Annotated in this window: 206 protein-coding genes, 1 tRNA gene, 3 pseudogenes and 1 riboswitch (2 of these 211 running past the window's edge); of the genes and pseudogenes, 89 read left to right on the top strand and 121 right to left on the bottom strand. The window is 62.5% G+C overall.

Translation table 11 applies throughout. The annotated features are described in order from the left end of the window. A protein-coding gene (locus tag EJ075_RS25375) for a hypothetical protein (RefSeq protein WP_126106201.1) crosses the window boundary here: on the top strand, nt 1-460 show its 3' portion. It extends 110 nt beyond the left edge of the window; the window shows 460 of its 570 coding nt (coding positions 111-570); its start codon lies off the left edge, out of view; the stop codon is at nt 458-460. Nucleotides 461-494: 34 nt separating this feature from the next. Here the strand turns inward: EJ075_RS25375 and EJ075_RS25370 are convergent, their stop codons facing one another. From EJ075_RS25370 to EJ075_RS25360, 3 genes are all read right to left on the bottom strand, one after another. Then, nucleotides 495-1,169 (bottom strand): response regulator transcription factor, encoded by a 675-nt coding sequence (locus EJ075_RS25370; protein WP_095485519.1) that lies wholly within the window; start codon nt 1,167-1,169, stop codon nt 495-497. Then, nucleotides 1,169-2,578, bottom strand: coding sequence for a sensor histidine kinase (locus tag EJ075_RS25365; RefSeq protein ID WP_095485599.1), 1,410 nt, complete (start codon nt 2,576-2,578; stop codon nt 1,169-1,171). Before EJ075_RS25365 ends, EJ075_RS25370 begins: the two co-directional genes overlap by 1 nt. Nucleotides 2,579-2,881: 303 nt before the next feature. Next, nucleotides 2,882-3,073, bottom strand: coding sequence for a DUF3606 domain-containing protein (locus EJ075_RS25360; protein WP_095485520.1), 192 nt, complete (start codon nt 3,071-3,073; stop codon nt 2,882-2,884). Nucleotides 3,074-3,380: 307 nt separating this feature from the next. Between EJ075_RS25360 and EJ075_RS25355 the strand changes: the two genes are divergently transcribed. Then, nucleotides 3,381-3,680, top strand: a complete 300-nt coding sequence (locus tag EJ075_RS25355; RefSeq protein ID WP_095485521.1) for a DUF1236 domain-containing protein — start codon at nt 3,381-3,383, stop codon at nt 3,678-3,680. A 72-nt stretch (nt 3,681-3,752) separates the two neighbouring features. Beyond that, nucleotides 3,753-4,187, top strand: coding sequence for a hypothetical protein (locus tag EJ075_RS25350; protein WP_126106200.1), 435 nt, complete (start codon nt 3,753-3,755; stop codon nt 4,185-4,187). A gap of 81 nt (nt 4,188-4,268) precedes the next feature. Here EJ075_RS25350 and EJ075_RS25345 read toward each other — a convergent pair whose 3' ends face one another. After that, nucleotides 4,269-5,441, bottom strand: coding sequence for an amidohydrolase (locus EJ075_RS25345; protein ID WP_126106199.1), 1,173 nt, complete (start codon nt 5,439-5,441; stop codon nt 4,269-4,271). A 104-nt stretch (nt 5,442-5,545) separates the two neighbouring features. Between EJ075_RS25345 and EJ075_RS25340 the strand changes: the two genes are divergently transcribed. Beyond that, nucleotides 5,546-6,364 carry an AraC family transcriptional regulator gene (locus EJ075_RS25340; protein WP_126106198.1) on the top strand — a complete coding sequence of 273 codons (819 nt, stop codon included), beginning with the start codon at nt 5,546-5,548 and terminating at the stop codon, nt 6,362-6,364. A gap of 70 nt (nt 6,365-6,434) precedes the next feature. Next, on the top strand, nt 6,435-6,869 hold the full coding sequence (locus EJ075_RS25335) for a cupin domain-containing protein (RefSeq protein WP_126106197.1): 435 nt from the start codon (nt 6,435-6,437) through the stop codon (nt 6,867-6,869). A gap of 55 nt (nt 6,870-6,924) precedes the next feature. Here the strand turns inward: EJ075_RS25335 and EJ075_RS25330 are convergent, their stop codons facing one another. The 4 genes from EJ075_RS25330 to EJ075_RS25315 form a co-directional block, all read right to left on the bottom strand. Further along, nucleotides 6,925-7,371 carry a nuclear transport factor 2 family protein gene (locus EJ075_RS25330; RefSeq protein WP_158302569.1) on the bottom strand — a complete coding sequence of 149 codons (447 nt, stop codon included), beginning with the start codon at nt 7,369-7,371 and terminating at the stop codon, nt 6,925-6,927. A 108-nt stretch (nt 7,372-7,479) separates the two neighbouring features. Continuing rightward, nucleotides 7,480-8,043 (bottom strand): nuclear transport factor 2 family protein, encoded by a 564-nt coding sequence (locus EJ075_RS25325; protein WP_126106196.1) that lies wholly within the window; start codon nt 8,041-8,043, stop codon nt 7,480-7,482. After that, entirely contained in the window at nt 8,040-9,020 is a 981-nt protein-coding gene (locus tag EJ075_RS25320; protein ID WP_126106195.1) for a CocE/NonD family hydrolase, read from the bottom strand. Before EJ075_RS25320 ends, EJ075_RS25325 begins: the two co-directional genes overlap by 4 nt. A gap of 57 nt (nt 9,021-9,077) precedes the next feature. Next, entirely contained in the window at nt 9,078-9,581 is a 504-nt protein-coding gene (locus EJ075_RS25315) for a nuclear transport factor 2 family protein (protein ID WP_126106194.1), read from the bottom strand. A 100-nt stretch (nt 9,582-9,681) separates the two neighbouring features. Here EJ075_RS25315 and EJ075_RS25310 point away from each other — a divergent pair, with 100 nt between their 5' ends. Continuing rightward, nucleotides 9,682-10,590: a LysR family transcriptional regulator gene (locus EJ075_RS25310; protein WP_126106193.1), complete on the top strand. Its 909-nt coding sequence runs from the start codon at nt 9,682-9,684 to the stop codon at nt 10,588-10,590. A 49-nt stretch (nt 10,591-10,639) separates the two neighbouring features. On the opposite strand, the gene EJ075_RS25305 is transcribed toward EJ075_RS25310, so the two are convergent. Beyond that, entirely contained in the window at nt 10,640-11,095 is a 456-nt protein-coding gene (locus EJ075_RS25305) for a carboxymuconolactone decarboxylase family protein (protein WP_126106192.1), read from the bottom strand. Nucleotides 11,096-11,344: 249 nt separating this feature from the next. On the opposite strand from EJ075_RS25305, the gene EJ075_RS25300 reads away from it, so the two are divergent. After that, nucleotides 11,345-12,109 (top strand): copper homeostasis protein CutC, encoded by a 765-nt coding sequence (locus EJ075_RS25300; RefSeq protein WP_126106191.1) that lies wholly within the window; start codon nt 11,345-11,347, stop codon nt 12,107-12,109. Between the two features lie 20 nt (nt 12,110-12,129). Further along, on the top strand, nt 12,130-12,627 hold the full coding sequence (locus EJ075_RS25295; RefSeq protein ID WP_245458007.1) for a GNAT family N-acetyltransferase: 498 nt from the start codon (nt 12,130-12,132) through the stop codon (nt 12,625-12,627). Between the two features lie 10 nt (nt 12,628-12,637). Here the strand turns inward: EJ075_RS25295 and EJ075_RS25290 are convergent, their stop codons facing one another. The 5 genes from EJ075_RS25290 to EJ075_RS25270 form a co-directional block, all read right to left on the bottom strand. Further along, on the bottom strand, nt 12,638-13,660 hold the full coding sequence (locus tag EJ075_RS25290) for an acyltransferase (protein ID WP_126106189.1): 1,023 nt from the start codon (nt 13,658-13,660) through the stop codon (nt 12,638-12,640). Nucleotides 13,661-13,890: 230 nt separating this feature from the next. Beyond that, nucleotides 13,891-14,688 carry a xanthine dehydrogenase family protein subunit M gene (locus tag EJ075_RS25285; protein ID WP_095485532.1) on the bottom strand — a complete coding sequence of 266 codons (798 nt, stop codon included), beginning with the start codon at nt 14,686-14,688 and terminating at the stop codon, nt 13,891-13,893. A 115-nt stretch (nt 14,689-14,803) separates the two neighbouring features. After that, nucleotides 14,804-17,152: a xanthine dehydrogenase family protein molybdopterin-binding subunit gene (locus tag EJ075_RS25280; protein ID WP_126106188.1), complete on the bottom strand. Its 2,349-nt coding sequence runs from the start codon at nt 17,150-17,152 to the stop codon at nt 14,804-14,806. Nucleotides 17,153-17,266: 114 nt separating this feature from the next. Continuing rightward, nucleotides 17,267-17,761 (bottom strand): (2Fe-2S)-binding protein, encoded by a 495-nt coding sequence (locus EJ075_RS25275; protein WP_126106187.1) that lies wholly within the window; start codon nt 17,759-17,761, stop codon nt 17,267-17,269. A gap of 259 nt (nt 17,762-18,020) precedes the next feature. Beyond that, entirely contained in the window at nt 18,021-18,452 is a 432-nt protein-coding gene (locus tag EJ075_RS25270; RefSeq protein WP_095485535.1) for a hypothetical protein, read from the bottom strand. Nucleotides 18,453-18,591: 139 nt separating this feature from the next. Here EJ075_RS25270 and EJ075_RS25265 point away from each other — a divergent pair, with 139 nt between their 5' ends. Together EJ075_RS25265 and EJ075_RS25260 are read left to right on the top strand one after the other, a co-directional pair. Next, a complete protein-coding gene (locus EJ075_RS25265) occupies nt 18,592-19,827 on the top strand; it encodes an FIST signal transduction protein (RefSeq protein ID WP_101954494.1) in 1,236 nt (411 codons plus the stop codon). Between the two features lie 9 nt (nt 19,828-19,836). After that, entirely contained in the window at nt 19,837-21,177 is a 1,341-nt protein-coding gene (locus EJ075_RS25260) for a hybrid sensor histidine kinase/response regulator (protein WP_126106186.1), read from the top strand. 469 nt (nt 21,178-21,646) lie between these two features. On the opposite strand, the gene EJ075_RS25255 is transcribed toward EJ075_RS25260, so the two are convergent. Then, complete coding sequence (locus EJ075_RS25255; RefSeq protein WP_126106185.1) at nt 21,647-22,330, bottom strand: response regulator transcription factor; 684 nt, start codon at nt 22,328-22,330, stop codon at nt 21,647-21,649. 156 nt (nt 22,331-22,486) lie between these two features. Between EJ075_RS25255 and maiA the strand changes: the two genes are divergently transcribed. Together maiA and EJ075_RS25245 are read left to right on the top strand one after the other, a co-directional pair. Then, complete coding sequence (maiA, locus tag EJ075_RS25250) at nt 22,487-23,137, top strand: maleylacetoacetate isomerase (RefSeq protein WP_126106184.1); 651 nt, start codon at nt 22,487-22,489, stop codon at nt 23,135-23,137. Nucleotides 23,138-23,169: 32 nt separating this feature from the next. Further along, a complete protein-coding gene (locus tag EJ075_RS25245) occupies nt 23,170-24,210 on the top strand; it encodes a zinc-dependent alcohol dehydrogenase family protein (RefSeq protein WP_126106183.1) in 1,041 nt (346 codons plus the stop codon). A gap of 14 nt (nt 24,211-24,224) precedes the next feature. On the opposite strand, the gene EJ075_RS25240 is transcribed toward EJ075_RS25245, so the two are convergent. Next, a complete protein-coding gene (locus tag EJ075_RS25240; protein ID WP_126106182.1) occupies nt 24,225-25,088 on the bottom strand; it encodes a DMT family transporter in 864 nt (287 codons plus the stop codon). Between the two features lie 105 nt (nt 25,089-25,193). Between EJ075_RS25240 and EJ075_RS25235 the strand changes: the two genes are divergently transcribed. Continuing rightward, on the top strand, nt 25,194-26,597 hold the full coding sequence (locus EJ075_RS25235) for a PLP-dependent aminotransferase family protein (RefSeq protein ID WP_126106181.1): 1,404 nt from the start codon (nt 25,194-25,196) through the stop codon (nt 26,595-26,597). 39 nt (nt 26,598-26,636) lie between these two features. Here EJ075_RS25235 and EJ075_RS25230 read toward each other — a convergent pair whose 3' ends face one another. The 3 genes from EJ075_RS25230 to EJ075_RS25220 all read right to left on the bottom strand — a co-directional run bounded on the left by EJ075_RS25230 (nt 26,637) and on the right by EJ075_RS25220 (nt 29,212). Further along, nucleotides 26,637-27,134 (bottom strand): MaoC family dehydratase, encoded by a 498-nt coding sequence (locus EJ075_RS25230; RefSeq protein ID WP_095486635.1) that lies wholly within the window; start codon nt 27,132-27,134, stop codon nt 26,637-26,639. A gap of 258 nt (nt 27,135-27,392) precedes the next feature. Further along, nucleotides 27,393-27,821 (bottom strand): phasin family protein, encoded by a 429-nt coding sequence (locus EJ075_RS25225; RefSeq protein ID WP_126106180.1) that lies wholly within the window; start codon nt 27,819-27,821, stop codon nt 27,393-27,395. Nucleotides 27,822-27,916: 95 nt separating this feature from the next. Continuing rightward, nucleotides 27,917-29,212 carry a DUF445 domain-containing protein gene (locus EJ075_RS25220; protein WP_126106179.1) on the bottom strand — a complete coding sequence of 432 codons (1,296 nt, stop codon included), beginning with the start codon at nt 29,210-29,212 and terminating at the stop codon, nt 27,917-27,919. 202 nt (nt 29,213-29,414) lie between these two features. Here EJ075_RS25220 and rirA point away from each other — a divergent pair, with 202 nt between their 5' ends. Beyond that, on the top strand, nt 29,415-29,876 hold the full coding sequence (rirA, locus tag EJ075_RS25215; RefSeq protein ID WP_126106178.1) for an iron-responsive transcriptional regulator RirA: 462 nt from the start codon (nt 29,415-29,417) through the stop codon (nt 29,874-29,876). A gap of 156 nt (nt 29,877-30,032) precedes the next feature. On the opposite strand, the gene EJ075_RS25210 is transcribed toward rirA, so the two are convergent. From EJ075_RS25210 to hemP, 5 genes are read right to left on the bottom strand one after another with little or no spacing between them, the layout of a single operon-like run. Continuing rightward, a complete protein-coding gene (locus tag EJ075_RS25210) occupies nt 30,033-30,821 on the bottom strand; it encodes a heme ABC transporter ATP-binding protein (RefSeq protein WP_126106177.1) in 789 nt (262 codons plus the stop codon). A gap of 10 nt (nt 30,822-30,831) precedes the next feature. After that, nucleotides 30,832-31,932 (bottom strand): iron ABC transporter permease, encoded by a 1,101-nt coding sequence (locus EJ075_RS25205; RefSeq protein ID WP_126106176.1) that lies wholly within the window; start codon nt 31,930-31,932, stop codon nt 30,832-30,834. Nucleotides 31,933-31,943: 11 nt separating this feature from the next. Beyond that, on the bottom strand, nt 31,944-32,852 hold the full coding sequence (locus EJ075_RS25200; RefSeq protein WP_095486640.1) for a hemin ABC transporter substrate-binding protein: 909 nt from the start codon (nt 32,850-32,852) through the stop codon (nt 31,944-31,946). An 11-nt stretch (nt 32,853-32,863) separates the two neighbouring features. Then, the gene (locus EJ075_RS25195; protein WP_126106175.1) at nt 32,864-33,925 is read right to left on the bottom strand and encodes a hemin-degrading factor; all 1,062 of its coding nucleotides are present in this window, start codon (nt 33,923-33,925) and stop codon (nt 32,864-32,866) included. A gap of 21 nt (nt 33,926-33,946) precedes the next feature. Then, nucleotides 33,947-34,153 carry a hemin uptake protein HemP gene (hemP, locus tag EJ075_RS25190; protein ID WP_095494491.1) on the bottom strand — a complete coding sequence of 69 codons (207 nt, stop codon included), beginning with the start codon at nt 34,151-34,153 and terminating at the stop codon, nt 33,947-33,949. A 300-nt stretch (nt 34,154-34,453) separates the two neighbouring features. On the opposite strand from hemP, the gene EJ075_RS25185 reads away from it, so the two are divergent. From EJ075_RS25185 to EJ075_RS25165, 5 genes are all read left to right on the top strand, one after another. Beyond that, on the top strand, nt 34,454-36,613 hold the full coding sequence (locus EJ075_RS25185; protein ID WP_245458006.1) for a TonB-dependent hemoglobin/transferrin/lactoferrin family receptor: 2,160 nt from the start codon (nt 34,454-34,456) through the stop codon (nt 36,611-36,613). A gap of 5 nt (nt 36,614-36,618) precedes the next feature. Further along, nucleotides 36,619-37,062 (top strand): hypothetical protein, encoded by a 444-nt coding sequence (locus tag EJ075_RS25180; protein WP_126106173.1) that lies wholly within the window; start codon nt 36,619-36,621, stop codon nt 37,060-37,062. 40 nt (nt 37,063-37,102) lie between these two features. After that, nucleotides 37,103-38,143, top strand: a complete 1,041-nt coding sequence (locus EJ075_RS25175; protein WP_348627337.1) for a TonB family protein — start codon at nt 37,103-37,105, stop codon at nt 38,141-38,143. A 61-nt stretch (nt 38,144-38,204) separates the two neighbouring features. Then, nucleotides 38,205-38,519, top strand: coding sequence for an antibiotic biosynthesis monooxygenase (locus tag EJ075_RS25170; RefSeq protein WP_126106172.1), 315 nt, complete (start codon nt 38,205-38,207; stop codon nt 38,517-38,519). Nucleotide 38,520: 1 nt separating this feature from the next. Continuing rightward, entirely contained in the window at nt 38,521-38,892 is a 372-nt protein-coding gene (locus tag EJ075_RS25165) for a VOC family protein (protein ID WP_126106171.1), read from the top strand. A gap of 21 nt (nt 38,893-38,913) precedes the next feature. Here the strand turns inward: EJ075_RS25165 and EJ075_RS25160 are convergent, their stop codons facing one another. Together EJ075_RS25160 and putA are read right to left on the bottom strand one after the other, a co-directional pair. Further along, on the bottom strand, nt 38,914-39,972 hold the full coding sequence (locus EJ075_RS25160) for a glycosyltransferase (RefSeq protein WP_126106170.1): 1,059 nt from the start codon (nt 39,970-39,972) through the stop codon (nt 38,914-38,916). Nucleotides 39,973-40,069: 97 nt separating this feature from the next. Further along, nucleotides 40,070-43,681, bottom strand: coding sequence for a bifunctional proline dehydrogenase/L-glutamate gamma-semialdehyde dehydrogenase PutA (gene putA / locus EJ075_RS25155; protein ID WP_126106169.1), 3,612 nt, complete (start codon nt 43,679-43,681; stop codon nt 40,070-40,072). 162 nt (nt 43,682-43,843) lie between these two features. On the opposite strand from putA, the gene EJ075_RS25150 reads away from it, so the two are divergent. Beyond that, entirely contained in the window at nt 43,844-44,296 is a 453-nt protein-coding gene (locus tag EJ075_RS25150) for an Lrp/AsnC ligand binding domain-containing protein (RefSeq protein WP_023676441.1), read from the top strand. A gap of 140 nt (nt 44,297-44,436) precedes the next feature. Here the strand turns inward: EJ075_RS25150 and EJ075_RS25145 are convergent, their stop codons facing one another. Both EJ075_RS25145 and EJ075_RS25140 read right to left on the bottom strand, forming a co-directional pair. Next, nucleotides 44,437-45,636 carry a cytochrome c peroxidase gene (locus tag EJ075_RS25145; protein WP_126106168.1) on the bottom strand — a complete coding sequence of 400 codons (1,200 nt, stop codon included), beginning with the start codon at nt 45,634-45,636 and terminating at the stop codon, nt 44,437-44,439. Nucleotides 45,637-45,649: 13 nt separating this feature from the next. Beyond that, the gene (locus EJ075_RS25140) at nt 45,650-46,099 is read right to left on the bottom strand and encodes a FixH family protein (protein ID WP_126107451.1); all 450 of its coding nucleotides are present in this window, start codon (nt 46,097-46,099) and stop codon (nt 45,650-45,652) included. A gap of 153 nt (nt 46,100-46,252) precedes the next feature. Between EJ075_RS25140 and EJ075_RS25135 the strand changes: the two genes are divergently transcribed. After that, complete coding sequence (locus tag EJ075_RS25135) at nt 46,253-47,173, top strand: sugar kinase (protein WP_126106167.1); 921 nt, start codon at nt 46,253-46,255, stop codon at nt 47,171-47,173. Between the two features lie 63 nt (nt 47,174-47,236). Here EJ075_RS25135 and EJ075_RS25130 read toward each other — a convergent pair whose 3' ends face one another. After that, nucleotides 47,237-48,283 carry a class I SAM-dependent methyltransferase gene (locus EJ075_RS25130; protein WP_206437508.1) on the bottom strand — a complete coding sequence of 349 codons (1,047 nt, stop codon included), beginning with the start codon at nt 48,281-48,283 and terminating at the stop codon, nt 47,237-47,239. Nucleotides 48,284-48,554: 271 nt separating this feature from the next. Here EJ075_RS25130 and EJ075_RS25125 point away from each other — a divergent pair, with 271 nt between their 5' ends. After that, the gene (locus EJ075_RS25125) at nt 48,555-50,576 is read left to right on the top strand and encodes an EAL domain-containing protein (RefSeq protein ID WP_126107450.1); all 2,022 of its coding nucleotides are present in this window, start codon (nt 48,555-48,557) and stop codon (nt 50,574-50,576) included. A gap of 166 nt (nt 50,577-50,742) precedes the next feature. Here the strand turns inward: EJ075_RS25125 and EJ075_RS25120 are convergent, their stop codons facing one another. Then, nucleotides 50,743-51,531, bottom strand: a complete 789-nt coding sequence (locus EJ075_RS25120) for a thioredoxin family protein (RefSeq protein WP_126106165.1) — start codon at nt 51,529-51,531, stop codon at nt 50,743-50,745. A 466-nt stretch (nt 51,532-51,997) separates the two neighbouring features. Between EJ075_RS25120 and EJ075_RS34070 the strand changes: the two genes are divergently transcribed. Further along, nucleotides 51,998-52,243, top strand: a complete 246-nt coding sequence (locus EJ075_RS34070; protein WP_126106164.1) for a DUF1127 domain-containing protein — start codon at nt 51,998-52,000, stop codon at nt 52,241-52,243. A 91-nt stretch (nt 52,244-52,334) separates the two neighbouring features. Here the strand turns inward: EJ075_RS34070 and EJ075_RS25110 are convergent, their stop codons facing one another. Beyond that, the gene (locus tag EJ075_RS25110; RefSeq protein ID WP_126106163.1) at nt 52,335-53,225 is read right to left on the bottom strand and encodes an AraC family transcriptional regulator; all 891 of its coding nucleotides are present in this window, start codon (nt 53,223-53,225) and stop codon (nt 52,335-52,337) included. Nucleotides 53,226-53,369: 144 nt separating this feature from the next. Here EJ075_RS25110 and EJ075_RS25105 point away from each other — a divergent pair, with 144 nt between their 5' ends. Further along, nucleotides 53,370-54,125, top strand: a complete 756-nt coding sequence (locus EJ075_RS25105) for an SDR family oxidoreductase (protein WP_095486747.1) — start codon at nt 53,370-53,372, stop codon at nt 54,123-54,125. Between the two features lie 159 nt (nt 54,126-54,284). On the opposite strand, the pseudogene EJ075_RS25100 reads toward EJ075_RS25105, so the two are convergent. The 3 genes and pseudogenes from EJ075_RS25100 to EJ075_RS25090 form a co-directional block, all read right to left on the bottom strand. Further along, nucleotides 54,285-54,731: pseudogene (locus EJ075_RS25100) on the bottom strand (galactose-1-epimerase); the annotation flags it as partial. 49 nt (nt 54,732-54,780) lie between these two features. Next, a complete protein-coding gene (locus EJ075_RS25095; RefSeq protein ID WP_245458005.1) occupies nt 54,781-55,473 on the bottom strand; it encodes a gamma-glutamylcyclotransferase in 693 nt (230 codons plus the stop codon). A gap of 422 nt (nt 55,474-55,895) precedes the next feature. Further along, complete coding sequence (locus tag EJ075_RS25090) at nt 55,896-56,276, bottom strand: hypothetical protein (protein ID WP_206437507.1); 381 nt, start codon at nt 56,274-56,276, stop codon at nt 55,896-55,898. Here EJ075_RS25090 and EJ075_RS34065 point away from each other — a divergent pair. From EJ075_RS34065 to EJ075_RS25085, 3 genes are all read left to right on the top strand, one after another. Beyond that, the gene (locus EJ075_RS34065; protein WP_281033435.1) at nt 56,275-56,403 is read left to right on the top strand and encodes a hypothetical protein; all 129 of its coding nucleotides are present in this window, start codon (nt 56,275-56,277) and stop codon (nt 56,401-56,403) included. The two genes, EJ075_RS25090 and EJ075_RS34065, sit on opposite strands and share 2 nt — an antisense overlap. Nucleotides 56,404-56,528: 125 nt before the next feature. Continuing rightward, entirely contained in the window at nt 56,529-56,699 is a 171-nt protein-coding gene (locus EJ075_RS33270) for a hypothetical protein (RefSeq protein ID WP_164547181.1), read from the top strand. Between the two features lie 4 nt (nt 56,700-56,703). Further along, nucleotides 56,704-58,245: a tetratricopeptide repeat protein gene (locus EJ075_RS25085; protein ID WP_126106162.1), complete on the top strand. Its 1,542-nt coding sequence runs from the start codon at nt 56,704-56,706 to the stop codon at nt 58,243-58,245. A 92-nt stretch (nt 58,246-58,337) separates the two neighbouring features. On the opposite strand, the gene EJ075_RS25080 is transcribed toward EJ075_RS25085, so the two are convergent. The 3 genes from EJ075_RS25080 to EJ075_RS25070 form a co-directional block, all read right to left on the bottom strand. Beyond that, a complete protein-coding gene (locus tag EJ075_RS25080) occupies nt 58,338-59,369 on the bottom strand; it encodes an aldose epimerase family protein (protein ID WP_126106161.1) in 1,032 nt (343 codons plus the stop codon). A gap of 84 nt (nt 59,370-59,453) precedes the next feature. Next, nucleotides 59,454-60,911 carry an NAD-dependent succinate-semialdehyde dehydrogenase gene (locus tag EJ075_RS25075; protein WP_126106160.1) on the bottom strand — a complete coding sequence of 486 codons (1,458 nt, stop codon included), beginning with the start codon at nt 60,909-60,911 and terminating at the stop codon, nt 59,454-59,456. A gap of 203 nt (nt 60,912-61,114) precedes the next feature. Then, complete coding sequence (locus tag EJ075_RS25070) at nt 61,115-62,062, bottom strand: AEC family transporter (RefSeq protein ID WP_126106159.1); 948 nt, start codon at nt 62,060-62,062, stop codon at nt 61,115-61,117. Nucleotides 62,063-62,230: 168 nt separating this feature from the next. On the opposite strand from EJ075_RS25070, the gene EJ075_RS25065 reads away from it, so the two are divergent. Continuing rightward, on the top strand, nt 62,231-62,779 hold the full coding sequence (locus EJ075_RS25065) for a histidine phosphatase family protein (protein WP_126106158.1): 549 nt from the start codon (nt 62,231-62,233) through the stop codon (nt 62,777-62,779). A gap of 319 nt (nt 62,780-63,098) precedes the next feature. On the opposite strand, the gene EJ075_RS25060 is transcribed toward EJ075_RS25065, so the two are convergent. Next, on the bottom strand, nt 63,099-64,505 hold the full coding sequence (locus EJ075_RS25060; protein WP_126106157.1) for an FAD-binding oxidoreductase: 1,407 nt from the start codon (nt 64,503-64,505) through the stop codon (nt 63,099-63,101). Between the two features lie 86 nt (nt 64,506-64,591). Between EJ075_RS25060 and EJ075_RS25055 the strand changes: the two genes are divergently transcribed. Beyond that, nucleotides 64,592-65,623 (top strand): helix-turn-helix domain-containing protein, encoded by a 1,032-nt coding sequence (locus EJ075_RS25055; protein WP_126106156.1) that lies wholly within the window; start codon nt 64,592-64,594, stop codon nt 65,621-65,623. Between the two features lie 333 nt (nt 65,624-65,956). On the opposite strand, the gene EJ075_RS25050 is transcribed toward EJ075_RS25055, so the two are convergent. The 11 genes from EJ075_RS25050 to EJ075_RS25000 all read right to left on the bottom strand — a co-directional run bounded on the left by EJ075_RS25050 (nt 65,957) and on the right by EJ075_RS25000 (nt 77,204). Continuing rightward, nucleotides 65,957-67,105 carry a response regulator gene (locus EJ075_RS25050; RefSeq protein WP_126106155.1) on the bottom strand — a complete coding sequence of 383 codons (1,149 nt, stop codon included), beginning with the start codon at nt 67,103-67,105 and terminating at the stop codon, nt 65,957-65,959. Nucleotides 67,106-67,119: 14 nt separating this feature from the next. Continuing rightward, entirely contained in the window at nt 67,120-67,485 is a 366-nt protein-coding gene (locus EJ075_RS25045; protein WP_126106154.1) for a response regulator, read from the bottom strand. Next, complete coding sequence (locus tag EJ075_RS25040) at nt 67,482-70,136, bottom strand: GAF domain-containing protein (protein WP_126106153.1); 2,655 nt, start codon at nt 70,134-70,136, stop codon at nt 67,482-67,484. The genes EJ075_RS25045 and EJ075_RS25040 overlap by 4 nt, the downstream gene beginning before the upstream one ends. After that, nucleotides 70,102-70,686 (bottom strand): SCO family protein, encoded by a 585-nt coding sequence (locus EJ075_RS25035; RefSeq protein WP_126106152.1) that lies wholly within the window; start codon nt 70,684-70,686, stop codon nt 70,102-70,104. Before EJ075_RS25035 ends, EJ075_RS25040 begins: the two co-directional genes overlap by 35 nt. Next, nucleotides 70,683-71,693 (bottom strand): ABC transporter substrate-binding protein, encoded by a 1,011-nt coding sequence (locus tag EJ075_RS25030; protein WP_126106151.1) that lies wholly within the window; start codon nt 71,691-71,693, stop codon nt 70,683-70,685. Before EJ075_RS25030 ends, EJ075_RS25035 begins: the two co-directional genes overlap by 4 nt. Nucleotides 71,694-71,721: 28 nt before the next feature. Further along, nucleotides 71,722-72,729 (bottom strand): ABC transporter substrate-binding protein, encoded by a 1,008-nt coding sequence (locus EJ075_RS25025; protein ID WP_164547180.1) that lies wholly within the window; start codon nt 72,727-72,729, stop codon nt 71,722-71,724. A gap of 121 nt (nt 72,730-72,850) precedes the next feature. Then, on the bottom strand, nt 72,851-73,858 hold the full coding sequence (locus EJ075_RS25020) for an ABC transporter substrate-binding protein (protein ID WP_126106149.1): 1,008 nt from the start codon (nt 73,856-73,858) through the stop codon (nt 72,851-72,853). A gap of 45 nt (nt 73,859-73,903) precedes the next feature. Next, on the bottom strand, nt 73,904-74,914 hold the full coding sequence (locus EJ075_RS25015) for an ABC transporter substrate-binding protein (protein ID WP_126106148.1): 1,011 nt from the start codon (nt 74,912-74,914) through the stop codon (nt 73,904-73,906). Nucleotides 74,915-74,943: 29 nt separating this feature from the next. Then, nucleotides 74,944-75,957 carry an ABC transporter substrate-binding protein gene (locus tag EJ075_RS25010; protein WP_126106147.1) on the bottom strand — a complete coding sequence of 338 codons (1,014 nt, stop codon included), beginning with the start codon at nt 75,955-75,957 and terminating at the stop codon, nt 74,944-74,946. A gap of 546 nt (nt 75,958-76,503) precedes the next feature. After that, a complete protein-coding gene (locus EJ075_RS25005) occupies nt 76,504-76,953 on the bottom strand; it encodes an SRPBCC family protein (protein WP_126106146.1) in 450 nt (149 codons plus the stop codon). Next, nucleotides 76,950-77,204: a hypothetical protein gene (locus EJ075_RS25000; RefSeq protein ID WP_126106145.1), complete on the bottom strand. Its 255-nt coding sequence runs from the start codon at nt 77,202-77,204 to the stop codon at nt 76,950-76,952. The genes EJ075_RS25005 and EJ075_RS25000 overlap by 4 nt, the downstream gene beginning before the upstream one ends. A 216-nt stretch (nt 77,205-77,420) precedes the next feature. Here EJ075_RS25000 and EJ075_RS24995 point away from each other — a divergent pair, with 216 nt between their 5' ends. The 5 genes from EJ075_RS24995 to EJ075_RS24975 all read left to right on the top strand — a co-directional run bounded on the left by EJ075_RS24995 (nt 77,421) and on the right by EJ075_RS24975 (nt 82,401). Then, a complete protein-coding gene (locus EJ075_RS24995; protein WP_095486660.1) occupies nt 77,421-77,702 on the top strand; it encodes an acyl carrier protein in 282 nt (93 codons plus the stop codon). A 38-nt stretch (nt 77,703-77,740) separates the two neighbouring features. Then, entirely contained in the window at nt 77,741-78,931 is a 1,191-nt protein-coding gene (locus EJ075_RS24990) for a beta-ketoacyl-ACP synthase (protein WP_126106144.1), read from the top strand. A 16-nt stretch (nt 78,932-78,947) separates the two neighbouring features. Further along, nucleotides 78,948-80,219: a beta-ketoacyl-ACP synthase gene (locus tag EJ075_RS24985; RefSeq protein ID WP_126106143.1), complete on the top strand. Its 1,272-nt coding sequence runs from the start codon at nt 78,948-78,950 to the stop codon at nt 80,217-80,219. Between the two features lie 119 nt (nt 80,220-80,338). Beyond that, nucleotides 80,339-81,367: a zinc-binding dehydrogenase gene (locus EJ075_RS24980; protein ID WP_126106142.1), complete on the top strand. Its 1,029-nt coding sequence runs from the start codon at nt 80,339-80,341 to the stop codon at nt 81,365-81,367. Between the two features lie 38 nt (nt 81,368-81,405). Next, nucleotides 81,406-82,401, top strand: a complete 996-nt coding sequence (locus EJ075_RS24975) for a lipid A biosynthesis lauroyl acyltransferase (RefSeq protein WP_126106141.1) — start codon at nt 81,406-81,408, stop codon at nt 82,399-82,401. Nucleotides 82,402-82,521: 120 nt separating this feature from the next. Here EJ075_RS24975 and EJ075_RS24970 read toward each other — a convergent pair whose 3' ends face one another. From EJ075_RS24970 to EJ075_RS24955, 4 genes are all read right to left on the bottom strand, one after another. Further along, a complete protein-coding gene (locus EJ075_RS24970; RefSeq protein ID WP_126106140.1) occupies nt 82,522-83,301 on the bottom strand; it encodes an ATP-binding cassette domain-containing protein in 780 nt (259 codons plus the stop codon). After that, on the bottom strand, nt 83,294-85,549 hold the full coding sequence (locus EJ075_RS24965) for an ABC transporter permease (protein ID WP_126106139.1): 2,256 nt from the start codon (nt 85,547-85,549) through the stop codon (nt 83,294-83,296). Before EJ075_RS24965 ends, EJ075_RS24970 begins: the two co-directional genes overlap by 8 nt. 84 nt (nt 85,550-85,633) lie before the next feature. After that, the gene (locus EJ075_RS24960; RefSeq protein WP_095486666.1) at nt 85,634-86,716 is read right to left on the bottom strand and encodes a substrate-binding domain-containing protein; all 1,083 of its coding nucleotides are present in this window, start codon (nt 86,714-86,716) and stop codon (nt 85,634-85,636) included. 217 nt (nt 86,717-86,933) lie between these two features. Continuing rightward, entirely contained in the window at nt 86,934-87,362 is a 429-nt protein-coding gene (locus EJ075_RS24955) for a L,D-transpeptidase (RefSeq protein WP_126106138.1), read from the bottom strand. A 217-nt stretch (nt 87,363-87,579) separates the two neighbouring features. Here EJ075_RS24955 and EJ075_RS24950 point away from each other — a divergent pair, with 217 nt between their 5' ends. The 5 genes from EJ075_RS24950 (at nt 87,580) to EJ075_RS24925 (ending at nt 94,190) form a co-directional block, all read left to right on the top strand. Continuing rightward, nucleotides 87,580-88,854 (top strand): acetylornithine deacetylase/succinyl-diaminopimelate desuccinylase family protein, encoded by a 1,275-nt coding sequence (locus tag EJ075_RS24950; protein ID WP_126106137.1) that lies wholly within the window; start codon nt 87,580-87,582, stop codon nt 88,852-88,854. Nucleotides 88,855-89,019: 165 nt separating this feature from the next. Further along, nucleotides 89,020-90,498, top strand: coding sequence for an ABC transporter substrate-binding protein (locus tag EJ075_RS24945; RefSeq protein WP_126106136.1), 1,479 nt, complete (start codon nt 89,020-89,022; stop codon nt 90,496-90,498). 238 nt (nt 90,499-90,736) lie between these two features. After that, nucleotides 90,737-91,684: an ABC transporter permease gene (locus EJ075_RS24935; RefSeq protein ID WP_095486671.1), complete on the top strand. Its 948-nt coding sequence runs from the start codon at nt 90,737-90,739 to the stop codon at nt 91,682-91,684. Continuing rightward, nucleotides 91,681-92,550: an ABC transporter permease gene (locus tag EJ075_RS24930; RefSeq protein ID WP_126106134.1), complete on the top strand. Its 870-nt coding sequence runs from the start codon at nt 91,681-91,683 to the stop codon at nt 92,548-92,550. The genes EJ075_RS24935 and EJ075_RS24930 overlap by 4 nt, the downstream gene beginning before the upstream one ends. Further along, the gene (locus EJ075_RS24925; RefSeq protein WP_126106133.1) at nt 92,547-94,190 is read left to right on the top strand and encodes a dipeptide ABC transporter ATP-binding protein; all 1,644 of its coding nucleotides are present in this window, start codon (nt 92,547-92,549) and stop codon (nt 94,188-94,190) included. Before EJ075_RS24930 ends, EJ075_RS24925 begins: the two co-directional genes overlap by 4 nt. A 13-nt stretch (nt 94,191-94,203) precedes the next feature. Here the strand turns inward: EJ075_RS24925 and EJ075_RS24920 are convergent, their stop codons facing one another. Both EJ075_RS24920 and EJ075_RS24915 read right to left on the bottom strand, forming a co-directional pair. Then, on the bottom strand, nt 94,204-94,641 hold the full coding sequence (locus tag EJ075_RS24920) for a TerB family tellurite resistance protein (RefSeq protein ID WP_095486750.1): 438 nt from the start codon (nt 94,639-94,641) through the stop codon (nt 94,204-94,206). Nucleotides 94,642-94,923: 282 nt separating this feature from the next. After that, nucleotides 94,924-96,129 carry an integrase core domain-containing protein gene (locus EJ075_RS24915; protein ID WP_126103784.1) on the bottom strand — a complete coding sequence of 402 codons (1,206 nt, stop codon included), beginning with the start codon at nt 96,127-96,129 and terminating at the stop codon, nt 94,924-94,926. A 363-nt stretch (nt 96,130-96,492) separates the two neighbouring features. On the opposite strand from EJ075_RS24915, the gene EJ075_RS24905 reads away from it, so the two are divergent. The 3 genes from EJ075_RS24905 (at nt 96,493) to EJ075_RS24895 (ending at nt 98,123) form a co-directional block, all read left to right on the top strand. Beyond that, a complete protein-coding gene (locus EJ075_RS24905; protein ID WP_095486751.1) occupies nt 96,493-96,663 on the top strand; it encodes a hypothetical protein in 171 nt (56 codons plus the stop codon). A gap of 99 nt (nt 96,664-96,762) precedes the next feature. Continuing rightward, nucleotides 96,763-97,596, top strand: a complete 834-nt coding sequence (locus EJ075_RS24900) for an AraC family transcriptional regulator (RefSeq protein WP_126106132.1) — start codon at nt 96,763-96,765, stop codon at nt 97,594-97,596. A gap of 104 nt (nt 97,597-97,700) precedes the next feature. Continuing rightward, on the top strand, nt 97,701-98,123 hold the full coding sequence (locus tag EJ075_RS24895) for a VOC family protein (protein ID WP_126106131.1): 423 nt from the start codon (nt 97,701-97,703) through the stop codon (nt 98,121-98,123). Here the strand turns inward: EJ075_RS24895 and EJ075_RS24890 are convergent. Further along, on the bottom strand, nt 98,120-99,586 hold the full coding sequence (locus EJ075_RS24890; RefSeq protein WP_126106130.1) for a cobyric acid synthase: 1,467 nt from the start codon (nt 99,584-99,586) through the stop codon (nt 98,120-98,122). The genes EJ075_RS24895 and EJ075_RS24890 overlap by 4 nt on opposite strands. Continuing rightward, nucleotides 99,586-100,200 (bottom strand): dimethylsulfonioproprionate lyase family protein, encoded by a 615-nt coding sequence (locus EJ075_RS24885; protein ID WP_126106129.1) that lies wholly within the window; start codon nt 100,198-100,200, stop codon nt 99,586-99,588. Before EJ075_RS24885 ends, EJ075_RS24890 begins: the two co-directional genes overlap by 1 nt. A 138-nt stretch (nt 100,201-100,338) precedes the next feature. Between EJ075_RS24885 and EJ075_RS24880 the strand changes: the two genes are divergently transcribed. From EJ075_RS24880 to EJ075_RS24860, 4 genes and pseudogenes are all read left to right on the top strand, one after another. Continuing rightward, complete coding sequence (locus EJ075_RS24880; RefSeq protein ID WP_126106128.1) at nt 100,339-101,505, top strand: isobutyryl-CoA dehydrogenase; 1,167 nt, start codon at nt 100,339-100,341, stop codon at nt 101,503-101,505. Between the two features lie 117 nt (nt 101,506-101,622). Continuing rightward, the gene (gene mmsB, locus EJ075_RS24875; protein WP_126106127.1) at nt 101,623-102,507 is read left to right on the top strand and encodes a 3-hydroxyisobutyrate dehydrogenase; all 885 of its coding nucleotides are present in this window, start codon (nt 101,623-101,625) and stop codon (nt 102,505-102,507) included. 204 nt (nt 102,508-102,711) lie between these two features. After that, on the top strand, nt 102,712-102,945 hold the full coding sequence (locus tag EJ075_RS24865; RefSeq protein WP_126106126.1) for a hypothetical protein: 234 nt from the start codon (nt 102,712-102,714) through the stop codon (nt 102,943-102,945). Nucleotides 102,946-103,013: 68 nt separating this feature from the next. Beyond that, nucleotides 103,014-105,022: pseudogene (locus EJ075_RS24860) on the top strand (ABC transporter ATP-binding protein/permease); the annotation flags it as partial. Between the two features lie 216 nt (nt 105,023-105,238). On the opposite strand, the gene EJ075_RS24855 reads toward EJ075_RS24860, so the two are convergent. The 5 genes from EJ075_RS24855 to EJ075_RS24830 all read right to left on the bottom strand — a co-directional run bounded on the left by EJ075_RS24855 (nt 105,239) and on the right by EJ075_RS24830 (nt 113,173). Beyond that, on the bottom strand, nt 105,239-106,063 hold the full coding sequence (locus EJ075_RS24855; protein ID WP_126106124.1) for a methyltransferase domain-containing protein: 825 nt from the start codon (nt 106,061-106,063) through the stop codon (nt 105,239-105,241). A 903-nt stretch (nt 106,064-106,966) separates the two neighbouring features. Next, the gene (locus EJ075_RS24850) at nt 106,967-108,346 is read right to left on the bottom strand and encodes an aspartate aminotransferase family protein (protein WP_126106123.1); all 1,380 of its coding nucleotides are present in this window, start codon (nt 108,344-108,346) and stop codon (nt 106,967-106,969) included. A gap of 221 nt (nt 108,347-108,567) precedes the next feature. Then, on the bottom strand, nt 108,568-110,637 hold the full coding sequence (locus EJ075_RS24840; RefSeq protein WP_126106121.1) for a prolyl oligopeptidase family protein: 2,070 nt from the start codon (nt 110,635-110,637) through the stop codon (nt 108,568-108,570). Nucleotides 110,638-110,722: 85 nt separating this feature from the next. Continuing rightward, nucleotides 110,723-111,886, bottom strand: coding sequence for an MFS transporter (locus tag EJ075_RS24835; RefSeq protein WP_126106120.1), 1,164 nt, complete (start codon nt 111,884-111,886; stop codon nt 110,723-110,725). A gap of 111 nt (nt 111,887-111,997) precedes the next feature. Next, nucleotides 111,998-113,173 (bottom strand): MFS transporter, encoded by a 1,176-nt coding sequence (locus tag EJ075_RS24830; protein ID WP_126106119.1) that lies wholly within the window; start codon nt 113,171-113,173, stop codon nt 111,998-112,000. A 251-nt stretch (nt 113,174-113,424) separates the two neighbouring features. Between EJ075_RS24830 and EJ075_RS24825 the strand changes: the two genes are divergently transcribed. The 5 genes from EJ075_RS24825 to EJ075_RS24805 all read left to right on the top strand — a co-directional run bounded on the left by EJ075_RS24825 (nt 113,425) and on the right by EJ075_RS24805 (nt 121,252). Further along, nucleotides 113,425-115,002, top strand: coding sequence for a trimethylamine methyltransferase family protein (locus EJ075_RS24825; RefSeq protein ID WP_126106118.1), 1,578 nt, complete (start codon nt 113,425-113,427; stop codon nt 115,000-115,002). Nucleotides 115,003-115,165: 163 nt separating this feature from the next. Further along, nucleotides 115,166-115,651, top strand: a complete 486-nt coding sequence (locus EJ075_RS24820) for a DUF559 domain-containing protein (protein ID WP_126106117.1) — start codon at nt 115,166-115,168, stop codon at nt 115,649-115,651. Further along, nucleotides 115,648-118,221 (top strand): FAD-dependent oxidoreductase, encoded by a 2,574-nt coding sequence (locus tag EJ075_RS24815; RefSeq protein ID WP_095486690.1) that lies wholly within the window; start codon nt 115,648-115,650, stop codon nt 118,219-118,221. Before EJ075_RS24820 ends, EJ075_RS24815 begins: the two co-directional genes overlap by 4 nt. A 115-nt stretch (nt 118,222-118,336) precedes the next feature. Beyond that, on the top strand, nt 118,337-119,866 hold the full coding sequence (locus EJ075_RS24810) for a glycosyltransferase family 39 protein (RefSeq protein WP_245458004.1): 1,530 nt from the start codon (nt 118,337-118,339) through the stop codon (nt 119,864-119,866). A gap of 66 nt (nt 119,867-119,932) precedes the next feature. Next, entirely contained in the window at nt 119,933-121,252 is a 1,320-nt protein-coding gene (locus tag EJ075_RS24805) for a Xaa-Pro peptidase family protein (protein ID WP_126107447.1), read from the top strand. Between the two features lie 12 nt (nt 121,253-121,264). Here EJ075_RS24805 and EJ075_RS24800 read toward each other — a convergent pair whose 3' ends face one another. The 3 genes from EJ075_RS24800 to EJ075_RS24790 form a co-directional block, all read right to left on the bottom strand. After that, nucleotides 121,265-123,097: a hypothetical protein gene (locus EJ075_RS24800; RefSeq protein ID WP_126106116.1), complete on the bottom strand. Its 1,833-nt coding sequence runs from the start codon at nt 123,095-123,097 to the stop codon at nt 121,265-121,267. Between the two features lie 93 nt (nt 123,098-123,190). Further along, nucleotides 123,191-124,012, bottom strand: a complete 822-nt coding sequence (locus EJ075_RS24795) for a PhnD/SsuA/transferrin family substrate-binding protein (protein ID WP_126106115.1) — start codon at nt 124,010-124,012, stop codon at nt 123,191-123,193. An 82-nt stretch (nt 124,013-124,094) separates the two neighbouring features. Continuing rightward, nucleotides 124,095-125,105 (bottom strand): fatty acid desaturase, encoded by a 1,011-nt coding sequence (locus tag EJ075_RS24790; RefSeq protein WP_164547179.1) that lies wholly within the window; start codon nt 125,103-125,105, stop codon nt 124,095-124,097. 229 nt (nt 125,106-125,334) lie between these two features. Between EJ075_RS24790 and EJ075_RS24785 the strand changes: the two genes are divergently transcribed. Beyond that, complete coding sequence (locus EJ075_RS24785) at nt 125,335-126,177, top strand: helix-turn-helix transcriptional regulator (protein ID WP_029351899.1); 843 nt, start codon at nt 125,335-125,337, stop codon at nt 126,175-126,177. 90 nt (nt 126,178-126,267) lie between these two features. Then, entirely contained in the window at nt 126,268-127,284 is a 1,017-nt protein-coding gene (gene bmt, locus EJ075_RS24780; RefSeq protein WP_126106114.1) for a betaine--homocysteine S-methyltransferase, read from the top strand. Between the two features lie 167 nt (nt 127,285-127,451). Here bmt and EJ075_RS24775 read toward each other — a convergent pair whose 3' ends face one another. The 5 genes from EJ075_RS24775 to EJ075_RS24755 form a co-directional block, all read right to left on the bottom strand. Beyond that, complete coding sequence (locus EJ075_RS24775; protein ID WP_126106113.1) at nt 127,452-129,566, bottom strand: VWA domain-containing protein; 2,115 nt, start codon at nt 129,564-129,566, stop codon at nt 127,452-127,454. Nucleotides 129,567-129,568: 2 nt separating this feature from the next. After that, nucleotides 129,569-130,123: an RNA polymerase sigma factor gene (locus tag EJ075_RS24770; protein WP_126107445.1), complete on the bottom strand. Its 555-nt coding sequence runs from the start codon at nt 130,121-130,123 to the stop codon at nt 129,569-129,571. A gap of 89 nt (nt 130,124-130,212) precedes the next feature. After that, nucleotides 130,213-130,944 (bottom strand): dienelactone hydrolase family protein, encoded by a 732-nt coding sequence (locus EJ075_RS24765; protein WP_126106112.1) that lies wholly within the window; start codon nt 130,942-130,944, stop codon nt 130,213-130,215. Between the two features lie 103 nt (nt 130,945-131,047). Beyond that, on the bottom strand, nt 131,048-131,719 hold the full coding sequence (locus tag EJ075_RS24760; protein WP_126106111.1) for a hypothetical protein: 672 nt from the start codon (nt 131,717-131,719) through the stop codon (nt 131,048-131,050). 107 nt (nt 131,720-131,826) lie between these two features. Then, nucleotides 131,827-133,401 (bottom strand): trimethylamine methyltransferase family protein, encoded by a 1,575-nt coding sequence (locus EJ075_RS24755; protein ID WP_126106110.1) that lies wholly within the window; start codon nt 133,399-133,401, stop codon nt 131,827-131,829. Between the two features lie 272 nt (nt 133,402-133,673). Here EJ075_RS24755 and EJ075_RS24750 point away from each other — a divergent pair, with 272 nt between their 5' ends. Then, nucleotides 133,674-134,372 carry a B12-binding domain-containing protein gene (locus EJ075_RS24750; RefSeq protein WP_095486700.1) on the top strand — a complete coding sequence of 233 codons (699 nt, stop codon included), beginning with the start codon at nt 133,674-133,676 and terminating at the stop codon, nt 134,370-134,372. 199 nt (nt 134,373-134,571) lie between these two features. Here EJ075_RS24750 and EJ075_RS24745 read toward each other — a convergent pair whose 3' ends face one another. Together EJ075_RS24745 and EJ075_RS24740 are read right to left on the bottom strand one after the other, a co-directional pair. Then, nucleotides 134,572-134,784 (bottom strand): hypothetical protein, encoded by a 213-nt coding sequence (locus EJ075_RS24745; RefSeq protein ID WP_095486756.1) that lies wholly within the window; start codon nt 134,782-134,784, stop codon nt 134,572-134,574. Between the two features lie 273 nt (nt 134,785-135,057). Further along, entirely contained in the window at nt 135,058-135,198 is a 141-nt protein-coding gene (locus tag EJ075_RS24740) for an entericidin A/B family lipoprotein (RefSeq protein WP_126106109.1), read from the bottom strand. Nucleotides 135,199-135,254: 56 nt separating this feature from the next. On the opposite strand from EJ075_RS24740, the gene EJ075_RS24735 reads away from it, so the two are divergent. Further along, on the top strand, nt 135,255-135,884 hold the full coding sequence (locus EJ075_RS24735; RefSeq protein WP_126106108.1) for a DUF1638 domain-containing protein: 630 nt from the start codon (nt 135,255-135,257) through the stop codon (nt 135,882-135,884). A 7-nt stretch (nt 135,885-135,891) separates the two neighbouring features. On the opposite strand, the pseudogene EJ075_RS24730 reads toward EJ075_RS24735, so the two are convergent. Next, nucleotides 135,892-136,814 (bottom strand): annotated as a pseudogene (locus EJ075_RS24730) (NAD(P)-dependent oxidoreductase). A 123-nt stretch (nt 136,815-136,937) separates the two neighbouring features. Here EJ075_RS24730 and EJ075_RS24725 point away from each other — a divergent pair. The 10 genes from EJ075_RS24725 (at nt 136,938) to EJ075_RS24680 (ending at nt 146,330) form a co-directional block, all read left to right on the top strand. Beyond that, entirely contained in the window at nt 136,938-137,513 is a 576-nt protein-coding gene (locus EJ075_RS24725; RefSeq protein WP_126106107.1) for a DUF4893 domain-containing protein, read from the top strand. A 91-nt stretch (nt 137,514-137,604) separates the two neighbouring features. Further along, nucleotides 137,605-138,387 carry a formyl transferase gene (locus EJ075_RS24720; protein ID WP_126106106.1) on the top strand — a complete coding sequence of 261 codons (783 nt, stop codon included), beginning with the start codon at nt 137,605-137,607 and terminating at the stop codon, nt 138,385-138,387. A 46-nt stretch (nt 138,388-138,433) separates the two neighbouring features. Continuing rightward, the gene (locus EJ075_RS24715; RefSeq protein WP_245458003.1) at nt 138,434-139,345 is read left to right on the top strand and encodes a fatty acid desaturase family protein; all 912 of its coding nucleotides are present in this window, start codon (nt 138,434-138,436) and stop codon (nt 139,343-139,345) included. 248 nt (nt 139,346-139,593) lie between these two features. Then, the gene (locus tag EJ075_RS24710) at nt 139,594-139,893 is read left to right on the top strand and encodes a virulence factor (protein ID WP_126106105.1); all 300 of its coding nucleotides are present in this window, start codon (nt 139,594-139,596) and stop codon (nt 139,891-139,893) included. Beyond that, nucleotides 139,886-140,485 (top strand): methylenetetrahydrofolate reductase C-terminal domain-containing protein, encoded by a 600-nt coding sequence (locus EJ075_RS24705; protein WP_126106104.1) that lies wholly within the window; start codon nt 139,886-139,888, stop codon nt 140,483-140,485. Before EJ075_RS24710 ends, EJ075_RS24705 begins: the two co-directional genes overlap by 8 nt. Beyond that, a complete protein-coding gene (locus tag EJ075_RS24700; RefSeq protein WP_095486708.1) occupies nt 140,482-141,573 on the top strand; it encodes a methylenetetrahydrofolate reductase in 1,092 nt (363 codons plus the stop codon). Before EJ075_RS24705 ends, EJ075_RS24700 begins: the two co-directional genes overlap by 4 nt. Before the next feature lie 79 nt (nt 141,574-141,652). Continuing rightward, nucleotides 141,653-142,627 carry a methyltetrahydrofolate cobalamin methyltransferase gene (locus EJ075_RS24695; RefSeq protein WP_077383680.1) on the top strand — a complete coding sequence of 325 codons (975 nt, stop codon included), beginning with the start codon at nt 141,653-141,655 and terminating at the stop codon, nt 142,625-142,627. Beyond that, nucleotides 142,578-144,707 (top strand): ASKHA domain-containing protein, encoded by a 2,130-nt coding sequence (locus EJ075_RS24690; protein ID WP_126107443.1) that lies wholly within the window; start codon nt 142,578-142,580, stop codon nt 144,705-144,707. The genes EJ075_RS24695 and EJ075_RS24690 overlap by 50 nt, the downstream gene beginning before the upstream one ends. 190 nt (nt 144,708-144,897) lie before the next feature. Then, nucleotides 144,898-145,083, top strand: a complete 186-nt coding sequence (locus EJ075_RS24685; RefSeq protein WP_126106103.1) for a hypothetical protein — start codon at nt 144,898-144,900, stop codon at nt 145,081-145,083. Nucleotides 145,084-145,346: 263 nt separating this feature from the next. Further along, nucleotides 145,347-146,330 (top strand): alpha/beta hydrolase, encoded by a 984-nt coding sequence (locus EJ075_RS24680; protein WP_126106102.1) that lies wholly within the window; start codon nt 145,347-145,349, stop codon nt 146,328-146,330. Nucleotides 146,331-146,437: 107 nt separating this feature from the next. Here EJ075_RS24680 and EJ075_RS24675 read toward each other — a convergent pair whose 3' ends face one another. Then, complete coding sequence (locus tag EJ075_RS24675; RefSeq protein WP_095486712.1) at nt 146,438-147,337, bottom strand: LysR substrate-binding domain-containing protein; 900 nt, start codon at nt 147,335-147,337, stop codon at nt 146,438-146,440. Nucleotides 147,338-147,558: 221 nt separating this feature from the next. Here EJ075_RS24675 and EJ075_RS24670 point away from each other — a divergent pair, with 221 nt between their 5' ends. After that, on the top strand, nt 147,559-147,747 hold the full coding sequence (locus EJ075_RS24670) for a hypothetical protein (RefSeq protein ID WP_095486713.1): 189 nt from the start codon (nt 147,559-147,561) through the stop codon (nt 147,745-147,747). 167 nt (nt 147,748-147,914) lie between these two features. Here the strand turns inward: EJ075_RS24670 and EJ075_RS33265 are convergent, their stop codons facing one another. Beyond that, nucleotides 147,915-148,379 (bottom strand): hypothetical protein, encoded by a 465-nt coding sequence (locus tag EJ075_RS33265; protein ID WP_164546996.1) that lies wholly within the window; start codon nt 148,377-148,379, stop codon nt 147,915-147,917. A gap of 190 nt (nt 148,380-148,569) precedes the next feature. Here EJ075_RS33265 and EJ075_RS24660 point away from each other — a divergent pair, with 190 nt between their 5' ends. Next, nucleotides 148,570-149,508, top strand: a complete 939-nt coding sequence (locus tag EJ075_RS24660; protein ID WP_348627380.1) for a GlxA family transcriptional regulator — start codon at nt 148,570-148,572, stop codon at nt 149,506-149,508. Between the two features lie 48 nt (nt 149,509-149,556). Here EJ075_RS24660 and EJ075_RS24655 read toward each other — a convergent pair whose 3' ends face one another. The 10 genes from EJ075_RS24655 to EJ075_RS24610 all read right to left on the bottom strand — a co-directional run bounded on the left by EJ075_RS24655 (nt 149,557) and on the right by EJ075_RS24610 (nt 163,651). Further along, entirely contained in the window at nt 149,557-150,399 is an 843-nt protein-coding gene (locus tag EJ075_RS24655) for a DUF1194 domain-containing protein (protein ID WP_126106100.1), read from the bottom strand. Between the two features lie 120 nt (nt 150,400-150,519). Beyond that, the gene (locus EJ075_RS24650; RefSeq protein ID WP_126106099.1) at nt 150,520-153,081 is read right to left on the bottom strand and encodes an FAD-dependent oxidoreductase; all 2,562 of its coding nucleotides are present in this window, start codon (nt 153,079-153,081) and stop codon (nt 150,520-150,522) included. Between the two features lie 278 nt (nt 153,082-153,359). Beyond that, nucleotides 153,360-154,589, bottom strand: coding sequence for a DUF2029 domain-containing protein (locus tag EJ075_RS24645; protein WP_126106098.1), 1,230 nt, complete (start codon nt 154,587-154,589; stop codon nt 153,360-153,362). Between the two features lie 16 nt (nt 154,590-154,605). After that, nucleotides 154,606-156,078: an aspartate aminotransferase family protein gene (locus EJ075_RS24640; RefSeq protein ID WP_126106097.1), complete on the bottom strand. Its 1,473-nt coding sequence runs from the start codon at nt 156,076-156,078 to the stop codon at nt 154,606-154,608. A 23-nt stretch (nt 156,079-156,101) separates the two neighbouring features. Next, a complete protein-coding gene (locus EJ075_RS24635; protein WP_126106096.1) occupies nt 156,102-157,109 on the bottom strand; it encodes an NAD(P)-dependent oxidoreductase in 1,008 nt (335 codons plus the stop codon). Next, nucleotides 157,106-157,552: an EamA family transporter gene (locus tag EJ075_RS24630; RefSeq protein ID WP_095486719.1), complete on the bottom strand. Its 447-nt coding sequence runs from the start codon at nt 157,550-157,552 to the stop codon at nt 157,106-157,108. Before EJ075_RS24630 ends, EJ075_RS24635 begins: the two co-directional genes overlap by 4 nt. Before the next feature lie 106 nt (nt 157,553-157,658). Further along, the gene (locus tag EJ075_RS24625; RefSeq protein WP_126106095.1) at nt 157,659-159,026 is read right to left on the bottom strand and encodes an FAD-binding oxidoreductase; all 1,368 of its coding nucleotides are present in this window, start codon (nt 159,024-159,026) and stop codon (nt 157,659-157,661) included. Between the two features lie 2 nt (nt 159,027-159,028). After that, a complete protein-coding gene (locus tag EJ075_RS24620) occupies nt 159,029-160,462 on the bottom strand; it encodes a UbiA family prenyltransferase (protein WP_126107442.1) in 1,434 nt (477 codons plus the stop codon). Between the two features lie 268 nt (nt 160,463-160,730). After that, nucleotides 160,731-160,994 carry a hypothetical protein gene (locus tag EJ075_RS24615; RefSeq protein ID WP_095486721.1) on the bottom strand — a complete coding sequence of 88 codons (264 nt, stop codon included), beginning with the start codon at nt 160,992-160,994 and terminating at the stop codon, nt 160,731-160,733. Nucleotides 160,995-161,161: 167 nt separating this feature from the next. Further along, complete coding sequence (locus EJ075_RS24610; protein ID WP_095486722.1) at nt 161,162-163,651, bottom strand: mechanosensitive ion channel family protein; 2,490 nt, start codon at nt 163,649-163,651, stop codon at nt 161,162-161,164. A 220-nt stretch (nt 163,652-163,871) separates the two neighbouring features. Between EJ075_RS24610 and EJ075_RS24605 the strand changes: the two genes are divergently transcribed. The 4 genes from EJ075_RS24605 to EJ075_RS24590 are packed head-to-tail and all read left to right on the top strand — an operon-like array spanning nt 163,872 to nt 169,024. Further along, nucleotides 163,872-165,131: a sarcosine oxidase subunit beta gene (locus EJ075_RS24605; protein ID WP_095486723.1), complete on the top strand. Its 1,260-nt coding sequence runs from the start codon at nt 163,872-163,874 to the stop codon at nt 165,129-165,131. Between the two features lie 11 nt (nt 165,132-165,142). Then, a complete protein-coding gene (locus tag EJ075_RS24600) occupies nt 165,143-165,439 on the top strand; it encodes a sarcosine oxidase subunit delta (protein WP_095486724.1) in 297 nt (98 codons plus the stop codon). After that, nucleotides 165,436-168,429: a sarcosine oxidase subunit alpha gene (locus EJ075_RS24595; protein WP_126106094.1), complete on the top strand. Its 2,994-nt coding sequence runs from the start codon at nt 165,436-165,438 to the stop codon at nt 168,427-168,429. Before EJ075_RS24600 ends, EJ075_RS24595 begins: the two co-directional genes overlap by 4 nt. After that, the gene (locus tag EJ075_RS24590; protein WP_126106093.1) at nt 168,422-169,024 is read left to right on the top strand and encodes a sarcosine oxidase subunit gamma; all 603 of its coding nucleotides are present in this window, start codon (nt 168,422-168,424) and stop codon (nt 169,022-169,024) included. Before EJ075_RS24595 ends, EJ075_RS24590 begins: the two co-directional genes overlap by 8 nt. Before the next feature lie 52 nt (nt 169,025-169,076). Here the strand turns inward: EJ075_RS24590 and EJ075_RS24585 are convergent, their stop codons facing one another. After that, the gene (locus tag EJ075_RS24585; protein WP_095486727.1) at nt 169,077-169,781 is read right to left on the bottom strand and encodes a nitroreductase; all 705 of its coding nucleotides are present in this window, start codon (nt 169,779-169,781) and stop codon (nt 169,077-169,079) included. A 297-nt stretch (nt 169,782-170,078) separates the two neighbouring features. Between EJ075_RS24585 and EJ075_RS24580 the strand changes: the two genes are divergently transcribed. From EJ075_RS24580 to EJ075_RS24565, 4 genes are read left to right on the top strand one after another with little or no spacing between them, the layout of a single operon-like run. Next, nucleotides 170,079-170,666, top strand: coding sequence for an XRE family transcriptional regulator (locus EJ075_RS24580; RefSeq protein WP_126106092.1), 588 nt, complete (start codon nt 170,079-170,081; stop codon nt 170,664-170,666). 20 nt (nt 170,667-170,686) lie between these two features. Then, the gene (locus tag EJ075_RS24575) at nt 170,687-173,140 is read left to right on the top strand and encodes an FAD-dependent oxidoreductase (RefSeq protein WP_095486729.1); all 2,454 of its coding nucleotides are present in this window, start codon (nt 170,687-170,689) and stop codon (nt 173,138-173,140) included. Then, entirely contained in the window at nt 173,140-174,321 is a 1,182-nt protein-coding gene (locus EJ075_RS24570) for a pyridoxal phosphate-dependent aminotransferase (RefSeq protein ID WP_126106091.1), read from the top strand. The genes EJ075_RS24575 and EJ075_RS24570 overlap by 1 nt, the downstream gene beginning before the upstream one ends. Then, nucleotides 174,318-176,777: an FAD-dependent oxidoreductase gene (locus EJ075_RS24565; RefSeq protein WP_164547178.1), complete on the top strand. Its 2,460-nt coding sequence runs from the start codon at nt 174,318-174,320 to the stop codon at nt 176,775-176,777. Before EJ075_RS24570 ends, EJ075_RS24565 begins: the two co-directional genes overlap by 4 nt. 1 nt (nt 176,778) lies before the next feature. Here the strand turns inward: EJ075_RS24565 and EJ075_RS24560 are convergent, their stop codons facing one another. The 7 genes from EJ075_RS24560 to EJ075_RS24525 all read right to left on the bottom strand — a co-directional run bounded on the left by EJ075_RS24560 (nt 176,779) and on the right by EJ075_RS24525 (nt 183,721). Continuing rightward, nucleotides 176,779-177,366: an NAD(P)H-dependent oxidoreductase gene (locus EJ075_RS24560; protein ID WP_126106090.1), complete on the bottom strand. Its 588-nt coding sequence runs from the start codon at nt 177,364-177,366 to the stop codon at nt 176,779-176,781. Further along, entirely contained in the window at nt 177,366-177,947 is a 582-nt protein-coding gene (locus EJ075_RS24555; protein ID WP_095486732.1) for an NAD(P)H-dependent oxidoreductase, read from the bottom strand. Before EJ075_RS24555 ends, EJ075_RS24560 begins: the two co-directional genes overlap by 1 nt. A 206-nt stretch (nt 177,948-178,153) precedes the next feature. After that, nucleotides 178,154-179,551, bottom strand: a complete 1,398-nt coding sequence (locus EJ075_RS24550) for an FAD-binding oxidoreductase (RefSeq protein ID WP_095486733.1) — start codon at nt 179,549-179,551, stop codon at nt 178,154-178,156. Beyond that, entirely contained in the window at nt 179,551-180,852 is a 1,302-nt protein-coding gene (locus EJ075_RS24545) for a cytosine deaminase (protein ID WP_126106089.1), read from the bottom strand. The genes EJ075_RS24550 and EJ075_RS24545 overlap by 1 nt, the downstream gene beginning before the upstream one ends. A 186-nt stretch (nt 180,853-181,038) precedes the next feature. After that, nucleotides 181,039-181,890, bottom strand: coding sequence for an ABC transporter permease (locus EJ075_RS24535; RefSeq protein ID WP_126106088.1), 852 nt, complete (start codon nt 181,888-181,890; stop codon nt 181,039-181,041). Then, nucleotides 181,877-182,707 carry an ABC transporter ATP-binding protein gene (locus EJ075_RS24530; RefSeq protein WP_126106087.1) on the bottom strand — a complete coding sequence of 277 codons (831 nt, stop codon included), beginning with the start codon at nt 182,705-182,707 and terminating at the stop codon, nt 181,877-181,879. Before EJ075_RS24530 ends, EJ075_RS24535 begins: the two co-directional genes overlap by 14 nt. Before the next feature lie 9 nt (nt 182,708-182,716). Continuing rightward, on the bottom strand, nt 182,717-183,721 hold the full coding sequence (locus EJ075_RS24525; protein WP_126106086.1) for an ABC transporter substrate-binding protein: 1,005 nt from the start codon (nt 183,719-183,721) through the stop codon (nt 182,717-182,719). Nucleotides 183,722-183,974: 253 nt separating this feature from the next. On the opposite strand from EJ075_RS24525, the gene EJ075_RS24520 reads away from it, so the two are divergent. From EJ075_RS24520 to EJ075_RS24510, 3 genes are all read left to right on the top strand, one after another. Continuing rightward, nucleotides 183,975-184,358: a RidA family protein gene (locus EJ075_RS24520; RefSeq protein ID WP_126106085.1), complete on the top strand. Its 384-nt coding sequence runs from the start codon at nt 183,975-183,977 to the stop codon at nt 184,356-184,358. A gap of 71 nt (nt 184,359-184,429) precedes the next feature. Beyond that, nucleotides 184,430-185,233: a creatininase family protein gene (locus EJ075_RS24515; protein WP_126106084.1), complete on the top strand. Its 804-nt coding sequence runs from the start codon at nt 184,430-184,432 to the stop codon at nt 185,231-185,233. A gap of 158 nt (nt 185,234-185,391) precedes the next feature. After that, a complete protein-coding gene (locus EJ075_RS24510; RefSeq protein WP_095486740.1) occupies nt 185,392-185,895 on the top strand; it encodes a GNAT family N-acetyltransferase in 504 nt (167 codons plus the stop codon). 58 nt (nt 185,896-185,953) lie between these two features. Here the strand turns inward: EJ075_RS24510 and EJ075_RS24505 are convergent, their stop codons facing one another. Both EJ075_RS24505 and cobD read right to left on the bottom strand, forming a co-directional pair. Then, nucleotides 185,954-186,463, bottom strand: a complete 510-nt coding sequence (locus tag EJ075_RS24505; RefSeq protein ID WP_126106083.1) for a tyrosine phosphatase family protein — start codon at nt 186,461-186,463, stop codon at nt 185,954-185,956. Between the two features lie 116 nt (nt 186,464-186,579). Next, entirely contained in the window at nt 186,580-187,620 is a 1,041-nt protein-coding gene (gene cobD, locus EJ075_RS24500; RefSeq protein ID WP_126106082.1) for a threonine-phosphate decarboxylase CobD, read from the bottom strand. Between cobD and cbiB the strand changes: the two genes are divergently transcribed. Then, a complete protein-coding gene (cbiB, locus tag EJ075_RS24495) occupies nt 187,619-188,587 on the top strand; it encodes an adenosylcobinamide-phosphate synthase CbiB (protein ID WP_126106081.1) in 969 nt (322 codons plus the stop codon). The two genes, cobD and cbiB, sit on opposite strands and share 2 nt — an antisense overlap. A 366-nt stretch (nt 188,588-188,953) precedes the next feature. Here cbiB and cobO read toward each other — a convergent pair whose 3' ends face one another. Genes cobO through EJ075_RS24475 form a run of 4 tightly spaced genes read right to left on the bottom strand, consistent with a single transcriptional unit; the run spans nt 188,954 to nt 191,067 of the window. Beyond that, entirely contained in the window at nt 188,954-189,571 is a 618-nt protein-coding gene (cobO, locus tag EJ075_RS24490; RefSeq protein WP_095483472.1) for a cob(I)yrinic acid a,c-diamide adenosyltransferase, read from the bottom strand. Between the two features lies 1 nt (nt 189,572). Beyond that, nucleotides 189,573-190,100, bottom strand: a complete 528-nt coding sequence (gene cobU / locus EJ075_RS24485) for a bifunctional adenosylcobinamide kinase/adenosylcobinamide-phosphate guanylyltransferase (RefSeq protein WP_095483471.1) — start codon at nt 190,098-190,100, stop codon at nt 189,573-189,575. Next, nucleotides 190,093-190,872, bottom strand: a complete 780-nt coding sequence (locus tag EJ075_RS24480; RefSeq protein WP_095483470.1) for a CbtA family protein — start codon at nt 190,870-190,872, stop codon at nt 190,093-190,095. The genes cobU and EJ075_RS24480 overlap by 8 nt, the downstream gene beginning before the upstream one ends. Nucleotides 190,873-190,887: 15 nt before the next feature. After that, complete coding sequence (locus EJ075_RS24475; RefSeq protein WP_095483469.1) at nt 190,888-191,067, bottom strand: CbtB domain-containing protein; 180 nt, start codon at nt 191,065-191,067, stop codon at nt 190,888-190,890. A 36-nt stretch (nt 191,068-191,103) separates the two neighbouring features. Next, nucleotides 191,104-191,297, bottom strand: a riboswitch (cobalamin riboswitch). 140 nt (nt 191,298-191,437) lie between these two features. Here EJ075_RS24475 and EJ075_RS24470 point away from each other — a divergent pair. The 3 genes from EJ075_RS24470 (at nt 191,438) to EJ075_RS24460 (ending at nt 194,194) form a co-directional block, all read left to right on the top strand. Next, nucleotides 191,438-192,619 (top strand): aromatic ring-hydroxylating dioxygenase subunit alpha, encoded by a 1,182-nt coding sequence (locus tag EJ075_RS24470; protein ID WP_126106080.1) that lies wholly within the window; start codon nt 191,438-191,440, stop codon nt 192,617-192,619. A gap of 82 nt (nt 192,620-192,701) precedes the next feature. Then, nucleotides 192,702-193,706 (top strand): DUF1624 domain-containing protein, encoded by a 1,005-nt coding sequence (locus EJ075_RS24465; RefSeq protein WP_126106079.1) that lies wholly within the window; start codon nt 192,702-192,704, stop codon nt 193,704-193,706. After that, the gene (locus EJ075_RS24460) at nt 193,703-194,194 is read left to right on the top strand and encodes an isoprenylcysteine carboxylmethyltransferase family protein (RefSeq protein WP_095483466.1); all 492 of its coding nucleotides are present in this window, start codon (nt 193,703-193,705) and stop codon (nt 194,192-194,194) included. Before EJ075_RS24465 ends, EJ075_RS24460 begins: the two co-directional genes overlap by 4 nt. A gap of 19 nt (nt 194,195-194,213) precedes the next feature. Here the strand turns inward: EJ075_RS24460 and EJ075_RS24455 are convergent, their stop codons facing one another. Both EJ075_RS24455 and mgtE read right to left on the bottom strand, forming a co-directional pair. After that, complete coding sequence (locus EJ075_RS24455) at nt 194,214-194,600, bottom strand: MerR family DNA-binding transcriptional regulator (RefSeq protein ID WP_023685221.1); 387 nt, start codon at nt 194,598-194,600, stop codon at nt 194,214-194,216. Nucleotides 194,601-194,751: 151 nt separating this feature from the next. After that, a complete protein-coding gene (gene mgtE / locus EJ075_RS24450) occupies nt 194,752-196,182 on the bottom strand; it encodes a magnesium transporter (RefSeq protein ID WP_126106078.1) in 1,431 nt (476 codons plus the stop codon). A gap of 424 nt (nt 196,183-196,606) precedes the next feature. Here mgtE and EJ075_RS24445 point away from each other — a divergent pair, with 424 nt between their 5' ends. The 5 genes from EJ075_RS24445 (at nt 196,607) to EJ075_RS24425 (ending at nt 201,841) form a co-directional block, all read left to right on the top strand. Then, a complete protein-coding gene (locus tag EJ075_RS24445; RefSeq protein WP_126106077.1) occupies nt 196,607-197,464 on the top strand; it encodes a MipA/OmpV family protein in 858 nt (285 codons plus the stop codon). Between the two features lie 28 nt (nt 197,465-197,492). After that, a complete protein-coding gene (locus EJ075_RS24440; protein ID WP_164547177.1) occupies nt 197,493-198,257 on the top strand; it encodes a response regulator transcription factor in 765 nt (254 codons plus the stop codon). Then, nucleotides 198,254-199,579, top strand: coding sequence for an ATP-binding protein (locus EJ075_RS24435; protein WP_126106076.1), 1,326 nt, complete (start codon nt 198,254-198,256; stop codon nt 199,577-199,579). The genes EJ075_RS24440 and EJ075_RS24435 overlap by 4 nt, the downstream gene beginning before the upstream one ends. Nucleotides 199,580-199,733: 154 nt before the next feature. Further along, nucleotides 199,734-201,071: a glycosyltransferase family 1 protein gene (locus EJ075_RS24430; protein ID WP_126106075.1), complete on the top strand. Its 1,338-nt coding sequence runs from the start codon at nt 199,734-199,736 to the stop codon at nt 201,069-201,071. After that, complete coding sequence (locus EJ075_RS24425; protein WP_126106074.1) at nt 201,068-201,841, top strand: HAD-IIB family hydrolase; 774 nt, start codon at nt 201,068-201,070, stop codon at nt 201,839-201,841. The genes EJ075_RS24430 and EJ075_RS24425 overlap by 4 nt, the downstream gene beginning before the upstream one ends. Nucleotides 201,842-201,881: 40 nt before the next feature. On the opposite strand, the gene EJ075_RS24420 is transcribed toward EJ075_RS24425, so the two are convergent. Next, nucleotides 201,882-203,600, bottom strand: coding sequence for a GH32 C-terminal domain-containing protein (locus EJ075_RS24420; RefSeq protein WP_126106073.1), 1,719 nt, complete (start codon nt 203,598-203,600; stop codon nt 201,882-201,884). 135 nt (nt 203,601-203,735) lie between these two features. Then, nucleotides 203,736-204,413, bottom strand: coding sequence for a tripartite tricarboxylate transporter permease (locus EJ075_RS24415; protein WP_245458002.1), 678 nt, complete (start codon nt 204,411-204,413; stop codon nt 203,736-203,738). Here EJ075_RS24415 and EJ075_RS24410 point away from each other — a divergent pair. After that, nucleotides 204,352-205,044: a methyltransferase domain-containing protein gene (locus EJ075_RS24410; protein WP_164547176.1), complete on the top strand. Its 693-nt coding sequence runs from the start codon at nt 204,352-204,354 to the stop codon at nt 205,042-205,044. The genes EJ075_RS24415 and EJ075_RS24410 overlap by 62 nt on opposite strands. Nucleotides 205,045-205,237: 193 nt before the next feature. Here EJ075_RS24410 and EJ075_RS24405 read toward each other — a convergent pair. After that, a tRNA-Leu gene (locus EJ075_RS24405) sits at nt 205,238-205,322 on the bottom strand. 180 nt (nt 205,323-205,502) lie between these two features. Between EJ075_RS24405 and lipB the strand changes: the two genes are divergently transcribed. Continuing rightward, on the top strand, nt 205,503-206,246 hold the full coding sequence (gene lipB, locus EJ075_RS24400) for a lipoyl(octanoyl) transferase LipB (RefSeq protein ID WP_126106070.1): 744 nt from the start codon (nt 205,503-205,505) through the stop codon (nt 206,244-206,246). Between the two features lie 505 nt (nt 206,247-206,751). Here lipB and EJ075_RS24395 read toward each other — a convergent pair. The 17 genes from EJ075_RS24395 to nuoF all read right to left on the bottom strand — a co-directional run. After that, complete coding sequence (locus EJ075_RS24395) at nt 206,752-207,435, bottom strand: ABC transporter ATP-binding protein (protein ID WP_185928275.1); 684 nt, start codon at nt 207,433-207,435, stop codon at nt 206,752-206,754. Next, nucleotides 207,432-208,718 (bottom strand): lipoprotein-releasing ABC transporter permease subunit, encoded by a 1,287-nt coding sequence (locus EJ075_RS24390; RefSeq protein WP_126106069.1) that lies wholly within the window; start codon nt 208,716-208,718, stop codon nt 207,432-207,434. The genes EJ075_RS24395 and EJ075_RS24390 overlap by 4 nt, the downstream gene beginning before the upstream one ends. After that, nucleotides 208,715-210,043: a proline--tRNA ligase gene (gene proS / locus EJ075_RS24385; protein WP_126106068.1), complete on the bottom strand. Its 1,329-nt coding sequence runs from the start codon at nt 210,041-210,043 to the stop codon at nt 208,715-208,717. The genes EJ075_RS24390 and proS overlap by 4 nt, the downstream gene beginning before the upstream one ends. Nucleotides 210,044-210,690: 647 nt before the next feature. Further along, a complete protein-coding gene (locus tag EJ075_RS24380) occupies nt 210,691-210,975 on the bottom strand; it encodes a DUF1467 family protein (protein ID WP_095483450.1) in 285 nt (94 codons plus the stop codon). Continuing rightward, nucleotides 210,972-211,376 (bottom strand): methylmalonyl-CoA epimerase, encoded by a 405-nt coding sequence (gene mce, locus EJ075_RS24375; RefSeq protein WP_126106067.1) that lies wholly within the window; start codon nt 211,374-211,376, stop codon nt 210,972-210,974. The genes EJ075_RS24380 and mce overlap by 4 nt, the downstream gene beginning before the upstream one ends. 142 nt (nt 211,377-211,518) lie before the next feature. After that, entirely contained in the window at nt 211,519-213,189 is a 1,671-nt protein-coding gene (locus tag EJ075_RS24370) for a ribonuclease J (RefSeq protein ID WP_126106066.1), read from the bottom strand. Between the two features lie 50 nt (nt 213,190-213,239). Continuing rightward, nucleotides 213,240-214,061 (bottom strand): biotin--[acetyl-CoA-carboxylase] ligase, encoded by an 822-nt coding sequence (locus EJ075_RS24365; protein ID WP_126106065.1) that lies wholly within the window; start codon nt 214,059-214,061, stop codon nt 213,240-213,242. 4 nt (nt 214,062-214,065) lie between these two features. Next, nucleotides 214,066-215,502, bottom strand: coding sequence for an NADH-quinone oxidoreductase subunit NuoN (nuoN, locus tag EJ075_RS24360; RefSeq protein WP_095483446.1), 1,437 nt, complete (start codon nt 215,500-215,502; stop codon nt 214,066-214,068). Between the two features lie 18 nt (nt 215,503-215,520). Further along, entirely contained in the window at nt 215,521-217,026 is a 1,506-nt protein-coding gene (locus EJ075_RS24355) for an NADH-quinone oxidoreductase subunit M (protein ID WP_126106064.1), read from the bottom strand. Next, nucleotides 217,026-218,999 carry an NADH-quinone oxidoreductase subunit L gene (gene nuoL / locus EJ075_RS24350; protein WP_126106063.1) on the bottom strand — a complete coding sequence of 658 codons (1,974 nt, stop codon included), beginning with the start codon at nt 218,997-218,999 and terminating at the stop codon, nt 217,026-217,028. The genes EJ075_RS24355 and nuoL overlap by 1 nt, the downstream gene beginning before the upstream one ends. 11 nt (nt 219,000-219,010) lie before the next feature. Continuing rightward, entirely contained in the window at nt 219,011-219,319 is a 309-nt protein-coding gene (nuoK, locus tag EJ075_RS24345) for an NADH-quinone oxidoreductase subunit NuoK (RefSeq protein ID WP_095483443.1), read from the bottom strand. A 1-nt stretch (nt 219,320) separates the two neighbouring features. Continuing rightward, nucleotides 219,321-219,941: an NADH-quinone oxidoreductase subunit J gene (locus EJ075_RS24340; protein ID WP_095483442.1), complete on the bottom strand. Its 621-nt coding sequence runs from the start codon at nt 219,939-219,941 to the stop codon at nt 219,321-219,323. A 232-nt stretch (nt 219,942-220,173) separates the two neighbouring features. Next, a complete protein-coding gene (gene nuoI / locus EJ075_RS24335) occupies nt 220,174-220,665 on the bottom strand; it encodes an NADH-quinone oxidoreductase subunit NuoI (RefSeq protein ID WP_095483441.1) in 492 nt (163 codons plus the stop codon). After that, nucleotides 220,665-221,708, bottom strand: a complete 1,044-nt coding sequence (gene nuoH, locus EJ075_RS24330) for an NADH-quinone oxidoreductase subunit NuoH (RefSeq protein WP_095483491.1) — start codon at nt 221,706-221,708, stop codon at nt 220,665-220,667. Before nuoH ends, nuoI begins: the two co-directional genes overlap by 1 nt. Before the next feature lie 2 nt (nt 221,709-221,710). After that, nucleotides 221,711-223,792 carry an NADH-quinone oxidoreductase subunit NuoG gene (gene nuoG, locus EJ075_RS24325; protein WP_126106062.1) on the bottom strand — a complete coding sequence of 694 codons (2,082 nt, stop codon included), beginning with the start codon at nt 223,790-223,792 and terminating at the stop codon, nt 221,711-221,713. Between the two features lie 74 nt (nt 223,793-223,866). After that, nucleotides 223,867-224,568 (bottom strand): NADH-ubiquinone dehydrogenase, encoded by a 702-nt coding sequence (locus tag EJ075_RS24320; RefSeq protein WP_095483439.1) that lies wholly within the window; start codon nt 224,566-224,568, stop codon nt 223,867-223,869. Between the two features lie 200 nt (nt 224,569-224,768). After that, nucleotides 224,769-224,907, bottom strand: partial view of an NADH-quinone oxidoreductase subunit NuoF gene (gene nuoF, locus EJ075_RS24315; RefSeq protein WP_126106061.1) — the final stretch only. It continues 1,166 nt past the right edge of the window; only the last 139 of its 1,305 coding nucleotides appear in the window; its start codon lies off the right edge, out of view — the gene reads right to left on this strand; its stop codon occupies nt 224,769-224,771.

Genomic DNA, 224,907 nt, shown 5'->3' with positions numbered 1-224,907 from the left:
GGCACAAGACGGCCTGACGCTTGGCCCGCAGACTGCCTGGGCACAGAATGGTGGCAACGGGAATTCCGGAAACGCTGGAAACTCCGGGAATTCTGGAAATGCCGGGAATTCTGGCAACGCGGGAGATTCTGGCAACTCGGGAAATTCTGGGAACGCGGGAAATGCTGGAAAGTCCAGTGCCAACGCGGGCAAGGGCAAATCAAAATCACCGAAAGACAATCCCCCCGAAGATGCGGTCACCGCGGTAAACCCCGGCAACAAGCCAAAACTATATATCAATGCGGCCACTGGAGACCGGATCGAAGTGCACGGGCCAAGTGTGGGTGTGGTGCATTCCAACGGGCTCAGCGAGCGCATCGACGGTCGCCATTATGAAATGCGGGATGCCATGGGCCGCACCATCATTCGGCGGCAGGCAACGAACTCCGATCGGGCAAGACTGCTCGCCATGATCGAGTGATGACCAGTTCACGGGCCGCAAGGCCCCATTTGCTTCAGGCAGAATGGGGAACAGGCGAATGCTGACGCTCGGTGGCGTCGCGCAACGTCATCGCAGCTTCGGTCCGGTTGCTCACGTTGAGCTTGGAAAGAATGCGCGTCATGTGGTGCTTTATGGTTTTCTCGTGCAGGTTCAGCTGAAGACCGATCCGTTTGTTGCTCAATCCCGCGGCAACGAGCGTCAGGATCTCTCTTTCGCGACTGGTGAGTTCGGCCAGCACGTCGGCTTTCGCCGTCGTGGTTGATCGGGTAGACAAGTCGACCAGCACACGCGCCGACAATTGCGGGCAAACATATCTTTCGCCTAGCGCCACCGTGCGCAGTATGGCGGCCAGGGTTCTCGACCCGACACCCTTCAGGACATAGCCTCGTGCCCCGCTCTGCAAGGCGGTCACGACGTCCTGGTTCTCCTCCGAAACCGTCAGCATCACAATTTTCAGATCCGGGTGTCGCTGCAGAGCCGGCTCGATCGCACTCAGGCCCCCTCCAGGCACCGAGATGTCCATCAGGAGAATATCGAGCTGCTGGTCTTCCGATATCCGCAGGGCGTCATCTCTGCTGCTGCCTTGCGCAATAATCTCGAAGCCGCCGATCTGCTCGAGAGTGCGCACGACGCCTTCCCTGAACAGCGGGTGGTCATCGATGACGGCGAGTTTTATGGCTGCTGGCATCACGCCTGTCCCATTTCAACTGTATTGAGAACCATTTTCACCATCGTGCCATTTTGTGAAGATGTTACGGCAAACTGGCCACCGAGGCTTTCTACCCGCTCACGCAACCCGACGAGCCCCAGCCCTTCAGGGTGGACGATCTTCGGGTCAAAACCGGGGCCGGTATCGGAAACCTCGATAAAAACGCGCTCCCCGTCGAAATGTTTCGCGACCGATTGGCCGGCACCTCCGGCGTGGCGGAAACCGTTGTTCAGCGCCTCCTGGATGAAGCGAAAGAGGCAGATCTTGGCCGCTGGCGACAAGGATGTGTGCCCCCCGGTCATGGACAGCATCACTTTGACGCCGGTCCGCTCTTCGTGCGCTCGCACGGCAAGCTCGAGTATTTCGGTCAGCTCGGCATTCTCGACATGCGGCAGCACAAGGCCCTTGCTGACGTTCCTGATTTCTCGCATCGCGTCGTCCAAATTGGCCTTGATGGCCTGCAATTCGCGTGCACGCGCCGCAGCCGGCGTGGCGGGATCGGCAAGCACGGGACTGTCAATGCCCAGTGCAGCGAGGGCAACCAGTTGCGCCGGCCCGTCATGCAGGTCCGCGCCGATCCGCCTGAGGTAACGTTCGTTAAGCGCCGTGGCGCGCTGCGAAGCACGCTGCACCCGCAATCTCAACATCCGGTTTTGAGCAAGCAGATCGGAAAGTTCGGCAATGCGCTGCTTCAATGACCGGCTCTGGGAACGAATCGTGCGGCTGCCGCGAAAGACGATCGCCGAAAGCCCGAGGAAAAAAATTGCGGTGACGGCAGCGACATCGAGCCAGGTTCGGACGAGTGCCTGCCGGAGGTTCGTTTCAAAATCGGTGGCGATCTCATAAAATTCCAAAACAGCCACGACTTCGCCCGACCACGGCTGAAGTACCGGATTATAGATTTCAAGAAGATGCAAGCCGCTGTCCCGCTCAGCCTGGCTATCCAGGTCATCGAGTTTGTCGAATTCAGCGACCATGTCGCCTGCGAATGCGGCCCGGAGATTGTCGCTGGGTGGAAAGCGCTTCCCGACCAAATCTTTGTTGGTCGAATAGAGGATGGTTCCGTCGCGGCGCCAGAGCTTGAAGGATTGGAGCCTTTTGCCGAGCGCGCCTTGCCCCAGCGTTTCATCCAGCGCATGAGCAACGCTCTCCTCCAGCACTTCGCTCCTGCGCATGTCGGGGAGCAGCGGCGCGATAACGCTGTCGACGTAGAGAGCTGTCGCAGAAGCCGAGTTCCGGGTGACCGCGGCTTCTATCTGGCTTGTCACGGAAATTCCCACCACGATCATCGCCGACAGCGAGAATAGTCCGCCCGCGAGCAGAAACTGAGTGGCCAGCGACAGTGCGTTCCATCGATCGATCAGTCCTGTCGCTCTGTATGGCGCCATATCCCCAACGGCCCAGTCGGCGGCGCGTCGCGCCAGCGGCACGATTCGAGAGAACCGGCCAATCTGTTGTCGAACGACGCTAAGCGACGCCATCTTTGATCTGCAACTGATCAATCCCTAGGGAACTTAGGGCTTTACAGACTGGACGGAAACCACACCCGGCGGTTTTTTCGCATAAGCTCCACTGCCCTCGTTGAGCGAGGCAGCAAAGCCATGAAGCGCCAGTTCCGATGCTTTCGATCTCCCCGGCACAGATGGTGCAACGCCTGATCGCCAATCGCGGCGGAAGGTGCGGCGTATTTTTCACTTCTGGTCGCGCAATGCTCTCACCGCTTGAGTGAGCGTCATCCGATCGTTACCGTTCTTTTTGATCAGCCTACTGACCTGGCTCGGCGAAACGCCATTTTCTCGCGCGAAATGTTCCACCTCGTAGTACTCGTCGACCGACAGGCGCCTGCGGTCGAGGAAGTCTTGGTTGCTTTTCTCGTCGGCCATTTCCTTTCTCCTGGCGAGTTTGACACAGGTGAGAAATGTCGGTCGGAAGCGGGCTGCCGAATGAGGGTGGCGGCCACCCCTCTCCATGAACTCGTCCCGTAAATTTGCGCCGAACGAGTCCGGGCAATCGCGGTTCCGGACCGCTCGACATCCGGCCCCATTGCGCGCAGCAGATCAGACTTAAGTCCAACGGCAGGGCCTCACGGATCGGACCGAAGCCCAGCCAAGGAACGTTTGCAGCGGTCTCATGTTTGAGGGAGTCTAGCGCGAAGAATGATGCCAAGAGAGCTCACATAAGGAGGCAACCATGAAAATGCGTCTTTCCACTGCAGCCGCCGGATTTCTGCTATTGGCAGGTGTCGGCACCGCTGCCGCTCAGGACGTGATCATCGCGCCTGAGCAGGAGACCGTCATTAGGGAATATGTGGAAAAGCAGCCGCTCGCATCGGTGGAGCTCCCCGGGGTGGAACTCAATATCGGCTCAACGCTACCCGATACGGTCGAGCTTCATGAAGTTCCCGACGTCGAATACCGGTACGTTGTCGTGGACAATCGGACCGTTGTCGTTGATCCAGGCACACGCAAGATCGTCAAAATCATTCAGTGACCTGAACGAGAGGGAGGAGACGCCCGCCGCTTCTAAACGAGCGGCGGGCGACTATGTTATGGGCAGCGTCAAATGAGAACAATCAGCAGACTCTTCGATTCCCGCGACCAGGCAGCGCGTGCCGTTGCCGCGCTTCAGGCGGCAGGAGTTTCTCACGAACAGATCAGCGTCATCGGACCCTACGACGACGAAATCGGCGCTGTCCTGCGCGGTCCGGGCGGTGCCGCCCTTGGCGCGGCAGCTGGTCTGTTAATCGGCCTGTGGACTTTTGGAACCACCGGCATTGATCCTGTCGGAGCGGCGGCTGGCCTGACTCTCGTCGGAGGAGCCTGCGGCGGCTTTGCTGGTGGGCTTCTCCAGACACTCGCCAAAAAACCGGGTGAGCCCAACCTTGTTCAAGGAGTTATTCTGGTGATGGCGCATGTCGACGAAATCCAGGCCGATACGGCGCAGGCGGCGCTCGGAAGTCCCGTTCCCGTAGAGCAACTCGAGGCCACGGCCGGGTGAAATGCGCCGGGTTGGCGCGCTGACGACGAAGCGCGTTCAGATCGGCAGTTCTCGCTGGACCATCAATTCCCCTCTGACGGTTCACGAGACGGCAAGCGTTTGCTCAACCAGATTGACGTAATAGCGCATCACAGTCGGCACGATTTCGTCGTTGAAGACATAGCGATCGCCGTGCAGGCCCTCGCCGGGGCCGACATCGCCGGCGCCGATCCACACGTAGCAGCCGCCGGCCTCGCGGATCATGAAGGCGAAATCCTCGCAGCCCAGGCTCGGGCTAAACTCGGTCGAGACGTTATCCCTCCCGACGGTTGCGGCGGCCGCCTTGACGGCGCGAGCTGTCGCGTGGGCGGTGTTGATGAGCGGCGGATAGCCCTTCTTGTAATCGAGCGTGGCCTTGAGCGAATGGGCCGCGGCAATGCCCCGGGCGATCTCGTCGATCAGCTTCTCGCAGTGATCGGAATGATCGGGTTCGAAAAACCGGCAAGTGCCTTGCAGCCAGACCCTGCCCGGCACGATGTTGCCGACATTGCCGCCATGGATCTGTGTCAGGCTGACGACCAGCGCGCTTTGCGGGTCGACCGAGCGGCTGACGATGCGCTGAACGGCCTGGACAAACGCGCCCGCGGCCAGGATCGGGTCGTCGCCGAGCTGTGGCATGGCGGCATGTGCGCCAAGACCTTCGAAAGTCAGCTCGAAATTGTCGACCGCCGCCATCTGAGGTCCAACGCGAGCCGCGATCGTGCCTAGCCTGACGCCCGGCCAGTTGTGGACGGCATACATCGCCTCGACCGGAAAGCGCTCGAACAGGCCGTCCTCGATCATGCGCATGCTGCCGCCTTCGTTTTCCTCGGCTGGCTGGAAGACGAAATAGACGGTGCCGTCGAAGGCGCGGAATTGGCTGAGCAGTCTGGCGGCGCCGAGCAGCATGGCTGTGTGGCCGTCATGGCCACAGGCGTGCATCACGCCCGCATTCCTGGAGGCATAGGGCAAGCCGGTCTTCTCCAGGACCGGAAGCGCGTCCAACTCGGCGCGAAGACCGATGGCGCGTGCGCCGGTGCCGCCGCGCAGGACGCCGACAACCCCGGTGCCGCCGATCCCCTCATGAACCTCGTCAAAGCCGAAGGCGCGCAGTTTCTCAGCGACGAAGCGTGCGGTTTCGTGCTCGTTGAATCCGAGTTCTGGATTGGAATGGATGTGGCGGCGCCAGGCTACGACCTCTGGCGTCAAGGCGGCGATGGGGTCATTGTGCAGCACGATGCTCTCCTTCTACGCCGGCAAAGGGCGGTTTGGTCCGGGATAGATTAGAAGGTCGCGCAAGAGGCGTCTTGAACCAGATTGACCGCAGCAGGGACAAAAACGTGCACGCGAACGAAACCAGTAAATACTGGCGTCATCCCTGCTTCCCTGACCTTGGCCTGTTCAAGGCGCGCTTCACGAAGCATCGTTACGAGTTGCACACGCATCCGACCTATGTGATCGCGCTGATTACTTCCGGCTGCGAACGCATTCGCATCGGACGCCACAGCGTTGTCGCTCCGGCAGGCACTATTGCCGTCGTCAATCCCGAGGAGTGGCATGACGGGGAACAAGGCGCGGATGAAGGCTGGGCCTACCGGACCTTTTATCCCTCGGTTCCGCTGATGACGGCGGTCGCCCGCGAGTTGGGCTGGGATGGCGCTCCGGTTTTCTCGCACGCGATCATCGAGGACGGCGGTCTCGCAGCAGCGTTGGCGGCGGCGCATGAAGGCTCGACGTCTCAGGACGCGACGCAGGCCGAGGCGTCGCTGCTCGTCGCCTTGAGGCATCTCATCGTTCGGCATGGCGATTGGGACGGGCTGGCAGAGGAGGTCGAAAGCTCGGGATCGCGACAGCGGTTCTCGCTCTACCAGAACCTTGTTGAAAGCGAGCTTGGCTCGCAACTCGACCTGCAGCGGCTTGCCGACGCCGCGCGCGTGACCCGGTTCCAGGTCATCCGGGATTTCAAGAAGCTGATCGGCCTGACGCCCGCAGCCTATATCCGCGACCGGAGACGGCGTCGCGCCAGCTGCTTGATCGAACAGGGGCTCGGCCTCGCCGATGCCGCCATTGCGGCAGGTTTCGCCGACCAGAGCCATCTTTCCCGCACGTTCCGGGCTGCGCATGGCATGACGCCTGGCATGTTCAGGAGAGGCGCCTAAGCCTCGCGAAAGGAGACGCTTGCGCGCGGATATCTGCTGCGCGATGGTGAAGCTGGGCTTGGGAGGAATCATGCGAAAAATCCTGGTATCGACGACGCTGCTGCTCGCGGCCGCGCTATTTGCGAATGCCGCTCAAGCGCTGGACAGCAGCGGGACGCCGGTTGTCGTGTCTCCACTTGCGTCACGCACGCAAACCGCATCCGGCCAGCCGATAACACTGCCGCAGAAAAACGTGCAGGTTCTGGTTTCGTCCTTTGAGATAGCGCCGGGCGCGACCTTGCCGGTCCACAAGCACCCGTTTCCCCGTTATGCCTATGTCCAAGGCGGAACGCTTCAAGTCACCAATGTCGAGACCGGCAAGAGCAACACATACAAGTCAGGCGATTTCATCATCGAAATGATCGGGCAGTGGCATCAGGCCACCAATGTCGGCGCCGATCCGGTGAAGCTGCTGGTTATCGATCAGGTCGAAGAAGGCACCAAAAACACGGTGTTGCGCCAGTAGCTGGCATTTCTGAACACAGCGTCCGTGGCGGACCCCTCAGAGGGCGTCACTGAGGTCAGAAGGTGAACCCCTCCGGCAAATTGTGAGTCCAATACCCTTCCTCGACGAGTTCACTGATGCGCCAGCCCTCGGGCGTGCGCACGACGCGGTCGCGATACCAGAGCCCCTGGAAGAAGACCTGCCTTTTGCCGTCGCCGAGGTCGACCACCATTGGGCATGAACAATGCACGCGCGCGCTGGCCTCGTCCCCTCGGACTTCAAGAAGAATTGTCGAAATGGCATGCTGCGAGATCAATATCTTCGACAGGGCGCCTTTCATGAAAGCAACATGCTCATCCACGCCGCTCCTGATTCCGCCCGTCACAGTGTCGTCAAGCACGGCATCGGGTGTGAATACGTTCCGATAGGCTTCCCAGTCGCGATCGTCCACGGCGTAGCAATAACGAACAAGCAGTTGTTCGATCTCAAGCCGATCCGAAATCTCCTGCAGTGAAAGGGTCATGTCTTGCCTCCGCAGTTCGCGGCACTGATACCGCATGCGCCAAGCCTACCCCGACATGTCGATCAATATTCCCATTGATGACGCTCCGAGCAACCTCGAATCGGCTGCTCAATTCGCCGCCGCATTCACCCGGTCCGCGGCGGCGGTCAGCACGGCGCGGTCCCCCTCTTCGTATAAGCGATGGATGGAGATGGCGCTGACGCGCCAGCCTTCTGGTGTCCGCACCAGTCGGTGGAGATAGCTTGCGCCGACCGTCCAGAACCGGGTGTCGATCCAGTGGGTCGCGCGAACATGGCTGCGCGCAACGGCATCGTTGCCCGCGCCTTCGACAACGATGTTGGTGATGAGGTGCTGGGTAGCGTCGAAGCCCGGCAGCAGGTCTTGCCACTGGGCAATCAGCGCGTCGCGGTCGCTGGTCGCGACCTCGCCACCGAAAAGGCTCGTATAGTCGGTCATGACGCGGGCCGCGAAATACGATTTGACCTGGTTCCATTCGCGCAAATCGGCATAGAGCCCGATCCCCGCCACTGCCTCGGCGATGGCGGTCCTGTCTTCGAGCGTCAGCGCAGCCGTGGACTGCGAGGTGTTCAAGGCCGACGCAGAGGTGGCGGCAAGCGTCGCGGCGAAAACTGTCGAGGCCAGGACGACGTGCCGGCGGGTGACGGCGCTCATTGCCCCGCCTCCCCTGCACTGCCCAGCGTGGCGCGGAAATGCGCGGCGACGGCGTCACTCGCCGCTTTCACCGGCCCGGCACGGTCGTAGAAGTCGAACTGGGTGACGTTGTCGAGCCACAGCTCCTGCTTCGGCCCGGTCAGCCGCGCGTAAAATTTGTGCGCGCCCTGCGGGATGGCAGCCGCCTCGCTATGCACCATCACAAAGGGCTGATGCAGACGGGGAGCAGCCTGGATCGCATCGAATGTCAGCCAGCCGCGCCAGAAGGCCGGATCGGCCTCGTTGCGCCAGGCCGGGATCATGCCGCGATCGGGCTCGGTGTAGTAAGGCACCTTGAACATGATCGCGCGATCGTCGGTCAGGCTGGCGGCGGGCAGGAAGGCCTGTTTGCCGGTGCGGTGATACGCCGCCTCGGCTTCATCGCCCGCGGCTTCAAGCTTGGCGACGCCGTCCTTGCCGCCATAGGTCTGTTCGACCACATCGGCGTCGTGCAGCCAGGGTGCGACGAGAGCGACCGACTTGATCGCCGTATTTTTAGCGGCGGCAGTGACCATGTAGCCGGAGCTGGCGCAAATGCCGAGCCCGCCGATGCGGTCCTTGTCGGTCTCGGGCCGGGTCGCGAGATAGGCGACCGCCGCCTCGATATCGGCGATCTTGGCGCTGGGATCCTCGTATTGGCGACGTGCGCCGCCGCTTTCGCCCCAGCCGCGAAAATCGAAGGTCAAGGCGACGAAGCCGCGGTCGGCCATCTCGCGGGCGTAGCGGGCCGACATCTGTTCCTTCACCGTCATCCAGGCGCCGGTCACGACCAGTGCGGGCCGAGCTTCCATCGCGTCTAGATCCTCGGGCAGATAGAGGTCGCCGACGATCTGCTCGCCATGCGAGGCGAAAGTGACGCGCTCGACGCGCTGTGCGGCGAAGGCAGTGGAGGCGAGCGCGACGGCGGTTGCCGCGGCTAGTGTCAGGGTTTTCAGCATCGCAAGTCTCCTTTGGTTTGGAGCGAGAAGCGCGGCAAGTTGAGGAAAGCCACCGTCTCAGCGATCATCCGTCAGTCGGCCAGGCAGTGGCTTCAGCGGGTAGTGCGCCCAGTAGAAGGCGTCCGACTGGTACATGTCGGTCAAAAAATTCTGTGCTTCAGTGATCTTGCCGTCCTGGATGCGGAACATCAGGGCGTAGAGCTGGTCGATCTCGGGACCTGAGCCGACGTTCGACCAGCCGCGATGAATGTCGACGACGAGGTCGCCCTGCGCCTGGAAGAAGATCGGCTCAGCCCTAAATTTGCCGTCGGCCAGGCCGCGGAAAAAGGCGACCACCTCCTCCGGCCCCCGCTTGTCGCCGGCGAGCGGATGATGGCCGGGAATGCGCCACACGATGTCGGGCGCGAGGAAGGGGCGCACGGCCTCCGGGTTCCCGGTCGCGTAAGCCGCGTAATAGTCCTTGATGAGCTGGATGTTGCGGTCTTCCTGCGGACCGCTGTTCGCGGGGGCGGTAGACACCGCCAGGAGAGCGCCGGCGGCGAGCGAAGCGAGCCTGGTCATCGGTCCTGTCTCCTTGCTGTTTCGTCGGACCCAACATGACGCTTTTTGTTCACCGGAAAAATCCGTATAGTTCGACAAGGCTATTTGGAATTTCCTCACAATGCGCCTCGACCAGTTCAGCGGGATTGTCGCCTTCGTGAAGGTCGCGCAGGTCAAGAGCTTCACCCGCGCCGCCGCCGAACTCGGCGTCGCTCCGGCCTCGTTGAGCGAGGCCGTCAAGGGGCTCGAGGAGCGTCTGGGGGTGCGGCTCCTCAACCGCACGACCCGCAGCGTCGGTTTGACCGAAGCCGGCGCCCACTACCTCGACCACGTGCGCCCAGCGGCCGAGGAGATCTGGGCAGCTGGCGCGGCGCTGCGCGAGACCCGCGATCGCCCCGCCGGCACGCTGCGCCTGAGCCTGCCGTGGATCGCCGCGCCGCTGCTGATCGAGCCGCTGATGGGGCCGTTCATGGACGCTTACCCGGAAGTGCGGCTTAGCGTGATCTTCGACGACAATTTCGTCGATATCGCCGCTCAGGGCTTCGATGCCGGTCTGCGGATCGGCGAGCTTCTCGAGAAGGATATGATCGGCGCGCGTCTGGGCGGGCCGCTGCAGACGGTCGTGTTGGGGAGCCCGGACTATCTGGCGAGGAACGGCACGCCGACGCGGCTGGCCGACCTCGCCGCCCACCGCTGCATCGCCTTCGCCTTCACCCGCACTCGCGCCATCTCGCCCTGGGAGTTCGTGGTCGATGGACGCCAGGTCGAGTTCACCCCGGACGCACGTCTGATCGTGAACACACTTCCGCTCTGCATTACCGCCGCCGCGCAAGGGCTTGGCCTTGCCTTCGCCGTCGAAGGCCTCGCTGCGCCACTTCTCGCCTCAGGCGCGCTGGTCAAGGTGCTGGAGCCTTTCTGTCCCACCTACGAACCGCTCCACCTCTATTATCCCAGCCGCCGCCTCGTCCCGCCCAAGCTGCGGGCCTTCATCGACTTCGTGCGCGCGAACGCGCACAATTTGCGGATCTGACGCGCCGCCGCGAAATCTGCCACGGCGCAGATCGGCGAGCCGCTCCGGCTCACCCCCAGGCGCCGACCATCTGCCTGGTGGCGGCGTTGAGGCGATTGAAGGCGTTGATCAGGGCAATCTGGACGACCAGGGCGGCAGGCGCCTTCTCGTCATAGTGCCGGGCGGCCTCGTCCCAGATCGCGTCCGGCACCGGGTCCGGCCGGTCGCAGAGCCGGGTTGTTGCCTCGGCAAGCGCAGGAGCCGCGCGTTCGGCGTCTGTGAAGTACGGCGTCTCCCGCCAGGCGGATACGGTGAAGACGCGTTCGTCCTTTTCGCCGGCCTTCTTCAATTCGCGCGCATGCATGTCGATACAGACGCTGCATCCATTGATCTGGCTGGCGCGCAAATGGACGAGCTTGCGTGTCACATTGGGCAGGTCAGCCGTTTCCGTCGACTTGTCCAGCGCGAGCAGCGCCTGCAGCGCGCCGGGAATGAGAAGCACAGGGTCTTTCAGTCTTGCTTGCATGGTGGTCTCGTTCAGACGTGTTTTGTGCGAGTGCGTTCTGCCGAGCCGGATGTCGCGCCGTCCATGCAAAACAATAACTGATTGGTTATGAATTGACGCATAACTCACGGGTTATGAATGTGTCAAGTGAGGAACTGGCGGCAATGCAAACGGCAACGACCTGTCGCGCGTTGAGCCAATAGTTCCGGCTTTCACGGCAAGGGGCCCGATGCTAGGGCTGCACGTCTTGAATCAGCAACGGATGCCCCCGTGACCGACACCGAACGCCCTCGCCTGCCGCTGATCGAAATCTGCGTCGAAGGCATAGATGGCCTGCTCGCCGCCCAGGTCGCCGGCGCCGACCGGGTCGAGCTGTGCGCCAGCCTCGTCGAAGGCGGCATCACGCCGAGTTTTGGCACCGTGCGCGCCGCGCTTGAGCTGGCGACGATCCCATTCCACGTCATCGTGCGGCCGCGCGGCGGCGATTTTCTCTACAGCGAGGCCGAATACAGTTCGATGCTCGCCGATGTGCGCGCGCTGCGCGAGCTTGGCGTGGCCGGTGTCGTCGTCGGCTGCCTGAGCGCCGACGGCACCATCGACGAAAAGCGCATGAGCGAATTGGCACAGGCGGCAGGGTCCTTGAACGTGACCTGCCACCGTGCCTTCGACATGACGCGCGATCCGGCAGAAGCGCTGGAAGCGCTGATCCGCAGCAAGGTCGGCCGCGTGCTGACCAGCGGCCAGCGCGACACCGCATTGGAAGGCATAGCCCTGCTGGCGGACCTCGTCCGGCAGGCGGGGAAGCGCATCATCATTCTCGGCTGCGGCGGGCTCGACCCGAGGAATATCGCCGAGGTGCGGGAAAAAACCGGACTGACGGAAATGCACTTCGCCGCACTCAAGGACGTGCCGAGCGCCATGCGCTACCGCAATCCCCAGGTTGGCATGGGCGGCACCGACCTCGACCGCGAGTACCGCAACACGGTGACCGACGCGGCGCTGGTGGCGACGACGATTGCGGCGGCGAGAGCATGATCCCGGAAGGAAGAAAACACGTGACGCAAGCACGCTTGCCGATCGAAAAAGTCTCGCCGCAGGACGAGCCCGCCGTCCTCGCCCTCAACAACGAGCACGCGGCCGAGTTGTCGTGGCTTGAGCCAGAGCGCCTGTCCTTCCTACTCGGCGAGGCGTTTTATGCGCGTCGCATCGGTGCGCTCGAAGCCTTCATCATGACCTTCGACCAGCAGGCCCGCTACGACAGCCCGAACTTCCTGTGGTTTCGCGAGCGCTATCCGCGCTTCGTCTATGTCGACCGTGTCGTCGTCGCGGGAGAAGCGCGTGGCCGCGGCCATGCCCGCAGGCTCTATGAGGATCTATTCGACCATGTTTCGCGTGCCGGCCAGACCGTCGTCACTTGCGAGGTGAATGCCGAGCCGCCCAATCCGGCTTCGGATGCCTTTCACGCAGCGCTCGGCTTCGTCGAGGTCGGCGATGCGGTGATCCATGGCGGCAAGAAGGCGGTGCGCTACTATACCAGGCAGATCACCGGCTGAGGCGACAACTCTACCAGTTGCGGTTCAGCCAAGCGCGAGCCGGCTTTTCGACGATGTAATAGCTGCACAAAGCGCACGCGAACGCCCCGGCCAGCATCAGCAGCGGCGCACTGCCCTGCGAATAGACGAACTTGTAGAACGGCTGCTGCCACAGATAGAGCGAATACGACCACAGCCCCAGCGTCGCCATAGGCCAGGCGGACAAAAATCCGGTCAGGTAACGAGCGCTGAAGTCGAGCGAATTGACGGCGAGCGCCAACAGCGGCACCGCGATCAGATAGTGGATTGGCGTCGGCACCATATCCATGAACAGAAGAACCGCCCCGACGGACGCCGCAACCGCGACATGCGGCCCCTTGAACAAGGCCGGCAGCCTGTCGTCGGCCTTGAGCAGACATATCACCGCCGACAGCAGGATCGAGGCGATGTGCACGTCGGTTCGCCAATAGGTGGTCTCGTAGTCCATGCCGAAGACCCAGTACGAAATCGCGCCGTTCGCCATGGCCAGCACCGACAGCGCACTGAGCAGCACGACAACGCGGGCACGCCCCGAAACGACAAAGCTGATCAGCGCCAGGATGACATAGGCATGTTCTTCGACGCACAGCGACCAGATATGGTCGAGCGCGCCGGCGCGGCTAACGAGAATTCCGGCATAATTGTAGGTGAATGTCAGCGCCGTCAGCGCCGCCTTCCACTTGAAGGCGACAAAGGTGCCGGACAAGGCAACCATCGAAGCGACGACGAAAACCAGCAGCGCCGGATAGATGCGGGAGAACCGGCGCTTGAAGAACGCCTTGAGCGGATAGCGTTCGATAAAGAGAATCTCGGCCATCAGCCGGCCGCTGAGCACGAAAAAGAACTCGACGCCCATGACACCGAGGTTGAGTCCGGGAACGGGAAAGAAGTGGCCGATCAGCACCAGTGCGATCGACAGGCCGCGCCATCCGTCGAGATAGGCCAGCCTTGTTCGTGACGATGTGTCGGCGGCGGACCGAGACACGACAAGCTGCGTCGCGGAGATATCCGTCATGCCGGTCCCTTCGCATTTGAATGATGCGAAAGGGCTGCAGGCTATGACTGTGCGCTCCGAGCCCCGGCTCGCATTTCCTCCAGGCATATTGCAGTGCAATAGAATGTTGTGCAAGTGCGAGATGGCAACACTCTGGCATGTCCGGCCATCTGACCCGAGAGCGACGAAAAAAGGGGCCGCGAAGGCCCCTTTCCCAAAGCTGGCAATCCCAGGGCCGGCAATCGGTATCTTCAGCCGTTGGCGGCAGCCACGGCGCGCTTGGCCATCACCGCGATCAGATTGGCCCGATAATCGGCCGAGGCGTGGATGTCACTCATCAAATTCTTCGCCGAAATCTTCATGCCGTCGAGCGCGGCGGCCGTGAAACTCTTGGTCAGCGCCGCCTCGATTTCCTTCGAACGGAAGACGCCGTCGTCGCCGGCCCCGGTGACGGCGACCCTGACGCCGTCCTTGCCCTTGGCCACGAAAACCCCGACGATCGCATAGCGCGAGGCGGGATTGCGGAACTTTTCATAGGCCGCCTTGGCCGGCGCGGTGAAGGTCACGGCAGTGATGATCTCGCCGTCTTTCAGCGCCGTCTCGAACAGGCCCGTGAAGAACTTGCCGGCCGCGATCTCGCGCTTGTTGGTGACGATGGTGGCGTCGAGCGCCAGAAGTGCTGCCGGATAGTCGGCCGCCGGATCGTTGTTGGCGATCGAGCCGCCGATCGTGCCCTTGTAGCGCACCGCCGGGTCGCCGATCCGGGACGCCATATGGGCGAGCGCCGGACACGCCCTCTTCAGCTTTTCGTCGCTGGCGACATCGTGATGCGTGGTGGCCGCGCCGATGGTGACGGTCTTGCCCGACACCTTGACGCCTTGCAGGTCCTTGATCCGCGACAGGTCGACCAGGTCGGAAGGCGCGGCAAGCCGTGTCTTCATCGCGGGGATCAACGTCATGCCGCCCGATAAAAGCTTTGCATCGCCGCTCTTGAGCAGCTTGGCGGCATCGGCGACGGAGGCGGCGCGGTGATAGTTGACTGAGTACATTGGGAGTCTCCCGTGAAATAGTGGGTAGTTAGTAGTGAGTAGTGAGTAGTAATGCCGGTCGATTTTGCCTCAATCGTAACTATTCACTACTGACTATTCACTACTCACTCCTGTTTCAGTGTTTCGTTGCCCGGATCGCTGCCCAGACCGTGGACGGCGATGCCGGCATGGCGATATCGGTGATGCCGATGGCGTCGGTGATGGCGTTGATCACCGCCGGCGGTGAGCCGATGGCGCCGGCCTCACCGCAGCCCTTGATGCCGAGCGGATTGCCCGGGCACGGCGTGTTCGAGGTCGAGACCTTGAACGACGGCAAATCGTCGGCGCGCGGCATGGCGTAGTCCATATAGCTCGCCGTCAAAAGCTGCCCGCTGGCGTCGTAGCGAGTGCCCTCCAGCAAGGCCTGGCCGATGCCTTGGGCGACGCCGCCATGCACCTGGCCTTCGACGATCATCGGGTTGATGATGTTGCCGAAATCGTCGGCGGCGACGAACTGGACGATCTCGGTCACGCCGGTTTCCGGATCGATCTCCACCTCGCAGACATAGCAGCCGGCCGGGAAGGTGAAGTTCGACGGATCGTAGAACGACGTCTCCTTCAGCCCCGGCTCCATGCCGCCTGGCAAGTTGTGGGCGGTGTAGGCCGCAAGCGCCATCTGGAACCACGGCACGCTCTTATCGGTGCCTGTGACCTTCAACGCGCCGTTTTCGATGACGATGTCGCCCTCGTCGGCCTCGAGCAGATGCGCGGCGATCTTCTTGGCCTTGGCCTCGACCTTGTCGAGCGCCTTGGCGACGGCCGACATGCCGACGGCGCCCGAGCGCGAACCGTAGGTTCCCATGCCCATCTGCACCTTGTCGGTATCGCCATGGACGATCGAGACGCTGTCTATCGGCACGCCGAAGCGCTGGTTGACCAGTTGCGCGAAAGTCGTCTCATGGCCCTGGCCATGGCTGTGCGAGCCGGTCAGCACCTCGATGGTGCCGGCGGCATTGACGCGCACCTCGGCACTTTCCCAAAGGCCGACACCCGCTCCAAGACTGCCGACCGCCGCCGACGGCGCCAGGCCGCAGGCCTCGATATAGTTGCTCAAGCCGATGCCGCGCAGCTTGCCTCTGTTGGCGGCGGCGGTCTTGCGCTTGGCAAAGCCGGCATAGTCGGCAGCCGCCATCGCCGCGTCGAGCGAGGCGGCATAATCGCCGGCGTCATAATTCATGATGACCGGCGTCTGGTGCGGGAACGATGTGATGAAGTTCTTTCGGCGAAGCTCCGCCGGTGACACGCCCAATTCGCGAGCGGCGGTCTCCATCGTGCGTTCGAGCAGATAGGTGGCCTCCGGCCGCCCTGCCCCGCGATAGGCGTCGACCGGCGCGGTGTTGGTGTAGACGGCGCGCACATTGGCGTGGATCGCCGGAATATCGTACTGGCCCGACAACAGCGTCGCGTAGAGATAGGTCGGCACACAGGACGAGAAGAGCGACATGTAGGCACCGAGATTGGCGATGGTGTCGACCTTCAGTCCGGTGATCCTGTTGTCCTTGTCGAAGGCCATCTCCACCGTCGAGACATGGTCACGGCCATGGGCATCGGTGAGAAAACTCTCGGTGCGGTCGGCCACCCATTTGACCGGCACGCCGGTCTTCTTCGAGGCCCAGAGGCAGATGATTTCTTCCGGATAGATGTAGATCTTCGAGCCGAAGCCGCCGCCGACATCCGGCGCGATGACGCGCAGCTTGTTTTCCGGAGCGACATTGTAGAAGGCGCTCATCACCAGGCGCGCGAGATGCGGATTCTGCGAGGTCGTCCAACACGTGTAGTGGTCCTCGGCCTTGTTGTAATAGCCTAGTGCCGCACGCGGCTCCATGGCGTTGGGCACCAGCCGGTTGTTGACGATCTTCATGCGGGTGACGTGGGCAGCGGCCTTGATCGCCGCATTGGTCGCTGTGCTGTCGCCGAGCTCCCAGTCGAAAATCAGGTTGCCGTCGGCTTCCGGATGGATCTGCGGTGCGCTCCTTTCGAGCGCCTTCGGAGCATCGACGACTGCTTTCAATTCCTTATAGGTGATGTCGACCGCTTCGGCCGCGTCGCGCGCCTGGCCCTTGGTTTCGGCGACCACGACCACCACCGCGTCGCCGACATAGCGGACCCTATCGAAGGCCAGCGGCGACCATGCCCCCATCTTCATCGGCGAGCCGTCCTTGGAATGAATCATCCACCCGCAGATGAGATTGCCGATGCCGTCGGCCTTGAGCTCCTTGCCGGTCAGCACACCGATGACGCCCGGCATGGCCTGAGCCTTTTTGACATCGATCTTCTTGATCTGTGCATGCGCGTACGGGCTGCGCACGAAGGCCGCATGCTTCATGCCGGGAACCACCATGTCGTCGACATAGCGCCCGGCGCCGGTAATGAACCGCCTGTCTTCCTTGCGCGCTACACGAGCGCCAACACCTTCAATGCCCATCGCAGAAATTCCTCCCGAATTGCTGAACTAGGTGAGTAGGGCAGTAGGGCAGTAAGGCAGTAGGGATTTGAGCCAATTTCCCTACTGCCTTACTGCCCTACTCCCTTACTGCCCTTATGCTGCTTGCTTGGCCTTGCCCTTCGAAGACATCGTCTCCGATGCGGCGAGGATCGCCTTCACGATGTTGTGGTAGCCGGTGCAGCGGCAGATGTTGCCTTCGAGCTCGGCGCGCACCGTGGCCTCGTCGAGGCCTTCGGGGTGACGGTTGATCATGTCGGTCGCCGCCATGATCATGCCCGGCGTGCAGAAACCGCACTGCAGCCCATGATGCTCTTTGAACGCCGCCTGCACCGGATGCAGGTCAGCGCCGTCCGCCAAGCCTTCGATCGTCACGATGGTCGACCCGGAGGCTTGCACCGCAAGCATCGTGCAGGATTTTACCGCCTTGCCATCGACATGGATCACACAGGCGCCGCATTGCGAGGTGTCGCAGCCGACATGCGTCCCGGTCAGGCCGAGATTCTCCCTCAAGAAATGAACCAGAAGCGTACGGTCTTCGGCAGCGCCGCTGACTCGCTTTCCGTTGACCGTAAACGATACGTCCGACATGAAACCTCCCTGGGTGCTACCTTGGTCGTTCTGGCGTCGGTGTTGCCCGAGCCCTCCATCTGTCCGCTATTCTTATACCGCATAAAGCACGGGGAAAAAGTGCCGCGGAATGCCGAGATTGCGAGAATGCAGTTCGTCCGAAAATCCGCCTATTGTACTTTCGGTCACGCAAAGACAGGAAATGGCGCAACGAAGCGAAAAACGGTCGCTGTGCGATGCCGCCTTCCGGCCATCAGCGGCCGGGCTGGCCAAGCCGATTTCAGCCGATGCCGTGTTTTCTCAGAACCTCCCGCTCGTCGCCTGATACCCACCCAAATACTTTGGGCTCTCCGCCCAGCTTCTGCACGAGGTAGTGGACGTCGAAATCTATCGTGACGTCCGGTCCGTCTTTTCGGGCATAGATCGACGTCCAGGCGACGTGGGCAACGCAATGATGCTCGTCTATCGGCGAGATGCGAACATCGCGTATTCGCATCTCCTTCGTGCCGATCGCCCGATAATGAGCATAGCCTTGCTCCATAGCCTGCTTGAACTGGTCGTCGTTGTTCCCGACCATGACGCCGGCAGGCGACGCCGCGATGAAGGCGGAGGCGTAGACCGATGCGACTTCGTCCATGTCGGCATCGCCGGCGAGGGATTTCCGGAAAAGCTGCTCATACCTTTCGAACAGCTTCCTGACCTGGGCGTCCATGGATCACGCTCCCTTCCAGTGTAGTTCTGGCCAGTGTGGTTCTGGATTTGAAGTTTCTGAACGCTGACGCCGTCAAAAATAGCAGAAAATTCAAATCCGTCATGTTGGCTCATTGCCAAAGTGGCGCTTGAAGACAACAATGCCCTCGACGCCGGCGCGCCAGACGCGCACAAAAAGCGCGTCGGAGGAATGGAGGAGGAAGCCGCTGGCCAGTTCACGGACGCGCTATGCATGCGGCCTATCGGTGCTCACTACCGACGAACCCGACGCGGATGCGTTCGCCCGGGCGGTGGCGGTGGAAGCCGCAGCCGTCGATGCCGGCTTCGCCCTGCTGTTTTTCTCGCAGAGCCTCGTCGAGGCAGTCGCCCTTTCGGAAGCGCTGAAAGCCCAAGCGCCGGCGCTCCTCTATGCCGGCTGCTCGACGGCCGGCGAGATTACGCCCAAAGGCCTGGAGGACGGCCAGGTCCTGGCCATGCTGCTTCCCTCCGCAACGTTTTCGGCAGCCAGCACCATGGTCGAAAATCTGTCCTCATCGGGCATGGACGGGATCACCGGCGAAGTCGAGGCGCTGAGGCGTTCGTTACGCGGGCGCGTCGGGCACGAGCGAGCTGACACCACTTTCGCGCTCTGCTTCATCGACGGGCTGTCCTATGCCGAAGAAGCCGTGACCTCCGCCATCCATTGGGGGCTCGACGACATTCCGCTGATCGGCGGGTCGGCGGGCGATGATCTGAAATTCGAGACGACGCGGCTGATCTCGAACGGCAAGGTTGCCTCCGACAGCGCCATCATCGTGCTGATCACCACGGAAATTCCTTTCCACGTGTTCAAGACCGACAATTTCGTCCCCACCGACGAGAAGCTGGTGGTGACCGCATCCGATCCCGATCACCGCACCGTGCGCGAATTCAACGCCACCAATGCCGCCGAGGAATATGCCGCCTCGGTCGGCGTCATCCCGCAGATGCTGACGCCGCTGAGTTTTGCCTCGCACCCGGTGGTGTTGAAAGTGGGCGGCGAATTTTACTGCCGCTCGATCCAGAAGATGCACGCGGACGGCTCGCTGTCGTTCTTCTGCGCCATCGACGATGGCGTCGTCCTTTCCATCGCCCAGCCCAAGAACATGGTCGAATCGACGCGGGCCGCCCTTAGGGATGTCGAGGAAAGGCTTGGCGGCATCGACATGATCCTCGGTTTCGACTGCGTGCTGCGCAGGCTCGACGCGCGCAACCGCCAGGTCTTTCGAGAGATTTCGGAACTCTACAAGGTCAACAACGTCATCGGCTTCGGCACCTATGGCGAACAGTACCGGTCGATGCATCTGAACCAGACTTTCACCGGCATCGCTTTCGGAGAGCGGCAGGCGGCGGAGTAGGAGGTTCTTATGCCGCTCAGGAACATCAACGACCTGGAGAAGCTGAAGAAGATCAACGCAGCCCTCGTCAGCCGCGTCGAGCGCTCTATGGAACAGCAGGGCAACGCGTTCTCGCTGTTCCAGACCGCGATTTCGCTCGAGAATCGAGTGCGTACGCGCACCGAGGAATTGCACTCGACACTGCGTAGATTGGAACAGTCCAATATCGATCTCAGCGCGGCCAAGGAAAACGCCGAGCTGGCGAACCTGTCCAAGACCAGGTTCCTGGCCGCCGCCAGCCACGACGTGTTGCAACCGCTGAACGCCGCGCATCTCTCCGTCTCGGCGCTGGCCGAAGTGCAGACCAGCGACGAAGGCAAAAAACTGGTCCGGCAGGTCGAGCGGTCGCTGGAGACGATGGAGGATCTGCTCCGCACCCTGCTCGACATTTCCAAGCTCGACGCCGGTGTCGTGCAGCCCGATATCGGCGACGTCAGCCTGGAGATGCTGTTTTCGTCGCTGCGCTCGGATTTCCTGCCGGTCGCCGAAATGAAGGGCCTGACGCTAAAGTTCCGGCCGGTCAACGCCGTCGTGCGCTCGGACCGCACCTTGCTGCGCCGTATCCTGCAGAACATCCTTTCCAACGCGCTGCGCTACACCCGCTCCGGCGGCGTGCTGGTCGGCACCAGGCATCGCGGCGACACGATCCGCATAGATGTCGCCGATACCGGCTGCGGCATACCCGACGACCAGCGCGAGGCCGTGTTCGAGGAATTCCACCGCGGCACGATCCCGACCGATGCCGGGCTTGCCGGCGGCGGGCTGGGATTGGGCCTGGCCATCGTGCGCCGCATCGCCGCCGCACTCGGCCATCCCGTGACGTTTTCGTCGAAGGTCGGACACGGCACGATTTTCCATATCGACGTTCCGGTCGGGATCGGCGCTAGCGTCGATGCCATTGCCAGCACCGCCGACATGGAGCGGCCGCGCGGCTACGGTCTGTTCGGCACAAAGGTGCTGCTGGTCGAGAACGACATCGAGGTGCTGCAGGCGATGACGTCCCTGCTCGAGCGCTGGCAATGCCTGGTGCGCCCCGCCACCTCGACCGGTGATGCGCTCGACATGCTTGGCGATACGGACTGGGTGCCGGACATCGTCATAGCCGACCAGCATCTCGACGGCGGCGATCTCGGCACCACGACCATCGCCGAGGTCCGCGATTATCTCAGCCGTGCCGTGCCGGCGCTGATCGTCACCGCCGACGGTTCGGAAAAAATTGCCAAAGCCGCCCGCGCGGCCGGCATCGAGCTGATGCGCAAGCCGCTGAAACCGGCACAACTGCGCGCGCTGCTGGCGCATTTGCTGGCTTGATCCCTCAAAGACACGGGCAGAAGACCGCTAGCGACAAGAAAATGGTGCACTGTCACCGTGTTCCGTCCTAGCTCTGGGGCAAAGACGAATGGCCACTTTAGAACTTAGTTCATCCGAAAGAGACCGAATCGAGAGGGTATTGCAGGCGGCCATCTCAGGCTCGTGGGAAGAATTCAAGTCTCTTCCGGATGAGCCCTTTTCGAGTGACAAATCGATGCTCGAGCAATTCGAAGATTCTTCAAAGAGGATTCGACGAGCCGGAGCGAATTTGGAGAAATCGACGGGCATTGAGTTGCAGGAGGATGGGACGCGTTTCATCTTAACGAAGTTCAAGTCGAATGATGGAACTAACATTATCCTAACATTGCATAGCACCGACGAATCAGAACTCAGCATCATAAGCATATGGAACTTTTTCCAGGAGCTGGACCTCAAATCGTTTTTCGATAGTTAAAACCGCAGCCGGCTCTCAAAACCCCGCCTGGCCGCGAAACAGCTCGGCACTGTCGAGCTTCGAAACCTCGATGACGGCTTGCGTCCGGCTGTAGACGTTGAGCTTGCGCAGGATCTCGGAGACATGTGCCTTGACCGTGGTCTCGCCGACCTGCAGCTCGTAGGCGATCTGCTTGTTGAGCAAGCCCTGGCGCAGCATCTGCAGCACCCGCAATTGCTGCGGCGTCAGCTTGGCAAGCCGCTGCACCATTTCGGCGCGGTCGGTGCTGTTGGCGTCCGGCGGCTGGCCTTCGTAGGTTTCGGGCACGTAGATCGCACCTTCCATCACCGAGCGGATGGCGGCGGCCAGATCGCTCTTGCGCGCCGATTTCGGGATGAAGCCGGCCGCGCCATAGGACAGCGCCTCGGAAATGATCTTGGGCTCCTCATGCCCCGAAACGATGACCACCGGCAGGCGCGGATAGCGGGTCCGAAGCTGCAGCAGCCCGTCGAAGCCATGCACATCCGGCATGCTGAGGTCGAGCAGCGCGAGATCGAAGGGCTTGGCATCCGCCAGAAGCTCAAATGCCTCGGTGATCGAACGCGCCTCGACAGTGTCCACGTCCGGATAGGCCATTTGCACAGCGCTGTGCAGCGCCTCGCGAAACAGCGGGTGGTCGTCGATGATCAGAAACCGGGCGCGATCGTTGACTGCGGTCATGGCATTCGTTTCGGTTCAGGCAGGATAGAATAGCCCAGTGACCGTGGCCAGATTATTGGCAAATAGTACATCGCCATCTCTAGCCGAAAGGCGGAGATGGCAATTTCCGGACCACCATGCCTTGCCCGGCCGCCCAAATCGGCCGAATGTGCGGGAATGAGCGACCTCGTCCTTCATAACTACTACCGCTCCTCCACCTCTTACCGGGTGCGGATCGCGCTGGAGATGAAGGGCCTGACCTACCAATACGTGCCGCATCATCTTCGGCACGGCGAGCATCTCGAGCCCGCCTATCTCTCGGTCAATCCGCAGGGGCTGGTGCCGGCACTGATCCTGGGCGACGGCACGCTGCTGACGCAATCACTGGCAATCATCGAATTTCTGAACGAGACTTGGCCCGAACCGCCGCTTTTGCCCCAGGACGCCCTTGGCCGGGCCCGCGTCAGGATGCTGGCGCAGATGATCGCCTGCGACATCCATCCGGTGAACAATCTGCGTGTGCTGACATCATTGCGCACTCTGTTCGGCGCCGGCGACGAGGACGTCGTCAACTGGTTCCGGCACTGGGTGAACGAAGGCTTCCAGCCGCTTGAAAAGATTCTGGCTTCCTCGCCCGAAACCGGGACATTCTGCCATGGCGACACACCGGGGCTGGCCGACATCTGCCTGGTCGCACAGGTCACCAGCAATGCCCGTTTCGGCGTCGACATGACGCCCTATCCGACGATCACACGCATCCACGCCGCCTGCATGGCGCTGCCGGCCTTCCAAAAGGCAGCACCCGAGAACCAGATCGATGCCGAATAGAGCAGTTTGGATCAAAGCATGAGGAATTGCCGATGAAAGCCGTCGTCTTCGAAAAGTTCGGCGAAACGCCGACCATCCAAACCGTTCCCGATCCGGAGCCGGCAATGGGCGGCGTCGTCATCAAGGTCGAGGCGACCGGTCTCTGCCGCAGCGACTGGCATGGCTGGATGGGCCATGACGACGGCATCAGCCTGCCGCACGTGCCCGGCCACGAGCTTGCCGGCGTCGTGGTGGCGGCCGGTAGCCAAGTGACCCGCTGGAAGACCGGCGAGCGCGTCACCGTGCCGTTCGCCGTCGGCTGCGGCCACTGCTTCGAATGCAGCTCGGGCAACCATCAGGTCTGCGAACATCAGTCCCAGCCCGGCTTCACCGCCTGGGGCTCGTTCGCCGAATATGTCGCCATCGACCATGCCGACACCAATCTGGTCCGCTTGCCGGACGAGATGGAATTCGCCACCGCCGCCGGCCTCGGCTGCCGCTTCGTCACCTCGTTCCGCGCCATTGTCGACCAGGGCCGGGTGACGCCCGGCGAGTGGGTGGCCGTGCATGGCTGCGGCGGCGTCGGCCTGTCGGCGATCATGATCGCCAGCGCCATGGGCGCCAACGTGATCGCCATCGACCTGACCGACGAGAAGCTGGATTTCGCCAGCAAGATCGGCGCCGTGGCGACGATCAACGCCGCCAAAACGCCGAACGTGGTCAAGGCGGTCAAGCAGATCACCAATGGCGGCGCGCATATGTCGATGGACGCCCTCGGCCATTCGACGACCTCGTTCAACTCGATCGCGAACCTGCGCCGGCGCGGCCGCCATGTGCAGGTGGGCCTGATGCTCGGCGAACACGCCAGGCCACAGATTCCGATGGACAAGGTGATCGCCTTCGAGCTCGAAATCCGCGGCAGCCACGGCATGCAGGCCTACCGCTACCAGGCGATGATGGAGATGATCCGCACCGGCAAGCTGAAACCTGAACTGCTGGTCGGCAAGCGGATCAGCCTTGACGAAGCGCCCGCGGCCTTGATGGCGATGGGCGGCTTCGAAGGCATCGGCATCGGCGTGGTGACTAGGTTCTAGCCAACCGTCGACGCCTATCTCGCATACCTCTTCGCCCCGACAACGCAAAGCACGACGGCGGCGGTGACGGCGATCATGGCAGGACTGACCTGCTCGTGCAGCAGCACTGCCGCCAGCCCGAGGCCGAAGAACGGCTGGAGGAGTTGCAACTGTCCGACCGCAGCGATGCCGCCTTGCGCCAGTCCGCGATACCAGAACACAAAACCGATCAGCATGCTGAACAGCGAGACGTAGGCCAAGCCAATCCAGGCGGCCTTGCCAACGGGTTCGAGCGACGGTGGCATGGTGATGAGTGTCAGAGCCAGCATGACCGGCAGCGACAATACGAGCGCCCATGAGATCACCTGCCAGCCACCAAGTTTGCGGGACAGCGTGGCTCCTTCCGCATAGCCCAGTCCGCACAGGATGATTGCGCCCAGCATCAGCATGTCGCCTACCGGCGAGGCCGAGACGCCTTGCGTCACCGCAAAGCCGGCAACGAGGGCGCTGCCAAGGCACGAAAACAGCCAGAAGGCCGGTTTGGGGCGATCGCCGCCGCGAATGACGCCGAAGATCGCGGTCGCCAGCGGCAACAGGCCGACGAAGATGATGGAATGGGCCGAGGTGATGTGCTTGAGCGCCAATGCTGTCAGCAAGGGAAAGCCGACCACGACGCCGAGCGCCACGATGGCCAGCGACAACAGATCCTGCCGCTCCGGACGCTTCTGGCGAAAAATGAGCAGAAGCGCGAGGCCGAGTACGCCTGCCGTGGCAGCACGGGCGACGGTTAAGAAGGTCGGATCGAAATCCATCACCGCAACACGCGTTGCCGGAAGCGATCCGCTGAAAATCAGCACGCCCACGAATCCGTTGATCCAACTACCCGCCGTCTTGTCCATCGCACGCTCCTGATGCTCTCGCCTCTATCGGGCCGGACATATGGCGCCACCAGAGACAATGAGGTACAATTTGATAAAACTGTCATGGTAGGCTGAGCGGTACGGATGGACGAGCAGACGACGGCAAATGAGGGCAGCGGGACGCTCGTCGAAAGCGTCATGGCGACGATCAGGCACAGGATCGCTGCGCGCAGCCTGACACCGGGTACACGATTGCCTTCGATCCGGGCTTTCGCGAAAACCATGCAGGTTTCCAAATCCACCGTGGTCGAAGCCTATGAGCGTCTTGCGGCGGAAGGCATCATCCGCTCGCGTCCAGGTTCGGGTTTCTATGCCGCCGGACCGCTGGCTCCCTTGTCGCTGGCCGAGATCGGCCCCAGGCTTGACCGTGCCGTCGATCCGCTCTGGGTTTCGCGCCAGTCGCTGGAAGCCGGCGACGGTGTGCTCAAACCCGGCTGCGGCTGGCTGCCTGCATCGTGGATGCCGGAGGCTGGATTGCGCCGGGCATTGCGGACATTGGCACGAGGTGATGATGTCACGCTGACGGATTACGGCACGCCTCTCGGGCTGCCGCCGCTGCGTCATCTGCTCGCACGGCGCATGGCAGGGCACGGCATCGAGGCATCTCCCGACCAGATCATGCTGACGGAATCGGGCACCCAGGCGATCGACCTGCTGTGCCGGTTCCTGCTCGAGCCGGGCGACACGGTGCTGGTGGACGATCCCTGCTATTTCAACTTCCATGCCCTGTTGCGCGCCCACCGGGCCAAGGTGGTCGGCGTTCCCTATACGCCCACGGGACCGGATATCGAGCTGTTCGCGCAGGCGCTGATCGAGCACCAGCCGCGCCTCTACATCACCAATTCCGCGCTTCACAATCCGACAGGTGCAATTCTGTCGCCGGTCGTCGCCCATCGATTGCTCAAGCTCGCCGACCAATCGGACCTGACGATCATCGAAGATGATATCTTTGCCGACTTCGAACACACGCCCGCACCCAGGCTGGCGGCGTTCGACGGTCTTGGCCGCGTCGTCCATATCGGCAGCTTCTCAAAAACGCTTTCGGCGTCGGTGCGCTGCGGCTTCATCGCGGCTCCGCGCGACTGGATGGATGGGTTGACCGACCTCAAGATCGCCACGTCCTTTGGCAGCGGCAGGCTTGCCTCCGAACTGGTGCTGACGCTGCTGAAGGACGGTCTCTATCGCAAGCACGTGGATTTGTTGCGCACGCGGCTTTCACGCGCCATGGCTGAGACAAGCACGCGGCTGAAGGCGATCGGCATCACGCCGTGGATCGACCAGCCGGCCGGCATGTTCTTGTGGTGCAGCCTACCGGAAGGCGTGGATGCAGCTGAAATGGCCCGCCGCGCCTTGTCGGCCACTATCGTGCTGGCGCCCGGCAATGCGTTCAGCCTGTCTCAAACTGCCAGCCGTTTCCTGCGCTTCAACGTCGCGCAGTCGGCAGACGAGAGAATTTTCAGGACACTCGAGGAGGCGATGTCGCGTTGATTTTCGCTATCACGGAAATGCAGGCTTTGGCGCTTCGCCTCAGGCCCTGCCCCGCTTGCGCCGCTCGTAAAGCATGACGAGCGTTTCGGCGGTCAGCGCCGGCTTCTGCTCACCTTCGATCTCGACGATGTTGGCGGCCTTCATCAGATACTGGCCGGGGCCCTTGTCCTCCACGGACAAAAGCGTGATGCGCAGTCTGATGCGCGCGCCGGCCCTGACCGGCGCCAGGAACCGCACCTTGTCGAAGCCATAGTTGAAGGCGGCTTGCGTGTTTTCGGGCACGATGCCCATGTCGAGCGCCAGCGCGCCGATGATCGACAGTGTCAGATAACCATGCGCGATGGTGGTGCGGAACGGGCTTTGCCGCTTCGCCCGCTCTGGATCGACATGGATCCATTGGCGGTCGCCCGTGCATTCGGCGAACTGGTCGATGCGGCTCTGGTCGACCGTCGTCCAGTCCGACACACCGAGCTCCTGCCCGGTCATCATCCTGAGCTGCTCGTAGGTCGGCGGCGTCCTCGGCCGTGTTTGCGTCATTCTTGCTTTCCCGATCGCCTGCTTTCCCGATCACTTGTCCTGCCTCCCGACCACGAACCGGCCGCCTCTGTCAATTCGCTCCGCGCGTTCCGCTGCGGTATCCTCGGTCGGATCGCTCGATGCCTGTGTCCAGCGCCGCAAAACAGGCTATCCGGGCCAAGAGAAACTTTGTGCGCCTTGGCCGGGGCCGAGAATCAACAATACGACTTTCCAAGAGCCGGATAACGGGAGAAAAGTCTGCTTTGGCTTGGGAATAGCCTACTTCTTGTCGTAGCCGGTGCGGATTTCCTCCATCGCCTCCTTGATGCGGTCGCGCAGGATCTCGACCGATTCGGTGCCGGATTTCCTGGCCAGTTCGGCCACCTCGCCGGCGTTCTTCAATGCGGTCTCGAAGGATTTCCTGGCGAACGCCGCTTGCTTGGCCATCAACTCCCGAGGATCGCCCGGCGCCCTGTAACTTTGCGCCATGTCGGCGATTTCGTGCAGCGTGTCCTGCAGCATCTCGCGTTGCCTGGAGAATAGCGACGACGCGCCGGCGGCACTTGCCCTGGCTGATTTTTCCAGTGCCTCGACGTTCTTGCGATGATGGTTGAGGATCGCCTCGACATCGACGTTCGGCAGCTTCAGGTCGCGGCCGAACCTGCCGAACATGTCCATGAAAGAGCCGGGATCCGGTTGCTTTGCCATGGTTGCTTCTCCCCTGTTGCTGCGACTGCGGCACCTGGGGAGAAGAATAGGGCACTGGTGCTTCGCGGTCCATTCGCAGGCGCAACACATCGCCCTCAGCCGACGAGGAACAGCAATTCCACCGTATGGAGCACGAGGCCGGCTAGGCCGCCGATGACCATGCCGTTGAAGCGGATATATTGCAGGTCCCTGCCGATGTTCATCTCGATCAGCCTGGTGAGCTGGGCAAGGTCCCAGCGCTTGACCTGATCGGCGATGAATTTCGAGACGCCGCTCTTCTGGCTTTCGACGAAGGAAGACAGCGCCACGACGAACCCCTGGTTCATGTCGGCTCTGATCTGCGCGTCGCCGGCAAGATGGCGGCCGACTTCGACGAACATATTGGCGAGATGGGCGCGAATCATCGAATTCGACGCCTTGGCGTCCTGCTCGATGAACAGGCTGAGGCTTTCCCACATGTCGCCGGCCAGCGCCTTCAGCTCCGGCCTGGCGAGGAAATCGCGCTTCAGTTTCTCGGCGCGCTTGGCGTATTGCTTGGATGTCCTCAGCCGCTCGACGAAGGTCAGGACAAAACGGTCGAATTCGGCGCGCATCGGGTGTTCGGGATCGGCCCTCACCTCGTCGAGCAGCGAACCGGCGGAGGCGACGATCTTCTTCAGCAGATAGGCGTCGGCGCGAAACAGGTTGAACAGCGACGGCAGTTCCTCGCGGATCTTCTCGCGCATGCTCGCCAGCGCCTGCTCGTCGCTCAAAAAGCGGCCGACGACCTTGGTGAATTCGTCGAACAGCCTTTGGTGGCGGCGGTCGTCGGTCAGGGCCGACAGCAACTCGGCGGCGAGCGGCGCCAGCGGCACCTTTTCGATCTGCTCCAGCATGCGGCTGGTGACGAAGCCGCGCAGGCCCGATTGCTTGACGGCCGCCAGCGTCTGCGGCACCAGCCGGCCGACGAAATGCGATAGATCGGCGGCGCGGTTGGGATCGGCCAGCCAGTCCGCGACGAGCGCGGAAAAGTCGACCTCGGCAAGCTTTTCGCGCACCGGCTCCGGCGCCAGGAAATTGACCTCGATGAAGCGGCCGAGATTGTCGGCGATGCGGTTCTGGTTCTCCGGAATGATGGCGGTGTGCGGGATCGGCAGGCCGAGCGGCCGCCTGAACAGCGCTACCACCGCATACCAGTCGGCCAGCCCGCCAATCGTCGCCGCCTCGGCGAAAGCGGCGACGAATCCCAGCCACGGATAGTGGCCCTCGAACGACTTGGCCGCCGCGAAGACGAGGACGCACAGCGCCAGCGCTGCGGTGGCGACGAACTTGGTGCGCCGAAGCGCCGAAAGCTTGGCGTCCGCGTCGGCATCGAACCGGGCGGATGCCAAAGTCGGTGCTGATTGTGACATGGATGAACTGCTCCTGGTCGATCTCGCGGACTTAACTTAGTAATCCGCCCACCCGAATGCGCGCCAGACCAATCGGGGCCATGTTTTGCACGATCCCGTGCGCAAACTTGACAAAAATCTTCACCTATTATGCGATGCTTGTCTGGAATTATTCCAAGGTATAGGCCATATTAGGCCTGAGCTAATGCTTCGTGAGGACAAAATGCGGCTAACACGCCAGACCAACTACGCCATGCGCATCCTGATGTATTGCGCCGCGAATACCGATCGGCTGAGCCGCATCCCAGAGATCGCGGCCGCCTACTCGGTGTCCGAGCTTTTTCTCTTCAAGATCCTGCAGCCTTTGGTCGAGCATGGTCTGGTCGAGACGGTGCGCGGCAGGAACGGCGGCGTCAGGCTCGGCCGCGCGGCCGAATCCATCACGCTGTTCGACGTCGTGCGCGTGACCGAAGAGAGCTTCGCCATGGCCGAATGCTTCGAGAACGATGCTGCCGAATGTCCGCTGGTCGACAGTTGCGCGCTGAATTCGGCGCTCCGCGAGGCGCTCAACGCCTTCTTCGCCGTGCTTGAGCGCTACACGATCGCCGACATGGTGGCGGCGCGTCCGAATGTGCGACACCTGCTCGGCATCGACATGCTGGTGCAAAGGGCGCCGGCCGCCTGATCCTGGTCGCATCGCGGTTTGGCTAGGTCTGTTGAGATTCAGGTCAGGCCGAGCCGAAAATGGTGGGTTCCGAGAACCGGAACGGAACGTACGTTTGGGTACGTGAGTACCGGAAGCGCAGGAAATCGCCATTTGCAGGCCGGCATCACCTGAATATCAACAGACCGACTGCGGCAACACGAACGGCATATTTCCAGGCGGCAGCACGCCTACCCTCAGCCGGCAATCGAACACTTTTTCGATCAGATCGTCGCTCAGCACGTCCTGCGGTGAGCCGGTGGCGGCTAGCCTGCCGCGATGCATGACGAAAATCCGGTCGGCATACATGGCCGTCAAATTGAGGTCGTGCAGGATGGCGACCACGCCGCCGCCCCGTCTGGCGAAGTCGCGGGCGATGTTCATGATGATCAATTGGTGCTTGATATCGAGGCTGGAAACCGGCTCGTCGAGGAAGAGATAGCGCGGTTTGCCGTCGAGGACCGGCGCCCAGACCTGGCAGAGCACGCGGGCCAACTGCACGCGCTGCTGCTCGCCGCCCGAAAGCTCCTGGTAGAAACGGCCGGCAAAGCCGTCGAGGTCGACCCGCGCCAGCGCCCGTTCGGGCAGGCGCTCGTCCTCACCGGGAAGCGCGCCCGAGCGCCCGCCGAGCAGGCCGAGCCTGACGATCTCGCGCACAGTGAAGGGAAAGGACAACGTCGTCGCCTGCGGCAGGACGGCGCGCATCGTCGCGGCCTCGACCGGTTTCATCACCGACAGGTCGCGGCCGTTGATGGTGACCTCTCCCGAATAGGCAAGATCGCCGGACAACGCCCTCAGGAAGGTCGTCTTGCCCGAACCATTGGGGCCGACGATGGCCGCGACTTCGCCGGGCCGCATGTCGAAATCGACATTGGCGACGATACGCTTGCCACCGATCGCCACCGAGACATCCCGCGCTTCGATCATAAAACCCCTCTCACAGGTCGATGACCCTACGCTTACGCAGCAGGATCCAGAGGAAGAACGGAGCGCCCGCGATCGCGGTGACGATGCCGATCGGCAGCTCGGCCGGCGCAACGATGGTGCGGGCGATCGCATCGGCCAGAAGCAGCAGGCAAGCGCCAAGCAGGGCCGACGCCGGCAGCAAATAACGGTTGTCCGGGCCGATAGCCAAGCGCAACAGATGCGGCACCACGATGCCGACAAAGCCGATGCCGCCGCTGACCGCGACAGATGCCCCGACCGCCGCCGAAACGCCGATGATTGCAGTGTATTTCAGCCGCTGCACCGGGATGCCGAGATGGCCGGCGGTGGCTTCGCCCAGCGCCAGCGCGTTGAGGCCGCGCGCCAGGAACGGCATCGCCGCTAACGCCAGCACGATGATCGGCCCGACTGAGCCGATTTTTTGCCAGGTCGCGCCGGCGAGCGAGCCGAGCTGCCAGAAGGTCAGGTCGCGCAACTGCCGGTCGTCGGCCATGAAGATCAGGATGCCGGTCAGCGCCATGGCAAGGGCAGCCAGCGCAATACCGGCGAGCAGCATGGTGGCAACCGAGGTTCGGCCTTGCCGGGTGGCGACCTGATAGAGCACCAATGTCGTCGCCAGCCCGCCGCAGAACGCGGCAAGCGGCAGAGCGAGCGTGCCCAGCACCGAAGTTATCGGCGCCAGCACCGTGGCGCCAAGCACGATGACGGCCACCGCGCCGAGGCTCGACCCAGCCGAAACCCCGATGAGACCGGGATCTGCCAGCGGGTTGCGGAACAGCCCTTGCATGACCGCGCCGGAGACGGCAAGCGCGGCGCCGATCAGCACACCGAGGATGACGCGCGGCAGGCGGATATCGTAGACGATCAGGCGGTCGCGGGCGCTCAGCGCCTCATTGCCGGGTGCTGCGCCTAACAGCCAGTCGCCGACGACGCTGACGGCGGAGGCATCGGATGCGCCTGATGTCAGCGACAGCAGGACGGCAACGGCAAGTCCCAGGCATAAAAGCAGAATGACGATGCGCGCCCGCCCCGAACGGTCGCCGTCGGATGCTGTCGCCATGGTGCCCGCACCAGCGATCGATTGATCCACCATTGGAAGCCCGCTCAGTCCGCGGCCTGATCGCCATAAAGCGAGGCGGCAAGGTCGTGGATGACGTCGGCCGTGCGCGGCCCGAAGCCGAGCAGATAGCCGCCATCCATGCGGATCACCTTGCGCGCCGCACCCGCCGGCGTCGACAAGATGGCCGGGTTCGCGAACAATTCGTCATCGGATGCGGCGGGACCGGCATTGTTCATTATCAGGATCACGTCCGGCTTGGCGGTGATAACAGCCTCGTCGGACAATTGCTTGTAGCCGGAATAGCCGTCAACCGCGTTGACACCGCCCGAAAGCTTGATGATGCCGTCGGCGGCAGTCTCGCTGCCGGATGCGAGTATCTTGCCACCCTGCATCGACAGCACGAACAGGACGCGCTTGCGTTCCTTGATCGAAGCGGTCTGCTTTTCGGCGGCCTTCAGCTTGGCATCGATCTCGGCTGCCAGCGCATCGGCCTTGGCGTCCACGCCAAGCGCCTTGCCGACGATATGGATCTTTTCGAGAATGCCTTCATGGTCGTAGCGCTCGGGCACCTCGATGAATGGAATGCTCGTTTTCTTCAGCACGTCGACCGCTTGCTTCGGCCCGCTGCCGTGCAGCGCCAGGATGCCTGACGGATTGACCGACAGGACGCCTTCCGGCGACAGCTGGCGCATGTAGCCGACATCAGGCAGCTTGAGCGCCGCCTCGGGATAACGGCTGGTCGAATCGCGGGCGACCAGCCGATCCTGCTCGCCGAGCGCAAAGACGATCTCGGTGATCGAACCGCCGATGGCCGCTATCTTCGACGGGTCCGCAAAGACCTCCGTGCCTTCGGCGGCACGGGCCGGCAGCAATGCGGCAAAGGCCAGGGCAAGGCCGATCGCGGCCCCAAGCGTCGTTCTGAAAACACGCGCCCGTTTAAGCAAAGGAGCCATTGTCGTTGTCCTCAGGCTGCGGTCGGGCTTGGAATGCGCGGCAGGTTCTCTGCCAGAAACCGCCAGTCCTCGCGCTCGCTTTCACCTTCATGGCGCTTACCGAAGAACTGGATGATCATCTTGCCGTCGGCGCCATAGGCTTCGAGAGACGTGACATGGCCATCCTTGGTCGGTTTGCGCACGGCCCAGACCTCATGGATGTGGTCGGTCCGCAGATGCAGGTGGAAGGTCTCGTCCAGCACGTTGATCCATGGCCCCATCGGCTTGATAGACTTGATTGGGCCCGAATGGATCTGGATGCAGCCGCGATTGCCGACAAAGCACATGATCGGCATCTCGCCCTCGGCGGCATGGTGGAACATCGCGCTGACGGCATCGTTGTCGAGCAGCCAGGCGTAATCCTGGCCGACCATGCGCATCGCCTGGCGGCGGTCGAGCTTGAGCGTCTTCAGCATGCCGAAGAACTGGTGCACGTCAGTCAGGCGGCTCCAGCGGTCGCGCAGATCGTCGACATCAGCGGAAGCGTCGGAAGCCTCGGTCTCGTCGGCAAATCCGCCGTCTGAAATTGCGACCGTCGACTCCTGGTTTGGCGATTCGAGCTCGGCCACCAGCTTCTGATAGGCATAGAGGTTGGACGCGGGCCGCAGATGCACCTTGTGCACCGCCTCGCCTGCCGCATCGAAGAACTGCAGGCTGCGCCTGATATCGCCGCCGTCGCGCTTTTCGACGGCAAAGCCGTGCGTCCAGACTTTCGGGAAGATGCGCAGATCGATGTTCTCGCCAAGCACCATGGCATTGTGGTTGCCGGTGACGACTTTGTCGTAGACGCCGATCTTCTCGTGCACAGCGCTTTCGTTGCGCGTCAGCGCCATGACCTCACCGACGGCCTCGAGGCCGGTCAGAAGATCGTTGACGCGCGGCTCGACGCGGACGACGCCGTCGCCGCAATGCGCGGCGACCAGCTCGGCCTCCGAAATGCCAAGCTGGGCAGCGAGATCGCGCTCGCGCGTCTTCGGATTGTCTGCCCGCGCCCGCCGGATCTCGTGCGGAGCGGGTTTTACGCGCTGGTCCATCTCTTAAATACCTACTCTTGCCTACTTGTTGAGGATGAGCTTGCCCTGGCGGGTGATCTTCAGCCGGTAGAGCGCTCCGTGATGCTCGATGCCGATCTCGTGCTCGCCCTGGAACAGCGTGTTGCTGGACAGGGTTCTCACGGTCAACGGAACCCGGTCGAAACGAGCCGAATTGTCGTCGGAACGGCGGACGCGATAGCGAAAGTCATTGGGATTGTGCGTGTTCATCTGGTTCGATCCCTTTCCTGTGCCGGGCGTCTGGCTAGGCGTTGCGTAGATGCCGATTCATTTCTTGACTTGAATAATCATGTTTATTAGTCAGTGCAATACCGGACTAAGTGAGTCAAGATTTAAGACGCCGGACACGACGAAAAATGCCAGCAAGCTTCAAGCCAGCCAGCATCGAACCAGGTATTTTGGAGTTGGGGCATGGGGTTGGCGAATTGGGGACGGCTGGGGCTGGCGAATAGCAGCCCAGGTCCGGCGCGTCGAGGTCCGGCGCATCGATCGATGGCAAAGGGCCGGTCTATGGCAACGGGAATCGCCGCATTGCTGGCGGGTGCTGCGGCGATCGCTCTGCTCACGCCGTCAGCCAACGCTCAACAGGCCGCCCAACCGGCAACAGACCAGCAGCAGGCCGAACAGGCGCAGGCGCCTGAAGACGCCGGGCCGGCTCCCGCAGGCGCAACGCTGCTCGACCAGATCCTGGTCATCAGCCGCACCGGCGAGACGGCGATCGATTCCCTGGCTTCGGTCAGTCATGTCGATCAGGAGCAATTGGAACGCCGCATGGCGACCACGCCTAACGAAATGCTGTTGGGTGTGCCGGGTGTAGCGGCCCAGACAGATGCAAGGCGCGTCAGTTCCAGCATCAATATCCGTGGCTTACAGGATTTTGGCCGCGTCGCTGTGATCGTCGACGGCGCGCGGCAGAATTTCCAGCGCTCCGACCACGGCACGCAATCCACCTTCTATATCGACCCGGAGCTCATCAAATCTGTCGACGTCATCCGCGGCCCGGTCGCCAACACCTACGGCTCGGGCGCCATCGGCGGCGTCGTCTTGTTCGAGACCAAGGACGCGGAAGACTATCTTCGCGACGGCGAGACATGGGCGGCGTCTGCGACTGGGCGCTTCGAGAGCAATGGCGAAGGCTGGACGACCAGCGCCGCCGGTGCTTACCGTTTCAATGAAAACTGGGATGTCCTCGGCAACATCGTCTATCGCGACTATGACGACTACAAGGATGGCGGCGGCGATACGGTGAACGGCACCGGCTTCGACGTCTTGAGTGGCCTGCTCAAGACGACCATCCGCCCCACTGAAAACAGCGAACTGAAGCTGGGCTGGAATGGCACGAGCGACGGGTGGAACGAGGTCAGCGGCGGCACGGCGGTGAATGATGTCGACCTGAAAGCGAACACCTTCTCGGGCCGCTACAACATCACCGACGAAGACAAGAGCTGGCTCGATCTCCACATCAACGCCTCCTACAACAAGACCGACATGAAAATGACAAGCCTTGTCCCGCAAAACCGGTTTGATCCAGTCACCGGTCTTCCCATCGTCTTGCCGGCGGGTTCGATGTCGACCTTCGATATCGGCACTTCGGGCATCGACATCTGGAACACCTCGCGGTTCGAGACCGCCGGCATTGCGCACGAGCTGACCTACGGTGGCGACTGGGTTGGCGACGACGTCGAGACGGGTGGTGCCGCAGGCGGCGCCAGTTTCTATACCCCTTCGGGAAAGCGAAACGTTTCCGGCGCTTACGTCCAGGACAAGCTCACATGGGACTGGCTCGAAGTCATCGCCGGGCTGCGTTACGACAGCTACAAGCTCGAAAGCGATGTCGGCGAAACCTCCGGCGACCGGCTGTCGCCGCGCATCACCGTCGGCGTCTCGCCATTCGAAACCGCCAGTCTTTCGGGACTGCAATTTTACGGCACCTATGCGGAGGGATATCGCTCCCCGTCGCTGTCGGAAACCCTCATCAGTGGCAATCATCCGGCAGGCGTCAGCTTTCCGTTTCTCCCCAATCCCGATCTGAAGCCTGAAACCGGCAAGACCGTCGAATTCGGCGTCAACTACAAGCAGGACGACATCCTCGAAGCCGGCGACGCGTTTCGTTTCAAGGCGGCCTACTTCAACAACGACGTCGACGACTACATCGACGGTGTAACGCTATCGGCATTCGACCCAACCAGCGGCTGCCCATTCGGCCCCGGCATCCCGATCTGCTTCCAGTACCAGAACTTCGCAAAAGCCAAGATCCGCGGCTTTGAAATGGAAGCTGTCTATGACGCCAGCTGGGGTTTCGCCGGGCTGTCGGCCTCGATCATCGATGGCCACACCATCTCCTATGAAGGCGAGCGGGCAGACCTCGTCACCGTCCCGTCGTCCCAGGTCACCGCCCAACTCGGCTTCCGCTTTCTGGAGGACAAGCTGACCGTCGGCGGCGAGGTGCAGTACAATGGCAAGCCAAAGGGCAACGCAGTGGCCAAGGACTACACGCTGGTCAATGCCTTCGCCAGCTATCAGGCGACCGACAATTTCAAAGTCGACTTCCGCGCCGACAATTTGTTCGACGTGAAATACACCAATCCGTTGAATGCATCGGCCACGAGTGTAATTTACGAGCCCGGCGTCACGCTGAAGCTGGCGGCGACAATGCGATTTGGAGGCTGACGACAATGGCAAGCTTGACGGCATCGCTTCGCCTGCTGACCTCGGTGCTGGCAATGCCGCTTGTGATGGGTCCGGCGTGGGCGCAAGAGTCCGCGCCGGCCCCTGGTCTCACGCTTGAACTCAACGGCGCACAACCCTCCGAAAAGGGCTGCCGTTTGACGTTCGTGGTCAACAACACTCTCGGCGCCGATCTCTCGAAAGCGGCGTTCGAGATCGCGCTGTTCAACGAGGCCGGCGTCGTCGACCGGCTGACCGTGCTCGATTTCAAGGACCTGCCGGCGGGCAAGACCAAGGTGACGCGTTTCGATCTTGCCGGCGCCGACTGCGCCAAGGTCAGCCGCGTGCTGATCAACAGCGCGACCGAATGCGCCGGAACCGGCATCGAGCCGGATGCTTGCATGCGCAGGCTGAAGACCGAGACCAAGACCGGCATCGCCTTCGGGGTCTGAGAAGACAGTGGGGCTGGAGCCCGCACTCGGACGGAACATCGTGGCATGGCCGCTGGCCGGACCGTTGCCGCCGAGGGCAAATGATCTTGATTTGACAAGCGGGCCGCTGCAGTTTCCGTTCCGCGACATGCAGGAAATCAGTCCCCTCCCTAACGTCGGCGGCGAGCTGGCCATAGCACCGGCCGAGCCCCAGGCGACGCCATTTGCCCGGAACCGCAAGTGGGTGCTGGCGATTGTCACTTCCTGCCTTCTCCACGCCGCGGTGGCGGCGGTTTTCCTGTTATCGCCGGCCGGGACATTTGACTTCCAGGATGCCACTCAGTCGGAAGGCAGCGATCAGTCGGGCGCCAACGTGGTTGGCAGCGCACTGGATCGGGAAGCGCAGGCAATGAAGGTCACATTGGTGCCGAACCCGCAGCCGACCAAACCAGCGGCGGCAAAGAAACCGGTGCCGCCAACAATGCCTCCTCAGCCCGCCAAAGAAGCGACGAAGCCGCCCCTTGAACCTTCCCCGGAAGCTGTCAAACAGTCGGCGGCCCTGCCAGACATATTGGCGTCCGGGGTCTCCGATGACCAGAGCGCGGCCCCAAAGAGCCCAGTACAACCAACTGTTCAGACAGAAAGCACCAAAGCGCCTGCTGTGTTTGCCGGGCAGCCGCCGATCCCCAGCGCCAGACCAAGCCCACCAATGCCTCCTTCAAGGACAAGCGAAGCAGATGAGAAGCGCGGCACGGCAGATGGCCGGGACCGCTCTGCTCGGGCGGCGAGTAAGGGCAAGAGACAAAATGAAGCAGGTATTGCGGCGGAATCCAGCTACCGCAGCGACGTCATAAGAAAGCTCAGCCGTGTCAATCGCAGCGTCCCGCCGTCGGTGCAAGCAACCGCCCGCAACAATGCAATTGTCACATTCGTCATTGGCAGCCGTGGCGGCATCAATGAGCTGCGCATCCTAGAGAGTTCTGGTTCGGAAGATTTCGATCAGGTCGTGCTCGGTATCGTGAGGAAGGCAGCCCCCTTTCCTCCCATCCCGACAAAGGTCGGCAACAATCTGGTGTTTACAGGTGCGATCGGTCCGTTTTGAGAATCTTCACCTCGTCGTTTCCATCTACGGTCACAGTTCACCAATCCCGAAAGGACAGCCAATGTACATCGCCATGAACCGATTCAAAGTCCAGAACGGCTCTGAGGACGCCTTCGAGGACGTCTGGAAGAACCGTGATTCGAGCCTATCGGAGATGAAAGGTTTCAAGGAATTTCATCTGCTGCGCGGTCCGGTCAACGAGGCCGAAGGTTACACGCTGTTCGCCTCGCACACCGTATGGGCGAGCCATGAGGATTTCGTCGCCTGGACCAAATCCGAGAATTTCCGCGCGGCGCACCGCAATACCGGCACCACCAAGGTGCACTATCTCGGCCATCCGCAGTTCGAAGGCTTTTCGGTCGTCGAGGGCGCGTGACATGGCCTTGCCCGCAGCCGACCCGGCGCGCAGCATTCCCGTGCTGCCCTCGCCCGACATCAAGGCGACGCGCGATTTCTACCGCGACCAGCTCGGTTTCGGCATCGTCGGGCCCGAGATGGACGACTATCTCATCATGCGCCGCAACGAGATGGAGATTCACTTCTGGAAGAGCGACGACCGCAAGCTGCCGGAAGTGTCGTCCTGCTACATCAGAGGCGGCGAGGTGCCGGCGCTGCATGCCGAATTTTCGGCGCGCGGCGTCGAGAAACTCAGCCCTTTCACCGTTCGCCCGTGGAACATGAAGGAATTCTATGTCTGGGACCCGCATGGCAATCTGCTGAGGTTCGGCTGCGCGCCCGAAGAAGTGTGAAGCTTCCGGGCCTGCCGGTTCTCAGGCCTTGCCGAACAATCGTCGCAGCGCCCAAACCAGGCGCTTGGCGAAGCGCTTGCGCAGCCGTCGCAAACGGCTTCGGCGACCAAGAAATGGCATGACACGCGGATCGTCGCCGAGGCTGCCAAACCGCTTGGCGTGCTGCGACAGGAATCCGGGCACAAAACCCCGGCCATTGGCGGCGGCGAGCTGCTCTGCACTGGCCACGACATAGTCGACGATATCATTCGCCATGACCATCTCATGCGCTCGGTATGCCAGCGATTGCTGCACATTGCCGCCGGTGTAGGCGATGTTGGTGGATGCGTTGGCCCCGTGCAGGCGGTAGAGGCCGAGACATTCCGACAGGAGCAGGCTGCCGGCCGCCAGATGCGCACATGTCGCCGCGAGATAGTCGGTCCCTATCCTGGCCTTGAACGGGAACGCCAGAACCGGTTCCAGCGCGGCGCGCCGAAAGACCATCGACGATGTCGGCGCCCACATCCAGCCATAGGCGCCGGGCTTGAAATACGTGATCGGATGGTCCGAAGCATAGCCGATCTCCGGCGCCATCGCGCCAAGCTGTTTGCCGGGGATGATGCCGACGCCAGGTCCGTCCAGACTGGAACGCGGCTTTCGCAATTGAATGTAGGTGCCAGCCAGCAAGCTGCGATCGCGGTCGACCAGAAAGACATCGGAACTGGACAGCGATGCCGGGCGCATCGCATTCAAATGGGCCGCAAGGTGCGCCACGAGAAAATTCGGCAACCAGATATCGTCGGCATCGAGAAACGCCACGAACGGCGCGTCGCCCGCGGCAAAACCATCTCGGAAAGATTCAAGCTGGCCGCCATTTTGCGAACGCGCCAACAGGCTGAAGCGCGGGTCATCGATCGCTTCGAGCAGCCGGCGGATGTGATCGGCCGAGCCGTCGGTCGAAGCGTCGTCGACGATCACGCAGTGCCATTTCTGATAGGTCTGCACCAGGACCGAGCGGATCGCATCCTCGACATAGTCGCGATAATTGTGACAGGTGATGACCACGCCGACACGCGGAAGCTCAAACCGTGGTGGCTGCATCTGTTCGGCCTCGCCCCTATCGAGTTGCCCACTTGTTAGTCGACGTGGCTTCTTGTCAACACGCGGCACTTTCGCGGCGAGCGGGCCTTGGGGAATCTTACGCCGCAGCCAGCAGGCTGGCATTGCCGCCCGCAGCCGTGGTGTCGACGCAGACGGCGCGTTCATGCGCGTAGGCCGCCGGGTTGAGCACTTCGCTGACCAGCGGCACGATCGGGCCGGCGCGGTCGGCGATGACTTTCCGCACGATACGCGTGGCCTCGGGCGTGCCCGAAAAGGCGACGACGTCGACCCGCAGCGAGCGTGCCTCGACCGGGTCCGGACGGCCGTCGATGGCCGCAAGCGGCAGACCCTTGCCGGTCAATGCCGAGAGTGCCGCCGGCGCACCCGGTGCGACGGCGAGCACGGCATTGCCGGCCGCCAGCGCCTGGATCGCCTGGGCAAGCAGCGTGTCGGCGTCCGGTCCCAGGCAGAGCACACGGCCACGCGGCGACAGCGACAGCGTGTTGGCCTCGCCGGTCGGTCCGGGCAGATCGACCTGGCCGAAGTCGATGCTGGCGGCGGTGCCGATGGCCGCAGCACCCTTGCCGCGCAGATGCTTCCTCAGCACGGCAACGCGGTCCGCCCGCGTCGACCAGCCGCCAAGCGCTGGGTCTGGCAGATTGTCGGCAAGCTCTGTCGCCGTCACCTTGCAGCCGTCAAGAACAGGCGTGCCCGCCTGCGGTCCCTTGCGGAAGCGCCTGAGATAATGCGGCCCGCCGGCCTTCGGGCCGGTGCCGGAAAGCCCTTCCCCGCCGAACGGCTGCGAGCCGACCACGGCGCCGATCTGGTTGCGGTTGACATAGATATTGCCGGCATGGATGCCGTCGACGAAATGCTGGGCGCGGCCTTCGATGCGGGTATGCAGGCCGAAGGTCAGGCCATAACCCTTGCGGTTGATCGCGGCGATCACCGCATCGATGTCGTCGGCGTCGAAGCTGGCGACATGCAGCACCGGTCCGAACACCTCGCGCTCCATCTCCTCGATGCCCTTGACCCGAAAGACATGCGGCGCGACGAAGCGGCCGTTCTTCGGCGCTTCGAGCTTGGCGATCAGCCGGCCCTGCAGACCCATTTTGGTGCAATAGTCGCGGATCGATTTTTGTGCCTCATCGTCGATGACCGGGCCGACATCGGTTGAAATCTGCCAGGGATCGCCGAGACTGAGCGCTTCCATCGCTCCCTTCAGCATCTCCAGCATCTTCTTCTCGACGTCCTTCTGCACATAGAGCACGCGCAGCGCCGAGCAGCGCTGGCCGGCACTCTGGAAGGCCGAGGCAAGGATGTCGCGCACCGCTTGTTCGGGCAGCGCGGTGGAATCGACGATCATCGCGTTCAGCCCGCCGGTCTCGGCTATCAGCATCGCGTCGGGCGGCGCGGTCTCGGCCAACTGCTTTTCGATCAGCTTGGCGACCTCGGTCGAGCCGGTGAAGCAGACGCCGGCAATGCGCGGATCGGCGGTCAGCGGGCCACCGACCGAGGGACCATCGCCGGGCAAAAGCTGGATGACATCCTCCGGCACACCGGCTTCGCGCAGCAATTCGACGGCGCGGAAGGCAATCAGCGGCGTCTGCTCGGCCGGCTTGGCGATCACCGAATTGCCGGTGACGAGTGCTGCCGCGATCTGGCCGGTGAAGATGGCGAGCGGAAAATTCCACGGCGAGATGCAGGCGATCACCCCGCGCGCTTCCGTGCCCGGTTCGGCATTGGCCGCTTCGGCGGCGTAATAGCGCAGGAAATCGACCGCTTCGCGCACTTCGGCGACGCCGTCGGCCAGCGATTTGCCCGCTTCGCGGATAGCGAGCGCGAAGAATTCGACGGCGTTGGCTTCATAGAGATCGGCGGCGCGGTTGAGGATGGCGGCACGCTCGGCAACGGCACGCCTTGCCCATGCCGGCTGCGCCTCCACCGCGATGCGCACGGCGGTCGCGACCTGCTTGGCGCTGGCCTCGCTGACTGTGCCGACCACCTCGTCGGGTTTTGCCGGATTGACCACCGGACGCTGCTTGCCGTAGCCGGCGGCCCGCGTGATCGGCTTGGCGTGCCAGCGGTCCGGGCCGGAAAACTCGGTCTTCGCCTGGTCGATCGCGGCCAGGGTCACCGGATCAGTGATGTCGAATCCCGTCGAATTGCGTCGGCTGGCACCAAAGATCGCCGATGGTCGCGCGATCGCCGGATTGGCGGCGGGACCCTGTTTCTCGACGGTTTCGAGCGGGTCGCGGGCAATATCCTCCGGCTCGACCTCCTCGTCGGTGAGCTGGTGGACGAAGGAGGAGTTAGCGCCGTTCTCCAGCAGCCGGCGGACTAGGTAGGCAAGCAGGTCGGAATGCGCGCCGACCGGCGCATAGATGCGGCAGCGCGTGCCTTCAGCCCGCCGCACCGTCTCGTGCAGCGCTTCGCCCATGCCGTGCAGGCGCTGGAACTCGAAGGAGTCACGATCCCCGGCCATCGACAGGATGGCGGCGACGGTGTGGGCGTTGTGAGTGGCGAATTGCGGATAGATGCGGTCGGTCATCGACAAAAGCTTCTTCGCGCAGGCCAAGTAGGACACATCGGTGTTGGCCTTGCGGGTGAAGACCGGATAGCCGTCGAGCCCGAGCGTCTGCGCCCGCTTGATCTCGGTATCCCAATAGGCGCCCTTGACCAGCCGCACCATGATGGTGCGATCGTATTTCTTCGCCAGCGCATAGAGCCAGTCGATGGTGAAGGCTGCGCGCGGACCATACGCCTGGACGACGACGCCAAAACCGTTCCAGCCGGCAAGCTCCGGCTCGGCCAGCACCCGTTCGATGACGTCGAGCGACAGGTCGAGGCGATCGGCCTCCTCGGCGTCGACGTTGAGGCCCATGCGCGAATGACGCGCCGCCAGCGCCAGCGATAAAAGCCGCGCGGCCATCACAGGCAGCATCTTTTCCTTCTGCGTTATCTCATAGCGCGGGTGCAGCGCCGAAAGCTTGACCGAGATGCCATGGTTCTGGCGGATGTCAGGGCCGTTGGCGCCGGCATCGAGCGAGGAGATGGCGTCGGCATAGGCCTTGAGATAACGCAAGGCATCGGCCTCTGTTCGAGCCGCCTCGCCCAGCATATCGAAAGAATAGAGATAGCCCTTCTGGGTCATCGGCCGGCCGCGCTTGACGGCCTCGGCAATCGTGCGGCCGAGCACGAACTGCTCGCCCATTTCACGCATGGCGGCGGCGACTGCCTTGCGGATGACCGGCTCGCCCAGCCGGCGCACCATGGCGCGCAGCGTGCCTTCGATGCCGCCCTCGCCTTCGTCGAGCACCCGGCCTGTCAGCATCAGCGCCCAGGTCGACGCATTGATGAAGATCGAGCTCGACTCGCCTGAATGCGCCGACCAGTCATGCGGCGCGATCTTATCGGCGATGAGGTCATCCATCGTCTCGGTGTCGGGCACCCGCAGCAGCGCTTCGGCCAAGCACATAAGCGCGACGCCCTCCTTGGTGGAGAGGCCATAGGCGGACAGGAAGACCTCCATCAGCCGTGGATCGGACGAGCCGCGCACCGCCCGCACCAGATCGGCGGCGCGGGCCGAGATCGCCTTTCGGTCTTTCCCCGAAAGCCCCGTCGCCTCGGCCAGCCGCTTCACGGCCTCGTCTTCATCAGGCAAATAATTGGCACGGATCTGCTGGCGGATGGCTTCGAGCGCTGGCATGACGGTCCTGTAGAGCGAGCATCAGGGAGCGGGCCGGCGGTCACCGGGCCGAATGGCGCAAGCTAACATAAACCTTGATCTCAGTCGGTCCAAAGAAATCGACACGGCAGGCCGATTGATCTATCATGATGACTGATCCCCGCCAATTTGACCAGAATTTCAATGACAGAAGACCAATTGGACCGCATCGACAGGAACATCCTGTCGGCGCTAGGCAGCAATGGCCGGCTTTCCATGTCGGAACTCGCGGCAAAAGTCGGGCTGTCGAAGACGCCGGTGCAGGCGCGGGTCAAGCGGCTGGAAAAGGACGGCTTTATCAGGGGCTACCAGGCGATCATCGACCGCGAGCGCATGGGCGAAGGCCATGTCGCTTTCGTCCAGGTGAAACTGTCGGACACCCGCTCAGCCGCGCTCGATGCCTTCAACCGCGCGGTGCAGGCGGTGCCGGAGATCGAGCAGTGCCATATGATGGCGTCGAGCTTCGACTATCTGCTGAAGGTCCGCACCACGGACATCGCCGCCTATCGCCGTGTGCTCGGCGAGCGCATCTCGGCCCTGCCCCACGTCGCCCAGACCTCGACCTTCGTGGCAATGGAGACGGTGAAGGATCGGTAGGCGCGCTGTTGCGGTAACGTCGGCGGGACAGCGCCCCCCGAAAGCGGCGGTGACAGCCAATCTCCCCCCTCGTGGGGGAGATGTCCTGCCGGACAGAGGGGGGCGCGAAGGATCGCTACCGAGTAGCCTTTCTGAGCCGTTCACTCGGCCAGCGTCTTCAGGAACGCCACCACCGCCCCACGCTCGCGGTCCGAAAGCTGCAGTGGGTGGACCTCGGACACACCCTCGACACTGGTCGGCGCCTTCGAATAATGCGCCACCACTTCGTCAAGCGACGAGAACTGCCCGGCATGCATGTAAGGCGGCCGGGTGGCGGCGCCGCGCAGCGACGGTGTCTTGTAGGCGCGGACCAGTTCCGGTCCGACCTTGACCATGAAGCGCAGCTCGCCGCAGGCGCTGGCGTCGCCATCGCGAAAGGCGCCGAAACAGTTGAACGGATCGGCCTCGACTTGGCGTACCGCATCTATGCGGCCGCGATCCGGCGGCAAATTCGCAACCGGCGGCACGCCGGTGTTGTGAAAACTGCTGTCGGTGAAGCGCGGCCCGGTGTGGCATGTCACGCAACTGGCTTTGCCGATGAACAGTTTCAGCCCGAGGATTTCCTCAGGCGAAAAGGCATCGTCGCCTTGCGGCTGTATACCGGTAGCCAAGGCGGCGGCGAACCGGTCGAAGCGCGTCTGCGGCGGCGCGATCGATCGCTCGAAGGCGGCGATCGCCTTGCCGATATTGGCGAAGACGCGGTTGACGGCCTCGGCCTGCGCAGCGGACATGGCGTTCCACGCCGCTTTCTCGGCATCGCTGCCGAGCGGACTGGCATTGGCCGGCACGGTCGAAAGGTCGGGCAGCGGCCCGAAGATGCGCTCATAGCGCTCGCCGAATCGCGCCTTGATATAGTGCGCGTAGGCGGCGCGATTGCCGGCCTGCTCCAGCGGATTTTCCAGCGGCGTCAGCGCCTGTGCCCAAAGACTGTCGCGCCGCCCATCCCAGAAGAACCATGGATCATGCGCGACGCCGGCCAGCGGCATGGTGCGCCGGTTGGTGCGGCCGACGCCGACCGCTTGCGGCAGGTCGTCCTGGAACTGCCGGTCGATCTTGTGGCAGGTCGAGCAGGAAACCTTGCCATCGCCGCTCATCCCGACGTCGAAGAACAGCGTCGAGCCAAGCGCGGCGGCGGCCGGCACATCGGCGAAGCGGTTGGTGGTGTCGGTCTTCAGCGGCGGCAGCGCCGACAGCGCCAGTGAGGCGATGGTCTTCTTTTCGGCATCGGAAAACTCCGGCTTGACGCAGCCGGCAAGCACGGCCATCGCCAGCAGCGCGAGAAGACGCGAGAATCGGCTCATCTTGCTCTAGCGCTCACAGCAGCACATTGAAGACGACCGTGTCGGATCCGGCCGCCGCGGAAATGGCGAAATGCAATTGCCACAATCCGCTCATCGTGAATTTCACCCCGTCGATGCGATAGCACCCGTTGCCCAGGTAGTCGGTCGCCTGCGGGCTGGTCGGCAGGCCGTGCCTGTGCTGCGGCATGCCCCCGGAAATCGTGATCGCTGCCCCTTCCACCGGGGTTCCAGCGCCTGTCTTGAGGGTCAGCAGCCAGGATTGCAGCTCGCCTTGCCGGATAGCGCCCCGCTCCGGTTCGAAACTGGCCACAAACAGCCCGTGCGCTGTCTTTTTCGAGCGCGCAATCTCGGAGCTGGCAAGCCGAGGCGCTTGCGGCGCCGTCAGATAGACGGCGGCAAGAATGCCAGTCAGCAAGGCGGCCAGACCAAGACCTGCCAAAACATAACGCCATAACGATGCCAAACCGTTTCCTCTTCCGGAGATAACGTCTCGCTGGGCAGATTGCGTCCCGCCGCTCAGTTGAGAAAACACATCTGGCGCAAAATCCGCTGACGCCAAGCATGGCGCTGCCGGCCGCAAAAAGCTACAGCACCGGAATCACGCGGAGAGAGATACATGACAGGAAACGGCGTCGCCTCGATCGGTGAATGCATGCTCGAACTTTCAGGCCAGGCCGGGCCGAACTGGCGCATGGGCTTTGCCGGCGACACGTTCAACACGCTGTGGGCGCTGCATGCGCTGAGCGGCGACCGGCCGGCAACCTATGTGTCGGCCTTCGGCGACGACCCGTTCTCGCGCGATCAGATCGGTTTCTTCGCGCAAAACGGCATCGGCATCGGCGCCAGCCCGATCATCGCAGGCGCCCGGCCCGGCCTCTATGCGATCACGCTGACCGGCGCCGAACGCTCCTTCACCTATTGGCGCGGTGATGCGGCCGCACGGCAGCTTGCCTCCGACGCGGTCGCCTTGGCGAAAAGCCTTGAAAATCAGGCGCTTGTTTACTTCTCCGGAATCACTTTGGCAATTCTGGACGACGGCGCGCGCAAGTCCCTGCTGGCGGCGGTGGCCAAGGCGCGCGCCGCCGGCTCGCTTGTCGCCTTCGATCCCAACTACCGGCCACGGTTGTGGCGCCGGCGCGAGGAACCGCAGGCAGCGATCCTCGATGCGCTCGCAGTCACCGACATCGCGCTGCCGACCTTTCCCGACGAGCAAATGCTGTTCGGCGACGCCGCACCGCAGGCAACCGCCGAGCGGCTGGGAGAGCTGGTCGGCGAAGTCGTCGTCAAGAATGGCGAGGAGCCGGCACTGATCGCCGCAAGCGGAATGCTACGGCCCGTTGCGGCCGTGCATGTCGCCGCCCCCGTCGACACGACCGGCGCCGGCGATTCCTTCAATGGGGCCTATCTCGCCGCCCGGCTGGCCGGCCATGCCCCGACCGAGGCCGTGCTGCGCGCGCATCGCGTCGCCGCGGCTGTCGTCCAGGTGCGCGGCGCGCTGGCGCCGTTCGAGACGTTAAGGGCAGCGTTCGAAGATTAGCATCAAAACGCAAGCAGACCGGCTGCCGCCAATGGGCGACAACGTTGCAGCCCAAGGCGTGGTTTATCCGCGCTTTTCGATGACGCCATAAAGGACGTTGCGGTTTTCGCCAAAGAACACCTGCGCCTCGACGGTGTTGCGGTCGACGCTGGCATTGATGATGTCCCACATATCGGCCTCCGACCGCAGCAGCAGCACCCAGTTCATGAACGTCTCCCGGTAGCCGGCGTCGGGGTTGCCCTCTGCGTAGTTCGCGAACAGGAATGTCCCGTTCGGCTTCAACATCTGCAGGCAAGTCTTCGTGAGCTTCACGGCGACGTTGTGCGCAAGGTAATCGTAGAGGCCAGAGGCGTAGATGAAGTCGAACTTGCCAAGCTTGTGGCCCCTCGTGAGCACGGTTCGTACCGAGCCGTCGATGGCCTCGACCGCGGTGCCCTGGAAGTCGCGGTTGATCAACCCAACGCTCTGAGGATCCTGATCGAGCGCAACCCAGCGCTTGAGACGGCCCTCTTGTAAGGCGGCCGAGCGATTGGCCTCCCGTAAATGGCCGGCCGCAATCGCCAGGACCTCGGCTTGCGGTCCATTCTTGGCCGCAGTCTCATCGACATACCGGGTTAAAAGATCGCGTCGCTCCCGTGCTGCGATGCACGACGGTACATCCTTGGTGTGGCTATAGAGTGCCTTGCCGATCTCCGAGGCGCTTGCCACGCTCTCGGCCACGTGCGGATCACAATAGATATAGTCGAGCAACTGCGCGTCACCAGAATAACCTCTTGGCTTGTCATGGGACCACCGCGTGAGCGGATCCTCGAGAAAGTACTCCAAGATCGGGTGGTTCTGCACTACCGGTATCAATGCTTGCCAAACGTCCGGATGAACCTTGGAACGGGTTGCGTCGAGGTACGACATCAGCCGACGGATGATCTCCGCCGGGTCCTTTCGTTGCTCGACTTGCTGGTGTGTCGCGTGGAGAATGAGCGCAAGCTCTACGCGGGCGGTTTCGAACGCTTCGCTATGAGGCTCGAGCTTTCTTCGAGGGAGACTGGCGGCGATCATCTCGGCAGTAATCAGACTTTTGCCATCAAGGATGGTTGCCACCGCAGACTCCATAATTACAATTAGTTAGATATTATCTAGATATTGCGTAAAATTTTATCTTTGCCAAGGCGCATCACCGGCATTTTAGCGGTGTCGTTAATTTCCCGCCAACCATCCTAGGTCTTTGGACGCCTTGCCGGTCGGATTCCCGATACGAGTTAACGAAAACCTATTTGCGCGACTGCATATTGCTTGCGAGGCGCCGCAATCGCTGTCGCCTGAGGAGTCGGCCGGCGTGGGGGCAGAAGCTAAAAATGAGTTCGGAATACAAAGCCCGGTTCAAATGGGGTTTGTGGTGACGAGCGACTCCGCGTCATTCGCATTGGCCGATATAGCCGATGCGGAACCGTTCGAACCGCGCTACGAGCCGCGGTCCGACGAACTCCGCAACCTCTACCGAAAGGAATCCCAAGCGACGCGACGAACGGACGCTAGGCCAGGGCTATGGATCGCCGTTGCCATCTATCTGCTGTTTTCAGCAACCGATCTGCTGCTGATTCCGGATGTGGCAATCTACACGATCACGGCACGCTTCGTGGTCGGAGTGACTGCGCTCCTGATCTTGGAAGCACAACTTCGCCAGGGAGTCGGAACGGAATGGATTGACGTGACTTGCGCCGGAGCCATCATCTTTGGCTATGTTGGCTGGTTGTGCCCAGCGGTTATGGGTGCGGACAAGGAAAGCGTCTCTTATTATATGGTTTTCGGCACCATCTTCATGATGAGCGCTAATCTATTTTTCACATTTAAATTCAACGTGTCTATTGTAACTTCTGCTATAATATTGGTAATTTTGTATATCGTAAACTATTTTGTGCCATCCACATTAACTTACAAAATGGTATTTGGAACCTTCTATATCTCATGCTTCACATTTACATCTTACGTAAACTGGAAGCTGAACGAGGAGCGCTACAACGTCTTCCTGAATGCCCTCGAAGCCAAAATCCAGCACAAGGAAGCCACCGAGCGCGGACAGGCGCTGTTGAACCTGTCGAGAACCGATCCGCTTACAGGTCTGGAGAATCGGCGGGCGATTGACGAGAAGCTGCGGGACTACTGGAGCGACTGGCAGAGGTCTGGCAGCAGTTTTGTGGCGATCCTCATCGACGTGGACTTCTTCAAAAGGTTCAATGACTTTTACGGGCATCAAGAAGGTGACCGCTGCCTGATTCTTGTCGCCAATGCCCTTGCCGATATGATTAAGCAGCACAATGGCTCAATCGGCCGCTACGGCGGGGAAGAATTCATTGTCCTGGCGCGCATGGAGAAAAGAGAACAGGTCGCAGATATTGTGGAAGCCATCCGAAGCACGGTGGAGAACCTCGCGCTTCCCCACGAGCACCGGAGAGACGGTACCTCGGTTGTAACGGTGAGCGTTGGCGCTGCCTTCACCAGGGTCCAGACCGGCGCCAAGCTGGAAAAAATCATCCACGAGGCCGACCGCGCGCTCTATCTGGCAAAAGCAGGCGGTCGAAATTGTACGTGGCTGTTCGATCCAAACGATCCCCAGAGCAGCGATGAGAGCGAGAATATTGCGGCTTTGCTGAAGATCGCGATCGGCCAGGATCTCGTTTCACTCGTCTATCAGCCTATCCAAAATGTCGCGTCGGGCCGAGTTGAAGCCGTCGAGGCTCTGATGCGCCTCAAAATGCTGGATGGCACGTCGGTTCCGCCGAGCCTCTTCATTCCCGTCGCGGAACGAACTGGCGCTGTCCTGGCGCTCGGGCGCTGGGCAATTAGGACAGTGTGCACTGAGCTTCTGGCGGACGATCACGTCCGTGTCGTCAGCGTCAACGTCTCTCCAATTCAGCTCAAGACTCCCGGCTTCGCAACCTCTGTTGCGGCCATTTTGAGCGAGACCGGCGTAGCCGGCAGCAGGCTGGCCTTCGAAATCACCGAAGGGCTCGAGATGGAGATGCACTCCGACATTCTTCGCTGCATCAGCGACCTAAAGCTGCTAGGGATCAGGATATGGCTTGATGACTTTGGGACCGGCTTCGCGGGCCTCTCATGGCTTCGTCTAATCGATTTCGATACTGTGAAGATTGACCGCTCGTTTCTTCATGATTGCGGCTCCCCCAGAGGCAAGGCAATGCTGCAAGACATTATTGCGCTGGTCCGAAATCGCGGCCATAAAATCCTGGTCGAAGGGGTGGAAACCGACAAGCAGATGGCCTTCATACGTGAATTCGACATAGATGAAATCCAAGGCTTTCATGTCGGCCGCCCTGCTCCCGCCGCGAGCTTTCGAGCGAGACCGGCCACCCACAAACGCCCTTTTCTGGTCGTTAAGTCCGCATGAATAGCGGCAGAGCGATCTGAGTAGCTGCAAGCCGTCGCCGCCGCAGAAGCGCGCTGAAGACCGGGCACTATTTAACTCACAATCGAACTCACTCAGGAGCGGGCGGCGGATCGGTGGCCCTCAGACCGGCCGTCGCCGTCCGCCCGATTCACCGAACAGGCCCGGCTCACGCCTTCGTGCTGGCCTCCCGGAACGCCGCCTCTCCGGCGTCCGATACCTCGACCCATTTCTTGTCGGCCGCTGCGTCGGAGCCGTAGCTGTCGTGCCAGTTCCACCAGTTGTAGGCCGGGGTCTGAGGATAGCCTTCGGGCGAGTCCTCCCAGACCTCCTGCCGGCCCAGCGGCGTGATGTCGAGGTAGTTCCAGGTGCCCCCCATCTGTTCGTCGCCGCGGTTGTTGATGAAGTAGGTGCGGAACACGCGGTCGCCGTCGCGGATGAACACGTTGTGACCATGCCACTCGTCCACGCCGAAATCGGCGTCGAAGCTGTCGGTGATGGTGAACCACGGTATCTCCCAGTCCATCCGCGCCTTCAGCCGCGCGATGTCCGCCTGCGGCGCACGCGAGACGAAGACGAGGGTGGTGTCACGGGCGTTCAGGTGGGCGACATGGGCGACCTGGTCGGCCACCAGGGAGCAGCCGCGGCAGGCATGGTCGGGCCAGCCGAACACTCCCGGCTCGAAGAAGGCGCGGTAGACGATCAGCTGACGCCGACCGTTGAACAGGTCGAGCAGGCTCACCTTTCCGTCAGGCCCCTCGAACGCATACGTCTTCTCCACCGCCATCCACGGCATCCGCCGGCGCTCGGCGGCCAGTGCGTCACGGGCGCGGGTCTGGGCCTTTTCCTTCACGAGCAGCTTCTCGCGGGCCGCCTCCCACGCCTGCGGCGACACGACCGGTGGTGTGTGCATGGCAGGCTGTCCGCTCTTCCGTCCGTTTCCGGCTGATGCAGTCATGGCTTTGATACCTCCTGATTTGGGCGAAACCCCGCGCCTCGTTGGCCGAAGCGCGGTTTCATTCGCTGCTCTTCGCTCATGGTTAGGCATGAGGTAGTTTGGCACCGGAGAGCGGACAGCGGGAGTAACAAGTGTGGCGCTATTCCAATGGAGCCGCTGATCCCAGCCGCGGCCTGCGCAGAAGCGGGTGCTCCTGCGCCCACGCTTCAAGATATCGCGACGGCCCAGCACGGCCGCTTTCCCGGGCGGCGCCGGCGATCGACAACGGCGCTCCCGCTGTTACAGACGTAACCAAATTCCGTTCCGCTGAAATCATTCCGTAGCGAGATTCTCCGAGACAACGACGTTCTCGACACGAGAGCCGCGGAGCGCGAAGGAACTTTTTCCCTTTTGTTCACGCACAGCCGAACAGCCCGAAACCACGTGGCACGCTCCCAACCCGCAAACTCAAAATGGGAGACTAAAAATGGCTCACACGAAAACTCGCTCCGGCCGCAGCGCACCCAGCCGCCGCTTGTTTGGGTCAAGGCTGAAAAGCGTAGCAATAATCATTGTTGCCTTCAGGACGTGGCGAGATAACGTCGCAAGACGCAGGGCCCTAGCGGATTTGACGCCCGATCAGCTGAAGGACATCGGTCATCCGGAGGCCCATCGACCCGAGCTCGACGTCGTTAAGGCCGCTCTGACCAGGAACTTGATGTCGATGAGGTAAGATCAGCGCGCCAACTGTCGGCGCGGGCGAGCAGGCTCAGCGCTCGCTTCGGCAAGCTCGGCGCGTAGCGAGCGAAGCTGCCGAAGGCGCCTCAAGCGGCGGCCAAGTTTCTGCCTCTCGCTTCTTTCGTATCCCGAACAGGCGTCCGGCCGAACAGACGACCATATTCCCGGGTGAACTGCGACACGCTTTCATAGCCGACCGCGAACGCTGCGCTGCTCGCAGTCTTTCCCTCCGACAGCATCAGCCGCCTCGCCTCAATCAGGCGCAACTGTTTCTGGAATTGCAAGGGAGAGAGCGAGGTTACTGCGCGAAAGTGCTGGTGGAATGACGACATACTCATTCCGGCCACAGCCGCCAGGCAATCGACTGGCAAAGGCCGCGCGAACTCTGCCCGAAGCACTGCGACCGCGCGCGCCACTCGCCGCATTTGGCCGTCTGGCCACCCCAGACGACGGATCGCCGACCCGTGCCGCCCGGCCAGCAGCCAATAGTGCATCTCGCGCACAAGCTGGGCCTGTAGCACCGGGACCGATGCCGGGCGATCGAGCAGCCGCATCAAACGCAGGGCCGCGTCGGCAACCTCGGCGTCAGTCGGGTCAACCCGCACGGGCGCGTGGTCGGCCACATGCTGGGCGTCTATTTGCTCACTCAGCTCCGCGATGACCGCCGGATCGAGTTCCAGAACCAGCGAGTAGTAGGGAGCAGCGGCGCTGGCGCGGGTGATCTGGCTCACCGTCGGCACGTCCGCCGTGATCAGCAGCGAATCTCCGGCGGAGAAGGCGAAGCCCTGAGTACCCATCGTGACGTGCTTGCTCCCCTGGACCACCAGACAGGCGAGCGGTCGGGAGATGTCGTAGACCAGGCCGCTAGGCGCCGTCGCCCGCACCGTGTTGAGACCCGGTATCGGGGTATGCGCAATGCCGTCTGGGCCGGCATTGGTGTCTGCATAGCGGCGGACGGCATTGAGGAGTGCGGTCATGGACCAAAACTATTCCTTTGCTGCCCGACACGCAAAGCATTTTGGAGGATTAGGCAAAAATGGTCGAGCATCCGGCAACAAAAGCCTGCCCATTGGGCCGATATCGGCGTGGCCACAGCAGTGGTGCAAACAAAGGAGCAGGCCATGACCAAGATCACGCTCATTACTGGCGCCAGCCGCGGGCTCGGGCGCAACACCGCACTCAGCATCGCACGCCGCGGCGGTGACGTTGTCCTCACCTACCATAGCCGGAGTGAAGACGCTCGGGCCGTTGTCGCGGAGATTCAGGCAACGGGTCGCAGGGCAGTCGCCCTGCAACTCGACACCGGTGACGTTGCCACCTTCGCTTCTTTCACTGAGCGCCTGCAGGCGGCATTGCGCGAGACCTGGCAGCGCGAGACGTTCGATCATCTGGTGAACAATGCCGGCCATGGCGACATGGCAATGATCGCAGAGACGACGGAGGCGCAGTTCGACCGGCTGGTCAATGTCCACTTCAAGGGGGTGTTCTTCCTCACCCAAAAGCTGCTGCCGCTGATCGCGGACGGCGGCCGTATCGTGAACCTCTCCTCGGGCCTCACCAGGATGTCCTATCCGGGCTTCGCCGCCTACTCGGCAGTGAAGGGCGCGGTCGAGGTGCTCAGCGTTTACATGGCGAAGGAGTTGGGCGCCCGCGGCATCGCCGTCAACACGGTGGCGCCGGGCGCGATCGAAACTGATTTCCTTGGCGGCGCTGTCCGCGACATGCCCGACCTCAACAAGGTGTTCGCAGATATGATTGCACTCGGCCGCGTCGGCATGCCGGACGACATCGGGCCAATGATCGCCAGCTTGTTATCCGAGGACAATCGCTGGGTGAATGCCCAGCGGATCGAAGTGTCCGGCGGCCAAGCCATTTGACGAAGCAGGTACCACACCGTTGATTGGCGTCAGGCCCGTTGGGAGCGTCTGCTCCTTGGAGCGGACCTGCTGTCTCGGCCAGGCCGTCTGCCTAGACGGCGGACATGATCCCTTTCCGAGCCGAAGGTAGCACCGTAAAATCCGGTACCGGCTTCCGGGTCAGGCGCCAGGCAGCCGGAACCGGTATTCCGTCACATGGTGGTAGATCTGGCCCGGCCATAGCGTAGCCTGTGGGAAATACGGCCGGTTCAGCGCGTCCGGCCAGACCTGCGGCTCCAGGCAGAAGCCCGAAAAAGCCTTGTAATGACGTCCTTCGAGTCCCGGCGAAGGTGGCGCCAGATACTGGCCGGTATAGAGCTGGACGCCCGGCTCCGTGGTCCAGAGCTCCATCTCGACGCCGGAATTCGCGCCCTGCGCCCATGACGCCTGCCTGAGCGGCCCGCGCGTCGCGGCAAGGCAGAAATTCTGGTCGTAGGCAAGCTGCTTGCCCTCGCTCTCCATGCGCAGCGGCCGCGCCTGGCGGAAATCGAACGGCGTGTCGTCGACCGGCTTGACGACGCCGGTTGGGATCAGGTCGCCATCGACCGGAAGATAGGCGCCGGCGTTCCGGGGATTTTCAGCCTATAGGTGCGCTGTTCGCGAAGATCGGCAATGGTCAGCTTGAAATTGGTGTTACGATGGAACCCAAAATGCGTTCGGCGACCAGACGCTGTAGCCGCCATAGATTGCTGTCGCGGATGCCGCGCTCTTCCAGATGCGAGATGGTGTTATAGAGATACTCGGCGCACGAGCCCAAATGGCCGCATGCCTTGGCCACAATGTCCGCCACCTCATCAGGTGGGAGCTTACCGGTGTATGCGCCCGACTCTCGGTTCATCACGAAGGCAAGGGCGCGGACAGGCCCCTGATGCGTCTTGACGGTAAGCCAACGGGGCGGGTTGCTGGGTGGTTTCGCCTTCATCTCTCGGCGGACAAGCTTGCCGAGCTGCCATTCCACTGTGTTGCCGGCGAGCCTATAGAGCATCCCCCGGCACTGGCCGCCTCGATCGAGGGCCATCATCAGGCCAGGCTGCTCCCTCGTGCCCCGCCACCGGGTCATCTTTAGGCAGAACGAACGATGCCAGCCGTGCGCCGTGCCAATGCGCTCCTCAGTGTGCTCAACTTCCGGCTTCCAAATCAGCGAGCCATAGGCGAACAACCAAAGGTCTTCGCCTCGGGGATGCGAGGCGAGCGTCTCATGCACCGCCGCATCGTAGTCCTCCTCGGTGTAGTAAACGAGACCAGGTGCCGAGCCGGGGTCCTCTAACACCCGATGAACGCGCGCAACAATCTCCGGCGTAAGTGCCATCTTCCGAACCAGCCTAGGCATCTTTTCCCTCATATGCCGTTCCGTTCTTTGCTGCCCGGGCTTCTTGTAAGACCACGTTTCGCTTGGCGATTGCTGAGCAATCCAAGACCGCAACGATATCACCAATCTCCCAACGGCGAACCGTCACTGAGGGCCAGCTGGTATCATCCAGCTGGATTTCACGCCGCGTCGAGTCCCTGAAAACGAGCGGAACCTTCTGGTGGGATGGTGGTCCGATCTGGCAGCTGCGCCGCGGCCGGTGTCTCGACTGTGGTGGCAATCGCGAGCAGTGTCCTGCGCGTGATATTTCCATTGTACGATCCGAAGCTGATCTGCATCATATCCTGCCTGTGCACGGATGGTCCGAGATCTACGGAAGCATACTCGACGAACCCGCGCGCCCTCGAGCTCTACGGCAACACTCATTTCCCCAACGCTCCCCGGGTCGGCGTCACGTCCACGAGATCGACCACCGCAGCGGGAATGGCGTCGCTGACAACGAGCGCATCACCATCGCGCAGAATCTCGAAATCGATCGACGGCTGGCCGGCCGAACCGGGCACGGAAATGGTCAAGCGCTGCCCGGGGGCGAGCGTGGAGGCTATCCGCAGCGGCAGCGCGTCTGCTCCGGATGCCAATGTTGCCACAACCCGGTAGCCGTCCTGCTCGACCGTATAGTAGACGACGCCGTCGAAGGCGGCGAGATGAACGCTATGCCCGCTGCCTGGCGCCAGTTCGGCCGCAGCCGAGGTTCCGGTCCAGACGAGGCCGGCGAATGCGAATTCAGCGAAAAGTCTGGTCATGGTCATTTCCTCCATCCGCCGGACGGGCGGACGCAGACAGACAATCGTTGCGTTCCGCCTCTTTCTCGACTCGACGCAGGATGAGCCCGACGGCACCATCCGTAACGAGAGCAGCACGATGGGCTGACGAAATCGGACGAAATCTTCCGATCGCCGACTAAATCCTCGACGATTGCTGGAATGACGGCGGGCTTTGCTGTAGATTGACCGCAACGAGACCCAACCGGCCTCGCCCCCGTGGGGAACGTTCCGATGGACAGCTCGGCGCTGACGCCGATTCGCCTGAACGGCCGCACGGTCGACCTTCAGCGCGGCTCCATCGCGGACCAGAGCGGGCATGCCATTGCCCTGCGGCCGCAGGCCATCGAGGTACTGAAGGTGCTGGCCGCCCGGCCGGGAAAAATCGTCACCAAGGAAGGATGAACTGATGCAGACGGTGTGGGGAAACATCGCCGTCACCGATGACAGTCTTGTCCAGTGCGTCATCGAGATCAGGAAAGCGCTCGGCGACGAGCGGCACGAGATCGTCCGGACCCTGCCGAAGCGCGGCTATGTGCTGGAGGCGGAAAAGGCGGTCGAAGATAGCAGGAAAGTTGCCGGCGCTCGGTTGCTCGGGCTACGCAGCAAATCCTGGCTGGGCCTCGCCGCCGGTCTCATGATCCTGATCGGTGCAGCCGCCGCCTACCTCCTTCCGACAACGAAATCTGGCGCCGAGACACCGGCTATCGCCGTGCTGCCCTTCGAAAACATCAACGGCGACGAGAGGTGGGACCGCTTCGCCACCGGCGTGACTGAGGACATCATCACCGATCTGGCCCGCTACCGCGATATATCGGTAATCGCCCGGACCTCCGCCGAATTCTATCGCGGCAAGGCCCACGATGTGCGCGAAATCGGCGAAGCGCTTGACGTCAAATATGTGCTGGAAGGCAGCCTGCAAGTAGATGGCCACCGCATGCGCGTGACGGCACAGCTGATCGATGCCGAGACAGGAGCACATGTCTGGTCGGAGCGCTACGATCGCCTCGCAGCTGAACTGCTCGAAGTTCAAGACGAGATCACGCAGAAAATTGCGACCACGCTTACCGGCTGGCAGGGTCAGGTGACGGAAGCCGAACGCACGCTGGCGCGACGCAAGAATGCAACCGGCCTCAATGCGTATGATTACTGGCTGCTGGGCATCGAAGCGAAGCACAGGATGACCGTGGCGAGTCAGCTCGAGGCGCGGGCGTATTTCGAGAAGGGGCTGAACCTCGCTCCCGATTTCATGCCGCTGGTGCGCGACATGGGGATCACCGATGCGATCGAGATGGATATCGGCTCGGTCATCGACTTTCCAGCATGGGTCGATGCCCAGCGGAAGTATGCAGAAAGAGCGCTCGCCCTCGACCCGAACGACTCCACCGCAAATTTCACGATGGCGGTGGCCTACGCCTACCAGAACGACAGCGAACAGGCGGAACGCTATCAGAAGCTCGCGTTGCAGTTTGGTCCTAATAATGCCGACACAATGATGCAGCTCGCCTGGACTTACGCCGGCTGGCAGACGGAGCGCGCCCTGGAGCTTGTGGAACGGACGCTGAAGCTCAACCCGCGCTATCCCTCCTGGTGGAACTTTCCGATCACGCAAACCTATTTCGCGGCGCGCCAGTTCGATGAAGCTTACACAACGGCGAAGCAGCTCGGCGAGTCGCCCAGTCAGGCCGCCTTTGTCGCCATGAGCGCCGCGCAGATCGGAAAGAAGCAGGAAGCAGCCGCCGCCGCGGCCAAGGTGCTGCGTATGAAGCCCGACTGGACGGCGGAGAGCATGTTCCCTTATCAGGGTTTCAAGGACGACTCCGTCCTGTCCGAAAGTGCTGCGAAGGCCGGACTTCCGGTCTGCATGACGGTCGGGCAGGCCAAGACCAATACCGGCATGTTCCGCATGAAGCAGTGCGAAGCGGAGCGCGTGAGGGCCGCGCTGAATTAGGGCCGGTTTCGCCGTATTTGGGAAAGACTGGCCCACACCGCGGATATGATCCTTTCCAAACCGAGGGTGGAATCGAAAAACCGGTACCGGCGTCAGGCGCCAGGCAGCCTGAACCTATATTCCGTCACATGGTGGTAGATCTGGCCCGGCCATAGCGTGGCCTGCGGGAAATACGGCCGGTTCGGCGCGTCCGGCCAGACCTGCGGCTCCAGGCAGAAGCCCGAAAAAGCCTTGTAATGACGTCCCTCAAGTCCCGGCGAAGGTGGCGCCAGATACTGGCCGGTATAGAGCTGGACTCCCGGCTCCGTCGTCCAGAGTTCCATCTCGACGCCGGAGTTCGCGCCCTGCGCCCATGACGCCTGCCTGAGCGGCCCGCGCGTCGCGGCAAGGCAGAAATTCTGGTCGTAGGCAAGCTGCTTGCCCTCGCTCTCCATGCGCAGCGGCCGCGCCTGGCGGAAATCGAACGGCGTGTCGTCGACCGGCTTCACGACGCCGGTCGGGATCAGGTCGCCATCGACTGGAAGATAGGCGCCGGCGTTCAACATCAGCCGGTGATCGAGGATGTCGCCGACGCCGCCGTCATCCAGGTTGAAATAGGAATGCTGGGTGAGGTTGCACAGCGTCGGCTCCTCGCAGGTGGCGGTCATCTCGACGCTGAGCGTGCCGGGGATTTTCAGCCGGTAGGTGCAGGTCACGTCGAGCGCGCCGGGAAAGCCCATCGTGCCGTCGGGATCATGCAGTGTCAGGGTGACAAAATCCCTGCCATGCAGCGAAACTTCCCATGGCCGGTGGGAAAAACCTTGCGAGCCGCCATGCAGCGTGTGCTTGTCGAGGAAGTTGCGCTCGGTCTGGTAGCGCTGTCCGGCGATGGTGAAGCGGCCATCGCGGATGCGGTTGGCATAGCGTCCGACGACGGCGCCGAAGAAAGCCGTGTCCGTCTCATAGGGTTCGAAACTGTCATAGCCGAGCACCAGCGGCGCATCGTGCCCGGCTAGGCGCAGATCCTGGATGATGGCGCCCAGCCCGATGATGTTGGCGGTTAGACCGCCGCCGCGGATGGTGAAGCGGCGGACGGCCTCGCCCGTCTGCGTCGTGCCAAAGACCTCGCCGTCCTTCATCGCCATGCCCGAAACGCCAGTTGGTTGATCGATCCCGCCTGACCTCTCGGGCCGGCTTGGGTCCATTGATGGTCAACAGACCCTGCCCAATCAGAGGCCGAGGCCGCCGATGCAGACATATTTGGTGTCGAGATAATCCTCGATGCCCTGATGTCCGCCTTCCTTGCCGAGGCCCGATTCCTTGACGCCGCCGAACGGCGCCTCAGGCGTGGTGATGAGGCCTTCATTGACCCCGACCATGCCATATTTCAGCCCTTCCATGACCCGGAAGGCGCGGCCGAGATCGCCCGTGTAGAAATAGCAGGCGAGGCCGAATTCGGTGTCGTTGGCGAGTGCCACGGCTTCCTCTTCGGTTTCGAACTTGAACACCGGTGCTACCGGGCCAAAGATCTCTTCCTTCATGAAGCGCATCTTCGGCGTCGCATCGGCGATCACCGTCGGCTGGAAGAACGAACCGCCCAGCGCATGGCGCTTGCCGCCGGCGACGACCTTGCCGCCCTTGGCGGTGGCATCGGCGATCAGTTCCTCGACTTTTTCGACCGCTTTCTCGTCGATCAGCGGCCCCTGCTGCACGCCGTCCTCGAGGCCGGAACCGACCTTCAGCCCGTTGCTGGCGGCGGCGAGCTTTTCGACGAACTTGTCATAGACGCCAGCCTGAACCAGGAAGCGGTTGGTGCAGACGCAGGTCTGGCCGGAATTGCGGTATTTGGCGGTGATCGCGCCGGCGACGGCACGCTCGATGTCGGCGTCGTCGAAGACGACGAACGGTGCGTTACCGCCGAGCTCCATCGACACCTTCTTGACGGTGACGGACGATTTCTGGATCAGGATCTTGCCGACCTCGGTCGAGCCGGTGAAGGTGATCTTCTTGACCAGCGGGTTGGCGCAGATCTCGTCGCCGATCTCGCCGGCGGCGCCGGTCAGGATGTTGATGACGCCTTTGGGGAAGCCGACTTCCTCGGCGAGAGCACCCCAGGCAAGGCCGGAATAAGGCGTCTGCGACGCCGGCTTGACGACCGCGGTGCAGCCGGCTGCAAGTGCCGGGCCGAGCTTGCGGGCCAGCATCGAGGACGGGAAATTCCACGGCGTGATGGCGGCGATGACGCCGACCGGCTCCTTGGTCACCAGGATGCGGCGGTCCGCCCAGGGCGACGGCACGACATCGCCATAGGTGCGGCGGCCTTCTTCGGCGAACCACAGGATGTAGGACGCGGCCGAACCGATCTCGCCCTTCGATTCGAACAGCGACTTGCCCTGCTCGATGGTCAAGAGCTCGGCCAGCACATCCTGATTGTCCATCATCGCGTCATGCAGCTTGCGCAGCAACTTCGAACGCTCGAGCGCGGTGGTCTTGCGCCATGTCTTGAAGGCGGTGTCGGCGGCTTCGATGGCGCGGCGCGTCTCGGCCTTGCCGGACTTCGGCACGGTGCCGATCTTGAGGCCGGTGGCCGGATTGTTGACGTCGACCGTCTGGCCGCTGTCGGCCTGCACCCACTCGCCATTGATGAGATTGGCCTGGCGCATGAAATGGCTGGTTTTCTGAAGCATGGTCTAGCCTCCGTTCGGCGCGCTGACGGGCCGGTATCTGGATTTCTTTGGTGGGCGTGCGCAATGGCATCGATGCCGGCACGCCTGGAGCCACTGCTCTTTACCTAGGGCAAGCCCCGCAATCAATCGCAAGATGGCATATAGGGTTTGGGCCAGCGCAAGGCGAGGCCGATTTGCGCCCAAATTGCTATCCAAACACGTTGCTATCCAAACACCTGGACCACCACCGTCAGCCAGAACGCCGTGGTGACGACCGCGCAGGCGGTGGCGATGGTCATCTGGTTCGATGCCAATGCCTGGCCGGTGTTGAATTGCGTCGCAATCAGGTAGGAATTGACCCCGGATGGCAGCGCGGCCGCCACCACCGCCACCTTCGCCGACAGCGGCGGCAGCCCAAGTAGCCAGACCAGGCCGAGCGCGACGGCCGGCATCAGCAGCAGCTTCAGCGCCGACAGCGCCAGCGCCGGCCGCACGTTGCCGGAGATGCCGAAACGGCACAGGCCAAGCCCCATTGCAAACAGCGCAACCGGTCCGGCGATGTTGGCCAATGCGTCTACCAGCCGCACGGCCAGCGCCGGCAATGGCAGATCGGCGATACGCCACACCCACCCGGCCAGGATGCCGATGATCAGCGGATTGGAGAGCATCTTTCGAAAGAAGCGTCGGATGATGCGCAGCGGATGCACATGCTCGTCACCGCGGCCAAAGATTTCAAACAGGATGATCGATGCCATGATCATCGTCGGCAGATGCACGGAAATCAGCAGCGACAGCACTTCGAATCCACTTGGCCCGAATGTGCCGAGGACGAACGGGATGCCGAGCAGGACGAGATTGGAAAAAGCCGACGACACGCCGCCAACGACCCCTGCACGCGCATCGCGCCCGAACACCCGTGTGGTGACCAGATGGCCTGCAGCCCACGTGACTGCCGCCGCTGTGAAATAGGCTCCCCAGAACGACCAGGGCGCGGCGCCATGGAAATCGGCATTCACCATGGTGCGGAACAGAAGCAGCGGCATCGCCACCCCGACAGCGAATTCGGCAATGGCCTCGCCCGCCTCGGCCTTCAAATAGCCGGTGAGCCCGGCGAGATAGCCGAGCGCGACAAGACCGAAGACAAAAAGGACGGTTTCGATGAGTGGAGACATTTTTCTCCTGATAGGCGAGCCGCGATCGCAGTGCAATCGCCTCCACCTTCCGAAGCGTTCTGTCCTCGCAAACAGCCGGGATTGGTCGTGCCTTGTCTTTCAGCCGGCTTTGCCGTCCCTATATCAGGTCACCGGAACCGACCCGCGGTGACCGGAAAAGGACGTCTGATGCTTCGATTTGTGCTGGCTCTGCTGCTGCTCGTCGTTCCCGCCGCGGTCCATGCGACTGAAGCCGGCTGGGCGCTGTTGCGCGACGGCGGACATGTGGTGCTGCTTCGCCATGCCATGGTCACCGGCACTACCGATCCGGCGAGTTTCGACATCGAGAAATGCGCGACCCAGGTCAACCTCTCGGTGCGTGGCAAGCAGCAGGCACGAAAGATCGGCGCGCTGTTCGCCGCCCGCGCCGCGCCCATAGAGCGCATGCTGTCCAGCCGCTTTTGCCGCAGCCTCGACACCGCCCGCATCGCGTTCAGAGCGGAGCCCGAGCCGTTCGCGCCGCTTGACCTGCTTAAGACCGACCCGAGCGAGAAAGCCGCCCAGCTCGAGGCGGTCATGACCGAGATTCGCAATTATTCCGGCTCCGACAATGTGGTCATGGTCACCCATCTGGAAAACATAATGGCCCTCACCGGCATCTCGCCGCGCGAAGGCGAAGCCGTGATCGTCGAGCCGCAAGGCGAAGGCCTGCGCGTGCTCGGTCGCGTCACCTTCTAATCCGCGCTGGAGCTGGTTGAAGCGTTCGCCAGTGGTGAAAATCTAACGCTTTGTACGCTAACTGGAATACCGGTTCCGACCCTAAGCGGAAGCTCGTTCGGCCTCGGTCGAATTCACGCCGATGACCCAAAGCAGAAGTTCACGACACCCATCAGAGATGTCTGCTTCGCGCCTAATCTCGGCCGTTGCGGACAGATTTGCCACTGATTGAAAGCGGACATCGCGGCGACCACGCTGCGCGTCGCTCGCGACTCAGCGCGATCAAAGCCACCACGGCCGAGACGAGAGACGCAACCGTATGCCCGATTTGGATTGTACGTCAGTGCATTGGCAGGATGTTCTGGTTGAGGCGGAACAGATTGTCCGGATCGTATCTGTGCTTGATCTTGGCGAGCCGCGCGTAGACCTCGGCTCCGAAGGCGTCGCGCACGAGATTCGCTCCTTCGCCATGGCCGGGGAAGTTCAGATAGAGGCGGCCGGTCGAGTAGCGCTGCATGTCCTGCCAGAAGCTGCGAACCCAGCCGATGTTCGCATCGTCATCGTCAGCGCCTGGCCAGATGGCGTCGAGGCTGAGCATGAAGGGCATGGAGCGGTCGCCGAAGGCGGTCGCATCGGCTGCAACGCGCTGGACGAAACCGCCGAACTTCCAGATCGAGGCGAAGGTCATCTCGGAGGGCCGCTTCGCCATCCGCGCGGTGATCTCCCCGATGACCTCGTCGTCGAGGCGCGAGAGGTAGGTGGATTTCCAGTAGCAGCGGTCGCGGCCTTTCGGGAACAGGCCGTCATAGAGCGACTGGATGGTGCGATACGGCATGCGACCGCTGAAATCGACGAGCGGTTCGCCAAAGCTGCGCAGCGGAGCCACGACGCGCTCGCCCTCGTCCGCCGGTCCGTCATAGACATGCGCAAGCGCCAGGACGCGGCGGCCCCAGGCGTGTTCGGGAACGGAGGGATCCTCCGGAATGGTGGAGAACTCGGCCAGCCCGCTCAGGCGGTCGGGGGCGGTTTGCATGAAGTCGCGCCAGAGCGGAATGATCTCGTTGGCGCGCTCTTCGGGATAGGCAGGACCGCAGAACATCAGCTCCGGTTCGATCGGGTGCAGCTTGAACTCGAAGCTCGTCACCACGCCAAAATTGCCGCCGCCGCCGCGCAGCGCCCAGAAGAGATCCGGGTTCTGCGTCGCATCGACATGGATGAGGCGTCCATCGGCGGTCACCAGATCGGCGGCCAGCAGATTGTCGACGCTGAGGCCGTGGCTGCCGCGCAGCCAGCCGATGCCTCCTGAGAGTGTAAGGCCGGCAACGCCGGTCGCCGAGATCAGGCCGCCCGGCGTGGCGTGGCCAAGCGGGGTGGTGGCCGCATCGACATCGGCCCAAATAGCGCCGCCCTCAACGAAGGCACGATCGAGGCCGGGCGCGACCCGCACGCCATTCATCAGCGACATGTCGATCATCAGGCCGCCGTCGCAGACGGCGTAGCCCGCAACATTGTGGCCTCCCGAGCGGATCGCGATCGCCAGCCGCTCTTGGCGCGCGAAATTCACCGACGCCTCGACATCGGCAGAACTCCGGCAGCGCGCGATGAGAGCGGGACGGCGGTCGATCATGCCGTTCCAGACGATCCGCGTCGTGTCATAGGATGGGCTCGACGGCTCCAGCACCTCGCCGCGCATCGTTGAACGGAAGCTTACGATGCTCGATGGTGCAAGGGTAGCGGTGGCGGCCATGTGGCGGTCTCCTCGTTTCACACACGCTAGCGCAGCGCGGGCACGGCCACTAAAGTCGAAAATACTGGAAGGCGGTCATTTCTGCCATGGTTGAACAGACCGGCCCATTGAATGTGGCGATCCTTGCCGTTCCGGAGGCTACCGCCTCCACGATCTACGGCATGTTCGACCTGTTTTCCTCGCCCGGCAGGGATTTCCTGTTCATCACCAGCGGTGCGGCGGGCACGCCGCGCATGCGGCCCTATGTGGTTGCTGGGGACGGCTGCGCGTTTCGCGCCGCAAACGGCGTCTGGGTACGCCCGGACCACGCGCTTTCCGACTGCCCGCGACCCGACATCGTCTGCATCCCCGATTTCTTCGTCAATCCGGGCGAAAGCGTCGCCGGGCAGTATGATGCCGAGGCCCGCTGGCTGCGGCAGGCGCATGCGGACGGCGCCATGTTGGCCAGCGCCTGTTCCGGCGCGGTCCTGCTCGGCGAAGCGGGGTTGCTGGAAAATCGCGAGGCCACAATCCATTGGGGCTATGTCGCGACGCTCGCTAACAACTATCCCGGCGTGAAGGTGAAGCCGGGCCAGTCGCTGGTGCTGAGCGGCGAGGCCCAGCGCATCGTCATGGCCGGGGGCGGCTCGAGCTGGCAGGATCTCGCCCTCTATCTCATCGCGCGCTTCGTCGGCCTCAAGGAGGCGATGGAGGTCGCCAAGGTCTACATGCTGCAGTGGCACGACATGGGCCAGCAGCCCTTCGCCGCGCTGATGCGCTTTCGCCAGACCGACGACGCGGTGATCAACCGCTGCCAGAAATGGGCGGAGCTCAACTACCGGACGCCCTCGCCCGTCGCCGCCATGACCAAGCTATCAGGCCTGTCCGAGCGCTCCTTCGTGCGCCGCTTCGCCAAGGCGACGGAAATGAAGGCAATCGACTACATCCACGCGCTCAGGCTCGAAGCGGCCAAGGAACTGCTCGAGACGGGCGACCTGCAGGTCGAGGCGGTGGCCAATGAAGTGGGCTATGAGGATGCGAGTTTTTTCGGGCGCCTGTTCCGGCGCAAAATCGGACTGACGCCGCAGCAATATCGCATTCGTTTCAGTGCTCTCCGGCGAGCGCTGAGCCGCGATTGAATCTCAACCGTCGCGGCGCGATGCCCATATTCCGCTCTGCGCCTCATGACAGTCATTCCCACGGCCCCCTCCATTCACCAAAAGCGGAAATTGCTATTGCAGAGGGCGCGGGCAGCCTATGTGATGGGTTTCGGTCGCCGGCCCCGGCGCCAGGCCAACACGTGGATGGCCGGCATCAGAAACCGATCACATAGGCTGCCATCGCTTTGCTACTGGCAGAACGCACACTTTCTCCCCGTTGCGGGCGGTTTCGAGATCGGTCGTGGCTGGGATACTTTGTGCCGACGGTTCGACGGGTCGTATCGTCCGAAAGAGACCGGAGTGCGTCTAAAGCTAGCTTGGCCGACCGATCCACTGCACGATTTCATAGGCAGGCATCGGGCGGCGAAAACCCTTCAGCGTCAGTTCGCCAACAAGAACGGATTCGACCAGCGACTCGACAGCGCCGAGGACCCGTTGGCTAACAAGAATCTGGCGCGATTTGGCCTCCTCACACAATCGGGCGGCATGGTTCGACACAGTGCCGATGACGGCATAGTCCGAGCGCTGATGAAAACCGATGCGCCCGATGGTTGCGTGGCCCCGAGCGATGCCGATTCCGAAGCCAAGCAAATAGTCCCGTTTTCGCCATCGCTCTGAATGCTCCTCAATTGCGTCACGCATCGCCGCTGCCATGGAGACGGCTTTCTCGGTGTGGTCTGCACAGGGCAATGGATCGTTGAAAACCACCACGATACCGTCGCCCACGAACCGCTCCAAAGTCCCTCCATGCCGAACGATTTGCTCACCGAGGCAGGCATGATACTCGCCAAGAACGGCCATCACCTCTTCGGGCTCGGCGGTCTCGGCGAAGGCTGTAAAGCCGCGTAGATCGCAGAAAACGACGGTCACCTCGCGACGGTGACTCTGCAGAAGCGCGTCGCCATTTCCCGCCGCAACGATGAGGTCGGCGACCTGCTCGGGCAGGAAACGCCGGAGCCGGCCCATTCGCTCGATCTCGGTCACCTGCTCCGCCACGGTCTGCTCGAGCGAGCGGTTCCAATCGGAAAGCTGTGCGGCTTGTTCCTGGAGGAGTTGGGCCTGGCTTGCGACGGTATCGTGGAGCGCCTTCTGACGTAGCATCGAGCGCACGCGCGCCAACAGGGCCCTATGCTCAAACGGCTTGGTCAGATAGTCGTCGCCGCCAGCGTCCAACCCCTCGACCACGTCGCGCGTGTCAGCTTTCGCGGTGACGAGGATGACCGGAATCGCCTGCAGGGAGATGTCCTGCTTGAGCATCCGCACCACACTGATGCCGTCCAGCTTCGGCATCATGATGTCGAGCAGGATCAGGTCCGGACTGAGGCTGCGTGCTTTCGCAAGCCCCTCTTCACCATCCGCGGCAGTCACCACTTCGTAGCCATTCGCCTCGAGCCGCATGCGCAGGATCTCGAGATTTTCCGGGGTATCGTCGACCGCGAGAATGCGAGGCGGATCGTGCAAGGCACTGTCTCCCCTCAGGAAAGGAACTGGCGAATCTCGGCGAGCAGCTGGCGCGGACTGAATGGCTTGGCAATGTAGCCATCGCACCCTGCAGCAAGGGCCTTCGCCTCGTCGCCCGACAGTGCGTAGGAGGTGACGGCGATTATCGGGATGTGCCGCAGCGCCGGATCGGCCTTTATGCAGCGGGTGGCTTCATACCCGTCGATTACCGGCAACTGAATGTCCATAAGGATCAGGTCTGGCCTATGCGCTCCGGCTGCAGCGATGCCGGCGGCGCCGTCCGCCGCCTCGATCAGTTCGTATTCGGTGGTGGCAATGAGATCGCGGATGATCTGGCGGTTGTCCTCGGTGTCTTCCACCATCAGGATTCGTTTGCTCATGCGGCCCTCACGTCCTCATTCACCCGGATTGGTACCTTCAGACGGAATGTCGACCCTGACCCGATCACGGACTCGACGTCTATGGTTCCGCCATGCATTTCGACGATGCGCTTCGAGATCGCCAGGCCAAGACCTGTGCCACCCTTCTGCCTGGTGCTGCTGTTGTCGACCTGCTGGAATTCGTCGAAGATGAGAGCCTGGTCCTTGGACGCGATGCCGGGACCGGTGTCTCGGACGGTGATCTCGAAGTGCCCGTCGACCGCATCGGCAAGAATGTCGACCGCACCCGTTTCGGTGAACTTGACGGCATTGCCTGCAAGATTGAGCAGGACCTGCGTCAAACGGCGTTCGTCCCCGCGGCCGAATGGAAGGTTCTCGGCAACAGTCGTTGAAAGCTCAAGACCCTTCGCTCGTGCCAGCGGCTCGACAGCCGTAACGGTCGATCGAACAATCTGCGCGACGGAGTAGTCCTCGATCGCCAGCGTGAGCTGGCCGGCTTCGATCTTGGAAAGGTCGAGTACGTCGTTGATGAGCCCGAGGAGGTGACGGCCGTTTGCCTGCACGCGCGCGACGGTCGTCTTTGCCTTGTCCGGGAGTTCGCCGTAGATGCCGTCGACCAGCAGTTCTGTGAAGCCCAAGACCGAATTGAGCGGTGTCCTGAGCTCGTGGCTCATATTCGCGAGGAACTGGGACTTGTGGCGGCTAGCTGCCTCCAGCTCCCGGCCTTTCTCCTCGATCTCGCGGAACAGCTTGGCATTCTGGATCGCGAGCACCGATTGGGCTGCGAAGGTCTCCAGCAGGTGGACAACTTGCTCATGGAAGGCGCCTGGCTTGTGGCGCCTGACGACCAGTGCACCGACGATCTTGTTGGGCCTCAGCAGCGGAACGATCAGGATACCACGATATCCGGCGTCGACGATCGTCTTTCTTACAAGGAAGGATGAGGTCTCCTCGCTGAGGTCGGGAAACTGCACCGGCATGCAGCGCCCGGGCGCGTCGCCGATCCCCATGTCGGCCAGCCCGATCGTCTGGTGTGAGACTGCGGCGATAAGCTCATCGCTCATACCGAAGTTTGCGCGCGGACGGAATTGCTGCCGCGTGCTGCTGAACACGTAGATGGTGCCAGCATCCGTCTCCGACAACTGGACCGCTTTGGCGACGATCGTTTTCAACACCGTGTCGAGATCCAGCGTCGAATTGACCGCCTTGCTCACCTCACCAAGCGCCTCGAGCTCACCAACAGACGCGGCAAGCTCGCGCGTCCGTGACTGCACCGCCTCGAAGAGCCGCGCATTCTCGATGGCGATCACCGCCTGGTCGGCGAATGTCTCGACGAGCGCGATCTCCTTGGGATTGAAAGGTTGCGGCTCAACCCTCGTCATGACGAATACGCCAACGAGATCACCTTCCCGCAACAGCGGGGCAGCGAGGACGGTGCGGAATCCGCCTGCCTCAGCTATCAGGGCAACGCGGTAGTCCGGATCAGCGGTCACGTCTTCGATTTGCACGATCCGCCGTTCTTCGATTACGCGCCCTACGGCGGAGCCTCGGCCTGCGGCAAGCGCTGGAAGTGGATTGGCGTCGACATAAGCACGGAAACTGGGCGGGTAGCCATGCGTCGACACATAGCGGAATACGCCATCCAGCAACTGCACGATACCACCCTTGTCGGCACGGCAGAGCCTGACAGCCGATTCCACCAACGTATCGAGCACGACCTGCAGATCGAAGGTAGAGCGGCTGATGACCTTCAGAACGTCTGCAGTGGCTGTCTGCTGCTGAAGGGCTTCGTCGAGCTGCTGGGTGCGCGTCTCAATCTCCTGATACAGGCGCCCCAGCTGGTCGGAGGTCTGGTTGACGTTCGCGGCGAGCACTCCAAGTTCGTCGCGATTGGCGACGGCAACCTGTTGGGCGAAGTCGCCGGCCGCTATCTGGCTGAGACGCGTCTCGATCTTCTTGACCGGTTCGATCAACGACCAGGAGATGATGTAGCCCAGCCCCAACGCCAGCAGGATACTGCCCACCGCAAACGAGACCACGATCAGTCTGGACGTGCCGTACGCACCCTCGGTCGTTTCGATGGCCGCCACCATGTCGGCTTCGGCCATGTTGACCAGCTGGTTTGTCAGCCGCTCGAGGCTATCAGCCGACGGTATGATTTCATCAAGCTGAACCTTGCGCGCCTCCTCAGTGCGGCCGGCGCGGACGAGCTCTGCCACGTGCGTCACCCCGGCCGTCAGCCGTTCGTACTCTTGCCTGACCTGGCCAAGCACTTCCACCTCGGCTTTGGCGACGAACTCCATGCGGTCGAGGTCGTAGCCGAACTGATTGAGCTGGCGCAGCGCCGCATCCAGCATCCGGTCGTCCTGAAGCAACAGGGCGGTGGAGATGCCGTAGAGCTGGGTGGTCGTATCGTGCTGTACTTGGCGGTAGGCCGCGATCCTGCGCTGCAGCTTGATCAGCTCGTTGGTCTGATCGTTGACCCCACTCAGCATCTGCAACCCGACGGCCCCGAGCACGATCAGCAGGCCGACGATCGACAGGAACGCGATCAAGAGCTTGGTCTGGACGCGCGCCGGCAGCCGGGCAACCCAGCCAACGAGCCGGTTCGTTATGCTATTTGGATTCGTCCAAGAGGCTGAGAAGATCACCCCGGAACTCCTCCAAGTCGAACCGGACACCAAGATACTGTACTCGCAAGATGCCACCGGGGTCCACGATCGACGTCAACAAGGTATGGTCGACATCTCCGTTCGTCGCCTTCTTCGCGATGACCCCGTATTTCCGTCCAACCTCATGGACAATCGCCGGATCACCGGTAAGAAACGACCAGCCCTTCAGATCGGCGCCAAAATTCTGCGCATATTCCTTCAAAACATCGGGCGTATCGCGCTCCGGGTCGACGGTGATCGAAACGAAGGCGATTTTGGGTCCGAATGCACTACCCAACTTTTCCTGCACGGCGACCATATGGGCGGTCAGCATGGGGCAAACGTCGGTACAGTACGTATAGATGAATGAGACCGCGACCACTTTGCCGCGAAAGTCGTGCAGCGACACACGCGCACTGTCCTGCGATACCAAGGTAAAGTCCGGCGCCTGTCCGATCGTCGGCAGGCGCTCGTCGCGCGGCGCGTCGTGCGCGTGTGCCGACCCGGCCATCAGCGCCAGCAGCAAGATGCGCGCCGGCCACTCGCTCACGTTTTCATCTCGCGCTTGACCTCGTTGAGGAAACGCCAATCCGTGCCGTTGGCGATGATCTTGTTAGGGCCGGCCTTGATGAAGCCGACTTCGTTCATCCGCAGTGCGTAGAAGCGCATTGTGTCTTCGGGGTCGAACTCCCGCCACACGTCGTAGCGCGCTTCACGCAAGCCTTCCAACGCATAGTCGTATCGATCGGTGAACTTGCCATCGACCGATAGTTGCGCAGCCAGTTCCGGATCCGACGCGCAGATGTCGGCTGCCTTGAGAATGGCTCGCAGCACGCGTTTGGTCGCGGCCGGGTGTCTGTCGACATAGTCCGCGCTGCCGGCGAGCATGCAGCAGTAGTGTTGCGACCATGGCCGGTCGGCGGTCGTATTGAGGATCGTGTGGCCGAAGTTCCGGACGCGCTGCTCCTGCGGCTCGGGTGGCACCGCCAGAAAGGCATCGACCTTTCCTTCGTTAAAGAGTTGCATCGAGCTGACGTCCGGGTTCGCGACCCACTCGAGATCGGTGGCGGGATCGAGACCGACATAGGCGGCCATGAGGGTCACGAGCACGTGCGGAGCTGACGTCAGCGCGAACACGCCCACCCTCTTGCCCTTGAGGTCAGAGATGCTGTTGATGCTTTCCTTGGCGATCAGTTCGAGGCAGCCGGAGTGCAGGCCGGTGATCACCTTTATCGGCATGCCGGCTTCGATCGCCATGATGTGCGCTGGCGGAAAGTCGGTGGTGAAGTCCAGTTCGCCGCTTGCGAGCATCGCGGACGGGTCGGAGTCGGCGGCCAAGTCTATGTAGCGTACATCGGTGAACCCTTCGGCGCGCAATAGCTCCCCGGCGATATTCTTGGGTGCTTCGCAAAGGGCGCGGAACGTCCTTGGCAAACGCACTGTCGTGGTCTCTGGTGCCGGCTCGGCATGAGCCGATGTTGGAACGCTGACGAGGCCTGCGGCGCCGACCGCCGATAGGCCCACCATGAAACGGCGTCGATTCTGAATGATCCGCATGTCACTTCCTCCCTAGGACAAAGCAGGCTCAGATTTTCAACTCACGCTTGACCTCGTTGAAAAGGCGCCAATCGGTGCCGTTCGCGATGATCTCGTTTGGGCTCGACTTGACAATCCCGGCTTCATGCAGCCGCAGCGAGAAGAACCTGATAGTGTCCTCGGGATCGAACTCGCGCCAATTAGAGTAGGGGAGCTCGCGGAGCGCCTGCACGGCGTAGTCGTATTGTTCGGTGCGTCCGCCATCCACCAGGAGGCGTGCCACCCGTTCCGGTTCAGCCGCGCAGATGTCGGCCGATTTGATGATGGCTCGGATAACGCGCTTGGTGGCAGCTGGATTTTTCTCGGCATAGGCGGCGTTGACCGCCAGCATGCAGCAGTAATATTGCGACCACGGCCGGTCCTTGGAACTGTCGAGGATGACGTGGCCGACTTTGCGGGCGCGGAGGTCTTGAGCCTCAGGCGGAAAAGCCAGGAAGGCGTCGACCTTGCCCTCGGCGAAGAGCTCCGCCGGCTTTGTCTCGCCGACGACCCATTCGATGTCGCGTTGCGGATCGAGGCCGACATAGGCCGCCATGGCACTGACGAAGATATGCGGATCCGACGATAGATTGCCGCCGACGCCGACTTTGCGGCCCTTGAGATCCGCGATGCTCTTGATGTCCTCGTGTCCAAACAATTCGTAGCAGCCGACATGCACTCCGGAGATCACCTTGATCGGGGCGCCAGTGTCGACCGGAATGATTAGGGCCGTGGCAAAGTCGATGCCGAAGTCGATGTCGCCGCGCGCCAGCATCTCGGTCTGGGCGATACCGGCGTCAGCGGCCACGAAGCCGAAATCCGAGAACCCCTCTGCGCGGATCAGATCCTCGGCGACGTACTGCGGAGCGATGCAGATACCGGGCGCCGCCGCAAAGCGGGCGATCGTGGTTTCAGGTGCCGCTTCGGCGCCGGCCGCGTTGCGGCCCTTTGCAACACCCGCGGCTGCGAGCGCGCACAGGCCTGTAAGGAAAAGGCGACGGTTCTGGACAATCTGCACGAGTCTCTCCTCCCTTGAAAAAGGCACCGCGTGTCGGCGATAGGTCTACGTCTTCAGCTCACGCTTGAGCTCGTCGGCCATGCCAGCATTGCGAGCTCTCGGCCACATACTTGCCTGTTGCTCACATCTTCAGCTCTCGCTTCAGTTCGTTGAGGAACCGCCAATCGGTACCGTCTGCGATGATCTTCTGGGGGCTCGACCTGATCATGCCGGCCTCTTGAAGCCGCAGTGCATAAAACCGGATCGTGTCTTCCGGATCGTATTCACGCCATTTGTTGTAAGGCACGTCAGTCATCGTCTGCAGGGCGTAGTCATAGTTGGCCGTGAATCCGTCATCGACGATCTGTCGCGCGACACGCTGTGGCTCAGAGACACAAAGGTCCGCCGCTTTCAGAATGGCGCGGAGGACGCGCTTGGTCGCGATCGGGTTGTTCTGAACGAAGTCGGCGTTGCCGGCCAGCATGCAGCAAAAGTATTGCGACCAGGGACGATCGACGGCGCTGTTAACGATGACGTGACCGATTTTGCGGTCGCGCAACTGCTGCGGGTCGGGTGGAAGGCCAAGGAATGCATCGATTTTGCCCTCAACAAAGAGCTCCTTTGGCTTGATGGATGGACTGGCAACCCAGTTGATGTCCCTCACAGGGTCAAGCCCGACATAAGTGGCCATACTTGCCAAGAACAGGTGGGGCCCTGATCCTATACTTGGCACGCCTACGGTCCTGCCCTTCAGGTCTGTGATGCGGTGGATACCTTCGCTCCCGAAGAGCTCGAAGCATCCCGTGTGCACGCCGGCAACCACCGTGATCGGTATTCCAAGATCCATCGGCACGATGAGATTTCCCGCGTAGTTCAGGCTAAAATCCACCTCGCCTGCTGCAATACTCTTCGTCGTTGCGTCACCTAGCTCAACTGCAACATAGCGAACTTCGGTAAAGCCCTCTGCTTGCAGCAACTCCATGGCGGCGTACTGTGGCGCCATGCAGATGGCAGGGAGTTTTGCGAGCCGGACCGTGGTCGTTTCCGGCGGCGGCTCTGCGGCAAGCGATTGCTGGACCCCAACGAGGCTCGCGGCGCCGGCTGCCGAAAGGCCGGCCAAGAAGCGACGGCGGCTCTGGATGACTTGCATAGCCTCTCCTTCCCTCGATAGGGCGCACGGCGTGGTGGCGATTGCCTACGTCTTCAACTCCTGCTTTAGTTGATCGAGAAAGCGCCAATCCGTTCCGGTGGCGATTATCTCTTGCGGGCTCGACTTGATCATGCCCGTTTCGTGCATGCGCAGCGCGTAGAAGCGCATCGAGGCTTCGGCATCGAAATCCCGCCATCTGTCGTACCGGATGTCGCCAAGCGTTTGCAGCGCGAGTTCGTAGCTGGGGACGAAACCTCGATCGACCATCTGCCCTGCAGTCCATGACGGATCTGAGACACAGAGGTCGGCGCCCTTGAGGATGGACCGCAGGACGCGCTTTGTCGCCGCCGGATATCTGTCTATATAATCCGCAGTCGCGGAAATCATGCAGCAGAAGTGCTGCGACCACGGCGGGTCGGTGGTCGAGTTGAGGATCGTGTGGCCTACTTTCCTGGAGCGAAGTTCCTGCGTGCGGGGCGGTTGGCCGAGCACTGCATCGTACTTTCCTTCGATGAAGCCTTCCGCAAAATTGTGCTCTTCGATGACCCATTCGATGTCGTTGACGGGATCGAGCCCAACATAGGCGGCCATCAGAGAAACCAACACGTATTGCGGCGAATCAAGCATAAAGACCCCAACCCGCTTTCCCCGCAGATCCGAGATGCCCTTGACGCTGTCGTTGGCGATCAGTTCGAGGCAGCCGGAGTGCAGTCCGCTTAGTACCCTGATCGGCACGCCTGCATCGATCGACGCCAGATGAATCGGCACGTAGTTCACACTGAAATCCGTCTCGCCGTTTGCAATCCACGCCGAATGATCAACCTTCTTGTCACCTTGCACATAGCGGACATCGGTGAACCCCTCGGCGCGCAGCATCTCTCCGGCGAGGTACAGGCCCGCCCAGCAATAGGCGCCGCCGATGTACCGCGGCAGGCGGACCGAGGTGGTCTCCGGCAGCGGCTCAGCCCAGCCTTGTGTCGAGGTGCCGATAAGGCCCGCGGCGCCGGCTGACGCAGCGCCGGCTAGGAAACGGCGGCGGTTCTGGATGATCTGCATGTCCACGTCTCCCCTTGAGACAAATGGGATCAGGTTTTCAGCTCTCGCTTCAACTCGTTGAGGAACCGCCAGTCCGTTCCCTCGGCGATGATCCATTGCGGGCTCGATTTGATCATGCCCGTCTCTTGCATGCGCAGTGTGTAGAACCGCAGGGAGTCTTCAGGGTCGAATTCCCGCCAGCGGTCGTACCGGATATCCTTCAGCGTTTGCAGCGCGTAGTCATACGACGGGACGAAATCGCGATCGACCATCTGCCGGGCCACCCACTGCGGATCCGACGCGCAGAGGTCGGCGGCCTTGAGGATGGATCGCAAGACCCGCTTGGTCGCCACCGGATGCCTGTTCACATAGTCCGTCGTCGCGGAGATCATGCAGCAGAAATACTGTGACCATGGGCGGTCGACGGCATTGTTGAGGATCGTGTGGCCGATCTTCTTGGCGCGCAGCTCCTGCGGCTGGGGCGGTGTGCCGAGGAATGCGTCGATCTTTCCTTGGGCGAAGAGTTCCGTCGGCTTGACGTCTTCAGTCAGGACCCACTGGATATCGTTCACGGGATCGAGCCCGACATACGCGGACATGAGGGTCAGCCACACGTGTCGCGAATTATTGAAACCATCCACGCCCACCCTCTTGCCCCGCAGATCCGTGACGCTGCGGATGCTCTCCTTGGCGATCAGTTCGAGGCATCCCGAGTGCAACCCGGTTAGCACCTTGATCGGCACGCCAGCGTCGATCGACGCGATCTGATTCGGCGGAAAGTTCACGGAAAAATCGGTCTCACCACGTGCGATCCATTCCGATTGGTCGACGCTTCTGTCGGCTTCTACGTAGCGAACGTCGGTGAAACCCTCTGCGCGCATCAGTTCTCCGGCGATGTACGCGCCTGCCCAGCAGTAGGAACCACCAACCCACCGCGGCAGACGAACCGTCGTTGTTTCCAGCGGCGGCTCCGCGCGGAGTGACTCCGGAAGGCCGACGATACCGGCAGCGCCCGCCATTGCAGCGCCGGCCAGGAATCGGCGGCGGGTTTGCATGATCTGCATCCGAACGGTCCTCTTCCGAATCGCAAACGACAATTCTGGCCGGAACCGAGCAAAAGAGGTTTCGGCGGAGGCAGATGGTCTCGTGGGCGCGACGAGTGGTTGTGGATTCTAGCGTGCCCAGTCCGCTGCGGGAGTCTTGCGCTCTCAGTCGACGGCTCATTTATTAGCAACCGACGATATGCCACGATACGCCCAATTTGCGTTGGCTGCGAGCGCAAAACTTACTCGCGCCAAACGTCACGCCAGCGCCTCGCTGTCAGGGAGACCGTTTGCGCGGTTGCGAATGCCACTTCTAGTTTACTTGCGACCGTTCCGAATGATCGACACAAAAGTCTGCTTCGGGTCAGATTGAGAAACTAAAGCTGGCTTACAGACATCCGCTATCGTCATCCTGAGGTCTCGGAGCCGCCATCCCGCTGTCGGCCCAGAGGCGACATTTCGCGATCAGCTTGGCAAGGACAGCTTCTGGCGCGACGGCGCTGTTCCGGGAGACGGAGCGAAGGTAAAGTTCCACCCTTAGCGGCAGTTGGTTTAAGGTACCCAGCGCTAGATTTTGATACTCAGCCACGCATCGATACGGAGCTTCCATCCCTCGATCATGTGCGCGAACGCGTCCTCCGTCAGTTCGGAAAGATACGATGCTCCTGCCGTATTCAAGGCAGTGAACGTGTAGGCTATCGACGCCTCCGTGCCTCCGTCCGTGGTCGGACTGCAGGCCACTTCGACAAATCCGAAACGCGAATCCGGCGTCACCCGGACATAGCGGACACGATGCGCCACGGGTTCCCAGTCCGTGCAGGCCCAGAGCGTGGTCTCATCACCGTGGGCGGTCCGGAAGACCATGCCCTGGCGCGTCTCCCCGTCTTGCGGATGCAGAAACTCCGGGTTCCAGCCGTCCACCCACAGCGTCTCTCCAATCGGCGTGAACAGAGGAAAGACGCGGTCGACCGGCCCCGAAAGCACGATGCTGTGGCTGCGCTCAAGATGGTTCGTCATCCGCCCTCCCCGCCCGTTTCCGCCAGGCGGTGGCTATCCGCTGCGCCAAGCTCGAGCCCGTAGATGCGCTTCAATTGGCCGATTGTTTCCTGGGTCGCCGGGGAAAACGGCGCCTGGCCTTCGAAAGCATGCAGCACGATGCCCTCGATCAGGTCACCCAGGCTCATGTCGCGATGCTCGGCCAAGGCCTTGAGTACCTTCACCAATCGTTTTTCCAGGCGCACCCCGGTCTGCACGCGTTCTATGGTCATAATGTTCCGTACCATGGTACATAGGTACACGCAATGACCAGAGATGGGATGGTTGCGGCATATCGCCGGGAGGGGTGCCGGCGACCCCTATTGCCCTGGCGGAACAGCCACCCCATCTGCGCCCGGCGTATCAGGCCTTTTCCTGCCCGGAAAAACCGATTAGACAGCGCCCAAACACATGCGGACAGATTCCGCCCGCAATCGAAGGAAAAGCCCTTGTCCACCACGTTCGCCAAAGTCGCCAAGATCATCGCCGACACCAGTGAGATCGATATCGACACGATTACCCCTGAAAGCCACACTATCGACGACCTCGGCATCGACAGCCTCGACTTCCTCGACATCGTCTTTGCCATCGACAAGGAATTCGGCATCAAGGTGCCGCTGGAAAAGTGGACGCAAGAGGTCAATGACGGCAAGGCCTCGACCGACGATTACTTCGTCATGAAGAACCTGTGCGCCAAGATCGACGCCCTGGTCGCGGCCAAGAACGCCTAAAATAGTTCGTCTTCAAGCCTGACCCACAATAGCCGCCCATGAGCCCTCACCACGTCGTCATATCAGGCATCGGCCTTGTCTCTTCGCTGGGAGAAGGTCCGGATGCGCATTGGCGCAAACTTGCCCAGCCGGGCCTGGAACCTATGCTCGAAGCCGCGCGCTTCTCGCCCTACACCGTCCACCCGCTGCCGGAGATCGACTGGAACCTGCAGATCGCCAAGCGCGGCGACCAGCGGCAGATGGAAACCTGGCAGAGGCTCGGCACCTACGCCGCCGGAATGGCGCTGGACGATGCCGGCATCAAGGGCAATGACGAACTCTGCACGACCATGGACATGGTGGTGGCTGCCGGCGGCGGCGAGCGCGACGAGGCGGTCGACGCCGATATTCTCGCCGCTTCGGAAAGCCGCAACGACCGCGACGTGCTGCTCAACGAGAAACTGACCACCGAATTGCGGCCGACGCTCTTTCTGGCGCAGCTTTCCAACCTGCTCGCCGGCAACATCTCGATCGTCCACAAGGTGACGGGATCGTCGCGCACCTTCATGGGCGAGGAAGGTGCAGGCGTCGCCGCCGTCGAGACAGCCGCCGCGCGCATCCGCTCCGGGCAATCGACGCACATACTGGTCGGCGGCGCCTTCCAGACCGAACACTCCGACATGCTGCTCGGCTATGAACTGGCCGGCTACCTGCATCGCGGCCCCTGGAGACCGGTCTGGCAGAGGCAAGGCGCCGAAGGCGGCGGCGTCGTGACCGGATCCGGCGGCGCGTTTCTCGTCCTGGAACAGCGCGAGCACGCGATCAGCCGCGGGCGAAAGATCTATGCCGAACTCGGCCCGGTCGTATCCGGGCGCGCCAAACGCCGACAGGGTGAGCTCGATGGCGAGATTGCCGCGCTGCTCAGTCAGGCAGCATTGCCGAACGGCGAGTTGCTGACGATTTCAGGCGCTTCGGGTGCCCATGCCGCAACTGCCGCCGAGAAATCGGCGCTCGGCGCAAATCCGGCGATTGCCGCACGCGGCTTTTCGACGCTGACCGGCCACATGAAGGAAGCGCAATTTCCCTTCGCGGTGGCGCTGGCGGCATTGGCTGTCGAGCGCAAGGCCGCCTACCCGGCCTTTGACGCCGCCACCGAGAAGCCGTTCAACGGCGTCCCCAGGAGCGTCCTTGCAACGGCAATCGGCTATCACCAATTCGAGGGCTTGGCGTTGGTCAACGCCGCCGATTAAAGGTCCAGGACAAGTCATGGCCAATTTGAACGACCACATGGGCAGGCCGATCGTCGCCGTCACCGGTATCGGCGTGGTGACGTCGCTGGGCGTCGGCAAGGCCGACAATTGGGCGGCGCTCACAGCAGGCAAGTCCGGCATCCATCCGATCACCCGCTTTCCGGTCGACCATCTGAACACCCGCATCTCCGGCATGGTCGATTTCCTGCCGTCGAGCTCCAAGGGCGCCAGTCTCCTCACCTATGAATTGGCCGAGACCGCCGCGCAGGAAGCCGTGGCCGAAGCCGGCCTTAATTCGGGCGATTTCGGCGGGCCGCTTTTCCTCGCCTCGCCGCCGGTCGAACTCGACTGGAGCGAGCGCTTTTCGCTCTACAATTCCGACAAGGACGACATCGGCGCCGAGAGGCTGCTTCGCGTGGCGCGCGGCTTGAAGGAACTTGATGTTTTCGAGACCACCCAGTTCGGTTCGATCGCCGACCGGCTCGCCGACCGTTTTGGGACGCGCGGCCTGCCGATCACGCTGTCGACGGCCTGCGCCTCGGGCGCCACCTCGATCCAGCTCGGCGTCGAGGCGATCCGCCGCGGCGAATGCGACAGGGCGCTGTCGATCGGCGCCGACGGATCCGCGACCGCCGAGGCGCTGATCCGTTTCTCGCTGCTTTCCGCGCTCTCCACCCATAACGACATCCCCGAAAAGGCGTCCAAGCCGTTCTCCAAGGACCGGGACGGTTTTGTCCTCGCTGAGGGTTCTGGCGCGCTGGTATTGGAATCGCTGGAGGCCGCACTGGCTCGCGGCGCGACCATTCTCGGCATCCTGCGCGGCTGCGGCGAGAAGGCCGACGATTTCCATCGCACCCGCTCGAAGCCGGACGGTTCGCCGGCGATCGCTGCGGTTCGCGCTGCCCTCGCCGATGCCGGCCTGAGCGAAGACGAGATCGATTATGTCAACGCCCATGGCACCTCGACGCCGGAAAACGACAAGATGGAGCATCTGTCGCTGTCGACCGTGTTCGGCGAGCGGATCGGCTCGATGCCGATCTCGTCGAACAAGTCGATGATCGGCCACACGCTGTCGGCGGCCGGCGCCGTCGAGGCCGCGTTTTCGCTGATGACCATGCGCGAAAGCGTCATTCCGCCGACCATCAATTACGACAATCCCGATCCGGCGATCGTGCTCGACGTGGTGCCGAACATGAAGCGCAACGCCGAGGTCGGCACGGTGCTGTCGAACTCCTTCGGCTTCGGCGGCCAGAACACCTGCCTTGTCATGGCGCGGGAACCGGTCTAATGCATGTCGCCCAAAAGTGCGATGCGGTTTTGGGACAACGACATGCATAAAAACAAGGACTTAAAACGCGCGACGCGTTTTTAAGTCGCGCTTTCCGCTCAACAGAACCGACAGGCCTAATGCGCGCATTGCAACTTATCGAGGACCGCCGCCTTGAAACGGTGGACCTGCCGCCCCCGCCGCAGCCTGCGCTAGGTGAAGTGACGCTGCGCATCAAGGCCGTGGCGCTCAACCATATCGACGTCTGGGGCTGGCGCGGCATGGCCTTTGCCAAGCGCAAGCTGCCGCTGGTCGTCGGCGCCGAAGCGTCCGGCGAGGTCGAGGCAGTCGGTCCCGGCGTCTCCAGCCTTGTGCCCGGACAGCTAGTGTCGATCTATGGCGCGCGCACCTGCGGGCTTTGCCGCGCCTGCCGCGAAGGCCGCGACAATCTCTGTGAGCATGTTTCGGGCGTTCACGGCTTCCATCTCGACGGCTTTGCGCAAGAAAAGATAAACCTCCCGGCGCGCCTGCTGGTCCCTGCCCCGCCAGGCGTGACGGATATCGGCGCGGCCGTCGCGCCCGTCACCTTCGGCACGGTCGAGCACATGCTGTTCGACAATGCCCGGCTGCAGCCCGGCGAAACGATCCTCATCCATGCCGGCGGCTCGGGCATCGGCTCCGCCGCGATCCAGCTGGCGAAGAAAATGGGCTGCACCGTGATCACCACGGTCGGCTCGAACGACAAGATCGACAAGGCGAAGGCACTTGGCGCCGACCATGTCATCAACTATCGCGAGGACCGTTTCGAAGGCGTCGTGCGCAAGCTGACGAAGAAGAAGGGCGTCGACGTCGTGTTCGAGCATGTCGGCGCCGACACTTTTGCCGCCTCGATGCTGTGCCTGAAGCGCGGCGGTCGCCTGGTGACCTGCGGCTCGACCTCGGGCGTGTCGACGCAGATCAATCTGATGCAATTGTTCCAGCAGCAGCTGAAGCTGCTCGGCTCCTTCGGCTGCCGCATGGAAAACATGGCCGACGCCATGCAGAAAATGGCGGCGGGGCTGGTTTCTCCGGTTATCGACACCGAAGTCGGCTTCGGCGACATCGAGGCCGCGCTGAAGCGCATGGAAGGCCGCGACGTGTTCGGCAAGATCATCCTGCGCGTCGGTTAGACCATGATGTTGCTGTCTAAAAACATCATGGTCTAGGAATGGTCGGCAACGCCTTCAAGAAGCTCCGCAGGGACTTGGCGTTCCGCCATGGCAGACGGCTGCGCCAATTCAACTATTGGCTGCTTGCGCGTGCCGCCATGACGATGATTTGGGTGCTGCGCCTGCTGCCGGTCGACAGCGCGCTCAATTTCGCCGACCGCGTCGCCCGCCGCATTGGTCCGTGGGTCGGGCGCCACAACGTCGCCATCGCCAATCTGCGCAAGGCCTATCCCCAGAAGAGCGACAGCGAGATCCAGGCCATCGCTTCCGACATGTGGGGCAACATGGCGCGCCTCGCTGCCGAGTACATCTTTCTCGACGCTCTGTTCGACTACGATCCCGCCGCGACGAAGCCGGGCCGCGTCGAGGTCCGCGGCGTCGATCATTTCGTCGAGATCGCCGGCGAGCAAAAACCGCATATCATCTTCACCGGGCATCTCGGCAATTTCGAGCTGCTTCCGGTGGCGGCAGCCACTTTCGGCATGAACATCACGGCGCTGTTTCGCCCGCCCAACAACCCTTACCTTGCCGACTACATCCTCTCGACGCGCCGCTCGACCATGGGATCGCTTCTGCCCTCCTCGACCGGCGCTTCCTTCGCGCTTGCCGCCATCCTGGAGAAAGGCGGCAATATCGGTGTGCTGGTCGACCAGAAATTCTCGGGCGGGCTCGAAACGACCTTCTTCGGCCGCCCATGCGAGAGCAACCGGGTTCTGGGCACTCTGGCGCGGCACTATGACTGCGATGTCTATCCGGCGCGCTGCGTGCGCCTGCCGGGCAACCGCTTCCGGCTCGAGATCGAGGACAAGCTGACCTTGCCGCGCTCTGCCGGCGGCAGTGTCGACGTCCATGGCACCACCCAGCTGCTCAACGACGTGGTCGAGCGTTGGGTGCGCGAGGATCCCGGCCAGTGGATGTGGTTCCACAAAAGGTGGGAAATCAGCGGCCGGCGCCGAAAGCGTCAACAGGCGAGACAGCGCGGCAAAGCCGCCTGAGCGGAAGCCGCAACATTGCTTTGTGACGGCAGTTATGCTATAGATTTTGGTATGGTGCTGATTTGCGCCACCGACCCGCCCGGCTCCCGAGGCGGGTTTTTTTGCGGCGTTCCTGATCGGTCAAAGCTTTGCCTCATCGGCCGTAAGTGCGTGCTCTCGCGTGCCGGAGACGATGATCTCCAGGACCTCATGCTCGTCGGTGTTTTTGATGTAGCGATCGCCGACGTTCTCGCCGCGCTTCAGCACCATCACGCGATCGCCCACAGCGAAGATGTCAACGAGGCGGTGGGAGATGATGATCTGGGCAACGCCCTGCTTTTTCAGTTCCAGCATGGTCTCGAGCAGCCGCTCGGTCGCCATCACCGAGAGATTGGCGGTCGGCTCGTCGAGGATCACCACGCGCGGCTGGAAGGAGATAGCGCGGGCAATCGCCACAGATTGCTGGCGGCCGCCCGACAGGCTCTCGACCTTTTGATAGACGGAGTTCACGTCGACCTTGAGCCGCTTCAGCACACTGTCGGCTTCCGCGTACATTTTCCGCCGATTGACGAAAAGGCCCTTGAGCGGCCAACGGCCAAGAAAGATATTCTGACCGACATCCATATTCCCGCAAAGAGCGAAGTCCTGGTAGATCATCTCGATGCCGGCGTCGCGGCTTTCGTGCGGGCTCTTGAAGTGCACCGGCTGCCCGGCGACGAAGATCTCGCCGGCGTCGCGCTGGTAGGCGCCGGTCAGGATCTTCATCAGCGTCGACTTGCCGGCCGAGTTGTCGCCGACGAGGCCCAGTATCTCGCCGGGATAGAGCACGAGGTCGACGTTGCGGAGCGCCTGCACCGCACCGAAGGCTTTTTCGATGCCCCGCATTTCTACGATCGGTGCAGGCCTAGTCGGGTCACGCATGGGTGGTCTCCGCCGTTCTTGTGCGCCGCGCGAGGCGCGCCCGCAGGCGGCCGAAGATGTTGGCCTGGCGCACCCAGATGTCGATCAGCACCGCCACGATCAGGATGCCGCCGATGAAGACGTTGATCCAGTGCTGCGGCATGGCGAAGCCCTGGACGTTGAGCTGCAGCAGCGCCCGGATCAGGGTGATCACTGCCGCCCCGGCGAGCGCCCCGATCACGGTGCCGTAGCCGCCGAAGATCGAACCGCCGCCGATGATCACCGAGGCGATGGCGTCGAGCTCGCGGAACTGGCCGGCCACCGGGTTGAAGCTGCGGAAGTAGGCGACGTTGATGATCCCGGCCATTGTCGCGCAGAGCGCCGCCAGCATGAGCGCGAGGAACCGCACCCGGTTGGTGTTGATCCCGGCATAAGCGGCGGCGCGAATGTTGCCGCCGGTCGCATAGACCTTCTGCCCGAACGGCATGTAGGCGAGCACGACGCCGGCAATGAGGGCGACGAACAGCATCCAGATGGTCTGGACGCTCACCACCTCGGCGACCGAGCGCAGGAGTCCGTCCGGCAGCGAGATGCGGTAGTGCAGCAGGATGTCGTTCACCTTGCGGCCAAGCAGGTTGTAGCCCTCGGGCCAGCCGGTGAGCTGCTGCCCGGCGACGAACCAGGCGGCGAGGCCGCGGGCGATGTAGAACATGCCGAGCGTGGCGATGAAGGCCGGCAGCTTGAAGCCGACGGTGACGATCGCGTTGACGAGGCCGGCGCACATGCCCGCGAGCAGGCCCATCGCCACGGCGGTCACGGGGTCGGCGCCGAGGACCTTGAGAAAATAGGCGGCGGTGCTGCCGGCGAGGGCAAGCACCGCCCCGACGGAGAGGTCGATATCGCCGGCGGCGATGACGTAGGTGAGCCCGATGGTGATCAGCGCAAGCTCGGTGTAGTTGAGCAGGATCGCGAAGCTATTGGACAGGTTCCACCAGTAGTCCGGCCGGAGCGCGAGGCCGGTCAGCCACAGGAGCACGGCCAGGATGACGGCGAGCGCGTCGCGCCGGGCGAGGAACTTGCCGAACCCGGTGGCCGACAGCGCCATGTCGGTCGCCATCGCGCCCTTGGTCTGCACCCCCTCGATCGCGATGCTGCCGATCTCGTAGGCCGGTGGCGGCGGCCGGCCGCGGAGCCAGGCCCAGAGGCGCCCTGCCACCTGGCGCCGGATCAGATAGGGCTCGATGAGCACCGCGACGATGAGCAGCAGCCCGAGGAACACCGGCACCGCGCCGACCGGCAGCGAGAAGACGGCGTTGACCGTGATCTCCTCGTCGCCGATCTTGATGATGCGCGTGATCGGCCAGCCCTCGCGCAACACCTTGTCGAGCAGCACCACCAGCAGCGCGCCAAGGCAGGATCCGGCGACCCGGCCGCGGCCACCGAGGATCGAGGCGCCGCCGATGATCACGGCGGCAATGACGATTAGCTCACCGCTGACGCCATACAGGGGCGTCACGCCTTTGTCCTGGGCTGCCGACAGCAGGCCGGCAAGCGCCGCGCAGAGCGAGGAGATCAGGTAGGCTCGGATGCGCACCCAGTTGGTCGGGATGCCGGCATAGGACGCCGCCTGCTCGTTGCCGCCGGTGGCGAAGGTCTCGTAGCCCCAGCGCGTCTTGGCGAGCACATAGGCGCCGATCACGGCGACAACGACGAAGATCACGATCTGGTTGTTGAAGCCGAGGAGGTTGGTCTCGCCGAGGTGAAAAAAACCCGGATAGCCGGTCGCCTTGGCGGGATAGTAGATCGCCTGGCCGTGGGTCAGCGCCAGCACGAAGCCGCGGCCGATGAAGAGGATAGTCAGCGTGGCGATGAACGCCGGCACCTTCAGGATGGTGACGAGCACGCCGTTGACCAGCCCGATCAGCGTGCCGAGCAGCAGGCAGAGGATCACCGACGTGACGACGCCGAGATCAAGAAAGCTCGGCGCGAACAGCCTGGCGAAGACGACGGCGACGAGGCCGTAGGTGGAGCCGACCGAAAGATCGAGGTCCTTGTTGACGATGACGAAGGTCACGCCGACTGCGATGATGGCAACGCGCGAGGTGTCGCGGAGCAGCGAGTGAAACGCCCCCGTTGACCCGAAGAACGCGGGATTGACGAGAGCGCCGCCGAGATAGAGCAGCAAAAGCAAGGCAACGAGCCCCACCTCCCAGCCGCCGACAATCTGGGACGGCGCACGGCCGAGCGATGTGGTCGCGGTAAACGCCATGGTCTCTTCTGGTCGATTTCCCTGCTGCCGCATTGCGGGAGAGCTTGCGCCCTCCCGCAGTGATTTCAGACGTTCCGAGCGGACTCAGTTCTCGAAGCGCTTGCCGACGTCCTCGACGGTCTCTTTCGTCACCAGTTGGGCGCGTGTGTCGAGGTTGGCCGCCGCGATGCCGCGATCGATCTCCAGATAGAGCTGCATGACCGGCCAGAAGCCCTGCAAGAAAGGCTGCTGCCCGAGCGCGCCGGTCAGATCGCCGCTCTTCATCGCATCCTGCTGGGCCGGGCCGAGGTCGAAACCGTAGGCGCAGATCTTGCCGGTCATTCCGGTCTGAGCAACGGCCTTGGCAAGCGCCGGCGTGAACACGTTGTTGCCGGCGAACGCGCCAACGACGTCGCCGCGCGATTCGAACAGCGTCACGATGCCGTTCACCGGGTCGTTCGGATTGGTGTCGATACCGGTGTTCTCCGGACCCGCGTCGACCTTGAAGGCATCAAGCTTGCCGGCATCCTGCAAGCCCTTGACGATGGCGTTGAAAGCCGAAGTGACGCGATTGTTCACCTCGATGTTGCCCATTGCGGTCGACGACGGCAGGACGATCGAACCCTTCTCGATACCCTTGTCCGCGAGGCACTTGACGAGCGCCTCGCCGGCGATTGCTGCAGCCGAGGCGTCCTGGCCGGTGTGGCCGATGCTGCTGCGGTTGAGGATCGTGCCGTCAAAGGAATTGGTCGTGGCGATCGGTATGCCCTTCGCCTCTGCGGCCTTGACGATGTCGTTATAGGCGCCGACCTGGGGCGTTGTCATGATCAGCCCGTCGATCGTCGGGTCCTGCACGATCTGGTTCAGGATTTCGATCTCGCGGGCAGGGTCGTCGGTCGGCGATTCCGAGCCGAGCAGCAGGACCTTGGCGCCGATCAGATTGCCGGCGACGGTGGCGCCGACGTAGACCGGATCGAAGAAGCCATTGCCGGCAGTGTGTGTCACGATAGCGAAAGTGAGGTGGCCATCGGCCGAATGGAAGTCCTTGGTACCGGGGGCCTCCTTTGCGGCTTCTTCGAAACTGTAGCCGCCGACCGCCTTATCGACACCGCCCGATTGTGCGTAGGCGTTCGATACGCCGAGCGATAACGCCGCGGCACACGCCGCGAGCGAGAAAATACGTTTCATGATTATCCTCCCTTGCAACCAACGGTCGGAAGCCGTTCAGGCGCATTTATTCAGGAGATTCCGAATGCTTCCTCCCACCCCGTATATTCTGCCCAAAGCTTGCCCGCGTAAATAGGCTCCCACTTTCCCCGACGAATTGGTTCAGCGCGGAAAGCAGGCGTCGCTTCACAAGAAGCGCCCTCTCTGAGTTCTTGTAGGGCCGCGAGCGTGCAGCCAGTTAGTTGGTCACGACGATCCGTGTGTTGCGGAAGCCGGCTTGCCGCACCATCGAATAGAAGGCGGCGGCATTGGAGGGATGCAGCCGCACGCAGCCATGCGACGCCGGGCGCCCGAGAGACTTCACCGCTCCCGTGCCATGGATGGCATAGCCGCCGCGGTAGAATACCGAATGAGGCATCGGCGACATGTCGTATTTGCGCGAATACCACATCCGTGCCGTTCGTTGCGGCCGGTAGGTGCCGCGCGGCGTGATATAACCTTGGCGCGCCGTGGATACGCGCCATCGGTAAACCGCCTGACCGTATCTTACAGTCATCGTCTGCGATGACACGTCGATCCTTGCAACCAGCTTGGCTGCCCAGCCCTCGACCGAAGAACCGAACAGCATCGTTACCAGTAACGCTGCCATGAGAACGGTCTTTTTCATGCGATCAAACCCCTTTGATTGCCCTTGCCTGCCTGCTTTCATGCTATTCTTCTTCTTTTGGCAAGTGAATGAGGTAACCACACACCTCTGACGAATTCACCAATCCAAAGCAGCAAATTTGAACGATTTCCCGCGATAGTTGCCGCAACGACACGCAACCAGGGCGCACCCACCAACAGGCTTGCCAAAGCGCATCGTTGGCTGCTCAATTCGCCGAATGAACGAGCTTCTCCTGAAAGCGGTCGATGATCGGATCGACGACCTGGTCGCACTGACCGCCGACCTGATCCGCTTTCCAACCATCAATCCGCCTGGCGAAGCCTACCGGCCATGCGCCGAATACGTTGGTGCGCGGCTGAAGAAGCGCGGTTTCGAAGTCGAATTCATCCGCGCCGAAGGCACGCCCGGCGACACTGACCGCTATCCGCGCGTCAATGTCGTCGCCCGCTTCGATGGCCGCTCGCCCGGCGCCTGCGTGCATTTCAACTCGCATATCGACGTGGTCGAAGCCGGCGACGGCTGGAGCCTCGATCCCTTCGCCGGCATCGTCAGGGACGGCAAGGTCTATGGCCGCGGCGCCTGCGACATGAAGGGGGGCTTGGCCGCCTCGATCATCGCCGTCGAAGCCTTCATGGAGGTCTTCCCCGACTTTCCAGGCGCCATCGAAATATCAGGCACGGTCGATGAGGAGTCCGGCGGCTTTGGCGGCGTCGCCCATCTGGCCAGGCTCGGCTATTTCTCCAAGCCGAAGGTCGATCACGTCATAATCCCCGAGCCGTTGAACAAGGATCGCATCTGCCTTGGCCATCGCGGGGTGTGGTGGGCGGAGATCGAAACCAAGGGCGAGATCGCGCACGGCTCGATGCCGTTCCTCGGTGATAATGCGGTGCGCCATATGGGCGCCGTGCTGGGGGCTTTCGAGGACGAGCTGTTCCCGGCGCTCGACCGCAAGGTGACAAGCATGCCGGTCGTGCCCGACGGCGCAAAGCGCTCGACCATGAACATCAACTCGATCCATGGCGGCCAGACGGAGGATTTCCGGCCCGGCCTGCCCTCGCCCAACGTGCCCGATTCGTGCCGGCTGACCATCGACCGCCGCTTCCTGCTCGAAGAGGATTTGGGCACGGTCAAAAGCGAGGTGACCAATATCCTCGACCGGCTGAAGCGCGAGCGGAAAAAATTCGACTACGAAATCCGCGACCTGATGGAGGTGCTGCCGCTGATGACCGAGCGCGATGCGCCGGTGGTCAAGGCGGTGGCGCAAGGCATCATGGAGATATTCGACCGCGAGCCCGACTACGTGATTTCGCCCGGCACCTACGACCAGAAGCACATTGCCCGCATCGGCCACATCTATGACTGTATCGCCTATGGCCCGGGCATTCTCGACCTCGCCCATAGGCCCGACGAATGGGTCGGGATATCAGACATGGTAGAATCCGCCAAGGTGATGGCGATCGGGCTGAACATACTGCTCAGGAGCGCACGGTAATCCGGCAGCGACGGGGCAAGCTTCAATTGCTTGAGTCGGCGGCTAACGGAAAAACATTCCTGCTGGCGCCGCCGGAAAGCACGAAACGCAATTTACTCCTCGGCGAAATCACGCTTCTATCCACCGGGTTTTGAACATTTTTTTGAGCATATCGGGAGCTGCACGATGAAATTATGGAAAACCATTCTCACCGCTGCGGGCCTGGTTCTGGCCGCCGGAACATCGGCATTTGCCGCGCGGACCGATCTGGTCATCGGCATTCCGCTCGAACCCCCGCATCTCGATCCGACAGCGGGTGCCGCGGCGGCGATCGATGAAGTGCTTTACGCCAACGTGTTCGAGGGGTTGACCCGCATCGGCTCGAACGGCGAGGTGCTGCCGGATCTCGCCGACAGCTGGACCATTTCCGATGACGGCAAGGCCTACACCTTCAAGCTCCACACCGGCGTGAAATTCCATGACGGCACCGATTTCAACGCCGACGACGTGAAATTCTCGCTCGACCGCGCCAGTGCCGACAACTCCGTCAACGCGCAAAAGGGCCTGTTCGCCGCCATCGATACGGTCGAGGTGGTCGATCCGGCGACGGTCAAGATCACGCTGAAGAACCCGCAAAGCTCCTTCCTCTACAATATGGGCTGGGGCGACGCGGTTATCGTCGCGCCTGAGACAGCCGACACCAACAAGGAAAAGCCTGTTGGCACCGGACCGTTCAAGTTCCAGAGCTGGGCCAAAGGCTCATCGATCACGCTGATCAAATCCGACACTTACTGGGGTGCCCCGGTTGCTCTCGACAAAGCCGAATTCCGTATCGTCACGGATGCCGCAGCCGCCGTGCCGGCGCTGCTTTCCGGCGATGTTCAGGCCTTCCCTTTCTTCGATCCCGACAGCGTCGCGCAGATCCAGGGCGACCCGCGCTTCAAGGTGGTGATCGGCGCGACCGAGGGTGAGACCATCCTTTCGATGAACAACAAGAAGTCGCCGTTCGACAAGCTGCAGGTCAGGCAGGCGATTTCGTTTGCGCTCGACCGCAAGGCGATCATCGACGGCGCCTCGGCCGGCCTTGGCGTGCCGATCGGCTCGCACATGTCGCCCGCCAACAAGGCCTATGTCGACCTCACCGGCCTCTATCCGCACAATGTCGACAAGGCCAGGGAACTGCTGAAGGAAGCCGGCCTGGAGAGCGGCTTCAAGGCGACGCTGAAACTGCCGCCGCCTTCCTATGCGCGGCTTGGCGGCGAGATCATCGCGTCGCAGCTTCGCGATGTCGGCATCGATCTGCAGATCGTGCCCGTGGAATGGGCGCAGTGGCTGGACCAGGTCTTCACCAAAAAGGACTATGACCTGACCATCGTGTCCCACACCGAGCCCAACGACATCGATATCTATTCGCGCAAGGATTATTACTTCAACTACGACAATCCGACCTTCGACAAGATCATCGCCGATCTGAACCTCACCTCCGATGAGGCCAAGCGCATGACGCTGCTCGGCGAGGCGCAGAAGATACTGGCCGACGACGCCGTGGTCGGCTTCCTCTACGAACTGCCGAAAGCCGGCGTCTGGGACGCCAAGCTGGAAGGTTTTTGGGAAAACGCGCCGATCCAGGCCAACGACCTGACCAAGGTGAAGTGGACGGAGTGAGGCAGCTGACAGAAAGGCGAAACTTGCACTCCGTCGCACCCCCCTCTGTCCTGCCGGACATCTCCCCCTCAAGGGGGGAGATCGAGCCCTCATCGCGGCTTTCGCTAACCATCAGCCTTGCAAGGCCAGCGCCGGCATGGAAACTGCCAATCTCCCCCCTTGAGGGGGAGATGTCCGGCAGGACAGAGGGGGGTCCGGCGCGACAGCCCGACCGCTCGATCGCTTCCGTTCCGCCCCCATGACCGCCTATCTCCTCAAGCGTCTTGCCATCGCCCTCATCACGCTGGTTCTGGCCTCCATGGTGGTCTTCGCCGTGCTGGAGATCATTCCCGGCGACCCGGCGCGGCTGATGCTTGGCATGAACGCCAGCGCCGACCAAGTCGATTTGCTGCGCAACCAGATGGGTCTCAACGCGCCCCTTGCCTCGCGCTATCTGCACTGGGCCGGTGGCTTGCTGAGCCTCGATTTCGGCCGTTCCTACACCTATTCGGTGCCGGTCATCGATCTGGTCCGCGAGCGCGTCGTTGTCTCCCTGCCGCTGGCGCTGATCGCGCTGGCGCTGTCCACTATCATTGCCATTCCGGTCGGGCTGTTTTCCGCCGGCCGGCACGGACGGGCCGGGGACACGATTGCGATGGGTGCCGCCCAGCTTGGCGTCGCCGTGCCGAACTTCTGGTTTGCGCTGATGCTGATCTACCTGTTTGCCGTCTGGCTGCGGCTGGTGCCGGCGGGTGGCTTTCCGGGGTGGAGCGCGGGCGTCTGGCCAGCACTGAAATCGCTGTTCCTGCCGGCGATCGCGCTCGCCCTGCCGCAAGCGGCGATCCTCGCCCGCGTCACCCGCTCGGCGCTGATCGAAGTGCTGAACGAGGACTATATCCGCACCGCCCGGGCCAAGGGCCTGCCCTATCGCGCGGTGCTTTGGCGGCACGCGCTGCGCAACGCCATGATCCCGGTGCTGACCATTCTCGGCCTGCAATTCGCCTTTCTGCTCGCCGGCACCATCATCATCGAGAACGTCTTTTACCTGCCGGGCCTTGGCCGGCTGGTGTTCCAGGCGATCACCCAGCGCGACCTGATCGTCGTCGAAAGCGTCGTCATGCTGCTGGTCGCCGCCGTCATCGCCGTCAACCTGCTTGTCGATCTCTCCTATGCGGTCGTCGATCCGCGCCTGAGAAGCCGCCAATGACGCTGCGCTTCGACATCCCGGAAGAAAATTTTGCCGACATCCTAGCCAAGGCCTTCACCAACCGCTCGTTTCTCGCCGGCTTCGTCATCACCGCACTGGTGGCAGCGATTGCCATCGTCTCGTTTTTCTGGACGCCTTTTGACGTCACCAGGCTGATCATCGCCGACAAGACCCAGGCACCCTCGCCGGCGCACTGGTTCGGCACCGACCATTTCGGCCGCGACATTCTTTCCATGATCATGGTCGGCGCCCGCAATTCGATCGCCGTGGCGTTGGTGGCGGTCGGCATTGGCATGGGCATCGGCGTGCCGCTCGGCGCCTTTGCCGCGGCGCGCGGCGGCATCGTCGACGAAGCGGTGATGCGGCTGAACGATCTCGTCTTCGCCTTCCCTGCCCTGCTCTCGGCGATCATGATCACCGCCATTTTCGGGCCGGGCGCGCTCAACGCCATCATCGCCATCGGCATCTTCAACATCCCGGTCTTTGCCCGCGTCGCCCGGGCCGGTGCGCTGGCGATCTGGCCGCGCGAATTCATCCTCGCCGCGCGCGCCGCCGGCAAAGGCAAAACGCTGATCACGCTGGAACATGTGCTGCCCAACATCCTCACTTTGCTGCTGGTGCAAGGCACCATCCAGTTCGCGCTCGGCATCCTGGCCGAAGCCGGGCTTTCCTATGTCGGGCTGGGCACACAGCCGCCAATGCCGAGCTGGGGGCGGATGCTGTTCGACGCGCAGACCCGCATGGTGGTGGCGCCGTGGATGGCGATCTTTCCGGGCATGGCGATCGTCGTCACCGTGCTTGGCCTGAACCTGCTCGGCGACGGTATTGCCGACATCCTCGACCCCAAATCGCGGCGGCAGCGATGAGCCTGCTCGAAATCGAGAAACTGTCGCTGAGCATCGGCGACACGCCGATCCTGCGGGATGTCGAGCTCTCCGTCGCGCCCGGCGAGGTGATGGGGCTGGTCGGCGAATCCGGCTCGGGCAAGTCGATAACGGCGCTGACGGTGATGCAGCTTCTGCCCTGGGCGGCGCGCGCCACGGGGCGTGTCATCTTCGACGGCATCGACATCCTTGCGGCCAGCGAAGATCAGATGTGCGCGCTGCGCGGCGACGATATCGGCATGGTTTTCCAGGAGCCGATGACGGCACTGAATCCGGTCAAGACCATTGGCGAGCAAGTCGCCGAAGGCATCCGCTGGCACACCAGGGCAAACCGAGCCGACGCCGAGGACCACGCGCGAAAAATGCTCGACCGGGTCGGCCTGCCGGCGGCGCAGTTTCCTTTGTCACGCTATCCGCACGAGCTTTCCGGCGGCCAGCGCCAGCGCGTCGTCATCGCCATTGCCTGCGCGCTGAAACCCAAGCTGCTGATCGCCGACGAGCCGACGACGGCGCTCGACGTCGTGCTGCAGGCGCAGATCCTCGACCTGTTGCGCGACCTGGTCGCGGAAAACCGCATGGGCCTGCTCTTGATCTCGCACGACCTTGCGGTGGTGACCGAGATGGCGGATCGCATCACCATCCTGCGCCATGGCGAAGTGATGGAGGCCGGCGACACGGCGCGCACTTTGTCGGAGCAGCTCCATCCCTATACGCGACAACTGGCGCAGGCCTCTATGCATGTCCCGGCGCGCGCCAGGTCACATGAGGTCGGCCCGGACAACCCCCTGCTCCAGGGTGCCAAACCCCTGCTTCAGGTAGACAGCGTGACGCGGGACTATCCGGGACGTCGAAAATCGCTGCTGAAGCGGGCGGCCCCGATCCGCGCCGTCGACGATGTCTCGTTCTCGATTGATCCCGGCCAGTCAGTGGCTCTGGTCGGACGTTCGGGCTGCGGCAAGTCCACGCTTGCCCGCATGGTCCTGGCGCTGGACGGGCCGACATCGGGAACGATCCGGTTTCGGGGGCAGGTCATCACCGGCAAGAGCGAGGCTGAGCTCAAGCCGGCGCGCCGCGACATGCAGGTGGTGTTCCAGGACCCTTACGGCTCTTTCGACCCGCGCCTGAAGGTCGAAAAGCTGGTCGGCGAGCCACTGCACGTCCTGGAGAAGAAGCCGACGAATGCCGAGCGGCGCGAGATGGTGGCAAAGGCCTTGCACGAGGTCGGCCTCAGCCCACGCGACATGGACAAATATCCGCACGAATTTTCAGGCGGCCAGCGCCAGCGCCTGTCGATCGCCCGCGCCATCATCACCCGCCCCAAACTGGTCGTCGCAGACGAGCCGGTCTCGGCCCTCGACGTCTCGATCCGCGCCCAGGTGCTCGACTTGTTCGCCGAGCTCAACCAGAAGCTCGGCATCGCCTATCTGTTCATCACCCACGATCTGACCGTCGCCCGCGCCATCACCGACGCGGTGATGGTCATGCATGAGGGCAAGATCGTCGAGCGCGGTAGGACGAGCGAGGTTCTCGACCATCCGCAATCCGAAGCCGCCAAGGCGCTGGTCACCGCGGCTCCGGACCTGCACCGGGCAATAGCGCGCCGGTTACACGAACAAGGGTGAGCGGCGGGCCGCTTCAGGCTTGCGTTTGCGGCTTCACCGCATCGGCAGGGCTGATGTCGAGCAGGTCGAGCGTGCGGCGCAAGAGCTTCATCTCGTTCCCGGCAAGTTGTGAATCGGCTTTGGCGATCTCGGCCATGTGGCGGGCAAGCAGCTTGCGCCGCTCGACGTCGAGGTCACGGAACTGCGCGATGGCTTGCGAGCTGTTGGTCTCGTAGCCGAACTCGTTCAGATATTCGATGACGCTGTCGATGCTGGCTTCCGGAATGCCGAAGGCTTCCCGGCAGATGCGCCTGAGCGCGACCATTTCGCTCTCGCTGACCGAGCCGTCGGCGAGAATCATACGAAACAGCATGAGCAGTTCCGCCGACAGCACAGGATCGTCCGCAACCTTGCGCACGCCGGGGTCGCCGTCGAAGATCAAGCGTATCTGGTCCAGTAAAGCGAATGCCATCAGCGTCCCTTTCCGATTCGTCAAATGCATGTCGCTCAAAAGTGTGCAGCGGTTTTGAGATAACGACATGCATAAAACAAAAGAGCCAAGCGCGTCGCGGCGCGCTTGGCATAGGTAGCGCGGAATCGGCCTTGCGCAAACGGGTCGGCTGGGTTCGAACGGGGCAATCGCTTCAGGTTTTTAATTCGCCTCCTCATCCTTTTCCGGGCATTGGCGCTGCCCTTCACCTGCCTGCCGGTGTCCAGTTGATAGATGGGTAACACTTTGAACCGGATACATGGGTTACAGTTTTCCCCCTGTGCTGTCGGCCGCAGCGCCAAGCGGTCTGGTTGGCGCGGCGCTGCGGCGGACAAGTTTCATGCGCCTGGTGTCGAGGATGCCGAGCGGATGGGCATGGAAGCTGAGCGCCCATTCACCATCCTCGGTCTCTGCGGCGGCGACCGCTTCGCCGGCCAGCGTCTTGGAAACGTAGATGAAGCCGCCATTCCACCTGATCTCGCCGTTGTGACGCACGCTGCGCACCGCCGCCTCGGCCGGATAGTCGGGCTCGGGCGGTGTCGCGGGCATGGCGCGCGGCGAGGCGCGGTAATGCTGCGCCGGGGTGTCCATGGCCAGCGCCTCATGCGGACGCTCCTCATTGTAGCTGCGCCGGAAGGCCTCGAAGGCCTGGCTCTGGGCCATTCTGTCGGCCTCCGGCGTCTTGGCCAGCGGCAGCATGGTCAGGTGGAAGCGCTCGTGGCGCCCGTTCTGCTGCGGCTTGCCGGGCGCGATCCGCTCCAGCGTGATGCCGAGCTTGATGAAGCGCACCGAAAGCGGCGTCAGCCCGGTGACGCCGGCCGATGCGAAAGGCGGGCCATTGTCGCTTCTGAGCCGATCTGGCAGACCATGCTCCTCAAACAGCCGCTCGAATACCGGCCAGGCCTCATCGTCCGCCGTCGAGCCCGTCGCTTCGAGCGCCAAAAGGTAGCGGCTCGACGCATCCATCACCGTCAACGGTTCGCAGCGCCACCCGTCACGGGTCCGGAACCAGCCCTTGTGATCGCCCGTCCATACCGCGTTCGGCTCCTCGGCTTGCGGCCATGGTCCGTTGCCACAGGCCCGCAGCCGTGCCCGCTTGCGGACGCTGACAAGCCCGTGCCGCGCAAGGATCGCACCAGCCGTCGAGGCCGACGGCCACAGCAGCTCGGGAGCGGTGCGCTTGAGCCGCGCCATGATCTTCTTCGGGCCCCACAGCGGGTGCGTCTCCTTGGCCGCAACGATCCGCTCCACCAGATCCAGGGCCGTCGCTCGGCCATGATTGAGCGGCGCCCGCGGCAGATCATGCAGGCCTTCCGGGCCGAGCGCGCGATAGCGACCAAGCCATTTGTAGCCGGTCTTGCGCGATACGCCGTAGGCCACACAAAGCTCGCTCATCGTCTCCTCACCCGCCAGGCACTCCACAACAAACCGAAGCCGCTCGTCCATGATGCCAGTCTCTTGCCAAACCATCGCCGGTCCTCCCGGCGGACAAGAAAACTGTCACCCATGCAATCGGTCCATTCTGTTACCTATCTATCCGGTTCGGACACCGGCATCCTCTCCCCGTATAGCGACGGGGAGAGGGGCGCTCTCGTCACCGGTTTCGCCAATCACCAGCGTCGCAGGAAGGGCGCCGAAGCTGCGGCCAGCCCCTTCTCCTGCCCGGCAGGGCGATGAGGGGCGGCGCCAAGATCGACAATTGGCGCCGCATCCTTCTGTCCACTTCCCACCAAGCTGCTGGCCGATCCGGCGAACCCGCTGCGCGCGCTGATTGGTGTGTGACGGCGCGCCTGATAGTATGCGGTTGTACGAATCATGTTGGAGGAGCCACACATGAATCTCAGTGCGCCTACACAGCTTATTTTCATCATATCCCTTGTTATCGCCATTCTCGGCCTTCTTGCCGCTTTTGGCGTCCTTGCGTTTATTCCCATACCCGCGGTTTGGATTGCCCTCATCGCTTATATCGTGCTTGCCGGTGGCTGCTTGATGCGCGGCGCTTAAGCACTCAGATCTCAGGCAACTCGGAGCGCCCGGCCACAAGCCGGGCGCTTTTGATTTTGAGGGATGGTCTGTTAGACTCCATGGGCGGAAGGAAAGCTCATGCCCGCCGAGAGCGAAGACGGCAGCCGCCATGAAAATCCCGGCCTCGACCGGTTCGAGATGGTGCGGCGCGCGCCCAGCCCTCGGCTCCGGTGCGCGGTCACCGACATCTGCGGCTACCGCGAAACAATGCCCGGCCGTTTCCGCAACGTCGAATATGCATCGCTGATCGTCCCACTGGTCATCAGCTTTGCTGAACCCTTCGCCATCGGGCTCGGCAAGGAGCCGGGCGACAATGACCGCTTCGCCAGTTTCGCCGCCGGCCTCTATGCCGGTCCGGTGGTGATCGAATCCTTCGGCGGTGCCTGCTGCGTCCAGGTCAATTTCACGCCGCTTGGCGCCCGCCGCTTCTTCGGCCTTCCGATGAGCGAACTGACCGATCGCATGGTCGGCCTCGACGATGTGCTCGGCCTTGAAGGCATCGCGCTGCGCGAAAGGCTTGGAAACGCGCGCGACTGGAGCGCACGCTTTGCCATCGTCGAGGCATTCGTCGCGACACGGCTGACTGAGACCCGGGAAACGCAGGCCGAAATCGTCTGGGCCTATGACCGGATCATCGTTTCGGGCGGCCGCATTCGTGTCTCATCGCTCGCGGACGGGCTGGGCTGGAGCCGTAAGCATCTCGCAGGAAAATTCTCCAACGCGATCGGCGTCGGCCCTAAGACGCTGTCGCGCATCGTCCGCTTCAACCGGGCGCTCGGGCTGTCAAGGCAGGACCAATCCGATTGGGCCGATATCGCCGCCGATTGCGGCTATGCAGACCAGGCGCATCTGGTTCGCGAATTCCGCAACCTTGCCGGCGAAACGCCGACGATGCTTGCCGCCCAGGCATAGACACGCAGGGTCCTTTGCAGGACGCTCAGGTAACATTTCTTCAAGACGCCGCAACAGGCTTCGCCCAGACTGGGTTATCACCAACCCAACTGAAGGAAATCGCCATGACCATGTCCGTCGAACCGCCCAGACTCTATCCCACCTTGCGCTACCGCAATGCCGCGAAGATGATCGATTGGCTGGGTGAAGCCTTCGGCTTTGCCGTTCATGCCCGCTACGGCGAAGGCGATATCGTCCATCACGCCGAACTGACTTTCGGCTCCTCGATGATCATGCTGGGCACCGCACGCGACGACAAGTTTGGCCAGATGATCGGTGCACCGAGCCCAGGTGGTGGCAGATCGATCTATGTCGCCGTCGACGATGCCGATGCCGCCTACGCCAAAGCCAAGAAGGCCGGCGCCGAAATACTGGAAGAGCTCACCGACCGCGACTATGGCAGCCGCGAGTTCATCTGCCGCGATCCGGAAGGCAATGTCTGGTCGTTTGGAACTTACTGGCCGAAGGCCAGCGAGCCCGCCAGCTAACGCGCCAAACCAAAAATGGCGTCGCAGTCGAGGTGGATCTCCAGCTCCGCTGCGACCTCGTCCAGCGCCCGTTCGACCTCGGCGCGATAATCGATGCCGCCGCCTTTGACGCCGAGGTTTTCCAGGAATTTCGCCCGAAAAGCGTCGGCGGAAAACAGCCCGTGCAAATAGGTGCCCGATACCTTGCCGTCGGTCGAGATAGCGCCGTCATCGACGCCATTGATGACGGCGGATGGCCGCAGCGTGTCCGGACCGGTGGTGCGGCCGAGATGGATCTCATAGCCTTCGAGCGGCAGGTCGAATTGCACCGAGTGCGCGCTGACGTTGCGCACCGTCTTTTCCGGCTCCATCACCGTTTCGACGTCGAGCAGGCCAAGCCCTTCGGTCTCGGTAACGCTGCCCTCGATGCCGTCGGGGTCGCGCACGATACGGCCGAGCATCTGAAAGCCGCCGCAGATGCCGACCACATGCCCGCCGCGCTTGCGATGGGCGACAAGATCACGGTCCCAGCCATTCTCGCGAAATCTCAGGAGATCGCCGATCGTCGACTTGGAGCCGGGAATGACCACCAGCCCGGCGTCCTCCGGGAGATGCTGACCGGGCGGCACGAAGACAACCTCGACTTCGCGTTCGGCCTTGAGCGGGTCGAGATCGTCGAAATTGGCGATGCGTGAAAGCATCGGCACCGCGACCTTCAACGCGCGCTTCTCGCCGGAAGTCAGGCGCTCAAGCACAACGGAATCTTCCGAGGGCAGCCGCGCCGCCGCCTTCAGCCACGGCACGACGCCAAAACAGCGCCAGCCGGTGAATGTCTCGATCGCCTTGATGCCGTCATCGAACAGCGAGACGTCGCCGCGGAACTTGTTGATGAGATAGCCGGCGATCATGCGCCGGTCCTCTTCCGGCAGGATCAGGTGGGTGCCGGCGATCGAGGCGATGACGCCGCCGCGATCGATATCGCCGACGAGGATCACCGGCACATTGGCGCGCGTTGCAAAGCCCATATTGGCAATGTCGCGGCTCCTGAGATTGATCTCGGCCGGCGAGCCGGCGCCCTCGACGATGACCAGATCGGCGCCCTCACCGACCTTTGCCCAGGAGTCCAGCACGGCATCCATCAGCCGGCCCTTCAACGCTTGGTAGTCGCGTGCCCGCGCCTCGCCGAACACCTTGCCCTGCACCACCACTTGTGCGCCGGTATCGGTCTGCGGCTTGAGCAGCACCGGGTTCATGTGGATGGAAGGCGCAACGCCACAGGCGATCGCCTGCAGCCATTGGGCGCGGCCGATCTCGCCGCCGCCGGCGCCCGGAATGTCGGCGACGGCGGCATTGTTCGACATGTTCTGCGGCTTGAACGGCCGCACTTTCAGTCCACGTTTTTTCGCTGCGCGGCATAGCCCCGCGACCAGCACCGTCTTGCCGACATCGGAGCCCGTGCCTTGCAGCATGATCGCTCTGGCCATCAGTCCTTGCCCTGTGCCGTCGTTCCGGTGATCGTCGACTTGGCCGCCAGCGGGCCGCCGCGCCAGATGTAGAGCGCCAAGAGAGGCTCCTTGCCGGTGCGCATGGCGTGGCTGACATCGGAGGCATGGTGGATCACCTCACCCGCCTCGCGCCTGCGAAATTCGCCTCCGCCCATGCGCCATTCGGCGCCGCCGGTCAGCGGAATGTAGATCTCCTCGGCGACGTGATGATGGTCGGGATAGACGATATCAGGCCCGAGGATCAGCAGGCCGGCCGCAACCTCGTCGTTGACGAAATGGCCGCGCGTGCCGAATACTTCCAGCCACCCGTAATTGTCGATGAACGTCTTGCCGAAATCCGCCTCGCCGTAGGTCTGCCCCCAGTGCAACTCCCCGCGACGCTCGGCAACCAGCCGCACCAATGGCTGGGCGTTCGCTGCAGCGAGCTCGACGATTCGGTCGAGCTGGCGCAGGCAAGCGAGCGGATGCGGCTCGAGCGGACGCGCCGGCATGGCCCAGCCGATCCGAGCCACGGCATCGCGCACCAGCGCATTATCGAACGTCTCGAGATAGGCATGGAAACGTTTGAGCAGCTCATCGAAATTTGTCGTCACGCCTTGCTCCAGACACGCATTAGCGCACACCCGCTTCACAGATGGTCGGCTTGCGCGGCGGCATCATTGGTCTAGATTGAGCGGCGCGCAAAGCCAAAAACGACAGGCCAGCAGGCCGGAAACATCAGGGAGCACGCTATGGACGCCGCTGTCGATGCGAGCACCAGCCAGTTCGAGCTCAACGAGGACCAGCGCGCCATCCAGGAGATGGCCGAGGCCTTCGCCGCCGACCGGGTCGCGCCGAATGCGCTCGACTGGGACCGCAACAAGCATTTTCCGGCAGATGTGATCCGCGAGACGGGCCCGCTCGGCCTTGGCGGCATCTATATCAGCGACGATGTCGGCGGCTCGGCCCTCGGCCGGCTCGACGCCGTGCTGATCTTCGAGGCGCTCTCGCGCGCCGATCCGGCCTTCTCTTCCTTCATCTCGATCCACAACATGGCGGCGTCGATGATCGACCGCTTCGGCAGCGACGAACAGCGCCAGCGCTTCCTGCCGAAGCTGACCTCGATGGAATGGCTGGCGAGCTATTGCCTGACCGAGCCGGGCTCGGGGTCGGATGCCGCGGCGCTGAAGACGCGCGCGGTGAAGGGCGGCGGCGACTATGTGCTGAACGGCGTCAAGCAGTTCATCTCGGGCGCCGGCGACAGCGACATCTACATCGTCATGGCGCGCACCGGCGCCGACGGGCCGAAGGGCATTTCCACCTTCGTCGTGCCGAAGGATGCGCCCGGCCTGTCCTTCGGCGCCAACGAGCACAAGATGGGCTGGCACATGCAGTCGACCCGCCAGGTCATCTTCGAGGACTGCAAGGTGCCTGCGCAAAACCTGCTCTCGGCCGAAGGCGCCGGCTTCGGCATCGCCATGGCCGGGCTCGACGGCGGCCGGCTCAACATCGCCGCCTGTTCGCTGGGCGGCGCCCAATCGGCGCTCGACAAGGCGCTGGCCTACACCGCCGAGCGCAAGGCCTTCGGATCCAAGATCAACCAGTTCCAGGCGCTGCAATTCAAGCTCGCCGACATGGAGACCGAGCTGCAAGCAGCGCGCATCTTCCTCTATGCCGCCGCCTCGAAGCTCGACCGCAACGCGCCCGATGCCTCGAAATGGTCGGCGATGGCCAAGCGCTTCGTCACCGACATCGGCTTCAACGTCGCCAATGACGCCCTGCAACTGCATGGCGGTTATGGCTATTTGCACGACTACGGCATTGAGAAGCTGGTGCGGGACCTGCGTGTCCACCAGATCCTCGAAGGCACCAACGAGATCATGCGCGTCATCATCGCGCGCGCCCTGATCGGCCGCTGAGCATTTTGCAGCCAAGTGGAATCACTTGGCGTCGCAGAAATGCGGCTAAACAAACAGATAGAGCGGGATATCTCTTCAATCCTGAACATCCCGCTCTGGCAAAACCGGGAGAAAACGATGACCACCATCGCCTTTATCGGCCTCGGCAACATGGGCAATCCGATGGCCGCCAACCTCGTCAAGGCAGGACATACCGTGCACGGCTTCGACCTGATGCCGGAGAATCTCGTCATCGCCAGGGACCATGGCGTCGTCGTCATGGCCAATGCCATTGCCGCGGTGAAGGGGGCCGATGTGGTCATCACCATGCTGCCGGCCGGCAAGCACGTCCTGTCGGTCTACGAAGACATCGCGCCCAAGGCGAAAAAAGGCGCGCTGTTCATCGATTCCTCGACCATCGACGTCGAATCGGCACGAAAAGCCCACGCCATTGCCGCCAGACATGAGCTGCTGTCGATCGACGCGCCGGTTTCCGGCGGGACCGGCGGCGCCGCCGCCGGCACGCTGACCTTCATGGCCGGCGGCTCGAAGGACGCCTTCGCCAAAGCCGAGCCAGTCCTCACGCCGATGGCCGGCCGTATCGTCCATTGCGGCGATGACGGCGCCGGACAGGCGGCAAAGATCTGCAACAACATGATCCTCGGAATTTCGATGATCGGCGTCGCCGAAGCCTTCGTTCTGGCGGAAAAGCTCGGCCTGTCGCATCAGGCGCTGTTCGACGTCGCCTCGACCTCCTCCGGCCAATGCTGGTCGCTGACCACCTACTGCCCGGTGCCTGGTCCGGTGCCGACATCGCCGGCCAACAATGGCTACAGGCCTGGGTTTGCCGCAGCATTGATGCTGAAGGACCTGAAACTGTCACAGGAAGCCGCGCAAAGTGCCGGCGCGGTGACGCCGCTCGGCGCCGAAGCCGCCCAGCTTTATGCGCTGTTCAACGCCCAAGGACACGCCGGTGCCGATTTTTCCGGCATCATAAACTTTTTGCGCGGTACCCCGGCGTAAGCCTCGAACTCGACGAGGCTTTTCGATTTCCCGGCAAAAGAAACATCGCAAATTTAGATTTGCTTAAACTCTCGATAACCCCCCGGTAACGATGTGCCTGTAAAACGGAATGCGAGGCGGCATATCGCATCCGCCCGGCGCTCCGGATCAGGTCTCGCGTACCGGAGCCCGTAAGTTTCGCAAGTGTTCCGTTAGCGAAGCGCCATGCGTATCTGGCAAAGCCGCGTTCCCGATGGAGCGCGGTTTTTGCATTTCGTATTCTTCAAGGACAGTGACACGATCGCCCCGGCGCGCCTCCAGATGATCGTCGGCCTGGTGGCGGCGATCCTGAGCTACGTCGACCCACAGGTGGAGCGCGAGGGTTCCGGTCGCTCGTCATGTTCGTTCCATGGCCTCGCGATCGAATCCCCCCGCCGCCGTGAGCACGATCTGAGATGACCTAGCTCCTGAAGCTCATTGGATCGAACATCATGAAACCTTCTCATTTTTAAGCCGTTATCGCCGGTATGTCCGAGGCTAAATTCAAGCCGAAATCGATCTCCAAATCGCGCGATGCCGAGAAGTCGCGCCAGGAGAAGCAATCGACTGTCGAAGTCGCGTCTGAGTTCGCCGGCGCGGCCCCGCCGCCGGACTTCATCGAACCCGATCCAGAGCTCACTCCTGAGGAGGCCGAGCAGGCACGCAAGAGATACTTGCTGAGGCGTTTCTGGATCAGCGCGCGCGGTTATTGGGGCCGCGGAGGCGATAGGCTCGCATGGCCGTTCACGATCGGGCTCTTGGTCCTGATCATCATCAATGTCGGCTTCCAGTATGGGATCAATGTCTGGAACCGCGCAATTTTCGACGCCCTTGAGCAACGCAATGCCCGCACCGTTTATATCCTGAGCGCCGTTTTCGTGCCGCTCGTGCTCGGAAGCGGCAGCCTTGTCGTTGCGCAAGTCTTCCTTCGCATGACGATTCAGCGCCGCTGGCGTTCCTGGCTCGCCACCGCGGTCATCGCGCGTTGGCTTGCAAGCGGCCGCTACTTTCAGTTGAACCTCGTCGGCGGCGATCACCAGAACCCCGAAGCCCGCATCACCGAGGATTTGCGGATTGCCACCGAATCTCCGGTCGATTTCATCGCCGGCGTCATCAACGCGTTTCTGTCGGCCTCGACCTTCATCGTGGTGCTCTGGACGATCGGTGGGGCCTTGACCCTGACGATCGCAGGTTCGACCGTGACCATTCCCGGCTTTCTCGTCATCACCGCGGTAACCTATGCCGCGATCACATCCACCTCGATGGCGGTCATTGGCCGCCACTTCGTCCGCCTCTCCGAGGAAAAAAATCAGGCGGAAGCCGAATTCCGCTACACGCTGACGCGGGTGCGGGAAAACGGCGAGAGTATAGCATTGCTCGGTGGCGAGGAGGAGGAGCGTAGCGGCATCGACAAGACGTTCGCCCATGTGCTCAAGCAATGGGCGCTTCTTACAGGCCAGCACATGCGCACAGCGCTGGTGTCGCAGGGGGCAAGTTTGTTTGCGCCTGTCGTGCCCGTTTTGCTTTGCGCTCCAAAGTTTCTCGAAGGCAGCATGACACTTGGACAGGTAATGCAGGCTGCCTCTGCCTTTGCCATCGTGCAGGGCGCGTTCGGATGGCTGGTCGACAACTACCCCCGTCTCGCCGATTGGAACGCCTGCGCACGGCGCATCGCCTCACTGATGATGTCACTCGACGGACTCGAGCGCGCGGAACAGAGCAACACACTGGGACGCATAAAGCGCGGCGAAACTGCAGGCGATGCGATGCTCAACCTGAACAATCTGTCCGTGTCGCTCGACGACGGCACCGCAGTGGTCAAGGAAACTAGGGTCGTGATCGAACCAGGCGAGCGGGTGCTCGTTGCCGGCGAATCCGGCTCAGGCAAGAGTACGTTGGTGCGGGCCATCGCAGGTCTGTGGCCGTGGGGTGGCGGCAGCGTCAACATCCGCGCCGACAGACGGCTGTTCATGCTGCCGCAAAGGCCTTACGTACCTACCGGGACGCTTCGCCGCGCAGTCGCCTATCCAGGCGCCGCCGATCGCTGGACGCTGGGTAAGATCAAGGCTGCCCTCAACAAGGTCGGACTCGATTATCTGAACGACAAGATCGAGGACGACGCGCCATGGGACCAGACCTTGTCGGGTGGCGAAAAGCAGCGGCTCGCCTTCGCACGTCTTCTGCTGCACAGCCCCGATATCATCGTGCTGGATGAAGCAACGTCAGCACTCGATGAAAAGAGTCAGGACAAGATGATGGAGATGATCATTCACGAATTGCCGAAGGTCACCATCATAAGCGTAGCGCATCGCGCCGAGCTGGAAGCCTTCCATAGCCGCAAGATCACATTGGAGCGGCGCGAGGGCGGCGCAAAGCTTGTCAGCGACGTCGATCTTGTCCAGCGTAAGAGCAGACGGAACTTGCTTGTGCGATTTCTCGGGCGCCGGCGCGCCTACCGAAACGCAGCACGACATTGAGCAAAGCGGCGCTGCCCGAGACAAAAAGTGAAGTCCGCCGGGCGGGCCTGGGGCAAGGGCAGCAAGAAAGCAGCCCGCGCCGCGCGCACTGCGAACTAAGTCCGACGTCTGCTCGATGGCTTGGCGATGGCGGCTTGGCCGACAACTTCGGGCGCATCGCCGGCCCCGATGGCAGATGATCGTCGGCCTGGTAGCGGCGGTCCTGACCTACGTCGACGACCGCCGCGTCAGCTGCGCTACTTGCGTGCGAGCAAGACGTGAGCCTCTTGGGGGAATGTCAGCTCCCCTCCAATTGAATAGATTGCCAGCGAGGAACTTAGATCACCCATGATCGCTGCTATGACTGCGTCCCGATGTCCGGCCTCCATTCCGCTGACCAGCCCAGCCTGCGGAGTCGCTGCCAGCTGTAGTCGCACATATTCCTTTGGCGAGGGGAATCGGATGTTCTGTGTCGTCGTGTGGATGGTCACCTGACGAAATCCCGCCCCGGCCACCAATCGGTAAAGCTCGTCCGCATCGGCGAGTGAATGCTCGGACCGTTTCGTCGCCGAAGCGCCTGGACCGAGATGCCGATCCAGGGCATCCGCCAGCGCCTTTGCCGCAGGAGTATGCTCAATAGCGCTGAAAACGCTTAAGGCCAGCCGGCCGTCAGGCAGCAGAACCCGGAACATCTCACGCAGCGCACTCGATCGGTCCGGAAAAAACTGCAGTCCGAGCTGGCAAAGAACCAGATCGAAGGTGGCGTCAGGGAACGGCATTTCGAGCGCGCTTCCCTCGTGCCAGTCAATACGCGGTCCAGCGCCGCTAGGGAGCGATCGAGCAACGGCAAGCATGCCCGTGTTGATGTCGAGGCCGACGACCTGCCCACTTCCCATACGCTCGGCCGCCGAGCGTGCCACCACCCCTGTGCCGCAAGCTACGTCCAGAACCCGCTCACCAGATCGAGGCGCAGCACGATCCACCAGGTCGGCAGCCCACAGGGCTGTGATTGCCGGAACCAGGTAGCGCTCGTAGAGTTCCGCGGCGCTACCTTCCAGCTGCCATTGCTCCTGCCGGGCCATAGCGTCCCTCCCGCACAATGAGCCGCTCCGACAACGGGCCCGATCGGCGCTTCAAGCAGCCATCATAAAGCGCCTATCTGTCACAGAGCAACCGGGCGATAGAAACAAGGATACAGAGCAGATCGTTAGGACGGTCCGCACACCTTGCGAGCGTCGCTTGCTGGAGCTGCGTTAGTCAGTCGGAGGCTAATGGCGTTTTTAACGGAACGCTAATATAAAAGGACGTTCGAACGAGCAGCGCCTGCCAAATCCCTGAGGGAATGCCATGCGAAGGTTCATCTTCACGGCAATGTGTATCGCCGCCGCAACGGCCGCTAACGCCCATGATTGGTACGAAGACAAGATTGACCCACAGACGAAATTCAGGTGTTGCGGTGGTTCTGATTGCCGCGCCATACCTCGGTCTTCGGTGCGGTCCAGGATAGACGGCGGTTACACTTATTTGCCGCATAATTTCACCATCCCACGGGACCGTGTACAGGAATCCCCGGACGGCCAATACCATATCTGCGAGAATACCTACGTCGTAACCAATCAGCTGTATTGGCGTTGCTTTTTCGCGCCTCGTGTCGATGTCTCTCTACTTCTCGCACGTTAAGGTAAATACGGCGCGTCGCGGCCGCATTCCTCGTAGCGACCCTTGGTGAGCGGCTCCTCCGGTTGATACTCGCAGGACAGCCCGTCGACCCTGGGGCAGGACCGACACGGCGCGCATCAGATTGATGTTGCGGTCGATGACCCATCGAATGCTTCTGGAAGCTGACCTTCTTGGGGTTCGTGCTCAGGGTGTAGGAGACCTGATTGCCGAACTCACGGCCGATCCTCGCCTGGCGAGATCTTCGGCAGAATGCGGCATTCAAACGCCGGGCGTCTGGCTGCAGGACACCCGGCGATCGTTTTACCCTACCGCTTGCCCAAATCCGCTTGGGCCAGATCAAGGGCCTTGGCGATGCGGCCGCAAGCCATGTCGATTGTCTCGCGCGTCCAAATCAGCGGCGGCGACAGGATCATCGTATCGCCGGTGGCGCGCAGCATCATGCCTTGCGCAACTGCGTGGTCGCGGACAAGCACGGCCGCGCTTCCGGCCGGCAGGAAGCGTTCCTTGGTCGCCTTGTCCCTGACGATCTCGATCGCCCCCATCAGCCCGATCGAGCGCACTTCGCCGACCAGATCGTGACCGCCAATGTGCTCCTGCAGCGCCTTGGCGAAATAGGGTCCAGTGTCGTTCTTGACCCGATCGACCAAACCTTCCCGCTCCATGATCTCGAGGTTCTTCAGCGCCACAGCGCAGGCCACGGGGTGGCCGGCATAAGTATAGCCGTGATTGAACTCGCCGCCCTTCTCGACCAGCGTCGCGGCGATGCGATCACCGACCAGCAGCGCCGACAGCGGCTGATAACCGGAGGTCAGCGCTTTGGCGGTGGTGATGGTATCGGGCTCGATGTCGAAGGTCTGAGCTGCGAACCACTCGCCGGTGCGGCCATAGCCGGTGATGACCTCGTCCAGCATCAGGAGGACATCGTATTTGCGGCAGATGCGCTGCACTTCCGGCCAATAGCTCATCGGCGGTATCTTCACGCCGCCTGCCCCCATCACCGGCTCGCCGATGAAGGCGGCGACCTTGTCGGCACCGGCTTCGAGGATGGCGTCCTCGACGGCCTTGGCCGCGCGCAGGCCGAAATCATGGTCGCTTTCACCGGGCAGAGCCAGCTCGTAGGCATAGGGCATCATCACATGGACGATGTTGGGAACCGCGCCGTTGAGCTGCTTGTGCATCGGCTCCATGCCGCCCAGCGAGGCGCCGGCGATGGTCGAGCCGTGATAGGCGGTCTTGCGCGAGATGATGCGGTTCTTCTCCGGCTTGCCTTCCAGTGCCCAATAGTGGCGGACAAGGCGCAGCGCCGTATCGTTGGCCTCCGAACCGGACGAGCCGTAGATCACCTGGTTGACGTGCTTCGGCGCCAGTTCCGCCAGCTTTTTTGCCAGCAGCACCGGCGTCGGTGTCGAGCATTTGAAGAAGGAATTGTAGTAGGGCAATTCCTTCATCTGGGCGTAAGCCGCGTCGGCCAGTTCGTCGCGGCCGTAACCGATGTTGACGCACCACAGCCCGGCCATGCCGTCGAGGATTTCCGTGCCTTCGGAATCGTAGATGAACGGACCGTTGGCGTGAGTGATGATGCGTGAGCCGGCCTCGCGCATCTCCTTGTGATCGGTGAACGGATGAAGGTGATGCGCAGCATCGATCTGCTGAAGCTGCTTCAGCGAATAATTCTGGTAAGTCATGTCTGATCTTTCCTCTTGAACCAATCCGGCGTTTTGCAGCCGGGGCGGATTCGTCAGAGGAGCGCGGGGGGCGAATAGCCGATGCGAGCGCAAAGCCGCAAAAGCTCGGCGCGAAGCGTGCGCGGCGACGGCGTCACCGCCACCCCAAACGCGCAACATGTCCCCATCCGAGCCATGCAGCACCTTATGCCGTCTGATGCGATCAGTTCAAGTCGTTCCGTTCAAGCGGTGCTGGTCAGCGCCCGTTGCAGGAAAACATACTTCATTGCGGCCTGTGCCGCTTGCGGCCGGCGATCACCGCGCCCGCCATGGCCGCCCTCGGTCTCCTCGAAGAACAGCGTCTTCGCATGGCCGGCAGCCTGCAGCCGCCCGGCCATCTTGCGCGCGTGGCCGGGGTGGACGCGGTCGTCGGCGGTCGATGTCGTTAGCAGCACCGGCGGATAGGCAGCGTCGGTCTTCACATGCTGATAGGGTGAGTAAGCCGCCAGCCACGCGGCGTCTTCCGGCTTAGCCGGATCGCCATACTCGGCCATCCAGGAGGCGCCAGGCGGCAGCTCGGTGTAGCGCAGCATGTCGAGCAGCGGCACGTCGATAATCACCGCACCGAAAAGCTCGGGATGCTGGGTCAGCGAAACGCCGGTCAGCAGGCCGCCATTCGAGCCGCCTTGGATGCCGAGCGTCGCCGGCGTGGCGATGCCGCGTTTCACGATGTCTTGCGCGACCGCGGCGAAATCGTCGAAGGCCTTCTGGCGATTGGCCTTGAGCGCAGCCTGGTGCCAGTTCGGACCGAACTCGCCGCCGCCGCGGATATTGGCCTGCACATAGGCATTGCCCTTTTCCAGCCACAGCCTGCCGCGCACGCCGGCATAGCCGGGCAGCAGCGGCACTTCAAAGCCGCCATAGCCATAAAGCAATGTCGGCACCGGACCGTCCTGGTCGCGTTGCCTGACGACGAAGTAAGGGATCATGGTGCCGTCTTTCGAGCGTGCCTCGAACTGTTCCGACACAAGGGACGAAGCATCGAAACGCGCCGGCTGCGATTTCACTGTTGTCAGCGTCGCAGCATCGTCGTCCGACCAGATGATCGAGCTCGGCGTCAGGAAATCGGTGAAGGAGAAGGAGACGCTGGAGCCGAAATGTTCGGCATGGGCGATGCCGACATTGCCATTCTCCGGCAGCGCGACAGGCTTCAGCGACCAGCGGCCGTCATCGCGCTCGCAGACGACGACCTTGCCGCGCACATTGTCCATCAGGTTGATGAACAACCGGTCCTGCGTGCGGGCAATGCCGGCGATCGAAACCCGATGCGCCGGCTCGAGCACGGCATCGATTGGTCCCAACGCATCGGTTTCGATCCAGCGCGCGAAATCCAGCGAATAGAGGCCGTCAGGCTGGCACAGCGTGCCATCCGGCGCCGTCCACGGGCTACGCACCCCGAAGACGAACTGATCCCGGAACAGCGCCGTGTCGGTGACGTCGTCCGGCAGCGGGAAGCGCCTGTTCTCGCCGGAAGGCAGACGCAGAAAACTGTGCGAGGCAAAGAAGTCGAGCGTCCGGGTCAGAAACAGATGCCGCTTGTCGCCGTCGAACTCGAGGGAACCGCCGGCGGCGAGATCCTGCTTCTGCGCCTCGAAGATCGGCGTCGCATCCTCCAGCCTGGTGCCGCGCTGCCAAAGCTTGACCACGCGTGGATAACCGGACTGGGTTTTTTCGTCCTCCTCGAAGGCGGCCGAAACGATGACGGTGTCCTTGTCCAGCCAGCTGAAGCCCGATTTCGAGGCGGGCGCGCGAAAGCCACCCTCGACAAAGGACTTGGTGTCGATGTCGAATTCACGCATCTCACTGGCGTCGCCACCATCCGGCGACAGGCTGAGCAGGCAGCGGCTGAAGTCGGGGTAAAGCCGGCTGGCGCCGCTGAACACCCATTTCACGCCCTCTTTGGCGGACAGATTATCGAAGTCGATGATCGTCTCCCAATCCGGCTTCTCGGTCTTGTAGGAAGCGACCGTCGTGCGCCGCCAGAGGCCGAGCACATTGGTCTTGTCCTGCCAGAAATTGTAGACATGGCCGCTGAGTGCAGACCCGACCGCAATGTTGTCCTCGGCCGTCATCAGGTCCAGCGCGGTCTGGAAGGCGGCCTGATAGGACGGATCGCCCTGCAATTCACCTGTTGTAACCGCGTTCTGACGGTGGACCCAGTCGAGTGCTTCCTTGCCTGTCCTGTCCTCCAGCCAGAGAAAGGGATCCTCGGTCGCCGAATTTAGCTGCCTGCTTGTGGCTGATTTGGTCATGTGGTCTCCGGTTGAATCAGGCGTCGGGCCTCGCCAACATCGACATAGCGGCTCCGATATTCAAGACGCCCGCTGCTTTTCGAAGTCACACCATCCGCCTTCGCATGACGGTTGTAACCGCTAGCGCCAAGCACATAGCGCCAAGCGTGATCGGCAGGCCGTCCGCACCGAGAATATCCATGGCGCCGCCCGCCAGCGGCGGCATGGCGATACCGCCGACGCCCCACATCAGCGAGAAGGCGGCGTTGCCGGCGACCAGCGCCGAGCCGGTGAAGCGCTCGCCGAGCTCGATGATCGACATCGTGTAGATGCCGTAGGAAACCGCGCCCCAGATAAAGACGCATGGCCAGATCAGCGGCGTCTCGATGAGAACCGGCAACAGCACGCATCCGAGCACGGTCAGTGACACGCAGATAAACCGCACCAGACGCGCCGTCAGCCGTTCCGCCAGCAGGCCGAGCGGCACCTGCATGGCGATGTTGCCGGCGATCATCACCGACAGCAGCGCCGACATGCGGGCTTCGGCGATGCCGTAATAGGTCCCGTAGACCGGCAGAAGCGCCAGCACCGCCTGTTCGAAACCGGCGGCGACGACGACCGCCGACAACAGCAGCCATGCCATCGGCATGAACCCCATGACCGAAACCCGGTGCCCGGCCTCATCGACCTTCGGCAGCCGTCGCAGCACCAGCGCCAGGCAGGCGCCGCAAAAAACGAATGCGACGATGCCGACGAGAAACGGCGGCCATCCTTCAGTGCCGACGGCAAGCAGGCACAGCGGGCCGGCCGCGAAACCTGCCGAAATGATGGTGGAATAGATCCCCATGACCCGACCACGGCGCGCCGGCGGCGCCAGCGCGATCACCCATATCTCGCTCAGCACGTAGAGCGGATTGGTCACCACGCCGATCAGAAAGCGCAGCGGAAACCACAGATAGACATTTTGCGTCCAGCCGATCAGCGCCAGCATGATCGCGGAAAGTGCTGCGCAGGTGAGCGCCGTGCGCCCTGCCCCGAACCGGCGCGCCAGCGCCGGGATGAGCGGCGACGAGACGATGAAGCCGACCGGCGTCATCGCCGCAGACAGCCCGATCATGGCCGGCGAGATGCCTTGTCGCTGCAGGATGAAGCTCAGCAGCGGATAGGAGAGCCCCTGCGCGATGGCGAACACCGAGACGGTCGCGATCACCCCGGTGAGCGCCGCCCACTGCATTCCCGTTTCGTTGCCGCTGGCGCCGGTCGCAATCATTCTGCCATCCCTGCATTGGAGATCTGCTCGGCGAGTCACCCAGCTACCGGTCCGGTTCCGCGAAAGAAAGGGCCGGCCAGCAAAAACCATTTGCGCCAACGGATCGCCGGCTCAACGGTTCCGGCGTCCGGACGACCTGTAGAGCGCGAACGCGATCAGCAGCGCATCGAGGCCGGCGATCACCGCCGGCAGGCCGAGCGGACCGATCCCCTGCATCAGCGCGCCGGCGCCGGGCGGGCCGACAATGCCGCCAGCGCCCCACATCAGCGCGAAGGCTGCATTGCCGGCGACGAGTGCGGTTCCCTTGAACCGGCTGCCTAGCTCGACCAGCGCCATTGTATAGACGCCGTAGCCGACTGCGCCCATCACCACCAGCACGGGCCAGACCAACGGCGTCGTGATCAGGAGCGGCAGCGAGAGCGCGCAAGCGGCCGTCGCCAGCGCGCAAAAGACGATCATCGCCCGGCCGCCGAAGCGCTCGGCCATCAGCCCAAGCGGAATCTGCAGCAGGATATTGCCGGCCGACAGCGCCGTCACCAGAGCCGCCAGCGTCGCTTCCGGCAAGCCGTAGCCGGTGCCGAAGACTGGCATCAGCGCATAGGTGCTCTGCTGGACCGCGGCCGCAACCAGGACCGCCAGCAGCAGCGCCGGCGCCAGCTTGGCGAAGCCTACGATGCCGCCCGAGACCTGGCCGTCATCCTCGAAACCGGTCAATTTGGACGAGACGGCGCGCAGGATCAGCGCACAGAGCGCAAAGCCTGATATCGCCGCGACGAACGGAGGCCATCCCGATGTGCCGACCGTGATCAGGATCAGCGGCCCCGCCGCGTAGCCGGCGCCCAGCAGCGTATTGAACACCCCCATCACCCGGCCGCGGCGCGTCGGCGGCGCCAGCGACAGCGCCCACACCTCACCAAGCACATAGAGCGGATTGATGACCACGCCGACGAGAAAGCGGATGATGAACCACGCCACCCAATCCTGCAGATAGCCGATCGTCAGGAAGCAGAGCGCGCCGGCCAGCGAACAGCCGACGGCGAGGTTGCGCGCGCCGACCAGGCGGACGGCCGCCGGCACGAACGCAGCCGACAGTATGAGGCCAACCGGCATCATCGCCGCGGAAAGACCGATCAGCGCCGGAGACATGCCTTGCCGCTGCATCAACAGCGTAAACAGCGGATAGCTAAGCCCCTGCGCGGCGCCGAACATGGCCAGAGCGGCTGTGACGCCGGCAAGCGCTGCCCACTGCGTTGCCGCCTCGCCATCGCTCGAACCGGTCGCGACCATCCGCCATCCCTGTGAATCGCCCACCCTCGGGGTCGGCAAGCTACCCGGCTAGCGGTTCGGCCTGGGAAAAGGAAGGGCCGCCCGGGCAAATCTCCTGCGCCACGTCATCCGCCCCGTGCGTGTGCCCAACGATCGGTCAGCTGCCCTTCCGGCATGTCGCTTCCCTCGTCCTAGTGGTCGCCGCCTCCGCAATGGCGGGACGGCCGGCGGTCCATTATGCCGCCGCACTGTCGCAGCGTACGAGGCTTGTCATGACCGCCGCCCTTCATCCCGCCGAACCGGCATTGGCAAACGATCGCGCCCGTCGCGGCGGCCGCGCGGGCAAACGTGCCGGCGCAGCGGCGGCGTTCGAGCAGCCGCCTTTCCGTCAGCTGAAAATCCCGCTGACGCCGACGAAGCTGGTCTCCGACGACGAGCTGGAATCGATCCACCTCGCCTCGCTGCGCGTGCTGCGTGAAATTGGCGTCGACGTGCTGCATGACGAGGCAAGGCGCATCATGAAGGCGCATGGCGCGGATGTCCGCGACGGCAGTGAGCGGGTCCGCTTCGACAGCGACATGATCCTCGAGCTGGTTTCGCACTGCCCGTCGGAGTTCACCATCCACGCCCGCAATCCGGCGCACAATGTGCGCTTCGGCGGCGACAATCTGATCATCTCGATGATGGCGTCGGCGCCCAATTGTTCCGACATCGACCGCGGCCGCCGGCCGGGCAACCAGCAGGACTATCGCAACTTCCTCAAGCTCGCGCAGATGCACAATATCCTGAACTGCACGGGCGGCTATCCGGTCGAGCCGATCGATATCCATCCGTCCGTCCGGCACCTCGAATGCATCCGTGATCTGAGCGTGCTCACCGACAAGGTGTTCCACATCTATTCGCTCGGCAAGGAACGCAATGTTGACGGCATCGAGATCACCAGGATCGCGCGCGGCATCAGCGACGAGCAGCTTCTCGAAGAGCCGTCGGTGTTCACCATCATCAACACCAATTCGCCGCTCAAGCTCGATGTGCCGATGATGGAAGGCATCATCCAGATGTCGAGCAAGGGCCAGGTCGTCATCGTGACGCCGTTCACCCTGTCGGGCGCCATGGCGCCGGTGACCATCGCCGGCGCGCTGGTGCAGCAGAATGCCGAAGCGCTGTCCGGCATTGCATTCGCCCAGATGGTGCGCAAAGGCGCGCCCGTCGGCTATGGCGGCTTCACCTCGAATGTCGACATGAAGTCCGGCGCGCCGGCCTTCGGCACGCCGGAATACATGAAGGCGCAATTGGTCGGCGGCCAGCTCGCCCGCCGCTACAACATCCCCTACCGCACCTCCAACACCTGCGCCGCCAACACAGTCGACGCGCAGGCCGCCTATGAAAGCGTGTTCTCGCTATGGGGCGCCATCCAGGGCGGCGGCAATCTGATGATGCATGCGGCCGGCTGGCTGGAAGGCGGCCTGCGCTGCTCCTACGAGAAGACCATTCTGGACATCGATCTGCTGCAGATGATGGCGGAATTCCTGACCCCGCTTGACCTCTCCGAGGAGGCTCTCGGCTTCGACGCCATCCAGTCGGTCGGTCCGGGCGGCCATTTCTTCGGCACCCAGCACACCCAGGACCGCTACAAGACCGCCTTCTATTCGCCTATCATCTCCGACTGGCGCAATTTCGAGACCTGGGCGGAAGCCGGATCGCCGACGGCTATCGAAAAAGCCAATCGGGTCTGGAAGGAGCGGCTGGCGACCTATGAAGAGCCCTACATGGACCCGGCTATCCGCGAGGAGCTCAACGCCTTCGTCGAGAAACGCCGGTCCGAAGGCGGCGCGCCGACCGATTTTTGATGATTGTGTCGTTGATGAACTGATCATTTGTATGGATTTGATGAACGGTCGACCCCCACTCCGTCGAGCTACGCTCGACACCTCTCCCCCGATCGACGGGGGAGAGGAAGGGCGCGAAGCGATTCCGGCTGGCACCCTTCCTCTCCCTCCGGAGGGGGGAGAGGTGGCGCCGCGAAGCGGCGACGGAGTGGGGGAAGCCGTTCATGAAACGCGCAGTCGCCGCAAAACAGGGACAACGAAGCGAGCGCGTAGCCTTCGGCAAGCGGGCAATCAGGCGGAAGCACTGCTTTGGCTTGAACTAAAGGCGCGCAAGCTTGGCGGCTACCGCTTTACGCGTCAGTTCTCCATCGGCCCCTTTTTTGCAGACTTTGCTTGCCGCGAAAAATGGCTTGTCGTTGAAGTCGATGGACACCAACATGCCGGCAGTTCATATGACCGCCGCCGTGACGATTTCATGCGCGCCCAAGGCTATTCGATCCTGCGTGTTTGGAACCATGACGTCCTGAAACATCGTACTCCCGTCTGTGAAACCATCCTTGCCGCGCTTGATGGCAGGCTGGCCGAAGACATCGCTGTATCCGACCTCCGCTTTATTTTTACGCCCCGCTCACTCGATTCAATCTCTTCAAAAACGGAACTATCTTCATGAAATCTCATGCAAAAGCGGTTGTCATCGGCGGCGGCGTCGTCGGCTGCTCGGTGCTCTATCATCTGGCCAAGGCCGGCTGGACCGACATCATGCTGATCGAGCGTTCGGAGCTCACCTCCGGCTCGTCCTGGCACGCAGCGGGCGGCTTCCATACGCTCAATGGCGATCCCAACGTCGCCAAGCTGCAGGCCTATACGGTGCAGCTCTACAGGGAGATCGAAGAGCTTTCCGGCCAGTCCTGCTCGTTGCACCTGACCGGCGGCGTGATGATGGCCGACACCCCCGAGCGCATGGACTTTTTGCGCCTTGCCCACGCCAAGGGCCGCTATCTCGGAATGGACACCGAGCTGATCACGCCGTCGGAGGCCAAGGCGATGTTCCCGCTGATGGACGAGACGAATTTCGTCGGCGCCATGTGGGATCCGGTCGAAGGCCATCTCGATCCTTCCGGAACCACCCACGCCTATGCCAAGGCGGCCAGGAAGCTCGGCGCTGAGATCGTGCTGCGCAACCGGGTCGTCGAGCTGACGCAGGAAGTCGACGGCACCTGGAACGTCGTCACCGAGCAAGGCACGGTCAAGGCCGAGCATGTCGTCAATTGCGGCGGCCTGTGGGCGCGCGAGATCGGCCGCATGGTCGGTGTCGAGCTGCCGCTGCTGGCCATGGAGCATATGTACCTTTTGACCGAGCCGATGCCGGAGGTCGAGGAATTCAACAAGTCGACCGGCCGCGAGATGATCGGCGTGATGGACTTCAAGGGCGAGATCTACACCCGCCAGGAACGCAACGGCATCCTGCTCGGCACCTATGAAAAGGCCTGCAAGCCGTGGTCTCCAGTCAACACGCCATGGGATTTCGGCCACGAGCTGCTGCAGCCCGACATCGACCGCATCGCGCCGTCGCTCGAAATCGGCTTCAAGCATTTCCCCGGCATCGAGAAGGCCGGCATCAAGCAGATCATCAATGGCCCCTTCACCTTCGCGCTGGACGGCAACCCGCTGGTCGGCCCGGTGCAGGGCCTGACCAACTTCTGGTGCGCCTGCGCCGTCATGGCCGGTTTCTCGCAGGGCGGCGGCGTCGGGCTGGCGCTTTCGAACTGGATGGTCAATGGCGACCCCGGCTTCGACGTCTGGGGCATGGACGTCGCTCGCTTCGGCGAATGGGCGAGCCTGCGCTACACCAATGCCAAGGTGCGCGAAAACTATTCGCGCCGCTTTTCCATACGCTTTCCCAACGAGGAATTGCCGGCTGCTCGCCCGGCTCAGACGACGCCGCTCTACGACACGATGCTGGCCAACAATGCCGTCATGGGCGATTCGTGGGGCCTCGAAACGCCACTCTGGTTCGCGCCGAAAGGCACGGAGCCGAAGGATATCGTTTCGTTCCACCGTTCCAACGATTTCGGGCCGATCGGCGAGGAAGTGCGTGCGACCCGCGAAAGGGTCGGCGTCACCGAGATCGCCAACTTCGCCAAATACGAAGTGTCCGGGCCGGGATCGGAAGATTTCCTCAACCGGCTGATGACCAACCGCATGCCGAAGATCGGCCGCATCGTGCTGACCCCGATGCTGAACGAGTTCGGCAGGCTGATCGGCGACTTCACCATCGCCAAGGCTGGTGAAGAGCGCTTCATGATCTGGAGCTCGTCGGCGGCGCAGAAATATCATATGCGCTGGTTCGAGAAGCACCTGCCGAGGGATGGTAGCGTCCGCATCCACCGCTTCGACCAGACGCTTGTCGGCCTCTCGATCGCCGGGCCGAGATCGCGCGATCTGCTGCAGAAGCTTGTTGACGTGGATGTCTCGACCAAGGCTTTCCGCTTCATGGATTTCCGCGAGATGGCGGTCGGCGGCGCGCCCTGCATGGTCAATCGCATCACCTATACCGGCGATCTCGGTTACGAGATCTGGATGGCGCCGGCCTACCAGCGCCTTGTCTACAAGGCGATCAAGGATGCCGGCGAAGAGTTTGGCCTTGTCGATTTCGGCATGCGCGCCTTGCTCTCGATGCGCCTGGAAAAGAATTTTCCGACCTGGTTTCGCGAGCTGCGCCCGATCTACGGGCCGTTCGAAGGAGCAATGGATCGCTTCATCAAGCTGGAGAAGAACGACTTCATCGGGCGCGAAGCGGCGGCCAAGGAACAGACAGAAGGGCCGAAACGGCGCCGTGTCTCCTTCATCGTAGATGCCGCGGATGCTGACGTGATGGGCGACGAGCCGATCTGGGCCAAGGTCGGCGGCAAGGATTTTGGCACGGTCGAAAAGCCGCACGGCTATGGCGCGCCACGCTTCGATATATCAGGCAAGGAAGTGCGCGGCTCCAGGGCCGCGGAAGGCGCCTCGGCCGTGCGCGGCATCGTCGACGGCGACTGGCGCGTGGTCGGCTGGATCACCTCCGGCGGCTATGCGCATTACGTCCAGAAATCGATGGCGCAGGGCTATGTGCCGGCCGCCTTGGCCGAGAACGAGAGCGCCGGACTGTTCGAGATTGAAATCCTCGGACACCGGCGGCCGGCCCGCATCAATGTCGAGCCGCCTTTCGATCCGAGTGGCGAGAAGATGCGGGCATAGGCGGTCAGGGTTGCTGCCCAAGGCCGCCGCCCATCCCAAGGCTGCTACAACATTGTGCGGGGCACGGTCTCATGCTAGCGCAGCCGGTGCAACTGGCACGGGCGATGAGAACTCCTTGAAGTATTCGATGAAATGGGCCGAATGGCTTGCCGAGGGCAGGATCGGCCGTTTCCCCGCGGCGATCGTGTTGGTCGCGCTTTATTGCTGCACACAGGTCGTCGTGCTGTCGCTGGCGAGCCTGTGGGCGGGAACCGGGGTCGGTGTCGATGACTCCGAACAGCTGATGTATATGCGGTTTTTGTGGGCCGGCTATGGCGGCTCGCAGCCGCCGCTTTACTCCTGGCTCGGCTGGTTGACGTCGTCGGTTTTCGGAACCAACATCTTCGCGCTTAAACTACTGAAGTATTCCCTGATTTTCGTGGCCTTGACGTCGGTCTTCGTCGCGGTGTGCAAACTCGGCTATTCCCAGCGCACCGCAGTTGCCTCCATTCTAGGTCTGTTGCTGTTTCCTCAGCTGGTCTGGGAAATGCAGCACACCTTATCGCATACCGTTGCCGCCTTTTGTTTTTCGGGGCTGCTGCTGCTTGCGCTCGTCGAGCTTCTGCAGCGCAAGTCGCTGCTGACCTATGCCTTGTTCGGCCTGGCGATCGGTGCGGCTGTGCTGGCGAAATACAATCTTTTCCTCCTGATTGCCGCGATGCTGGCGGCGACCTTATCGCTGCGCGAGACCCGCCAGGTCATCCTGCGTCCGCAAATCATGATCAGCATGGCCGTGGCGCTGCTGGTCTGCCTGCCGACATTGTATTGGACCGCCACGCATCCGAGCGAATTGCTGGCGCGCAGCTACAAGTTCGGCATCAATGAAGGCGACGGTGCTTTCCTCGTCGCGTTGAAAGGCATCATCGGCTTTGGCGATGCCGTAATGAATTTTGCCATCTTGCCGGTCGTGATTTTCGCAGTGGCGATGCTGGCGGGACGGGTCAGTCCATCGACGCTCCGCCTACGGCTTCCAGATTCGGAAAAACTATTGTGGCGCATTCTCGGCTTCGGGCTCTGCATCACCATTGTCCTGGTGATCGCCAGCGGCGCCACAACATTCAAGGCGCGCTGGTTGTTGCCGGTCCTGCTTTTTTTGCCTGCCGCCTTCGCCGCCCGCATGGACTCCCTCGGCGCCAAAGGCAGGACGGCGCAAAACCTCACCGTCACCGTTGCAGCCACACTGGCCATACTGATCTTGCCGGCGACATGGGCCTATCAGGTCTATGGCGGAAAGGGCCAGGGACGCGTCGTCCGTCTAGACTACCCGACGCTGTATCATGATCTGACCGCAGATGGCGCAGTCAAGACGGTCATGTCGGACTGGCACTGGGTGGGCAATCTCAGGCTCGTCGACCCAGACCTTGTCGTCCTCGGAGAAGAGGTGCCGGGTTTCGCCGCGTTGCTGCAGGAGCCCGCCGTTCTGATCTGGCTCGACAGGCCAAGCCCGGAACCGGAAATCCTGGACCGCATCAGCCAGGCGGGTTTCGTCCTGGACAATGAACGCCGCAGCCTCAGGGTTCCCGAATTTCTCGGTTCGAGCGACGGCAGGCTTGTGACCGTCGTCAAATTGAAAAAGCGGGATGCCAATGCTCCTGCCACCAATTGAGATCGGGAGTATAGGAAAGTGAGCGAGCCAGGCGTCGAGCGACGGTTCGGTCGCCACCGCAAGATCATGCCGTTCGAGCCGGACGACGCGGGCTCCATCGACGCGTTGCGCCTGAAGTCGCGGGAGAAGGCGGCGGCACTCAACCAGCATCTGCTTGGCTACGGTGCATTGGCGGAAGCCGAGTGGCAAGCCGCCGGCGTTGCTGCTCCCGACCTACCCACCATGCGTCAGTACCGGCTCGACCGCATCCGCGCCGAGCTGAAGCGCCGCGACTATGCGGGAGCCCTGCTCTACGATCCGATCAACATCCGCTATGCGACCGACTCGACCAACATGCAGCTCTGGGTCACGCACAATCCGACAAGGCATTGTTTCGTTGCCACCGAAGGCCCGGTGGTGCTGTTCGATTATTTCTCCTGCGAGCACCTTTCCGACCACTCCGGCGTCGTCGACGAGGTGCGGCCGGCTGTGTCGTGGATGTATCTCTATAGCGGCGAGCTGACCGAGCAGAAGACCCGCCGCTGGGCGGCCGGCATAGCCGATCTGGTGAGGGAACATGGCGGCGGTATCAGCCGCATCGCCGTCGATCACATCAATCCTGAGGGCGTCGAGGAACTCGCCCGCCTCGGCATCTCCATCGGCAATGGCGAAGCGCTGATGGAAAATGCGCGTCTGATCAAATCGCCCGACGAAATCCTGGCCATGCGCCGGTCGATCGTCGCTTGCGAGGCGGCTATGGGCGAGATGGAAGCAGCGTTGCGGCCAGGAATTTCCGAGAACGAATTATGGGCCGAACTCCACCGCGGCAACATTGCGCGTGGCGGCGAATGGGTCGAGACCCGGCTCTTGACGTCCGGCCCGCGCACCAATCCGTGGTTCCAGGAATGCTCGTCGCGAATGATCGAAGCCGGCGATCTCGTCGCTTTCGATACCGATCTGATCGGCCCTTACGGCTTCTGCGCCGACCTGTCGCGCACCTGGCTCTGCGGCGAAACCGAGCCGTCCACCGAGCAAGGCGACCTGTTTCGCACCGCCGCCGACCAGATCGCCCACAACATTGGCCTGATGCAGCCGGGCACTTCGTTCCGCGACCTAGTCGAGCGATCGGCGGTGCCGCCTGGTGATTGCTTCCCGACGCGCTACGGCGTGCTCTATCACGGCGTCGGCCTGGCCGACGAATACCCGACGCTGCCGCATGCGATCGACTGGACCGACGACACGCCCGACGGCGTGCTTGTGTCAGGCATGGTGCTTTGCGTCGAGAGCTACATCGGCCGGCTCGGCGGACGCGAAGGCGTCAAGATCGAGGACCAGATCCTGATCACCGAAACCGGCAACGAGCAGCTTTCAAGCTACCCGCTCGACGAGCGGCTGCTCGGCGGCTGAAGGGCGGAAAGCTCAGTAGCCGCAGTCGATTTTGCGCCTGGCCTTGTCGAAAACGCGGTCGAACCGCGCTCGATTGGAGTTCCGATCCTTGGCCGGAAAGGCTTGCAGGAGCGTATCCTTGTCGGCGCCCATGCCGGCCAACGTGTTGATCGCCAAGTCGCCATAGCTGGCATGCAGCGGGATGATCCCCGCCCGGATACGCTCCAGCAATGGCTCGATGGCGGGAGCGCCTCGCTCGCCGAGGCGGCAGAGGCCTTGCACTCCTGCCAGATAGGAATGCTGCCAGAAATTGCCCTTGTCGAGCGGCTGCAGCGCCGCGTCGTCGATCAGATAGAGCATCGTCGGGATGGCGTCGGCGCCGAACACGGAAAGCCTGGTCAAAGCCTGAAAAGCGGCGACGCGCCGGGGCGTATCCTTTGCCAGCCTTTCGAGGTCGGCACGATGCTCCGGGATCACTTGATCGGGCAGGGACTGGATAGCTATGGCCAGGCGCCCAGCTTGCGGTGCTTCGATGTTGCCGAATTTGCTTACCTTGATATCGATTTCGAAAAGCCGCGCGAAAAGCGCGTCGGCAAGCCGCGCCATGCTCTCGGGCGCCACGTCCTTCGCATATTTCGCTGCTGCGAAGACGCTGTCTGGAACGCCCAGCCGGCGGTCGTTCAGGGCTGCTATGGCGAGGTCGACATCGGGCTGCGACGCAGTCTGCCTACCGCGCAGCCTGTCAAAGAAATCATTGGCAAGCGAGTTGGTGACGGCGTCGATGGGGCCCGGCTGACTGAGCTTTGCGGCAAGGACCGCGGCCGCATCGTTCGAGTCGTCGACTGCTGGCAGCGTAAGCTCCATGCCGAGCGTGCCGGTTACGAATGCGCTCCAATCGGGCCGGTCGGCGAACTGGACGATGTGGGTAAGGTCGAGCGTTCTCGGGAAGCCGATGCGAATATCGAACTGATAGCCGGTCACATAGCTTGGCAAAAGCAGCGGCAGCAGCCGGTAGGAAGCAACGCCGGTCCATCGGTAGACCTCGGAGAAGGTTGCTCCGTCCTTGTTGTGCACAGAGATGCGGTAGACCGCGATTGTATCGGCGGTCGGATTGAGCCCTGCCTGGTAGTCGTTCACCCCACGCTTGATCTGCCCGGCGCTGACCACCGTGTCAGCTTCGGCAAGTGGCGCCTCGGATTCGATCAGGCAATTGCCCTTGGCGATCTCAAGCCGCATGCGCTCCGAAGCCTTGGGTGCGTTCCGCGCCGTGGGACTCTTTTCGAGATCAAGGAGGCGGACATCGGCAAGCTCGACTGGCGGACATGACGCCCGGCGCTCCATGTGGAAGGTCCGGGCGATGGAGGAAAAGTCCGGCTCCGGCATCTCCGCGGGATAGCTCATTACCATGATACGCCGGGCGCTGCGTGTCAGCAGCGCACGCATGCAGAAATCGTCACAGCGGGTCTGGGTCTTTGTCCAGAAGGCTGTCCGATCGGAGCGAACCGCCAGCGTCTCGGCCCGGAACGGCCGCACGATCCGGTCGTTGTCGCCCGATACCAGCGCCATCGTGGTCCGGTCCATTGACCTGTTGATCAGGAAAGGCGGCACCGCAAGCAGTGCCACCGCGATCAGCGGGCTCGTCAACCAGTTTAATCGGCCCGGGACCCCGAAGCTGATTGCCCATGTCAACAGCAGGAACAGGAACACCGGCGGGATCAGCGCCATCAGCAGGGCGAGCGGGATGCCGACGATGCTGATCGCCGCGACGATGGCTATCTGCGGCAAGAGCAGACATGGCAGTGCCGCCAGCCCCAGGACCAGCAGCACGGTCCGAAATGTCCATCTCGGAATGGTTGCCACCGCCATGGTGCTGTCCCCGCGAAGTCACGCGCAGGTTGCGCGCACATGGTGACGGTCGCGTAAAGATCAGCCCAGGCCCGGATCTATTGCCAATCAGAGTTAGCGAACGGTTGTGCCGACGGCTCCGAGAGAGATCAGCAGGTCGACGAGGATGTTCTTGACCGGCTCCGGTGTCGTTCTGGCGGTGATGAAGGGCAGGCCTTTTCGCCTTCCCGTCCAGCCAACGACCTTCACCGCTTGCGCCGCTGGCTCGAAGCGTTGCGCCAGCGCCCAGCTCTTGCAGTCGATGGCCGCGACATCGGCACGGCCCTCGGCGATGGCGACGATCGAGGCACGGTGGCCGCCGCTTTCGCTGCGCGCCGTAAAGATGTCCAGGCTTTCGCCCATTGCTTCCAGGTCGCGCGTTAGCCCGATGAAGCCGGACATCGAATCGAGGCTGTTGAAGGTAAAGTGCTTGCCACGCAGAATATCGAGCGGGATGAGAGGGCTGCCTTCGGACGGTGAACCAACCGATGGCGCTTCACCTGCCCGCATCACGAGCGCGCTCGAATAGAGTTCGCCCTGCCCGCCCTCGAAGGCATCGTAATTCGGCTGGCCGATCACCTGGACATGCGTCGACAGGCCGAGTTCCATCGGCCCCCAGCAGGTCTGCGCGAACAGCAGCGCCGGATGCAGCCAGAGGCCGTGAAAATCCAGTTCGTCCGGCGGCAGCGTCGCCGGATCGGGCGCGATAACCTTTCCGGCGGCGTCGCGGATGCCGCCTTCTACAGGCCGCAGATCGGCATTGACGCGAGCGATGGTCTGCGGCGCGCCGATGCCTTTTTGCCGGAAGGCATCACGCAGCCGTGCCCATTGGGCATCGACCTCGCTCCGCATTTCGGGCCAGTCATACATCGGCAAGGCGGCAACGAAATCGCTCATGCCGGGACTTTGATCGTTACGCTGAGAAACTGACGAGACCATTGACGCGCACCTGGCTATCGCCGCGGCGATGCCGCAAAATTCATTCTTTCGGCGGCTCGGCCGGCACCGGCGCGCTGCCAAGGCCATTGAGGCTGCGCGCCCTGACGCGCGGCTTGAACGCCCGGCCTGGTTCCGGCGCGCGCCGCAGCACGGGGTGAACGATCGGCTCCTTAGCCCTGAACGCATAAGCCTTGAGCAGCGCGAAATAGTTCGGATAGGCATAGCCATTGTTCATCCGCAGCCACTCGTCACGGCGGTCGGCAAACAGCTTCGGCAACCGGTACCAGGCCACCGTCGGGCTCTTGTGATGGACGAAATGCAGATTGTTGTTGAGGAACAGGAAGGACAGCGGCGAACGCTCGACGATCACCGTGCGGCCTTCCGGATGCTCCGACCACTGGTGCTCGGCGAAAGTGCGGATCGAAATCAGCGACTGGCCGAGCCACACCGGCACCAGGATGTAGAGCCACAACGGGATGCCGAAGCCGAACTGCACGATGGGCAGCACGATGACCAAGCCAATCGCGTGCAGCAGCCACGCCTTGCGGATCGCAGTGTCGCCGGCAAGCATCTGCTTGGCATCGTCGATGAAGAAGCCGATGCAGGAGAGCCACGGGCCAAGCACGAAGCGGCCGACCATCGTGTTGTTGATCTTCAGCAGGAATTTCATTGCCGGCGGCAACTCGTCATGGTGCCACAGCGCCTTGTAGTAGCTTTCGGGGTCGTCCAGCGGATCGGTCAGCCGTTCGTCGGCATGGTGGCGCAGGTGAATGGTCTTGAACCGGCGGAACGGCCAGACGAGGCCGATCGGCAGGAAGACGAAAACTTCGTTGAGCTGTGCATTGCGGGTCGGATGGCCGTGCAGGACTTCGTGAGCCAACGAGGATTGCAGTGCGGCGACCAACGCCAGAACGGCGAGCGCCAACAGCGGGTACGATGGCCAGATGAGCGAGCCGGCGACGAGCCAGGTGCCGTAACAGAAAAACGCCAGAGACACGGTCGGCCATTCGATGGCCGGTGCATTGCGTCGTCTGTTATTCGTGCTCGTCATGGATCGACCACTGCCCTTCCAGTCGCCGGAATCATTTTTGATTCCTGACAGGATTGTGTCAGGAGCGTTGAATCGCTGCAACGCGACAAAGCGCACAAGATGTTGCGATTGCGCATTTTCAGCCGCATATGTTATATTTTGTAAACAAGTTGGAGGATTCATTTACGCCTAAGGTGCCACTTCGGTGGCTTCGGCGGATTTTTTTCCTCCCAATGGCCGGAATGACGATATGGACAAACGCGACCTGTCGACGATCTTTCGGGAGCGCCTGAAAATGCTCTTGACACGGTCCGACTTGAACCAGTCCGCCTTCGCGACGGCGGTAGGCATCGACCGTTCGGCGCTTTCGCAGTTGCTGTCCGGCGCCTCGACACGCCTTCCTCGCGCCGAAACGCTGCTCAACATCGCCGCCGAATTCAAGGTATCGCTCGACTGGCTGCTCGGCCTCAGCCAGGACGAAGGCGTCACCGGTGAAATCCGCGAGAGCCTGGAGATCGAAGAAGCGCCCGATGGCTTTGACCGCACGCTGCTGGCAAGGTGGCATGCCGAGGCCGCAGGCACGAAAATCCGTTACGTGCCGGCCGGCATTCCCGACCTTCTGCGCACCGAGGCGCTGGTCGACTACGAAGCGGGCATCGCCAACAAGAGCCGCGAGGCCCAGGCCGGTGAGACGCAGTACCGCATCGACTACAACCGGCGGCCGGAAACCGACATGGAAGTCTGCATGCCGCGCCACACGCTGGAGATTTTTGCGCGAGGCTTAGGCGTGTGGGACCGTTTCCCGGAGGCCGACCGCCACCAGCAGCTTCTCCACATGGCGACGCTGCTCGACGATCTCTATCCCACTTTCCGCCTGTTTCTCTATGATGGGCGGATGCGCTATTCGATCCCCTACACCATCTTCGGACCTTATCGCGCCGCCATCTATGTCGGCGACATGTATCTGGTGCTGAATGCGACCCAGCCGGTCCGCACGCTGACCAGCCATTTCGACAATCTGATCCGCGCTGCCGACATCAACGCGCATGAAGCAGCCAGCTTCACGCAAAGGCTGGCAGAGATGCGATTTTGACGGCCTGTTTCTCGCGTCGACATTGACGCCATATAAAGAGTTCTTTATATCCTTATCTCGACAAAGAGTTCCCCGGAAGGCGTATTTCCAATGACCAACCCGATTGACGCGCTGCTTGCCGAAAAGGGCGTTCTGCTCGCCGATGGCGCCACCGGCACCAATCTGTTCGCCATGGGGCTCGAGGCCGGCGAGGCTCCAGAGTTGCTGAACGAGACCGCGGCGGACACCATCACCAGCCTGCACCAGAACTTTGTCGATGCCGGCGCCGACATCATCCTCACCAACTCCTTCGGCGGCACCCGTCACCGGCTGAAGCTGCACCATGCGCAGGACCGCGTGCATGCGCTGAACAAGCGCGCCGCCGAGATCGCCCGCGCCGTCGCCGATACAGCCGGCCGCAAGGTCATCGTGGCGGGCTCGGTCGGCCCGACCGGCGAGTTGCTGGTGCCGCTCGGCGCCATGACCTATGACGAGGCAGTCGAGGCCTTTGCCGAACAGATCGAGGGCCTGAAGGCCGGCGGCGCCGAAGTCGCCTGGATCGAGACCATGTCGGCGCCGGACGAAATCCGCGCCGCCGCCGAAGCCGCCATCCGCGTCGGCCTGCCCTATACCTATACCGGCTCCTTCGACACCGCCGGCCGCACCATGATGGGGCTGTTGCCGAAGGACATCCATGGCGTCGCCGATGGACTGTCGCAGGCGCCGCTCGGTGTCGGCGCCAATTGCGGTGTCGGCGCCTCCGACATCCTCGCTTCGCTGCTCGACATGACCGAGGCGAAGCCGGAGGCGACGGTGATCGTCAAGGGCAATTGCGGCATTCCGGAATTCCGTGGCGCCGAAATCCACTATTCCGGCACGCCCGAACTGATGGCCGACTATGTCAGGCTCGCCGTCGATGCCGGCGCCAAGATCGTCGGCGGTTGCTGCGGCACCTCGTTCGCTCACCTAGCCGCCATGCGCAAGGCGCTCGACGCACACACCAAGTCGGATCGCCCGACCGTCGAGAAAATCGTCGAGCGCATCGGTCCGATGCGCAACAAACAGGCCACGGTCAACACAGCCGAGACCAGCGAAGCCCGCCGCGAGCGCCGGCGCAGCCGCGCCTGACGCTTTCGGCTACCCGGCACTTTCGTCGAGGCGTCACGACCAATGTCGGAATTACAATGTTGAAAAAGGCCGGCAAGGTTTCCCCTGCCGGCCTGCCGCACCCGCCCGTGGGTCGGTTATCCCGTATCAGAATGATCCCATCTGAAGAAAACCGGCCATCATCGCCACTACCGATTGCCGCCCAGCGCCGAGGCAAGGCGCACAAGCGAGAGGAACTCGGAGCGGTACCCAAACGGGTCGGCTCCCCGGGCGGCAGTGGCAATCTCCACGATCTTGTCGTAGCCGAACTTCGCGGTCGCATCCTCGTCGCGCAGCTTCTGGCCGAACGCCGCGACGGCAACCGAGAACCGCTGGTCGGTGCTGGCCTGGTTGAAATCAGCCACTTCGTTGGCTGATGTCACCGGCGTGGTGATCAGCTTCGAGGCATCCTCGTTCGGCAGCTTGTAGCGGATCTTCACGAAGGCATATTCGTCGGCGTTGGCGACGCCGCCATTGTTCACCGACGCCTGGCCGTAGCGCAGCGGATCGATCTTCTCGCCGCCGTTGCCCTTCGGCGTGATCTCGTAAATCGCGGTGACCGAATGGCCGGACCCGATCTCGCCGGCATCGACGCGGTCGTTGTTGAAGTCCTCGCGGTTCAAGGCGCGCGTCTCATAGCCGATCAGCCGGTATTCCGAGACCTTGTTCGGGTTGAACTCGACTTGGATCTTCACGTCCTTGGCGATGGTGAACAGCGTCGAGGACGCATCCTCGACCAGCACCTTCTCGGCCTCCGCCAAAGTGTCGATATAGGCAGCGGTGCCATTGCCGTTCTGGGCGATGGTCTGCATCATCTGATCGTTCAGATTGCCGCGGCCAAAACCGAACACCGACAGGAACACGCCGGTCTTGCGTTCCTGCTCGATTAGCCGCTTCAAATCGTCATCGTCGGTCTGGCCGACATTGAAGTCGCCGTCCGTGGCCAGCATCACTCGGTTGACCCCGTCCTTGACGAAGGATTTCTGCGCCAGCCGGTAAGCTTCCTTGATGCCCGCCTCGCCGGCCGTCGAGCCGCCGGGCGTCAATGTGTCGATGGCATTGAGGATCTTGTCCTTCTCCGAGACCTTGGTCGGCTCCAGGACAGTGCCGGCGTCACCCGCGTAAGTGACGATCGAGACTGTGTCGTCGGGCCTCAACTTGCTGACCAGAAGCCGGAAGGCCGACTGCAGGAGCGGCAGCTTGTCCTGCTCGTTCATCGAGCCCGACACGTCGATCAGGAACACCAGATTGGCCTTGGGCTGCTCGGCCGGCTTGGCGTCGAAACCCTTGATGGCGACATGCATCAGCCTGGTATGCTCGTTCCATGGCGTCGGCATGACGCTGACGGTCGAGTTGAACGGCGTCGAGGTCGAGTCCGGTCCTTTCCAGTCGTAAGGGAAGTAGTTGATCATCTCCTCGACGCGGACCGTGTCGGCCTGTGGCACAACACCTTCCCTCAGCGAACGGCGCACGAAGGAATAGGAGGCCGTATCGACATCGATCGAAAAGGTCGAGACCGGGTCTTCGAGCGCGGCACGCACCGGATTGGTCTTAAAATCCTCGACGCGGTCGCGGTTTTGCTCCGGCAGCAGCATCTGATCGGCTGGTGCGGTCGAAGGCTGAGCCATCAACCTGGATTGGGCGACAGTACCGGGCACACGGCCAATCTGCGCGGCGCCATCGACTGCAGGAGCCGTGGCACTTGAACCGCCAGCCAGCGCCTCGCGAGGCGAGGGCTCGGGCGCATTGCGAGCCAGCATATCCTGTTGCACCAGGCCACCAAGCGCATTCGACTCGGGCTTCGGCGGCGATGCCGGCGCAAGCGCCTCGGCCGCGGCGCGGCTTTCGGCGTCGACATCAGCTTTCTTCTGTTTGTCGGCCTCGGCCACGGTGAGCGGCCTCACCGTGGCCGGCGCTTTAGCCGCTGGTTTGTCGGCCAGCGTTTCGGTGATCTTCTCGTCCCCGCCGGAATGGAACGGCTGCTGCTGCAGCATATAGATGGTGGCGTATCCGGCGATCGGCAGGGCGACGAGCCCGGCAATGGCCGGCGTGGCGAAGAGTTTCTTTTGCATGATTTCGCTCCAGAGCTTTTGTGCTCGCTCTGTGAGACGAAGCCCGTTCGCCGATCCTTGGGTGGCAGGTGAAGTTTTTTCGTCCAGGTCGTAGGCGCGCATGGCAGCCTCGAAGGCACGCGCCTTCGCCTCGGCACCCGGTGCCGGTGCTGCGATGTCGCGCAGCCTCTTGAGTTCGTTGTCGTCGACCATGATCACACTTCCCCGGCTGAACGCACGAGCGTCTTCAACCGTTTCTTCGCTTCATGGATGTGCCAGGAAACCGTCGTCTCCGAGATCCCCATCGCCTCGGCAGCGGCTGCGTGGCTCAGCCCTTCACCATAGACGAGCAGCACCGCGTCGCGCTGCTTGCCCGGCAGCATCCGCACTGCCGCCCAAAGCGCCTCGGTCGGATCTTCAGGCTCGGCTTCTCCCGAGATCAGTGCGTAAGCGCCGTAGGCGTCGGTCTTGAGCGCCTCGCGGGCGGTCTTGCGCATCATGTCGCGCGCCGCGTTCAGCGTCATGGTGTAGAGCCAGGTGGTGAAGGCGCCGCTGCCATGATAATCGCGGATCGCCCGGCCAAGCCGGACGCAGACTTCCTGGGCGACATCCTCGGCATCGGCCTTTTTCCCGCACCAGCGATAGGCGGCGCGATAGACGAAGTCATAGTGCCTTTCGAGCAATTTGCCGAAAGCCCTCCTGTCTCCGCCCTTCGCCCGCCCGATCAATTCGGCGTCGGAGGCTTCGCTTTCATCCAGCATCATCGCCATCATTGCCTGTTGGACGAAGGCTAATGGCGATTCCTTGGGGTGATGGAAGAAATTTTTTGGGAGGCGGTCACTTGAAGACCATCTGCGCCCTACCCGAGCGTCTCCGCGAACAGCGTCGTCAGCCGCTTCCAGTGGCGCTCAGCGCCGGTTGCATCGAAGGCGCTGTGGTCCGGCACGCACCAGCCATGCGCCATGCCGGCATAGTTTTCGATGACGTGGTCGACCTCGGCCGTGCGCAGCGCTTCGGCCAGCCGCGCCGACTGTTCGGGTGGGAAGCTGCGGTCCACACCAGCCGTGCCGACATAGACCCGCGCCTTGATCGACACAGCCTTCCGATGCGGGCTGTCGGCAGCATCGCTCGCCAGATTGCCGCCATGGAAACTGGCGGCGGCAACGATGCGGTCGGGATAGGCCGCGGCTGCATTCAGCGCCCGCGCTCCGCCCATGCAATAGCCGACGGCGCCGACTGGTCCGGCCACGCCTTCGGCATCGAGCGCATCGAGGAAAGCGCCGCTGTCGCGGATGGTCATGTCCTGGGTCGTGCCGCTGAGAAGACCCGTGATGACGGCCTTGCGCTTCTCGTCGCTGAATGCGGTCTTGGCCTCGAAAGGGCCGTAGGGCGCGTTGCGGTAGAAAAGGTCCGGGACCAATACCGCGTAATTGTCGCCTGCAAGCCGTTCCGCCATTTGGTCGAGCGCCGGCCGCGGGCCAAAAGCGTCCATATAGAGGATGATTGCGGCCTTGGCCGGGGCTGCCGAGCGGAACAGACCGGCTTTTGCCAAGCCGTCGCTGGTTTTGATCTGAATGTCCCGCTTCGCCATCACCACTCCTTTGACTTGTCGTGCGATAGATATCCGCGCAGTCCGTCAGGGCAAGTCGTAATGAGGCAACCGCATTCAAGATTCCGTGCGGCATTCGGCGATGCTACAGACGCGCAAACGCCGCCATGTGAAAAGCTTGAGCCTCTGGGGGATAGCGATAGGCCGTGCCGTAGGGACAGGCGTTGCGGTCGAGACAGCCGCCGGTTCGGCAAGGCGCGCCGTTTTGCCCACGCACATGCGCCAGACACGTTTCATGCGCGAAACCATCCGCGGAATACGCATCGACCGGACAGGATTTCAGGCAAGGTTTGTCGACACATGCATCGCAAAGGTGAAGCACGCCGCGAGGTTCGTGAAGCGCAATCTCGTGGTCGAACAGCAGCGCGCCGCGATAGGCGTGCCAGAGCCCGTATTGCGGATGCATGAGGATGCCGAGCGGCGACGGCCGCAAGCCCTCCGCCCGCATCGCCCATTGCTGGAACGGCAGATATGGCTTGTCGGACGGTGACACGGCACGCGCGCCGAAGTCGTTCGCCACCGCACCGATCACTTCGCGAGACCACGTGTCGAGCGGGTCGCCGATGTTCCGCGATTGATTTTCCCGCCAGCGTAGGAAACGCGGCCATGGCGCGGCGCCCGCCTGCCCCACCAGCAGGACGGATCTGGCGGCAGCGCCGGAGAGACCGAAAGGTGCTTCCTCACCGCCTGCAAAATTGAAGCCGCCGCGCAGGATAAGTCCGTGGGCGAAAAGCGCGGCCGCGATGGATTCGATCATGCTGCGCGCAGGAGTCACCCCTTCTTATCCGAATCGGAGAAGGCGCTCCGCCAGACTTCCTTGTGGATGATGTTGGCGACTTTAGCCCCGCCTGACTCGGGCTCCTTTCAGGTGAAGGCGTCGGCCATCGACGCCTTCTTCCTGCCGATGAAGTCCTTCAGCCCGTCGTCGATACCCTGATCGAGATGCGGCGCCTCGTAGCTTTCCAACCAGCGGCGGGCGAGTTCGTTGGCGCGCTGCGGCGCGGTTTTTTCGCCCTCGGCCAGCCACTGCTCGTAGGAATTGTTGTCGGCGATGTTGGAACGGTAGAAGGCGGTCTGGAAATTGGCCTGGGTGTGGTCACAGCCGAGATAATGGCTGCCTGGACCGACCTGGCGGATGGCGTCCATCGCTTGGCCGTTTTCCGACAGGTCGACGCCTTCGGAGAACTTCTGCGTCATGCCGAGCTGGTCGATGTCCATCATGAACTTTTCGTAGCAGGAGGCGAGCCCGCCCTCGAGCCAGCCGGCCGAATGCAGCACGAAATTGGTGCCGGCGAGGATCGTCGAGTTCAGCGTGTTGGCGCTCTCATAGGCCGCCTGCGCGTCCGGGATTTTCGAAGCGCAGAGCGAGCCGCCGGTGCGGAACGGCAGGCCAAGCCGACGCGCGAGCTGTGCCGCGCCATAGGAAACCAGCGACGGTTCCGGCGTGCCGAAGGTCGGCGCGCCCGACTGCATCGAGATCGACGACGCGAAGGTGCCGAACAGCACCGGTGCGCCCGGCCGGATCAACTGCGTGAACGACGCGCCGGCCAGCACTTCGGCCAAAACCTGCGTCAGCGTGCCGGCGACCGTCACCGGGCTCATCGCGCCGGCGAGGATGAACGGCGTGACAATGCAGGCCTGGTTGTGGCGCGAATAGACCTTCAGCGCCCCCAGCATGGTCTCATCGAACACCATCGGCGAATTGGCGTTGATCAGGCTGGTCAGCACCGTGTTGTTCTCGACGAAATCGTCGCCGAACACGATTTTTGCCATCGCCACCGTGTCCTCGGCGCGCTCCGGCGCGGTGACCGAGCCCATGAACGGCTTGTCCGAATATTTGATATGGCTGTAGATCATGTCGAGATGGCGCTTGTTGACCGGCACGTCGACCGGCTCGCATACCGTGCCGCCCGAATGGTGGATCGACGGCGCCATATAGGCGAGCTTCACGAAATTGCGGAAATCCTCGATCGTTGCATAGCGCCTGACGCCGTCGAGGTCGCGCACGAAGGGTGGTCCGTAGACCGGCGCGAAAACGGTGGCGTTGCCACCGATCTGCACTGAGCGCTCGGCATTGCGGGCGTGCTGGGTATAGGTGGACGGCGCTGTCTTCAACAGCGAGCGGCAGAGGCCTTTCGGGAAATGCACGCGCTCGCCCTTGACGTCGGCGCCGGCCTCTTTCCACAGCTGCAGCGCCTCGGCGTCGTCGCGAAAGATGATGCCGATCTCTTCGAGCACCGTGTCGGTGTTTTTCTCGATCAGCGCCAGCCCTTCCTCGTCCAGCACCTCATAGACGTTGATCTTGCGCTTGATGTAGGTGAGCTGGGTGCCGGGGCCGCCACCCGAGCGCGCTGCCCGCCGGGCAGCGGCACCACCGCTGGCGGCACGTCCGCGCCGCGCGTTTGACGCTTCCTGGTCGACCGGCGCGTTCTCACTCATGATCGTTCTTCCCTGACTTTTGTTCTGGCATAATTATTACGGCCGCATAATTGCGCCTTCTGGCCGGATCGTAGCCACGCACCCTATTCGAAACGGCCCGCCAGCGCCAACGCCTGTCGCAAAATCGACAAGAATTCCAATAGATTTGCGGTCGCTTTCCTTTTGCGGGAAGTCGCAAATCAGCTATGGACGCAAGGCTGTAGCGGGTTAGGTATTGACGTGATATTTGAGGCCCCGCAACTGTATCCGTGCGGCAAGGAGCTGGATTAAAAATGGCCGACGACGAGATCATCCTTTCCGAGCTTTCCGACGACGAGCTCGTGCAGCAGATGCACGACGACCTTTATGACGGGCTGAAGGAAGAGATCGAGGAAGGCACCAATATCCTTCTCGAGCGCGGCTGGGCGCCTTACAAGGTGCTGACCGAGGCACTGGTCGAAGGCATGCGCATCGTCGGCGAGGATTTTCGCGACGGCATCCTGTTCGTGCCGGAAGTGCTGTTGTCCGCCAACGCGATGAAGGCCGGCATGTTCATCCTGCGTCCGCTGCTCGCCGCCACCGGCGCGCCTAAGCAGGGCAAGATGGTGATCGGCACCGTCAAGGGCGACATCCACGACATCGGCAAGAACCTTGTCGGCATGATGATGGAGGGCGCCGGCTTCGACGTCATCGACCTCGGCATCAACAATGCGGTGGAAAAATATCTCGACGCCATCGAGCAGCACCAGCCCGACATCATCGGCATGTCAGCGCTGCTGACGACGACCATGCCCTACATGAAGGTCGTCATCGACACGATGAAGGAAAAGGGCATCCGCGACGACTATGTCGTGCTGGTCGGCGGCGCGCCGCTCAACGAGGAGTTCGGCAAGGCCGTCGGCGCCGACGCCTATTGCCGCGACGCCGCCGTGGCGGTCGAGACCGCCAAGGACTTCATGAAGCGCAAGCACAACGTCCGCGCTTCGGCCTGAACTGGCGAGCGAAGACAGGAGCATAAGTACGGAAGCCCGTACTTATGCTATGATACAGGCCGATGCGGCGCGTAACGCTGGCATGTCAAAACATCAGCAAGCGACAGCGATCGGCGTAGCGAACATACCCGATGAAATCTTTGAACGCGACTTTGAGCGCGGCAAGCCTTGCTCGGAGCGTTCGAGCGGGTTGAAGCGCTTATTCCGACTCTTTCGCCTCTTCCTTTTTCAGGACCGGCGTGTCGGCAGTTGTCGTATTTGCGATGCTTGCGACTTTGGTTTGCTGATCCACGCTTGCAGCTTTGGTTTGCTGATCTACGGAAGCCGTCGTTTTAGTGTGGCCAACACATTCCGCTGCGGCGCCGGACACCGAAAGGCCCAGAGCGGCGACAACTAAGAGAGCGGTCTTCATCCTATGGCTCCTAGTTTCGTTGTTGAGGGTACTAGAAAAGGGTAACGGCATATCCCCTGCGCGAAAAGTCAACTTTTCGTGCCCGCCCCGAAGAAAACAATTGCAACAGGCGGACACGACGTCCGCGCTTCGGCCTGATCTCGGCGAATTCGGCATGCACAATAAATCGAGCCGCGCCTTGCAGCGCGACTTTGTTGTTCCCAAATGTTACAAGGACTTAACGCGCATTGCTTGAACTATGTTGATCGCGATGCGCTTTGGTAAAATTGCGGATCAGGGGTTGTTGACGGTGTCCTCAACCGCGTTGGCTGTCGACTTGACATCCTTGCCGACGCCGCGGACGGTGTTGGCGCAGGCCGAAAGTGCCAGGGCGCAAGCGAGGATGGCGATGGGTGTAAGGCGCAACAGTTTCATGGACGGTGTCTCCCTCGTTCGATAGATTCGAAACCAATAGCAACGAAACCGGTTCTATGAGCGCCGTGCGAAAACCACAAGCCGATCAAGGCGACAGGCTGCTCGTCATCGCCTGTGGGATGATTGCGCGCGAAATTCTGGCCGTCAAGGAGCAGCTGGGGCTCGACCATCTCGACCTGACCTGCCTGCCGGCGGAGTTCCATTTCTACCCGGACCGCATCGCACCGGCCATGGACAAGGCAATCGGGAAGGCCAAGGCGGACGGCTACAGAAACATCTTCGTCGGCTACGCCGATTGCGGCACCGGCGGCCTGCTTGACCGCGTCTGCGAAAAGCATGGCGTCGAGCGCATAGTCGGGCCGCATTGCTTTGCCTTCTATCAGGGCATGGATGCCTACGCGAAGGTCGCCGACGATGACATGATGTCGTTCTACATGACCGACTTCCTGTGCCGCCAGTTCGACGCCTTCTTCATGAAGCCGCTCGGCCTCGACAGGCATCCGGAGCTGATCAAGGACTATTTCGGCAATTACGAGAAGCTGGTCTATATCGCCCAGACCGACGACCCGGAACTCGACAAGGTCGCCGAGCAGGCCGCAAAAATGCTCGGCCTCGCCTATGAGCGCCGCTCGACCGGCTATGGCGACCTGACGACGGAACTGGCCAGCGCTGCGGCACACGCCTGACGTTCGATCAGGCGGCCCCTTCTTCCGCCGCGAGCGCGGCGAGCACATCGGCAAAGCTCGTCTTGCAGACGAAGCCCAGCCTGTCCCGCGCCCGCGAGGCGTCGTAGACACGGTCGATCGAGGAAAACATCGTCCAGCCTTTCCGCGCATAGAGCGCCGGAAACTCCGGAAAATAACGCGCGACGACGGATCGTGCGTCGGCGATCAATGCCGCGCAATCGTCGGGCCGGAACGGCGTCGGCGCCGAGACGATGAAGATGTCGAAGCCCAGCTGTGGCGCCTTCTCCAGCGCCGCGATATGAGCCTCGGCGGCATCTTCCACGGTCAGCCGGCGAAACAACAGCTCATTGGCCTTGGTGTTGGCGTCCGACTGCTCGATCGCATGCGCCATATCGTCTGCCTCGGGAAAAAACCGTGCGGTGCGCAGCACGATCACCGGCAGTCCGGACTGAATTGATAGAGGCGGCAAAGATGTTCGGCCGAAAGCTTGGTGACGCCGTAGATGTTGCGCGGCTCGGGCGACATGTCTTCCGTCAGCCAGGCGGCCTTGCGCGCACCGCCGGTCAAGCCGGCGCGTATGGCTTTCGAGATCATCAGCGAGGTCGTCGACGTGAAGACGAAGCGCTGAATGCCTGATGCCACCGCCGCATCGAGCAGGTTGAGCGTGCCGCGCACATTCGTCTCGATGAAATCCTCATTGCGGTTGTGTTCGATGTCAGGCTTGTGCAGCGCGCCGCTGTGGATGATCGCCTCGATGTGATTTTTGCTGACCGTCTGCATGACCAGATCACGGTCGGCGACCGAGCCGATCACCTGCGTTTGCACCGACGGGACGGGATCGAGGCCGACGAGGTCATGGCCAAGGGCCCGCAGGCGCGGCGCGAGCGCGCTACCCAGCCAGCCTGACGATCCCGTAAGCAAGATCCGCATCGGCGAAACCACGATTTTTAACCTGACCGCTGTTAAGCACGGATGACAGGCCGCTGCGAACGGGTAAGTTGTATGCCAAACGAGAAAACAGGCTGTTCCAGCTATCGACTAGGAAACGCACCGATGATCGCTCGCCTCTTGATTGCCGCAGCAGGCGTTGTCTGTTTCGCCCTGCCCGCGCTCGCCGATGGCGAGGTGCAGAAGCTGATCACGTCTGCCGACAAGGTGCGGCTCGACAAATATGATGAGACGCGTAAGGCCGCCCTTGATGAAGCCAAGACCTGCGACGCCGCCGAGGTCAAGCAGCTCGACGCCTTGCTGGCAAAGCCGCTGGTCTCGTTTTCCGACAAGGACCTGACCGGCAACTGGCAATGCCGCACCATCAAGGCTGGCGGACTAAGCCCGCTCGTCATCTATGGCTGGTTCAAGTGCAAGGTGAGCGACGATGGTTCGGGCTGGATGCTGGAAAAAATCACCGGCTCGCAGCGCACCAAGGGCCGTTTCTTCGACGACGGCGAAAAGCGCTCGATCTATCTCGGCTCCTTCTCCGTCAACAACGATCCCGCGAAACCCTATGGCAGCGGCCCACAAAGCGATCAGGTCGGCTACGCCTTTCGCAACAGCGTCAACGAATGGCGCATCGAGTTCCCGGCGCCCTATCACGAATCGAAGCTCGACATCCTTGAATTCAAGCGCTGAGCCTGCGGCCCTGGTTCCGATCACCAACGATTAACCCGACCGGCCTAGCATCCCGCCCGCTGAGAGCAGGTCTTTTCGGGGCGGCACAAACATGGAACCGTTGAAATCAAATCCGCGGCCGATCGTCGTCGTCACCGAAGGCGGACCGCATATCTGGGCCATCGTCAACGCCATCTCTGACCGACTCGGGCCGGTGAGCGTCATCCTCGAAAGCCCTGAATCCAAAAAGCAATTGCTGCTCGGGCGCGCGCGGCGCCAAGGCTGGCTACAGGCCATCGGGCAGCTCGGCACAATGGTGCTGACGCGGCTCGGCAAGCGGTTTTTCGCCGGGCATGCAGCCCGCATCATCGCCGAACAGAAGCTGCAAACCGAAGCCGGGCCCGGACAGGCGATCATCCACGTTCCCTCGGCCAATGCGCCGGAGTGCCTGCAGGCGATCAGGGAAATCCAGCCCGGCGTCGTGCTGCTCGCCGGCTGCCGCCTGCTGTCGAGGCAGACGCTGGCGAAAATCCCTTGCCCGGTCCTCAATTACCATGCCGGCATCGCTCCGAAGTATCGCGGCATGAATGGCGGCTACTGGGCGTTGGCCTCCGGCGATGCGGAGAACTTCGGCACCACCGTGCATTTGGTCGACGCCGGCGTCGACACCGGCGGCGTGCTGCGGCAGGTGCGCGGCAAGCCTGAGGCAGGCGATACGATTTCAAGCTATGCGCTGCGGCAGGCGGCATTCTCACGCGACATCTGCGTCGAGGCGGTCAGGGATGCGCTGGCCGACAAGCTTGCCACCTCAGATCCCGGCCTGCCTTCCAAACAATGGTATCATCCGACGATCTGGTTCTACCTCTGGACCGGCGTAAAAACCGGCGTCTGGTAAGGAGCGCCGATTTACCGGACAGCGCCTCGGCGATAAGCTTGCAGGCATGAGCGAAATCGACCACCGCACCATTATCGCCGGTCTGTCGGTCGAGGATCGTCGCGACCTCACCGCCAAGCTGGATAGGCCCGGCATTGTCCGGCTGGCTGTCCATGGCGGACTGGTTGTCGTGCTGGGCGCGCTGATCACCGCCCGCATCCCATTCTGGCCCATTATTATGCTGCCGCAGGGGATCCTGATCGTCTTCTTCTTCACGCTGTTGCACGAGACCATCCACGAAACCGCTTTCAGGACAGCGTGGCTCAATCGCGCCATCGCCACCGTGACCGGCTTCCTAATCCTGCTACCGCCGGTCTGGTTCCGCTATTTCCATTTCGCGCACCACCGACACACGCACGATCCGGACAATGATCCCGAACTGATGAGCCCGAAACCGGAGACCATCGCCCAGTATTTGCGCTATCTCTCCGGCCTCCCCTATTGGAGCGGCATGACGCGCGTGATTGTCGTCAACGCCGCCGGCCGCAACCGCGACGGCTTCGTGCCGGAAAAGGGCCGCGACAAGGTGATTTCGGAAGCACGTTGGTTCCTGATCGCCTATGCGGTGCTGCTGGTGGCCTCGCTGGTCGCGCAGTCGGCGCTGCTGCTGTGGGTCTGGATTGTGCCGGTGCTCGTTGGCCAACCCTTTTTGCGGGCCTATCTGCTGGCCGAGCACGCACTATGCCCGCATGTCGCCAACATGCTCGAAAACACCCGCACCACCTTTACTACAAGGCTTGTGCGCTTCGTCGCGTGGAACATGCCTTACCATTCCGAGCATCACTCCTATCCGGCCGTTCCCTTTCACCGCCTGCCGCGTTTCCACCAGATCATCGCCGAGCATCTGCGCACGACCGAGCGAGGCTACGTTCGCTTCCACAGGAAGCTCGTCGGCAGCTTCGATCGTCGCGGCGGCTGATCCAAACAAAGCCAAATATCGAAAACTCTTACCTTTCCTTTTGCAGCCTCCAATTGCGTCGTTTTTGAATGCGCGCGCGTCGTCCCATAACAAGCAGCCCAACAGCGCTTCCGGCAATGCTCAAGGTCACTACAGCGCCGCGCGTCCTCTTGGACGCGCAAAGGACGCTGTAGCACTTTGAGTTGGCGCATGATCCTTTCCGAAAATCGATTCCGATTTTCGGGGTCATGCGCGAGGAGTAAGAATTCATGGCCGATCTGATCGTCGTCTACTGGCGCGACATCCCCGCCCAGGTCATCGTCAAGAAGGGCCGGCAGAACGCCAAGCGCGAACTGCCGCTGCGCTTCACCGAGGCGATCGACATGTGCGCGATGCGCACCGGCGCCGGCGGCACCGACGACTACCTGGCCGAATGGCGCAAGGCCGACCCCGTGCCGGTCAGCGACGATCTTGAAGGCGAGGCTGAAAAAGCCTTTCAGGATCTCGACGCGAAATACGACCGCGAGCGGCTGGTCGCTCTGGTCAAGGCGGGCGGAAAAGATGTCTGAAACGACCCCGGCGGTTACCCAGGCCACTTTGGTCAAGAAGGCAGCGCCGAAATCCGACTACAAGCCGGCCGACGTGTCGCCGCAGCGGCGCGTGCAGCGCTCGTTCGCGGTCAGGCTGTGGTCCGTGCGGCATTCGCGATTGCTCGAATGGTTCTACGCCAGGTTCGCCGACATGTTCTTGACTCTCCACCCGCTGTGGAAGGGCATCGGTTACGGCCGCGTCGAAGCCCCGATCAAATTCGTCGAAAAACGCGTCAAGGGTTTTATGTTCGATTGCCGCATGTGCGGCCAGTGCATCCTTTCCTCCACTGGCATGTCGTGCCCGATGAATTGCCCCAAGCAATTGCGCAACGGCCCTTGCGGCGGCGTGCGTGCCAACGGCAATTGCGAGGTCGAGCCTGATATGCCCTGCGTCTGGGTCAAGGCCTGGGAAGGCTCACGCAACATGAAGCATGGCGACAAGATCCTCGACGTGCAGAAGCCGGTCGACCAGTCGCTGCGCGAAACCTCGGCATGGCTGCGGGTGACCGCGCAGGCCGCAGCCGCGCGCGAAGCCACCCGCAACGCTCCGAATACCGGGGCATCGACATGATCGGCCGCCAGCGCGACGAGAACCCGGCCGGCATTCATCTGCCGCTTGAGCCCCTGCCCGGCCACACGTCGCGCGGACGCTTGGAGCGCGTCCTGAGGCGCGGTGAGTTCGCGGTGACCACCGAGCTCAACCCGCCCGACAGCGCCGATCCGGAAGATGTCTACAACCGCGCCAAAATCTTCGACGGCTGGGTCGACGCCATCAACGCCGTCGACGCGTCGGGCGCCAACTGCCACATGTCCTCGGTCGGGATCTGTGCGCTGCTGACCCGCATGGGCTATGCCCCGATCATGCAGATCGCCTGCCGCGACAGGAACCGCATCGCCATTCAGGGCGACGTGCTGGGCGGGGCGGCGATGGGCGTCGCCAACATGCTGTGCCTGACAGGCGACGGCGTGCAGGCCGGCGACCAGCCCGGCGCCAAGCCGGTGTTCGATCTCGATTGCATGTCGCTTCTCGAAACCTGCCGCATCATGCGCGACAACGGCAAATTCCTGTCCGGCCGCAAGCTGACGACGCCGCCGCAGCTTTTCCTCGGTGCGGCGATCAACCCGTTCGCGCCGCCGATCGATTTCCGCCCCTACCGGCTGGGCAAGAAGATCGCCGCCGGTGCCCAATTCGTGCAAAGCCAATACTGTTTCGACGTGCCGATGTTTCGCACCTACATGCAGCAGATCCGGGACCTCGGTTTTACGGAAAAATGCTTCATCCTGTGCGGGGTCGGACCGCTGGCCTCGGCCAAGACCGCCAAATGGATCCGCTCCAACGTGCCGGGCATTCATATCCCCGATCAGATCGTCAAGCGACTGGAAGGCGCCCAGGATCAGAAGAAGGAAGGCAAACAGCTCTGCATCGACATCATCAACGAGGTGAAGGAAATCCCCGGCGTCTCCGGCGTCCATGTTATGGCCTATCGCCAGGAGGAATATGTCGCCGAGATTGTCGATGAATCGGGCGTGCTGAAGGGCCGCCAGCCCTGGAAACGCGAAATCCGCCGCGACGACCAGCTCGTCGCCGACCGTCTAGACCACATATTGCACGACGAGATCACCGAAACGCAGGTCGACATGGTCAAGACCGCGCATTGATGGCGCGGACGGTCACCATTCGCTTGATCGAAATCAGAAACGATATAAAGAAGTCTTTATATCACGACGGAGAGATTTCATGACCCGGACGATCGTCGCCTCGGCGACACGAGAAATCATTATCGGCTTTGACCAGCCCTTCTGCGTGATCGGCGAACGCATCAATCCGACCGGGCGCAAGAAGCTCGCCGCCGAGATGATCGCGGGCAATTTCGACACTGTCATCAGGGACGCGCTGGAACAGGCCGCCTGCGGCGCGACCATGCTCGACGTCAATGCAGGCGTCACCTCTGTCAATCCGAACGAGACCGAACCCGGCCTGCTGGTGCAGACGCTGGAGATCGTGCAGGGACTGGTCGACCTGCCGCTGTCGATCGACAGTTCGGTGACCGCCGCGATCGAGGCGGCGCTCAAGGTCGCCAAGGGCCGGCCGCTGGTCAACTCCGTCACCGGCGAGGAAGAAAAGCTCGAAGCCATCTTGCCGCTGGTCAAGAAATACAACGTTCCGGTGGTCGCCATCTCCAACGACGAGACCGGCATTTCGATGGATCCGGACGTGCGCTTCGCCGTCGCCAAGAAGATCGTCGAGCGCTGCGCCGATTTCGGCATTCCGGCGCACGATGTTGTCGTCGACCCGCTGGTTATGCCGATCGGCGCGCTGGGCGACGCCGGCCGCCAGGTCTTTGCCCTCCTGCGCCGGCTGCGTGAAGAGCTCAAGGTCAACACAACCTGCGGCCTCTCCAACATCTCGTTCGGCCTGCCGCACCGCCACGGCATCAACGCCGCCTTCATCCCGATGGTGATCGGCGCCGGCATGACCTCGGCGATCATGAATCCGGTGCGACCGCAGGAGATGGAAGCGGTACGCGGCGCCAACGTGCTGAACGGCACCGACGAGAACTGCACCAACTGGATCAGGACCTACAAGGACTACAAGCCGGCCGAAGGCGGCCAGGCGATCGCAGCGCCGACGCAAGTCAACGCGCCGGGCGAAGGCAATGGCAATGGCGGCCGCCGGCGCGGTGGCCGTGAAGCCCGTATGGCCCGAGGATAAGCGCGCAATCGTGAACTCTCCTGCCAACATCACCGATCCGCTCGTGCTGTTCATGCCGTCCGGCAAGCGCGGGCGGTTTCCGGTCGGCACGCCGGTGCTCGATGCCGCGCGCCAGCTCGGCGTCTATGTCGAGAGCGTGTGCGGCGGACGCGCCACTTGCGGGCGCTGTCAGGTCGAGGTGCAGGAAGGCAACTTCGCCAAGCACAAGATCGTCTCTTCCAATGACCACATCTCGCCCAAGGGCGCCAAGGAAGAGCGCTACGAACGCGTGCGCGGCCTTCCCGAACGGCGCCGCCTGTCCTGCTCGGCGCAGATCCTCGGCGATCTCGTCGTCGACGTGCCGCAGGACACGGTCATCAACGCGCAGACCATCCGCAAGGACGCCGACACCAGGGTCATCGCCCGCGATTCGGCAATCCACATGTGCTATGTCGAGATTGAAGAGCCCGACATGCACAATCCATCAGGCGATCTCGATCGCCTGAAGATCGCGCTGATGAAGGACTGGGGGCTCAAGAGCCTCGATTTCGACTTCCATCTGTTGCCGCAGGTCCAAGGCATCTTGCGCAAAGGCAACTGGACCGCGACCGCCGCGATCCACAAGGATGCCGACAGCGAGACCGCGCGGGTCATCTCTTTGTGGCCCGGTCTCAAGAACGAGGCCTACGGGCTTGCCTGCGATATCGGCTCGACCACCATCGCCATGCATCTGGTGTCGCTGCTGTCGGGCCGCGTCGCTGCCTCGTCGGGCACGTCGAACCCGCAGATTCGCTTCGGCGAGGATCTGATGAGCCGCGTCTCCTATGTGATGATGAACCCGGACGGCCGCGAAGGCATGACGGTTGCGGTGCGCGAGGCGATCTCGGGTCTCGTCGACAAGGTCTGCGCGGAAGGCAACGTCCAGCGCAACGACATCCTGGATTCCGTCTTCGTCGGCAATCCGATCATGCATCACCTGTTCCTCGGCATCGACCCGACCGAACTCGGCGGCGCGCCCTTCGCGCTGGCCGTCTCGGGCGCCGTGCATATCAAGGCGTCGGATATCGGCCTGAAGCTCAACCAGGGCGCTAGGCTCTATATGCTGCCTTGCATCGCCGGCCATGTCGGTGCCGACGCGGCTGCGGTGACGCTGTCGGAAGGGCCGCATCGCCAGGACGAGATGATGCTGATCGTCGACGTCGGCACAAATGCCGAGATCGTGCTCGGCAATCGTCAGCGGGTCGTGGCGGCCTCCTCGCCCACCGGCCCGGCCTTTGAGGGGGCGGAAATCTCCGGCGGCCAACGCGCGGCGCCCGGCGCCATCGAGCGCGTCCGCATCGATCCCGACACGCTGGAGCCGAAATACCGCGTCATCGGCTCGGAACTGTGGTCCGACGAGCCCGGCTTCCTCGACAGCGTGCAGGCGACCGGCGTCACCGGCATATGCGGCTCCGGCATCATCGAGGTGGTCGCCGAGATGTATCTGGCCGGCATCATCTCCGAGGACGGCGTGGTCGACGGCAGCCTCTCCGCCCGCTCGCCGCGCGTCACTGCCAGTGGCCGCACCTTCTCCTATGTGCTGAAGGAAGGCGAGCCGAGGATCACCATCACCCAGACCGACGTGCGCGCCATCCAGCTCGCCAAGGCCGCGCTTTATGCCGGCACCAAGCTGTTGATGGAAAAGCAGCACACCGATCATGTCGACCGCATCCATTTCGCCGGCGCCTTCGGCTCCTTCATCGATCCGAAATACGCCATGGTGCTGGGACTGATCCCCGATTGCGATCTCGACAAGGTCTCGGCCGTCGGCAACGCCGCCGGCGCCGGTGCGCGCATGGCGCTGCTCAATCGCGGCTATCGCCGCGAGATCGAGGAAACAGTGAGCCAGATCGAGAAGATCGAGACCGCGCTGGAGCCGAAATTCCAGGAACATTTCGTCTACGCCATGGCGCTGCCGAACAAGGTCGACCCGTTCCCGAAACTGTCGGCGGCGGTGAAGCTGCCGCCGCGCAAGACGGTCAGCGAGGACGGCATTGCCGGCGATGCCGCCCCGCGGCGACGTTCGCGCGAAGGCCACGCGGCGCGGCGCGGCCGGGGGTAACGTCCCGCCGGCGAAAGCTGCATTTCGCCCTCATTCTCGTTTGCATGCAAATGTTTCCGGATCAGCCCAAACTGAAACAAGGCGCTGTTTTCGTGTAATCCACCAGATACATGTGCGGCGCATTTAACCGGCATCGGACGGCAGGCAGGAAATAATTTTCGGCCGCCGCAGCACTCCAAGGGAGATGAAGATGTCGATGTTCGAAAACCTCGGCCGCTATGGTATGGCCATCAGGAATGCACACAAAAGGAACAAGTCCGTCCGGGCGCTGAACAGCCTGCCGCCCGAAATTCAGAGGGACATCGGCTGGCCCGTGTCGCCGAGCGAAGACCCGCAGGTCACCTTCTCGGCTCTGCTTCTGGGTTCGGCGCGCTGATGACCTTCGCCGACAAATGCAAGCTGCTGGCCAAGCGCCGGAGCCGTCATGCGGCTCCGGCGGCAAGCGACCGTCGACTGCGCGCCGCACTGCTGCCCCGGCGCTGAGCATTGCAGCGAGCCACGACTGAACGCTGGCCTTGATTGCCAGCCAGATCACACCGCCGAGTTAAGACTGCGCAAATCTTGACATTTGGGGCGAAGGCACGATCTTCGATAGCGAGGGGTTCTCTTAGTCGGCTCAGCCGAAGTCCGTGTGTCCGCATGCCAAGTCTCAAAAGCCACGTCGTGTCCTTCGTGCTCAGGCATAGCCGCAAGCAGGCCTTTTCCAGCCCGGAAAACCTGCAGCGCTGGATCGCGTATGCGCGCAAGACGGAGAATCATCAGCCACCCGCATCGCTGCATCAGCGTTTCGAGATCACGACGCGCAGCGTGGACGGCTTTCCCGTCTACGAGATCGCGCCGAAGGCCGGAGTGCGAAAGCGGATCCTCTACCTGCATGGCGGCGCCTATGTCTTTCAAATCACGTCCTATCACTGGGGACTGATCGCCGATATGGCCGAACGGTTGGGCTTCGGCATCACCGTGCCGATCTATCCCATTGCTCCCGAACACGATTTCCACGCCATGTTCGGCATGGTCGGCGAGGTCTACCGCCAGATGCTCGATGAAACGGAAGCGCAGGACATCGTCTTCATGGGCGATTCCGCCGGCGGCAACATGGCCGTGGTGCTGACCATGATGGCCGCGGAAGACGCCCAGCCCTTACCGTCGCGCCATGTGCTGATTTCGCCCGGCCTCGACTTGTCGCTCGCCAACCCCGAAGTGTTCGAGGCGGAACGCTACGATCCATGGCTGGGAATTCCGGGCGGGCTGGAGGCAGTCCGGCTCTACAGTGCCGGCATAAATCCCAGTGACTGGCGCATCAGCCCGCTTTACGGCGACCTCTCGGTGTTGCCAAAAACGCTGCTTCTGACCGGTTCACGCGATATGCTAACCCCCGACAATCTGATCTTCGCGCAAAAGGCCCGTGCCGCCGGTGTCGAGATAGAGGTCGTGCACGAGCAAGGCATGTTCCATGTCTGGCCACTGATCGACATGCCAGAAGCGCGGCGCGCGCGGGACAGCATCGTGACGTTCCTGACCAGCGACACCGAAAGCTATCACGCCAAAGCCGGCGAATTGGCACTGCAAAGGACAGGTCGTAGCGACCCCGCTCACGACCTGGCTGCGCCGTTGAGGTCGTAGCTAGAGCATTTTGCAGCCAAACGTCTTCGTTTGGCGTCCGACAAAATGCGTTAAAACAAAGACTTGGAGCGCGGTTTTGGTTCCACCAAAACGCAAAGCGCTCTAAGTCAGAACTTGCCGGTTTCCCTGAACACTTCGAAGGTCGCACGGATGTGGTCGGCAACCGCCTTCACCGGCGCGCTGGCGTCCGGCGCCACGACCATGGCCAGATTGTAGGTGCCGATATCCGGCATGCCGTCCTTCGGGCAAAGCTCAACCATCTCGCTGCCGAGGAACGATTTCGGCAGCGGCGCCACCGCGAGGTCGGACATGATCGCGGCGCGCTGGCCGGCCGTATGCGCGCTCATATAGGCGACGCGATAGTTGCGGCCCTCACGGCCGAGCGCTTCGAGTGCCCCGGCCCGCCAGGCGCAGCCCTCTTCCCACAATGACACCGGCAATGGCTCGCGCAGATGCGCGCAGCCGCCCTTGGCGCCGGCCCAGACGATCGGTTCGGTGAGCAGCACCTCGGCGCCGAGCGCGCTGGTCTTGTACGAATTGGTGAGTAGCGTGATGTCGAGCGCCCGGTCGTCCATGCGCCGGCGCAGATTGATGCTCTGGTCGATGGTGACGTCAACCGCGATCGAGGGATGCGACTGCGCAAAACGCTTCAGCACATGCGGCAGCACGCGCTCGCCATAATCGTCCGGCGAGCCGAGCCGCACCACCCCGACAATATCGGGGATGATGAACTTCGACACCACCTCGCGGTTGATCGACAACAGCCGGCGGGCGTAGCCGAGCAGCATCTCGCCATCGGTGGTCAGCGTCACCGAGCGCGCGTCGCGCGCGAACACGGAGCGACCAAGAATATCCTCAAGCTTCTTGATCTGCATGGAAACAGCCGACGGCGTGCGGAAGACGGCATTGGCCGCGGTGGTGAAACTGCCGGTCTCGGCGATCGCCACGAAAGTGCGCAAAACGTCGAGATCAAGCAGCGGCAACGGATGATTGAGTGGGGCGTTCATCGGGATCGACCTTCAATTTTTCTGATGCAAACCATCATTCCATTTCGTTTGATTGAACATCACTTTGGGAGGATAGTCAACTCCATCGAAGGCAGACGTACCGAAGGCCGCCTTGAAACGACTGTGACATTGATCTGCAATCGACACGAAATGAAGCTGAAACAAACCTGAAGTAGCTCTCATACGGGGCAAACTTCCGGCCCAACGCAAAGGAGAATGAAATGTCCATCCTGTCATCCATCGGCCGCATCGCGACCGAATTCAGCGCGGCCCGCGCCCGCTATCAGACCGAACGCGCCATCCGCTCTCTGCCGATCGAACTGCAGAAGGATATCGGCTGGCCCGAAGCCGCAGACACCAAGACCACCACTCGCTACGGCGTCGGATCCTGGGCTGGTGGAGCAAAATAGATCGTGTGTATTCAAAGCTGAAGGCCTGCCGCGCAGACGCTGCCCGGCAGGCCTTTTTATTTGTGGTCAAATGACCTTCCGAGCCATGTCGCCGCTGCATGGCGCATATGAAGGGGCTGCATAGCAGCCGACATTTCGAACTAACGCCTTGTAAGTGATCATAAATCTTAGGCGGAATGCCCAAATATGTCGCATTCCGTGTCGCTTTTCATATCAAGTGCTTCGCTTTTGCGATTTAGTTTCCCCTCACGTAAGCCTATATCAGCGCCAGCAAACGAGCTGCCCCACTCCATCAAGCGAAGGCGACCCGTCTGAGCAACCGAATGGAGATGATCATGAAGCTTTTTGCCCGCCTTTTCGCTCGCCGTGAAATGAACCTGACGACCGCGCTCGAGCGCCAGCGCCTTGCCAACACCATGCCCGGCCAGACCGGCGCCATGACCGCCGCGCGTCTTGGTTTCGTCGCCTGATCTGACAAGCTTGCGAGCAGCGCTTCTTTCTGCTGCTTCGAAATTGATCACAGCGCCGCTTCGGTCCTGCCGAGGCGGCGTTTTGTCGTGCGCCGACCACATCCGGCATATGTGCTCAATCCGGCAGCATGTTGGATCCGTCACCGCATAGCGATTGCCCATTTGCGACCCATGTCGCAAATAAAGTCTTTCCGTTGCCGCCTAGCCAATTGACAGGAAAGGTTTTTCCTGATGTCGCTATGCTGATCGCGACATCCTGTTCGCGCCATTGCAGCGTGAGGGCTACCCCGTGAACGTCGTAAATCATCCGATCAAGCGATCGTTTGTGTTCTTCCTGGTCCCCGATTTCACCATGATCGCTTTTGCGACGGCGCTCGACCCGTTGCGTTCGGCCAACAGAATGCTCGGCTACGAGGCCTATCGCTGGCGGCTCGCCAGCATCGACGGCAAGCCGGTGCGCGCCTCGAACGGCGTCGAATGCGCCGTCAACACCTCGCTGGAGGACGAGCGCAAGAAGATGTCTGGCCCCGAACGGCCGAACATGGCGGTCGTCTGCAGCGGCATCAATGTCGAGCGCTACCAGAACAAATCGGCCTTTGCCTGGCTGCGCGAGGAATACAACCGCGGCGTCGCCCTCGGCGGCCTATGCACCGGCGCACATATATTGGCCGCCGCCGGCCTGTTGTCCAACAAGCGCTGCGCCATTCATTGGGAGAACCTGCCGGGCTTTTCCGAGGCATTCCCGAAGGCCAATGTCTTTGCCGACCTCTTCGAGATCGACCAGAACATCTACACCTGCGCCGGCGGCACTGCAGCGCTCGACATGATGCTGAAGCTGATCGGCGACGATTTCGACGACAATCTCGTCAACCGGGTGTGCGAGCAAGTGTTGACCGACCGCGTGCGCAGCCCGACCGATCGTCAGCGCCTGCCTTTGCGCGCGCGCCTTGGCGTGCAGAACTCCAAAGTGCTGACCATCATCGAATTGATGGAAGCAAACCTGTCCGAGCCGCTGTCGCTGATCGAGATCGCCGATCATGTCGACCTGTCGCGTCGGCAGATCGAGCGCCTGTTCCGCACCGAGATGGGCAGATCCCCTGCCCGCTACTATCTGGAAATCCGGCTCGATCGGGCCCGGCACTTGCTGATCCAGTCATCGATGCCGGTGGTCGAGGTGGCGGTCGCTTGCGGCTTTGTCTCTGCCTCGCATTTCTCCAAATGCTACCGCGAGCTCTATGCGCGCTCGCCGCAGCAGGAGCGCGTCGATCGCAAGCAGTTGCTGGCCGCGTAAACAGCCAACATCTTGCGCGCGTAGCCTCTGGCGGGGAACGCTTGAAATCTAGCGGCTGTCGTACATCCAGCTTCGGTCACGCCACATTTTCTCGCCGACCTGGCAGTCGGTGGCCGGCTTGTCTTGCGCCAGCACCACCGGCGGATGCGCCGCTTCGTCCGCCGCCCATTGCGGTGACGCAGGCCCGGCAAGCTCGAGCACCAGCTTGCGGCGGATCGCTTCGGGAAACTGCGTCCACTCATTGACCGGGATCATGAACGCGCCGGGCCCACCGATGACGCAGTCGGTGTAGTAGCGGTCGAGATAGTTGACGTCGTAAACGCTGGTGAAGCCGCTCCGGGTCATCAGCGGCAGGCCATTGATGGTGATGCCTTGCTTGACCAGCCCGTCACGAACCACGTCGACAGGAGCACCTTGATTGTTGGGGCCGTCGCCTGAAATGTCGATGACGCGCTTGACGCCCTGAAAGCCGCTTTCGGCGAAAAGATCGCTGCCGAATTGCAAGGCACCGGAAATCGAGGTGCGCCGGGCGCTGTTGGGCGCGTGGGCGGAGAGCTGTTCAACCACCCGCTCGGCGTCGGCACGATTGGCGATCACCGTCCACGGCACGATGACATGCTGCCAGGTCGTGCCGGCCCATTCGACATAGGTGACGGCAATCTTGCCATAGGCGCCATCGGCGATAGCCTGCAGCACAGTGTCATGCGTCAGCGCCGCCACATAGCCGCGACGCTGGATTTCGAGCTCGGCTGGCGACATCGAAAGCGAAACGTCAACGGCAAGAACCAGCTCGACGTCGACCGGCTCGGCGGCGCGGGATTCTGGCGCCAGCCCAAGCGTCAGCGCAGCGGCAGCAGAGAGGAGATGTCTTGCGCGGGGAAAAGCAGACATGCCGCAAGGTAAGCGAGAATCGTCGCGTCACAAAGCGAAAAGCCCAGCGCTGGGCTGGGCTCTTGCGTTCACGTTTTTGCGAGGCCACCCCATTGTAGCGGCCCGGCAAGTCATCATCGCTCAGCTGCGCGGATTGAGATTCTCCGGATCGTAGAGCGGCTTGTAGCCGACAGCGGCCACCTCGACCGGGTATGTCTCGCCGAAATACTCAACATTCAGCTTGCGGCCCTCCTGGCAATACGCCCAGGGCAGATAGGCGAGCGCAATGTTCTTGCCGATGGTCGGACCATAGGCGATCGAGGTCGTGAAGGACCGGCGGCCGAGTTCGTCGACCAGCGTCTCGCCCGTTTCCGGGTCCATCACCGGCATCGTGCCGACCGGATAGCGGGCAACCCCCTTGGGATCGACATTGTCCGTCATGACGAGTGTGCAAAGCATGGCCGGCTGATGCGCTCGGGCGCGATATTCCAGATGCTTTGCCTTGCCGCTGAAATCGGCCTCCTTGACCTTCGGGCGGGCAAGATCGGCCTCCAGCAGATTGTACTCGGTCAGAAGATCCGCGTTCTGCAGGCGCAGGCTCTTCTCCATGCGGCGGCTGTTGGCATAGGTCTCGACGCCAAAAGCCATCACGCCGGTCGAACGCAACGCGTCCCAGACGGCCAGGCCGTCTTCGTATCGCATATGCAGTTCCCAGCCCTGCTCGCCGACATAGGAGATGCGGAAAGCGGTCACGTCCTTTCCGGCAATCCTGACAGGCTTGATCGCTGCGAAGGCAAAATTCTCCGGCGTCAGCCCGTCCGGGTTCTCAACGACCTTCTGCAATGTCGACCGCGCGTTCGGACCCCAGATGCCGATGGTCACGTATTTTTCAGTCACGTCCGTGACGGTGACATCGAAGCCTTTATCTTTTGCCGTCCGCCGCATGTACTGGAAGTCGCGCGGGCCGGCATCGGCGCCGTCGATGACGCGGCAGCGGTCGGCCATGCGGATGACGGTCAGGTCGGCGCGCACCATGCCCTCGTCGTCGAGGAAATGGGTATAGATGCCCTTGCCGATGTTGGTATCGCCGCCGATCTTGGCCGCGCATAGCCACTCCATCAGCGCGACGTGATCCGGGCCTTCCACGTCGTACATCGCGAAATGCGATAGGTTGACGATGCCGCAATCCTCGCTCATGGCGAGATGCTCGGCATTTGAGACGCGCCAGAAATGGCGGTTGTCCCACTCGTTTTCACGCACTGGCACCCGGTTGCCGTATTTCTCGAGCAGGTGCTCGTTGGCGGCATAGCCATGGGCGCGCTCCCAGCCGCCCAGTTCCATGAAATAGCCGCCGAGTTCCTTCTCGCGCGCCCAGAAGGGCGAGCGGCGCACGTCGCGAGCCTTAGAGAAGGGCTCGCGCGGATGGACCGCCGGATTGTAGACCTTCATCGCCGTTTCGGTGCAGCGGTCCCAGATGAACTGCTCTTTCGTCTGGTGCGGATAGAAGCGCGCATAGTCGATGGCGTGGTGGTCGATCGACGTCCGGCCGTCCGTCATCCAATCGGCGATGAGCTTGCCCATGCCGGGGCCGTCCTTGACCCAGATTGCAACGGCATACCAGAGGCCCCGCACCTTCTGGCTCTCGCCCATGGAGGGGCCGCCATCTGCCGTCACCTGCAGCAGCCCGTTGAAGGAATGGCTCTCATTGTAGCCCAGTTCGCCCAGGATCGGCGTCAGTTCCATGGCGCGCTCGAGCGGCGCCAGGATCTGTTCCATGTCGAGGTCGCGCTGCGAGGGCGAAAGACGGGCCTGGTTCTTCTCCAGAAGGTCGCGCGGATGGCAAAGGCGCGGATTGGTCTCTTCGTAATAGCCCCACTCGATCTGCCCGCCTTCGGCGGTCTTGGGATCGCCGGTGTCGCGCATGTAAGCCGAGTTGCCCTGGTCGCGCAGCAGCGGCCAGCCGATCTCTTTGCCGGTGCCGGCGAACTCGGTATACGGCCCGAAGAAGGTGAGCGGATGATCGATCGGCATCACCGGCAGGTCCTCGCCCACCATTTCCGCGATCAACCGGCCCCAGATCCCCGCGCAAACAATCACGTAGTCGGCTTCGATTGTGCCGCGATCGGTCACCACGCCTTTGATGCGCCCATTCTCGACGATAAGCGACTTGGCCGGTGTGTTCGCGAAGGATCTGAGCTTGCCGGAGGCTTCCGCTTGGTCGACCAGCTTGCCGGCGACTGTTTGCGAGCGCGGGATGACGAGACCGGCATCGGGATCCCACAGGCCGCCCTGCACCATCTCTTCTTCGATCAGCGGGAATTTCTGCTTGATCTCGGCCGGCTCGATCAGGCGGGCGCGCGTGCCGAACGCCTTTGCCGAGGCGATCTTGCGCTTGATCTCCGCCATGCGATCGTCGTCGCCGACGCGGGCGACCTCGAGGCCGCCGATGCGGGCGTAATGGCCCATCTTCTCGTAGAAATCGATGGAGTAGAGCGTCGTCCAGCAGGACAGGAAATCATGGCTGGTCGTGTAGCAGAAGTCGGAGGCGTGCGCTGTCGAGCCGATGTCAGTCGGGATTCCTGATTTGTCGATGCCGACAATGTCGTCCCATCCGCGCTCGATAAGGTGATGGGCGACCGATGCGCCGACAATGCCGCCCAGCCCGACGATGACGACCTTCGCCTTTTCCGGAAATCCTGCCATTGCCCGCGACTCCAAAGTGCTGTTGCAGGCGCCGGCGCCCGCTAGACCGGCGCACAATATGCAGGCGACGGCCATCGTGCTACCGCCTGTTTGCGACACGCCGCAGGTGCGGCGCGACCCCAACGCATAACGCCGAAAAATCGGAATCGATTTTCGTTGGGATCATGCGCGGAAAGAAGTTCTACGGCGTCCGTTGCGCGTCCAAAAGGACGCGTGGCACTGCAGTTGAGATCAGCGGCTTCAAGCGAAAATGATGCGTGCCAGGCTGGAGACGGAACTCAGGGTTTATCTCCCGCAACGACGTGCAACACTGCGGCGCGACGTCCTTTGATGCTCGCCCACAGCGCGGTGTATGGGCCGGCGAGCAGCAGGAACGGTGGGATCAGGTTGGGAAAGTAGATGCGGGTGTCGTGGATCGGGAAGACGGTGAACTTGGCCAGAACGCCGAGCACCAATGCCGCGAACAGGATGCCGGCGCGGCGGTCGAGCTTGAAGCCGGCGCGGCTGGCCGCATACCACCCCGCCAGAGCCAGCACCGAAACGCCAACCCAACTGTTCAGGCTGACGGCGCGAACCAGCGAGGCGGCAAAGGCCCGGAGATAGGCGACAACCGAGAACGGTGGATCGAAACCGTCCATATTGTAGTGCTGCTGGATGCTGGAGAACCACAGATGCGGCCACCAGCCGGGATGCTGCGCCCAATGCGAGATGGCGAAATAGGCGACCAGGGAGGCGGCAAAGCCGGCCAACGCGCCCCACGCTTTCTGCCGGAAGGCGACCAGCAACACGGCGAAGATTGCAAGGAAGACGATGTTGTCGGGTCGCGCCATGAAGGCGAGGAAGAGCAGGATTGCGGTGGCCACCTCGCGGCCGCGCACATAGGCAAAAAGTCCGCCGAGGAACAGGGCCGAGCACAGGAGATCCGGTGTCGCTGCGCGTGCCACGTCGCCGAATTCGGCCATGATCAGCACCGCGCCGGCGACCGGCGCCAGCGGCAGCGCGCCTTCGGACCGCAGCCAGAGCAGCGCGATCGCACCGAACAGCAGCACTGACAATACCTGTAACAGCCGCATCGCCTCGACCGGCGACATCACCGAACTGGTTATCGAAAGGATCTCGGCGTAGAGGAACTTGACCCGGTACATGCCGAGCAGCGAATGGAAGTCGGCGGCGTTGCCGGCCATATGGCTGCGGAAGCCGCCGCTGTCGTCCGTCAGTGTCTTGTATTCGCCAGCCGACACACCGTCCTTGACCGTGCCATAGGCATAGTCGTGCAGCGCCTGCACATCGGGATAGGTGCCTTCCTCGGCGATCGCCAGATAGGGCAGCATGTCCCAATTGGCGTCGGAAATGAACCATGCCGTCACGGCAGTCAGAAGGATGTAGAGCGCAAAGGCCGCCGCCCCGATCGGTGCGGCAAGACGCGCATAGGCGCCCTCGCCCCATGCCAGACCGGCCTCAGTGAGCCGGTCGAGCAGGTTTGTCGGAACGGGAGATTTGGTCAGCATGGTTTCGCTCAGTAGCCTAGCGGACCTGGCTTTTGACGAAATCCTTCACGATCGACACGATGCCGCGCGACAGCAGGCTGTCGAGCGCCTCGACAAAGCGGTCGACATGTTCGCGCTGGCAGATCAGCGGTGGTTCGAGGCGGATGACGTTGCGGTTGTATTCGGTGAAGGCGACGAGCACGTCGTAGTCGCGCAGCAGCAGCGCTCCGACGAAGCCGGACAAGGACCCCTTCAGCTTGTCGTCAAGCACGCTGACCACAGGCCGCAGCACCATCGGCAAGGTCTGCGAAAAGTCGTGGAATTCCAGCCCGACCATAAGCCCCTTGCCCCGCACGTCCTTGATGATCTTGGGATATTTCTCCTTGAGCGCTTGCAGCCGTTGCAGGAGGTAGTCGCCGGTCATCGCGGCGTTGTCGATCAGTCCCTCGTCGTAAAGCACGTTGAGCGCCTCGATCGAGGTGACGCAGGCTTCGCCCATGCCGCCGAAGGTGGCCATGGCGTGGATCATCGCCGTCTTCGGCGTGCCATAGGCCTTCATGTAGACCTCGCGCCTGGCGATCATCGCGCCGACTGCGGCCTTGCCGCCGCCGAGCGACTTCGCCAGCGCCGTCACATCAGGAACGACGCCGTAATGCTCGAAGGCATAGAAACGGCCGGAGCGTCCATAGCCGCACTGCACCTCGTCGGCGACCCACAGCACGCCATACTGATCGCAGAGCGCGCGCAACTTCTGCCAGTATTCGGCAGGCGCCTGGATGATCCCGCCGCCGCCCTGGATGGTTTCCAGCACGATGACGCCGACCTCGGGATCGGAGCGGAAGGTGCGCTCGACCGCCTCGATGTCGGCGAACGGGATGCGCACGACATTGTCGGCGACCTTGAAGTCGGCCCGGTAGAGCGAGCCGTCGGTAATCGCCAGCACACCCTTGGTCTTGCCGTGGAAGGAATTCTCGGCATAGACGACCTTCGGCCGCTTCGGGCCCGCGGCGCGCTCGGCGAGCTTCACCGCCGCCTCCATGGCTTCTGAGCCGGACGAGCCCAGAAACACCATGTCGAGGTCGCCGGGCGAGCATTTGGCGAGATTGTGCGCCAAGGCCGCCGCATATTGCGACATGAAGGCGATGGCGATCTCCTGCCGCTTCTCCTCCTGGAATTTCTTGCGCGCTTCGAGAAGGCGCGGATGATTGTGGCCGAAGGCCAGCGAACCGAAGCCGCCGAAGAAATCCAGGATCCTGCGGCCGTTCTGGTCGATGTAGAACATGCCTTCGGCGCGCTCGATCTTGATCTTGTGGAAGCCGAGCAGCTTCATGAAATGCAGCTGGCCGGGGTTGAGATGCGCCTTGAACAGGTCGGTCATGCGCGCGACGTCCATCGCCTTGGCCTGCTCGACGCTGATCAGATCGGGCTTGGCGATAGTGGTGGGCGAAAGCGCCGGCGCGCTGACCGTGGCGCGCGCAGTCGTGTGGTCTGGCTTGGTCATGACGGTCATCTCGAGAGTCTCCTGCTGGCCCTTCACTCGGCGGGCACATGTTTGGCGGCGACGGCATGGCCGTCTTTCTTGGCGCGGTATTCGCTGTAGGCGGCGATCAGCATGTCCTCGTCGCGATATTGCGGCACCCAGCCGAGCTGACGTTCGGCCTTGGACACGTCGAGCACGCAGTCCTCGTCGGCGATCAGATACTGCTCCGGATCCATGATCGGCATGTTCAAGAGGTCGAGCAGGTCGAGCGTGCGCTTGACCGCCCAGCCCGGTGTCGGAATCAGGATCGACTTCGAACCGGCATGCCTGATCAGATCGCCGAGCAGTTTCCTGACCGGCGGCGGATTGAGCGAGCCGAGATTATAGGCCTCATCAGGCACGCCCGCCTTCCAGGCGGCGCGCGCGGCCTCGGCGCAGTCGAACACCGAGATGAACTGATAGGGGTTCTTGCCCGAGCCGATCATCGGCACCGGAAGGTTCCAGTCGATCAGCTTGAACAGTTTCTCGAGGATGCCGAGGCGGCCGGGGCCGATGATGAGGCGCGGCCGAAACAGCGAGATCGACATGCCGCGCTTGCGCCATTCGGCGGCCAGTTCCTCGGTCTTCTGCTTCGACCAGCCATATTCGCCGAGCGGCGCGACCGGATGGTCCTCCGTCATCGGCTGTGTGACCGTGTGGCCGTAGATCATGTCGGTCGTGTAGTGGACGAGCCTCGGAGCACCGGCCTTGTCCATCGCCTGCAGGATGTGCTCGGTGCCGTGGAAATTCACCGGGAAGAAGAACTCATGGCGTTTGGCGCGCACCTGGATCGGCGACAGCATTTTCGCCGACAGATTGTAGACCATGTCGTCGGCCTTCAGCCCGACCGAAGCGACCGATGCCGGATCGGTGACGTCGCACCTGACAGTGCGGACCGAGCGGTAATGCGGCAGATCGCTTTTAGCGATATCGGCGACAACCACCTCCTCGCCGTAGGCCAGAAGTTTCGGGGCAAGGTGGCGGCCGACGAAACCGTCACCGCCGAAGATCACATGTCTCATCGAACGATCCCACTGTGAATCTTGTCGGACGAAAGGGAGGCCGTTTCCTCGTCATGCCCGCGCCCACCCAGATCCCGGCCACTTTGGGCGATCAGCACCGTGCCGACGCAGATGAAAGCGATGCCGGCGATACGCCAGCCATTGAGGTCCTCGCGGAAGACGAAATAGGCGAAGATCGCAACGGCGACATAGGCGAGGCTGAGGAATGGGTATGCGAAACTGAGCTCGACCTTGGACAGCACATAGAGGTGCGACGCCATCGAGATGACGAAGGTGCACAGGCCGAGGAAAACCCATGGGCTGAAGACGATCTGCAACAGCTTCAGCAATGGATTGGTGCCCTCGAAGGAAATCTGGCCGAGCGACATCATGCCCTGCTTCAGCATGAGCTGCGCAGCGGCGTTGGTCATGACCGTGAACAGAATGAAGACGATGTATTTCATGTCTTTTCCAGCAACCCTTCCTCGTTCTATTAAAAACCTGCAAACATTTCGTGAAGCACAGGAAAACTCGAAGAAAGCTTTACCTTATCGTTCCATTAACCATGAACTATTCGAATCTTATCGAATCCTCGGCTTCGGCGGGGTCGCGTGGCGCGTCGAGCTTTTTCGCCGTTCGCGCCCAGAAGCTCGACAAGAAGGCGGGGTCGCGGATGGCTTCGAGGCGCTGCCATTCCGGAAAGGACGCGGCGAAAACGTCGGCACCCATTCGGGCGTCCTTGTAAGGATTGACCGCGCCACCGGCCTCGACGGTGATTTGGTCGAGTTCCTTCAGCAGCGCCAGCGTCGCCCGGCCACGGTTGGGAAAATCCAGCGTCAGCGTGAAACCCGGTCGCGGGAACGACAGCAGTGCCGGCGAGCGGATCGAGCCGAAGCGCTTCAAGACCGTGAGAAACGAGCCCTGCCTGGCCCTTTTTGCCGCCGCAAGCAGCGCCGGCACAGCCCGGCGCGCGACGTCTTCCGGCACCACGCTCTGATGCTGGAAAAGCCCGTTCGGTCCGTAGAGCCGGTTCCAGTTGCCGACGCCGTCGAGCGGAAAGAAAAAACCCTGGTAGCCCACCCGGCGCGGCGCTGTAGACCGGCCTTTCTTCCACCGGTAGGCAGCGTTGAAGGCAGTCAGGAACGGCCGGTTGAGCACGTTGAATGGCGGTTGGAACGGCACCGAAAGATTCCCGCTTGCACGCAAGGCCACATGGGAGCCATGCTCGGCGTGATTGCCGGTGAACAGCAGCCCGCGCCCACGGCCGTGGCCGCCGGCAAGCTGGTCGATCCAGGCCACGACGTATTCGTTGGCCTGGTCGGCCGCTTGGGCAAGCTCGAAGAATTCGCCGAGGTCGCGGAACGGGGTCGCCGTCTCGACGATGTCGAGCGATGGCACCCGCATCAGCCGGATAGATGCCGACAGGATCAGTCCAGTCAGCCCCATGCCGCCGATCGTTGCGGCAAACAGGCGTGCGTTGTCGGTGGCCGAGCAGTAGTAGGTCCGTCCATCCGATCTGAGCAGCGTGAAGGATTCGACATGGCAGCCGAAGGTGCCACGCCGGTGATGGTTCTTGCCGTGAACATCATTGGCGATGGCGCCGCCGAGCGTGACGAACTGCGTGCCAGGAACGACGGCCGGAAAGAAGCCGTATGGCGCTGCATGGGCGATGACGTCGGGCAGAAGCACGCCGGCCTCGGCCTCGATCACGCCGGTCTCGGCATTAAAGGCGCGGATGCGATTCAGCGGCCGCATGTCGACGACCTTGCCAGCCTCGTTCTGGCAGGAATCGCCATAGGAGCGGCCGTTGCCATAGGCGAGCAAGGCGTTTCTTGTCGCCTTGCCGCTCTTCAGCAACGCAACAGCGTCGTCCGCCGGGATCACATCGAGTGCCGGCGGCGTGGCAAGGCCGAAGCTCTGAAAACGCTGCTTCGCCACGCCTACCAGCCTCCGGCGACCAGAAACACGGCGCCGATGAGCACGACGATCTGGCTGCGCCAGTCGCGAATGATGAAGACGACCGGATCGTCGTGCATCTCGTCGCGGCGGGCGAGTATCCAGACGCGCATGGTCAGGTAGAGCACGATCGGGGCCAGCGGCCAGACCAGCCAGGGATGCGGATAGAGTTCGCGCACCGCGACGCTGTCCATATAGAGGGCCAGCACCAGTGCCGAGGAAAAGGCCGAGGCCATGCCCGCCTGGGCGACGATCTCCTGGTCTTCGGTGCGGTAGCCGCGGCCGGCAATGCGCTCGCCGGCTGGAATAGCGGTCGTGCGCAGCTCAACGAAACGCTTCACCAGCGCCAGCGACAGGAAAAAGAAGATCGAGAAGGCAAGCAGCCAGAACGAGACCTCGACGCCGGTCGCCGCGGCGCCCGCCAGAACGCGGATCGTATAGAGACCGGCAAGCGTCAGCACGTCGATCAGGAGCATGCGCTTGAACGACAACGAATAGGCGGTGGTGACAATGATGTAGCCGCCGAGAACGCCGAGGAATTCGATCGGCAGCAGAAGCCCTGCTCCAACACCTATTGCAAGCAGCACCGCCATCGAACCGAGGCCGAACGGGATCGACAGCGCGCCGCTGGCGAATGGCCGGTTGCGCTTGGTCAGATGTTTGCGGTCGAGCGCGAGATCGAAGAAATCATTGAGGATGTAGATGGCGGAAGCGACCGCGCTGAACGAGACGAATGCCAGCAAGCATTCCCAGATCATGTCGGCGTTGAAGTATTCGTGCGACAGCACCATCGGCACCGCGATCAGCGAGTTCTTCAGCCACTGATGAACACGCAGCATCTTGACGATGGTCCTGAATGTCGGCTTCGGCGCCGGCATCATTTCGGCACTGTGCGCGGCCTGCCAGCGCGCAGCATGGCGGTCGGGCGCGACGACGATTGCCGTGCGCGCGGCGTCGAATACGCTAAGGTCGTGCCGGCTGTTTCCGGCATAGTCGAAGCCGCCGTCGCCATAGGCGGCGACAAGCGAAGCGCGCTTTCTGCCTGCAGTCATGTTGTAGGGGCCATGGGTCGCCAGGACGCGATCGAATATCCCGAGATGCGCGGCGATCGCCTCGGCGAATTTGCGTGGCGTGCCGGTCGCCAGCACGATCTGGCGGCCCTCGCCATGTTCAATGCGAAGGCGCTGAAGCAGCGTCTCGCGATAAGGCAGCGATGCAGGGTCGATCTCGACGCGTTGAGCGATGGCCTGCTTCAACTGCGCCGGCCCGCCGGCAAGCCAAAACGGCACGAGGAAGATATAGAGCGGATTCTTCTTGAGAAGGATGAACAGCCCTTCCCACAACAGGTCCGTCGCGATCAGCGTGCCGTCGAGATCGACCGCAAGCGGAATTGCGTTCCTGTCCGACCGCGCATCCATTTTCGTTGCCCTGCCTGAAAGCGCATGACCCCGAAAACCGATTTTTTCGGAAAGGATCATGCGCCGATCCAAAACCAGCGCCGTGCTTCGGCGTCTTCGGCTCGATATAGCGGGGAACAGCGCAGCGAACGTTAAAACGCCCAGCCTGGCTTGGCTTGCATGACGGAATTTCGCTCTTCATCGTTAAGCATCGATGACCCGAAACGATAAAAAGGCCGGGCATTTTCCCGGCCTTCGAAAGCAAGCAGTCAACGTTACTTCATGCGGGTTACTTGATACGGGCGACCCCGCCTGAGATTTCGATCGTTTCCGAGCCGGTCAGCGCCTCGAGGTCGCCATTCGGCATGGTAACGAAACACCCGCTCGGGCAGAATTCCGCGGTTTCGCCGGCGGCCAGCGCCAGCTCCGTTTTGCCACCGCCTTCGGTCACGACCAGCGTGCGGGTCTCGGCGTCCTTGTTGGTCGCGCTGGCGGCGAAGGCTGAACCGCCCACGGCAAGAAAAGCGATGGCGGCGACGAGAGACTTCCACATTTGCAATATCGGTGTTTCCACCGCCTCTGTTGCATTCGCAAGGCATTCTCGCCCTTTGCATGTGAGCTTATATGAGATGCAAGCTGAACGGCAACTGAATGCCGCATTCATGCCGCATTTGGTTCTCGCTGCGCCGAGAGCTGGCATCAGCTGAATCTTGATAGATCCTAATCGGGATCCGGCTTGCGGATCTTGCGCCCGGATTTGGCCAGGCGTTTCGCCTCGGCCACGGCTTCCGCCTTCGCTTGCTCCTGTTCGGCAAAATCGACTTCGATCTTGTCGTCGTCGATCGGCCACGCCTCATGCTTCTTGGTCTCTACGACGGCGCGCGGCGCCGATGGAATTTCGATATGTTGGTCGGCGAACACATCGAGGACGGCAAACCGGATGTCGTTCTGCACGACGTTGCCGTTCATCACGTCCGCCAGGAACACGCGGATTTCGAATTCGAGAGCGGCCGGCCCGAAATTGGTGAACAGCACGAAGGGTTCGGGATTCTTCAGCACCAGCGGATGGCCACGCGCGATCTCCAAAAGCGCAGCATGGGCCTGTTTTACGTCGCTGCCGTAGGCGACGCCGACCTTGATGTCGATGCGACCGAGCTTGTTCCGGTGCGTCCAGTTGCCGACGGCATTGTTGATCAGGTTTGAATTGGGCAGGATCACCGACTGCCGCTGGAACGTCTCGATCTCGGTAGCGCGCACGCTGATCTTCTTGACCGTGCCGCTGATGTCACCGGCGACGATCCAGTCACCGACCTTGAATGGCCGCTCCGCCAAAAGGATCAGGCCGGAGACGAAGTTGGAGACGACGTTCTGCAGGCCAAAGCCGATACCGAGGGACAGGGCGCCGGCGACAAGCGCCAGGTTGGAGAGATCGATGCCAGCCGCCGAGACGCCGACGAGCGCTGCGAGCGCGACGCCGGCATAGCCGACCGCCAACCGGATCGAGTTGCGCACGCCGGTATCGACCTTGCCGCGCGCCATCACCGAGCCGTCGAGCCAGCCCTGGAACCAGCGCGTCAGGAAATAGCCGATGATGAAGACAACGATGCCGCTCAGGATGCCGGTCAACGAGATCGTCACCGAGCCGATGGTCAGGCCCGTCGCCAGCTTGTAGCCCCAGGCCTGGATGTCGCCGGGCTGGAAGCCCCACATCAGCAGGATCAGCGGCAGGAATACCAGCACGATCATGACATTGATGGCGACGCTGACGACCAGGCCGAGCTGGTCGAGCGCGGACTCCTCATAGCTGGAATTGACCGACAGCCAGCGCCCGATCGACGTGTTGGCAAAGCCGCCTTCCTCGCTGATCGCCCGCGCCGACAGGAAGCCGATATAGGCGGTGACCAGTATGGTGCCGGTGACCACGACCTGCAGCGAGACGAAGATGGCAAGGCCGATATAGCCGAGCAGCGCCGCGGCGACGGTGAAAAGGCCTAGCGCGAAGGCGGTGTACCGCAGCCACGCCGGCCAGGGCCGCCAGCGTCCGTCGGTGGCCTTGAACGGTTTCAGCAGCCCCATCAGGATCAGGATGACGCCAACGATGATGGTGGCGACAAAACTTCTGGCGATGGTCAGCGACAGCGGCGAGCCCATCTTGTCATTGACGACCGACAGGAAATTATTGATGCCGATAACCACCGCCATGGCCGTCGTCAGCCGCACCAGCCAGCGTGCCGGGCCGGTTTCAACGGGTATGAGCCGCCAGTTCGGCAGCCGCGGCTCCAGCGCCGCATTGGTCAGCCGGTTGACGCAGAACACCACCGCTATGACGGCGACCAGCGCATTCAGGAATACACCGATATCGCCGCGCAACACGTTGTAGTAGTTGAAAAAGAACACGGTCGAGACCAGGAAGACGCCGACCGCCAGCGTCGGCAGCAATGTCGACCAGAACGCCACCGACAGCCGGCTGAGATAGGAGGGGTCCTCAACGGAAGGGTCCGCTTCGAAGACACGCCCGAACAGACGCCGCCCACCGACAAAAAGCACTGCAGCCAGCGAAAGCGCCATCAAGGTCGCAGCCAGCACGGCCTGGAATTTGAACTTGAAGGCGAAGGTCAGCCAGGACGATACCGCCTTGTAAAAATTGGCGTATTCGTCCTGCGCATCGGAGAAGACCTCCGGGCTCAGTGCATCGGACAGCACATAACGTTTGGTGAGCACATTCCGAAACAGCTCGCTGCGCATGGTGCTAATCTTGTCGATCAGTCCGCTGATGCGGATCGACAGGTTCTGCGCGCTGGCGATGACGGCATTGATCTCCGCCTTTTCGGCGGCCAGTGCCCCGCGCTCGCTGGTGACGATCTCGGGTTCCTGTGGCTGACCCTCGGCCGGCGGCGCGCCCAGCACCTCGATACGGTTGTTGATGTCGGCAAGACGCGAACGAAATGCCAGCGCACTGGTCAACGCTGCCCGCGAAATATCCTCCAGTTGCAGCCGGATATCGACGAGGCCCGCGTCCTCCTCGGCCTCCTGCGGTATCTTTTTCTCGAGATCGTCGGTTTTGGCGGTCAGGTCCTGGATCGCCTTCATCTGCTCTGCGATCAGCGCGGCGGCGCCTTGGCCGATGGCCTGCGCCATCGCGTCGGAAGACGGCGGCGCCAAGACGAAAAGCGCAAGGATCAGAACCAGGCGGAGCAAACGAAAGAACATGATGTTTCCGGCGACTCGCGGACGGCAAAAGGCGGTTTCAAAAGCCCGTCCTTGATAAAGACGCTCATATCAAGGAGCAAGCCGTCGCGGGCGGCTCGTTTTCGGAGTCGGCCAGTCGAAAAGCGATGGCGCAATATTGGCTTTGCGGCAGCGGCCTGCTCTATAGTGTGCCGCATCGCCCAAAACGGATGACAAAAAGCCAGAACGGATAACAATAAGAATGGCGGAATATTCGGCCTTCTCGCTTCTCAAAAACGCGCTGACCGGCAACAAGGACTGGAAGCCGGCCTGGCGCAAGCCGGATCCGAAGGCATCCTACGACGTGATTGTCATCGGCGGCGGCGGCCACGGCCTGTCGACCGCCTATTATCTCGCCAAGGAGCACGGCATCACCAATGTCGCGGTGCTGGAGAAGGGCTGGCTCGGCTCGGGCAATGTCGGCCGCAACACGACGGCCGTTCGCTCCAACTACCTGCTGCCTGCCAACACCCGCTTCTACGAACATTCGATGAAGCTGTGGGAGAACCTGTCGCACGACCTCAACTACAACGTCATGTTCTCGCAGCGCGGCTGCCTGAACCTGGCGCACACGCCTGCCCAGCTTGACGATCTTGCGCGACGCGGCAACGCCATGCGCCATCTCGGCGTCGACGCCGAACTGATGACCACGGCGGAGATCGCACGCCTGATACCGGCGCTGGACGTCTCGGGCGCGGCTCGCTTCCCGGTCGTCGGCGGGCTGATGCAACCGCGCGCCGGCACCGCCCGCCACGATGCCGTCGCCTGGGGCTATGCGCGCGGCGCCGACCGTCGCGGCGTCGACATCATCGAAAATTGCGAGGTCACCGGTTTCCTGCGTGATGGCGACCGCGTCACCGGCGTCTCGACCTCGCGTGGTGAGATCCGCGCCAAGAAGGTGGCGGTCGCGGTGGCCGGCAGCACCGGACGGGTCATGCAGCTTGCCGGCATCGAGACGATGCCGATCGAGAGCCATGTGCTGCAGGCTTTCGTGACGGAATCGCTGAAGCCATTCGTCAATACCGTCCTCACCTTCGGCATGGGCCATTTCTACATGTCCCAATCGGACAAGGGCGGCCTTGTCTATGGCGGCGATCTCGACGGCTACAACAGCTACGCCCAGCGCGGCAGTTTGCCTATTGTCGACGAGGTGATGAGCGAGATGCTGGCGCTGTTTCCGGGGCTTGCGCGCGTGCGCATGCTGCGCTCCTGGGGCGGCGTCTGCGACATGTCGATGGACGGCTCGCCGATCATCACCACCGGCCCGCTGCCGGGCATGTATCTCAACTGCGGCTGGTGCTACGGCGGCTTCAAGGCGACGCCGGCGTCTGGCTGGTGCTTTGCCTGGACCATCGCCAAGGACGAGCCGCACGACTTCAACGCGCCCTTCACGCTCGACCGCTTCCATCGCGGCATGGTGATCGACGACAAGGGCCAGGGCGCGACGCCGCGGCTGCATTAGGTAAGACGAAAATGCTGATCACTTGCCCCTATTGCGGCCCGCGCGATGTCATCGAGTTCACCTACCAGGGCGACGGCAACCGCGAGCGCCCTCAGCCCGCGTCGCAGAATCTCGACGCCTGGAACGCCTATGTTTACGATCGGTTGAATCCGGCGGGTGACCACAACGAGATCTGGCAGCATTCCGGCGGCTGCCGCGCCCATCTCAAGGTCGTGCGCAACACGCTGACACACGATATCTCCAGCGTCGCCTTCGCGCGCGGCGACCACAAAGCCGCTGCGCGCCACAAGGCGGAGGGCAAGGCATGAGCCCACGCCGCACGGATGCCGGTGGTCGGATCGACCGGCTGCGAACCATCCGGTTCACCTTCGATGGCGCGCCTTACACCGGCCATGCCGGCGACACGCTTGCCTCGGCGCTGCTGGCCAATGGCGTCACCTTGTTCGGGCGCTCGTTCAAATATCACCGCCCGCGCGGCGTGCTGACATCAGGCGTCGAGGAGCCGAACGCCCTGGTGACGGTGCTGCGGGGCGAGGTTCGCGAGCCCAATATTGCCGCGACCATGGTCGAGATCTATGACGGGCTGACCGTTGTCAGCCAGAACCGCTTTCCATCGCTGTCCTGGGATGTCAGCGCCGTCAATCAGCTCGGCGGCAAGCTTCTGTCCGCCGGCTTCTATTACAAGACCTTCATGGGACCCGCGATCGGCCCGCTGAAGAGCACGCGTTTCTGGATGTTCTGCGAGCATTTCATCCGCCGGGCCGCCGGTCTCGGCCGCGCCGGGACTGCTCCCGACACGGCGCGTTATGAGCGCATGAACGCTTTCTGCGATGTGCTGGTGGTCGGCTCAGGTCCGGCCGGGCTGATGGCCGCCAGGGCAGCCGCCGATCAGGGCGCGCGTGTCATCCTCAGCGAGCTCGAACCGCATTTCGGCGGCTCGGCCAACTGGTCAGGCGAGACGATCGACGGCATGCCCGGGGCGGACTGGGCAGCGCGAGCCGCCGGCCAGCTCGAAGGCTATGACAATGTCCGCCTGCTGCCGCGCACCACGGTCTGGGGCTATTACGACGGCAACACGCTCGCTGCGCTTGAACGGGTCACCGACCATAAGGAGAGACCAGGCAAGGGCGAACCGCGCCATCGCTACTGGACCATTCGCGCCAAATCGGTGGTGCTGGCCACCGGCTCCTTCGAGCGGCCGCTGGTGTTTCCGGGCAACGACCGGCCGGGTGTGATGCTGGCGCATGCCGCCGAGCGCTACGCCAACGAGTACGGCGTGCTGCCGGGCAACAGGATCGCAATCTTCACCAACAATGACAGCGCCTATCGCTCCGCTCTTGCGCTGAAGAATGCCGGCGCGGCCATCGTCGCCATCGTCGACGTGCGGCCGGAGCTTTCGAGCGAGATGCGCGAGCTCGCCGATGAAGCGGAAGCCAAGATTCTTGCCGGTCACGCCGTGGTCGCCACCGAAGGCGGCAAGGCGCTGTCCGGCATCAAGGTGCAGCGCTTCGACATGGTCAACGGCGCGCTTGCCGGCGATCCGCGCAGCATTCAAGCCGACTGCCTGCTGATGTCGGGAGGCTGGTCGCCGACCATCCATCTGGCCAGTCAGGCCGGCGCTAAGGCGGAATGGAATGCCGCCAGGCAAGCCTTCCTGCCACCGAAGCCAACCCAGCAATGGATTGGCGCCGGCGCTTTCACCGGCAGCTTCTCCACCGCCGAGGCCATCGCCGAAGGTCGCGCCGCCGGGCTTTCGGCGGCCGGCGGGACCGGCGCACCAACGGCCTTGCCGGTCGTCGAAGCAGCACCCGGCGATCCCGACCCGGCGCCTGTGTTCGAGATCAAGGCCGATGGAAAAAGCTTCGTCGATTTCCAGCACGACGTGACCGCGGAGGATGTGCGGCTGGCGCATCGCGAAGGCTTTGTCTCGGTCGAGCACCTGAAACGCTACACCACGCTCGGCATGGCGACCGACCAGGGCAAGAACTCCAACATACCCGGCCTCGCCATCATGGCCGAAGCGCTGGGCAAGCCGATCCCGGAAGTCGGCACGACACGGTTCCGCCCGCCCTTTTCCGCGGTGTCTATCGGCTCGCTCGCCGCAGAACGCTTCGGCGACCTGAGGCCAGAGCGGCTGACGCCGATGCATGACTGGCACGTCGCCAATGGCGCAACCATGTATTCGGCCGGCCTCTGGTATCGCCCGATGATTTATGGCCATCCCGGCGAGACGATCGAGCAGGCCTATGTGCGCGAAGCCAGGGCGACGCGCGAGAGCGCCGGCATCGTCGATGTCTCGACACTGGGCAAGATCGCCGTGCAGGGTCCGGACGCAGCGGAATTCCTCGATCGGGTCTACACCAACATGTTCTCGACGCTGGCCGTCGGCAAGGCCCGCTACGGGCTGATGCTGCGCGAGGACGGCCTCGCTTTCGACGACGGCACGACGTGGCGGCTCGGGGATCAGGACTTCCTGATGACCACCACCACGGCCAATGCCGGCAAGGTGATGCAGCATCTGGAGTATTTCCTTGACGTTATCTGGCCGGAGCTGAAGGTCCACGTCACCTCGGTGACCGACGAATGGGCGGGTGCCGCCATCGGCGGACCAAAGGCGCGAGCCATTCTTGCCGCTTGCATCACTGGCACCGCCGTCGACAACGCCACGCTGCCTTTCATGGGCATCGTGCACGGCAAGATATCAGGCGTGCCGGTGATGATCTGCCGGCTGTCTTTCTCCGGCGAAATGGCCTTCGAAGTTTACTCCGGCGCCGGGTACGGCACCCATGTCTGGGAAGCGTTGATCGAAGCCGGCAAGCCGTTCGGACTGGTGACTTACGGGCTCGAGGCGCTGGGCACGATGCGCATCGAGAAAGGCCACGTCACCGGCGCCGAGATCGACGGCCGAACCACGGCGCGCGACCTGCATCTCGACTGGATGCTGTCCAAGAAAAAGCCCTTCATCGGCTCGGCGATGATGGATCGCGAGGGGCTGATCGCTCCCGGCCGGCTGGAACTCGTCGGTCTGATTTCGCTGGACAACCAACCGCTCAACGGCGGCGCGCACATCGTCGAGGCGCTTGACGAAGCCAATCCGCACGATTCCATCGGCCACATCACCGCTTGCTGTTATTCGCCGGCGCTCGGCAAATACATCGCGCTCGCTATGGTCAAGGACGGCAAGGCACGGCGCGGCACGCGCGCCCATATCTCCGATCCCCTGCGCAACCGGTTCGGCCCGGTCGAGATCGTCTCCAACCACTTCTTTGATCCGGACGGGAGCCGCATGCATGGTTGAGCGCCAATCACCGCTTGAGCTGGCACCGCTTGAGCCGGAACTGCGCACCGGCTCGCACGGCGATTTCGAACACGGCATCGATGTCATCCTCTCCGAAACCAGGCCGGGATCGATCCTGCAGCTCGCTGCCTGGCCGGGCCAGGAGAAGAAGTTGATATCAGGCATCCGCACCGTTACCGGCCTTGCTCTGCCCGATGGCGCCGGCGCCGGCAGCACCGACGGCGTGAGGTCGGTGTTCGGCTTCGCGCCGGGAAAATTCACAGTGGTCGACGAGGCCGAAGGCCTGGCATCAGCCTTTGCCAATGTCGTCACCCCGGCGATCGGCACGGTGACCGACCTGTCGCACGGCCGCACCGCGATCCGCATCGCCGGACCAAAGGCCGAATGGGTGCTGGCAAAACTCTTCGCCATCGACTTCGCGCTGCCGGCCTTCCCGGTCGGCGCCGGCCGCTCGACCATGCATCATGACGTCTTCGCGCAGATCCAGCGCACCGGCGCCGACCAGTTCGACATCTATGTGTTCCGCTCGTTTGCGCGCTCGTTCTGGAAGGCGCTCTGCCATGCCAGCGAGGAAGTCGGCTACGAGGTGCAGTAGACCGAGGCGGCGCGTCGTCACCTCACTTGGCGCCACCTCATTTGGCGCCACCTCATTTGGCGAATGTCACCCACTCTTCCAGCGGCGCGCGGTCGGTGCGGAACTCGTTTTCGGGCTTGGATCTGTCCTCATGGCCGAGCGCCATGCCGCAGACGACGATCTCCTCGTCGGGGATATTAAGCACCGGCCTGATCTGCTTGTGATACGGTGCAAAGGCCGCCTGCGGACAGGTGTGCAGGCCCCTGCCCCGCGCCGCCACCATGATGTTCTGCAGGAACATGCCGTAATCGATCCACGAGCCCTTGTTCAGCCGCCGGTCGACCGTGAAAATCATGCCGACCGGTGCGTCGAAGAAGACGAAGTTGCGGTCGTGCTGCGCACGCATCCTGTCCACCTCGCGCCGGCCGATGCCGAGCGCGCCGTAGAGGCCGAAGCCATTCGCGCGCCGCCGGGTGAGATACGGTTCGAAGAACTGGTCGGGGTAATAGCGATATTCGTCCCAGTCGGCCTTTTCGGCGCGGATGCCGGAATTGAGGATGGCGTCGGTGATCCGCTGCTTGACCTCGCCCTTGGTGACGTAGACCCGCCAGGGCTGCATGTTGGTGCCCGAAGGTGCACGCGCGGCGACAGAGAGAATGGCGCGGATCGTCTCGTCATCGACCATCTCGGGCAGGAAGGCCCGCACAGAACGGCGTGACGTGATCGCCTCGTCGACGATCGCCGCATCCTTGGCAATCCGGGTGTTGTTTTCCAGCATGGGCCGTCCCTTTACGCGTAATCCCTAAACCGGAATCGATTCCGGAAAGATCATGCGCCGTCCAGAAAATGGGAGAGCACCATTGCGGGTCCAATTGACGCGTGGCGCTCTATCGTAAGCGTCGACCGGGCGCCCTCAATCGCCGTTCGTGGCCGAGCCTTTGCCTGAACCGCCAAAATGGCGCAAGCAAATCTTGTGGCCTCATGAAAATCGTCTTGATTTTTTCACGAACTTGACCTCTCATGAAATTTCCCCCAAATTTTTCACCAAGGGGAATTTTTCAGTAAGAGAAATGGCTTGACCTCAACCGCCGTCAGATCGGAGCAGGAAAACCGCGAACGGCTGCTGGCCGGCGATATCAGGGCGCTGCGCAGGGCGCGCGGGCTGACGCTTGCCGAGATCGGCCTGAAGCTCGGCCGCTCCGTCGGCTGGGTCAGTCAGGTCGAGCGCGGCCTGTCGATACCCTCGCTCAGCGATCTCAGGGCCTTCGCGGAATTGTTCGGCGTGCCGGTCAGCCTGTTCTTCAGTCACGACGTGCCCGTCGAGAACGAGCGCGGCGTGGTCGTGCGCGCCGGCAGCCGCCGCACGCTTGGCACAAGCGATTCCGGCCTGGTGGAGGAGCTTCTTTCGCCTGATCTCGGCGGTAGCTTCGAGATGCTGCGTTCGGTCTTCGCGCCGGGTGCGGAGCTGAAGACCGAGGCGCGCCGGCCGACGGAGGAAGCCGGATATGTCGCTTCCGGCAGCTTCGACATCGAGATATCAGGCGTCTGGCACCGGCTTGGTGAGGGCGACTCCTTTCGCTTCGACGGCAAGCCGTTCCGCTGGCGCAATCCTGGAGCGGAGCCGGCTGTCGTCATCTGGGTGGTTTCGCCACCTGTCTACTGAATATAGGTCTGGAGAAAAACATGGCGGGTTTGCCGACCACGGCACGTGTGGTGATCATCGGAGGCGGTGTCGTCGGCGCCTCCTCGCTCTACCATCTCGCCAAGGCGGGCTGGACCGACTGCGTGCTCCTGGAGAAGAACGAGCTCACCTCCGGCTCGACCTGGCATGCGGCCGGCAATGTGCCGACCTTCTCCTCGTCGTGGTCGCTGATGAACATGCAGCGCTATTCGACGGAGCTTTATCGCGGGCTGGCCGATGCGGTCGGCTATCCCATGAACTACCACGTCACCGGCTCGCTCAGGCTGGCTCATACGGTCGAACGCATGCAGGAGTTCCAGCGCGCCAAGGGCATGGGCCGCTATCAGGGCATGGACATCGACGTGGTCGGGCTCGACGAAATCAAGCGCCGCTATCCATTCATCGAAACGCATGAGTTGAAGGGCGCGCTCTACGATCCGAGCGACGGCGACATCGATCCGGCGCAGCTGACCCAGGCGCTGGCCAAGGGCGCCCGCGACATGGGAGCGAAGATCATCCGCTTCTGTCCGGTCACCGGCGTGCGCCGCGAGAAGGACGAGTGGGTGGTTGTAACAGCGCAGGGCGAGATCCGCTGCGAGATCGTCGTCAACGCCGCCGGCTACCGCGCGGCCGAAGTCGGCAAGATGTTCGGCCGCGACGTGCCGATGATGGTGATGAGCCATCAATATATCCTGTTCGAGGAAATCCCCGAACTGGCCGCATGGTCGAAGGAGCAAGGCAAGAAACTGCCGCTGCTGCGCGATGTCGACACCTCCTATTATCTGCGCCAGGAAAAGAACGGCATGAATCTCGGCCCCTATGAGCGCAATTGCCGTGCGCATTGGGTCGGCCACAACGACCCCATGCCCGATGATTTTTCGTTCCAGCTGTTCCCCGACGATCTCGACCGGCTGGAGGACTATCTGGCCGATGCCGTCGCCCGCGTGCCTATCCTCGGCACCGCCGGCCTGTCAAAAGTCATCAACGGCCCGATCCCCTACGCGCCGGACGGCAACCCGCTGATCGGCCCGATGCCCGGCGTGCCCAACGCCTTCGAGGCCTGCGTCTTCACTTTCGGCATCGCCCAGGGCGGCGGCGCCGGCAAGGTGCTGGCCGAATGGGTGACTGAGGGCCAGACCGAGTGGGACATGTGGTCCTGCGATCCGCGTCGCTTCACCAGCTTTGCCTCGGCCCCGGATTACTGCATCGCCAAGGGCATGGAGATCTACGGCAACGAATACGCCATCCAATTCCCGCGCCATGCCTGGCCGGCTGGACGCGACCGTAAACTGTCGCCGATCCACGATCGCATCAAGGCGCTCGGCGCCTGCTTCGACGCCTATAATGGCTGGGAGCGCGCCACCTGGTACGCGCAAGCCGGCGACGACGTCTCGGAAGCCGCGACGCTGACCTTCCGCCGCTACGGGCCCTGGCAGCATCGCGTCCGCGAAGAGTGCCTCGCCGTGCGCGACGCCGCCGGCATTTTGGACCTGCCTGGTTTCTCCCGCTTCAACCTCGACGGCCTTGGCGCTGCCGAATGGCTGAGCCAGCAAGTCACCGGGCTGGTGCCGAAACCCGGCCGCATCGGCCTCGTCTATTTTGCCGACGACAAGGGCCGCATCGTCACCGAAATGTCTGTGGTGCGTCACGATGAGAACCTGATGACGCTGATCACCGCCGCGGTGGCGCAGTGGCACGATTTCGAGTGGCTGAAATCACGCATGCCGAAGCATGCGACATTCAAGCTGATCGATCGCACAGAGGAATATTTCACGCAGATCCTCGCCGGACCCAACTCGCGAAAAATCCTCGCCGATATCTGCGCCGCCGACCTTGCTCTGCCCTGGCTGACGCATCAGGAAACGACAATCGCAGGCCGCTGGGCGAGGCTACTGCGTGTGTCCTTCGCCGGCGAACTCGGCTGGGAAATCCACACCAAGATCGACGACACCGCCGCGATCTTCGATGCCGTCTGGGCGGCCGGGCAGAAGCATGGCCTGAAGCCGTTCGGCATGTACGCGCTGGATTCGCTTCGGCTCGAAAAAGGCTACCGCGCCTGGAAGGGCGATCTGTCGACCGACTATTCGATCCTGCAGGGCGGGCTGGAGCGCTTCGTCAAATGGGACAAGCCGGATTTCCGCGGCAAGGCAGCGTTGCAAAATGAGAAGCAGCAGGGTGTCAAGAAACGCTTCGTCACGCTGACCGTCGAAAATCCCGGCGACTGCGATGCGCCCACCATGTCGACGCTGTGGCATGACGGCGAGATCGTTGGCGAGACAACATCCGGCGGCTGGGGTCATCGCATCGACAAATCGATCGCGCTCGGCATGCTGCGCGCCGACCTCACCGAGCCGGGAACCACGGTCGAGGTTGAAATCTTTGGCGAGCGCTTCACGGCGGTCGTACAGAACGACAAGCCGCTGTGGGATCCGAAGAACGAGAGGCTAAGAGCATAATGCCCAGACCATCATCGCGTATTTCCGGCATCGTGCCTTCCGGCAAGGATGGCTGGGAGGTTCATTCCGCTGCCTGGGCACGCAAGGAGGCCGGCGAGGACATCATCATGCTGTCGGTCGGCGACCATGATTTCGATGCGCCGGGCCAAACCATCGAAGCCTGCGTGACAGCGGTTCGCGCCAGCAACCACCACTACACCCCGCTTCCCGGCATTCCGCGCCTGCGCAAGGCGATGGCGGCAGCCTCGACCGCCTGCACCGGCGTCCCAACCAGCCCCGACCAGGTCATCGCCACGCAGGGTGGACAGGCGGCACTCTACGCTGCCGTGCAGGCCGTGCTCGACCAGGGCGATCACGCCATCGTGGTCGCGCCCTATTACGCCACCTATCCAAACACCTTCAGTGCGGCGGGCGCGGAATTCACTGTCGTCGAGACGCCGGCCGAGGATGGTTTCCAACCCCGCGCGGACATGATCCGCGCCGCCCTTCGCCCGAACACGCGGGCCATCCTCATCAACACACCGAACAATCCGACCGGCGCCGTCTATTCGCGGCAGCATCTTGAAGAGCTGGCGCAGATCTGCCGCGAGCATGACCTCTGGCTGCTGTCGGACGAGGTCTACTGGACGCTGGGTGGTGGCGAGCATATCTCGCCCCGCGCCCTGCCCGGCATGGCCGAGCGCACGCTCGTCATCAACTCGATGTCCAAGAGCCATGGCATGACCGGCTGGCGCATGGGCTGGCTGACCGGCCCCGAAACGATGATCTTGCTGCTGATCAACCTCAATCTGGTGACGACCTATGGTTTGCCGGCCTTCATCAGCCTCGCTTGCGCCGAGGCGCTGGAAAACGGCTACGGCGTCACGGAGATTGCCGAACGCTATGCTGCAAGGCGCAGCGTCGTCCTCGATGCCATGCGCGGCATGAACAACGTCACCGTGCGCGGTTCCGAAGGCGGCATGTATGTCATGCTCGACATATCGGCTCTCGAGCCCGACGACGAGAAGTTCGCCTGGGCTCTCCTCGACAAGGAAAAGGTCGGCGTGATGCCCGGCTCAAGCTTCGGCGAGGCGGCCGCCGGCCATATTCGCGTCAGCCTCTGCCAGCCCGAGGCGGTGCTTTTGGAAGCAGCCCTTCGCTTGCGCCGTTTTGCTTCCAGCTATCGCCGTGAGGCTGCATGAGCGCCCTGCCCGCCAAAACCATTCCTCCCAAAGCAAGGGCTGTCATTATCGGCGGCGGTGTCTCCGGCTGCTCGGTCGCCTACCATCTGGCCAAGCTCGGCTGGACCGATATCGTGCTGCTCGAACGAAAGCAGCTGACATCGGGCACGACATGGCACGCCGCCGGCCTGATCGGCCAGTTGCGCGGCTCGCAGAACATGACGCGGCTGGCGAAATATTCGGCCGACCTCTACGTCAAGCTGGAAGCCGAGACCGATGTCGGCACCGGCATGCGCCAGGTCGGCTCGATCACCGTGGCGCTGACCGAGGAGCGCAAGCACGAGATCTATAGGCAGGCGTCTCTCGCCCGCGCCTTCGACGTCGACGTGCGCGAGATTTCGCCTGGTGAAGTCAAGGAGATGTATCCGCATCTCAACATTTCCGACGTGGTCGGCGCCGTGCATCTGCCGCTCGACGGCCAGTGCGATCCCGCCAACATCGCCATGGCGCTGGCCAAGGGCGCGCGCCAGCGCGGTGCGACCATCGTCGAGAACGTGAAGGTCACCAAGGTCCACACTAGGGCCGGCCGCGTCACCGGCGTTTCCTGGGCGCAAGGCGACGAGCAAGGCATGATCGAGGCCGATGTCGTCGTCAACTGCGCCGGCATGTGGGCGCGCGAGCTCGGGCGCCAGAACGGCGTCACCATCCCGCTGCATGCCTGCGAGCATTTTTATCTCGTCACCGAGCCGATCCCCGGCCTCACCCGGCTGCCGGTGCTGCGCGTGCCGGACGAATGCGCCTACTACAAGGAAGATGCCGGCAAGATGATGCTCGGTGCCTTCGAGCCGGTAGCCAAGCCTTGGGGCATGGATGGCATCCGTGAGGATTTCTGCTTCGACCAGTTGCCCGAGGATTTCGAGCATTTCGAGCCGATCCTCGAAATGGGCGTCAACCGCATGCCGATGCTGGCCAGCGCCGGCATCCACACCTTCTTCAACGGTCCCGAGAGTTTTACGCCCGACGATCGCTACTATCTCGGCGAGGCGCCGGAGCTTTCCGGCTATTGGATGGCGACCGGCTATAATTCCATCGGCATCGTCTCCTCCGGCGGCGCCGGCATGGCCCTGGCGCAATGGATCAACGATGGCGAGGCACCCTTCGATCTGTGGGAGGTCGATATCCGCCGCGCCCAGCCGTTCCAGAAGAACCGCCGTTACCTCAGAGAGCGCGTCTCCGAGACGCTCGGCCTGCTCTACGCCGACCATTTCCCGTACCGCCAGATGGCGACTTCACGGAACGTGAGACGCTCTCCCCTACACGAACATCTGAAGGCGCGCGGCGCGGTGTTCGGCGAAGTCGCCGGCTGGGAACGCGCCAACTGGTTCGCCCGCGAAGGCCAGGAGCACGAATACCGCTATTCCTGGAAGCGGCAGAACTGGTTCGACAACCAGCGCGAGGAACATCTGGCGGTCCGAAACGGCGTCGGCCTGTTCGACATGACCTCGTTCGGCAAGATCCGTGTCGAGGGCCGCGACGCCTGTGCATTGCTGCAGAAGCTTTGCGCCAACGACATGGACGTGGCGCCGGGCAAGATCATCTACACCCAGATGCTCAACCAGCGCGGCGGCATCGAGAGCGACCTCACCGTCTCGCGGCTGTCGGAAACGGCGTACTTCCTCGTCGTGCCCGGCGCGACGCTGCAGCGCGACCTGGCCTGGCTGCGCAAGCACCTCACCGATGAATTCGTCGTCATCACCGATGTGACCGCTGCAGAAGCCGTTCTCTGCCTGATGGGGCCGGACTCGCGAAAATTGATTCAAAAGCTGAGCCCGAACGATTTCTCCAACGAAACCAATCCATTCGGCACGTTTCAGGAGATTGAAATCGGCATGGGACTGGCCCGTGCTCACCGCGTCACCTATGTCGGCGAGCTCGGCTGGGAGCTTTATGTCTCGACCGACCAGGCCGCCCATGTCTTCGAGGCAATAGCTGAGGCTGGCGCCGACGTCGGCCTAAAACTCTGCGGTCTGCACACCCTGGATTCCTGCCGCATCGAAAAGGCCTTCCGGCATTTCGGCCACGACATCACCGACGAAGACAATGTGCTGGAGGCGGGCCTCGGCTTCGCGGTGAAGGCCGGCAAAGGAGATTTTCTCGGCCGCGATGCCGTGCTGAGGAAGAAAGAGACCGGATTGAACCGGCGCCTGGTGCAGTTCCGCCTGAGAGACCCTGAGCCGCTGCTCTTCCACAATGAGGCGATCCTGCGCGACGGCAAGATTGTCGGCCCGGTCACCTCGGGAAATTACGGCCACCATCTCGGCGGCGCCGTTGGGCTCGGCTACGTGCCTTGCCAGGGCGAGAGCGAGGCGGATGTGCTGTCGTCGTCCTACGAGATCGAGATCGCCGGCGAGCGCTTCGCCGCCGAAGTGTCGCTGAAGCCGATGTACGATCCGAAAGCGGAACGAGTGCGGATGTAGCTCAGAAGCGCTCCAGCTTCTTTCTTCCTTTCTCCAGAAATGCCGCCCTCGTCTTTGGCGTCGACGCGTCCATCAGGTAGTGGGCCAGAAAGAACGTCTTGCAGCGGGTGGCGCAGAGCGCCCGCATGCCGCGCAGGATTGTCTTGCGTCCCGGCTGTCCGACGACGACGCTCCACCAGGTCGGCGCGCCGCAGGTCGTGATCACCCCGATCTTCGTCACATGCCTCATCAGCGACTGAATCCGTCCTTTGCCCGCTGGTAGCTTAAAGGCGACGTCGGTCGCCCAGACCCGGTCTAGCCACCCCTTCAGCATTGCCGGCAGCCCGTACCACCATGTCGGATAGATGAAGAGGATTGCCTGGGCCCAGTTTAGGTGGTCGATGTGCGGCTTGAGCGCCGGGTCCTGCGGGGCATGCTCATTGTAGGAGCGTCGCTCGCCGCAGCCCATGACCGGATTGAAATTCTCCGCATAGAGGTCGAGCAGCCGCACCTCCCAGCCCCTCGCCTTCAGCACCTCGATGGCACTATCCCGGATCGCGGCGCAAAAGCTTTCGGGCACAGGATGGCAGTAAACCACCAGGACCCGCATCAGAAGGCATCCATGCTGGCGGCGACCTTCGCCATGAATCTTTTCCGCGTTTCATCGGTCGACAGGTTCATCGAGTAATGCGCGAGATAGGAAACGGAGGCGCCTGGCTTGACCGTGGCGCGCAACACACGCTTGACCAGCTTTCGCGGCGGGTCGCTCATCAGCATTGCATGGAGCCGGCTGCCGCCATAGGTGGTGACCGCCGCCAGCTTGCGGATGTTGTGCAGCGACGGCTTCACCTTGCCGTCGACCAGCTTGAACGACACGCCAGGCAGGAAAACGCGGTCGAAGAACCCCTTCAGGATCGCCGGATAGCCGTAGTTCCACACCGGGAATGACAGCACCAGCGCCTCGGCCTTTTGCAGCCTCTCGATATAAGCGGCCGCCGGATCAGCGGCGCCGCGCTCGTCGTGATAGCTGACCCGTTCGGCGCGCGTCAGCCTGGGATCGAAATTCTCGGCATAGAGGTCGCAATCGTCGACGGCATGGCCAGCGGCCGTCAGCCGCTCGACGATCACCTTGTGCAAACCGGCATTGAAGCTGGCCTCGACCGGATGGGCGTAGAGCACGAGGATTTTCATTGAAGTGCTCGCAGGTTGGCGCGAGGCACCCCCCTCTGCCCTGCCGGGCATCTCCCCCTCAAGGGGGGAGATTGGCCGTCACCATCGGTTTTGCCAAACACCAACGCGGCAAGGGGATCGAGGCGTAGAAACTGCCAATCTCCCCCCTTGAGGGGGAGATGGCCGGCAGGCCAGAGGGGGGTACAGCGCCACACGCTCGTCATCGTTCAACCCGCCTTCTCCAACCCCTTGAACAGGAACGACTTGCCCGAGCGATAGTCGTAGTCCGGGTTTTCCCAGGCGATCATCTTGCCGGGATTGAGCAGCCCTTGCGGATCGGTCTCGCGCTTGAAGGCGAGCTGCACCTCGTCCGTCTGCTTCATGCCGCCCTCTTCCAGCGTGTAGCGGTGCGGATTGAAGACCCAGCAGCCATTGTCTTCATGGATGCGGATGATCTCGTCGAGCCGCTCCGCTGTCGTGAAGCGGACCAGCGGCAGTCCGGCCACGCCGATCGCGCCATCGAAGCGGATGAATTCGAGATGCGTCGGCACCTCGTCGCCGAAGCGATCGATCATCGCCTTGACGTAAGCGAGGTGATCCGGCGAGGGATAGCGGGTCTGCAGATAAGTAATCGTCGAGTCGACCCTGATGGCACGCAGCGTCGTGTGGTTCCAGGTCAGCTCATAGGCCGGCGGCAGGCCTTTGAGATCGGCCTCCTTGTCGGCGCGGAAGACGATCTCGCCCTTGCTGCGTGCGGTGAGGGCGACAAAGGCATCCATCGCATGCGACGCGATCATGCAGACGACGATGCTTTGCTCGCGCCGGAAGAATTTCTGGTGCCGCTTGAAATAGTCATAGGGGATCGGAGCGGCGATCGGCGTGATCAGTTTCGCCAGAATGCCATCCTGGATGGCAAGACCATTGCCGAAACCGGCTGCATCCATGAAATCGTCGAAGCCGACTATGACATCGATCCAGTCGTAGCTTGCGGTCAGCGGCATCTCGACCTCGGTGATGATGCCGTTGGTGCCGTAGGCATGCATGACCTTCAGCACCTCCTCGCCGGTAAGATCCATGATGCGAGGCTCCGCCTCCATCGTCACGGTCCTGAGCCTGATGACATTGCCGAGGTCGCGCAGCCCGCCCCAGCGGATCGAGCCAATGCCGCCTGAACCGCCGGCGACAAAGCCGCCTATACTCGCCGTGTTGTAGGTTGACGGCGACATCCGAAGCTCCTGTCCGGAATGCGCCCGCGTCGCTCTGTCGATGTCGGCAAGCACGGCACCCGGCCCGGTCACGACGCGGCCCGGCGCAATCGTCTTGATCGTATTCATCTCGGCAAGGTTGAGCACGACGCCGCCGGACAGCGGCATAGCCTGCCCATAATTGCCGGTGCCGCTGCCGCGCGGCGTCACCGGAATGCCATGCCGGTGACAGGCGGCGAGCACGCGGATCACCTCGTCTTCCGTCTTCGGCGTCACGATCAGGTCGCCGGTCACATGGTCGAGCTGCTGCTTCAGCACCGGGCTGTACCAGTAGAAATCGCGGCTCTTCTGCTGGACGATCGCCGGATGGTCGTCGATCTTCAGACCGTCGAGGTCGCGCTTCAGTGCCGAAATGTCCATCATTTCACCATCAGCTCGTCGAGTTCGGCATAGTCGGGCAAGTGGCGCTCGATGGCGCGGCCATCGCGCACCACGATGCGATCCGATTCGGGCCGCGACAGCAATTCCGTCCAGCTCCGCCCCCTAAAGACGACGAAGTCGGCCGCGCTGCCTGCGGCAAGCATGCCGAAACCATCGAGCCGCATCACCTTGGCCGGCGTCGAAGTCACCGCTTGCGGCCAATCGCCGACCGGGTGATCGAAATGCAGGATACGCGTCGCCATGCGGTAGACCTCCAGCATGTCGAGATCGCCATAGGCGTAGAACGGGTCCCGGGTGTTGTCGGAGGCGACGGCCACTGGAATGCCGCGCGCCTTCATCTCGTGCAGCAGCGTCACGCCGCGCCAGCGCGGCGTGGTGTTATCAGCCCGCCGGTCCTGCAGATAGAGATTGCACATCGGCAGCGACACCACGGCGAGCCGCGCCTTCGCCACCTTGTCCAGCGTGTCCAGCACATCGAGATCGGGCTGGCGTGCCAGCGAGCAGCAATGGCCGACAAGGATGTTTCCCTCAAAACCGTTCCATAGTGCCGCCTCGGCGATCTTCTTCAGCGAGATCGCCGAGGCGGCGTCGGTCTCGTCGGCATGGAAATCGAGGTCGAGGCCAAGCTTGATCGCCTGCGCAAACACCTGGTCGAGAAGCTCTTCCAGGTCCGGCAGCATGTAGGTGACGACGCCGAGCACGCCCTTGGCCGCGGCGACGCGTTTGGCCAATCCTTCGAACCATTTCCCGTCGCGCACGCCTTCGATGCCGAGCAGACAGGCCGCCTGCAGCTCGATGCGGCCGCGCCATTGCTCCCGCATCGTCTCGAACACCGGCCAGGAGATCTCCTCCTGCGGCGCGACGCTGTCGAGATGGGTGCGCAGGCCTTTGGTGCCGTGCGCGTACGCTGAGCGCAGCGAAAAATCCATGCGGCGGGCAACATCGTCCGCGCTCCAACGGGCAGCGCGGTCAGCGCCGGTGGCATTCAGCGCGCCCATGAACGTGCCGTCGGGATTGGGTTTTCGAGGCCAGATATGGCCCTTGTCGATATGGGTGTGGCAGTCGACAAAGCACGGCATGACGATGCGGCCGCCGAGGTCGATCGTGCCTGCCGGTGTATTGGACTGGCGATGCGCGACGACGCTGGAAATCCTGCCGTCGGCGACGGCGATATTGGCGAGCGCAAACCCGTCGGCGTCGAAGGCTGCGGCAAGGCCCGGCGTCAGTGACGCATGAAGTCGGACGTTCGCAAGATGATAAGAACCAGAGGCCGGTATCAAGCCTTACCCCCCTCTGTCCTGCCGGACATCTCCCCCTCAAGGGGGGAGATTGGCAGCTTCGACCGAGGCGCTTCCTTTGCCGCGTCCGAGATTGGCGAAAACAAAACATGCAGCCGATCTCCCCCCTTGAGGGGGAGATGTCCGGCAGGACAGAGGGGGGTGTTTCGCGCAGACATTTCACCCACCTTACCGCTCCTGCTTCAGCGCGCTTTCATGCCAGCGCCGCAAAATGAGATGCGAGATCAGCGACAGCACCAGGAAGATCAGAATGCCGGTGAACGAGATCAGGATCAGCGCCGCGAACAGCCGCGGTGCGTTGAGCCGGTAGCCGGCCTCGATGATGCGCGAGGCAAGCCCCGACGACTGGCCGGTGGCCCCGGCGACGAACTCCGCCACCACCGCGCCGATCAGCGACAGGCCGCCGGCGATCTTCAGCCCACCGAGAAAATAGGGCATCGCCGCCGGCAGCCTGAGATAACGCAATTGCTGCCAGCGGGTCGCGCCGTTGAGCTTGAACATGTCGCGCAGATTGCGGTCGACGGAATTGAGGCCGAGTGTGGTGTTGGACAGGATCGGGAAGAAGGCGACGATCCAGGCACACAGCAGAAGCTTCGTCGTCTGGTTGTCGACATAGATGTTGATCAGCGGGAAGATCGCGACGATCGGCGTCACCTGCAGGACGATGGCAAACGGGAAGAACGACATCTCCACCCATTTCGATTGCGCGAACAGCACCGCCAGCCCGACACCGCCGATGACGGCCAGAAGCAGGCTGAGGAAGGTGATCTTGAGCGTCACCAGCAGCGAGGAGAACAGCAGCCCGGCATCGTCGAACAGCGTTTGCAGCACCACACCGGGGCGCGGCAGGATATATTTCGGAATGTCGTTCCAGACGCAGATTCGATCCCACAGCCAGATCGCCAGGATCATGATCGCCAGCGGCAGCACCCATCGGCCGATCTGCTCGAGCCGCTCCTGGCGCACGCGACGCGCCTCCTCGGGGTCGAGCGTCAGTGCGTGTTCTTCAATGGCCGTCATGATGGGGTCCGGCGGTTGAGTTGATGGCGCCGATCAGCACATCGGATGCCTGGCGGCAGAGCGCGGCATAGTCGGGCGAGGTACGGAAGGTCTCGTTGCGCGGATAGGGCGCATCGATGGCGAGTTCTTTGAACACCCGGCCCGGTCGCGCCGCCATGACCACGACGCGGTTGGAGAGGAAAACGCTTTCAAAGACGCTATGGGTAACGAAGACGACGGTGAAACGCTCGTCCTGCCATAGCTCCAGAAGATCGTTGTTGAGCTTGAAGCGGGTGATCTCGTCCAGTGCTGCGAACGGCTCGTCCATCAGCAGAACGCGCGGCTTGGTCACCATGGCGCGGGCGATCGAGACGCGCATCTTCATGCCGCCGGAAAGCTCGCGCGGCACCGCGTTCTCGAACCCGGTCAGGTGAACCCGCGCCAGCATCTCCATCACGACAGGCGCAGCCTTGGCCCGCGACACGCCCTTCAGCCGCAGCGGCAGCCAGATATTGTCGAAGACATCGGCCCAGGGTAGCAGCGTCGGCTCCTGGAAGACGAAGCCGATGTCAGAGCGATCGACAGAGCTGCTGCCGCGCCAGTCGAGCAGGCCGGAGGTCGGCGTCGACAGGCCGGCAATCAGCCGCAGCGCCGTCGACTTGCCGCAGCCGGAGGGCCCGAGAAGGCTGAGGAAATCGCCTTCCCGGATCGTCAGGTCGACGGCGCTGAGCGCTGTCACACCGTTGGAAAAGACCTTGCCGACGCCGCGCAGCGCCAACAGCATCGGACCCGTGCCCGATGCGCTCGCCGGCGCTTGCGCCACTTTCTCCTGCATCATGCCCGGGTGCTATTTCTTCAGGTCGATCCCGACGCCCTTGTTGACGAAAGCCAGCGTGTAGGACTTCTTGATGTCTATATCGGCCGGCACGACCTTGGCCTTGACCATCTTGTCGTAGAAGCTCTGGATGCGCGCGTCGGTCATCGCGCCGATGCCGAGTTTTTCCGTGTCGCCGGAATCGACGATGCCGAATTTCTTCATCTGCTCGATCGAAAACGCGATCTGTTCGTCGCTGATGTCGGGGTTATCCTTCTTGATCGCCGCGTTGGCGGCAGCGTTGTCGCCGTAGAGATAGTTGTACCAGCCCTTGGCCGAGCCATCGACGAAGCACTGAACCACCTCCGGCCGCTTGTCGATCGTGGCCTGCATGGTCTCGATCGTCGTCGCATAGGTGTCGAAGCCGTAGTCGGCGAGCAGGAACAAATTGGGCTGGAAGCCGCCTTCCTTGGCGACGGCATGGGGCTCCGACGTCACGTAGCCTTGCTGGATCGATTTTGGATTGGCGATGAAAGGTGCGGGGTTGAAGGTGTAGGGCACGCGCTTGGCCGGATCGAAGCCGAATTCCGTTACCATCCATTGGAAGAAGCTCTGTGCACCTTCGTCAGCGATGATGTACTGGTCCGCGTTCTTCAGATCCTCCCATTTGTCGAGCCCTTGACCCGGATGGGCCATGATCACCTGCGGTTCTTTCTGGAAGGAGGCAGCGACCACGCGCAGCGGAATCTCCTGCTGCACGGCGTCGAAAGCCTGCAGCATGTTGCCGCCCATGTAGAAGTCGATCTTGCCGGCGAGCAACAGCGGCCGACCGCTGACCTGCGGGCCACCTTGCATGATCGTTACGTCGAGCCCGCAAGCGGCATAGGTGCCATCAGCGGCCGCCTGATAGTAGCCGCCGTGCTCGGCCTGGGCGAGCCAGTTGGTGCCGAAGGTGACCTTCTCATTTGCTGCCGCGCTCAGCGTGCTCGCGGCAACCAGCACGATCGCACCAGCCGAAATCTTAAGGTTTCCGTCCATCCACACCACCCTTTGTTGGCTCGGGCGCGTCACGCGCCGGGCTCGACACCATCGATTCAAGAAGCAAGACACATGCCATCGCCGGGACCGCCCGCTTGCGCCACGGTGGTGCGCGAAGGCCGGACTGGTCATGCTGTACCGGAGGCATCGTGCCTATTTTTTGAACGCCTGTCCACAATCGCCCTGATAGCATGCACTGCATCTTGAAGGGGCCACCAATCCCGCTTTAGGCTGGCGGAGACTGGAGATCGTCATGTTCAAATTCCTCACGCCGAAATCGATCAAGCCGCCCTTCGCCCGCTATAGTCATGGCGTCGAGGTGCCTCCGGGCAAGAGGCTGGTGTTGTGCTCGGGACAGGTCGCCATCACGGTGGATGATCAAATCCCGGAGGATGCTGGCGCCCAGGCCGAACTCTGTTTCCAAAACATAGCGGCGATCCTCGGCGAGGCTGGGCTCGGAATTCAAGACATCGTCCGCATCAACGCCTATGTCACCGACCGCGCTTTCCTGCGGCCCTATATGGACGTCCGCGACCGCCTGTTCACCAGCCGGGCACCCGCCTCGACGCTGATGATCGTGTCCGGTTTCGCGCGGCCGGAATTCAAGGTCGAGATCGAGGTCATCGCGGCAGGGTGATCGACAGGCGATCCTTCCCGCGCTAGGTCTGGCCATGCATCGAAAAGGCTAGTCTATCGAGAAGGCATGACATGACCGTTCCAAAAAAACGCGTGTGGTGGGGCGATTACCGGACCACCGAATATGCCACCATCGACCCGGAGGCGACGATCGCCGTTCTGCCGGTGGCAGCGATCGAACAGCACGGGCCGCATCTGCCGGTTTCGACCGACACCTCGATCATGACCGGCATGCTCGACACGGTGATCGCCCGCCTGCCGGGTGATCTCGACATTCGCATCCTGCCCGTCCAGGCGGTTGGCAAGTCGAACGAGCACCTGCATGCGCCGGGGACCCTCACTCTGCCGGCGGCAACCTTGATCGAGGCCTGGACCGAGCTTGGCCTGTCGATCGCGCGGGCCGGCATCAGGAAACTGATCGTCGTCAACTCGCATGGCGGCAACGAGGAGATCATGGGCATCATCACGCGCGAATTGCGCGTGCGTGCAAAGATGCTGGCGGTGAAGACGAGCTGGCAGCGCTTTGGCCGGCCGGCCGGCATGTATACCGCGCTTGAGGACCGCCAAGGCATTCATGGCGGCGATGTCGAGACCTCGCTGATGCTGCATTTCCGGCCGGATCTGGTCGACATGGCAAGGGCCGACAATTTCGTGTCCAACGTCGCCCGCGCCGAAAAGGAATTTTCGCTGCTGCGCCACACCGGAACGCACGCCTTCGCCTGGATCGCCACCGATCTCAACCCGAACGGCGTGGTCGGCGATGCCAGCATTGCAACGGCCGAAAAGGGCAGGCTTACCGCCATCCATCAGGCCGACGGTTTCATCAGCCTGTTGAAGGATTTGCGCAAGGCCAAGCTGGTCGATTGGCTGGCCTAGGGGTCTGTTTCAGGTCAAGGTGAGCCAAAATGCGGATTTCTGCACACGCCGCGCTTGAGGTTCAAGGCAGACAGCCACTTTTGATGGCGCTACTTTCCAGACCGTGCGTAAAGTAAAGTATCGCCGGTTGCTTCTAGTCTCACATCCATGGGTGCGCGATGGTTGTCGTCACAAAGGCACTGACGCTTGCTGACTTCCATGAAGCCGGCGCACTCATCGCGGAGATGGGCCAATGGGACGTTGCACAATGCGGCGTGCACGGACTTCCGTCCGAAGATGTGATTTCCGCCTACTATTCTGACGATGCCGCGAGCTTGTTGGAGAAATGCACCTCGCCCAGCACAGGCATGTACCTCGCTCGGGCTGGCTCTGTCGCCTTAGGTTGCGTCGGCTACGTCAGTCATGGAGATGTTGCCGAGATCATTAAGCTCTTCGTGCGTCCGGAAGAACGAGGAAAAGGCGTAGGCGCCCGCCTACTTGCGACGGCGCTCGATGCTATCGAGCAGTCCAGGTGCCAAAAGGTGAACCTAGTGACAGTTTCATTCATGACGAATGCGATCACCCTTTACCGCCAGTTCGGCTTTCAAGAGTGCGAACCGTTCGAACCGGCACCGAAGGGCTTGGAGGAAGCTACGCGGTACATGGAAAGGGTCATCAAATAGCTTGGATGAAAACAGGCGCAGCCCATCCAGATCGGGATGGATCAGGTTCTGACCAGAATCAGCCATCGATCTTCAGCGCGAACGGCGTGCCTTCGAAGGCGTCCGCGCCGCGCCCAATCGCCTCGATGGCGCGGCTCATGCGGCCGTTGCGATCAAGCAGCGCGTCGGCGACCGCAATCAGCCGCGGATTGGGCGTCGCCGAGGGCGATAGCGCACGCAGCGTCTGCGCCAACTCGACCTCGTCGCGCTTCGGCGCCAATGCCGCCGCGATGATGTAGGCCGAGGCCGTCGAACGGCTGATGCCGGCATAGCAATGTACGACCAGCGGCCTCGCACGATCCCATCGGCGCGCAAAATCGAGCAAGTCACGGACATGGATTTCGCCCGGCATGGTCATGCCGTCCTGCGCCACCGCAATGTCGTGCATGATCAGATGCAGATGGTTTTCCCTGATGATCGAGGCCGGGCGCGTCACCTCGGTACCGGCAGCCAGCAGGGAAAGCAGCCGCTCGGCGCCGGTTTTCGCGACCGTTTCCTCGACCTTCGACAGCGAACAGACATGGATCATTGCTTGGATCTCCTAATGCATGTCGCGCAAAAGTGCGCAGCGGTTTTGCGACAACGACATGCATAAAAACAAGAACTTAAAGCGCGTCGCATGAATCCGTTCAAATGCGACGCGCTTTAGGCGTTATCGTCGCGCTGTTGCGCCCAGTCGGCAAGAGCCGATTCGAGCCGCTGCCATTCTTCCTCCGGACCCGGCAGCCCGGCGCGCAGCACATGCGGCCGGCCGGAGAAATGACGAAGCAGGATGCCACGCTCGCCAAGTGCCGAAAACAGGCCGGCGGCGTCCGTCAGCCTGACATAGCGGAACAGCGTGGTGCCGCCGGCGACAGGCACGCCGAAGCGGCCGAACAGCGCATCGAGCCGCGCCGCATCCTCGGCCAAACGGCGTCGCATCTCGGCCTGCCAACCGGTGTCGGCAAGTGCGCGGATCCCATATTCGAGCGCCGGTCCGGCGACCGCCCATGGCCCGAACTGCGCCTCCAGCCGCTCGACCGCCAGCGTGTCGGCCAGTGCAAAGCCAAGCCGCAGCCCGGCGAGGCCAAAGAACTTGCCGAAGGATCGCAATACGACGATGCCGCCTTGCTCGACATCGCCGGTCAGGCTTTCGCCCAGCGGACCGACATCCATGAACGCCTCGTCGACGACCAGCAACCCGCCTCTGGCGCGCAATTTTCCCGCAAGCGCAAGCAGCTTCTTGCGTTCGATGATGCGCCCGTCTGGATTGTTGGGGTTAACGACGATGGCAAGGTCGGCTCCTGCCAGGGCTTCGAAATCATCGACCTCCATCACAGCATGGCCGGCGATCGCCGCCGCCCGCTGATGTTCGGCGTAGGTCGGCCCGAGCACCAGCGCCTTGCCGGGGCGCACCAGCGAGGCGACGCGCGGCAACAGGATCTGGGTGCCCGGCGCCGACATCACATTCGCTGCCGATGGCGCGCCATAGGCGCTTGCCGCGACATCAGCCAGATCATTGACCCGCGCGGCTTCCGGCAACCGCGACAGGGCGGTGGCGGGCAACTCGAAAAACGGATAGGAGTGCGGATTGATACCGGTCGAGAGGTCGACGAAGGGTTGTGGCGCGTGCGGGAAAAGCGCCCTCGCCCGGCCAAGGCTTCCGCCGTGATCCACCACTGTCGCCACTCCATCAAGAGACTTCATGTCGATCCTGATCGCTTTCCTGTCACTGGTTGTTGAATTCGCTGTCGGCTACCCGGCCTGGCTGTTCGGCGCCATCGGCCATCCCGTCACCTGGTTCGGCAGGCTGATATCCTTTCTCGATACCAGGCTCAACCGCGATACTGATTCCGACGCCCTGCGTCGCCGGCGCGGTGTTCATGCGCTGCTGATCATCGTGCTGGTGCCGGCCGCCATCGCCTTCGCAGTGGAAACCATGCTTTCGGGCATTCCCGCCGGACTGGTCCTCACGGCAATTCTGGCGACGTCGCTGCTGTCGCAGAAGAGCCTGGCCGAGCATGTCGAGGCGGTGGCCGACGGGTTGGACAATGGCGGGCTCGACATCGGCCGTGTTGCCGTCTCGCGGATCGTCGGCCGCGATCCGGAAAAGCTCGACAGAGCCGGCGTCTGCCGCGCGGCGATCGAAAGCCTGGCCGAGAATTTTTCCGACGGCGTCGTCGCGCCCGTCTTCTGGATCGGCGTCGGCGGCCTGGCCGGCGGCGTCGCTTACAAGGCCGCCAACACCGCCGATTCGGTGATCGGCCACCGCACGCCGCGCCACGAGGCCTTCGGCCGGGCGGCGGCGCGCTTCGACGATCTGATCAACCTGCCGGCGTCACGGCTGACCGCGCTGCTCATCGTGGCTGCCTCTTTCTTCGTCAAAGGCGCCGATGCCGGCAATGCCTGGCGCACCCTGCAGCGCGATGCGAAAAAGCACCGCTCGCCCAATGCCGGCTGGCCTGAGGCGGCGATGGCCGGCGCGCTCGGCCTGGAACTCGCCGGCCCGCGTTCCTATGACGGCGTCATGGTCGATGATGCATTCATGGGCGAAGGCGGCCGCCGCGATGCGGAAAGCATCGACATCAGGCGGGCGCTGAAACTCTACCGGACGGCCGACCTTCTGCTGATCGCGCTGTTCGGCTTGCTGTCGGTGCTCGTCATCGCTGCGTGACGTTTAATCCGGTCGAGATCGGCTAAAACAAAACCCGCCTCGGGGGCGGGTCGCTGGCGCAAATCAGCACCATGAATAAATTCCTAGCATAACTGCCGTCACAAAGCAATCGATTTCGGGCCACGAAGTGGCCAATCGCTTCAGGTTTGCGCTGCCCCTCACTCTTACCATTCCGGGGCGAGCCGCTTCGTGCGGCTTTCCCTTCTCCCCTTGTGGGAGAAGGTGGCCGCGAAGCGGCCGGATGAGGGGTGTTCCAGCTTGGCACCAACAGCGCTCCGGCCAGCACCCCTCAACCGTCTTGGCGCTGCGCGCCAATCCACCTTCTCCCACAAGGGGAGAAGGAAGAAGAGGCGCGGGCAAAACCCCTCAGAACTCTATGCCTTGCTGCGCCTTCACGCCGGCGGAAAAGTGATGCTTGGTCACGCCCATCTCGGTGACCAGATCGGCCGCCTCGACCAGCGCCGGCTTGGCGTTGCGGCCGGTGACGACGACGTGCAGACCCTCGCGGCGCCCTTTCAGCGCCGCCACCACCTTGTCCAGATCGAGATAGTCGTAGCGCAGCGCGATGTTCAGCTCGTCGAGCACCAGAAGGCTGATCGACGGATCGGCCATCAGCTCGAGCACCTTGGCCCAGGCAGCTTCGGCGGCAGCGATGTCGCGCTTCAGATCCTGAGTCTCCCAGGTAAAACCCTCGCCCATCGTGTGCCAAACGACCCGATCGCCGAAAACGGCAAAGGCGTCCTTCTCGCCGGTGTGCCATTTGCCCTTGATGAACTGGACGACGCCGACGCGCTTGCCGTAGCCGAGCATCCTCAGCGCCAGCCCGAAGGCAGCGGTGGTCTTGCCCTTGCCGGGGCCGGTGTTGACGATCAGCAGCCCCTTCTCGACCGTCTTTGCCGCGACCTCGGCGTCCTGCACCGCCTTGCGCTTGGCCATCTTGGCGCGGTGGCGTTCTTCGTCCTTGGGTTCGATAGTATCAGCCATGTCATTTCACCTTCAGCGGCAGTCCCGCCACCATCATCAGCACCGTATCGGCTATCGTCGCGACCTGCTGGTTGAGCCGGCCGGCGGCATCGCGAAACCGACGGGCGAGCGCATTGTCCGGCACGATGCCCTGGCCGACCTCGTTGGAGACCACGAGCCATGGCCCGCGCGGTCGCGACAACACATCGGCCAGCCCCCGGCATTCAGCCTCAATGTCATGTTCGGCCAGCATATGGTTGGTCAGCCACAGCGTCAGGCAGTCGATCAGGACAGGCCGGCCGTCAGGCAGGGCCTCGATCGCGCCGACGAGATCGAGCGGCGCATCGATGGTCGTCCAGCCCTCGCCGCGCCGCGATCGGTGCAGCGCGATGCGCTCGCGCATCTCGTCGTCATAGGCTTGCGCCGTGGCGATGTATGTCCACGGCGCCGGACAGGCCGTCACCAATCTTTCGGCATGCGCGCTCTTGCCGGAGCGCGCACCGCCGATGACCAGCGTCAGCGTCCCGCCGGAAGCAACGCGATCAGGCAAAGCTGTCGCGCAGGCTCGTCGCCGTGCCGGTCAAGCGGCCACGCACCACGCCGACGACGGCGCCGAGCACCAGCCAGAACACCAGATTGGTCAGCGTCACCGCCACCACGAACTGGTGATGCAGACCTTCCGGGATCGGCGACTCGAAATTGTCGGGCTGCGGCGCGCCGACGATATGCGGCGCCACGATCAACGCCACGGCAAGCAGCGCCAGCGGCAGCGACTTGCGGAAGGCAAGCAGGCCGAGACCGGCCGCTGTCGCCACCACTGTCGCCATCCACCAGATCTGGCGCTGGGCGAGATCGGCGGCCGGCATCGCCGGCAGTTCGGGCGGCAGGCCAAGGTTCGGAGCCAGCGTGAACACGGCAAAGCCAGCGAGCCCCCAGAACAGGCCCTGACGCCAATTGCCGATGCCGCCGGCAAACTCCGAAGCGGCGACCAGGATCAGAGCAAAGCCGATGCCGGTAACGACATTGGCAGCGATATTGAAGACGAAACGCTCGAAGCCATCGGCCGGCGCCCAGCCTTCGTCTTCCGGAGCGGCAGCTTCAGCCGGTGCGGCGCTGCTCATAGCAGTCGTGCTCATTGCGTTTTCGGCAGGTGCTATCGGCGCCGCGGCATGGTCATGCGCGTGGCCGCCGCCGGCCTGCTCGTAGACTTCCGCCTTCAGGATGAGCGGCACGGTGGCATAGGCCTGCATGCAGGCGAGGACGACGCCGGCCACAAGCCCTGCGATCGCCGCGATGAACACGACGTTGCGAAACAATGTCATGATGTCAGCCCCTCGTCAGTGGCAGGGAAACGCCATCGAATGGCGATAGTCGTGAGCAGCATTGTGGACCGCATCGATATGCGAGAAGCCGACAAAGCCCATGACGAAAATGCCGAGAAATGCAGCAAGCGCCAGCTGCAAGAAGCGCGACTGCGAGGAGACGGAAGCGCCGAGCGAGACGGAAGCGGTATTCATGTCTTGTCCTTTCGCCCTCCACCCGAGGGCATAGAAGTCAGTTCTCCTGTCGCCGGCAGGTCTCCTGGCTCGCGGATCAGCGCCCTTCCCCACCTTCCCGAAGAAACTCTTCAGTGGCATATGGAGAGGACTACCGCACACAGTTGCGGGGGCAGCCACGGCATTGGGCAAATTTTGCCCTCACCGCATTCCCTCTTGGTTCCAAAGGAACCGACGACGGCTGCGACTATAGGCAGAATCGTAACGCCCGGCAAACCAAATTCCGCCAGCTACCAGCGCGAATGCGCCGTCTTGGCAGGCCAGCCAGCCGGCGCCGTGATTGACAATTTTCGCGGCCGGGTGTCGGCTGGAGCATCACAGGAAGGCGGTCATGCAACCCAGCCCGAGCGAGCACGATCCCTATAACGGTTTGACGCGACTTGAACCGACGCTGCCGTCGTCGGCGTACTGGGACATCGACGCCCATCAGCGCGATCTCGACGCCATCTGGTATCGAAGCTGGCTGCTCGTCTGCCGCGAGGCCGACCTTGCCCAGCCGCTGGCGTTCAGGACGTTCCGTGTCGGCACGCAGGAGATCGTCGTGCTGCGCGACGAGACCGGCGAGCTGCGCGCCTTCCATAACACCTGCCGGCATCGCGGCTCGCAGCTCTGCCAGGCGAGCGAAGGACGGCTGAAGGCGCGGCTCATCACCTGTCCCTATCACGCCTGGTCCTATTCGCTGCGTGGCGATCTCGTGCGCGTGCCGTCGAAATCGCTACCTGAAGGCTTCGACAAGGCCGATCATCCGCTCTATCGGGTCGCACTGTCGGTGTGGCGCGGTTTCGTCTTCGTCAATCTCAGGGAAGACGCCGCCGGTTCGGCCGAAACATCCTTCGATCCCGCATCCGGCAATCTCGCCAACTGGCCGCTGGAGACGCTGGTGTCGGGCCATGTGCTGCGCAAGGTGATGGACTGCAACTGGAAGATTTTCTGGGAGAACTTCAACGAGTGCCTGCATTGCCCGGGCGTTCACAAGGACCTGTCTCGGCTGGTGCCGATCTATGGCCGCGGCCTGATGGGGCGGCACGACGACCCGGAATGGGCCCGTTGCGCCGACAATGACGCGCCGGAGTTTTCCGGTGGCCTGCGGGCCGGAGCCGAAACCTGGTCGCGCGACGGGCGCGTCCACGGCCCGGTCTTTCCCGAGCTGACGTCCGCCGAGCGTACCGCCGGGCAGACCTATGCCACCAATTTGCCGTCGATGTTCATCGTCGGCCATGTCGATTATGTCCGCACCGTGCGGCTGGTGCCGCTCGGCCCGGAGCAGACCGAACTGACCGCCGAATGGCTTTTTTCGCCCGAAGCGCTCGCCGATCCAACGGCTGATATCGACAACATCGTCGCCTTCGGCAGGCAGGTGCTGGAGGAAGACGCGGATATCTGCGAGGTCAACCAGAAGGGCCTGCGCTCGATGCGCCACGAGGCGGGCGTTCTGATGCCCGAGGAATATGAATTGCACCGCTTCCACAACTGGGTGCGCGAACGCCACACAGCCCTTTCACCAACGCCCTGAACATCGGAGAGTTTGGCCCACCTTCTTTTGTCCGGGGCAACCGTGATAGTCGTCTTGCAGTGCTGAATCAGATTGCGAGACCATGAGCATCCTTACGCCAATCGCCCCCGTTCAGGATCAATCGAAGCCGAAGCGCATTATCGCCATCGACGTCGCACGCGGCATCGCCTTGCTTGCCATGGCGAGCTACCATTTCACCTGGGATCTCGAATTCTTCGGCTATACCGATCCCGGCCTGACCGCCTTCGGCTGGTGGAAGTTCTACGCGCGCTGCATCGCTTCGACCTTCCTGTTTCTGGTTGGCGTCAGCCTGTTCCTCGCCCATGGCAAACAGATCCGCTGGAACGGCTTCTGGAAACGCTTCGCCATGGTCGCCGGGGCGGCGCTCGCCATATCGGCCGCCACAAGGTTTGCCACGCCCGACAGCTTCATCTTCTTCGGCATCCTGCACGAGATCGCGCTGGCCAGCCTGCTCGGCCTGGCGTTTCTGCGGCTGCCGGCGCTGCTGACGCTTGTCGTCGCGGCTTTCGTCATCACCGCTCCGCTCTATCTCAGGTCCGGGACCTTCGACCATCCGGCCCTGTGGTGGGTCGGCCTGTCGGCAACCAATCCACGCTCCAACGATTATGTCCCGCTGTTGCCGTGGTTCGGCGCCGTGCTTGCGGGCATCGCGGCGGCAAAGCTCAGCTCCGCCTCCGGCATGCTGACGCGGCTGGCGAGCGTCACGCCTGCCCGCTGGACAAATCCGCTGGTCTTTATCGGCCGGCACAGCCTCGCCTTCTATCTGATCCACCAGCCGGTGCTGATCGGCTCGGTCTGGCTGTTTTCGCAGATCATGCCGGCACCGGTCGAAACCAGGCAGGTGAGCTTCCTGAAAGAATGCCAGATGTCGTGCGAGCAATCGCGCGACACGGAGTTCTGCTCCAGCTATTGTGTGTGCATGCTCGATACGCTCGAGGGCGAGGCCACGCTTGATCGGCTCTACAGCAACGACCAGGCTGCAGACTGGAAGGCACATCTCGACGAGCTCGCCGGCGCCTGCACAGCCAAAGCCGACAGCACTTTGATGGAGGGAGGAGCACAATGACCGACCATCAGCCTAAACCGGGGCAGCCTAAACCGGGGTTTATACCGTGGCCGCCACTGATCTATCTCGCAGCCATCGCCGTCAGCATCGCGCTTGGCTTGCTCTATCCGCTTCCATGGATCGGCGGCCTTCTAGGCGACATCCTGTTCGCGGCCGGCTGGGTGGCATTGTTCGGCGTCGTCGCACTCTGGTTCACGGCGATCCGCACCATGATCCGGGCAAAGACGACGCTCCACCCAAACGCCGTGCCGGACCACCTGGTCACATCAGGCCCTTTCGCCGTCAGCCGCAACCCGATTTATCTGGCCAACACGCTGCTGCTGATCGGCGTGGCCCTTGTCTCGGGGATTGTATGGTTCCTGCCGCTGGCGATCATCGCGGCCTTCGCAACGCAGAAGATGGCGATCGAAGGCGAGGAGAAAGTCCTGGCGACGAAATTCGGCAAGAAATACCGGGATTACGCGAAAAAGGTGCGGCGCTGGATTTGAGGCGTGCGGCAAAGGCCACTCAAGTGTTGACGCCGAGCTCCACCAGTCGCTCGACGCAGGATTCCTCAGCCTGGTCGAGCTCGGCCAGGGTCTCTTCGAGGTCCCGGCGCTTCTGGCGCAGATCCTCTCGCTTTTCCTCGATGCGCTTGATCATCAGATTGAGTTGACCGACCTCCCCGGGCGGCTCCTTGTACATCTGGATGATTTCGCGGATTTCGTTGATCGAAAAGCCGAGCCTCTTGCCGCGCATGATCTGGCGGATGAGATGCCGGTCCGACGGGCGAAACAGCCGCGTGCGGCCGCGCCGTACCGGCTGCACCAGCCCCTCGTCCTCATAGAAGCGCAGCGTCCGCGTCGAAACATCGAATTCGCGGGTCAGTTCTGTGATCGAATAATATTCCCGCATCATCACTCCAAATGCCCGGAAAGCGGCGCGATCACCCATCATGCGGCGATGCCCTTCATTCACAAAAGCGGCTCGTCCCGTACCGGAATCGATCGGTTGGCTCTCCGTCAAAACTTCGCACGCAACTTACGTAAAAGTCAATTGAAGTGCCTTATCCGGCTCCGGCGCCCAGATGCAGCCACCAGGTTGCAAGGCTAAGGAAGGCGAGGAAACCGATAACGTCGGTAATCATCGTCGTGAAGATTGATGACGAAATCGCCGGATCGGCGCCGAGCCTGTCGAGGAACAGCGGAATCAGAATGCCGCCGAGTGCCGCGGCCAGCATGTTCACGATCATCGCCGCGGCAATGACGAAACCGAGGTCGGGATTGTGAAACCAGAGGCCGGCGACCAGCCCGAGGATCGCCGCAATGACCATGCCATTCAGCAAGCCGACCACAACCTCGCGGCGAATGACGCGACCGGCATTGTAGATATCGAGGTCACGTGTGGCGAGCGCGCGCACGGTCACTGTCATCGTCTGCGTGCCGGCATTGCCGCCCAGCGAGGCGACAATCGGCATCAGTGCGGCAAGTGCGACCATTTCCTCGATCGTCGCGCCGAACATACTGATCACCGAGGCCGAGATGAAGGCCGTCCCGAGGTTGACCAGCAGCCACGGAACGCGCGAGCGCGAGGTCGAGAAAATGCTGTCCGAGAGTTCTTCGTCGCCGACACCACCCATGCGCAGCAGATCCTCCTCTGCTTCCTGCTGGATGACGTCGACGACATCGTCGATCGTCAGCACGCCGACCAGCCGGTCATTCTCGTCGACGACGGCGGCGGAGAGAAGGTCGTATTGCTCGAATTCGCGCGCCGCCTCTTCCTGGTCCATCTTGGCCGGAATGGCGTGCCTGGTCTCATGCATGACCTCTTCGACCTTGACCGAACGCTTGGTGCGCAGGATCTGGTCGAGGTCGATGGCGCCGAGCAGCTTGAAGCTCGGATCGATGACGAAGATCTGGCTGAAGCGGTCGGGAAGGTTCTGGTCCTCGCGCATGTAGTCGATGGTCTGGCCGATCGTCCAGAACGGCGGCACCGCGACGAACTCCGTCTGCATGCGGCGGCCGGCGGTCTCTTCGGGATAGGCGAGCGAGCGGCGCAGCCTGATCCGCTCGGTGAACGGCAGTTGCGACAGGATTTCGTCCTGGTCTTCCTTTTCGAGATCCTCGAGGATGTAGACCGCGTCGTCGGAATCGAGGTCCTGCACCCCCTGCGCGATCTGCGCGTTGGGCAGATTGTCGACGATGTCGCGGCGTATCGCCTCGTCGACCTCGGTCAGCGCGGAAAAGTCGAAGTCGGCGCCCAACAATTCGACCAGCGCGCGGCGCTGCTCGGGATGAAGCGCCTCGAGCAGATCGCCGAGTTCCGACTGGTGCAGGTCGTCGACTTCACGCTTCAGCGTCAGCGTGTCGCGATCAGCGATCGCCGCGCCGATCTGGGCAAGGAACGACGACAGAATGGCGCCGTCCTCGCCATAAATGTCGGCGTGGCTATCCTCAGCGGCCCTGGCGCCGGTCGTCTGTTCGTCCTGGCCTTCCACCAGCGCCTCCCGCCATCAGAATTCCGGAAAAGGTGCCCGTCAGGTCTAGAGCATCGAGCCCAAAAGTGGAAACCGGTTTTGGCAAAATCCGATGCCCAAACACAAAGATAGAGCGGCGGCACGTCTAGACTTGATAGTCCGCCGCTCTATGACGCAACGCGCGGGAATATCAAACGAAAATGCGCCCTGTCCTGCAGGGAGGCGAAGGCTGATGCGACTTGGATTAGCGGACGGGCGATCGTTTACTCCTGATCGTCCGAAGCGGGAACGGATCGATTATCTGGCATCATCGTTCTCTCGTAGAGGCGCCAAGATGAAACCACGATTGCGCAACAAAACTTAACATCACTTCACGCATGCGGCCACTTTCATCTGAAATGGTGAGAGCATCGGGGGCTTATCGCCTCGCTATACTGGAGCACGCATGTTCGCCAAAATGGACTCTGGAATATTTGCCGGCCGGGCATCTCTTGCAGCGATGGCCATCCTGTTCTCAACGCATCCGGGGACCGCGCTTGCCGCCGACGCCATTGCCGTGAATTCAGACGATTTCCTCCCACCGCCCGAACCTTCCCGTTTCGGGCGCATCGAGCAAAAACTGGCCGACTGGCATGTTGTCGTAGGCGGCGGCGCGATCATCGTTCCAAAATACGAGGGCAGCGACGAGTTCAAGATCATGCCGGTGCCCTTTGTCACGGCGACATTCCGTGACGTGGTAACGATCGATCCGACAGGCGCCGACATTGCCATCTATAAACAAGACCGGTTCGCATTCAGCGCGCGGCTTGGTTATGAAATGGGCCGCGATGAAGACGATGCCGACCGTCTGCGCGGGCTGGGAGACATCGGCATGGGCGCCACCGTCGGCGGGAAGGCCGCCGTGAATTTTGGCCCGGCTGAAATCTTCGCGCAAGTGGACAAGACAATCGGCGGCAGCGATGGCCTGGTGGGTGAAGTCGGGATCGAGGTCAGCCAGCCGCTGTCCCAATCATTGATGATCGGCGCCCGCGCTTCCGCCGTCTTCGCCGACGAAAATCATATGCAGGCCTATTTCGGCGTCACACCGGAACAATCGGCTCGCTCCGGGCTGGCGCGGTACGATGCCGGCGCCGGGTTGAAGCGCGCCGATTTTTCGGTCTCCGCCACATATATGCTCAACCAGAACTGGATGGTGCGCGGCGAAGCGGGAATCGGCGTTCTCGTGGGTGACGCCGCCGACAGTCCGATCGTCGTCGAAAAGATCCAGCCTTCAGGCATGCTTCTCGTCGGATATCGGTTCTAACCGCCCACACAGGTTACCAGTCCAGGCAATGGCAAACGTCGCACGGCACCAGGGCGATTTGAACGCCGAGTCCAAATCGACAAGGCAAGTTTGGCGCATCCTCATTGTCGAAGACGATGTCGAGATCGCGCGCATGCTGGGCGAGACGCTCACTGAAAACAGCATGATCGTGGAAATAGCCGAGAGCGGCGTCCGGATGGACGCCGCGCTTCGCAACCAGAAGTTCGATCTCATCGTGCTCGATGTCATGCTCCCCGGTGAAAACGGCCTCAGCATCTGCCGCCGTCTTCGCGCGCAAACGAACGTTCCGATCCTGATGCTGACCGCGCTTGGCGAAGAAATCGACCGTATCTTCGGACTGGAGATCGGCGCTGACGACTACGTGACGAAACCGTTCAGCGCGCGCGAGCTGACGGCCAGGATACGGGCGTTGCTGCGCCGGACGGCCTACGCTCCCGAAGAGCGGGATTGGTCGAAGGCGCTTCTCTTCAACGGCTGGCGCCTCGACCCTATCCGTCGGCAATTGCATGATCCGAGCAATGCGCGGGTTTCGACTACGACGCATGAATTCGACCTGCTGCTCGCCTTCTGCCGCAACGCCGGCCGGGTTCTGTCGCGCGAGGAGCTTCTCGGCGTCACTCATGCCGGGCTCGCCGGACCGATCGAGCGAAGCGTCGACGTCCATGTCAGCCGCATCCGCCAGAAGATCGAAAAGGACGCGCGCGATCCGGTGCTTCTCAAAACTGTTCGGCTGGGTGGCTACATCTTCACCGCGACGGTGGAGGAAGCATGAGGAATTTCATCCGTCGCAGCCTGCCGCAGTCAGTGCGTGGGCAACTTGCGGCAATCATTCTCGTCGCGGTATTTGTGATCCTGTCCACCGGATCGGTCATCGAAAGCTTTACCAGGAATATCGACCTGCCGGTCATCGACGACAGCGTCGTGCGAGCCAGCGTGATTGCCGGCCTGTTGCGCAAAGCACCAGCGACAGCTCGTAACGAGATCCTCGCAGCGACGGCTCGTGCGGGCCTGGATTTCAAGATAATTTCGAAGGAAAAGACCGACAGTATTCCATATTCTTATCTGCAATGGCGAAACATCGAATGGCTTCTTGGGGTCGAAGACAGGCCGATTGACGGGCGATGGCTGACCATCGACGGTCAATCCGCGTTTGTCATCGGCCTGGATCAGCAGACCATCCTGGCTCATTTCGGAGTGCCCGATACCTTACTGACCTCAGACCTCGTCCATTCCTTATTCTACAAGTTTATGGCTTTCATCGCCTTGCCCACCCTGATCTGGCTGTTTGCGGTGTGGGCCGTGACGGATCCATTGAAACGCATCTCGACGGCTGTCGGTTCGGCCGAGATCGAGAATGGCGACGAGCTTTTCGTCGAACGCGGCTCCATCGAAATGGTCGGCCTGGCGCGCGCGCTGAACAGGATGAGAACACGCATCCGGACCATGATCGAAAACCGGACACGCATGTTGCGCAGCGTCAGCCACGATCTGCGCACGCCTTTGACGCGGCTGCGGCTTCGCGCCGAGCGCATGGACGATGGGCTCATCCGAACCGCGATGCTGTCCGATATCCAGCATATTGAAGATCTGGTAGACGAGACCTTGACCTATCTGCGCAACGACGTCTCGACAGAGAAGCTGCAGCGCGCCGACATTGCCAGCGTGCTGCAAACCGTCTGCGCCGAATTTTCGGACGTCGGGTTTCCGGTCTCATATTCCGGGCCGGACCGGCTTCTGGGCTGGTGCAAACCCAATGCATTGGCGCGGGCGATCACCAATCTCTGCGACAACGGCGTCAGGTTCGCCGGCAACGTCACCGTCGCATTGACGCAGACCGATACAGCGGCGCGCATCGCGGTCGTCGATGATGGGCCGGGCATTCCGACACTCGCGCGCGCCCGCGTCTTCGAACCGTTCTTCAAGGAGGACACGTCGCGCGGTGGTACGTCGAAGCATGGCTTCGGTCTGGGTCTGTCGATCGTTGCGGACATCATCCAGGGGCACGGCGGCAAGATCGAATTGCAGGACAACCAGCCAACCGGGCTCGTCGTTACCGTCGATCTGCCGAATGAACCAAATGTCCAGCCGTCATAAGACGGCCCGCCCCGAGAGGACACGGTGTGTTGGACCAGGGCAGCAAAATTGGGTCTCTCAATGTTTGCCGATGGAGGCCGGAATCCCTATATAGTTGAACCTGCGCTCGCTTCGACCGCGGGCGTGCGGAGATCAATCGTAGAGAAGGATACAGATGCCGAACGACAACTCGGATGCGGCGATACCTAGAATTGCTCTTATTTCAACCCATGGCTACGTTGCAGCCAACCCACCACTGGGCGCGGCCGATACCGGCGGACAGGTGGTCTACGTCCTGGAACTGGCCAAAAAGCTGGCCCAATTGGGCTATGCTGTCGATATTTGGACGCGACGATTTGAAGACCAACCTCCTATCGATGAAGTGGCCGACGGGGTTCGTGTTCTGCGTGTCGCCTGTGGCGGACCCGATTTCATTCCCAAGGAATATCTCCACCGCCACCTTCTCGAATGGTGTGAAAACGCGCTGCGCCTAATTCGCAGGGAAAACCTCTCCTACGACTTCATCAACAGTCACTACTGGGATGCGGGTGTGGCGGGGCAACGACTGTCGGAGGCGCTCACTATCCCGCACATCCATACGCCGCATTCTCTCGGCATATGGAAACAGCGCCAGATGAAGACGGACTACCCGGACAAGGCCGATACATTCGAAGCCGAATTCAATTTCACCGAGCGCATAAAGCACGAGACGATCATCTATCGAAGCTGCGCCATGGTGATTGCAACAACGCCGCCGCAGGTGGACATGCTGGTCGAGGACTACAGCCTCGAGCGCGACCGCGTGCACATGATCCCGCCCGGTTACGACGACAACCGGTTCTTCCCCGTCAGCGAGGCGTCTCGCCGGCTGATCCGCCACCGGCTCGGTTTCGAGGGACGAACGATCCTGGCGCTCGGCCGGCTCGCCACCAATAAGGGCTATGACCTGCTGATCGATGCGTTTTCCGTGGTGGCGCCGCGTGTGCCGGATGCGGTCCTGAGGCTCGCCGTCGGCGGCGAGAACATGGACGAGCAGGAACAGAAGATCCTGAACCAGCTCAAGGAACAGGTTGAACAGCTAGGCTTGCAGGATCGTGTCGTCTTCTCCGGCTATGTTGCCGACGAGGATCTGGCCGACACCTATCGTGCGGCGGACATGTTCGTGCTGTCGAGCCGCTACGAGCCGTTCGGCATGACCGCGATCGAGGCAATGGCCTGCGGAACGCCCACCGTGGTTACGATCCATGGCGGCCTCTATCGCGGGATCAGCTATGGCCGGCACGCGCTCTTCGGTGATCCGTTCGACAAGGAAGACCTCGGCATCACGATCGTCAAACCTATGAAGCACCCGCGCCTCTACGGCCGACTGGGTCGCATGGGTGCGCACAAGGCGCGCAGTCTGTTCACCTGGACAGGTATCGCGCAACAGCTGGTCAGCCTTGTCGAGGGACGTCCGGTGTTGAAGGCGGTCGACGACCATGATTGGGACGAACCGTGGAACGACGGCGATTGAGACCGATCGCGCTTCTATCGAGTGATCTCGACGGGACGCTCGCAGGCGATCCGCCAGCGACGTCACGCTTTCGGTCCAAATGGGAAGCGCTCGACCCCGAGCACCGCCCGATTCTCGTCTACAATAGCGGTCGTCTGGCCGACGACATTTTGAATTTCGTCGACGAAGTCGGCCTGCCAGCGCCGGACTACGTGATCGGGGGTGTCGGCACGATGCTCGCCGGCCCGCGGCACACCTCGCGCCCCGCACACTTTACTGATTTGGGGCACTTTACCCAGAGGTTTTCGGAAGGCTGGTCGCTTGAAAAGGTCGATGCGGTGCTCGGATCGCTCAAAGACACCATCCGGCAACCCGACGGTTATCAACACGCCTTCAAATCGAGCTGGTACCTGCACGACGCAAGTCCGGACGCCCTTGCCAGCATCGAGCGCGCGCTGGAGGATGCCGGCCTGTCCGTGACGATGATCTATTCGAGCGGACGCGATCTCGATATCCTGCCGCGTTCAGCAGACAAGGGGCAGGCGCTGGCCTGGCTCTGCAATGAACTCGACATCGGCCTTGATGAGGTGGTCGTCGCCGGCGATACCAACAACGATCGCAGTATGTTCGACCTGCCGGGTGCGCGCGGGATTGTCGTCGCCAATGCCCTACCCGAACTGCTTGACATGGCTCAGGACAACCCGCTGATTTACAGCGCGAAGGAACAGTTCGCCCTTGGTGTCGTCGAAGGCCTCGTTCATTGGTCGGTGTTTGAGAATGCCCAATCCTGAGCTGGAAATCCAATCCTGAACTGGAAATAGGATCTCCTCGTCAGGGTTTGAGCGCCCATACCGTCGCGTGTAGAACGGCACCCGCTTCGGCGATGAGACGTGCGGATTGTATCGGCTCAAAACCGCTGATCCGTTTCGTGCCAGCCCAACGACCGCGATCGGCGAACACCTCGATCGATCCGTAGTCGAGGAATATCCGCAGCCGTTTTGGGCGGGCTCCCTTGGCGATATAGTGAGGAGATTCCGCCGCGTCGTCTCCATGACAAATGGCAAGTCCCTCGTCGTCGACGACAACGTCGAGGCGGACAGTTGGATGCTCGAGCTTCAGGTGGAAATGGACCCCCGGTTTTTCCAACTCGAACAGGATTTCGACGGCGCCGTTGATAAAGCTTACCTGCTCTCCGGCCGCAAGGCGTGTTCGGTCCAGAATATGGCTCCGCAGGCTCTCGGCAGCTCCGATGGGCGGGGTATGCAACTCGCCTGCAGACAGATGGATATTGCGAGGCAGCGTCATGGCGGTGGGGAAATCGATCGCCGGTCCGGTGTCGGCCCAGTTGGCAAGCCAGCCTATACCGACAATGGCATCACCGTCGACGAAGGCCTGGAAGGCGTAGTTATCCGTCCCGAAGTCCAGTTCCTGTTCGAATTCCTTGGCAAAAGTCTGTCCATCGAACCAGCCTACAATGGCCATTGTCAGGTTCTTGCGCCGGGTGGACTGGTCCTCACTGTTCATCAACCCGAGAATTAGAACCCAGCGCGTCGCGGGATCGGTCGCAGGCCCGTCGAGCGGCAGCAGACAGGGACATTCGATCGCCGTCGTCCGATAGTGTTTCTCGACCAGAAGCTTGCCGATATACGTCCAGCCGCTGGCCGCCGTATGGTCATGGGTTTCGTAGAGCAGGACAACGCCGCCTTCGCTGCTCTGGCTGCCCAGCAGCATTTTCCAAAGGCCATCCGGCCCCCTGAACACGTATGGGTCGCGAAAATCCGCTGTCAGTCCCTCGTCAAGCGGGCGGTATGGCAGGATGACGTCCGCATTTCCCGCCATGATGAGGTCGCTGGAAGTGGCAGTGAGTTGGATCTGCTGTTCTGGGATGCGGTCCTGTACCTGCTCGGTAAAAAAGACGCGAATGCCCGGGCCATCGGCAAGCGGGACGGCCGAGCCGGAATACGCACCGCCCCGTCTGTCGGGCCGTGCGGTAAGATCTTCCGATGGGAACAGGAAGATAGGCATGTGGCGCCATCGCAAATAATCCGAAGATACGGCGTGCCCCCAATGCATCGTGTTCCACCGAAGACCATGGGAATAGTGCTGATAAAAGAGATGTGGGCGACCTCCAAATCGGCCAAAGCCGTTGGGATCGTTCATCCAGCCGAACGGCGGACGAAAATGATAGCTGTCAGGAATGTTCGGCGGCGCATTTCCCGGATTGGTGTGGATAACTGTAATACCTGTCTCCAGCACGTCGGCCAACGCGAACCAGTAGGCAACCGACACCGAGGTTTGATCCGTGTCGTAATCCAGTTCGACGCTGCCACCGCCGAAGACGTGAAAAATCCTGAATTCATACTCTTCGGCGTTCGTAACGCTTACCTCGCCGAACTTGCCACGGACATTGGAAAAAGACAGCGAGCCCGGAACATCCGGCTTGGTCGCCTTGAGCCAGATATGGAACGTGGCGTTGACTGGCAGGTCGGCATGCAGGCTTCGAATGGTGTCCCCTCCCGCAATCCTTACCTGGACCTGGCTGTCACTCATGAAGATGGCTCCGTTCCGTGCGGCGTTCCCGGACAGATAGAGTATCAAACCCGGTTTTCGACCTGGAAATGCGTTGCAGAAGGTTAAAGCTGTATCTTCACTTTGGCAAAGCGTCCGGATCGACAGCCTTCGACTTCAATCGCTGCACGGGATCGCTGCCAGCATCGGCCTCAGCCTCCTTGGCGCAAGGCACCGAAATATCAAACAAATGCGCCCTTCCCCATTACGGCCAGAAGCCGGCATCTTGTCACTCAAAACTATGCTGCCGGGGCACTGCGGCGACCAATTTTCCTGAACGCCAAGGCGATCGGTGGTGCCGCTATCGTTAGCAAGGCGACGGCCAACAATGTCGCCGAGATCGGCCGGCTCAGGAAGATCAGCCATGTCGCCGCGCGACATGGACAGCGCTTGGCGCATCGATGTCTCGAACAGCGGCCCAAGCACCAGTCCGAGCACCAGCGGGGCCGCCGGCCACGAATAGCGTTTCATGATCCAGCCGAGCAGGCCGAAGCCGACCAGCAGCCAGCAATCCTGTAGGCTGTTGGAGTTGGCGTAGGCGCCAAGCAGGCAGATCGCCAGGATCGGCGGGTACAACCAGCTGTAGCGGACGCTGAGCAGCCGCGCGAACAGGCCAGCCAACGGCATGTTCAGGATCAGCAACAGGAAATTGGCGATATAGAGGCTGGCGATGACGCCCCAGATCAGATCGCCATTGGTGGTGAACATATCGGGACCCGGACGCAGGCCGAACATGATCAGGGCGCCGAGCATCAGCGCCGTCGTGCCGGATCCGGGGATTCCAAGCGCGAACATCGGCACCAGGGCACCAAACGGCCGCGTCGTCGGATTCGATCTCGACGAAGAGAAGCTGGCGGCGGCCCGCGAAGAGGCAGCCAACCGCGGCCTCGCCAATGTCGCGTTTCACAAGGCCAGCGTGCTCGATCCATGGCCAATCTCGGGCGCCGCGTTGGTCTATATCCGGTTCGTTCTCACGCATCTCGCGAGCCCGGAGGAAGTGCTGGCGAGAGCAAGGGCGGCGCTGGCGCCGGGCGGCGTCTTGATCGTCGAGGATATCGACTATGCCGGCCAATTCTGCGATCCGCCTTGTCCGGCCGTCGATCGCTATAGCGAGCTCTTTGTCGCGACGCTCAAGGCGCGTGGCGGCGACCCGTTCATCGGGCGCAGGCTGGTCCGCCTTCTGGAAAGCGCGGGCTTTGCCAGTGTCGACTCCGGCCTCGTCCAACCCTTCGGGCGAAGCCGCGACATCAAACAGACCACATCGCTCACCATGGCGGCGATCGCCGGAGCCGTCGCAGCATCGGGCATCGCCACCGCCGAAGAGGTCGACCACCTGACGCGCGAGATCAAATCCTTTGCCGACCGGTCGGACACGACCATATCCCTCCCACGCATCTTTCAGGCGTGGGGGCGAATGACGTACTGACAGATGCATTGCCTTCCGGCAACGGCCTTGCCGTATGACGGCTTTGGGTCAAACCACGCGGTTAGTGCGCGGCTTACCGCGCGCCCAAACTGCCCGCAGTTTCGCGCAGTGTTTCAGTTTGCATGAACAGTCTTGGGAAGAACTGCAAGGAAACAGAAATTGCGAGGTAGAATAATAGCTTATTGGATAAAGCTGGTGCGGTCGAGAAGACTCGAACTTCCACGGGTTGCCCCACAGCGACCTCAACGCTGCGCGTCTACCAATTCCGCCACGACCGCACGTGGTAGGAGCCGAAACGAACCGGCTCGCGGCGTGTAGCAAATCGTTTCCGGCGAAACAAGGGCGCGTCGCGCAATAATTGCCCGGGCTTCGGCATAACCCTTCAAAGAGCTGGAACGCGCCCGGAACTGGACGTTTCGCCCGATTGCCGCCATATGTGAGGCGACACGAGACACTCCATGACAGAACGCAGCCAGATCGCCACGTCGTTCCTGCCCCTGCCCGGTTCGGCGCCGGTCGAATGGCGGATCGAACCCGGCCTCACCGCCTATCCGGATGCGCTTGCCGTGATGGAGGCGCGTGCCGAAGCGATCCGAAGCGGCGCCGCCCGCGAGATGGTCTGGCTGGTCGAGCATCCGCCGCTCTACACCGCCGGCACCAGCGCCCGCATCGAGGACCTGATCGAGCCGAACCGTCTCCCGGTGTTCGCGGCCGGGCGCGGCGGCGAATACACCTATCATGGGCCAGGCCAGCGGGTCGCCTATGTGATGCTCGACCTGAAGCGGCGGCGCGAGGATGTCCGCGCCTTCGTCGCGGCGCTTGAACAATGGATCATCGGCACGCTCGCCGCCTTCAACGTGCTCGGCGAACGGCGCGAGGACCGCGTCGGCGTCTGGGTGCTGCGACCGGATCGCCCCACCCTGCCTGACGGATCGCCGGCCGAGGACAAGATCGCTGCCATCGGCATCAGGCTGAGGCGCTGGGTGAGCTTTCACGGCATCGCCATCAATGTCGAGCCGGATCTCAGCCACTTCAGCGGCATCGTGCCGTGCGGCGTGCAGGACCACGGCGTTACCAGCCTTGTCGATCTCGGTCTTCCCCTGGGAATGGCCGACCTCGATCTCGCGCTGAAATCCGCATTCGAGGATGTCTTCGGACCGGCCGAAATGTCGGTTGTCGAGGCGGCCCGCAACGCCGGCTGAAATCTCGTCGGGATCGGCTCAGATCAGCCGCGCGGATTCCCACAAGTAGCTACGTCCCGGCGCAAGGTGTCAGCAAAGGACCGAGTTCCAACGCTGACGTCCCCCTCTCCCCGTGAAGAACGGGGAGAGGGGGACACCAGCGATAGAGCCACGTCCTTGACCGGTCTTTCACATCGCTCCGATCCAGATTGCCATGGAAACGAGAAACGTGCTCATGCACACCAGTGACACGACATCCTGAACAAGACCGGTCATAACGCTCTCCTGTTTTCAGTATGTTCGTATTTTGTTCTAATTTTATTCGAATGTCAACGACCGCAATCCGAGCGTGTCGCGAAATTCCGGGCGCTCAGTTCGGCAGGGTTAAGAAAAGGTTGCGAGCCGGATTTCCGCCGTTTTCGGCGCTGGTTGCGTGTGGCGAAAATGCAACCGGACAGCATGCTGATAGTCAGTCGCCAAGTGTGGAGATTCAGGTCAGGCCGGCATCACCTGAATATCGATACACCTAAAGCGGAACAACCTTGCCGTCGGCCAGCGTGACACGACGGTCCATGCGCGAGGCAAGCTCGTGATTGTGGGTGGCGATCAGCGCCGCCAGGCCCGATTGCCGGACCAGCGCGCTCAGCGCCTCGAACACATAAGAGGCGGTGACCGGGTCTAGGTTGCCGGTCGGCTCGTCTGCCAGCAGCACCAGCGGCGCATTGGCGACGGCGCGCGCGATGGCGACGCGCTGCTGCTCGCCGCCGGACAGTTCGGAGGGGCGATGCTGCGCGCGCTTGCCGATCTGCATGTAGTCGAGCAGCTGCGCCGAACGCTCGGCAGCCTCCTTGCGCGTCAGCCCTTTTATCAGCTGCGGCATCATGATGTTTTCCAGCGCCGTGAACTCCGGCAGCAGGTGATGGAACTGATAGACGAAGCCGACATCGTTGCGGCGGATCGCCGTGCGCTCGTCGTCGGAAAGCCGCCCGCAAGCGCGGCCGGCTAGAATCACATCGCCGGCGTCCGGCCGTTCCAGCAGTCCGGCTGTGTGCAACAGCGTCGATTTGCCGGTGCCCGAAGGCGCCACCAGCGCCACGATCTCGCCGCGCTTCAGCGAAAAATCGGCGCCGTTCAGGATGGTCAGCTTGCGCGGACCCTGGACATAGTGCCGCTCGACGCTCTTCAGCTCGATAATGGCCTCGGCCATCATTCGTACCTCAGCGCTTCGACGGGATCGAGCCTGGCCGCGCGCCATGCCGGAAACAGCGTCGCCAGGAACGACAGCACCAGCGCCATGAGCACCACCGAGATCGTCTCGCTGGCGTCCATGCGGGCAGGCAGCTGGCTGAGGAAATAGAGCTCGGGATTGAACAGCCTCTCGCCGGCAAGCCAGGAGAAGAACTGGCGGATTCGCTCGACGTTCAGGCAGATTACAACGCCGAGCAGCACGCCGGCGATGGTGCCCACCACGCCGATCGCCGCGCCCGTCATCAGGAAGATGCGCAGGATCGCGCCTCGCGTGGCGCCCATGGTGCGCAGGATGGCGATGTCGTGGCCCTTGTCCTTCACCAGCATGATCAGGCCCGAAATGATGTTGAGCGCCGCCACCAGCACGATCAGCGTCAGGATCATGAACATGACGTTGCGCTCCACTTGCAGCGCATCGAAGAATGTTCTGTTGCGTTCTCGCCAGTCGACCATGGTGATCGGCCGCTGCGACGCCTCCTCGATCTTCGGTTTCAGCGCGTCGACATTGTCGGGATTGTCGACATAGAGCTCGATCGTCTGGGCCCGCCCATCCATGTTGAAATAGAGCTGCGCTTCCGAAAACGGCATGTAGACGATGGAACTGTCATATTCCGACATGCCGACCTCGAAGATCGCCGTGACCGGATAACCCTTCATGCGCGGCGTCGTGCCGAGCGGCGTCACGTCGCCGTCGGGCGCGATCAGCGTGATGGTGTCGCCGAGCACAAGACCGAGATTCTCGGCCATGCGGCTGCCGATGGCGACGCCCTCGCTTGTGTCGAAGCCAGCGATCGAGCCCTGCTTGATATTGTTGGCGACGATCGAAATCTTGCCCAGATCCTCGCCGCGGATGCCACGCACCAGCGCTCCTGACCCGCCGCCGACATTGCCTTGCGCCAGCACCTGCCCGTCGATCAGCGGAATAGCGTATTTGACGCCGGGCACGCCATTGATGCGGCCGGCAACCTGCGCATAGTCCTCCAGCGGCATGTCGAGCGGCTGCACGATCAGATGGCCATTGACGCCGAGGATGCGCGTCAGGAGCTCGGCGCGAAACCCGTTCATGACGGCCATCACGACGATCAGCGTGGCAACGCCCAGCATGATGCCGAGGAAGGAGATCGAGGCAATGACGGAGATCACCGTCTCCTTGCGGCGCGAGCGCAGATATCGCCACGCGACCATGCGTTCGAAAACGGAAAAAGGTCCGGCGGCCGGGGGTTTCGCTACTGCCGCTTCGCTCATGCGGCAGAACCGAAGCGTTTCTTCACGTCCGCGATCGGCAGCGTCTCACGCTCGCCGGTCCTGCGGTTCTTGATCTCGACCTCGCCGGCGGCCACGCCGCGCGGCCCGACGATCACCTGCCACGGCAGGCCGATCAGGTCGGCGGTGGCGAACTTGCCGCCCGGCCGCTGGTCGGTGTCGTCGTAGAGCACGTCCTTGCCGGCGGCGACAAACGCTGCATGGAGCTCATCGCAGACGCGGTCGCAGTCGCCGTCGCCGGCCTTCATGTTGATCAGGCCAATGTCGAAAGGCGCCACCGCCTCCGGCCAGATGATGCCGTTGTCGTCATGGCTGGCCTCGATGATCGCCGCGACCAGCCGCGACGGGCCGATGCCGTAGGAACCTCCGGAGACAAAATGATCCTTGCCGTCGGGTCCGGTCACCTTGGCGCCCATCGGTTTCGAATATTTGTCGCCGAAATGGAAGATGTGGCCGACCTCTATGCCGCGCGCCGAGACCCGGTCGCTCGTCGCAACCTTCTCCCACGCCGCCTCGTCGTGCATCTCGTCGGTCGCGGCATAGGGCGTCGTCCATGTCTTGACGATGTCGCCGATCGCGGCATCGTTGGAGAAGTCCGTGTTCGCCCCCGGCACATCAAGCGCGAGATAATCGCGATGGCAATAGACCTGGCTCTCGCCGGTGTCGGCCAGGATGATGAATTCGTGGCTGAGGTCGCCGCCGATCGGCCCGGTGTCGGCACGCATCGGGATCGCCTGCAGCCCCATGCGCGTGAACGTCCTGAGGTAGGACACGAACATCCTGTTATAGGCCGCCTTGGCGCTTTCGAAGTCGAGATCGAAGGAATAGGCGTCCTTCATTAGGAACTCTCTGCTGCGCATGACGCCGAAACGCGGCCGCACCTCGTCGCGGAACTTCCACTGGATGTGATAGAGATTGAGGGGCAGATCCTTGTACGACTTCACATAGGCGCGGAAAATCTCGGTGACCATCTCCTCGTTGGTCGGCCCATAGAGCATGTCCCGATCTTGCCGGTCCTTGATGCGCAGCATCTCCTTGCCATAATCGTCATAGCGGCCGCTTTCACGCCACAGCTCGGCGGACTGGATGGTCGGCATCAGGATCTCGAGCGCGCCGGCGCGGTTCTGCTCCTCGCGAATGATCCGGCAGACCTTGTCCAGCACCCTTTTGCCGAGCGGCAGCCAGGAAAAACTGCCTTGCCCCTGCTGGCGGATCATGCCGGCGCGTAGCATCAGCCGGTGCGAGACGATTTCGGCCTCGCGCGGGTTTTCTTTAAGGATAGGCAGGAAATAGCGCGACAAACGCATGGACTGGTCCGTGAGAGAGAGTTACCGCACCGGAATCGGCGCAGCGCTGGGCTTGCTTGCCCCGGCTTCATAGCCATTTCATGACGGAATGGAAACCCGCCCTTCGGGCGCCGCAAAGGGACCGCAGTGCCGCATCCGCCTTGCTGGTCGTTTCGCAAGCAACGCCTGCCATACTATTGTGCAGTGCAGCACGAGATTGCCTATTTCCAGGCAAAATTCTGCGTGACATTTTCACCCGCCTTGGTCTAATGTGCCCCGATAACCGAGAGGGCGGAAAGAAATCTGCCCTCCTACGCGGTCAAAGTCTTGGGAGGATGCGATCTAGGCGCGGTTACTCGCTGCCGCCGGACACCGGAAACAGATCGGACGCGTTTAAATTGCAAGGCCTTGTGCCTTGCATTTTTTTTGTGCAATCATTTGGTTAGCACGACGTACTGCCAAATCGCTTTATCCAGACGTGTCGCCCGAAGGTGCGCGGCCGCTTTTGAGATAACACCACGCATAAAGCAAGAAATTGACGCGCGTAAATACTAATCCCTTGGAGCGCGTGGCGCTCTCGCGGCAGCGTGACAAATCCGGAAGCCGGCTTTGTTTTGCCCCCATCGGCGCTCGCGTTCAGGGCGACGAATCGTGCGTCGCCGGTTATGCTAACTCTTGGGGCTCTGGCTAAAATCCGGCACGATGTGCGGGATATCGTCGATGCCGAGGCCGAGCCCCCTCGTGATGCCATAGAAGATGCCAAGAAGAACCATCGTGACGATCGTCGTCCGCAGCACGGCGCGCAGCATGTGCGGTCCACGAGGCGCGCTATGTACCGTGCCCAGCGTCACGTCCTGATCCTCGTCCTGCGTCCTCATGCTGAACGGCAGGACGGCGAACAGCACCACCCACCATGTGATGAAGAACAGGGCGATAAACGAAACCCAGCTCATGCTTGCTCCAGTTCGACCAGCGTGCCGAAGAAATCCTTGGGATGCAGGAACAGCACCGGCTTGCCATGCGCGCCGGTCCTCGGGTTGCCGTCGCCCAGGACGCGGGCGCCGCTGGCCTTGAGCTGGTCACGCACGGCAAGAATGTCGTCGACCTCATAACAGACATGATGCATGCCGCCCGAGGGGTTCTTCTCGAGGAATGCCGCGATCGGCGAGCCTTCGCCGAGCGGCTCCAGCAATTCGATCTTGGTGTTGCCGACATCGACGAACACCACCGTCACGCCATGTTCCGGCAGCGCCTGCGGCGCGGTCACCCGAGCGCCGAGCGTGTCGCGATAGGCCGCTGTCGCCGCGGCCAGATCCGGCACGGCAAGCGCGACATGGTTCAGGCGTCCGAGCATAGGGTGCTCCCGGGTTAGGGGAGTAGGGGAGTAGGGCAGTAGGGGAGTAGGGAAAGACAGGATCTAGAAGTGCAGATTGTTTGCGCTTCTACTTCCTACTTCCCTACTCCCTTACTGCCCTACTCCCCTACTCCCTTGTTCGTCACCGCGTGACGAACACTGTCACCAGCGGCTTCTTGCCCCAGGCTTCGTTGGCGGCGCCGCGGACGGCGCGGCGCACCGCCTCCTGCACGAGGTCGAGGTCTTTTCGGCGCTGACGGGGGATGGAGTCCACGGCGCCGATTGCCGCATCGATCATCAGGTCTTCCAGGCTCTCGCCGCGCGCATCGGCCTCGGCGACGCCGATGGCGACCAGGTCGGGATCGCCGGCGAGCTCATATTTGTCGTCGAGCACGACATTGACCGCGACATGGCCGGCGAAGGACAGCTTGCGCCGGTCGCGGATGCCCATTGCCTGGTCGGTCCCGATCAGCCTGCCGTCCTTGTAGATGCGGCCGAACGGCACCTGGTCGATGATCGTGGCAGCACCTGGATAGAGCCGCAGCATGTCGCCGTCGCGCACCTGCGCCACCTGGCCGATGCCCGACGTTGACATCAGCGAGCCCTGCGCCACCAGATGCGCCGCCTCGCCATGCACGGGAACGCCGATCTGCGGCCGCACCCATTCATACATCTTGCGCAACTCGCTGCGGCGTGGATGGCCGGAGACATGCACCAGCGCATCGCCGTCCTCGATGATCTTGATGCCGAGATCGATCAGGCGGTTCTTGATCTCGAGAATCCCCTTCTCGTTGCCGGGAATGGTGCGCGAGGAAAACACCACCGTGTCGCCTGCTGTCAGCGACACTGATTTCATCTCGTCGCGCGACAGTTTCGCCAATGCCGCAAGCGGCTCGCCCTGGCTGCCGGTGCAGATGATGACGAGGTTTTCACGCGGGATGAAGCCAAAATCCTCCTCGGCGATGAATTCGGGCAGCCCGTCCATGTAGCCGAGCTCACCAGCAACATCGATGACGCGTTTCAGCGAGCGGCCAAGCACCAGGCACTGGCGGCCGGCATCCCTAGCCGCCTTGGCAATGGAGACGATGCGCCCGACATTGGAGGAAAAAGTGGTGACCGCGACGCGGCCCTTGGCGCTCTGGATAACACCCCTGAGGCCCTCACCTACCGCCACTTCCGATGGCGACTCCCCTTCCCGCAGCGCATTGGTGGAATCGCAGATCAGCGCCAGCACGCCCTTGTCGCCATAGGCGCGGAAGCGGGCCTCGTCGGTCATCGGTCCGATCGTCGGCGCCGGATCGATCTTCCAGTCGCCGGTGTGGATGACGGTGCCGGCCGGCGAGGTGATCGCCAGCGACATCGGTTCAGGAATAGAATGCGCGACGGGAATAGCCTCGATCTCGAACGGGCCGATGGCGAATTTTTCGCCGGCCCGGTAGATCGTCAACGGGATTTTCGGTGCGCCTTGCTCGCCCTGCCGCTTGGCTTCCAGCAATCCGGCGCCGAACGGCGTCATCCAGACCGGCGCCTTGAGCTTCGGCCATGTGTCGAGCAGCGCGCCGTAATGGTCCTCATGCGCGTGCGTGATGATGATGCCGCGCAGATTGGCGATGTTCTCCTCGATGAAGCGCGTGTCGGGCAGCACCAGGTCGACGCCAGGCAGGCTGGCATCGGGAAAGGTGACGCCGACATCGACGACAATCCATTCGCGCGCATTGGCCGGGCCGTAGCCATAGAGGGCGAAGTTCATGCCGATCTCGCCGACGCCGCCGAGCGGCACGAAGACGAGTTCGGCGTTTTCAGCTTTCGCCATGATCTTTCCTTTCCTGGCCGGTCAAACCAGGCCCGTCTAATTTGGGCCCGTCAAACCTGAGCCGACGCGACCGCGCCAAAATGCACATCGCCGGCGGCGATCGTCAGAACCGAACCCTCATCGTCGCGGATCACGAAACGGCAGTCCTCGTCAATGGTCTCGAACGTGCCGCGCACCACATTACCGTCAATTCTGACAGCAACCTGCCCGCCAAGCCCTGCCGCGCGCGCCAGCCAGCGCTGCCTGACGGCGGAAAGCCCGCGCCCCTCATTCCACAGCCGCGCATTCTCGCTCCAGGCATCCGACAGCGCCAGAAACAAGGTCTCGGCATCGCAAGCAGCACCCAGCGCGCTGAGCGATGTCGCCGGATAAGGCAAATCTTCGGGATAAGCCACAACATTGACGCCGATGCCCACCGCCACCGCGAAGCGATCGCCTTCGAGTATCGCCGATTCCAGCAGGATGCCGGCAAGCTTGGCGCCGGAGGCGAGCACATCGTTCGGCCATTTGAGCTCGAAACGGTTCTTCCCATCGCTGCCGCCGTCGAGGCCGATTGCGATCTTGCCCTTCGGCATGACGGCATCGAGCGCATCGGCCAGCGCCAGCCCGGCGACGAAGCCGAGCGTCGCAGCGAGACGAAGCTCGGCATTGGTGACCACCAGCAGCGTCGCCGCAAGATTGCCCTCGGGCGTCGCCCACACCCGGCCGCGCCGGCCACGCCCGCTTTCCTGTTTTTTTGAAACGACCCAGAGCTTTCCCGGGTCCCCGGCCCGCGCACGATCCAGCGCCAGCGCATTGGTGGAACCGACCGTGTCATGTGCCTCGAGCCGGAACCCTTCCGAGGCCGCTGTTGGAGCCAGCCGAAATGCCATCGCGTCAGAAAAATGTCTTGGCGGCGGCTTCGGCATAGGTGCCGATCGGCCCGCCGATCAGCACGTAGAACAGCACGAAGGCGCCGCAGACGCCGAGCACGACGCGAAGCTCGGTCGCCATCGGCACAAAGCCGCCGACCGGTTCGTCGAACCACATGATCTTGATGATGCGCAGATAATAATAGGCACCCACCACCGAGGCTAGCACGCCGATGATCGCCAGTGCGTAGAGGTTGGCGTTGATGGCGGCGAGGAACACGTACCACTTCCCCCAGAAGCCGGCGAGCGGCGGGATGCCGGCCAGAGAGAACATCAGGATGGTGAGGATCGTCGCCATGATCGGATTGGTCGACGACAGGCCGGCGAGATCGCTGATCTGCTCGACATTGCCTTCCTTGCGCCGCATGGCGAGGATGAAGGCGAAGGTGCCGAGCGTCATCACCAGATAGATCAGCATATAGATGGCGACGCCGCGCACGCCGGCCTGGCTGTTGGCGGCGAGACCGACCAGCGCGTAGCCCATATGGCCGATCGAGGAATAGGCCATCAGCCGCTTGATATTGGTCTGGCCGATGGCCGCGAAGGCGCCCAGCGCCATCGAGGCGATCGAGATGAAGACGATAATCTGCTGCCAGTCGGCGGCGATCGGCTTGAACGCGCCCATGGTGACGCGCACGATCAGCGCCATCGCCGCCATCTTCGGCGCCGCAGCGAGGAAGGCCGTCACCGGCGTCGGCGCGCCTTCATAGACGTCGGGCGTCCACATGTGGAACGGCACCGCCGATATCTTGAAGGCGAGGCCGGCCAGCACGAAGACCAGGCCGAAGACGAGGCCAAGCTGCCGCTCACCGCCGCCCAACGCCGTGGCGATTTCCTGGAACCCGGTGTTGCCGGTGTAGCCATAGACGAGGCTGATGCCGTAAAGCAGCATGCCCGACGACAGCGCGCCGAGGACGAAATACTTCAACCCCGCCTCGGTCGAGCGCAGATTGTCCCGGTTGATTGCCGCCAGCACATAGATCGCCAGCGATTGCAATTCGAGGCCGAGATAAAGCCCGATCATGCCGTTGGCCGAGATCATCAGCATCATGCCGAGCGTGCACAGCAGGATCAGCACCGGATATTCGAACTTGTCGAAATGCTCCGCCTTGGCGAAGCGCATCGACATGACCAGTGTCACCGCCGAGCCGATCAGCGCCAGCACCTTCATGAAGCGGGCGAAGGGATCCTGGACGAAGGCTTCGCCGTAGGCGTAGCCCTGCCCGGTGGAAAAGATCGTCCAGACGCCGGCAACCACCAGGACGGCGACGGCAAGGCCGCTCACCGTTGTGGTGGTGTTGGCGCGCGAATAGGCGCCGAGCATCAGGAGCGCCAAGGCGCCGATGGCAAGGATCAGCTCTGGTGTCGAGAGCGACAGGCTGGAGAGAAGGTCCGGCGTCATGGTTCGCAAACCTCTCAGTCAGTTCGCCGCCGCGGTCTGCGCGGTGTTGATGGATGCGGTGACATTGGTGACGAGCGCCTTGACCGATTCGGCCGTCGCGTCGAAGACCGGCGCCGGGTAGACGCCGAAGAAGATGACCAGCACGACCAGCGGATAGATGATCACCTTTTCGCGCGCCGACAGGTCAAGCAGGTTTTTCAAGCTTTCCTTGGTCAGCGCGCCGAAGATCACCCGGCGATAGAGCCAGAGCGCATAGGCCGCCGACAGGACGACGCCGGTGGCGGCGAAGAACGCCACCCAGGTGTTGACCCGGAACACGCCGAGCATGGTCAGGAACTCGCCAACGAAGCCGCTGGTGCCGGGCAGGCCGACATTGGCCATGGTAAAGATCATGAACACGGTGGCGTATTTCGGCATGTTGTTGACCAGCCCGCCATAGGCGTCGATGTCGCGCGTGTGCATGCGGTCGTAGATGACGCCGACGCAGAGGAACAGCGCGCCGGAGACCAGGCCGTGCGACAGCATCTGGAAGATCGCCCCCTGGACGCCTTCCTGGTTCATCGCGAAGATGCCCATGGTGACGAAGCCCATATGGGCAACCGACGAATAGGCGATCAGCTTCTTCATGTCCTCCTGCATCAGCGCCACCAGCGAGGTGTAGATGATGGCGACGACGGACAGCGCGAAGACCAGTGGCGCGAACATCTCCGAGGCGATCGGAAACATCGGCAGCGAGAAGCGCAGGAAGCCGTATCCGCCCATCTTGAGCAGGATGGCGGCCAGGATCACCGAACCGGCCGTCGGCGCCTCGACATGGGCGTCCGGCAACCAGGTGTGCACCGGCCACATCGGCATCTTCACGGCGAAGGATGCGAAGAAGGCAAGCCATAGCCATGTCTGCATGGTCGCCGGGAAGTTGTGCGTCAGCAGCGTCGGAATGTCGGTGGTGCCGGACTGGAAGAACATCGCCATGATGGCGAGCAGCATCAGCACCGAGCCGGCCAGCGTGTAGAGGAAGAACTTGAACGAGGCATAGACGCGCCGCTTGCCGCCCCACACGCCGATGATGATGAACATCGGGATCAGGCCGGCTTCGAAGAAGACGTAGAACAAAACGATGTCGAGCGCGCAGAACACGCCGATCATCAGCGTCTCCAGCAACAGGAAGGCTATCATGTAGGCCTTGACGCGCTTCTCGATCGATTCCCACGAAGCCAGGATGCAGAGCGGCATCAGGAAGGTGGTCAGGATGACAAACAGCATGGAAATGCCGTCGACGCCCATATGGTAGGAGATGCCGGAATCCAGCCAGGCAAACTTCTCGACGAACTGGAAGCCAGGCTCCGAATTGTCGAAGCCGGTCCAGATGAACAGCGAAATCACGAAGGTGAACGTCGTCGTCAACAGCGCGATGGCGCGGATGTTGCGACGTGCATTTTCGCTGTCGTCGCGGACGAACAGGATGAGCAGCACACCAACCAGCGGCAGGAAGGTGACCAGCGACAGGATCGGCCAGGCGGTCATCAGAGCATCATCCAGGTGACGAGTGCGGCAACGCCGATCAGCATGGCGAAGGCGTAGTGATAGAGGTAGCCGGTCTGCAGCTTGACGACGCGGTTGGTGACGTCGACGACGCGTGCCGAAATGCCGTCCGGACCGAGCCCGTCGATGACGGTGCCGTCGCCGGTCTTCCACAGGAAGTGGCCCAGGCGTTTTGCCGGCCGCACGAACAGGAAGTCGTAGAGCTCGTCGAAATACCACTTGTTGAGCAAGAAGGCGTAGAGCCCGCGATGCTGCGCCGCCAGGTTCTTCGGCATCTCCGGCGCGCGGATGTAGAATTGCCAGGCAACCGCAAAGCCGATCAGCATGGCGACGAACGGCGCCAGCTTCACCCACAACGGCACTTCGTGGATGTCGTGCAGGATGTGGTTTTCCGGCAGCGTGAACAGCGACGCCTTCCAGAACTCGGCATAGCCCTCGCCGATGAAAGCGCCATGGAAGATCACGCCGGCGAACAGCGCGCCTGCCGCCAGGATGAACAGCGGCACCAGCATGACCGGCGGCGATTCATGGACATGGTGCATGACCTCGTGGCTTGCCCGCGGCTGGCCGTGGAAGGTCATGAAGATCAGCCGCCAGGAGTAGAAGCTGGTGAAGCAGGCGGCGACGACCAGCAGCACGAAGGCAAGGCCGGCGACCGGATTGTGCGCGGCAAAGGCGCTTTCGATGATCGCGTCCTTGGAGAAGAACCCGGCGGTGCCGATGACGGTCACCGGAATGCCGACGCCGGTCAGCGCCAGCGTGCCGATCACCATCATCCAGTAGGTCTTCGGAATGAGCGTCCTGAGCCCGCCCATCCTGCGCATGTCCTGCTCGTCGGAGACGGCGTGAATCACCGAGCCCGAGCCGAGGAACAGCAGCGCCTTGAAGAAGGCATGCGTGAACAGATGGAAGATCGCCGCGCCATAGGCGCCGACGCCGAGCGCCACGAACATGTAGCCGAGTTGTGAGCAGGTCGAATAGGCGATGACGCGCTTGATGTCGTTCTGGACGAGGCCGACGGTCGCCGCGAAGAAGGCGGTGAAGGCACCGATGAAGGTGACCACGATCAGCGCCGAATGCGACAGTTCGAACAGCGGCGACAGCCGCGCCAGCATGAACACGCCGGCCGTCACCATGGTGGCGGCATGGATGAGTGCCGAGACCGGCGTCGGGCCCTCCATGGCGTCCGGCAGCCAGGTGTGCAACGGCACCTGTGCCGACTTGCCCATGGCACCCATGAACAAAAGCAGGCAGACGACGGTCATCGCAGCCTGCTTGTCGAGCGCATAGCCGAGGAAGGTCAGCACGGCAGCACCTTGCGGGGCGCCTTCGGCCGGAATGAACGTCGCCGCATTGGCGAAGATGGTGCCGAGATTGACCGAGCCGAACAGCACGAACACGCCGAAGATGCCGAGCGCAAAGCCGAAATCGCCGATGCGATTGACGACGAAGGCCTTGATCGCGGCGGCATTGGCCGACGGCTTCTTGTACCAGAAGCCGATCAGCAGGTAGGAAGCGAGGCCGACGCCTTCCCAGCCAAAGAACATCTGCACGAGGTTGTCGGCCGTTACCAGCATCAGCATGGCGAAGGTAAACAGCGACAGATAGGCGAAGAAGCGCGGCCGGTTCGGGTCGTGATGCATGTAGCCGATCGAGTAGATGTGGACCAGCGCCGACACCGTGTTGACCACGACCAGCATCACCACCGTCAGCGTGTCGATCCTGAGCGCCCATGCGGCCTCTAACCCGCCCGACTGGATCCAGCGCATCACCGGCACGGTGAATACCTCGCCCTCGCCGAAGCCGACCGAGAAGAAGGCGACCCACGACAGCACGGCTGATATCACCAGGAAGCCGGAGGTGATGTATTCGGACGCCTTGGCGCCGAGCGACGTGCCGAACAGGCCGACGATCAGGAAGCCGAGCAGCGGAAGGAAGACGATGGCCTGATACATGGTGGTTTCCGTCAACCCTTCATCATGTTCACGTCTTCGACCGCGATCGAACCGCGGTTGCGGAAGAAGACGACGAGAATGGCGAGGCCGATCGCGGCTTCAGCCGCTGCGACCGTCAGCACGAACAACGCGAATACCTGTCCGACGAGATCGCCGAGCGCTGCCGAGAAGGCGACGAAATTGATGTTGACCGCGAGCAAGATCAACTCGATCGACATCAGGATGACGATGATGTTCCTGCGGTTGAGGAAAATGCCGAACACGCCGAGCGTGAACAGGATTGCCGATACGGTCAGAAAGTGTGCGATGCCGACGGTCATCTCAGATTCCTTCGCCCGTCTTGACCTTGCGGATTTCCATTCCAGTCGCCGGCGTGCGGCCGACCTGGGCAGCGATCGACTGCCGCTTGACGCCCGGTTTATGGCGCAGCGTCAGCACGATGGCGCCGATCATGGCGACCAGCAGTATGAGGCCCGCAATTTGGAAGTAATAGAGGTAGTCGGTATAGAGGATGTCGCCGAGCGCTGCCGTGTTCGAGCGCGCGGCAAGGTCCGGAATGGGCTTTGAGACCGTCGCGGCCAGCTGCGGCGCGAACGTATAGCCGCCGAGCACGACGATCAGCTCCGCCGCCAGGATCAGCCCGACCAGCGCGCCGATCGGCGCGTATTGCAGGGCGCCTTCCTTCATTTCGGCGAAATCGACGTCGAGCATCATGACGACGAACAGGAACAGCACCATGACCGCGCCGACATAGACGACGAGCAGGATCATCGCCAGGAACTCGGCGCCGGTCAGCATGAACAGGCCGGCGGCGTTGAAGAAGGTCAGGATCAGGAACAGCACCGAATGCACGGGATTGCGCGCCGAAATGACCATGAACGCCGACGCCACCGCGACAAAGGCGAAGAGGTAGAAAAAGGCCGCCTCTAGTCCGTTCAGCATGGGTTCCCCCGGGTTTCTGTCCAAACAGGACGTTCGTCCTGTTCGATGTTTGCCACCGCCTCCGGTCGCAAGTTTCGTGTTCCTATCGCATGTTTCGATCGGGTTGAAAGACCCGGATCGAAAGAAAACATGCGACACTTTCAATTCCGGAGGATGATCTTGTCCGAAAAGTCTGCAACTTTTCGGGATCATCCTCTGAACGAGGCCGCTCGCCCCGTCCATGCGTCAAATGTCAGCGGTACGGCGCATCCAGCGAGAGGTTGCGCGCCAGTTCGCGCTCCCAGCGGTCGCCATTGGCCAGCAGCTTATCCTTGTCGTAATAAAGTTCCTCGCGCGTCTCGGTCGCGAATTCGAAATTCGGCCCTTCGACAATGGCGTCGACCGGGCAGGCCTCCTGGCAGAAGCCGCAATAGATGCACTTCACCATATCGATGTCGTAGCGCACGGTGCGGCGCGTGCCGTCATTGCGGCGCGGGCCGGCCTCGATGGTGATGGCCTGCGCCGGGCAGATCGCCTCGCACAATTTGCAAGCGATGCAGCGTTCCTCGCCGTTCGGATAGCGGCGCAGCGCATGCTCGCCGCGGAAGCGCGGGCTCACCGGCCCCTTCTCGTGCGGATAGTTGATCGTCTCCTTCGGCGCGAAGAACTGGCGCATCGACAGGAAGAAGGCGCTGACGAAATCCTGCAGGAGCAGCGACTTTGCGGCTTGGGCTAGAGCGGACATCACGCAAACCCCGTGATCTTGAGGAACGCGGCGACAATCACCACCATCGCCAGCGAGATCGGTAGGAAGACCTTCCAGCCAAGCCGCATCAGCTGGTCGTAGCGGTAGCGCGGCACGAAGGCCTTCACCATCGAGATCATGAAGAACACCAGGCAGACCTTGAGCACGAACCAGATCAGACCCGGCACCCAGGTGAAGGGAGCGAAGTCGAAGGGCGGCAGCCAGCCGCCGAGGAACAGGATGGTGGCCAGCGCGCACATCAGCACGATGGCGACATATTCGCCGAGGAAGAACAGCAGGAACGGCGTCGACGAATATTCGACCATATGGCCGGCGACGAGTTCCGATTCGGCTTCCACAAGGTCGAAGGGCGGACGGTTCGTCTCGGCCAGCGCCGAGATGAAGAAGATGACGAACATCGGGAACAGCGACAGCCAATGCCAGTCAAGGAAGGTGTTGGGCAGGCCAACCCGCGTCCCCAGCCCATCCTGCTGCGACAGCACGATATCGGACAGGTTGAGCGAGCCGACGCAAAGCAGCACGGTGACGATGACAAAGCCGATCGAGACTTCGTAGGACACCATCTGTGCCGCCGAGCGCAGCGCGCCGAGGAACGGATATTTCGAGTTGGACGCCCAGCCGCCCATGATCACGCCATAGACCTCGAGCGAGGAGATGGCGAAGACATAGAGGATGCCGACATTGACGTTGGCGATCGCCCAGCCCTCGTTGACCGGAATGACAGCCCAGGCCGAGATCGCCAGCACCGCCGACACCAGCGGCGCCAGGAGAAAAACGCCCTTGTTGGCGCCGGACGGAATCACCGGCTCCTTGAACACGAACTTCAGCAGGTCGGCGAAAGCCTGCAGCGTGCCCCATGGGCCGACGACGTTCGGGCCGCGGCGCAACTGCACCGCCGCCCAGATCTTGCGGTCCGCGTACAGGATGTAGGCGACGAAGATCAACAGCACGACGATCAGCACGACCGACTTCAACAGGATGATCAGCGCCGGCAGCACGTAGAAGGAGAAGAAGGTGTCCATGCTTATTCCGCCGCCTGCCTGAAGCCGTTTTTCGCCAGCGCCGAGCATTCCGCCATCACGGCGGAAGCCCGCGCGATCGGGTTGGTCAAGTAGAAATCCTTGACCGGCGAGGTGAAGGTACCCTTGTTCAGCCGCCCGCCGAGCTTCGCCACCCCGGCGATATCATCGGCGTTGCCGGCCGCGACTTGGTCGATGCGGGCGAGATGCGGGTATTCAGAATAGAGTTTTGCGCGAAGCTGCGGCAGCGAATCGAACGGCAGCTTCTTGCCCAGCACATCCGACAGCGCCCGCAGGATCGCCCAGTCCTCGCGCGCATCGCCTGGCGCGAAGCCGGCACGGTTGGTCTGCTGCACGCGGCCCTCGGTGTTGACGTAGGTGCCCGACTTTTCGGTATAGGCGGCGCCCGGCAGGATGACGTCGGCGCGGTGCGCGCCCTGGTCGCCATGCGTGCCGATATAGACGACGAAGGCGCCGCCGGTCTTGGCCATGTCGATCTCGTCGGCGCCGAGCAGGAACAGCACGTCCGTGTCGCCCAGCATGCCAGCAACGTTCTTGCCGCCCTCGCCCGGCACGAAACCGACATCGAGACCGCCGACCCGGCCCGCCGCAGTGTGCAGCACCGCAAAGCCGTTCCAGTCGGCTCTCGAGGCATTGACGGCGATGGCAAGCTTGGCCGCCTGGCCGAGCACGGCCGCGCCATCCGAGCGCGCCAGCGCGCCTTGGCCGACTATGATCAGCGGGTGCGTCGCTTTCTTCAGCACCTGGAAGAACTTGCCATTGCCGTCGGCCAGATCCTTCAGCGATTCCGGCCCGGCGCCGAGCTGCTCGTAGTCGTAGCGCGTGTCGCCGACATCGCCGATGACGCCGACCGGCAGGTTGCCAACCCGCCAGCGCTTGCGGATGCGGGCGTTGAGCAAGGACGCCTCGAAGCGCGGATTGGCGCCGATGATCAGCACCGCGTCGGCCTGCTCGATGCCTTCGATGGTCGGGTTGAAGATATAGCTTGCCCGGCCGAGCGACGGATCGAGCGCCGCGCCATCCTGGCGGCAGTCGGTGTTCTTCGAGCCGAGCGAGGCCATCAGCAGCTTCAGCGCATAGATCTCCTCGACGGCGGCGAGATCGCCTGCAACGGCGCCGATCTTGTCGGGCGTTGCGTTCGACACCGCTTCCTTGATCGCGGAGAAAGCCTCGGCCCAGCTTGCCGGGGTCAGCTTGCCGTCCTTGCGTACGTATGGCCGGTCGAGGCGCTGGGTGCGCAGGCCGTCCCAGATGAAGCGGGTCTTGTCGGAAATCCACTCCTCGTTCACAGCCTCGTTGGTGCGCGGCAGGATGCGCATCACCTCGCGGCCTCTGGAATCGACGCGGATCGCCGAGCCGACGGCATCCATCACATCGATGGATTCGGTCTTGGTCAGCTCCCATGGCCGCGCCTGGAAGGCGTAGGGTTTGGAGGTCAGCGCACCGACCGGGCAAAGGTCGATGACGTTGCCCTGCAGTTCCGAGGTCATCGCGCTTTCGAGATAGGTGGTGATCTCCGCGTCCTCGCCGCGGCCGATCAGGCCGAGCTCGGAAATGCCGGCTATCTCCGTGGTGAAGCGGACGCAGCGCGTGCAATGGATGCAGCGGTTCATGATCGTCTTGACCAGCGGCCCGATATATTTGTCTTCGACCGCCCGCTTGTTCTCGTGATAGCGCGAGGAATCGACGCCGAACGCCATCGCCTGGTCTTGCAGGTCGCACTCGCCGCCCTGGTCGCAGATCGGGCAATCCAGCGGATGGTTGATCAGCAGGAATTCCATCACGCCTTCCCTGGCCTTCTTGACCATCGGCGTGTTGGTGAAGATTTCCGGCGTTTCGCCATTCGGTCCGGGGCGCAGGTCGCGCACGCCCATGGCGCAGGACGCCTGCGGCTTGGGCGGCCCGCCCTTCACCTCGATCAGGCACATGCGGCAATTGCCGGCGATCGACAGCCGCTCATGGAAGCAGAAGCGCGGCACTTCCGCGCCAGCGTCCTCGGCCGCCTGCAGCAGCGTGTAATGGTCGGGTACAGTAATCTCTTTCCCGTCGACCTTGAGCTTTGCCATGTCGTCTCAAACCCCTGCGGACGTTCCGCAATCTTTCTTTCCGGGCGCAGCCGAAACCGCGCGCGGTATTGAATTCAATGTTTGGCCTCGGCCAGCGCCGCCGCCTGGCCAAGCCAGTCGTCGCGATCGATGCGGCCGTTGAACGACAGATAATCGTCGACCCAGGCGATCTCTTCCGGCGTCCATGCCGCGATCTGGCCATATGTCCAGATGCCCAAGCCGTTCAGCACCTTCTCCAGCTTCGGCCCGATGCCCGATATCGCCTTGAGATCGGCCGGATTTGCCGGACGATCCATGGCCTTGGGCTGCTTGAAATCCTCCGGCATCAACCCGGTTGGCGCGGCACCCGCAACGGTGCTCGCATCCGCCACGTTCGGCGCATCGCCTGTGGCAGTTGCCGCTATATCGGTTACGTCCCTGGCGAAGGACTGCGCCTCGGCGATCAAGGTTTTCGTCGCCGCGCGCGCCTTGGTCGAAGAGTTCGTCCCTGTCTCTGAAAAGCGTTCGACCCTGGCCTCGAAATCGTCGACGATCGGTTGGAAGAGGCGCTGCGAGGCCTCGGCGGCACCCGAGAGCGCGCCCATCCACACCCCAAAGGCATGATTGGCAAGGCCGAAGCCGAGCGCCGACATCGCTGCCGCACCCGCGACAGGGTGCGCCAGGAGATTGACGGCGCTCGCCATCTCCTTCGGCATCATCCTGGTCAGGTCCTGGTTCATCTTCTCGAACGGGTCCAAATCTGGCATCAAATGATCGGGTCTCGAATGCAGCGACATTGGTGATCTCCTAGTCGTTTCTTCCGTTTGCCCCGAGCCTGTTTCCTCAAATCGGGCATTCGCCCGTATTTCAAATCGGGCGTTTGCCCGTATTTCAAATCGGGCGTTTGCCCGTATTTCAAATCGGGCATTCGCCCGTATTTCAAATCGGGCGCTTGCCCGTATTTCAAATCGGGCACTTGCCCGTATTTCGAACTTCTCTATTCCGCAGCCACCATCACCGGCTCTGCCCGGTGCGCATTGCGCGAAAACTCGTCGATACGCCGCTCCACCTCGCCGCGGAAATGCCGCATCAGGCCCTGGATCGGCCACGCCGCCGCATCGCCCAGCGCGCAGATC

It is taken from the genome of Mesorhizobium sp. M6A.T.Cr.TU.016.01.1.1, from assembly GCF_003952585.1.
Lineage (GTDB): Bacteria > Pseudomonadota > Alphaproteobacteria > Rhizobiales > Rhizobiaceae > Mesorhizobium > Mesorhizobium mediterraneum.
This window is presented reverse-complemented; position numbering and strand designations above follow the sequence as displayed.

What these genes read in the sequence shown, in the direction of transcription:
- EJ075_RS25370 (WP_095485519.1), bottom strand. Translation starts at nt 1,169, where the DNA reads ATGCCAGCAGCCATAAAACTCGCCGTCATCGATGACCACCCGCTGTTC.
- EJ075_RS25365 (WP_095485599.1), bottom strand. Translation starts at nt 2,578, where the DNA reads ATGGCGCCATACAGAGCGACAGGACTGATCGATCGATGGAACGCACTG.
- EJ075_RS25360 (WP_095485520.1), bottom strand. Translation starts at nt 3,073, where the DNA reads ATGGCCGACGAGAAAAGCAACCAAGACTTCCTCGACCGCAGGCGCCTG.
- EJ075_RS25355 (WP_095485521.1), top strand. Translation starts at nt 3,381, where the DNA reads ATGAAAATGCGTCTTTCCACTGCAGCCGCCGGATTTCTGCTATTGGCA.
- EJ075_RS25350 (WP_126106200.1), top strand. Translation starts at nt 3,753, where the DNA reads ATGAGAACAATCAGCAGACTCTTCGATTCCCGCGACCAGGCAGCGCGT.
- EJ075_RS25335 (WP_126106197.1), top strand. Translation starts at nt 6,435, where the DNA reads ATGCGAAAAATCCTGGTATCGACGACGCTGCTGCTCGCGGCCGCGCTA.
- EJ075_RS25330 (WP_158302569.1), bottom strand. Translation starts at nt 7,371, where the DNA reads ATGACCCTTTCACTGCAGGAGATTTCGGATCGGCTTGAGATCGAACAA.
- EJ075_RS25325 (WP_126106196.1), bottom strand. Translation starts at nt 8,043, where the DNA reads ATGAGCGCCGTCACCCGCCGGCACGTCGTCCTGGCCTCGACAGTTTTC.
- EJ075_RS25320 (WP_126106195.1), bottom strand. Translation starts at nt 9,020, where the DNA reads ATGCTGAAAACCCTGACACTAGCCGCGGCAACCGCCGTCGCGCTCGCC.
- EJ075_RS25315 (WP_126106194.1), bottom strand. Translation starts at nt 9,581, where the DNA reads ATGACCAGGCTCGCTTCGCTCGCCGCCGGCGCTCTCCTGGCGGTGTCT.
- EJ075_RS25310 (WP_126106193.1), top strand. Translation starts at nt 9,682, where the DNA reads ATGCGCCTCGACCAGTTCAGCGGGATTGTCGCCTTCGTGAAGGTCGCG.
- EJ075_RS25305 (WP_126106192.1), bottom strand. Translation starts at nt 11,095, where the DNA reads ATGCAAGCAAGACTGAAAGACCCTGTGCTTCTCATTCCCGGCGCGCTG.
- EJ075_RS25290 (WP_126106189.1), bottom strand. Translation starts at nt 13,660, where the DNA reads ATGACGGATATCTCCGCGACGCAGCTTGTCGTGTCTCGGTCCGCCGCC.
- EJ075_RS25285 (WP_095485532.1), bottom strand. Translation starts at nt 14,688, where the DNA reads ATGTACTCAGTCAACTATCACCGCGCCGCCTCCGTCGCCGATGCCGCC.
- EJ075_RS25280 (WP_126106188.1), bottom strand. Translation starts at nt 17,152, where the DNA reads ATGGGCATTGAAGGTGTTGGCGCTCGTGTAGCGCGCAAGGAAGACAGG.
- EJ075_RS25275 (WP_126106187.1), bottom strand. Translation starts at nt 17,761, where the DNA reads ATGTCGGACGTATCGTTTACGGTCAACGGAAAGCGAGTCAGCGGCGCT.
- EJ075_RS25270 (WP_095485535.1), bottom strand. Translation starts at nt 18,452, where the DNA reads ATGGACGCCCAGGTCAGGAAGCTGTTCGAAAGGTATGAGCAGCTTTTC.
- EJ075_RS25265 (WP_101954494.1), top strand. Translation starts at nt 18,592, where the DNA reads ATGCCCTCGACGCCGGCGCGCCAGACGCGCACAAAAAGCGCGTCGGAG.
- EJ075_RS25260 (WP_126106186.1), top strand. Translation starts at nt 19,837, where the DNA reads ATGCCGCTCAGGAACATCAACGACCTGGAGAAGCTGAAGAAGATCAAC.
- EJ075_RS25255 (WP_126106185.1), bottom strand. Translation starts at nt 22,330, where the DNA reads ATGACCGCAGTCAACGATCGCGCCCGGTTTCTGATCATCGACGACCAC.
- maiA (WP_126106184.1), top strand. Translation starts at nt 22,487, where the DNA reads ATGAGCGACCTCGTCCTTCATAACTACTACCGCTCCTCCACCTCTTAC.
- EJ075_RS25245 (WP_126106183.1), top strand. Translation starts at nt 23,170, where the DNA reads ATGAAAGCCGTCGTCTTCGAAAAGTTCGGCGAAACGCCGACCATCCAA.
- EJ075_RS25240 (WP_126106182.1), bottom strand. Translation starts at nt 25,088, where the DNA reads ATGGACAAGACGGCGGGTAGTTGGATCAACGGATTCGTGGGCGTGCTG.
- EJ075_RS25235 (WP_126106181.1), top strand. Translation starts at nt 25,194, where the DNA reads ATGGACGAGCAGACGACGGCAAATGAGGGCAGCGGGACGCTCGTCGAA.
- EJ075_RS25230 (WP_095486635.1), bottom strand. Translation starts at nt 27,134, where the DNA reads ATGACGCAAACACGGCCGAGGACGCCGCCGACCTACGAGCAGCTCAGG.
- EJ075_RS25225 (WP_126106180.1), bottom strand. Translation starts at nt 27,821, where the DNA reads ATGGCAAAGCAACCGGATCCCGGCTCTTTCATGGACATGTTCGGCAGG.
- EJ075_RS25220 (WP_126106179.1), bottom strand. Translation starts at nt 29,212, where the DNA reads ATGTCACAATCAGCACCGACTTTGGCATCCGCCCGGTTCGATGCCGAC.
- rirA (WP_126106178.1), top strand. Translation starts at nt 29,415, where the DNA reads ATGCGGCTAACACGCCAGACCAACTACGCCATGCGCATCCTGATGTAT.
- EJ075_RS25210 (WP_126106177.1), bottom strand. Translation starts at nt 30,821, where the DNA reads ATGATCGAAGCGCGGGATGTCTCGGTGGCGATCGGTGGCAAGCGTATC.
- EJ075_RS25205 (WP_126106176.1), bottom strand. Translation starts at nt 31,932, where the DNA reads ATGGTGGATCAATCGATCGCTGGTGCGGGCACCATGGCGACAGCATCC.
- EJ075_RS25200 (WP_095486640.1), bottom strand. Translation starts at nt 32,852, where the DNA reads ATGGCTCCTTTGCTTAAACGGGCGCGTGTTTTCAGAACGACGCTTGGG.
- EJ075_RS25195 (WP_126106175.1), bottom strand. Translation starts at nt 33,925, where the DNA reads ATGGACCAGCGCGTAAAACCCGCTCCGCACGAGATCCGGCGGGCGCGG.
- hemP (WP_095494491.1), bottom strand. Translation starts at nt 34,153, where the DNA reads ATGAACACGCACAATCCCAATGACTTTCGCTATCGCGTCCGCCGTTCC.
- EJ075_RS25185 (WP_245458006.1), top strand. Translation starts at nt 34,454, where the DNA reads ATGGCAACGGGAATCGCCGCATTGCTGGCGGGTGCTGCGGCGATCGCT.
- EJ075_RS25180 (WP_126106173.1), top strand. Translation starts at nt 36,619, where the DNA reads ATGGCAAGCTTGACGGCATCGCTTCGCCTGCTGACCTCGGTGCTGGCA.
- EJ075_RS25170 (WP_126106172.1), top strand. Translation starts at nt 38,205, where the DNA reads ATGTACATCGCCATGAACCGATTCAAAGTCCAGAACGGCTCTGAGGAC.
- EJ075_RS25165 (WP_126106171.1), top strand. Translation starts at nt 38,521, where the DNA reads ATGGCCTTGCCCGCAGCCGACCCGGCGCGCAGCATTCCCGTGCTGCCC.
- EJ075_RS25160 (WP_126106170.1), bottom strand. Translation starts at nt 39,972, where the DNA reads ATGCAGCCACCACGGTTTGAGCTTCCGCGTGTCGGCGTGGTCATCACC.
- putA (WP_126106169.1), bottom strand. Translation starts at nt 43,681, where the DNA reads ATGCCAGCGCTCGAAGCCATCCGCCAGCAGATCCGTGCCAATTATTTG.
- EJ075_RS25150 (WP_023676441.1), top strand. Translation starts at nt 43,844, where the DNA reads ATGACAGAAGACCAATTGGACCGCATCGACAGGAACATCCTGTCGGCG.
- EJ075_RS25145 (WP_126106168.1), bottom strand. Translation starts at nt 45,636, where the DNA reads ATGAGCCGATTCTCGCGTCTTCTCGCGCTGCTGGCGATGGCCGTGCTT.
- EJ075_RS25135 (WP_126106167.1), top strand. Translation starts at nt 46,253, where the DNA reads ATGACAGGAAACGGCGTCGCCTCGATCGGTGAATGCATGCTCGAACTT.
- EJ075_RS25130 (WP_206437508.1), bottom strand. Translation starts at nt 48,283, where the DNA reads ATGGAGTCTGCGGTGGCAACCATCCTTGATGGCAAAAGTCTGATTACT.
- EJ075_RS25125 (WP_126107450.1), top strand. Translation starts at nt 48,555, where the DNA reads ATGGGGTTTGTGGTGACGAGCGACTCCGCGTCATTCGCATTGGCCGAT.
- EJ075_RS25120 (WP_126106165.1), bottom strand. Translation starts at nt 51,531, where the DNA reads ATGACTGCATCAGCCGGAAACGGACGGAAGAGCGGACAGCCTGCCATG.
- EJ075_RS34070 (WP_126106164.1), top strand. Translation starts at nt 51,998, where the DNA reads ATGGCTCACACGAAAACTCGCTCCGGCCGCAGCGCACCCAGCCGCCGC.
- EJ075_RS25110 (WP_126106163.1), bottom strand. Translation starts at nt 53,225, where the DNA reads ATGACCGCACTCCTCAATGCCGTCCGCCGCTATGCAGACACCAATGCC.
- EJ075_RS25105 (WP_095486747.1), top strand. Translation starts at nt 53,370, where the DNA reads ATGACCAAGATCACGCTCATTACTGGCGCCAGCCGCGGGCTCGGGCGC.
- EJ075_RS25095 (WP_245458005.1), bottom strand. Translation starts at nt 55,473, where the DNA reads ATGGCACTTACGCCGGAGATTGTTGCGCGCGTTCATCGGGTGTTAGAG.
- EJ075_RS34065 (WP_281033435.1), top strand. Translation starts at nt 56,275, where the DNA reads ATGGTCATTTCCTCCATCCGCCGGACGGGCGGACGCAGACAGACAATC.
- EJ075_RS25090 (WP_206437507.1), bottom strand. Translation starts at nt 56,276, where the DNA reads ATGACCAGACTTTTCGCTGAATTCGCATTCGCCGGCCTCGTCTGGACC.
- EJ075_RS33270 (WP_164547181.1), top strand. Translation starts at nt 56,529, where the DNA reads ATGGACAGCTCGGCGCTGACGCCGATTCGCCTGAACGGCCGCACGGTC.
- EJ075_RS25085 (WP_126106162.1), top strand. Translation starts at nt 56,704, where the DNA reads ATGCAGACGGTGTGGGGAAACATCGCCGTCACCGATGACAGTCTTGTC.
- EJ075_RS25080 (WP_126106161.1), bottom strand. Translation starts at nt 59,369, where the DNA reads ATGGCGATGAAGGACGGCGAGGTCTTTGGCACGACGCAGACGGGCGAG.
- EJ075_RS25075 (WP_126106160.1), bottom strand. Translation starts at nt 60,911, where the DNA reads ATGCTTCAGAAAACCAGCCATTTCATGCGCCAGGCCAATCTCATCAAT.
- EJ075_RS25070 (WP_126106159.1), bottom strand. Translation starts at nt 62,062, where the DNA reads ATGTCTCCACTCATCGAAACCGTCCTTTTTGTCTTCGGTCTTGTCGCG.
- EJ075_RS25065 (WP_126106158.1), top strand. Translation starts at nt 62,231, where the DNA reads ATGCTTCGATTTGTGCTGGCTCTGCTGCTGCTCGTCGTTCCCGCCGCG.
- EJ075_RS25060 (WP_126106157.1), bottom strand. Translation starts at nt 64,505, where the DNA reads ATGGCCGCCACCGCTACCCTTGCACCATCGAGCATCGTAAGCTTCCGT.
- EJ075_RS25055 (WP_126106156.1), top strand. Translation starts at nt 64,592, where the DNA reads ATGGTTGAACAGACCGGCCCATTGAATGTGGCGATCCTTGCCGTTCCG.
- EJ075_RS25045 (WP_126106154.1), bottom strand. Translation starts at nt 67,485, where the DNA reads ATGAGCAAACGAATCCTGATGGTGGAAGACACCGAGGACAACCGCCAG.
- EJ075_RS25030 (WP_126106151.1), bottom strand. Translation starts at nt 71,693, where the DNA reads ATGCGGATCATTCAGAATCGACGCCGTTTCATGGTGGGCCTATCGGCG.
- EJ075_RS25020 (WP_126106149.1), bottom strand. Translation starts at nt 73,858, where the DNA reads ATGCAAGTCATCCAGAGCCGCCGTCGCTTCTTGGCCGGCCTTTCGGCA.
- EJ075_RS25015 (WP_126106148.1), bottom strand. Translation starts at nt 74,914, where the DNA reads ATGCAGATCATCCAGAACCGCCGCCGTTTCCTAGCCGGCGCTGCGTCA.
- EJ075_RS25010 (WP_126106147.1), bottom strand. Translation starts at nt 75,957, where the DNA reads ATGCAGATCATGCAAACCCGCCGCCGATTCCTGGCCGGCGCTGCAATG.
- EJ075_RS25005 (WP_126106146.1), bottom strand. Translation starts at nt 76,953, where the DNA reads ATGACGAACCATCTTGAGCGCAGCCACAGCATCGTGCTTTCGGGGCCG.
- EJ075_RS25000 (WP_126106145.1), bottom strand. Translation starts at nt 77,204, where the DNA reads ATGACCATAGAACGCGTGCAGACCGGGGTGCGCCTGGAAAAACGATTG.
- EJ075_RS24990 (WP_126106144.1), top strand. Translation starts at nt 77,741, where the DNA reads ATGAGCCCTCACCACGTCGTCATATCAGGCATCGGCCTTGTCTCTTCG.
- EJ075_RS24985 (WP_126106143.1), top strand. Translation starts at nt 78,948, where the DNA reads ATGGCCAATTTGAACGACCACATGGGCAGGCCGATCGTCGCCGTCACC.
- EJ075_RS24980 (WP_126106142.1), top strand. Translation starts at nt 80,339, where the DNA reads ATGCGCGCATTGCAACTTATCGAGGACCGCCGCCTTGAAACGGTGGAC.
- EJ075_RS24975 (WP_126106141.1), top strand. Translation starts at nt 81,406, where the DNA reads ATGGTCGGCAACGCCTTCAAGAAGCTCCGCAGGGACTTGGCGTTCCGC.
- EJ075_RS24970 (WP_126106140.1), bottom strand. Translation starts at nt 83,301, where the DNA reads ATGCGTGACCCGACTAGGCCTGCACCGATCGTAGAAATGCGGGGCATC.
- EJ075_RS24965 (WP_126106139.1), bottom strand. Translation starts at nt 85,549, where the DNA reads ATGGCGTTTACCGCGACCACATCGCTCGGCCGTGCGCCGTCCCAGATT.
- EJ075_RS24960 (WP_095486666.1), bottom strand. Translation starts at nt 86,716, where the DNA reads ATGAAACGTATTTTCTCGCTCGCGGCGTGTGCCGCGGCGTTATCGCTC.
- EJ075_RS24955 (WP_126106138.1), bottom strand. Translation starts at nt 87,362, where the DNA reads ATGAAAAAGACCGTTCTCATGGCAGCGTTACTGGTAACGATGCTGTTC.
- EJ075_RS24950 (WP_126106137.1), top strand. Translation starts at nt 87,580, where the DNA reads ATGAACGAGCTTCTCCTGAAAGCGGTCGATGATCGGATCGACGACCTG.
- EJ075_RS24945 (WP_126106136.1), top strand. Translation starts at nt 89,020, where the DNA reads ATGAAATTATGGAAAACCATTCTCACCGCTGCGGGCCTGGTTCTGGCC.
- EJ075_RS24935 (WP_095486671.1), top strand. Translation starts at nt 90,737, where the DNA reads ATGACCGCCTATCTCCTCAAGCGTCTTGCCATCGCCCTCATCACGCTG.
- EJ075_RS24930 (WP_126106134.1), top strand. Translation starts at nt 91,681, where the DNA reads ATGACGCTGCGCTTCGACATCCCGGAAGAAAATTTTGCCGACATCCTA.
- EJ075_RS24925 (WP_126106133.1), top strand. Translation starts at nt 92,547, where the DNA reads ATGAGCCTGCTCGAAATCGAGAAACTGTCGCTGAGCATCGGCGACACG.
- EJ075_RS24920 (WP_095486750.1), bottom strand. Translation starts at nt 94,641, where the DNA reads ATGGCATTCGCTTTACTGGACCAGATACGCTTGATCTTCGACGGCGAC.
- EJ075_RS24915 (WP_126103784.1), bottom strand. Translation starts at nt 96,129, where the DNA reads ATGGTTTGGCAAGAGACTGGCATCATGGACGAGCGGCTTCGGTTTGTT.
- EJ075_RS24905 (WP_095486751.1), top strand. Translation starts at nt 96,493, where the DNA reads ATGAATCTCAGTGCGCCTACACAGCTTATTTTCATCATATCCCTTGTT.
- EJ075_RS24900 (WP_126106132.1), top strand. Translation starts at nt 96,763, where the DNA reads ATGCCCGCCGAGAGCGAAGACGGCAGCCGCCATGAAAATCCCGGCCTC.
- EJ075_RS24895 (WP_126106131.1), top strand. Translation starts at nt 97,701, where the DNA reads ATGACCATGTCCGTCGAACCGCCCAGACTCTATCCCACCTTGCGCTAC.
- EJ075_RS24890 (WP_126106130.1), bottom strand. Translation starts at nt 99,586, where the DNA reads ATGGCCAGAGCGATCATGCTGCAAGGCACGGGCTCCGATGTCGGCAAG.
- EJ075_RS24880 (WP_126106128.1), top strand. Translation starts at nt 100,339, where the DNA reads ATGGACGCCGCTGTCGATGCGAGCACCAGCCAGTTCGAGCTCAACGAG.
- mmsB (WP_126106127.1), top strand. Translation starts at nt 101,623, where the DNA reads ATGACCACCATCGCCTTTATCGGCCTCGGCAACATGGGCAATCCGATG.
- EJ075_RS24865 (WP_126106126.1), top strand. Translation starts at nt 102,712, where the DNA reads ATGCGTATCTGGCAAAGCCGCGTTCCCGATGGAGCGCGGTTTTTGCAT.
- EJ075_RS24855 (WP_126106124.1), bottom strand. Translation starts at nt 106,063, where the DNA reads ATGGCCCGGCAGGAGCAATGGCAGCTGGAAGGTAGCGCCGCGGAACTC.
- EJ075_RS24850 (WP_126106123.1), bottom strand. Translation starts at nt 108,346, where the DNA reads ATGACTTACCAGAATTATTCGCTGAAGCAGCTTCAGCAGATCGATGCT.
- EJ075_RS24840 (WP_126106121.1), bottom strand. Translation starts at nt 110,637, where the DNA reads ATGACCAAATCAGCCACAAGCAGGCAGCTAAATTCGGCGACCGAGGAT.
- EJ075_RS24835 (WP_126106120.1), bottom strand. Translation starts at nt 111,886, where the DNA reads ATGATTGCGACCGGCGCCAGCGGCAACGAAACGGGAATGCAGTGGGCG.
- EJ075_RS24830 (WP_126106119.1), bottom strand. Translation starts at nt 113,173, where the DNA reads ATGGTCGCGACCGGTTCGAGCGATGGCGAGGCGGCAACGCAGTGGGCA.
- EJ075_RS24825 (WP_126106118.1), top strand. Translation starts at nt 113,425, where the DNA reads ATGACCGCCGCCCTTCATCCCGCCGAACCGGCATTGGCAAACGATCGC.
- EJ075_RS24815 (WP_095486690.1), top strand. Translation starts at nt 115,648, where the DNA reads ATGAAATCTCATGCAAAAGCGGTTGTCATCGGCGGCGGCGTCGTCGGC.
- EJ075_RS24805 (WP_126107447.1), top strand. Translation starts at nt 119,933, where the DNA reads ATGCCGTTCGAGCCGGACGACGCGGGCTCCATCGACGCGTTGCGCCTG.
- EJ075_RS24800 (WP_126106116.1), bottom strand. Translation starts at nt 123,097, where the DNA reads ATGGCGGTGGCAACCATTCCGAGATGGACATTTCGGACCGTGCTGCTG.
- EJ075_RS24795 (WP_126106115.1), bottom strand. Translation starts at nt 124,012, where the DNA reads ATGAGCGATTTCGTTGCCGCCTTGCCGATGTATGACTGGCCCGAAATG.
- EJ075_RS24790 (WP_164547179.1), bottom strand. Translation starts at nt 125,105, where the DNA reads ATGACGAGCACGAATAACAGACGACGCAATGCACCGGCCATCGAATGG.
- EJ075_RS24785 (WP_029351899.1), top strand. Translation starts at nt 125,335, where the DNA reads ATGGACAAACGCGACCTGTCGACGATCTTTCGGGAGCGCCTGAAAATG.
- bmt (WP_126106114.1), top strand. Translation starts at nt 126,268, where the DNA reads ATGACCAACCCGATTGACGCGCTGCTTGCCGAAAAGGGCGTTCTGCTC.
- EJ075_RS24775 (WP_126106113.1), bottom strand. Translation starts at nt 129,566, where the DNA reads ATGGTCGACGACAACGAACTCAAGAGGCTGCGCGACATCGCAGCACCG.
- EJ075_RS24770 (WP_126107445.1), bottom strand. Translation starts at nt 130,123, where the DNA reads ATGGCGATGATGCTGGATGAAAGCGAAGCCTCCGACGCCGAATTGATC.
- EJ075_RS24765 (WP_126106112.1), bottom strand. Translation starts at nt 130,944, where the DNA reads ATGGCGAAGCGGGACATTCAGATCAAAACCAGCGACGGCTTGGCAAAA.
- EJ075_RS24760 (WP_126106111.1), bottom strand. Translation starts at nt 131,719, where the DNA reads ATGATCGAATCCATCGCGGCCGCGCTTTTCGCCCACGGACTTATCCTG.
- EJ075_RS24755 (WP_126106110.1), bottom strand. Translation starts at nt 133,401, where the DNA reads ATGAGTGAGAACGCGCCGGTCGACCAGGAAGCGTCAAACGCGCGGCGC.
- EJ075_RS24750 (WP_095486700.1), top strand. Translation starts at nt 133,674, where the DNA reads ATGGCCGACGACGAGATCATCCTTTCCGAGCTTTCCGACGACGAGCTC.
- EJ075_RS24745 (WP_095486756.1), bottom strand. Translation starts at nt 134,784, where the DNA reads ATGAAGACCGCTCTCTTAGTTGTCGCCGCTCTGGGCCTTTCGGTGTCC.
- EJ075_RS24740 (WP_126106109.1), bottom strand. Translation starts at nt 135,198, where the DNA reads ATGAAACTGTTGCGCCTTACACCCATCGCCATCCTCGCTTGCGCCCTG.
- EJ075_RS24735 (WP_126106108.1), top strand. Translation starts at nt 135,255, where the DNA reads ATGAGCGCCGTGCGAAAACCACAAGCCGATCAAGGCGACAGGCTGCTC.
- EJ075_RS24725 (WP_126106107.1), top strand. Translation starts at nt 136,938, where the DNA reads ATGATCGCTCGCCTCTTGATTGCCGCAGCAGGCGTTGTCTGTTTCGCC.
- EJ075_RS24720 (WP_126106106.1), top strand. Translation starts at nt 137,605, where the DNA reads ATGGAACCGTTGAAATCAAATCCGCGGCCGATCGTCGTCGTCACCGAA.
- EJ075_RS24715 (WP_245458003.1), top strand. Translation starts at nt 138,434, where the DNA reads ATGAGCGAAATCGACCACCGCACCATTATCGCCGGTCTGTCGGTCGAG.
- EJ075_RS24710 (WP_126106105.1), top strand. Translation starts at nt 139,594, where the DNA reads ATGGCCGATCTGATCGTCGTCTACTGGCGCGACATCCCCGCCCAGGTC.
- EJ075_RS24705 (WP_126106104.1), top strand. Translation starts at nt 139,886, where the DNA reads ATGTCTGAAACGACCCCGGCGGTTACCCAGGCCACTTTGGTCAAGAAG.
- EJ075_RS24700 (WP_095486708.1), top strand. Translation starts at nt 140,482, where the DNA reads ATGATCGGCCGCCAGCGCGACGAGAACCCGGCCGGCATTCATCTGCCG.
- EJ075_RS24695 (WP_077383680.1), top strand. Translation starts at nt 141,653, where the DNA reads ATGACCCGGACGATCGTCGCCTCGGCGACACGAGAAATCATTATCGGC.
- EJ075_RS24690 (WP_126107443.1), top strand. Translation starts at nt 142,578, where the DNA reads ATGGCGGCCGCCGGCGCGGTGGCCGTGAAGCCCGTATGGCCCGAGGAT.
- EJ075_RS24685 (WP_126106103.1), top strand. Translation starts at nt 144,898, where the DNA reads ATGTCGATGTTCGAAAACCTCGGCCGCTATGGTATGGCCATCAGGAAT.
- EJ075_RS24680 (WP_126106102.1), top strand. Translation starts at nt 145,347, where the DNA reads ATGCCAAGTCTCAAAAGCCACGTCGTGTCCTTCGTGCTCAGGCATAGC.
- EJ075_RS24675 (WP_095486712.1), bottom strand. Translation starts at nt 147,337, where the DNA reads ATGAACGCCCCACTCAATCATCCGTTGCCGCTGCTTGATCTCGACGTT.
- EJ075_RS24670 (WP_095486713.1), top strand. Translation starts at nt 147,559, where the DNA reads ATGTCCATCCTGTCATCCATCGGCCGCATCGCGACCGAATTCAGCGCG.
- EJ075_RS33265 (WP_164546996.1), bottom strand. Translation starts at nt 148,379, where the DNA reads ATGGGCAATCGCTATGCGGTGACGGATCCAACATGCTGCCGGATTGAG.
- EJ075_RS24660 (WP_348627380.1), top strand. Translation starts at nt 148,570, where the DNA reads ATGATCGCTTTTGCGACGGCGCTCGACCCGTTGCGTTCGGCCAACAGA.
- EJ075_RS24655 (WP_126106100.1), bottom strand. Translation starts at nt 150,399, where the DNA reads ATGTCTGCTTTTCCCCGCGCAAGACATCTCCTCTCTGCTGCCGCTGCG.
- EJ075_RS24650 (WP_126106099.1), bottom strand. Translation starts at nt 153,081, where the DNA reads ATGGCAGGATTTCCGGAAAAGGCGAAGGTCGTCATCGTCGGGCTGGGC.
- EJ075_RS24645 (WP_126106098.1), bottom strand. Translation starts at nt 154,589, where the DNA reads ATGCTGACCAAATCTCCCGTTCCGACAAACCTGCTCGACCGGCTCACT.
- EJ075_RS24640 (WP_126106097.1), bottom strand. Translation starts at nt 156,078, where the DNA reads ATGACCGTCATGACCAAGCCAGACCACACGACTGCGCGCGCCACGGTC.
- EJ075_RS24635 (WP_126106096.1), bottom strand. Translation starts at nt 157,109, where the DNA reads ATGAGACATGTGATCTTCGGCGGTGACGGTTTCGTCGGCCGCCACCTT.
- EJ075_RS24630 (WP_095486719.1), bottom strand. Translation starts at nt 157,552, where the DNA reads ATGAAATACATCGTCTTCATTCTGTTCACGGTCATGACCAACGCCGCT.
- EJ075_RS24620 (WP_126107442.1), bottom strand. Translation starts at nt 160,462, where the DNA reads ATGGATGCGCGGTCGGACAGGAACGCAATTCCGCTTGCGGTCGATCTC.
- EJ075_RS24615 (WP_095486721.1), bottom strand. Translation starts at nt 160,994, where the DNA reads ATGTGGAAGTCTCTCGTCGCCGCCATCGCTTTTCTTGCCGTGGGCGGT.
- EJ075_RS24610 (WP_095486722.1), bottom strand. Translation starts at nt 163,651, where the DNA reads ATGTTCTTTCGTTTGCTCCGCCTGGTTCTGATCCTTGCGCTTTTCGTC.
- EJ075_RS24605 (WP_095486723.1), top strand. Translation starts at nt 163,872, where the DNA reads ATGGCGGAATATTCGGCCTTCTCGCTTCTCAAAAACGCGCTGACCGGC.
- EJ075_RS24600 (WP_095486724.1), top strand. Translation starts at nt 165,143, where the DNA reads ATGCTGATCACTTGCCCCTATTGCGGCCCGCGCGATGTCATCGAGTTC.
- EJ075_RS24595 (WP_126106094.1), top strand. Translation starts at nt 165,436, where the DNA reads ATGAGCCCACGCCGCACGGATGCCGGTGGTCGGATCGACCGGCTGCGA.
- EJ075_RS24590 (WP_126106093.1), top strand. Translation starts at nt 168,422, where the DNA reads ATGGTTGAGCGCCAATCACCGCTTGAGCTGGCACCGCTTGAGCCGGAA.
- EJ075_RS24585 (WP_095486727.1), bottom strand. Translation starts at nt 169,781, where the DNA reads ATGCTGGAAAACAACACCCGGATTGCCAAGGATGCGGCGATCGTCGAC.
- EJ075_RS24575 (WP_095486729.1), top strand. Translation starts at nt 170,687, where the DNA reads ATGGCGGGTTTGCCGACCACGGCACGTGTGGTGATCATCGGAGGCGGT.
- EJ075_RS24570 (WP_126106091.1), top strand. Translation starts at nt 173,140, where the DNA reads ATGCCCAGACCATCATCGCGTATTTCCGGCATCGTGCCTTCCGGCAAG.
- EJ075_RS24565 (WP_164547178.1), top strand. Translation starts at nt 174,318, where the DNA reads ATGAGCGCCCTGCCCGCCAAAACCATTCCTCCCAAAGCAAGGGCTGTC.
- EJ075_RS24560 (WP_126106090.1), bottom strand. Translation starts at nt 177,366, where the DNA reads ATGCGGGTCCTGGTGGTTTACTGCCATCCTGTGCCCGAAAGCTTTTGC.
- EJ075_RS24555 (WP_095486732.1), bottom strand. Translation starts at nt 177,947, where the DNA reads ATGAAAATCCTCGTGCTCTACGCCCATCCGGTCGAGGCCAGCTTCAAT.
- EJ075_RS24550 (WP_095486733.1), bottom strand. Translation starts at nt 179,551, where the DNA reads ATGGACATTTCGGCACTGAAGCGCGACCTCGACGGTCTGAAGATCGAC.
- EJ075_RS24535 (WP_126106088.1), bottom strand. Translation starts at nt 181,890, where the DNA reads ATGACGGCCATTGAAGAACACGCACTGACGCTCGACCCCGAGGAGGCG.
- EJ075_RS24530 (WP_126106087.1), bottom strand. Translation starts at nt 182,707, where the DNA reads ATGATGCAGGAGAAAGTGGCGCAAGCGCCGGCGAGCGCATCGGGCACG.
- EJ075_RS24525 (WP_126106086.1), bottom strand. Translation starts at nt 183,721, where the DNA reads ATGGACGGAAACCTTAAGATTTCGGCTGGTGCGATCGTGCTGGTTGCC.
- EJ075_RS24520 (WP_126106085.1), top strand. Translation starts at nt 183,975, where the DNA reads ATGTTCAAATTCCTCACGCCGAAATCGATCAAGCCGCCCTTCGCCCGC.
- EJ075_RS24515 (WP_126106084.1), top strand. Translation starts at nt 184,430, where the DNA reads ATGACCGTTCCAAAAAAACGCGTGTGGTGGGGCGATTACCGGACCACC.
- EJ075_RS24510 (WP_095486740.1), top strand. Translation starts at nt 185,392, where the DNA reads ATGGTTGTCGTCACAAAGGCACTGACGCTTGCTGACTTCCATGAAGCC.
- EJ075_RS24505 (WP_126106083.1), bottom strand. Translation starts at nt 186,463, where the DNA reads ATGATCCATGTCTGTTCGCTGTCGAAGGTCGAGGAAACGGTCGCGAAA.
- cbiB (WP_126106081.1), top strand. Translation starts at nt 187,619, where the DNA reads ATGTCGATCCTGATCGCTTTCCTGTCACTGGTTGTTGAATTCGCTGTC.
- cobD (WP_126106082.1), bottom strand. Translation starts at nt 187,620, where the DNA reads ATGAAGTCTCTTGATGGAGTGGCGACAGTGGTGGATCACGGCGGAAGC.
- cobO (WP_095483472.1), bottom strand. Translation starts at nt 189,571, where the DNA reads ATGGCTGATACTATCGAACCCAAGGACGAAGAACGCCACCGCGCCAAG.
- EJ075_RS24480 (WP_095483470.1), bottom strand. Translation starts at nt 190,872, where the DNA reads ATGACATTGTTTCGCAACGTCGTGTTCATCGCGGCGATCGCAGGGCTT.
- EJ075_RS24475 (WP_095483469.1), bottom strand. Translation starts at nt 191,067, where the DNA reads ATGAATACCGCTTCCGTCTCGCTCGGCGCTTCCGTCTCCTCGCAGTCG.
- EJ075_RS24470 (WP_126106080.1), top strand. Translation starts at nt 191,438, where the DNA reads ATGCAACCCAGCCCGAGCGAGCACGATCCCTATAACGGTTTGACGCGA.
- EJ075_RS24465 (WP_126106079.1), top strand. Translation starts at nt 192,702, where the DNA reads ATGAGCATCCTTACGCCAATCGCCCCCGTTCAGGATCAATCGAAGCCG.
- EJ075_RS24460 (WP_095483466.1), top strand. Translation starts at nt 193,703, where the DNA reads ATGACCGACCATCAGCCTAAACCGGGGCAGCCTAAACCGGGGTTTATA.
- EJ075_RS24455 (WP_023685221.1), bottom strand. Translation starts at nt 194,600, where the DNA reads ATGCGGGAATATTATTCGATCACAGAACTGACCCGCGAATTCGATGTT.
- EJ075_RS24445 (WP_126106077.1), top strand. Translation starts at nt 196,607, where the DNA reads ATGTTCGCCAAAATGGACTCTGGAATATTTGCCGGCCGGGCATCTCTT.
- EJ075_RS24440 (WP_164547177.1), top strand. Translation starts at nt 197,493, where the DNA reads ATGGCAAACGTCGCACGGCACCAGGGCGATTTGAACGCCGAGTCCAAA.
- EJ075_RS24435 (WP_126106076.1), top strand. Translation starts at nt 198,254, where the DNA reads ATGAGGAATTTCATCCGTCGCAGCCTGCCGCAGTCAGTGCGTGGGCAA.
- EJ075_RS24430 (WP_126106075.1), top strand. Translation starts at nt 199,734, where the DNA reads ATGCCGAACGACAACTCGGATGCGGCGATACCTAGAATTGCTCTTATT.
- EJ075_RS24420 (WP_126106073.1), bottom strand. Translation starts at nt 203,600, where the DNA reads ATGAGTGACAGCCAGGTCCAGGTAAGGATTGCGGGAGGGGACACCATT.
- EJ075_RS24410 (WP_164547176.1), top strand. Translation starts at nt 204,352, where the DNA reads ATGATCAGGGCGCCGAGCATCAGCGCCGTCGTGCCGGATCCGGGGATT.
- EJ075_RS24415 (WP_245458002.1), bottom strand. Translation starts at nt 204,413, where the DNA reads ATGTTCGCGCTTGGAATCCCCGGATCCGGCACGACGGCGCTGATGCTC.
- lipB (WP_126106070.1), top strand. Translation starts at nt 205,503, where the DNA reads ATGACAGAACGCAGCCAGATCGCCACGTCGTTCCTGCCCCTGCCCGGT.
- EJ075_RS24395 (WP_185928275.1), bottom strand. Translation starts at nt 207,435, where the DNA reads ATGATGGCCGAGGCCATTATCGAGCTGAAGAGCGTCGAGCGGCACTAT.
- EJ075_RS24390 (WP_126106069.1), bottom strand. Translation starts at nt 208,718, where the DNA reads ATGAGCGAAGCGGCAGTAGCGAAACCCCCGGCCGCCGGACCTTTTTCC.
- proS (WP_126106068.1), bottom strand. Translation starts at nt 210,043, where the DNA reads ATGCGTTTGTCGCGCTATTTCCTGCCTATCCTTAAAGAAAACCCGCGC.
- EJ075_RS24380 (WP_095483450.1), bottom strand. Translation starts at nt 210,975, where the DNA reads ATGAGCTGGGTTTCGTTTATCGCCCTGTTCTTCATCACATGGTGGGTG.
- mce (WP_126106067.1), bottom strand. Translation starts at nt 211,376, where the DNA reads ATGCTCGGACGCCTGAACCATGTCGCGCTTGCCGTGCCGGATCTGGCC.
- EJ075_RS24370 (WP_126106066.1), bottom strand. Translation starts at nt 213,189, where the DNA reads ATGGCGAAAGCTGAAAACGCCGAACTCGTCTTCGTGCCGCTCGGCGGC.
- EJ075_RS24365 (WP_126106065.1), bottom strand. Translation starts at nt 214,061, where the DNA reads ATGGCATTTCGGCTGGCTCCAACAGCGGCCTCGGAAGGGTTCCGGCTC.
- nuoN (WP_095483446.1), bottom strand. Translation starts at nt 215,502, where the DNA reads ATGACGCCGGACCTTCTCTCCAGCCTGTCGCTCTCGACACCAGAGCTG.
- EJ075_RS24355 (WP_126106064.1), bottom strand. Translation starts at nt 217,026, where the DNA reads ATGACCGCCTGGCCGATCCTGTCGCTGGTCACCTTCCTGCCGCTGGTT.
- nuoL (WP_126106063.1), bottom strand. Translation starts at nt 218,999, where the DNA reads ATGTATCAGGCCATCGTCTTCCTTCCGCTGCTCGGCTTCCTGATCGTC.
- nuoK (WP_095483443.1), bottom strand. Translation starts at nt 219,319, where the DNA reads ATGACCGTCGGCATCGCACACTTTCTGACCGTATCGGCAATCCTGTTC.
- EJ075_RS24340 (WP_095483442.1), bottom strand. Translation starts at nt 219,941, where the DNA reads ATGCTGAACGGACTAGAGGCGGCCTTTTTCTACCTCTTCGCCTTTGTC.
- nuoI (WP_095483441.1), bottom strand. Translation starts at nt 220,665, where the DNA reads ATGTCCGCTCTAGCCCAAGCCGCAAAGTCGCTGCTCCTGCAGGATTTC.
- nuoH (WP_095483491.1), bottom strand. Translation starts at nt 221,708, where the DNA reads ATGGACACCTTCTTCTCCTTCTACGTGCTGCCGGCGCTGATCATCCTG.
- nuoG (WP_126106062.1), bottom strand. Translation starts at nt 223,792, where the DNA reads ATGGCAAAGCTCAAGGTCGACGGGAAAGAGATTACTGTACCCGACCAT.
- EJ075_RS24320 (WP_095483439.1), bottom strand. Translation starts at nt 224,568, where the DNA reads ATGTCGCTGCATTCGAGACCCGATCATTTGATGCCAGATTTGGACCCG.